Genomic DNA, 228,614 nt, shown 5'->3' with positions numbered 1-228,614 from the left:
CGGACCCGCCACACCGCTCGAAGTGCTGCGTCGCGGTGCGCGTCAGGCCTATCTTGCTGGCTACCACGGGAGGCGAGATGAGCGAAGCGTCCTGGCACGAGGCCCGGTTGATACCGACATCCGGGATCTCGGGCGCGGACGAGCAGGAGCGGCGGGCGACCTCGGCCCTCTTGGCCGTCATGGGCGTCGTGCGCGAGTTCAGCCGCGCGCTCCTGTCGCCGCTGGGCGCACCGGCGGGGACGGTCGAGACCTTCATCGAGGTCCCGTTCGACCTCGGCGACAAGCGCGTCTACCCCGACGGTCTCATCCGCGTGAGCCGGGGGAGCCGGTCCTGGACGGCGCTGGTCGAGGTCAAGACGGGTAAGAACGACCTGGCGACCGAGCAGGTGGAGAACTACCTCGACGTCGCGCGGGAGCGTGGTTTCGACGCACTCGTCACCATCAGCAACGAGATCCCTCCGGTGGCCGGCCAGCACCCGACGAAGGTCGACAAGCGCAAGGTGCGCAAGGTGGCTCTGCACCACTGGTCCTGGACCTACCTGCTCTCGACCGCGGTCATGCAGAAGGAGCACCGCGGTGTCTCCGACCCGGAGCAGGCGTGGATCCTCGGCGAGCTGATCCGCTACCTCGAGCACCCGCGTTCCGGTGCTCTCGAGCTCGACGACACGGGCGCCCAGTGGGTCCCCGTCCGGGAGGCCGTCACCGCCGGGACGCTGCGGGCGTCGGACCGGGCGGCGGTCGAGGTCGCCAGTCGCTTCGATGCGCTGATGCGGTACGCGAGCCTCCGGCTGGGTCGCCAGCTCGGCACCGAGGTGCTCCCGGCCCTGTCCCGCAAGGAGCAGGCCGACCCCGCGGCGCGCGCCCAGGCCCAGCTGAGCGGGCTCGTTGCGGACGGGTTGCTGCGCGGCGGCATACGGATCCCGCACGCGGTCGCGCCGATCCTCGTGGTCGCCGACCTGCGCGCGAGTCGGATCACGGCCAGCATCGACATCGACGCACCGCGCGAGGGACGGGCGACGACGAGGGTCAACTGGCTGGTGCGGCAGCTGCGTGGCGCGCCGGACGCCGTGCGGGTGGAGGCCTTCGTGGCCAACCAGCGTGGCGCCGGGGCCACCGAGCTCCTCGGCAAGGTCCGCGAGGACCCGAGCCGGCTCATCCTCGACCCCAAGAAGGACCTGCGCTCGTTCCAGGTGGCCTTGTCCGCGCCGATGGGCAGCAAGCGCGGGCGCGGGCGCGGCGGGTTCATCGACTCGGTCCTGGACCTGGTCGACGCCTTCTACGGCGACGTGGTCCAGCACCTCAAGGCGTGGTCGGCGGCACCGCCGCGGATGCGTGACCCCGTCCAGGTGGTGGAGGTGCCGCCGTCCCTCGTGTCGACGTCGCACTCGTCCCAGGACGGCCCCGAGGACCCGGGCGCGCCGACTCAGCCCTGAGCCGCCTCAGCTGTCGCTGGAGCGCTGCCACAGGTTGATGCCGGAGTCGACGGCGTCGGACTCGATGGCGCTGAGCTCGTCGTCGGAGAGCTCGAGGTGGTCGAGCGCCGCGAGGTTGTCGTCCAGCTGCTGGACGCTCGAGGCGCCGATGAGCACCGAGGTGACCCGTTGGTCGCGCAGCACCCAGCTCAGCGCGAGCTGGGCCAGCGACTGGCCACGGCCGCGGGCGATCTCGTTCAAGCGGCGCACGTGGGCGAGCGCCTCGTCGGTGAGCAGGTCGGGGTCCAGCGACTTGCCCTGGGCGGCGCGCGAGTCCTCGGGGATGCCGTCGAGGTAGCGGTCGGTGAGCATGCCCTGGGCCAGCGGCGAGAACGCGATGCAGCCGACGCCCTCCTCCTCGAGCACGTCGAGCAGGGACGGCGAACCGTCCTCGACCCACCGGTTCAGCATCGAGTACGACGGCTGGTGGATCAGCAGCGGGACGCCCATCTCGCGCAGCAGGCCGGCGGCCTCGCGGGTCCGCTCGGCGGAGTACGACGAGATCCCGGCGTACGTCGCGCGCCCGGACTGCACGGCGGTGGCCAGCGCACCCATGGTCTCCTCGAGCGGCGTCTCGGGGTCGAAGCGGTGGCTGTAGAAGATGTCGACGTGGTCCAGCCCCATCCGGGCCAGCGACTGGTCGAGCGAGGCGAGGAGGTACTTGCGCGACCCCCACTCGCCGTACGGCCCCGGCCACATGTCGTAGCCGGCCTTGGTGGAGATGACCAGCTCGTCGCGGTAGGGCCGGAAGTCCTGGGCGAAGATCGTCTCGAAGTTCTGCTCCGCCGAGCCGTACGGCGGCCCGTAGTTGTTGGCCAGATCGAAGTGCGTCACGCCCCGGTCGAAGGCCCGGCGCAGGATCGCGCGTTGGGTCTCCAGCGGCTTGTCGTCGCCGAAGTTGTGCCAAAGCCCCAGCGAGACGAGGGGCAGCTTGAGCCCGGACCGGCCGCAGCGGCGGTAGTCGTGGGCCTCGTAGCGGTCGTCGGCGGCGCGGTACGGCGGGGGAGTCATGGCCCCAGCCTCTCCTACCCGCCGCTCACTCGCCCACGTGCCCGTCGAGCAGCTCGCGGACCACGTCGAGGTGACCCACGTGGCGGGCGTACTCCTGGACCAGGTGGAGCAGGACCCGCTCCAACGTGGCCGGCGGCGCGCCCTCCCAGCGTTCGCTCGGGGCGCCCACCGCGTCGAGCGCGTGCGCTCGCACCACCCGCTCGCTGACCACCGCCTGCGCGGCCAGCGCGCCGGTGAGGTCGCCGAGCGACAGCGAGGCCGGCACGTGCCAGCGGTCGTCGACGGTGTCGCCCCACGGCTCGGGCACCTCGTCGCCCGAGAACCCCCAGACCAGCCAGCGCCGCTCCACGTGGGTCAGGTGGTGCAGCAGCTCCAGCGGCGTCCACCCCGAGGGCAGCAACGAGCGGCGCAGGTCCGCCTCGGGCAGCCCGTCGAGCTTGTCCAGCAGCGCCGAGCGGAAGTAGGCCAGGTAGCCGAGCAGCACCTCGCGCCGGTCGCCCTGCGGCGTCGTGGGCGACGGGAAGGGGAGTGCGGCCATCAGTTCAGCGGCGCGGCCAGGATGCCGGCCAGCTTCTCGTGGCTGATCCGGTCGCCCTCGACCTCGAGCGCGTCGGCCGGCCCGCGCTTCCACAGCCACAGGTCGAGGTCCGCGGCGGTCCCGCTCACCGTGGCCGACGGCTCCGGGCCCGTGTCGACCAGGCCGAGGTCGTCCTCGTCGTACGTCGTCCCGCTGTCCGGGTCGGTGCCGGTGAAGCGCCGGAAGGCCACCAGCAGCTCGCGCCCGGTGTCGGTCGTGCGCACCGCGACGGTCTCGCCGGTCGGCGTGGCCGTGCCCCACGGCGGCACGCCCCCGAACATCACGCCGATCACCTCGGCCACGCCGTCCTCGGCCAGCGCCGGGTCCAGCGGCGAGAGCGCGAGGCCGGCCGCCTGCTCGGCGTCCACGCGGTGGATGAGCGCCTCGTGGGCCTGGCGGCGGTAGGTCGTGCCGACCCGGTGGTCGCCGGACCAGTGCCAGGCCTCCTCCTCGGGGTCGGCCGCGGCGAGCGCCTCGACCAGCCCGGCCGACTCCTCGTCGAAGTGCGCCAGCAGCTCGGCGTACGACGCCGGCCGCTCGCCGGAGCCCTCGCTCACGATCCGCTCGTCGTCGGGTCCGGCGGGCCGGTGCTGGACCACGCCGGCCCAGAACCGCTGCACCCCGATCAGGTGCCACAGCAGGTCGGCGGCGTCCCACTCCGGGCAGCCGGGCACCCGGGCGGACGGGTCGCAGTCGGCGAGCACCGCGCGGAAGCGCGCGGACTCGCGGCGGATGGCGTCGAGGAAGTCGGGGTACTCCACGACCAGCAACCTAGGGCGGTCCGCCGACACCGGCACCCGATTAGCATGCATATGCACAGATGTGTATGGTCATGCAGGTGACGACCAGAGTGGCGGTGGCCGGCGCCAGCGGGTACGCCGGCGGCGAGCTGCTGCGCCTGCTCCTCCAGCACCCCGACGTCGAGATCGGCGCCCTCACCGCCGGCAGCAACGCCGGCGAGCGCCTGGGCGGGCTCCAGCCCCACCTGACGCCGCTGGCCGACCGGGTCCTCGAGGAGACCAGCGCGACGACGCTGCAGGGTCACGACGTCGTCTTCCTCGCCCTCCCGCACGGTCAGTCGGGCCCGATCGCCGCCGAGCTCGGCGAGGACGTCCTGGTCGTCGACTGCGGTGCCGACTACCGCCTGCAGGACGCGGGGGAGTGGGAGCGGTTCTACGGCGGCACCCACGCCGGCACCTGGCCCTACGGCCTGCCCGAGCTCCCCGGCCAGCGCGAGCTGCTGCGCGGGACCCGGCGGGTCGCGGTCCCCGGCTGCTACCCCACCATCGCCACGCTCAGCCTGGCCCCGGCGGTCCAGCAGGGCCTGGTCGAGAGCGACGTGGTGGTCGTCGCCGCGTCCGGCACCAGCGGCGCCGGCAAGGCCGCGAAGGCGCACCTGCTCGGCAGCGAGACCATGGGCAACGTCAGCGCGTACGGCGTCGGGGGAGTCCACCGGCACACCCCGGAGATCACCCAGAACCTCAGCGCGCTCACCGACGAGCCGGTCACCGTGAGCTTCACCCCGCTCCTGGTCCCGATGCCCCGCGGCATCCTGGCCACCTGCAGCGCCAGGGTCCGCGACGGCGTCACGACCGACGACGCGCGCGCGGCGTACGAGAAGGCCTGCGCCGACGAGCCGTTCCTCCACCTGCTCCCCGAGGGCCAGTGGCCGCAGACCAAGTCCGTGCTCGGCAGCAACGCGGTGCACCTGCAGGTCACTGTCGACGAGACCGCGGGGAGGCTGGTGGCCGTCGGCGTCGTCGACAACCTGGCCAAGGGCACCGCCGGTGCGGCCGTGCAGTGCATGAACCTCGCCCTCGGCCTCGACGAGACCACCGGCCTGTCCGCCGTGGGGCTGGCGCCGTGAGCATCGAGAAGTACCCCGAGACCCTGGCCGTCGTCCGCCTCGGACCGGGCGCCGAGGTGCCGGGCTGGGCCGAGTCCAGCAGCGTCTTCGCGATCCTGGCCACCGCGACCGAGACCACCCTGGTCTGCGCGGCCCGCAGCGTGCCCACCAAGAGCCGCCACGAGCGGCCGTTCACCGCCTACCGCGTCGAGCGCGGCACGCCGGTGCCCGAGGGCGCGCGGGTGCTGTCGGCCTTCGACCGCGACTGGGTCCTGGTGCCGGGAGCCGACGTCGAGCGGGCCGAGGAGGAGTGGCGACGATCCGGGCAGAGCGTCGAGCCCGCCGTCCCCACCACCCCAGGAGAGAAGCAGAAGTGAGCGTCACGCAGCCCCAGGGCTTCCGCGCCGCCGGCGTCAGCGCCGGACTCAAGAGCAGCGGCGGCAAGGACGTCGCCCTCGTCGTCAACGACGGGCCGACCCACGACTCCGCCACCGTCTTCACCGCCAACCGCTGCAAGGCCAACCCCGTGCTGTGGAGCCAGGAGGTCGTCAAGGACGGCACCGTCCGCGCGGTCGTGCTCAACTCCGGTGGCGCCAACTGCTACACCGGCCCCGAGGGGTTCCAGACCACGCACGCCGTGGCCGAGCAGGTCGCCGGCCACCTCGGCATCGGCGCGATCGACGTCGTCGTGTGCTCCACCGGGCTCATCGGCCTGGCCAACGACCGCAGCGACCTGCTGGCGGGTGTCGACGCGGCGTACGCCGAGCTCAGTGCGGACGGCGGGACGAGCGCGGCCGAGGCCATCATGACCACCGACTCGGTCAGCAAGCAGGCCGTCGTCGAGGGCGCCGGCTGGTCCATCGGCGGCATGGCCAAGGGCGCGGGCATGCTCGCCCCGCAGCTGGCCACCATGCTCGTGGTCATCACCACCGACGCGGTCGTCGCGGCCGGCGAGCTGGACCAGGCGCTGCGGGCCGCGACCCGGGTCTCCTTCGACCGGCTCGACTCCGACGGCTGCATGTCCACCAACGACACCGTCACGGTGATGGCCAGCGGCGCCAGCGGCATCACCCCGTCGCTGCCGGACTTCACCGAGGCGCTCACCCAGCTGTGCGCCGACCTGGCCATGCAGCTGCTGCGCGACGCCGAGGGCGCCGACCACGAGATCACCATCACCACGCTCAACGCCGCGTCGGAGGACGAGGCGGTCGAGGTCGGCCGCAGCGTGGCGCGCAGCAACCTGTTCAAGGCCGCGGTGTTCGGCCAGGACCCCAACTGGGGTCGCGTCCTGGCCTCCATCGGCACGACGAGCGCGCAGTTCGACCCGGCCGACCTCGACGTGGCGATGAACGGCGTGTGGGTCTGCAAGGGCAGCGAGCCGCACGCCGACCGCTCCGAGGTCGACCTGTCCGGCCGCGAGCTGAGCGTGACCATCGACCTCAAGGCCGGCACCGAGCGGGCCACGGTGTGGACCAACGACCTCACCCACGCCTACGTCCACGAGAACAGCGCGTACAGCTCATGACCAGCCAGCAGCAGGTGAAGGCCGCCGTCCTGGCCGCGGCGCTGCCGTGGCTCAAGGCCTACAACGGCAAGGTCGTCGTCATCAAGTACGGCGGCAACGCGATGACCGACGACACCCTCAAGAAGGCCTTCGCCGAGGACATCGCGTTCCTGCGGCTGGCCGGCTTCAAGCCCGTCGTGGTGCACGGCGGCGGCCCGCAGATCTCCACGATGCTCGACCGGCTCGGCATCGAGTCGGAGTTCCGCGGCGGGCTGCGCGTCACCACGCCCGAGGCCATGGACGTCGTCCGGATGGTGCTCGTCGGCCAGGTCCAGCGCGAGCTGGTCGGGCTCATCAACGAGCACGGCCCGCTGGCCGTCGGCCTGTCGGGGGAGGACGCCGGGCTGTTCACGGCCAAGCAGACCAACACCGTGGTCGACGGCGAGGAGGTCGACCTCGGGCTGGTGGGCGAGGTGGTCGACGTCCGCCCCGAGGCCGTGCTCGACATCATCGAGGCCGGCCGGATCCCGGTCGTCTCCAGCGTCGCCCCGGACCTCGGCGGCACCGTGCACAACGTCAACGCCGACTCCGCGGCGGCCGCGCTGGCCGTGGCGCTGGAGGCCGAGAAGCTGCTCGTGCTCACCGACGTCGAGGGCCTGTTCCTGGACTGGCCGCACTCGCAGGACGTGATCGGCGAGATCAGCCCGGAGTCGTTGGCCGAGATCCTGCCCACGCTGTCCAGCGGCATGATCCCCAAGATGAAGGCCTGCATGGACGCCGTCGCCTCCGGCGTCGCGCGGGCCACGGTGGTCGACGGCCGCGAGCCGCACGCCGTGCTCCTCGAGCTGTTCACCCAGGAGGGCGTCGGCACCCAGGTCCTGCCCGACGTCGAGACCAAGACCCGGAAGGCGAGGGACGCGGCCCGGTGAGCACCCACACCGAGCGCTACCAGGCCGCGCTCATGAACACCTTCGGCCCGCCCAAGCTGACCCTGGTCAGGGGCGAGGGCGCGCACGTCTGGGACGCCGACGGCCGGGAGTACGTCGACCTGCTCGGCGGCATCGCGGTCAACGCCCTGGGCCACGGCCACCCGGCGCTGGTCGCGGCGGTGACCGAGCAGCTGCAGACCCTCGGCCACATCTCGAACTTCTTCGCCAGCGAGCCCCAGCTGGCCCTGGCCGAGCGGTTGCTCGAGCTCCTCGACGCCGGCCCCGGCAAGGTCTTCTTCACCAACTCCGGTGCCGAGGCCAACGAGGCGGCGTTCAAGCTCAGCCGCCGCACCGGCCGCACCCACGTGGTCGCGGCCCAGGAGGGGTTCCACGGCCGCACGATGGGCGCGCTGGCCCTGACCTCCAAGGCGGCGTACCGCGAGCCGTTCGAGCCGCTGCCGGGCGAGGTGACCTTCGTGCCGTTCGGTGACGAGGCGGCGCTCGCCGCGGCCGTCACCGACCAGACCGCGGCCATCCTGCTCGAGCCGCTCCAGGGCGAGGCCGGGGTGAACGTCGCGCCCGAGGGCTACCTGGCCGCCGCCCGGCGGGTCGCCGACGAGCACGGCGCGCTGCTCTGGCTCGACGAGATCCAGAGCGGCATGGGCCGCACCGGCCGCTGGTTCGCGCACGTGGGCGTCCGCCCCGACGTGGTCACCGTGGCCAAGGGCCTCGGTGGCGGCTTCCCGATCGGCGCCTGCGTCGGCCTCGGCGCGGCCGCGGACCTGCTGCAGCCCGGCAACCACGGCACGACCTTCGGCGGCAACCCGGTCGCCTGTGCCGCCGCGCTCGCCGTCATCGACACCATCGAGCGCGAGGGGCTGCTGGAGCACGTCACCGTCCTGGGCCAGAAGGTCCGCGACGGCCTGGCCGCCGACCCGCGCGTGACCGAGGTCCGTGGCGAGGGGCTCCTGATCGGCCTCACGCTGAGCGAGCCGCGCAGCGCCGAGGTCTTCGCCGCCGCCCTCGCGGCCGGCTTCATCGTCAACAACCCGACCCCCGACCGGGTCCGCCTGGCCCCGCCGCTCGTCCTCACCGAGGCCGACGCCGCGGCGTTCCTGCAGGCGTGGCCCCAGATCCTGGACGAGGCGCTGGCATGACGTCGACCCACATCAGGCACTTCCTGGCCGACGACGACCTGACCCCGGCCGAGCAGGCCGAGGTCCTGGACCTGGCCGCCAAGCTCAAGGCCTCGCCGTACGACGCGCGCCCCTACGAGGGCCCGCGGTCGGTGGCGATGATCTTCGACAAGCCCACGCTGCGCACGCAGGTCTCCTTCGGCGCCGGCATCGCCGAGCTCGGCGGCAACCCGATGCTGGTCGAGGGCAAGCTGGCCGGCATCGGCATCCGCGAGTCCGTCGAGGACGTCGCCCGCGTGCTCGGCCGCCAGGTCGCCACCATCGTGTGGCGCACCTTCGCCCAGAGCGACCTCGAGACCATGGCGCAGTACGCCGGCGTGCCGGTGGTCAACGCGCTCACCGACGAGTTCCACCCCTGCCAGCTCATCGCGGACCTGCTCACCGTGCGCGAGCACAAGGGCGACCTGGCCGGCCTGACCGTCACCTTCGTCGGCGACGCGGCCAACAACATGGGCAACTCCTGGCTGCTGGCGGGCGTGACCGCGGGCATGCACGTGCGGGTGGCCGGCCCGCTCGGCTACTGGCCCAGCGAGGAGATGTTCGCCCGGGCCAACGCCATCGGCGAGCAGACCGGCGGCTCGGCCACCGGCTTCTCCGACCCGGGCCCGGCGGTCCAGGGCGCCGACGTGGTCGTCACCGACACCTGGGTCAGCATGGGCAAGGAGGCCGAGGAGGCCGCCCGGGCCACCATCTTCGCGCCGTACTCCCTGACCAGCGAGCTGCTGGCCCAGGCCAAGAGCGACGCGATCGTGCTGCACTGCCTGCCGGCGTACCGCGGCAAGGAGATCGCCGAGGAGGTCCTCGAGGGCCCGCAGAGCGTGGTCTGGGACGAGGCCGAGAACCGCCGCCACGCCCAGAAGGCCGTGCTCGCGTTCCTCATGGAGCAGGTGGACACCGCGTGACCGAGACCCTCCGCCCCGGCACCAAGAGCTCGCGCCACCAGCAGATCGTCGACCTGGTCACCCACCACGAGGTCCGCTCCCAGCCCGAGCTGGCCACGATGCTGGCCGAGCAGGGCGTGCACGTCACCCAGGCCACGCTCTCGCGCGACCTGGTCGAGCTCGACGCGGTCAAGATCCGCGCGGCCTCCGGCGCCCTGGTGTACGCCGTCCCGGCCGAGGGCGGCGACCGACGACCCGCGGCGCCGGGGGAGACCGCGGCCGGACAGGCCCGCCTCACCAAGCTGCTCGGCGAGCTGCTGGTGAGCGCCGAGGCCAGCGCCAACCTGGTCGTCCTGCGCACCCCTCCCGGCGCCGCCCAGTACCTCGCCTCGGGGTTCGACAAGGCCGAGCTGCACGAGATCCTCGGCACCATCGCCGGCGACGACACCGTGCTGGTCATCGGCCGCGACCCCAGCGGCGGCGACGAGCTCGCCCGCCGCCTCCTCGAGCTCGCCCGAACGACGAACGGACACCACTCATGAGCAAGGTCCTCACCACGCTGCCCAAGGGCGAGCGCGTCGGCATCGCCTTCTCCGGCGGCCTCGACACCTCCGTCGCCGTAGCCTGGATGCGCGACAAGGGCGCCATCCCCTGCACCTACACCGCCGACATCGGCCAGTACGACGAGCCCGACATCGAGGGCGTCCCCGCCCGCGCCCTGGAGTACGGCGCCGAGCTGGCCCGCCACGTCGACTGCAAGGGCCCGCTCGTCGAGGAGGGGCTGGCCGCGCTCGCGTGCGGCGCCTTCCACGTGCGCTCCGGCGGCCGCGCGTACTTCAACACCACGCCGCTCGGCCGGGCCGTGACCGGCACCATGCTCGTGCGCGCCATGCACGAGGACGGCGTCGACATCTGGGGCGACGGCTCGACGTTCAAGGGCAACGACATCGAGCGCTTCTACCGCTACGGGCTGCTGGCCAACCCCGAGCTGCGCATCTACAAGCCCTGGCTGGACGCCGACTTCGTGCACGAGCTCGGCGGGCGCGCCGAGATGAGCCAGTGGCTGACCGAGCACGACCTGCCCTACCGCGACGCCAAGGAGAAGGCGTACTCCACCGACGCCAACATCTGGGGCGCCACCCACGAGGCCAAGACGCTGGAGCACCTCGACGTCTCGCTGGAGACCGTGGAGCCGATCATGGGCGTCCGGTTCTGGGACCCGGCGCTCGACATCGCGACCGAGGACGTCACCATCGGCTTCGCCCAGGGCCGGCCGGTCTCGGTCAACGGCACGACGTACGCCGACCCGGTGGCGCTGGTCCAGGAGGCCAACGCCATCGGCGGGCGGCACGGGCTCGGCATGTCGGACCAGATCGAGAACCGCATCATCGAGGCCAAGTCCCGCGGCATCTACGAGGCGCCGGGCATGGCCCTGCTCTGGATCGCCTACGAGCGGCTGCTCAACGCGATCCACAACGAGGACACCATCGCCAGCTACCACGCCGAGGGCCGCCGGCTCGGCCGGCTGCTCTACGAGGGCCGTTGGCTCGACCCGCAGGCGCTCATGCTGCGCGAGTCCCTGCAGCGCTGGGTGGCCTCGGTCGTCACCGGCGAGGTGACGGTCCGGCTGCGCCGCGGCGAGGACTACACCGTGCTCGACACCCGCGGCCCCAACTTCTCCTACCACCCCGAGAAGCTCTCCATGGAGCGCACCGAGAACGCCGCCTTCGGCCCCACCGACCGCATCGGCCAGCTCACCATGCGCAACCTCGACATCGCCGACTCGCGCGCCATGCTCGAGCTGTACGCCGCCCAGCCGCTCGACCAGGGCCAGGTCCTGGTCGAGCACGGCGTCCTGCTGGGCGAGCTGCCCGCCGGCGGCGCGGACCGGATCACAGCCAACCCGGCGGCCGAGGGCGTCGAGGACGACGCCCTCGACGCCGCGGCCATGGAGGCCGGCACCGACTGATGGCCACCGACCGCGTGACGGCCCGGGTCCTCCCGGTCAGCCCCGACGGCCGCGTCCTGCTGCTCCAGGACCGGGACCCGGCCGTGCCCGAAGTCCTGCGGTGGGGGACCGTCGGCGGTGGCGTCGACCCGGGCGAGAGCCTGCTCGAGGCGGCCGTGCGCGAGCTGTTCGAGGAGACCGGGGTCGTCGCCGCGCCCGACCAGCTCGTCGGCCCGGTCCACCAGGACAGCCGGGCCTTCTCCTGCGACGGCGTGGACCACTCGGGCCACTCGACGTTCTTCGCCGTCGTCGCGGCGCGGTGGTGGGCGCCCGACGAGCTCGCGGAGGCGGGCGGGATGATCGCTGCGGACCTGCCCGACGTGGTGCGGGCCGGGATCGCCGCCGTCGGAGGAGGGACACCGTGAGCACCAACCAGGGCAAGCTCTGGGGCGGCCGGTTCGCCTCCGGGCCCTCGCCCGAGCTCGAGGCGCTCTCCCGCTCCACGCACTTCGACTGGCGGCTGACGCGCTACGACCTGGCCGGCTCCCACGCCCACGCCCGGGCCCTGGGCGCCGCGGGGCTCCTGACGAGCGATGACGAGGCCGCACTGCACGCGGGCCTCGATGCCCTGGCCCGGCGCCACGAGGCCGGCGAGCTGCACCCGGACCCGAGCGACGAGGACGTCCACGGCGCGCTGGAGCGGCTGCTGCTCGAGGAGGTGGGTCCCGAGCTCGGCGGCCGGCTGCGGGCCGGCCGGTCGCGCAACGACCAGATCGCGACCCTGCTGCGCAGCTACCTGCTCGACCACTCGCTGGTCCTCTCGCGGCTGCTCCTGGACCTGGTCACCGCCCTCGCCGAGCAGGCCCGGGCGCACCTGGGCGCGGTGATGCCCGGTCGCACCCACCTCCAGCACGCCCAGCCCGTGCTGCTGAGCCACCACCTGCTGGCCCACGCCTGGCCGCTGCTGCGCGACGTGGACCGGCTGGCCGACTGGCGGCGCCGGACCGCCGCCGAGGCGCCGTACGGCGGGGGAGCGCTGGCGGGCAACAGCCTGGGCCTCGACGCCGACCTCGTGGCCCGCGAGCTCGGGTTCGCGCACGGCCCGACCAACTCCATCGACGCCACGTCCTCGCGCGACAGCGCCGCGGAGTTCGCCTACGTCTGCGCCCAGGCCGGGGTCGACCTCAGCCGCCTGGCCGAGGACGTCATCCTCTGGTCCACGCACGAGTTCGGCTTCGTCCGCCTGCACGACTCGTGGTCGACGGGGTCGAGCATCATGCCGCAGAAGAAGAACCCCGACATCGCCGAGCTGGCCCGCGGCAAGGCCGGCCGGGTGGTGGGCAACCTCACAGGGCTGCTCACCACGCTCAAGGCGCTGCCCCTGGCCTACAACCGCGACCTCCAGGAGGACAAGGAGCCGGTGTTCGACTCCGTGGACACCCTCGAGGTGCTCCTGCCGGCGGTGACCGGGCTCGTCGCGACCCTGGAGTTCGACACCGCGCGGATGGCCGCGCTGGCCCCGCAGGGCTTCTCGCTGGCCACCGACGTCGCGGAGTGGCTGGTGCGCGAGGGCACGCCGTTCCGGGTCGCCCACGAGCTCGCCGGCGCGTGCGTACGCCGCTGCGAGGAGCTCGGCTGCGGGCTCGACGAGCTCACCGACGAGCAGCTCGCGGAGATCTCGCCGGCCCTGACGCCACGAGTGCGCGAGGTCCTCACCGTGGAGGGCTCGGTCGCCTCCCGCGACGGTCGCGGCGGCACCGCACCGGTCCGCGTCGCCGAGCAGCTCGAGGAATTGAGCGTGGCCGTCGAGCGGGCGCGTGCCGGGCTCTGACCTCCGAGCGCTGCTCGCCGGGCCCGTCCTGGAGGTGGCGCCCCGGCTCCTGGGCGCGACCCTGAGCCACCGGTCCGCGGAGGGGACCGTGGCCCTGCGGCTCACCGAGGTCGAGGCCTACGCCGGCGCCGACGACGCGGGCTCGCACGCCTACCGCGGACCCACCCCGCGCACCGCGGTGATGTTCGGGCCACCCGGGTTCCTCTACTGCTACTTCACCTACGGCATGCACGTCTGCGCCAACGTCGTCACCGGCCCCGAGGGCGCCGCCAGCGCCGTGCTGCTGCGTGCGGGGGAGGTGGTCGAGGGCCTCGAGCTCGCGCGCGCCCGCCGGCCCGGCCTTACCGACCGCGACCTGGCCCGGGGCCCGGCCCGACTGTGCAGGGCCCTCGGGATCGCCCTGACCGACAACGGCGCGGACCTGGTCCACGGCCCGATCACCCTCGAGCCCGGTCCGCCGCCGCCCGAGGTCAGCACCGGACCGCGGGTGGGGCTGCGCGGAGCGGCCGAGAACCCCTGGCGGTTCTGGCTCCCGGGTGAACCCACGGTGTCCTCCTACCGACCGGCCGCACCGCTGCGCCGTCGCCGACAGGCGCTCTGACCTGCGGTTTTGCGCGAAAGGGCACCCCGATTTGTGCGTCGCCCAGGCGTCGTCTAATGTTTCATCTCGCCGCAGGGATGCGGCGGAAGACCTCGGAGGCCAAGGGCCTCGAAAGCGGGGCTCCGCCACGTCCGCGGCCGGGTCCACCAGGGCCGAAGCAGCGATGACAGCGGCACGGAGCCGCCGAGTTGACTCGGACCAGCCGGACCGGTAAGTTTTACCAGGTTGCCCCGGGCCCGACCGAAAGGTCGGAGATGGTGCGCGTCTGATCTTTGAGAACTCAACAGTGTGTCATAGTCGACGAATTAGTTTGTAATGCCCTGTCGGCTGACGACTTCGGTCATCGGCCACAGATTTCTTTGGTAGGACAATGATTCTGACAATAGTCAGAGTTTGATCCCTGCTAGGCATCTCTTTTTCCTCGGCACTCGCAGCTCGCTGCGGAGGTCGAGGGCGTAGTTTTCTACGGAGAGTTTGATCCTGGCTCAGGACGAACGCTGGCGGCGTGCTTAACACATGCAAGTCGAGCGGTAAGGCTCCTTCGGGAGTACACGAGCGGCGAACGGGTGAGTAACACGTGAGTAATCTGCCCTTCACTTCGGGATAACCGCCGGAAACGGTGGCTAATACCGGATACGACACAGTCCCGCATGGGATCTGAGTGGAAAGTTTTCTCGGTGAAGGATGTGCTCGCGGCCTATCAGCTTGTTGGTGAGGTAACGGCTCACCAAGGCTTCGACGGGTAGCCGGCCTGAGAGGGTGACCGGCCACACTGGGACTGAGACACGGCCCAGACTCCTACGGGAGGCAGCAGTGGGGAATATTGGACAATGGGCGAAAGCCTGATCCAGCAACGCCGCGTGAGGGATGACGGCCTTCGGGTTGTAAACCTCTTTCAGTACCGACGAAGCGCCAACAACGGTGGTGACGGTAGGTACAGAAGAAGGACCGGCCAACTACGTGCCAGCAGCCGCGGTAATACGTAGGGTCCGAGCGTTGTCCGGAATTATTGGGCGTAAAGGGCTCGTAGGCGGTCTGTTGCGTCGGGAGTGAAAAACTTACAGCTTAACTGTGAGCGTGCTTCCGATACGGGCAGACTTGAGGCATTCAGGGGAGAACGGAATTCCTGGTGTAGCGGTGAAATGCGCAGATATCAGGAGGAACACCGGTGGCGAAGGCGGTTCTCTGGGAATGTCCTGACGCTGAGGAGCGAAAGTGTGGGGAGCGAACAGGATTAGATACCCTGGTAGTCCACACCGTAAACGTTGGGCGCTAGGTGTGGGGTCCATTCCACGGATTCCGTGCCGCAGCTAACGCATTAAGCGCCCCGCCTGGGGAGTACGGCCGCAAGGCTAAAACTCAAAGGAATTGACGGGGGCCCGCACAAGCGGCGGAGCATGCGGATTAATTCGATGCAACGCGAAGAACCTTACCTGGGTTTGACATATGCCGGAAAGCTCTAGAGATAGAGCCCCTTTTGTCGGTATACAGGTGGTGCATGGCTGTCGTCAGCTCGTGTCGTGAGATGTTGGGTTAAGTCCCGCAACGAGCGCAACCCTCGTCCTATGTTGCCAGCGGGTAATGCCGGGGACTCATAGGAGACTGCCGGGGTCAACTCGGAGGAAGGTGGGGATGACGTCAAGTCATCATGCCCCTTATGTCCAGGGCTTCACGCATGCTACAATGGCCGGTACAAAGGGCTGCGATACCGCAAGGTGGAGCGAATCCCAAAAAGCCGGTCTCAGTTCGGATTGGGGTCTGCAACTCGACCCCATGAAGTCGGAGTCGCTAGTAATCGCAGATCAGCAACGCTGCGGTGAATACGTTCCCGGGCCTTGTACACACCGCCCGTCACGTCACGAAAGTCGGCAACACCCGAAGCCGGTGGCCCAACCCTTGTGGAGGGAGCCGTCGAAGGTGGGGCTGGCGATTGGGACGAAGTCGTAACAAGGTAGCCGTACCGGAAGGTGCGGCTGGATCACCTCCTTTCTAAGGAGTACGCGGCCATGAATGCTTCCGACACTCAGTCGGAGCTGATGGTGCTGCTCACTAGTGGAATCGTCGATGAATGACCTCGAGCATCGCGCTCGTGTCCTCAGTACTGCCGGCTTGCCGGCGTGGAACCTGGAACCGAGTGCGGTGAGCGTGGTCCTGGCACACTGTTGGGCTCCGAGAGATCAGGCAACTGACTCTGGCGCCCCTGGCAGGTTCCCGACGCGGATGCGTCGGGCGATCACCAGGCGGACACGGACATTGAATCCTTCATAGTGGACGCGAGCATCTTCGCGACGTCTCCTCACCATGAGACGTCGCGTTTTCGGTCGCTCTCATACAACTCTTCTGCGGGCTTCGCTGGCCGGCGGTGGGGGAGAGTGACCGGTCTTTGTAGCAGCAAGTTTTGAACGAGTGTTCGCAACCTCGACGCAGACGTTGTCTTCGTTGAGTGTTTGTGGGCGACAAGCTACGAAGGGCACATGGTGGATGCCTTGGCATCGAGAGCCGAAGAAGGACGTAGGAGCCTGCGATAAGCCCTGGGGAGTTGGCAACCGAGCTGTGATCCGGGGATTTCCGAATGGGGAAACCCAGCTGGAGTCATGTCCAGTTACCCACGCCTGAATATATAGGGCGTGCGGAGGGAACGTGGGGAAGTGAAACATCTCAGTACCCACAGGAAGAGAAAACAAAAGTGATTCCGAGAGTAGTGGCGAGCGAAATCGGAAGAGGCCAAACCGTATCTGTGTGATAGCCGGCAGGCGTTGCAGGTACGGGGTTGTGGGACCTTTCAGGTCGATCTGCCGGTCGACCACGAAGTCAAAAAATCTGTGCGAAGTTGAATCCGGTTGGAAAGCCGCGCCATAGAGGGTGATAGCCCCGTAAGCGTAACCACAGATCTTCGGAGAGGTATCCCAAGTAACACGGCACCCCTGAAATGCCGTGTGAATCTGGCGGGACCACCCGTTAAGCCTAAATACTCCTCGATGACCGATAGCGGACAAGTACCGTGAGGGAAAGGTGAAAAGTACCCCTGGCGGGGAGTGAAATAGTACCTGAAACCGTGTGCCTACAATCCGTTGGAGCCTTCACTTGTGGGGGTGACAGCGTGCCTTTTGAAGAATGAGCCTGCGAGTTTGCGTTGTGTTGCGAGGTTAACCCGTGTGGGGAAGCCGTAGCGAAAGCGAGTCCGAACAGGGCGCCGTAGTAGCACGATCAAGACCCGAAGCGAAGTGATCTATCCATGGGCAGGTTGAAGCGCGGGTAAGACCGCGTGGAGGACCGAACCCACTTAGGTTGAAAACTGAGGGGATGACCTGTGGATAGGGGTGAAAGGCCAATCAAACTTCGTGATAGCTGGTTCTCCCCGAAATGCATTTAGGTGCAGCGTTGCGTGTTTCTTGCCGGAGGTAGAGCACTGGATAGCCGATGGGCCCGACCAGGTTACTGACGTTAGCCAAACTCCGAATGCCGGTAAGTGAGAGCGCAGCAGTGAGACTGCGGGGGATAAGCTCCGTAGTCGAAAGGGAAACAGCCCAGACCATCAGCTAAGGCCCCTAAGCGGTGACTAAGTGGAAAAGGATGTGGAGTTGCAGTGACAACCAGGAGGTTGGCTTGGAAGCAGCCACCCTTGAAAGAGTGCGTAATAGCTCACTGGTCAAGTGATTCCGCGCCGACAATGTAGCGGGGCTCAAGTCATCCGCCGAAGCTATGGCATTCAGATAAGACAAGCCTTCGTGGTTCAGTTGTCTGGATGGGTAGGGGAGCGTCGTGTCGCGAGTGAAGCCTCGGAGTGATCCAGGGGTGGACGCGACACGAGTGAGAATGCAGGCATGAGTAGCGAATGAGGAGTGAGAAACTCCTCCGCCGAATGATCAAGGGTTCCAGGGTCAAGCTAATCTGCCCTGGGTAAGTCGGGACCTAAGGCGAGGCCGACAGGCGTAGTCGATGGACAACGGGTTGATATTCCCGTACCGGCAAAACAGCGCCCATGACGAACCTGGTGATGCTAACTGCCCGAATTCAGCACTACCGAACCCTTCGGGGGGAGGAGAGCTGAGCTAGCGCAGGACCCGAACCAGTAGTAGTCAAGCGATGGGGTGACGCAGGAAGGTAGCCCAACCGTGGCGATGGTTGTCCACGGGCAAGAGTGTAGGGAGTGACCTAGGCAAATCCGGGTCGCATGATCCTGAGACTTGACGCGGAGTCCGCATGGACGAAGTGGGTGATCCTATGCTGTCGAGAAAAACCTCTAGCGAGCTGTGCGCCGCCCGTACCCCAAACCGACTCAGGTGATCAGGTAGAGAATACCAAGGCGATCGAGTGAACCATGGTTAAGGAACTCGGCAAAATGCCCCCGTAACTTCGGGAGAAGGGGGGCCGGATCCGTCAATGCCCTAGCGGCAGGCAGCGGTGATGGCCGCAGAGACCAGGCCCAAGCGACTGTTTACTAAAACACAGGTCCGTGCGAAGTTGTAAGACGATGTATACGGACTGACTCCTGCCCGGTGCTGGAAGGTTAAGGGGACGGGTTAGCTTCACGGCGAAGCCCAGAACTTAAGCCCCAGTAAACGGCGGTGGTAACTATAACCATCCTAAGGTAGCGAAATTCCTTGTCGGGTAAGTTCCGACCTGCACGAATGGAGTAACGACTTGGGCGCTGTCTCAACCGTGGACTCGGCGAAATTGCACTACGAGTAAAGATGCTCGTTACGCGCGGCAGGACGGAAAGACCCCGGGACCTTTACTATAGTTTGGTATTGGTGTTTGGTTCGGCTTGTGTAGGATAGGTGGGAGACTGTGAAGCACGGACGCCAGTTCGTGTGGAGTCAACGTTGAAATACCACTCTGGTCGTACTAGATGTCTAACCTAGGTCCGTAATCCGGATCAGGGACAGTGCCTGATGGGTAGTTTAACTGGGGCGGTTGCCTCCTAAAATGTAACGGAGGCGCTCAAAGGTTCCCTCAGCCTGGTTGGCAATCAGGTGGCGAGTGTAAGTGCACAAGGGAGCTTGACTGTGAGACAGACATGTCGAGCAGGGACGAAAGTCGGAACTAGTGATCTGGCCACGGCATGTGGAAGCGTGGTCACTCAACGGATAAAAGGTACCCCGGGGATAACAGGCTGATCTTCCCCAAGAGTCCATATCGACGGGATGGTTTGGCACCTCGATGTCGGCTCGTCGCATCCTGGGGCTGGAGTAGGTCCCAAGGGTTGGGCTGTTCGCCCATTAAAGCGGCACGCGAGCTGGGTTTAGAACGTCGTGAGACAGTTCGGTCCCTATCCGCCGCGCGCGCAGGAAACTTGAGAAAGGCTGTCCCTAGTACGAGAGGACCGGGATGGACGAACCTCTGGTGTGCCAGTTGTTCTGCCAAGAGCACGGCTGGTTGGCTACGTTCGGAAGTGATAACCGCTGAATGCATCTAAGCGGGAAGCACGTTTCAAGATGAGGTTTCCCACTACGTAAGTAGGTAAGGTCCCCAGCAGAACACTGGGTTGATAGGCCGGAGGTGTACAGCAGCAATGCCCAGCCGACCGGTACTAATAGACCGAGGGCTTGTCCCACAAACACTCAACCAAGACAACGGTTGACCTGCTGCTAGCAATTGACTGCTCGCGTCCACGAAGGATTCAGTGAAAACTGAACACACTGTAGCTTCGGCTGCTCCCGCGCTCGTGCGCGGTGGAGCGGTCGGCCAGAGTTACGGCGGCCTTAGCGAGGGGGAAATACCCGGTCCCATCCCGAACCCGGAAGTCAAGCCCCTCAGCGCCGATGGTACTGCAACCGAGAGGTTGTGGGAGAGTAGGACGTCGCCGGACATTCATTCAGAAAGGGCCACCCGCCTTGCGGGTGGCCCTTTCTGCATTTCGTGCTGCGCCGCTGTCGTCGATCCTTCGGCCGCCGGCTCGTCCTGCACGTCTCCACAGGGCGCTTCGCACCTCGGTTCTGCACAGGTGCCCTGCGACCCCGTCCCGCCTGTCGGCACGAGTCAGCAGGGTGGGTCGCGAGGAGGTGGTGTCAGATGACAGCACAGAAGGTGGAGAGATCCGAGGTGGCCGCCGACAAGGGAGCGGCCGTCAACGAGGTGCGACTGGTCGGCGTGCTGGGCAGGGAGCCGGCGACTCGTGAGCTGCCCAGTGGCGATCGGCTGATGACGGTGCAGGTCAACGTCCAGCGACCTCCGCTGCCGGCCGGCCAGGAGCAGCCCAAGCAGCGGGTCGACCCGATCGACTGCGCGGTGTGGACCGCCCGGCTGCAGAGGTCGGTCGAGAAGTGGCACGAGGGCGACCTGGTGGAGGTGAGCGGCGCGGTCCGTCGGCGCTTCTTCCAGGCCGGCGGCACGCTGGCGTCGAGGGTGGAGGTCGAGGTGGACAGGGTCCGGCTCATCCGTCGCGCAAGGAGCGGATGAGCACCCCCACGCTGGGCTTCGGCTGGAAGGAGGTCGCCTTCTCGGGTAGGAGCCGGTCATCGGCGGCGATCTGGTGCACCAGGTCCACGTCGGGGGCGGGCATCAGCACCGCGATGCTGTCCCGGCGGAGCCGGTCGAGGGTGGTCTCGACCGAGTGGTGGTACTCGATGCGCTGGGGGCCGCGCGGCAGGGCGGGGACCAGGTCCTCGTGCAGCTGCTCCACCGCGGCGCGCTCCTCGGGCAGGTGCAGCTTGAGCACGGCCCAGCGCCTGCCGTCGGTGGCGGCCAGGGTCGTGGGTCCGAGCGCGTGGACGGCCGCGGTGCGGTCCACGACGTCGAAGCCGGCGCCCACGACCTCGGCCGCGGCGGCGAGGTCGTCGAGTCCGACGCCGGTGAGCACCCGGTGGATCGGCCCGAGGAAGAGAGGGGTGTCCTCCTGGTCCACGAGCATGGCCAGGCCGCGGTCGTTCGCGCCGCCGGGGTGGCGCCGCTGCATGCGCAAGTAGGCCGCGTAGCGGTGGTGGCCGTCGGCGATGAGCGCCTGGGAGGTCGCGAGGCCGTCGTCCAGGGTGGCCAGCAGGTCGGGGTCGCGGATGGCCCAGACCCGGTGCCGCTGCTCGTTGCGGTCGACGAAGTCGTCCTCCGGCTCGGTGGCCAGCACCTGGTGCACCACCGCCCGCACACTGGCGGGGGCGCGGTGCACGAGGAGGATCGGCGCCGGGTTGAGGGCCAGCTCGGTCATCCGGTCCGCGAGCTCGTCGGCCTGCACGGGGTGGATGCCCTCGTGCGGCAGGACGGCGCGGTCCTCGGGTCCGGAGGCGCGGTGGGAGATGTCCAAGGCGCCGACCAGGCCCCGGACGGTGAGGCCGGCGGCGGTGTACTCGTGGAGGTAGACCGCGGGCTCGCCGTCGTGGCGCAGCTGTCCGCGTTCCTGCCACTGCGCGAGCCGACCGGGGACGGCCCGGTACGGTCGGGCGAAGAGGCGTCCGGACGCCGGGTCGCCCACGCGGCGCGGGGTCAGCCGGAGGCCGCGGAAGGGCGCGAGACGCAGTGGCCGGCCGACGTACGGCGGGATGACCACGGCGCCGGTGTCCATCGACAAATCCTACTGAGGACCGCGCGAGGAGGACGGGCTTTGGCGCTGGGGAGCTCGCAGGGGCCACTGACCGACGGCTACGACCTGGCCATGCTGGACCTGGACGGCGTGGTCTACGTCGGCCAGGACGCCGTGCCGGGCGCGCCGGAGCACCTCGAGGCGGCGCGGGGCGCGGGGATGCGGATCGCGTTCATCACCAACAACGCCTCGCGGCCGCCGGAGGCGGTCGCCGAGCACCTGCGCGACCTGGGGGTGACGGCGGACGCGGACGACGTGGTGACCTCGGCCCAGGCGGCGGCGCGGGTGCTGCTCGACCGGCTGGGCGAGGGTGCGTCGGTGGCGGTGCTCGGGGCCGGTGGGCTGACCGAGGCGGTGACCGCGGCCGGGCTGCGGCCGGTGGGGGTGCGGGACGAGGCCGGGGCGGTGGTGACCGGGTACGGCCCGGACGTGCCGTGGCGCGACATCATGCGCGCGGCGGTGCGGATCCGCGACGGGCTGTGGTGGGTGGCCAGCAACACCGACATGACCATCCCCACCCCCTTCGGGTTGGCGCCCGGGCACGGGGTGCAGGTGGAGCTGCTGCGCCGGTTCGCCGGGGTCGACCCGGTGGTCGCGGGCAAGCCCGCGCGGCCGCTGCTGGACGAGACCGTGCGCCGCTGCGGCGGGGAGCGGCCCCTCATGGTGGGCGACCGGCTCGACACCGACATCGCGGGTGCCCGCGCCGCGAGCCTGGACTCACTGCTGGTGCTCACCGGGGTGACCGGCCTGCCCGAGCTGGTGGCGGCGCGGGCGGAGGAGCGACCGACGTACGTCGCCGCCGACCTGGGCGGGCTGACGAGCGCGCACGCGGCGCCCGAGACGAAGGACGGCGAGGTGGGCCTGGGCGGCTGGACGGCCCGGGTCGCCGACGGCGCGCTGGCGGTGGCCGGGGACGGCGGCGCCGACGACTGGTGGCGGGTCGTGGCCGAGGCGGCGTGGGCCCACCTCGACGAGACCGGCGAGCCCGTCCGGACCGAGGGGCTGACCCCGCCGGAGTAGCGTGCCGCCCATGACCGAGCAGCCGCAGCACGAGCCGGACGTGGTCGAGGGCGGACTCGAGGACCAGACCCTGGACCAGCCCGAGGACGGGTTCGACGGCGAGATCGACGGCGAGATCGACGGCGAGATCGACGGCCAGATCGACGGCCAGATCGACGGCCAGATCGACGGCCAGATCGACGGCCAGATCGACGGCCAGATCGACGGCCAGATCGACGGCCAGATCGACGGCCAGATCGACGGCCAGATCGACGGCCAGATCGACGGCCAGGTCGACGGCCAGGTCGACGGCCAGGTCGACGGCCAGGTCGACGGCCAGGTCGACGGCCAGGTCGACGGCCAGGTCGACGGCCAGGTCGACGGCCAGGTCGACGGCCAGGTCGACGGCCAGGTCGACGGCCAGGTCGACGGCCAGGTCGACGGCCAGGTCGACGGCCAGGTCGACGGTCAGGACGACGGTCAGGACGACGGCGAGCCGCTGGAGCCCGTGACCGGCGAGCCCGGCTGGGCCGACGCGGAGCCCGAGCCGGCGGACCTCGGCGAGCCGGGTGAGCCGACCGAGCGCGTGCGCACGGGTGTGGACCGGGTCGACGAGGTGCTCCGGGCGGTCGAGGAGCTCGACGAGCGACCGCTGGAGGAGCACGTGGGCGTGTTCGAGAGCGCCCAGGTGCAGCTGCGCCAGGCGCTGGACGACTCCGGTGACGACCACACCGGACCCGCCTGAGAAGGGGCCCGGGAGTGCCACCGAGGCGGCTCCGGCTGGATGCGGAGCTGGTCCGGCGCGGGCTGGCGCGCTCGCGCGAGCACGCGGCCGAGCTGGTCGCGGCGGGTCGGGTCGGCGTGTCGGGGGCGACGGCGGGCAAGCCGGCCACCCAGGTGACCACGGACGTGGCCATCGTGGTGGTCGAGGACCCGGATCGGCCGGACTACGTGTCGCGCGGCGGGCACAAGCTGGCCGGGGCGCTGGCGGTCTTCGAGCCGCTGGGTCTGCTGGTCGAGGGCCGGCGCTGCCTGGACGCGGGGGCGTCGACGGGCGGGTTCACCGACGTGCTGCTGCGGGCGGGGGCGCGGGAGGTGGTGGCGGTCGACGTGGGGTACGGGCAGCTGGCCTGGTCGCTGCGTTCGGACGAGCGGGTGCGGGTGCACGACCGGACCAACATCCGCGAGATCACCCCCGAGCTGGTGGGCGGGCCGGTGGACCTGGTGGTGGGGGACCTGTCCTTCATCTCGCTGGCCCTGGTGCTGGCGCCGCTCGTCGGGGTGACCCGGGAGGACGGCGACCTGGCGCTCATGGTCAAGCCGCAGTTCGAGGTGGGCAAGGACCGGGTCGGCAAGGGTGGGGTGGTCCGCGACCCGGCGCTGCGGGCCGAGGCGGTGGCGGCGGTGGCCGCACGGGCCGCGGAGCTCGGGTGGGGCGCGCGGGCGGTGGCCCGCAGCCCGCTGCCGGGGCCGTCGGGGAACGTCGAGTTCTTCCTGTGGCTGCGGCGGGGGCCGGCCGAGCTGGACGAGGCGGACATCCACAGCGCCGTGCGAGGCTGACCGGTCGCAGGGGGTGCCGTCTGAGAGGCTGGACGCGTGACCACGACGGACGCCGCTGACCACGCCGGCGACGACGCAGCCGCCGCCCCGGACGGGGCGCAGCCGCGGCGCGTCCTGATCCTGTCGCACACCGGTCGCGAAGCCGCGCGCGACGTCTCGACGCGGCTGTGCAAAGCGCTCACCGAGCACGGGATCGTGGTCCGGCTGCTCGCCGAGGAGGCCGCGGACCTGGGGATCGGGCCGTCGTCGTACTCCCTCATCGAGCTGCGCGACGACGACACCGAGCTGGCCTGTGACTGCGAGCTGGCCGTGGTGGTCGGCGGGGACGGGTCGATCCTGCGCGCCGCGGAGGTGACGTGGGGGACCGGGACGCCGGTGCTGGGGGTCAACCTGGGCCACGTCGGGTTCCTGGCCGAGGCCGAGGTGGACGACGTCGAGAACGTCATCGACGCGATCGTCGAGCGGCGGTGGGCGCCGGAGGACCGGCTGGCGCTCGACGTGCGGGCGTTCCGGGACGGCGAGCTGATCCGGCACACCTTCGCGCTCAACGAGGCGTCGGTGGAGAAGGCCTCGCGCGAGCGGATGATCGAGGTCGTCGTCGAGGTCGACAACCGGCCGCTGTCGCGGTGGGGCTGCGATGGGGTGGTGCTGTCCACGCCGACGGGGTCGACCGCCTACAACTTCAGTGCGGGCGGGCCGATCGTCTGGCCGCGGGTCGAGGCGCTGCTGGTGGTGCCGCTGAGCGCGCACGCGCTCTTCGCGCGGCCGCTGGTGGTGGCGCCGGACTCGGTGCTGGCCGTCGAGGTCATGTCGCGCACCGATGGGGTCGGCGTGCTGTGGTGCGACGGCCGGCGCACGGTGGACCTGCCGCCGGGGGCGCGCATCGAGGTGCGGCGGGCCGAGCAGCCGGTGCGCCTGGCCCGGCTCCACGACTCGCCGTTCACCGACCGGCTGGTGGCCAAGTTCGACCTGCCGGTCGAAGGGTGGCGTGGCTCGGCCGAGCGCCGCCGCCGGGCCGAGGACCGCGCCGACCGGGCCGAGGACCGGGGCGATCGGGCTGAGGAGCGGCTCGACCGGGTCGAGCACCGGGCCGAGCACCGGGCCGAGCACCGGGCCGCGGACGGGGAGGACTGAGACGTGCTCGAGGAGATCCGGATCGGCCAGCTGGGCGTCATCGACTCCTCGCGGCTCGAGCTCGGGCCGGGGCTGACGGTGATCACCGGCGAGACCGGCGCCGGCAAGACGATGGTGGTGACCGCGCTCGGGCTGCTGCTGGGCGGGCGGGCCGACAGCGGGATGGTCCGCACCGGCGCGGCGCACGCGCGGGTCGAGGGCGTGGTGGACGCGAGCGGGTTGGCCGGGTTCGCGAGCGCGGTGGACGAGGCGGGCGGCGAGGTCGAGGACGGCCACGTGGTGCTGGCCCGCAACGTGGCCAGCGAGGGCCGGTCCCGGGCCTGGGTCGGCGGCGCGTCGGTGCCGGTGTCCCGGCTGGCCGAGGTGGCCGAGCCGCTGGTGGCGGTGCACGGGCAGTCCGACCAGCACCGGCTCCTGCGGCACCGGGCGCAGCGGGAGGCGCTGGACCGGTTCGGGGGCGAGCCGGTGCTGGCGCTGGTCTCGGCGTACGCCGCCCTGCACGCCCGGCTCGAGGCCACCGAGCGCGAGCTCGACGAGGTCGTGGCCAGCGCGCGGGAGCGGGCCCGGGAGGCGGACCTGCTGCGGTTCGGGCTGGGCGAGATCGAGGCGGTCGACCCCAAGCCGGGCGAGGACGCGCAGCTGGCGGCGGACGAGGCGCGGCTGGGCTACGCCGAGGAGCTGCGCACCGCGGCCGAGGGCGCCCGCGAGGCGCTGTCGAGCGAGAGCGGCGACCCGGACGCGCTGGCGGCGGCGTCGGCGGCGCGGACCCTGCTCGAGAGCGTGCGCGCGCACGACGCCGACGCGGGGGCGCTGGCGGACCGGCTGGCCGAGATCACCTACCTGCTCAGCGACCTGGCCGCGGACGTGGCGTCCTACGCCGCGGGCGTGGACGCCGACCCGGCGCGACTGGCCGCCACCTCCGAGCGGCGGGCGGCGCTGACCGCGCTGACCCGCAAGTACGGCGAGACCGCCGAGGACGTCCTGGCCTGGGCCGAGACGTCGGCGGCCCGGCTGCTGGACCTCGACGGCACCGACGAGCGGATCGAGACCCTGCGCGAGCAGCAGCGCTCACTGCGCGCCGAGCTGGGCGAGGTCGCCCTCAGCCTGTCCGCGGCGCGGTCCGAGGCGGCGACGCGGCTCGCCACCGAGGTCACCGCCGAGCTGAGCCTCCTGGCCATGCCGCACGCCCGCCTCGAGGTCACCGTGAGCCAGCACGAGGTCGACGCGCCGGCCGGCGAGCCGTCGGGGAGCCCGCTCGAGGTGGGCCGGCGCTGGCTGCGGCACAACGCGAGCGGCGTGGACGAGGTCGAGCTGCTGCTGGCCGCCAACACCGGCTCCGAGCCGCGGCCGCTGCACAAGGGCGCGTCCGGCGGTGAGCTGTCGCGGGTGATGCTGGCCCTCGAGGTGGCGCTGGCCGGGACCAGCCCGGTGCCGACGTTCGTCTTCGACGAGGTCGACGCCGGCGTGGGCGGCAGCGCCGCGGTCGAGATCGGCCGGCGCCTGGCCCAGCTGGCCCGCACCGCCCAGGTGCTGGTGGTGACGCACCTGCCCCAGGTCGCGGCGTACGCCGATCGCCACGTCCTGGTCGAGAAGGCCAGCGACGGCTCGGTCACCAGCTCCGGGCTGACCGTGCTGGACGAGGCGGCCCGCGAGCGGGAGCTGTCGCGCATGCTGGCGGGGCTGGCCGAGTCCGACACGGCGCTGGCCCACGCCCGCGAGCTGCTCGAGGTGGCCGCGCCCGCCCGGGCCCTGGCCTGACGGCCCGGGAGCGGGGCGGCCTGACACACTGACCTCCATGGACCGGGGGGTCGGCTGCTGCGGGGTGCGTCACACGAGACGTCACCCGCCCGCGGTCGTTGTCTCCTCGTGAAGGCCAACGCGCGCAGGACCACGCTGACCGCGTCCGGCGGCACCGGCCCCGGCGGTGTGCTGGGCACCGCCCGCGTCGGGGTGGACCCCGCGAGCCTGCTGCCCTCCCTCCAGCCGGGAGACGTCGCCGTCCTCGACCACGCCGACCTGGACCGGCAGACCGCGACCGCGCTGGTGGACGCCGGTGTCGTGGCCGTGGTCAACGCCCAGCGGATGGGGTCGGGCCGCTACGCCAGCCTGGGCCCGGAGGTGCTGGCCGAGGCCGCGCTCCCGGTGGTCGACCAGATCGGCGCCGAGGGGCTGAGCAACATCCTCGACGCCCAGCAGGTCCGCGTGCACCAAGGCGTGGTGTACGCCGTCCGGCCCGACGGCGGCGTCGACGAGCTGGCCGTCGGCCGCGACGTCGACCTGGACCTCGTGCACCGGGACACCGAGCGGGCCCAGTCGGCGGCGCGCGGGCCGGTGGACCTGCTGGCCCCGGACCCGGGCGAGGCGCTCGAGCAGGAGTGGCGGCTGCTGCTCCAGGGCCAGGGCCTGCCGCACGTGCGCACCGCGCTCCGGGACCGGCCCGTGGTGGTCGTGGCCCGCGCCGACCACGCCGACCTCCAGGCCGTCGCGTCCTTCGTGCGCGAGCAGGCGCCGGTGGTCGTCGCCGTGGGCCGCGCCGCCGACGACCTGATCGGGCTCACCTGGGCGCCGGACATCGTGCTGGTCACGGCGGGCGACCCGGACACGGTGCCCTCCGGCGACGCGCTGCGGGTGGCGACCGACGTGGTCCTGATGACGCCACCGGGCTCGGGGCTGGACGAGCAGGCCACGATCGAGACGGTGGCCACCAACGCCCCGCTGCTGGTGGACTCCACGGCCAGCGCCGAGGACGTCGCCCTGCTGCTGGCCGAGCACCACGGTGCCTCGGTCGTGGTCGGGGTGGGCCTGCACGCGCGGCTCGAGGACTACCTCGACCGGCCCGGCGAGGCGCCGACCAGCGGCTTCGTGACCCGGCTCAAGCTGGGGGAGCGGCTGGTCACGCCGACGGCCGTCCGGGCGCTGTACTCCGGCCGGCCCGGCTCGGGCCAGCTCGCCTTCGTCGTCGTCGCTGGGCTGCTCGCGCTGCTCGCGGCCATCGCGGTGACCCCGGTCGGCCGCGACTGGGTCCAGAGCGTCGTCGACCAACTCCAGGGGCTCACATGATCACGCTGCGCCAGCACGTCGCCTCCCTCGTCGCGGTCTTCTTGGCCCTCGCCGTGGGCATCGTCCTCGGCGGCGGGCCGCTGGCCGGTGACGACGACGACACGGACAGCGCCCGCGGGAGCGCCGCCGCCAGCGGCGCTGACCGGCCGGAGTCGAGCGCGGCCGACACGACGTACGCCGAGGCGTTCGCCGCCGCCGGGGCCGCTCGGCTCTACGCCAACGGCCTGGACACCCACGCCACCGCGATCCTGGCGCTGCCGGGCGCCGACGACAGCCAGGTCGAGGCGCTCAACGCCCAGGTCCTGGCCGCGGGCGGGTCGGTCACCGGCACCTACACGGTGAGCGACACCCTGCTCGACCCCGAGCAGCGCGACGACGTCGAGGACACCACCAGCCAGCTGGCCACCAGCCTGGGCGACCCGCGCGTGCCGACCGACACCTGGGGCTACGACACCGTCGGGACGCTGCTGGCCCTGGCCATGTCCACGACCCAGCCGTCCTCGGTGCGCGCCGACCTCGCGGCCGTCACCGTCCGCACCGCGCTGGCCGACGCCGGGCTGCTCCAGTCACCGACCGACGTGCGCAACGCCCCGCTGGTGCTCGTCGTGCTGCCCCCGGGCCAGGACGACGGCGGTGCGAGCCTGGCCGCACGCACCGTGCTGGCCGGCGTGGTCAACGGCGTCGGCGCCCAGAGCGCGGGCGTCGTGGTGGTCGGCGACACCGACTCCGCCGACGACGGCGAGCTCGCCGCGCTGCGCGAGTCCGACCTCGGCGAGCGGATCTCGACCGTGGACGGGACGGACACGGCCCTGGGTCAGGTGACCGCCGTGCTGGCCCTGATCGCGGTGATCAACGGCACGAGCGGCGCGTTCGGTGCGTCGGGTGCGGATGGTGCCGTGCCCTTGGCATAGCATGGAGGTCCATGAGGTCCTCCGTGACAAAGCACGTGTTCGTCACCGGAGGCGTCGCCTCCTCGCTCGGCAAGGGGCTCACCGCTTCGAGCCTCGGTCGGCTGCTGCGCTCGCGCGGTCTGCACGTGACGATGCAGAAGCTCGACCCCTACCTCAACGTCGACCCGGGCACGATGAACCCGTTCCAGCACGGCGAGGTCTTCGTGACCAACGACGGCGCGGAGACCGACCTCGACATCGGCCACTACGAACGGTTCCTGGACACCGACCTCGGCCAGATCGCCAACGTGACGACCGGCCAGGTCTACTCCGAGGTGATCGCCAAGGAGCGGCGCGGGGACTACCTCGGCGACACGGTCCAGGTGATCCCGCACATCACCAACGAGATCAAGGAGCGGATCCTCGCCATGGGCGGGTCCGGCGCCGACGGTGAGCACGTCGACGTGGTGATCACCGAGATCGGCGGCACGGTCGGCGACATCGAGTCGCTGCCCTTCCTCGAGGCGGCCCGGCAGGTGCGCCACGACATCGGGCGCGACAACTGCTTCTTCCTGCACATCTCGCTGGTCCCCTACATCGGCCCGTCGGGTGAGCTGAAGACCAAGCCGACCCAGCACTCGGTGGCCGCGCTGCGCCAGGTCGGCATCCAGCCCGACGCCGTGGTCTGCCGCGCCGACCGCGAGCTGCCGGACTCGATCAAGAAGAAGATCTCGCTCATGTGCGACGTGGACCAGGAGGCCGTGGTCACGGCCCCGGACGCGCCGTCGATCTACGACATCCCCAAGGTGCTGCACCGCCAGGGCCTGGACGCCTACGTCGTGCGCCGGCTCGACCTGCCCTTCCGCGACGTGGACTGGACGGTCTGGGACGACCTGCTGCGCCGGGTGCACCACCCGTCCGAGGAGGTCACCGTGGCGCTCGTCGGCAAGTACGTCGACCTGCACGACGCCTACCTCTCGGTGGCCGAGGCCCTCAAGGCGGGCGGCTTCGCGCACGAGGCCGAGGTCAAGATCCGCTGGATCCCCTCCGACGAGTGCCAGACCCCGTCCGGCGCGGCCCGCCACCTGTCCGACGTGGACGCGGTCTGCGTCCCGGGCGGCTTCGGCGTCCGCGGTCTCGAGGGCAAGATCGGCGCGCTGACCTTCGCCCGCACCCACGGCATCCCGACCCTGGGTCTGTGCCTGGGGCTGCAGTGCATGGTCATCGAGTACGCCCGCAACGTGGCCGGGCTGGAGAAGGCCGACTCCACCGAGTTCGACCCCGAGAGCCCGGAGCCGGTCATCGCCACGATGGAGGAGCAGCTCGCCTACGTCGAGGGCGCCGGCGACCTTGGCGGGACCATGCGGCTCGGGCTCTACCCGGCGCTGCTCAAACCGGGCTCGATCGCGCGCGAGGTGTACGCCGCCGAGCTCATCGACGAGCGGCACCGGCACCGCTACGAGGTCAACAACGCCTACCGCGACACCCTCGAGGAGGCCGGCCTGGTCTTCTCCGGCACCTCGCCGGACAACAACCTGGTCGAGTTCGTCGAGCTGGCCCGCGACGAGCACCCCTACTACATCGCGACCCAGGCCCACCCCGAGCTGCGCTCGCGCCCGACCCGGCCGCACCCGCTGTTCAAGGGGCTGGTCGGGGCCGCCATCGCGCGCCAGCGCGAGCTGCGCTTCCCGATCGACGAGACCGGGCTGCGCCGGGAGCCGGCCACCGTCGAGTGACGGCCGGCGTCCCGACCCGGGGCCCGGTCAGGAGCGCGCGCCGAGCACCCGGGTGAGCGTGTCGACGGTGGCCACCAGCGAGGTCCGGACCACCGGTGTCAGCTCCTCGGACCGGGTCAGCTCCTCGGCCCGGGCCAGCCACTCCTCGTCGCAGGTGCGCGGGCGCATGATGCGCACCTGGCTCAGCACCGACAGCAGGCCGCCGGACAGGTCGGTCAGCTCGTCGAGGTAGCGGTGGGCCCACGGCAGCAGCAGCTCGTGCTGCGCCGGTCGCCAGAACGCGCGGGCGAAGCCGATCTGCGGCAGCCCGGCCGGTACGGCGCGCTCGCGCCACACCCGCTCCCACGCCTCGGCCTTGGCCTCCTCGGTCGGTCGCGCTGCCTCGACGCCCCAGGCCCGGACCTGCGCGTCCGGGTCGGGGTCGCGCTCGAGCAGGTCGGCGACCGCCGCGGCGTCGTAGCGACCCAGGGACGCGCGCCGGACCTGGACCCGCCAGGCCAGGTCGTGGTCGTCGGCCGCCGCGGCGTCGAGCAGCTCGAAGTGCTCCGCGGACGACGCCGCCGCGGCCAGGGTCTGCAGCGCCGCGGTGCGGTGGTCGGGCTCCTGGGCTCGGGCCGCGGCCACGTCGGCGAGCCGCGCCAGCCGGCGGGGGACCAGCACGGCCGGGCTCCACTGCTCGGCCGCGTCGAGGGCCAGCTCGAAGAACGGCTGCACGACGCCCGGGCTCGGCTCGGTCGCCAGCACCGCGAGCACGCAGTCCAGGAAGTCGCCGGTGGACAGCTCACCGCGATAGAGCAGGTCCCACGCGGTGCACACCGCGAGCGCGCGGTCGACCGGATCGGGCAGGGACGCGGCGGTGGAGAGCAGCACCTCCAGCGAGCGCTCGTCGGTGCGCACCGAGGCGAAGGTCAGGTCGCCGTCGTTGACCAGGTGCAGGTCGGCGACCGGCAGGTCGAGCCGGGTGGTCGTCCCGCTCGTCTCCACGTCGGTGAGCGCCACCTGGCGCAGCCCGTCGTCGGTGCGTTCGTAGGACCCGATGCGCAGCGCGTGCGGACGCGGCTCACCGCCGTCCGGGCTGGAGGCCAGCAGCGTGCCGCCGATCAGGCTGAGGGTGTCGGTGCCCGCCTGGTCCAGCCACGCCGTCGTCCAGCCGGTCAGGTCGCGACCGCTCGCCGCGCCGACCGCACCCATCAGGTCGTCCAGCGTGGCGTTGGCCCACGCGTGGTCGGCGAAGTAGTGCCGCAGCGCCTCGACGAACGTCTCCTCGCCCACCAGGGCCATCAGCTGGCGCAGCACCGCCTGGCCCTTGTAGTAGGTGATGGCGTCGAAGCTGGCGAAGGCGTGGGACTCGTCGCTGACCTGGCCGCGGATCGGGTGCGTGGCGGGACCGGCGTCGAGCTGGTAGGCCGGCAGCTCCTCCTGGGCCAGGAAGGCCGCCCACGCGTCGGTGAACTCGGTGGCCCCGACCGAGGCCCACGCGGAGGCGAAGGACGCGAAGGCCTCGTTGAGCCAGACGTCGTCCCACCAGCGCATGGTGACCAGGTCGCCGAACCACTGGTGGGCCATCTCGTGCAGGATCAGCAGCGCCCGCCACGCGCGCTCGGCGTACGTCGGAGGAGAGCGGTAGAGCTCGCTGTCGCTGCACGTCACGCAGCCCCAGTTCTCCATCGCACCGCCGAAGTCGGGGACGAAGACGTGGTCGTAGCGCCGCTGCGGGAACGGCCGGGCGAACTGCTCACCGAAGAAGGCCAGCCCCTGCGCGGTGATGCGGAAGATCTCCTCGGCGTCGCGCTCGAGGTAGGTCCGCAGGGACTGGCGGCAGTAGAGGCCGAGGTCGTGGTCCCCGTGCTCCTCGCGCTGCTCGTGGAACGGGCCGGCGTTGACCACCACGACGTACGTCGAGAGCCGCGGCGTGTCCTCGAAGTTCCACAGCCGCCCGCCGTCCTCGCGGTCGAGCACGACGTCGGGCGAGGTGTTGCTGAGCACGGTCCACGCCGACGGGGCGCTGACCTGGAAGCCGTGCACGGCCTTGAGGTCGGGCTGGTCGAAGCAGGCCCACGCCCGGCGGGCGCCGTCGGGCTCGAAGGAGCTCCACACGTAGACCAGGCCGTCCTGCGGGTCGACGCTGCGCAGGATCGCGTTGCCCGAGCCGGTGTCGGCCTGGACCGAGTCGACGACCAGGACGTTGTCCGCGGCCAGGTCGGGCAGCGGCAGCCGACCGCGCCCGTGGGTGGAGAGGTCCAGTTCGACGTCGTTGAGCCGGGCCGCGGTCACCTCGCCGACGACGTCGACGAAGCTCGAGGCGCCCGGCGTGCGGCAGGTGAAGGTGATGGTCGAGGACGCCTGCCACCGCTCGCCCTCGAGCAGGTCGCGCAGGTCCACGCGCACGTCGTACCGCTCCACCTCGAGCAGCGCCGCCCGCTCCCGCGCCTCCTGCTCGGTCAGGCTGGCCGGCTCGCCGCTGTCGGCAGGGTCGCTCATGAGCCGAACGGTAGCCTCCACCGGGTGCCCAGCCAGGTAGCCGACGTCCCCGAGGAGTGGCCGGTCGAGGGGACCGAGGACCTCTACCGGAGCCGGATCCCGTTCGCTCTGCGCGCCGACACCGTGCGCCGCCCGGGCGCGGACGACGAGGACCCGTTCACCCGCGTGGTGCTGGAGCACCCGGGCGCCGTGGTGATCCTGGCCGTCGACGACGAGGAGCGGGTGCTCTGCCTTCGCCAGTACCGCCACCCCGTCGGGCGCCGGATGCTGGAGCTGCCAGCCGGCCTGCTCGACCAGGAGGGCGAGGACCCCCGTGCGGCCGCCGTGCGCGAGCTGCGGGAGGAGGCCGGGCTGGAGGCGACCGACTGGACCCCGCTGACCTCGGTCTACAGCTCGCCCGGCATCAGCAGCGAGCTCATCCACCACTTCGTCGCCCGTGGTCTGAGCGACGTGGGCCGCGGCGACTTCGAGCCCGCCCACGAGGAGGCGGACATGCAGACCCTCTGGGTGCCGTTCGCCGACCTCGAGGCCGCCTGCCTGGACGGCTCGGTGCAGGACGCGCCGGTGCTCATCGCCGTGCTGACCGCGCGTCGCCGAGGGCTAGTGTCGGCTCCGTGAAGGTCGGAGTGCCGAAGGAAGTCAAGAACCACGAGTACCGCGTGGCGATCACGCCGATCGGGGTGCACGAGCTGGTGGCCCACGGCCACGAGGTCGTCGTCCAGAAGGACGCCGGCGTCGGCTCGCAGATCACCGACGAGGAGTACGTCGCCGCGGGCGCGCGGATCGTGGACACGGCCGAGGAGGCGTGGGGCACCGACGGTGGGGTGGACCTGGTGCTGAAGGTCAAGGAGCCGGTCGCGGAGGAGTACGACCGGATGCGGGAGGGGCTGACGCTGTTCACCTACCTGCACCTGGCCGCGGACAAGCCGCTGACCGAGGAGCTGCTGGCGCGCAAGGTCACCGCGATCGCCTACGAGACCGTCCAGCTGCCCTCCGGTGGGCTGCCCCTGCTCTACCCGATGTCCGAGGTCGCCGGCTGCCTGGCGCCCCAGGTGGGCGCCTACAGCCTGATGAAGGCCCAGGGCGGCCGCGGCGTCCTGATGGGCGGTGTCGGTGGGGTCGCCAACGCGAAGGTCGTCATCATCGGCGCCGGGGTGAGCGGTCAGAACGCCGCGAACATCGCGTTGGGGATGGGCGCGGACGTGACGCTGCTGGACACCGATCTGGACAAGCTGCGGATGTCGTTCTGGCGCTACGACAACCGGGTCCACGGCCTGGCCAGCTCGAAGCTCGCGCTGGAGCAGCAGGTGCTCGAGGCGGACCTGGTGATCGGGGCCGTGCTGATCCCCGGAGCGGCGGCGCCGAAGCTGGTGTCGAACGAGCTGGTCTCGCGGATGAAGCCGGGCTCGGTGCTGGTGGACATCGCGATCGACCAGGGCGGCTGCTTCGAGGACTCCCACGCGACCACGCACGCGGACCCGACCTACGAGGTCCACGGCTCGACGTTCTACTGCGTGGCGAACATGCCCGGCGCGGTGCCGAACACCTCGACGTACGCGTTGACCAACGCGACGCTGCCCTACGCGGTCGCGCTGGCCAACCGGGGGTGGACCGAGGCGTGCCGGTCGGACCGTTCCCTGGCCCTCGGGCTCAACACCCACGCCGGGCAGCTGACCAACAAGCCCGTCGGCGAGGCCGTCGGCATCGACGCCGTGGACCCGGACGAGGTGCTGGCGTAGGCGTGGTCGAGCGCGCGGTCCGGACCTACCTCGACCACCTGGCGGTCGAGCGGGGCCTGGCCGCGAACACGCTGACGTCGTACCGCCGGGACCTGCGGCGCTACCTGGAGCACCTGGACAAGGCCGGCGTCGACAGCCTGGACCAGGTGAGCGAGGCGACGGTGACGGGCTTCCTGGTCGCGCTGCGCGAGGGCGACGCCGACCACCCGCCGCTGAGCTCGACGTCCGCGGCCCGCACGGTGGTCGCGGTGCGCGGCTTCCACAAGTTCGCGCTGGCCGACGGGCTGGCCCAGGCCGACCCGGCCAGCGCGGTCAAGCCGCCCACGCCGGCCAAGCGGCTGCCCAAGGCGCTGCCGCTGGCCGACGTCGAGGCGATCCTCGAGGCGGCCGGCGCGCCGGGCACCACCCTGGCGCTGCGCGACCGGGCCCTGCTCGAGGTGCTCTACGGCACCGGCGCGCGGATCTCCGAGGCCGTCGGCCTGGACGTCGACGACCTCGACCCGGTCGACCACACCGTGCTGCTGCGGGGCAAGGGCGGCAAGGAGCGGATCGTGCCGGTCGGCTCGTTCGCGCTCGAGGCGGTCGACGCCTACCGGGTGCGCGGCCGGCCCGAGCTGGTCGCGACGGGGAAGGGCACACCCGCCCTGTTCCTCAACGCCCGCGGCGGTCGGCTCTCGCGCCAGTCGGCCTGGGCGGTGCTGGTCAAGGCGGCCGAGCGTGCCGGGGTGACCCGCGACGTCTCGCCGCACACCCTGCGCCACTCCTTCGCCACCCACCTGCTCGACGGCGGCGCCGACGTCCGCGTGGTCCAGGAGCTCCTGGGCCACGCCTCGGTCACGACCACCCAGGTCTACACCCTGGTCACCGTGGACAGCCTCCGCGAGGTCTTCGCCAGCGCTCACCCCCGGGCTCGGGAGTGACGCCCCGGCTCGACGTGCGCACCGGCGCGTCCGAGGACGACGTGTACGCCGCGGTCGTGGACTGGGCCGCCGCGCAGGGTCTCGAGCTCTACCCGCACCAGGACGAGGCCGTCCTGGAGCTGCTGGCCGGCTCGAACGTCGTGCTGGCCACGCCGACCGGCTCTGGCAAGTCACTGGTCGCGGTGGCCGCCCACGCCGCGGCCCTGGCCCGCGACCAGGTCACCTACTACACCGCGCCGATCAAGGCGCTGGTCAGCGAGAAGTTCTTCGACCTCTGCGCGGTCTTCGGCACCGACGACGTCGGGATGCTGACCGGCGACGCCTCGGTCAACGCCGACGCCCCGGTCATCTGCTGCACCGCGGAGATCCTGGCCAACATCGCGCTGCGCGAGGGCTCGGCCGCCGACGTCGGCCTGGTGGTGATGGACGAATTCCACTACTACGCCGAGCCCGACCGCGGCTGGGCCTGGCAGGTGCCGCTGCTGGAGCTCACCCGGGCGCAGTTCCTGCTCATGTCGGCCACGCTGGGCGACACCAGCGAGGTCGAGGCCGACCTCACCCGGCGCACCGGCCGGGACACGGCGTCGGTCAAGGACGCCGAGCGGCCGGTGCCGCTGACCTTCACCTGGGCGCTGACGCCGCTGCCGGACACGCTGGAGGAGCTGGTCTCCACCCACCAGGCGCCGGCGTACGTCGTGCACTTCACCCAGAAGGACGCCGTCGAGCACGCCACGTCGCTGCTCACCGCGCCGTACCTGCCGAAGCCGGGGCCGGAGCTGGCCGAGCGGCTGGCCGGGGTGCGGTTCGCGGCCGGCTTCGGCAAGACGCTGAGCAAGCTGCTCAAGAAGGGCATCGGGGTCCACCACGCCGGGATGCTGCCGCGCTACCGGCGGCTGGTGGAGCAGCTGGCCCAGGCCGGGCTGCTCACCGTCATCTGCGGCACCGACACCCTCGGCGTCGGCATCAACGTGCCCATCCGGACCGTGCTGTTCACCGGGCTGGCCAAGTACGACGGGCGCCGGCAGCGCATCCTGCGCACCCGGGAGTTCCTGCAGATCGCCGGACGCGCGGGCCGGGCCGGCTACGACACCGCGGGCTACGTCGTGGTCCAGGCCCCCGAGCACGTCATCGAGAACGAGAAGGCGAAGGCGAAGTCCGAGGCCAAGAACGCGGACAACCCGAAGAAGAAGTCCAAGCCCCACCTCCGCAAGCCGCCCGACGGCACGGTGGTGTGGACCGAGCAGACCTTCGACAAGCTGGTGGCCGGCGAGCCCGAGCCGCTGGTCTCCCGCATGCGCGTGGACGACTCGATGCTGGTCAACGTGCTCTCCCGCGAGGAGGACGCGTTCCCCGTCATGCGCCGGCTCCTCACCGACAACCACTCCGGCCGGCGCGAGCAGCTGCGGCTGGCCCGCCGCGCCCTGCGACTGGCCCGGTCGCTGGCCCGCTCCGGGATCCTGACCCGGCTGGACGAGCCGGACGGGTTCGGCCGGCGCTACGTCCTCACCGTGGACCTGCCCGAGGACTTCGCGCTCAACCAGGAGCTGGCCCACTTCGCGCTGGCCGCCCTCGACGTGCTGGACCCGGAGGCCGCGACGTACCCCATGGACGTCGTCTCGGTCGTCGAGGCCGTCCTCGAGCCGCCGCGGCAGGTGCTGTGGGCGCAGCAGCACGAGGCGCGCGGCGAGGCGGTCGCGGCCATGAAGGCCGACGGCATCGAGTACGACGAGCGGATGGTGCTGCTCGAGGAGGTCACCTGGCCGCGGCCGCTGGCCGAGCTGCTGGAGGCGACGTTCGAGGTCTACCGCGAGACCCACCCGTGGCTGGACCCCGAGGCGCTGGACCCCAAGGCCGTGGTCCGCGAGATGTGGGAGCAGGGGATGGGGTTCACCGACCTCGTCGGGCGCTACCAGCTGGCCCGCTCGGAGGGGCTGGTGCTGCGCTACCTCACCGACGCCTACCGCACCCTGCGCCAGACCGTGCCCGAGCGGCACCGGACCCCGGAGGTCGAGGAGCTGCTGGAGTGGCTGCGCGAGACCATCCGACAGACCGACTCCTCGCTGCTCGACGAGTGGGAGGCGCTGTCGGACCCCGACCACGTCCGCCCGGACGTCGCCGGCCACGCGCCACCGCCCCCGCCCCGACCGCTGTCGGCTCAGGAGCGGCCGTTCCGGGTCATGGTCCGCAACGCGCTGTGGCGCCGGGTCGAGCTGGCCGCGCGCGACGACGTCGACGCCCTGGCCGCGCTGGAGACCGCGACGGCCGAGCTGGCCGACCCGCCGCTCGAGGTGGTGATGACGCGGGCCGACTGGGACGACGCGCTCGCGGCGTACTGGGAGGACCACGACGAGATCCGACTGGACGCCGACGCCCGCGGTCCGGCCCTGCTCGCGGTGGAGAGGACCGGTCGCGCCTGGAGCGCGCGGCAGACCCTGCACGACCCGGCGGGCGACCACGACTGGGTCCTCGAGGCGCAGGTGCACCTCGACGCCTCGGACGCCGTGGGTGAGGCGGTCGTGCTGGCCACCGCGCTGCGGCGGCTGGACGGCTAGCGCGGCCGGTTGACCCGGACCACGTTGTTGGCGCCGCTCACGCTGACCTTGGTCTTCCCCTGGCGGACCGTCGCCCGGTTGTTCGCGCCCCTGATGACCAGCCGCTCGAGCTTGTCGTAGCGCAGGGTGTTGTTGGCGCCCTTGATCGTGGCCGCACCGCCTCGGGGCGCGCGGACGGTGTTGTTGGCCTCGCGCACGGTCACGACGTCCAGGCTCCCGGCGGAGACCACGGTGACGTTGGCGCCGGTGATCTCCACCCGGCTCGCGCCGGGCAACGTCACGTCGACGTTGCTGGCGCTGATGCGCACCGTGCTGCACGCGCCGGTGAGCACGTAGCTCTCGGTGCTGGAGGTGATCGCCACCGGCCCGCCGGCGCAGTCGAGGGTGACCTCGGCGTGCGCAGGGGAGGCGGAGCCGATCGCGAGGGCGGAGACGGCCAGCGCGAGCGCGCCGGCCACGGACGGGACCCGAGACGTCATGCCGGCCATCATGCCGGGAGCCTAGAGTCAGCCGGGTGAGCGACGTCGAGGTGACTAACAACCAGGCCGAGCAGCGCTACGAGGCGCGCATCGACGGCGAGCTGGCCGGGGCGGCGTACTACGACGCCGCCGACGACCTCATCGTCTTCACCCACACCGAGGTGGACGAGGCCTTCGAGGGCCACGGCGTCGGGTCGGCGCTGGCCCGCGGCGCCCTCGACGACGTGCGCGCCGACGGCCGCCGCCGGGTGGTGGCGCGGTGCCCGTTCATCAAGGGCTGGATCGAGCGCCACGAGGACTACCAGGACCTGCTCGACTGAGCCCCAAGCGGGCCCGGGAGGGACCGCGCCCTCTCCACAGATTGCTGCACAGGCGGGGACGCGGTTGTGCACCGCGAGCGTACGGAACCCCCCACTCCTCCACAGATTCCGGCGCGGCCTGGGGATGGCGCCTGGTCGGGTTGTGGCCGCCGGGAAACCGCGCCTAGAGTCCCGGGCGCGTCGGCCACATGTCGCCGTGTCGACAAATTAGGTTCGCTGCGACAGCAGGCCGACAGTGGAGGAGAAACGGGATGACTCAGGGCGCAGGGTTCGACCCAGGACCCAGCGGAGGGTACGGCCACGGAGCAGCCGCTCCGGAGGTCCCGCCGCGCTTCGTCCCCCCGGTCCCGCCCCCGTCGGCCCCCGCCCCCGAGCCTGGACCGAGCGACGCGATGCCTTCCCCCACCCCTGAGCCGATCACCGAGCCCCTGCCCTTCACGCCGCGGGCCCCGGAGCCGGTGGCGAGCGCCGACGAGAAGGTCGCGCTCGGCCCCACCGGCCGGCCGATGCCGGTCATCCCCGAGCCCGGGCCGGTGGCCACGCACGGCCGCGCCCGCGTGGTCTCGATGTGCAACCAGAAGGGCGGCGTCGGCAAGACCACGACGACGATCAACCTGGGCGCGGCGCTGGCCGAGTTCGGCCGCAAGGTCCTCCTGGTCGACTTCGACCCGCAGGGCTCGCTCTCGGTCGGGCTGGGGCTCAACCCGCACGAGATGGACCTCACGATCTACAACCTGCTGATGCAGAAGGACGTGACGCTCGACGAGGTCGTGGTCCCGACCGGGGTGCCCGGGATGGACCTGCTGCCCTCCAACATCGACCTGTCGGCCGCCGAGGTGCAGCTGGTCCACGAGGTCGGCCGCGAGCAGACCCTCATGCGCGTCCTGGCGCCGGCGCTCTCGGAGTACGACGTCGTCCTCATCGACTGCCAGCCCTCGCTCGGCCTGCTCACGGTCAACGCGCTGACGGCGTCGCAGGGCGTCATCGTGCCGCTGGAGTGCGAGTACTTCGCGCTGCGCGGCGTGGCGCTGCTCAAGAACACCATCGACAAGGTCCGCGAGCGGCTCAACCCCGTGCTGCAGATCGACGGCGTGCTCGGCACCATGTTCGACGGTCGGACCCTGCACAGCCGCGAGGTCATGGAGCGGCTGGTCGAGGCGTGGGGCGACACCGTCTTCCACACCGTGATCCGCCGGACCGTGAAGTTCTCCGACTCCACCGTGGCCGGCGAGCCGATCACCAGCTACGCGAGTGCCTCGGCCGGGGCCGAGGCCTACCGCCAGCTCGCCAAGGAGGTGCTCAGCCGGTGGCCCGACGAGTGAGCGTGCCGTCGTCGGACGAGCTGTTCCGGCCGACGAGCGACGGTGCGCCTGCCGACCCGGGGAAGGTCGGCAAGCGCCCCGTCCACGCCGTACCGGACGAGCCCGAGGTGCCGCGCAAGCCCAGCGGCCGGGTCAAGCACGACGAGAAGGTGACGGTCTACCTCACCGCCGCCGAGCTGCTCGAGCTCGAGCACGCCCGGCTCTCGCTGCGCGCCGCCCACGGCCTCGCCGTCGACCGCGGCCGCGTGGTCCGCGAGGCCCTGCACCTGGTGCTCGCCGACCTGGAGCAGAACGGCGAGGACAGCGCGCTCGTGCGCCGCCTCCACGAGGGATGACCGTCATCGACGAGCCCGTCGAGGTCGCCGAGGCGGCCGAGGCCGGCGGCTTCGAGCTGCACCTCGACAACTTCGAGGGCCCCTTCGACCTGCTGCTCAGCCTGATCTCCAAGCACAAGCTGGACATCACCGAGGTGGCGCTGTCGCAGGTCACCGACGAGTTCATCGCCCACGTCAAGGCCGGCGGCGCCGAGTGGGACCTCGAGCAGACCTCGTCGTTCCTGCTGGTCGCGGCCACCCTGCTGGACCTCAAGGCGGCGCGCCTGCTGCCCCAGGGCGACGTGGAGGACGAGGAGGACCTCGCGCTCCTCGAGGCGCGCGACCTGCTCTTCGCGCGGCTGCTGCAGTACCGCGCGTTCAAGGGCATCGCCTCCGTGCTCGAGGGGCGGCTGGCCGGGGAGTCCCGGCGCCACCCGCGGGCGGTCGGCCTGGAGGAGCGGTTCGCCACCCTGCTGCCCGAGGTGCTCATCGGCATCGGGCTCGACCAGTTCGCGGCCCTCGCGGCCAAGGCCCTCGAGCCCAAGGTCGCGCCCGAGGTCACCCTCGCCCACATCCACGCCGCCCGGGTCTCGGTGCGCGAGCAGGCCGCGATCGTGGTCGAGCGGCTCCGGCGGGCCGGGGCGATGACCTTCCGCGCGCTGTGCGGCGACTCCCCGGACACCCTCACCACGGTGGCGCGGTTCCTGTCGCTGCTCGAGCTGTTCCGCGAGGGCGCGGTCGGCTTCGACCAGGTCACCCCGCTCGGCGAGCTCACCGTGCGCTGGACCGGCGACGACGACGTCGACGCCGAGGACCTCGTCACCGACGAGTTCGACGGTGCCCCCGAGCCGACCCCCGAGCCCGCCGCTCCCACCACCGACGCCGCGGAGGCAGAATGACCACCGTGACCGAGAGCCCGACGAGCCCCGCAGGCTCCGAGCAGGACGCCCTGGTCGGCGTACCGCTCGCGCCGCTGCGGCCCTCGCTCGAGGCGGTCCTCATGGTCGCCGACCAGCCGCTGGACGCCGTGGCCCTGGCCACCGCGGTCGGCTACCCGGTCGAGGAGGTCGTGGCCGAGCTCCAGCTCCTGGCCGAGGAGTACGCCGAGCAGGGCCGCGGCTTCGAGCTGCGCAACGTGGCCGGCGGGTGGCGCTACTACACCCGCGAGGAGTACGCCGGCGTCGTGGAGTCCTTCGTCCTCGAGGGCCAGCAGGCGCGGCTGACCCAGGCGGCGCTGGAGACCCTGGCCGTGGTGGCCTACAAGCAGCCGGTCTCGCGGGCCCGCGTCTCGGCCATCCGCGGGGTCAACGTGGACGGGGTGATGCGCACCCTGCTGGCCCGCGGCCTCGTGGAGGAGGCGGGTCAGGACGAGATGACCGGCGCCCACCTCTACCGGACCACCGGCTACTTCCTGGAGCGGATCGGGGTCGAGTCCATCGACGAGCTGCCCGAGCTCGCGCCGTACCTCCCGGACCTCGCCGACATGGAGGACGAGCTGGAGGCCGTGGCCGCCCAGGGCTCGCCCGAGCCCACGCCCGAGCCCACGCCCGAGCCCACGCCCGAGCCCACGCCCGAGCACCCCGACACCCCTCACGAGGGGCCGAGCACGGAACCCGATGGCGGAACCGAGCCCACCTGAGGCCGGCCCGGACGGCACGGGAGACCACGAGGTCCGCCTCCAGAAGCTGCTCGCGCAGTCCGGCGTCGCGTCCCGGCGCCGCTGCGAGGAGCTGATGCTGGACGGCAAGGTCACCGTCGACGGCGAGGTGGTGACCCGGCTCGGCACCAAGGTCGACCCGCGCACCGCGCTGATCCGCGTCGAGGGCCGGCGGCTGCCGCCGGTCTCTCCGAACGTCTACCTCGCCCTCAACAAGCCCCGCGGCGTGGTCTCCACGATGTCGGACCCGCAGGGCCGGCGCACCCTGAGCGACCTGGTCGCCGAGCGCCCCGAGCGGCTCTTCCACGTCGGCCGGCTCGACACCGACACCTCCGGGCTCCTCGTCCTCACCAACGACGGCGACTTCGCCCAGCGGCTGGCCCACCCGTCGTACGAGGTGGACAAGACCTACGTCGCCGAGGTCCGCGGTGACGTGGCCAAGGCGACGCTCGCCCAGCTGCGCGAGGGCGTCACGCTCGAGGACGGGCCGGTCACGGTGTCCGCGGTGCGGATCGTGCAGCGCGGCTCCGGCAAGACCATCGTCGAGCTGGTCATCCACGAGGGGCGCAACCGGATCGTGCGCCGGCTGCTCGACCACGTCGGCCACCCGGTCACCCAGCTCACCCGGACCCGGATCGGGCCGGTCGCGCTGGGCCAGCTCAAGGCGGGGGAGCTGCGCGAGCTCACCAACGACGAGCTCGGCGAGCTGCTGGACACCACGCAGCTGTGAGCGTCCTCGCACCGTACGTCACCTCGCTGCAGGCCTACGACGTGCCGGCCGGCGCGCCCGCCGTGCACCGCGGGCTGCCCGACACCAGCCTCACGCTCGTGCTGGGTCTCGGCCGCCCGGTCGACGTCGGCTGGGCCGACGGCACCGGCCGCGCCGCGCGGTGGTCCACGGTGAGCGGCCTGCACGCCGGCCCGGCCGCGATCCACCAGGACGGGCCGCAGCGCGGGGTCTCGGTCGGGCTCACGCCCGCGGGGGCGCGAGCGCTGCTCGGCGTACCGGCTGCGGCCCTCGCCGGTGAGCTGCTCGAGCTGGCCGACGTGGCACCCGACCTTGCCGACCTGCCCGAGCGGGTCCAGGGCGGCTCGCCCGTGGCCGTGGTCGTGCAGGCGCTGAGCGCCGCGCTGGCCCGCCGCGGGGCCGTGGGACCGCGCGCCGAGGTGGGCCGCGCCCTGGCCCGGCTGGCCCGGGGTGGGCGTGTCGAGGAGGCGGCCGCCGAGGTCGGCCTGAGCCGGCGCCGGCTCGGCACGCTGGTGCGCGACGAGACCGGCCTGACGCCCAAGGCCTACCAGCGGGTGGCGCGCTTCTCGGCCAGCCGGGTGCTGCTGGGCCGGCGGTCGCTGGCGGAGGTGGCCGCGACCTGCGGGTACGCCGACCAGGGCCACCTGGCCCGCGAGTGGTCCGCGCTGGCCGGGTGCCCGCCCAGCACATGGCTGCGCGAAGAGTTCCCGTTCCTGCAAGACCTCGGCGGTCCGGGCGACCCAGACTGAGCGGGTGACCGCAGCAGACACCCGGCTCTGGCCCGCCCTGACCTTCCGCGACGCCGACCGCATGATCGGCTGGCTCTCGGCCGTCGGCTTCGCCGAGCACGCGACGTACCGCTCCGAGACCGACCCCGGCGTCGTCGAGCACGCCGAGTGGCTCTGGCCGCCCGGGGGTGGGGTGATGTTCGGGAGCCGGCGCGACGCCGGTGCGCTGGACAACGTCGGCGGCAGCGCCGTGTACCTGGTCACCGACGACGTCGAGGGGGTCTTCACGCGGGCTGTCGAGGCGGGGGCCACCGTCGAGCGCGAGCCGGCCGAGCAGCCCTACGGTGGGCGCGGCGCGTCGGTCCGCGATCCAGAGGGCAACCACTGGTCCTTCGGGGGCTACCAGCCGCAGTAGCCTTGCCCGCTGTGGCGGTGAGGGCGGTGCGAGGCGCGACCCAGCTGGACGCGGACGACCGCGACCACATGCTGGAGCGGGTCGCGGAGATGGTGCTGGACGCGATGGAGGCCAACGGGCTGGACGTCGACGACTTCATCTCGGTGATCTTCACCGCCACCTCCGACCTGGTCTCGGAGTTCCCGGCGTACGCCGCCCGCCAGCTCGGGTTCGGCGAGGTGCCGCTGCTGTGCGCGCGCGAGCTGGAGATCGACCGGTCCATGCCGCGGGTGGTCCGGATGATGGCGCACGTCGAGACCGACCTGCCGCGTGCCGACATCACGCACGTCTACCTGCACGGCGCCGCGGCGCTGCGCAGCGACCTCTCCCGGGTGCGGACGAGCCCCGATGAGTGAGCTCACCGGGCCGGTCGAGGTCGTCGGCGCGGGGCTGGTGGGCACCTCGATCGCGCTGGCCCTGACCCGCGCCGGGATCGAGGTGCTGCTCTCCGACCGCTCCGACGACCACCTGCGCACGGCCAGCGGGCTGGGCGCGGGACGCCCGGTCGCGGCGGGGGACCGGCCTCAGCTGGTCGTCGTCGCGGTGCCGCCCGACGCCCTCGGGGCGGTCATCCGCGACGCCCTGGAGCGCACCGACGCGGTCGTCACCGACGTGGGCAGCGTGAAGTCACGGCCCCTGGCCGCGGTGGCGGAGCTGCCCGGCGTCGAGCGGTACGTCGGCAGCCACCCGATGGCCGGCAGCGAGCGCTCCGGTCCGCTCGCGGCCAGCGCCGCGCTCTTCGACGGCCGGCCGTGGGCGATCACCCCGCACGGGTCCTCCGACCCGGACGCCGTGGCGCTCGTCGAGGAGCTGGCCACCCGGTGCGGCGCGACCCCCGTGCGGCTCAGCCCTGCCGACCACGACCGCGCGGTGGCGCACACCTCGCACGTGCCGCACCTGCTGGCGTCGCTGGCGGCCGGACAGCTCCTCGGGGCCCCGCGCGACCACCTCGACCTGAGCGGTCAGGGCGTGCGTGACGTGACCCGGGTGGCCGCCGGCGACCCGGGGCTCTACGGCCAGATCGTGTCGTCGAACGCCGAGCAGGTGCTGACCCTGCTCATCGACGTGCGCGAGCGGCTCGACGGCGTCATCGTGGCCCTGGACCGCGGTGACCGGGACCGCCTGGACGAGGTGCTGCGCGACGGCGTGGCCGGGACCCGGGCCATCCCGGGCAAGCACGGCGGGCCGGCCCGACCGTCGACGTCGGTCTGGGTCTCGGTGCCCGACCACCCCGGGGAGCTGGCGCGGCTGTTCGCCGACGCCGGCGCGAGCGGCGTCAACATCGAGGACGTCCACATCGACCACGACCCGGGCCGGGAGACCGGCCTGGTCGAGCTGGTCGTGGAGGCCGACCGGGCCGAGCACCTGCTCACGTCTCTGGAATCCAGGAGCTGGGTGACCCACCGGTAGGGTGGTCGGTCGTGAGCAGTGGCGCCCCTGGCATCGTCGTGGCGCTCGACGGCACCTCCGGATCGGGCAAGTCGAGCACGTCGCGCGGTGTCGCCGAGCGGCTGGGGCTGCGCTACCTCGACACCGGCGCGATGTACCGCGCGGTCACGTGCTGGATGCTGCGCCACGGGGTGGACGTCCACGACGCGGCCGCGGTGGCCGCCCGCGCCGACGAGCCGCGCCTGGAGTCCGGGCTCGACCCGAGCGCGCCGACCATCACCGTCGACGGCCAGGACGTCGCCGTGGCCATCCGCCAGGCCGACGTGAACGCCGCGGTCTCGCCGGTGAGCGCCGTGCCCGAGGTGCGGGCCCGGCTGGTCGCCCTGCAGCGCGCCCTCATCGACGAGGCGCTGGCCGACGGCTCGGGCATCGTCGTCGAGGGTCGTGACATCGGCTCGGTGGTCTGGCCCGACGCCCAGGTCAAGGTCTACCTCTCCGCCGACGCCTCGGCCCGCGCCTCGCGGCGCGCCGCGGAGGAGGGCGGCTCCGACGTGGCCGCGACCGAGCAGTCGCTGCTGGCCCGCGACCAGATCGACTCCGGCCGCGCCGTCGCCCCGCTCGTGATGGCCGACGGCGCGGTGCACGTCGACACCACGGCGTACACCCTCGACGAGGTGATCGCGCAGGTGGTCGACCTGGTGGCGGTGGTCGGGAGCCAGGCGTGAGGCGCGGCCACGACCTGCCGCCGAGCGCGCGGCTGCACCCGGCCCGCTACCTGCTGCACCCGCTGCGGCCGCTGGCCCGCACGGTCATCCGGCGGCGGGTCAAGGTGCGCATCGTCGACGGCCACAAGCTGCCCCGCAAGGGCGGCGTGATCATCGCCTGCAACCACGTCGGGGTGGCCGACGGGCCGCTGCTCGCGATCTTCGCGCCGCGGCCGGTGCACGCGCTGACCAAGGAGGAGATGTTCAAGGGGTTCATGAACCGCTTCCTCCTCAGCTCCGGCCAGATCCCCCTGGACCGGTTCCACCCCGACCCGCTCGCGGTGAAGCGGTGCCTGAGGGTGCTGCGCAGCGGCGGCGTGATCGGGATCTTCCCCGAGGGCGCGCGGGGGGGCGGGGGAGTTCGAGCGCTTCCACACCGGCGCGGCGTACCTCGCGATGGTGACGGGCGCGCCCATCGTCCCCGTCGTGCAGTTCGGCACCCGGGAGCCCGGGGCCGGGCAGAGCTCGCTGCCCGCGCGGGGGACCACCGTGGACATGGTGTTCGGCGACCCGATCACCCTCGCGCGGGTGCCGTGGCCGCGGCGCAAGCGTGACGTCGCCGCCCGCTCCGTCGAGCTGCGCCACCAGCTGCTGCGCAACCTCGAGCACGCCAAGGCCATCACCCGCCGCGAGCTGCCGGGACCACTCCCGGCCCGCGACGCCGACCCCGACCCGGCGACGGGCGTGACCGATGCGGAGGCGTCGTGACATCTGCTGAGACCGAAGAGCCCACCGGACCCGTCCCGGTCCTCGCCGTCGTCGGCCGGCCCAACGTCGGCAAGTCGACGCTGGTGAACCGGATGATCGGGCGCCGCGAGGCCGTGGTCGAGGACGTGCCCGGCGTGACCCGCGACCGGGTGTCGTACGACGCCACCTGGTCCGGGCGCGCGTTCACCGTCGTCGACACCGGCGGCTGGGACCCCGACGCCCGCGGCCTGGCCGCCTCGATCGCCGCCCAGGCCGAGATGGCGGTGTCGCTGGCCGACGCCGTGCTGTTCGTGGTCGACGCCACCGTCGGCATCACCGACGACGACGAGGCCGTCGTGCGGATCCTGCGCAAGAGCGGCAAGCCGGTCGTGCTGGCGGCCAACAAGGTCGACGACCAGCGCACCGAGGCCGAGGCCTACGGGCTGTGGAACCTCGGCCTCGGCGAGCCCTTCCCGGTCTCGGCGCTGCACGGGCGAGGCTCCGGCGACCTGCTCGACGCCATCCTGGCCGCCCTCCCGGAGCCGCCGCCCGAGCGCATCGGCGAGCAGCTCGGCGGGCCGCGCCGCATCGCCATCGTCGGCAAGCCGAACGTCGGCAAGTCCTCGCTGCTCAACCGGCTCGCCGGCGAGGAGCGCGTCGTCGTGGACAACGTGGCTGGCACCACCGTCGACCCCGTCGACGAGCTGGTCGAGCTGGGCGGCCGGGTGTGGCGCTTCATCGACACCGCCGGCATCCGCAAGCGGGTCAAGGAGGCCTCGGGGCACGAGTACTACGCCTCGCTGCGCACCACCACCGCCATCGACCGCGCCGAGGTCGCCGTCCTCGTCCTCGACGGCTCGCAGGCGATCTCCGAGCAGGACCAGCGCATCATCCAGACCGTCCGCGAGGCAGGTCGTGCCCTGGTCATCGCCTTCAACAAGTGGGACCTGGTCGACGAGGAGCGCCGCTACTACCTCGACCGCGAGATCGAGCGCGAGCTCGTGCAGGTCCAGTGGGCGCCCCGCATCAACATCACCGCCCGCACCGGCTGGCACGTCGACCGCCTGGTCCCCGCCCTGGACCGCGCCCTCGAGGGGTGGGAGACCCGCGTCGGCACCGGCGCCCTCAACGGCTTCCTCGGCCGGCTCGTCGCCGAGCACCCGCACCCCGTGCGCGGCGGCAAGCAGCCCCGCATCATGTTCGGCACCCAGGCCTCGACCGCGCCCCCGACGTTCGTGCTCTTCACCAGCGGCAAGCTCGAGGCGTCGTACGAGCGGTTCATCGAGCGGCGCCTGCGCGAGGAGTTCGGCTTCGTCGGCACGCCCATCGTGCTGCAGCAGCGGGTCCGCGAGAAGCGCAAGCGCTGAGGCTCAGCGCTCCGGCTCGACCTCGCGGCGCCCCCGGCCGCGCGCACCTCGTCGGCGTGCGTGGCTCGGGCACGCCGGGTTGGGGCAGGTCATCACGGCCGGCTTGCGGGTGCCGCAGAGGGGGCACGGCACCTTCACCGCGGCCCGGTAACCGCCGGGGCCCCCACGCTCACCATCCCGGCGGGTGACGCCGCGACCTCGCCCTCCGAGGCCAGGCCGTGGCGCATCGTCCACAGCACGGCCTGCGACCGGGAGTGCACGCCGATCTTGCGGTAGGCCGTGCGGACGTAGGTCTTGACGGTGTTGACGCTCACGAACATCCGGTCCGCGACCTCCTGGTTGCTCAGGCCGCCTCCCACCAGGACGAGCACGGTGCGCTCCCGCGACGAGAGGCCACAGTCGTCGTGGGCCGCGGTGCCCTCCGTCACGGCCAGCCGCAGGGTCCGCAGGAGCGTCTCGGGGTCCACGTCCTCACAGACCACGTGCCGCACGCCGAGCGCCCGGGCGCCGTCCTCGAGGTCGGGGCGACCGGCGCGGACCAGTCCGACCACCGCGGCCGTCCCGGTGAGGCGCCCGAGGTCGCGCCGGCTGTCGTGCGCGGCCCGCCCCGCCAGGTCGTAGAGGACGACCTCCGCCTCGCCGGTGTCGACCACCGTGGCGTGCCCGGTGCCGGCGCGGAGCATGGTGGTCAGCCCGGCCCGCACCAGCGCGTAGTCGCTCAGCACCGCCACGCGGACGGGCTCGTCAGGGGGCACCACGCGCACTCCTCTCCGCGGCCGCCAGGTGGACCAGGTGCACCTGGTGGACCGCCGGGCCTGCGTCTGGGTCGCCGGCCCGGCGGCCTCGGGGGTACCTGTCACGGCCCGGTCCTCGCGTTACACCGGCCGCGGCCCTTGACGTGCCTACTTGTGTTTTGCAAGTGTGCGGGCCATGAGCCTGTTCATCACCTGCCCGGTCCACGACGTCGAGCGCGCGACGGCCTTCTACACCGCCCTCGGCTGGACCCTCAACCCGGAGATGTCGGACCACAACGTCTCGTGCTTCTCCATCGCGGCCGAGCAGTACGTCATGCTCGGCAGTCGCGAGATGTACGCCGGCGTCGGTGGCACGGAGGACCTGGTCGGCGGCCCGGGCACCCCCTCGAAGGTCACCGTGTCCTTCGACCTCGACAGCCGCGAGGCGGTGGACGAGCTGGTGGCCCGCGCGGCGGCGGCCGGTGGCCGGGTCGGGGACACCGACGACTACCCGTTCATGTACCAGCGGCAGTTCGACGACCTCGACGGCTACCACTACTCGCCGTTCTGGATGAAGCCGGACGCCGATCCGACCGCGTGAGCGACCTGGCCGCGGCCCTCGACGTCGTGGGGGCGCGCTGGGCCCTCCTCGTCGTGGAGCAGCTGCTCGACGGCCCGCAGCGCTACGGCGACCTGCACCGCACCCTCGGGGTCCCGACGAACATGCTCGCCACCCGCCTGCGCGAGCTCGAGGCCGCCGGCGTCCTCACCCGACTGCCCCTGCGGCACAACACGCGCGCCTACGCCCTCACCGACCGCGGGCTCGCCCTGCGGGAGGCGATCACTGCGCTGGGTCGCTGGGGCGCCGAGGGACCTGGGGGCCGTTCGGCGCACGCCTGACGGGTCCCGGGCTAGGGGAGGTCGATCCCGGCGACCAGGTCGGCGGCCAGGTCGCGGATCTTGCGGTTCGTCGCCTGGGACAGCTGGTTGAGGTGGGCGAACGCCGCGTCCTGCGACAGGGAGCGCCGCTCCATCAAGATGCCGAGCGCGATCCCGATGGTGGTGCGCGAGGCCAGCGCGGCGCGGAGCTGCTCGGTGTCTGCCGGTGCCGTCGAGTCTGTCACGCGTGGACCTTCCGCCGCCCCGGTGGTTTACGGCGTAAGCCTATCCTGGTGGTGGAAAACGGCGTCTCTCGTGACGCGGAGGGACCACGCAGGTCTCGAGGGCGGGGAAGCGGACACTGGGGAACGACGACCGAGGAGCGGGGGAGTGCTGTGGTGGACGAAGCGGTGGACGCGGACGCCGAGGTGGTCGCCGGGCGCGAGCCTCCGTCCGCGCGGCAGCCGTTGAGCCGCGACCGGATCGTGGCGGCGGCCCTGGACTTCATCGACAGCCAGGGGCTGGCCGGGCTGACCATGCGCAGGCTGGGTCAGGCGCTGGGCGTCGAGGCGATGTCGCTGTACCGCTACGTGCCCGGGCGAGAGGACCTCCTGGACGCTGTCGTGGAGGCGATCATCGCCGACATGCAGTCCGACGAGGACGTGCTGCGCACCCCCGACCACGGGTGGCAGGACTTCCTCCAGCGGCTGGCGCACGGGGTGCGCCGCGTCGCGCTGGCGCACCCGGCGGCGTTCCCCCTGGTCGCCTCGCGACCGGTCGAGGCGCCGTGGCTGCGACCGCCGCTGCGGAGCCTGGAGTGGGTCGAGGCCTTCCTCGCGGGTCTGCACGACGAGGGCTTCGACGACGCGAGCGCGGTGGGTGCCTACCGGGCCTTCACCAGCTTCCTGCTCGGACACCTGCTGCTGGAGGTCTCGGCCCTGGGTGCCGACGTCGGGCCCCTGGACGTGCTCGAGGAGGACGCGGAGCCCGAGCGGGACGACCTGACCGAGTATCCGCTCGTGGTGCGGCTCCGAGCCGCCCTGTCGGAGGACCACTCGGCGGTGGAGTTCGAGGAGGCGCTGGAGGAGCTGCTCGGCCGCATCGCCTCGATGAGGTCTGCCAAGACTCCCTGAGCGCCTGGTGGGTACCTGCTCCTCGGACCCACCACCCCCTGACCCCGGTGGTCCCCGTACCTGCACGTCCGTCCGGCCCGAGGGAGATGCGTGGAGCGCTCGACCAGTGGTGCCTGGGCGGACGGCGCGGCGCTGATGGACCGGTGCGCGGCCCGGGACGTCCGGGCGCTGGGCGAGCTCTACGACCGCACCAGCGCACCGGTCTACCGGCTGTGTCTCTGCGTGGTGGGCACGGGCGCCCTGGCCGAGGAGGCCACGACCGAGACCTACCGCACCGCGTGGCGCGAGGCGGGATCCTTCGTGAGCCAGAGGCTCAGCCTGGACGCGTGGCTGCTGACCATCGCCCGGCGCGCCGCCCTCGCCGTCGCAGCCACGGAGGGTGGCTCGGCGTGAGCGGCGGCCGGGCGGCGCCGAGCCTCAGCGGGTGCCGGCGGTGGCCTCGCCGGCCATCTCGCGGGTCCGGGCCCGGCCAGTCTCCAGGTCCTGCGACGCCTGCTCCTTCGCGTCCTGGCTCTTGGTGTAGGCGTCCTCGAGCAGGCGACGGGCGACGTCGCGGCCACCGAGGCCGAAGGCGAGGGCGAGGCCGAGGGCGAGCGCACCCATGGTGGCGGCGAACGCGATGGTGACGATCGACTCCGCGATGCGCAGCTGGTCGAGGATCATGAAGAGGGCGATGACCATGACCAGCGCCGGCACCACGGTGGCGACGACCTTGCCGGTCGGGGTGTCGCCCATGACCTTGGCGACCGCGGCCGCGATCGCGGCGGCCACCAGTCCGGCGAGCACGAAGATCACGATGGCCACGATCACGTTGGGCAGGTAGGCCAGCACCTGGTTCATGAACGTCGTGACGGCCGGGATCTTGAGGGCGCCGATCGCGCTGGTCAGGAAGAACACGAAGACGAGCCAGAACACGACTCGGGAGATGCCGTTGGTCGGGCTGGCGCCGGGCACCATCCGCTCGACGTAGGTGTGCGCGTCGGACTCGTGCAGGTGCTCGTCCAGGCCGAAGCCGTCCAGCGCCTTGCGGACGACCGCGGCCACGAGCTTGGCCACGATGAAGCCGATGGCCAGCAGCACCAGGCAGCCGAGGAGGTTGGGGAGGAATCCGAACAGGCCGTCGAGGGCGGTCTGGAGGCTCTGCTTGATCTTCACGGGGCTCGTTTCTGCGTCGCGGCGACGGCGTGGTGCCGAGGCCAGAGGACCGCAGGTAACCGCCACCGACGGCAGCAAACTTACAACGTAAACTCTCGGTCCTCGCCACCAGGGAGACGTTCGTCCCGCTCGGCGCCGCGGTGGTCGACGGCGAGGACCTCGTCATCCCGTTCACCGAGGAGAAGGTGATGGGCGCGGCGCCCCCTCGACCGAGCTCGACGGGGACCACCTCGACGAGTCCGGCGAGCGAGAGCTGTTCGAGTACTACGGCCTCGGCGAGTCGTACTCGGCCCAGTGCGCCGACACGGCGGTGGACGCCAGCGCGGACTTCTCCGACGGCCACGACACCTCCGGCCCCACCACCGACGAGGCGATGACCCGCTCCGAGGAGCAGCTGCGGGTCGGCACCACCTCGCAGGAGTCCGGCCGGGCCCGGCTGCGGAAGTACGTCACCACCGAGATGGAGACGCGGACCGTTCCGGTCCGCAAGGAGCGTGCGGTCCTGGAGACCGAGCCCATCAACGACGAGGACGTCGACCAGGCGCACGGCGGTCCGGCCATCTCCGAGGAGGAGCACGAGGTCGTGCTCCACGAGGAGGTGCCGGTCGTGGAGAAGAGCGTCCAGGCCGTCGAGCGCGTCAGGCTCGGTACCGAGACGGTCACCGAGGACGAGACCCTCTCGGAGGAGGTGCGCACCGAGCACATCGAGGCCGAGGGCGACGTCGACGGCACCCGCCGCTGACGGTCCCTGACCGTGCCTGACCGCGCCGGTGCCCTCGCTCCACGTGAGGGCGCCGGCCGCTCGACCGGACGCCGGGTGACCGAGCAGCTCCCGTCGAGCCGCGACCAGATCCTGGAGCTCGACCACCGCTCCACGCTCCGAGGAGACCTCATCGGCGAGCTCGTCATCGCGAACCACTGAGCTGCCGTCGTCCGAGAGCCTCGGGGTCGTCGCCGGCGCGCCGGAGCCGCAGCCCGAGCCAGAGGTAGGACAGGCTCCAGACGGTCAGGGCGGCGATGCCCCAGCCGTCGCTGGCCAGGAGGCGCACCGGTACGGCGAGGAGCAGCAGCGCGCCGTTGAGCAGGAGCGGCGCCGCGAGCGCCGAACCCGTGGCCCGCAGGAGCAGGCCGGCGCCGAGGGTGCCGACGAGGACCAGGACCGAAGCCACCGCGTAGCAGGTGTCGAGAGCGGTGAGGACGCCGGCGTCCAGGTCGGTGCGGGCCTCGAGGCCGGACCAGATCTCGCAGCCCACCAGCCCGGCGGTGCCGAGGGCGGCGACCGCGGCGGGCCGTGCGACCGCGCCGACGCGCCGGCGCACCTCGACGTACCCGAGGAGGACCAGCAGGTGGCTGAGCGCGAGTCCCAGCGAGAGCAGGAGGAACGCCACCGACGGCATGGGGTAGGCCCAGGTGCCGTCGCCGGCGTCGGTGGTGAGGCTGCCGAGGGAGGCTCCGAGCAGGAGCGGCAGCACCGCACCCGTGGTCACCGACGTCGCTGTGCGCACCTGAGGATCCCCCTGTCCGGCCGGTCCGGTCCGTGTCGGACGGGACGCTAGCCGCGTCCGCGGAGGCGGGCCGTTCCGTTTCCCGAGGGGCAACGGGACGACGGGTTCACGGGGCGAGTGCCGCGCGGGTGATGGACTCGGAGAAGTCGGTCATCAGCTCGACGGCCGTGAGCAGCTCGGGCCGGGCGTCGTCGCTTCGCCGGTGGGCGTGGTACCACGTCGGGGGTACGCCGCGCAGCCCGATCCGGCGCAGCTCGGCAGGCAGGTTGGCGGTCAGGGCCAGCGGGACGACGGTGACCTCGCGGCCCTGGAGCACGCGCTGGGCCACGTGCGCGGTGCTGGTCGCCTCGATCGGGACGAGCACCGCTTCGTCGAGCGGGCGGACGTCGGCCAGCACGAACGGGTGCATGTACTCCTCCGGCAGGTCCCGGCCGTAGATCATCGGGAGCCGGGCGAACTCGCCCACCTCGACCGACCCGGCGTAGGCCAGCGGATGGGACGAGCCGACGAGGCCGACGCGGTGGATCTGCGAGAGGCGGGTGGCGAGGACGTCGGGCTCCGGCGACCCCCGAACGTCAGGACGACGTCCACGTCGCCGGAGAGGAGGTCCGGAGTCAGCCGCGGGAACGGCGTGGGCACCGGCTCCACCGCCACCCCCGGATGGGCGTGGCGCAGGGCGAGCTCCAAGGTGGCCAGGGCGGCGGGGAGCAGCGGCGCGACGACGCCGACACCGGCCGGGACGCCCAGCCGCAGGGTCGTCGTGCTGGCCCCGGCCGCCGCGAGCCGTGCCGTCTGGGCGGTCCGCGGGAGCTCGGGCGCCACCTCCACGAACCGGCGGCCCGCCGCGGTGAGCCCGCCGTACCCACCGGAGTCCCGCTCCACCAGGGGTACGCCGAGAGCCGCCTCAAGCCGCTGGATCCGCTTGGTCAGGGCCGAGACCGTGACGCCCAGGCCGGCCGCCGCCCGCCCGAAGTGCCGCTGCTGGCTGAGGACGACGAAGCTCTGCACGGCCGTGAGGTCGAGATCGGCCAGGTGGTGGTCCTGCACGCCACCAGTCTCGCGTCCGGACCGCCCCGGTGTCGCGGCCCGCCCGCCGTGCGTCAGCGGCCGGCGTCAGCGGCCGCGCCGCTCACCGCCCCAGGACCTGGGCGGCGGTCGCGCGACCGGAGCGCACGGCTCCCTCCATGTAGCCGTTCCACTCGATCGCGTACTCGGCGCCGGCCCAGTGGATGCGGCCGACCGGCTCGCGCAGGACCGAGCCGTAGCTCGTCCACACGCCGGGCGCGAAGTGCGCGCCGTAGCAGCCGCGGGTGAACTCCTCGGCGCTCCAGTCCTTCTCGACGTACGCCGCCGGCTCGCCCGCCGCGGCGCCGAAGTAGCGCACGAAGCAGTCCAGGACCTGCCGGCGGCGCTGGTCGTCGGGGAGACGCTGCCACCGGCGGGCCTCCCCTCCCTCGACGAAGCCCATCAGGACGCCGACCTCGGCGCCGGGGGGCGAGACGTCGAAGGTCACCTTGACCGGTCCGGTGTCGGAGATCGCCTGCCCGTTCCAGCCGGCGTCGCGCCAGAACGGCGTCGTGAAGGCGGCGAAGCACTTGATGACGGTGCCTGCGGGCACCCGTTGGGTCAGCTGGTCGCGCCAGGCGGGGAGGATGGGCTGGTAGTCGATGCGGCCGGCCAGGGTCGGGGGTACCGCGACCACGACGTGCCCGGCCGAGAGCTCCTGCCCGTCCCTCGTCGTCACGGTGACGCCGGAGTCGTCCTGGGTGATGCGGACGACGGGGGAGCCCAGGCGGACGTCGAGGGTCTCGGCCAGGCGCTTGGAGACCAGCACCGACCCGCCGACGACCCGGTCCTTCTGGGCCCCCTTGTCGGTCGAGACCAGGGTCTCCAGGTCGCCGTTGCTGACGGTGTAGAAGAGCGTGTGCAGCAGCGACATGTCCGAGCCGTCGGCGGAGTACAGCGCCTCGGCCTGGGTGCGGAAGTAGCTGCGGCCGGTGGGCGTCCGCAGGTTGCGGCGCACCCACGACTCGTAGGTCATCCCGTCCAGGTGCTCGGCGCGCGGGTGGGCCCAGGGCCTGGCCGGGTCGACGGTCTTGGCCAGCCTCTCGTAGCGCGCGAGACCCTGCGCGAGGTCGAGCAGGGCGATCGGGTTCAGCTTCGGCGTCGCGCCCTTGTGGCTCGCCAGCGCCGACTGCTTCCCCCCAGGTCCACGAGGATCGAGCCGGCGTCGTTCCACGTCGGGAACGTGGCCAGCCCGAGCTCCTCGGTGAGGGCATACATCTCGTCGTGGCCCTCCCCGATCCAGGTCCCGCCGAGCTCGACGGGTGCGCCGTGCAGCTCCCCGCCCTGGGTGCGCCCGCCGACCCGGTCGCGGGCCTCGACGACGACGACGCTCCGGCCCGCTGCGACCAGGCTGCGTGCGGCGCTCAGGCCGGCCAGACCGGCTCCGACCACGAGGACGTCTGCGGTGGTCATGGCTGCTCCTGCGTCGGGGTCTGGGAGGGGGCGGGTCCGAAGAGGGCCTCCGGGTCGTGCACAGCCTGGCCGCCCACCAGGGTCGCCCGCACCCCGATGTCCGCGATGGCCGTCGTGGCCACGGCCGTCGGGTCCGCGTCGAGCACGACGAGGTCGGCGAGCCGGCGCGACGCGAGGGTGCCGACCTCGTGCTCGACGCCGGCGGCGTACGCCGCGTCGCGGGTCCAGCAGCGCAGCGCGGTCAGGACGTCGAGTCGCTCCTCCGCGCCGTACGTCGACGCGGAGGCGGTCCGGCGCTCGAGCATCGCCTGCACGCCGAGCAGGGGGGCTCCCGGGGCGACCGGGCGGTCGGAGCTCCCGGCCACGACGACGCCGGCGTCGATGAGGCTGGCGGCACGGATCGACCAGTCGACGCGCTCGGCTCCGAAGTGCTCGGCGAGCGCGTCGCCGAACTCGCCGATGAAGACCGGCTGGATCGCCACCACGACGCCGAGGCGGCGCAGCCGCGGGACCTGGTCGGGCCGGATCAGCCCGCCGTGCTCGACACGGTGCCGGCGCCGGCGCACCTCCTCGGTCGGACCGGCGGCCTCGAGGGCGTCGAGGAGGACGTCGACGGCGCGGTCGCCCATGGCGTGCGCCGCGACCTGCCAGCCCGAGCGGTGCGCCTCGACGACGTGCCGGTGGAGCCGGACCGGGTCGTCGACGAGCTCGGAGTCGTCGTCGCCGGTCGCGGCGTGCCCCGCCGTACCGGCGCCGTCCAACCACACCTTCATCGCCGAGACCCGCACCCGGTCGTCACCCATCCCGGTGTGCAGGCCGAGGTCGAGCCCGAAGCGGCCCGGGTCGTCGGGGTGGTGCGGCAGGTCGTGGAACAGCTCGTTGTACACCATCAGGTGCGCCCGGGTGCGGGCCTGACCGGAGCGTGCGGCCGCCTGCCACGCCGCGATCTCGAGCGGGCTGTGGTCGACGCCGGGACAACCGATGCCGGCCTCGGTGATGCTGGTCGTCCCCTCGGTGACGTACTGCGCGGTGGCGACGTCGATGGCCGCGACCATCTGGGCCACCGACCCGGGACCGACGACCTCCTTCACCAGCTCCATCGCCGCCTCCTCCAGGAGGCCGGTCGGCGCGCCGGCGTCGTCGCGGTGCACGTAGCCGACGGCGCCCGCGGGCAGGGGGTCGGGCAGGAGCCGCAGCACGGCCGAGGACACCGCGCACATGTGACCGGAGCGGTGGGTCAGCCACACCGGGCGACCACCGCCCGCCCGGTCCAGCTCAGCGCAGGTCGGGTGCCTCCCCGGCGCCGAGCGGTCCAGGTAGCCCACACCGATCACCCAGGCTCCGTCGGACAGGCCCTCGGCGTGCCGCGCGACCCGCTCCAGGATCTCGGCGGTGGAGCCCGCGTCGCTCAGCTCGAGCTGCGTCGCCGCCACGCCGTACGACGTGGTGTGGACGTGGGCGTCGTGGAAGCCCGGCAGCACCGTGGCGCCGGTCAGGTCGACCGTCCGGGCCGCCTCGAGCCCGGCGACCTGCTCGTCGAGGCCGACCACCCGGCCGTGCCAGACGCCCAGGGTCCGGGCGCGCGGACGCGAGGGGTCCATCGTGTAGACGTCCGCTCCGCGCAGGAGCAGGTCGAGCTCGAAGCTCACCGGCGCACCCCCAGCTCGGTCTGGGTCACCTTGCGCAGCCCCCTCGGGCTGTCCGGGTCCAGCCCGAGGCGACGGGCGAGCCCCTCGACGACGAGCTGACCGGCGACCACCAGACCGATCGGCGCAAGGACCTCCGGGAGGTCCGGGCCGGCGACGGCGACGTCGGCGCGGCCGGCGAGGGCCGCGTCGCCGCCGATCGCCACGACCGCTGCGCCGCGCGCCTGCAGGTCCGGCACCAGGCGCGTGAGTCCGTCGAGGACCGGCCCGTCCCGGGGAGCGACCACCACCGCGGTGGTCTGGTCGTCGACGACCGCGATGGGGCCGTGGCGCAGGTCGGCGTACGACAGCCCCGGGACCACCCGCAGGCACGTCTCCTCCAGCTTGAGGGCGAGCTCGGCCGCGACCGCGTGGCCGAGCCCGCGACCCGTGACGATCGTGCGAGGACGGGCGAGCAGCCCCTCGATCGCCGCGTCGACGCCTGTGCGGTGCTCGAGCAGGTCGGAGACGGCACCGGGGACCTGTTCGAGCCCGGCCAGGGGCGCGCCCGCCAGGGCACCGGCCAGCACCGCCATGGCGGCGAGCTGGGTGGTGAAGGTCTTGGTGGCCGGCACCGCGTGCTCCGGTCCCGCCTCGGTGACCAGCACCAGGTCGGCGTGGCGCGCCAGGCTGCTGTCGCCGACGTTCGTCACCGCCACCGTGGCGGCGCCGCAGCCTCGCGCCCACGTCAGGGTCTCGACCAGCTCGGCGGTCTCGCCCGACTGCGAGAGGACGACCACCAGGGCGTGCTCGAGCCGCACCGGGCTCCGGTAGGCCGTGGCCACGCTCGGCGCCACGAGGGCCGCCGCCCGGCCGGCCACCACCTCGGTCAGGTAGCGGCCGTACGTCGCGGCGTTGTCCGAGGAGCCGCGGGCGGCGAAGAGGACCTGCGGCCTCCCGGTGCCGAGTCGGGCGAGGTCGTCTCCGAGAGGCTCCAGCCGGCGCAGGGTGCGCCGGAGCGCTTCGGGCTGCTCCAGGATCTCGGCGAGCATCACGGTGCTCACGGTGCTCACGTCGCGCCGGCCTCGTGCAGGACGCCGCCGACCATCGTCCACAGCAGCCGGTGGTCGGCGTCGAAGGCAGCGAGGTCGGCGTCGCGGCCGACGGAGATCGCGCCACGCTCGGCCGACAGGCCGAGCAGCCGCGCGGGCACGTCGGTGGCCGAGCGGACGGCCTGCGTCCACGGCAGGTCCGCCCACCGGGCCAGGTTCGCCACCGCACGGTCGAGCGTCAGGGTGCTGCCCGCGAGGGTGCCGTCGGCCAGCCGCACCTCGTCGCCCGCGACCGTCACGTGCTGCTCCTCGAGCTCGTACTCGCCGTCCGGCAGGCCGGTCGCGGAGATCGAGTCACTGATGAGCACGAGGTTCTCCACCCCCTTCGCCCGCGCCGCGAGGGCGACGGCGAGCGGGTGCACGTGCACGCCGTCGGCGATGACCTCGCACACCAGCCGCGGGTCCGCGAGCGCGGCGCCCACCACCCCCGGCTCCCGGTGGTGGAACGAGACCATGCCGTTGAAGAGGTGGCTGACGCTGCGGAAGCCGGTGCCGACGGCCCGGTCCATCTCGGCGGCGGTGGCCACGGTGTGGCCGATCGAGCAGACCACGCCGTGCCGCAGGGCGAGGGCGACGACGTCGTCGGCGCCGTCGAGCTCGGGGGCCAGGGTGATCAGCCGCAGGTGTCCGCCGGCTGCCTCGAGCACCTCGGTGAGGAACCCGGCGTCGGCCGGCACCGCGGACTCCGGCAGGAACGCCCCGAGGGCGTCCGGGCTGATGAACGGACCCTCCAGGTGCACGCCGAGGCAGCGCGCCCCCCGCGCCGGCGGGCCGGCGAGGTGGGCGCGCACGGCCGCGAGACCGGCGAGGATGTGCTCCCGGCTGCCCCCGATCGTGGCGAGGAAGCCGGTGACGCCGTGGGCGGCGTAGAACGACGCGAGCCGGTCGAGGTCGGCGTCCGCGCCGTCGATCACCTGCACCCCGGCGCCACCGTGCGTGTGGACGTCGATCAGCCCCGGGACCACGGTCGCCGCGGAGGCGTCGAGCACGCCCTCGGTGCGCGGGGGGGTCCACCGAGGCGATCCGGCCGTCGGCGATGCGCAACGTGACGGGGCCGGTGAGGGCGCCGTCGACGAGGGCCTGCCCCGCCAGCACCGCGAGGTCAGTCACGTCGGTCCGCAGCGGTGCTGACGAACGCCTGCGTGGCCACCGAGGCGTACGCCGCGCACGCGACCTCGACCGCGCGCAGGCCGTCCTCGCCGGTGGCACACGGGTCGAGGACCCGGCCCTGGCCGATGGAGCTCAGGAACGCCTCGACCATGGCCTGGTCGATGTCGGGCTCGAACGGCGCGAGCGCGTGGGTGCGTCCGCGGTCGGTCCCGGACACCTGGAGCGCCTCGCGCCCGGTGGTGATGGTGAGCGAGCCGTCCGTGCCGAGCACGCGCAGCTGGAAGTCGTAGTCCCACACGTTCGTCGGCGTCACCGACCAGCTGGGGTCGACGCTCGCCGGCACGTCGTCCTCGAACAGGACGGACACCAGGGCGCTGTCCTCGACCTCGAGGTCGGTGAACAGCGTGGCGGTCTCGGCCAGCACGTCCCGGGGCTCGAGCCCCGACACGAACCGCATGGCGTCGACGACGTGCACCGAGTGGTCGATGAGCGCTCCTCCGCCCGCAGCGACGGGGTCGGTGATCCAGGAGGGGTAGCGCGGTGGCAGCGGCGGCCGGCCGCGGTTGCTCCCCACCATGCCGCGCAGCCGTCCGAGCTCCCCGCGCGCCACCAGCGCGCGGGCCTCGAGCAGGGCCGGGTAGAACCTCGACACGAACGCCGTGTGCAGCTGGACCCCGTGCTCGCGGCAGGCGTCCACCGCGGCCTCGGCGTCGGCCACCGTGGTCGCCAGGGGCTTCTCGCTCAGCACGTGCACGCCCCGTCGGGCGGCCAGCTCGACGAGCTCCCGGTGCCGGTCGGTCGCGCTGCAGACGACGGCGGCCGCGGGGTGGGTCCGGTCGAGCAGCGCGTCGGCGTCCGCCTCGAACGCCACCCCGAGCTCCTCGGCCAGCGCGCCACCCAGCTCCGGGTCGCGGTCGTGCACGCCGACCAGCCGCCCGTCGCGGCTCCGGCCGAGGGCGGCGGCGTAGGACCGCGCGTGGGGTCCGTGCTCGACCCCGAGCAGCACCACGTCGATCATGCGGTCTCCTCGCTCCGGTCGGACAGGTGGACGACGCGGCGGGTCCGCAGCGACTCGACCGCGGCCAGGGCGACCTCGAGGGCGAGCCGCCCGTCCTCCGCCTGGACCGGACTCGGACCGCCGTCCTCGACGGCGTCGAGGAAGGCGGCGACCTCGGCGACGAACCCGCGGTTCCCCAGCTGGCTGATCGTGCGGGGCGCGGCGCCCGCGAGCTTGACGCTGCCGACCGCCGTGCTGTCGTAGTCCCAGGTGATGCGCCCGTCGCTGCCCGTCAGCTCGGTCGTCAGCTCCAGCCCGTGCCCCGCCGGGTGCGCCCAGCTCGTCTCGACCACCGCCAGGGCCCCCGTGTCGTAGCGCACCGTCGCGACGGCGTAGTCGACGACACCGTCCGCGCCGGCGGACCCCACCGCGTGGACCCTGACCGGTCGGGCCCCACTGACCCAGGTCAGGTAGTCGAAGGAGTGGATCGCGAGGTCCACCAGCGGCCCCCCGGACCGGTCGGGGTCGCGCAGCCAGTCGTCCTCGCTCCACGTCGGGCGCTCGCCCACCAGGGACTGCGCCATCATGCGGACCTCGCCGATCCGACCGTCCCGGACGGCGTCGTACGCCGCGCGGTGGTCGGGCTCGAAGCGCGAGACGTGGCCGATCATCAGCAACCCGGGACCCGTCCGGCCCGCGGCCACGATGCGGTCGGCGTCGGCCAGCGTGCGCGCGACGGGCTTCTCGCAGAGCACGTGCTTGCCGGCCCCGAGCGCGGCGACCACCAGGTCCGCGTGGGTGGGGGAGGGAGTGCAGACGCTGATGACCTCGACGTCGGAGGCGAGGAGCTCGTCCAGGCTCCCCAGCACCTGCGCGCCGGAGGTCCGCGCCAGCGCGTCCGCCTTCTCCGCCACCGGCTCGACGACGTAGGCGAGGTGCGCGCGGCGGTCGGCGGCGTACGCGCGGGCGTGGGAGTGCGCGATGTAGCCCGCCCCGACGAGCCCGACCTCCAGCACGTCGCTCACCACCGGCTGGCCCGACGGTCGTCGCGGAGCAGCCGGGAGCGGTGTGCCGCACCGAGCACGCCGGACTCGGCTCCGAGCGCGGCCGGGACCACCCGCACCGAGTTGGCCACGTCGGCCAACCGCTCGTCCATCACCGCCTGCAGACGGTCCAGGAGCAGCGGGCCGACCTCGGAGACGCCGCCGCCGACCATGAGCAGGTGCAGGTCCAGCACCGTGAGGTAGTCGGCCAGGACCCGGCCCAGGTGCCCGGCGGCGTCCTGGATCGCGCGGGTGGCTCGCTCGTCGCCGGCCGCGGCGGCGGCCGCGACCGCCTCCACGCCACCGGTCGTGATGCCGGCCGCCCGGGCGATGGCCGGCCCGGACGCCACGGTCTCGAGGCACCCCCGGCGACCGCAGTTGCAGAGCTCCCCGTCCGGAACCGCCGGCACGTGGCCGATCTCACCGGCCAGTCCGCTCACGCCGCCGTGGACCTGCCAGTCGAACACGAAGGACATCGAGACCCCCGTGCCGAGGTTGAGGTAGGCCACGTCGGCCTGACCGATGCCGGCCCCGGCCATCAGCTCGCCGAAGGCGGCGGCCTTGACGTCGTGGATCACCGTCGTCGGGTGCCCCACCGCGCTCTGCACCTCCGACACGACCTCGCAGTCGACCATGCTGAGGACGGGGGAGTCGCGGACCAGCCCGCGCACCGAGTCGATGGTGCCCGGCATGCCGATCACGAGCGGTCCCACGGCCAGGCCGCCGGACCGGGCCACCCCGAGGAGCTCGGAGGCCACCTCGACGCAGGCCGCGACGACAGCCGCCCCGCCCTCGGGCGGTGTGGGCATCCGCTTCCTGGCCACCACCGACCCCGACGCGTCGATCACCACACCGGCGATCTTCGAACCGCCCACGTCGATGCCGATGCCTCCGGAGCGCACTCCAGCCTCCGACATGCCCACCTCCTCGTCCCTCTGTCGTGCTGGCACCGCCAGGCTCCGCTGCCGCTGCGTCCTCACTTCATGCCTGTCGTGGCCAGGCCCTCGATGAACCGCTTCTGCATGAACAGGAAGGCGATCAGCAGCGGCAGGACGGTCATCGTGGCCGCCGCCATCTGCAGGTCGGTGCGGTTGAGGAAGCGGCCGGCGAACTGGGCCAGGCCCAGCGGCAGGGTGTACATGTCGGGCGAGGAGGCCACCAGGAGCGGCCACAGGAACGACTCCCAGCTCATCACCAGCGTGAAGATGGTGAGGGCCGAGAGCGCCGGCTTCGCCAGCGGCAGCACGATCTGCACGAAGATCCGGAGCTCACCGGCTCCGTCGACCCGGGCGCTCTCGATCAGCTCGTTGGGGATCGACAGCATGTACTGCCGCATCAAGAAGATGCCGAAGGCGTCGACCAGGGTGGGCAGCACCATCCCGGCGTAGGTGTTCAGCAGGTGCAGGTCGCTGGCCAGGACGTACAGCGGGATCACCCGCACCTGGAACGGGATCATCAGGGTCGCGAGCACCACGATGAACAGGACGTCGCGGCCGGGGAAGGTGAACTTGGCGAAGGCGTAACCCGCCATCGAGCTGGTCACCAGCACGCTCACCACGCTGATGGCCGCGATGACCACACTGTTGACGAAGTAGCGGACGAAGTCCGCGGTCTCGAAGACCCCTCGGTAGTTGTCCAGGTTGACGTGGTCGGGCAGGAACGTGGGCGGGAAGGTGAGGATCTCGGGCAGCGTCTTGAACGACGCCAGCACCATCCAGATGAGCGGGGTCAGCATGACCACCGCGCCCATGAGGAGCAGCAGGTACTTGGTGACGTCGAGCGTCCGGGTCGCGGCCCTCATCAGTACTCGAACTTCCGCTGGATGATCCGGAACTGCACGAGCGTGACGACCATGATCATCACGAAGAGCAGGAACGCCGCGGCCGAGCCGTAGCCCATCTCCAGCGGCCGGAACGTCTGCTCCACCACGTAGATGACCACCGAGCGGGTGCTGCTAAGCGGCCCGCCGGGCAGCTGCTGGGCCGAACCCGTCATCACGTAGGTCTGGGTGAACAGCTGCAGCCCGTTGATGACGCCGATGACCGCGGCCAGCACGATGCTCGGGTTCAGCAGCGGGAAGGTGACGTGCCAGAAGCGGCGCCACGCACTGGCGCCGTCGATGCGGGCCGCGTCCACGACCTCCTTGGGGATCGCCTGCAGTCCGGCCAGGAAGATCACCATGTAGAAGCCCAGGTCACGCCAGATCGTCATCAGCGCGATGCCCTGCAGGGCCCAGTCGGGCGAGGCGAGCCACCCCGGACCGCTGATGCCCACCCAGCCGAGCGCGGTGTTGACCAGGCCGAACGACGGTTCGAGCAGCGCCCGCCACACGTACCCGACCGCCACCAGGGAGGTGACCACCGGGACGAAGTAGACGGTGCGGAACAGGCCGCGGAACCGCAACCTCGCGTCGTTCAGCAGCACCGCGGCGAACAGCGCGAGCAGCAGCGTCGGCAGCACGCTGAGCAGCGTGAAGTACAAGGTGACCTGCACCGACTTGTGGAAGTCGCCGTCGTCGAGGAGCAGCCGGCGGTAGTTGTCCAGCCCGACGAAGGTCTTCGGCGCACCGAGCGGCCACTTGTAGAGGCTGTACTGCAGGGCCCGGGCCATCGGGTAGAAGACGGTGAGCCCGAAGAGGACGAGGGCAGGGCTCAGGAAGACGAGTGCCCAGCGCGTCTGTTGACGGCGCAGCGCCCCGCTCGACCCGGGCCCCCGCCCTCGTCGCAGGACCTGAGAGGTCACTCGAGCAGGCCCTTGCTGCGGTACAGGTCCCGCTCCGCGTCGGCGCCCTGCTCGACGGCGGTCGCGACGTCGGTGCCGTTGAGCACGATCTCGTCCCAGATCTTCTGCTGCACGGCGTACGCGTCGTCCCACCCGTTCGAGTCGTACGGCTCCGCCTCGGCCAGCGCGGCGAAGCCGGCGGCGACGTTCGGGTCGTCCTGGAGCGACTCGTCGGTCAGCAGCGCGGTGCGCGACGGCAGCTCGCCACCGCCCTCGATCCACTTCCGCTGGGCGTCCTCGGAGGTGAGGTAGGCGACCCACTTCCAGGCGGCGTCCTTGTCGTCGCAGTCCGCCGAGACCGCGTAGGACCACGACGTGCTGGCCACCGGCGCCGCGGCGTCGTCGGTCACGGGCGGGGCGGGGTGCACGCTGAAATGCACGTCCGGGGCGGTGAGCTTGTAGACGCCGTCGAAGGTGAACTCCTTGAACGTCATCCCCGCCTTCCCGAGCCCGAACTTGCTCTGCTCGGCGAGGAACTCCGGGTCGTCCACGTGGTCCTCGGTGATCAGGCTGGTGATCCGCTCCCAGGCCTGCTGGCCGGGCTCGGAGTCGTACTGCACGTCGCCGGTCTGGTCGTTGACCAGGCCGTCGGGGTAGGCCAGGGTCGGCGCGGCGTAGAACAGCTGGTACGGCGACGCCGAGAGGTCCATCCCGGCCTGGGTCATCTTGTCGCCAGAGGTCTTGGTCAGCTTCTTGGCCGCCTCGACCAGGTCGTCCCAGGTGGCGAAGTCCTGGGTCGGGTCGAGCCCGGCCTCCTTGAACAGGTCGTCGTTGTAGAACAGCATCATCGTCTGCACGTCGGTGGGCAGCGCGTAGTACTGACCCTCGATCTTGAGCAGTCGGATCGAGGCCGGCGTGAACGCCGACTCGATGTCCGCGGCGGACATGATGGAGTCCGGCACAGGGGCCAGCTCACCGCGCCCGTAGAACTCCTGCAGGATGTTCGCGGGCAGCTGGAAGACGCACGGGCCGTTGCCGGCCTCGAGAGCGGCGCCCAGCTTCTGGAAGTAGGACTCGTAGGGGATCGACTGGAAGTCGATGTTCGCGTCGTCGTAGCTGTCGACGAACCCCTCGACGAGCTTGGCGCGCGCGTCGCTCTGGTGCTGCCAGTGGCTGATGGTGACCTTGCCGTCACCGCCTCCGCCGCCACCGCCGCTCTTCTGCTCGGTGGCGCTCTCCCCGGAGCACGCCACCGCGGTGAGACAGAGGACGAGGCTCCCGAGCAGTGCTGCTGACCTGACGGTGTTCCGGCGCATCGGACCCTCCCGGGTGACCTGATTGGTGTCTGTCACACAGACAACGTGTCTGTCTGACAGACGATGTTCACCGAAAGGTAGGGAGCCGGCCGCGACCTGTCAAGGGTGGGTCCGGCCGCCCACGGCCTTGCTGATCGAGGCCGCCGAGGCCACCAGGGCGGGCAGGAACTCCTCCACCCGCTCCCGGGTGAGCCTGCTGGCCGGGCCGGCGACGGTCAGCGCGGCCAGCACGTGGTCGTCCGGTCCGTGCACCGGGACCGAGGCGCTCGACAGGTCGGGGTCGAGGTCCTGGACGGAGACGGCGACTCCCGTCGCCAGGATGGTGGCGACGCGCTGCGTCAGCCCGGACCGGGAGTCCTGCTGCTCGAGGTAGCGGTCCCGCAGCGTCGTGCCGGCGTGGGCGAGCAGCACCAGCCCCGTCGCGGACTCGTGCAGGGGCAGTCGCCGGCCCGGCGCCTCGACCATGCGGATCGAGCGCCGGCTCTCGGCCTTCTCGACGTAGATCACCGAGCCCTGGTCGAGCACCCCCAGCAGCACGGTCTCGCCGGTGCTCTCGGCGAGGTCCTCCACGACCGGCCGCGCGACGTCGGTGAGGTCGGAGCGCGAGCGGGCCCGCTCGCCGAGCTCGAAGAGGCCCCAGCCGAGCTCGTAGCGGCCCTGGTCGTCGCGGCGCACCAGGCCGCGCAGCTCGTAGGTCGCGAGGACGTTGTACGCCGCCGTGCGCGAGAAGTCGGTCTGCTCGACGATCTCGCCGAGCGTGAGCGGTCGCTCGCTGCGGGCCAGGGCGGTGAGGACGTCGAGGGCGCGGAGGAGGGACTTCACCGGCCGCAGCCGACGGCCGTCGTCGCTCACGACCACGTCGTCCTCGGACTCGCCCACGGGCCCTCGCTCCTTCTCACCCGCCCTCGCCGGGTGTGAGAGGTGATGATGCCCCGCCGAGCACGATCCTGGAAGCACCAGGTGTCCGGGCTCGCGTGTCACGCGCCGGCCGCTGTCGCGACCGGCCCGGTCACAGCTCGTCGCTGACGGCCTCGCCCTGGACGTCTCCGTGGGTCGTCGTCGCGTCCGACAGCCCCTGGAGCGACCTCTCGATCGCTTCGCGCATCGGTGTGAAGTGGTGGTCGGGGACCAGCTGCTGGGCCGAGTCCTGGGTCACGACGAGATCGTGCGACAGGCTCTCGACCAGCGCGTTGACCGTGGGGCGGGGCATGCCGGCGACCAGGGCCACGATCTCGCTCACCACGCGCTCGGGCACCCACGGCACGACGAACTGCGGGCGGTGCAGGCCGGCGACGTCGGCGAAGAGCCTGAGCAGCTCGCGGTAGCTGAGGACCTCGTCCCCCGCCAGGTCGAAGTGCTGGTTGCGCGGTGTACCCCTGAGCGCCGCCGCGATGACCGCGGTGACGTCCTCGACCGCCACCGGCTGCAGGTCTCGCCGCATCCAGGACGGGATCGGGACGATCGGCACGCGCTCGCTCATGCGCCGCATCAGCTCGAAGGAGGTGGAGCCGGCGCCGATGACCATCGCCGCTCGGAGCACCGTGGCTGGGGTCGGCCCCTCGAGGAACACCTGCTCGACCTGCAGGCGCGAGGCGAGGTGGTCCGAGAGGTCGCCCGGCGGCTCGGGCGGGATGAGGCCGGACAGGTAGACGATCCGCTGGACCCCCGCGGCGGCGCAGGCGGTGGACACGTCCTGAGCGGCCTTCCGGTCCCGCTCCACGAAGTCCTCGCCGTCCATGGAGTGGATGAGGTAGACCACCGCGTCGACGTCGCGGACGGCCCGGGCGATGGACTGCTCGTCGCCCACGTCGAGCTCGACCTTGTCGACGTCCGCGGCCCAGGCGAACTCGCCCAGTCGCTCGACGCTCCGGCCACCGGCACTCACCTCGTGACCGTCCGCCAGCAGCTCCGGGATCAGCCTGGATCCGATGTAGCCGGTCGCCCCGGTCACGAGTGTGCGCACGGCTCGGCCGGTCACCGCTCCCGAGCGTGATCAATCCCGGACCGGCGGTGATCTTGACGACACGTCGCGCGCCCGACCTCGCTGCTCCAGCGCGGAGCAGGTGCGCCGATGGGGGTGCCGCAGTCCCCGGAGGCGGCAGCCTGGACCATCTCGACGCGGCCGGTCGACCAGTCGCTGGTGGAGATCGCGCCCGCGAGGCTGCCCGCAGCCGTGCCCAGCGCGGCCACGCGCGAGCCGACGATCGCCTGCCTCTCGACCACCGAGACCGTGACGGTGGGTCCGACCGCCCCAGGATGGCCCCTGCGAGCGAGTTCGCGCGTCAGCATGCCCGTCGACGGGGTCAAGGGGTCTCCGCGGCGGAGAGAACTGCAGAACTGGTCCGACGCCTCGTCCTCAACCCGTCAACGGCATGGTCAAGCGGAGTCCCATCTGCGGCATGGTCGGGCTCCGCCCCGACAGCGGCATGGTCTGGCGGAGCCGACAGCGGCATGGTCGGGGCTCGCCCGCACGGCGGCTCTTCGGATGGTCAGTCGAGGGTGACCGCCGAGGCTACGTCGACTTCTTCAGGCCGAACCCCGCTGACAGCCACGACGCGCCAGGACGAGTCGACGAATCGAACAAGTGGGAATCCGACGACAGTGGCCAGCCTCCTGGCCCCGTCTTTCAGGGGGACCGACAGGTGCGCACCCACAGCGAAGCTGTCTTCCTCGATCGGTACACCGATGAGCCAGGTCGCCTCCGGCTCACCGTCGAGCGATCCCTGGGAATCCCGCAGGGAGAGCGCGAATGAGGGCATGGACAGATGCTGCCACTCACACACCTGAGCGCACGCTCATCGGCACGATCGTGCGGGTCCGAACGGCCGAGCGCCGGCCAGCGGTCTGTCCGAACGTGTTGAGGGTCGCGAAGGCGACGAGCAGGCCGAGCGGGAACAGCCCGCAGTAGGAGCTACCGGCACCAAGGGCGGCCATCATCCGGCCCCGCGGCATGACGAGCGCCATACCCGACGTGTGAGCAGCGGGCACTGCGCAGACAGCGAGCACCTGAACACCGAACAACCGTCCTCGACCACCATGTCGACCACGGGTGCCGGCTTGCCCCTCGCGAGCCGGTCCACGCGGCGCACCTGTCCCGTCTCTCAGGGGCCGGACACCTGGTGGTCCTCTCCTCTGCGGCGGTGCACGTCGCGGACCAGGACGGCGACCGCGTCGGCGCCCTGAGACGCGGCGCCGTTGACCTCCAACGCCAGGGCGGAGACCCTGTGATTGGTGTGGGAGGACCAGCGGACGAGCACCTGGAACGCCGTCTCGGCGTCGACCCCGAAATGGCGCATCAGCACGCCCTTGGCCTGGTCGATGACGGCGCGGCCGGTGAGGGCACTCTTGAGATGACGGATCTCGTTCTCGAGTTCATCGACGCTGGCACGAGTGGGCGCAGCGGACGGTCCCGACCGGTTGAAGCGTGTGGACATCGCGCGGGCCCCTAGTCGTCGCTGATGGAGGCGACGTCGGGGTCTGGGACGTCCTGAGCACTCGCAGAGTACACGCGGACACACGCGAGGTCGCGGCTGTGCCGATCGTGCGGCGCCGTCCGTCGGACCTCAGATCAGCGCGAAGTTTCATGGTCGAGGGCGCGGCCGGCACCGCTCGGGCCGCCGGTTGAGCGCGCGGCTCGCCGACGGAGCAAACCTCCGTCGGCGGATGAGCCGTCAGCTCGATCCCTGCGATGTACTCGTCGTGGGAGGGAGCTGCCCAGTCCCGCAGGTAGAGGATCGGCCGGTCCCGCTCCGGCACGCGCGGCCCGCCGCAACCCGGCTGGCGCCTCGCTGCAGCTCGCCGAGCAGCTCTCCGTGTCCGTGAGCGATCTCGCTGCGCTGGTCTGTGCTGCAGAGCCCCGACAGGCGGTGAGCAGCCAGGCGAGGCGGCTCACGAGCGTCACCGAGCCAGGCCTCGAGGCGCGCCTCGTGTCGCCGGGCGCATCATGATCATCGGCGGACGTCAGCGTCGTCGTCGACCGGTCGACATCCGTGCCTAGGCCACTCACGTCATGGTTCCCCGCGTACCAGCGAACAGGTCGTGCCTGGAGTGCCAAGCAGTTCACGGTTCATCCGAGGTGTGGCCGTGCCTCCCGGTCCGGGTTGCCGAGGCCTACGTGGAGGTGCCTGAGCCGACAGCGGCGTGGTCGGGCAGAGCCCAGTCGGCGGCATGGTCGGATGGCGGGCCGAGCGGGCCGAGCGGGCCGAGCGGGCAGTCACAGACATTCTGAGGCTGGCTGACTGATGGCCTCCGACAACATCTCCGGGGCAACACGTCCCTTGACGTACGCTGGGGCGCGGTCAGAGCGCGGCCTGTGAGACTCCCGTGTCCGAAGGCGGTTCCTGAGTGTGGCTGAGTTCCCTGTGCGCGTCGCCGTCGTCAGTCGCAGCCACGTGGTGCGAGCGGGCTTGGTGAGCCTCATCGCGCAGCTTCAGGCGCGCGCGGTGGTGACCGAGGCGGTGTCCCTGGACGGGTTCCTGGCCGACTACGACGTCGCCATCTACGACCTCGAGCCGGCCGATCACGACTTGGCCTCGCGGCGCGACGTGCGCGGCATGGTGGCCGGCCACACGCAGGTGGTGGGCCTGGTGTACGACGAGGCGCGGCACGGGGGCGAACTGTCGATCGGAGAGGCGACGATCCCGCTCATCAGTCTGGCCGTGACCCCGGCGCAGCTGCTGGCGCTGCTCGCCGCGGTGATGGCGAGGGGGCGGCACGCCGACCGGCGCAACCGGCGGTTGCCGGGTGAGCTCACCGAGCGGGAGTTCCGGGTGCTGGAGCTGATCGGCGCCGGGCTCACGAACGAGGCGATCGCCAAGGAGCTCTACCTCAGCGTCAACACCGTGAAGACCTACGTGCGCACGGCCTACCGCAAGCTCGACGTGCCCGACCGCGCCCAGGCGATGCTCTGGGCGCTCGAGCACGGGCTTGCAGGAGGCCCCGAGCGCAGTTGAAACGGGGTGGCGGCGACATGACCTGTGGCGCCGGTCATGCCGCGCCTCATCCCCTGGGATGAAAGTTCAACTTCTTCTTGGTTTCGTCCTGCACGCCCTGCACAGTCGAGGTACACGCAAGACGAGCGTGTCTTCATGCATGACGAGCGCGGCCGACCGGGGGGTCAGTCGCCCATCTCCCACGCACCATCTGGTCGCGTGCTCTCCGTGGTGTCACGGAGCGGGGGCGTTCTCCAACGGGGGGGAATGACGCTCTGGGCTGCGCTTCCCCCTTGCTGGAGCACAGATGACCCTTGCCCGCCGCCCTGCGGACCCCTTGATCACGATCGTGGTACCGGCTCGCAACGAGGCCCGCAACCTCGAGCTGGTCCTGCCGACCCTGCCCGAGGTGCACGAGGTCATCGTCGTGGACGGGCACTCCCACGACGACACCGAGGACGTCGTACGACGCGTGTTGCCGTCGGCCCGCTTCGTCCAGCAGACCCGCAAGGGCAAGGGCAACGCCCTGGCCTGTGGGTTCGAGGCCGCCACCGGCGACATCATCGTGATGTTCGACGCTGACGGTTCGGCCGACCCGGCCGAGATCTCTGCGTTCGTCTCCACGCTGGTCGCAGGAGCCGACTTCGCGAAGGGCAGCCGGGTCCTCGGCGACGGCGGCAGCGAGGACATCACCCGCCTCCGGGACTTCGGGAACCGCGCGCTGACCGCCGTGACCAACGTGCTGTTCCGCACCCAGTACACCGATCTCTGCTACGGCTACAACGCCTTCTGGCGCGACGTCCTCCCGGCGCTGGCGGTGCCGGCCGCCGACGCGCACGGACCGCGCTGGGGTGATGGCTTCGAGATCGAGACGTTGATCAACATCAGGATCGCCACGGCCAACCTGCAGATCCACGAGGTCGCCAGCGTCGAGCTGGCCCGCATCCACGGCGAGAGCAACCTCAACACGTTCAGGGACGGGACACGTGTGCTGCGGACCATCCTCAGCGAGCGGGTGAGCGGCCCGGCGACGGCGTTCGCGGCACCGGCGGCCGGCACCATCCGGCACACCGACGACGCGAAGCGCCTGCACCTCGAGGCGCACGGCGCAGCCAGCTCGCGCACGCTCGCGCCGATCCCAGCGGCGGACGCAGCGCCCCGCGCCCTCGTGGTCGGCCCGGGGTGGCGGTTCACCTCCGGCATCAGCTACTACACCTGCGCGCTGACCAACGCGCTGGCTGGTTCCCTGCCGACCGACGCCCTGTTGATGCGACAGCTGATCCCCACCAGCCTCTACCCGGGCAAGAACCGGGTGGGCCGGAAGGTGAACGCAGTCGAGTACGCCGAGGACGTCAACGTCTACGACGGCGTCGACTGGTATTGGGGCTCCTCGATGGCCGGCGGTACCCGCTTCCTCGAGGAGCACAAGCCGCGGGTCGTGGTCCTGCAGTGGTGGACCGGTGCGGTGCTGCACAGCTACCTCCGCCTGGCGCGACAGGCCAAGCGCCAGGGTGCCAAGGTCGTCATGGAGTGGCACGAGGTCCAGGACACCGGCGAAGCCCGCATCCCTGGCGTGAGGCGCTACGTCCAGAAGCTGATGCAGCGCTTGCTGAGCCGGGTCGATGCGCACGTCGTGCACTCGCACTACGACTTGGACCTGCTCACCGAGGTCTACGGCATCACGGCGTCCGGCGCGCCGGTCACCGTCATCCCGCACGGTCCTTACGAGCACGTCCGCGGCGACGCCCAGGACCTGCAGGAGCCGAGCGAGAAGGTCGGCACTGGCAGCGACCCGTACAACCTGCTGTTCTTCGGCGTCATCCGTCCGTACAAGGGGCTCGAGGATCTCGTCGAGGCGTTTGGCACCCTTCCGCGCGAGACCCGGGACGGGCTGCACCTGACCATCGTGGGGGAGACGTGGGAGGGCTGGGACGAGCCGCTGTCGGCGGTCGCCACCAGCCCGGCTCGCGACCAGATCACCGTGGTCAACCGCTACGTCACCGACGCGGAGGCGCAGCAGCACTTCGCGCAGGCTGACGCGGTCGTGTTGCCCTACCGGCGTTCCTCGTCGTCCGGCCCGCTGCACATGGCGATGAGTGCCGGGCTCCCCGTCGTCGTGTCGTCGGTGGGTGGGTTGGTGGAGGCTGCCGCCGGCTACGAGGGCGTGCGCTTCGTGCCGGTGGCCGACGTCCCGGCCCTCGCGGAGGCGATCGCGCTCCTGCCTTCCCAGGGCGCGCGGCGCTTCCGCGACGTCCGCAGCTGGAAAGACACCGTCTCTTCCTACCGCACGGTCTTCGACCAGCTCGGCATCGATCTCGACGTCCACGTCGATGCCGCCGCCACGCTGTCGACCGACGACTCGCTGAGCGCCGTCTCGTGAGCGCCCTGCGTCGAGTCGTCGTCTCGCTCCTCGTGCCGATCGCGCTCCTGGCCTCGGCTCCGGGCACGGCCCGGGCCGAGGAGATCACTACTGCCGTCCCGCCGGGCCAGTCGTGGGTCCGGGTCGGCCACTTCGTCCCTGGCATGGGCGCGACCAGCATCGAGTTCCAGTCTCTCGACGACGCCGGTGCGGCACCCGTGACGCTCGCCGCCGACGCGACGTACGGCGACGTCTCGGCCTACGAGAAGCTCACTCCTGGCCGCTACACCGCCACGGTCTACGACTCCGGTGCGGCGGAGGGCTCGGCTCCGCTGCTGTCGCGGTCGCTCGACGTCGCGGCCAACGACGCCCGGACCGTCGCCGTGGTCGGCGCCGCTGCGGCGCCGCGCCTGGTCGTGCTGACCGACGACCTCACGCCCCCGCAGTCGGGCACTGCGCGGATCCGGTTGCTCTCGGCGGCCTCTGCGGCTGACGCCGTGACGGTCACGGCCGTCGGTGGGCCCACGATCGCCGAGGACGCCGTGCTGGGCCAGGCGACCGGCTACGCCACGGTGCCGGCCGGCTCGTGGACCCTGCAGCTGAAGGCAGCCACCGCCGAGGCGCGGCAGCAGAACGTGCCTGTGGTGAGCGGCAGCATCTACACCGTCGTCGTGCTCGACGCCGGCGACGAGAAGGTCCGGCTCGACCTCGTGACCGACGCGGCGGGGGCGGTCGTGGCTCCCGTGGGCGGCGCCAAGACCGGCCTCGGCGGCACCGCGTCAGCCGTCGCGACCACGGCCACCCCGTCGCCGCTGCTGTGGGTCACGGTCGTCGCGCTCATCCTGGGCGTTGCGCTGTTCGGCCTCTGGGGGCGGCTGCGTCGCCAGCGGCGCTCCACGTGGAACCGGTAGCCGTGGCGCTGTCCTGGGCCATTCTCGCCGTGCGACGAGCACCCATCGCGGCGCTCGTCCTGCTGGCGACCGCTGCGTGTACGTCGTCCCGTGCATCGCCCGCGCCGCGAGCCGTGGAGTCCGAGCCCACCGCGAGTGCCGCTGTCTCAGGTGCGGCTCCGCCGGTGCGCGGCCCGGCCGGCGCAGCGGTGTCGTCGACCCCGAAGGGCGAGCGGCCCGCCCGCATCCGGATCCCGGCCATCGGCGTCGACGCCTCGATGACCGAGCTGTCCATCGCCAGCGGCGGCGCGATCGAGGTGCCGGGCGACCCCGACCAGGCTGGGTGGCTGGACACCACGCCGACACCCGGTGCGCAGGGCCCGTCGGTCGTGGCCGGCCACGTCGACTCCACGTCCGGTCCCGCGGTCTTCGCCCTGCTCGGCAGCCTGAGCGAGGGGGACGAGGTCCTGATCACCCGCCGCGACGGGACGACGGTCCGCTTCGCCGTAGACGGCGTCCGCACCTATCCCCAGGACCAGTTCCCGACCGAGCAGGTCTACGGCCCCGTGCCGGGTCCAGTGCTCCGGCTCATCACCTGCGGTGGTGCCTATGAGCGCGCCCACGGCGGTTACCAGTCCAACGTCGTGGTGTACGCGTCGTGACCAGGCCCCGCACGCCTCGGGTCCTGCTCGCCGATCGCGGGGATCCGCTGGTGCACGCCTTTTCGGCCGCCATGCGCGAGCGCTTCGACGTCGTCGGCCGCCTCGACACCGAGCTGTCGGCCGCTGAGAGGCTCCAGGTCGCGGCCGCCACGTACCGCCCCTCGCGAGCTCGCTGGACCGAGCGCTTCTACAAGAGCAACCGTGGAGTCGAGCTCCGCAGCCGCCACGCACGGGCCGGCCTCGCGACCGCCGACGCCGCCGACGTGGTCTTCCAGACCCATGCGCTGTTCGAGACCTCCGACGCCCGCACCGTGATGTACGTCGACTGCACGCACCAGCAGTCCATGGCGCAGTGGCCGGCCTGGAACCCGCTGCGCGGCCGGTCCCTGGAGCGCTGGCTGGCCCGCGAGCGCCGGCAGTACCACGCCGCCGCCCACCTCTTCGCCTTCTGCACCGAGACCGCGACCTCGCTCGCCACGGACTACGGCGTGCCTGCCGACCGGATCACCGTGGTCGGCGCCGGCCTCAACTTCGAGACCCTCCCCGAGCCGGACACCGACCGCGACGGCCGTGGCGACACAGCGCCGACCGTGCTCTTCGTCGGCAACGACTTCAAGCGCAAGGGCGGCCCCCAGCTGCTCGCCGCCTTCGCCGACGTACGACACCGCATCCCGACCGCCCGGCTGTGGGTCGTGGGCACGCCGCACCGGCTGCCGGCCGAGCCCGGAGTCACGCAGCTGGGCCGGATCGGGAGCCGTGAGGAGCTGTCCCGGCTCTACGCGCGGGCGGACGTGTTCTGCCTCCCGTCGCTCTTCGACCCCTTCCCCGGGGCGCTCCTCGAGGCGATGGCCTCGGGACTCCCGTCCGTGGTCACCGCGACCTGCGGCGTGCCGGAGATGGTCGTCGAGGGGACCACCGCCACCACCGTCGGCCGCGGGGACACCATGATCTCCGAGCTGACCGGCGCCCTCGTGCGGCTGCTGCTGGACGCGGACGAACGGTCCCGGATGGGCGCCGCCGCTCGGCGCCGCGTGGAGGAGCGGTTCCTCTGGTCCCACGTCGTCGACCGGATGGCTCCTGCCATCGAGCGGCTCGCCGCCCCGGTCGCGACGCAGGTGTCGCGATGACGGACACGCTCGCCCCCCGCGTCGGGGCACCACCTGAGCCCTCAGGCCTGCGCAAGGTCGCGGCGATCAGCGCGTCCCTCGTGGGCACCTATGCAGTCACCAGCGTCCTCGGGATGCTCTTCTGGCTGCTCGCGGCCCGGCAGTTCCCGATCGGTGCCGTGGGGGTCGCGGGCGCAGCGGTGGCCACGATGATGCTGCTCGCGGTGCTCGGGACCCTCGGTCTGGGCACCCTGCTGATCGCGCGGCTGCCGCAGACGGAGCGGGGCCACCGGCGCGCGTTCGTCCGCACCGCGCTCGCCGTCGCCGGCGTCGGTGGTGCCGCGCTGGGTGCGGTCGTCCCACTGGTCGCCATCGAGGTCTTCGGGGTCTCCCAGCTGCGTGCTGTCGCCGGCACCCCCGGCACCATGACGCTCTTCGCTGTCGGAACCGGCCTGATGGCCGTCTCCATGGTCGTCGACCAGGCGGTGCTCGTGATCGGCAACGGCAACCTCCAGCTCGAGCGCAACACTGCCGCCAGCGTCGTCAAGCTGATCGCGCTGCTCGGGCTGGTCGCCCTCGGCGAGTCCGGTGGCATGGCCATCTTCCTGGCCTGGACCATCGGAACCGGAGTGACCCTGCCGCTCGTCGCGTGGCGGACCAGGAACGGCCTGGAGCACGACACCAGCGACAAGCTCGTCGACCTGTCCATGGTCCGAGGGCTCGGGGGCCAGGCGCTGTCGCACCACTCGCTGAACATCGCGCTGCAGGTCCCGCTGCAGCTGTTCCCCCTGGTGGTCCTGATCGGGGTCTCCGCCGCGAGCAACGGCGTCTTCTCGACTGCCCTCCAGGTCACCGGGGCCATCTTCGCGTTGCCGTACGCGATCTCGATCGCGCTCTTCGCCTCGGCCCGCGGAAGTGAGCGGAACACCGTCGACCGGATGCGGCTCACGCTCCCGCTCAGCCTCGGCATCAGCGCGCTCGCCAACATCGTGCTCTTCCCCCTCGCGGGGTTCGTGCTGCTGCTCTTCGGTGCCCAGTACTCCGACCAAGGGGCCGAGGTGCTCCGGCTGCTCGCCCTGGCCGGCCTGCCGATCGTGGTCAAGGACCACTACGTCGCGTTGCGGCGGGTCCAGGGCCGGACCACCCAGGCCACGTTCGTGCTGCTCGCGCTGGCCGCCTTCGAGCTGCTCGCGGCCGGCGTGGGCGTGGTGACCAACGGCCTGGTCGGCATGTGCCTGTGGTGGCTGTGCGCGCTCGTGCTGGAAGCAGTGGTGCTGGCCTGGCCGCTGGGCCACGCGTTGCGCTCGCCCAGCACCACGACGGCGGAGCTGCCGGCCACGGCGGTCGCGCCCGCGGTGACGACGTCGCACCACGCGCCGACCGTGCCCCAGCCCGCCAGCGCGGTCCGCGAGCGGCGCCGACGGGCCGTGGCTCGCGTCGGCGCCGGTCCGTTGATCCTGGTCATGACCGCGGGGCTGCTGCTCATCAGCCGGGCCGTCATCTCGGCGCGCGACTCCGGGAGCGGCGCCGCGGGCTCGGCCCAGGCGCTCTACGTCGCCGGCCTCGCCCTCATCTTCGTACCGGCGGCGGTGGGGATCCTGCTCCCGCGGGTGACCGACGCGAGCCGCGCCGTGCTGGCGGTGGCCCTCATGGTGCTGCTGCAGCTGACCCGGCTGGTCGTGCAGCCGACGCGCTTCCTGCAGCACGACGAGCTCGTCCACCTCACCGGCCTGCGCACGATCGAGCAGACCGGACGGCTCTTCGGCGAGAACCCGCTGCTGCCCGTGACCTCGTACTACCCGGGCATCCAGGTGGCCGCCGACGCGGTGCACGACGTGACAGGCCTCGACGACCGCAGCAGCGTCGTCGTGGTCCTCGTGGCGGCCCGGGTCGTCCTGGCCCTCGCGGTGATGCTGTTGGTCGCGTGGGTGACGAGCTCGTCGCGCATCGGTGCCGTCGCCGTCGTCGTCTACGCCTGCAACCCGCAGATGCTGGTCTTCAACGCCAGCTTCAGCTACCAGACGCTGGCGCTCCCGCTGGCGATCTTCGCGGTCTACCTGGTGCTCAGCCGTCGTCGCGGCAGCTGGCTGGCCCTGGCGCCGGCGATCTTGGCCACCTTGGCGGTCGTCGCCACCCACCACCTGACCCAGGTGCTCCTCCTCGCCGGCCTGGGTGCGTGGGCAGTGCTCGAGGTCGTGCTGCACCGTCGTCGGGCGCGCGGCGCCTGGGCTCCGCTCATCGTCCTGGGCGCCGGCCTGATGGGACTGGGCGTGACGCTGCTCAACCCTGGCAACCCGCTGCTCGGCTACCTCGGCGAGATCGCGGAGAGCTCGATCGCCGCCGGCGAGCAGCTCGTCGGCGGCGGTGGCTCCCGCAAGCTGTTCCAGAACTCCGCCGGCGTCCAGTCGCCGCCGTGGGAGCGGTACGCCATCGTCGCGTCACTCGGGATCACGTCGGTCGTGCTGCTGGTGTCGCTCTGGAGCGCCTGGACCCACCTCCGGGCCCGCCGTGCGATCGTCGTACTCCTGCTCCTCGTCGCCACCCTCTTCCCGATCATCCCGCTCGGCCACCTGACGTCCGCGACCGCGGAGGTGGGGGACCGGTCGGCCGGCTTCGTGTACGTCGGCGTCGCGTTCGTCGTGGCCTGGTGGCTGTGGCGAAGGCCGTTGACCACCTTGCGATCGGTGCTGGTCGCGGCCTTGGCGTCGGTGGTGTTCATCGGCGGCGTCGTGCTCGGCGCGGGCAGCATCAGCAACCAGCTCCCCGGCCCCTACCGCGTCTCTGACGACGCCCGCAGCGTGGACGCCGACAGCCTCGCGGCCACCGCGTGGATGGCGGCCAACCTGCCGGCGGACAGCGTCGTGTACGGCGACCGCGTCGGCGGCCTGCTCGCCGGCGCCTACGGCGACCAGTTCTCGATCACCCATGCCGCGACGAGGGTGGACGCCTCGCGGCTGCTGCTGGACCCGGCTTTCACCGACGACGACCTCGCACTGATCCGGCAGGCCCACATCCGCTACCTGATCGCGGACCGCCGCGACGCCAACGGCTTGCCCAACCAGGGCGTCTACATCGAGTCCGGCGAGTTCGGCGAGGACGGTCGGACCACGCCGGTGCCGCTCGCGGCGCTGCGCAAGTTCTCGTCCGTGCCCGGGGTGGACGTCCTCTACGACAACGGCTCGATCGTCATCTACGACCTGGAGGCCCTCGATGCGGACTGACCTCGTCTGGCGCGCGAGCGTGCCGGTCGCGGCCGTCGTGGCCGAGATCGCCCGCGCTCCCCGACCGCTGACCGGTGCCCTGGTGGTCGTCGGCCTCGGGCTCGCCGCCGAGCGGCTGGCCGAGCGCCGCGGTACCGCCACCACCGACCGGGTGCTGGTCGGGCTGGGCGGGACGCTGGTCACGCTCGTCCTGACCGGAGTCGTGCTCGACGTCACCGGTGTCGGGCTGCGCCCGGCCTCGTGGACCGTCGCGCTGGCCCTGCTGGCGCTGGCCGGTCTCGGCCTGGCCGCTCGACTCAACCGGCGTGGGGACGCGCAACCGACGCGCGAGGTCCGGACCGGGCTGCACCTGCTCCCGTGGGTGGCCGCGAGCATCGGCGTCACGGTGCTGGCCGTCCACCTGTCCGCGACGTCGCTGTCCGCGGCCGATGCGCAGCCGCTGCAGCTGTCCCTCGGCAAGGTCTCCGCGAGCGCGGCCCAGGTCGTGGTCAGCTCCAGTGACGCGGTCGGCCCGCTCGAGCTGCGCACGACCTCTGAGGGCTCCGAGGTGAGCTACCCGCTCCTCGACGTGCCGGAGGACGGCTCACGCACGGTGACGGTCCCGATGCCGCGCTCCGGCCGGGTCGTCATCACCCTCGGCTACCCCGACCAGACCGAACCGCTCCGCACCCTCGTCCTGGACAGGTGACCCAGTGCTCGTTCCCACACCCTCACGCCCGCACGTCCTCATGGTCGTCCAACGGTTCTTCCCTGAGATGGGCGGCATCGAGACCCACGTCGCCGAGGTCGCGCGGCGCCTGGTCGAGCGCGGCGAGTTCGACGTCACCGTCCTGGCCACCGACCGCAGCGGTCGGCTGCCCCGCGACGAGGTGCGCGACGGCGTGCGTGTGCTGCGTCGCCGGTCGTGGCCCGCCGAGAAGGACTTCTACTTCGCTCCGGGCGTCGGCAGGGTGGTCGCCCGCGGCCCCTGGGACCTGGTCCACGTGCAGGGCGTCCACACCCTCGTCCCACCGCTGGCGATGGCCGCCGCGCGAGCGGCGCGCACGCCGTACGTGCTGACCTTCCACAGCGGTGGGCACTCCTCGGAGGCGCGGCGCAACGTCCGCAGCACGCAGTGGAGGGTCCTGGCACCTCTGCTGCGCCGGGCCGACCACCTCATCGCGGTGAGCCGCTTCGAGCGCGCCCACTTCTCGGCCGCGACCGGGATCGACCAGTCCCACTTCACCGTGGTGCCGAACGGCGGCGCGCTGCCGCCGGTGCCGCAGGACGTCGTACGCCGACCTGGCCGTCTCGTGTCGAGCGGTCGCCTCGAGCGTTACAAGGGCCACCACCGAGCCATCGAGGCGCTGCCTCTGATCCGGCAGCGCGTGCCCGGCGCGGACCTGGTGATCCTGGGCAGCGGTGGCTACGAGGAGCAGCTGCGCTCCCTGGCCGACCGGATGGGCGTCGGCCACGCGGTCGAGATCCGCAGCCTCCCGCCGACCGACCGCAGCGCCATGGCGCGCGAGCTCGGCAGGGCCAGCGTGATGGCCGCGCTGTCGACGTACGAGGCGCACCCGGTCGGCATCATGGAGGCGCTCACCCTGGGTCTGCCCGTCGTCGGGTTCGACGTCGCCGGCACCGGCGACCTCGTCGCCGACGGGCTCGTGACCGGGATCCCCGAGGACGCCCCCAACGTCGTCGTGGCCGACGTCCTCAGCGCGGCGCTGGAGGACGCGGACCGCGGCCTCGAGCCGCGGCAGCCGCAGGCTCTCGAGCTCCCGACGTGGGAGACCACGACCGACGGCGTGGCCGAGGTGTACCGCCGCGTGCTCGCGCAGCGGGGTCGACCATGAGTCTCACCGAGCACGCCCGCCACCCGTCGCGTCCGGCCGCGGCCGGGTCCCGGCTCGACGTCGTCCACGTGATCGCGACCCTCACGCCCGGGGGAGCGGAGCGGCAGCTGGAGATGCTCACCGCCCGCAGCCGGCACCGCACGCGGGTGATCGTGCTGTACGAGTCGGGTGGCATCGCGGAGAGCATGCGCGCCGCCGGCGAGCCGGTCGAGGAGCTGCAGTCGTCGGGGTGGCGCAAGGCCCTGCTCCCGTTGACGCTGGCCCGGCGGCTGCGTCGGCTGCGCCCGGACGTCGTGCACGTCCACCTGCTCTCCGCCCAGGTCATGGCCCTCCCGGCGGCGCGGCTGGCCCGTGTCCCGGTGGTCGTGTCCACCGAGCACTCGCTCATGGAGGACACCCTGGAGGGGCGGCCGCACACCTGGTGGCTGCGCCTGCTCTACCAGGTCCTCGAACGGCTGACGACGCACACCGTCGCGGTCTCGGCCGTCACTGCGCACCACCTCCGCCAGTGGGGCGTGCACCTCGACCGCATCTCCGTGGTCGACCTCGGCATCGACTTCGAGGCGGTGGCCTACGACGCGGTGGGCCGCCAGCGGGTGCGTCGAGAGCTGGCGATCGGCCCCGACACCCTGGTGGTGGGCGCCGTGGGTCGGCTCGAGGGCCAGAAGCGCATCGACATCGCTCTGCGTGCCTGCGCCCCGCTGCTCCGCGACGGGGCCGTCCTCGTCGTCGCCGGCGCTGGTCCGCTCCTGGCCGAGCTGCGATCCCTCGCGGGTGAGCTCGGCGTCGCGGACCAGGTGCACTGGCTCGGCTCCCGGCCCCGGATGGGCGAGGTCTACGGCGCCATGGACGTGCTGCTGAGCGCCTCGGCCGACGAGTCGTTCGGCATGGCCGTCGTGGAGGCGGTCGGCAGCGGCCTGCCCGTGGTGCACGCCGCCTGCCCGGCTCTCGAGGAGCTGCCCGAGCTGCCGCAGGTGAGCCACGTGCGCCCATCGGGCGACGCGACGGTCGACGCCGAGCGCCTCGGCGACGCACTGGCGGCGTCCTCGGCTGCGTTCGGACAGCGCCGGTGGCCCGCGCCCGCCGTACTGCTCGAGGCCTACGGTGCACAGGCCGCGGCGGACCGGGTCGACGCGGTCTACGACCGCCTACCCGCGCGGCACCGTGGCTGAGACCGGGCGAGCGCGGCTGGTCCTCGTCGGCGCCGCAGTGGTCGCGGTGGTCGGGGCCGGCCTCGTCGCGTGGTCAGCCACCGCCGAGTCATCGGCCGACGAGTACGTGACCCGCTCGGGCACCTCGTTGCGCGTGGGCGACGACGCGTTCCGCTTCGTCGGCTTCAACCTCTACGACGCCGCGGCGTCGGACTCCTACTCGTGCTCCCCGGCGACCCGCCTCGACGACGACGGGCTGGACGAGGCGATGGACACCGTCCGCGACGCCGGCGGCACGGTGGTGCGGTTCTGGGCCTACCAGACCTACACCGACGGGGGCCTCGACTTCTCCGGGACCGACCGGGTCATCGCCGCGGCCCGGTCGCACGGCCTGCGGGTCTTGCCCGTCCTCGAGGACGGGCCGGGCGACTGCTCGACCGGGAAGAGCGGCGAGCCGCTGTCCAGCGTCAACGACGGCACCTGGTACGTCGACGGCTACCGCGAGCCGTTGGGCAGCGCCGCGGTCTCCTACCGGGAGTACGTCGCCACCATCGCCCGCCACTACCGCGACGAGCCCGCCATCGTGGCGTGGTCGCTGGTCAACGAGGCCGAGACCGCGATGCGCGACGCGGGCGGCGCCAGCGTCCTGGTCGACTTCGCTCGCGACGTCTCCGCCGTCGTGCACCGCGTGGACCCCCACCACCTGGTCACCCTCGGCACCCAGGCCAACGGCGCCCCGGGAGCGAGCGGGTCCGACTTCCGCGAGGTCTACGCCCTGCCCGGCCTGGACCTCACCGAGGTGCACGACTGGGGCGACCACGGGTCGGACGAGGAGGCGATGCCGGGCGCGACCCGCGACGGTGCGCTTCCGAACCCAGCCGAGTGCCAGGCGACCGACGCGAGCATCGCCTGCTCCTTCGCGCTGGCGCGCAGCCTCGGCAAGCCGATCGTGGTCGGCGAGGCCGGGATCGCCGCCGAGGACGACAGCGAGCGAGCCACCCGCGCCACCCTGTTCGAGGCCAAGGTCGACGCCGCCTTCGAGGCGGGCGCCGCGGGCTACCTGGTGTGGCAGCTCAACACGGCCAACACCGACGGCTACGGCGTGCTCGTGGCCGGTGACGACCCGCTCCTCCGGGTGCTCCGAACTGCCGCCGAGGAGTGGGCTTCCGGCTCCTGATCCGTCCTCGGAAACGGCGCGACCACACCCCGACGGGGGTGGTGACCCGGGTGAGGGTCTAGACCACGGCCCGGACGGTCGGGTCGAGTCCCGGCGAACCGAGTACACCGGTCGCGGCCGCGTGTTCTGGTCGAACGCGTGCCCGACCTCCCCGTCGCCCCGACCCCCCGACCAGCCGTCGCGCTCAGTCGCCGGGGCCTCGCGCTGGGCAGCGGTCTCGCCGTGGCCGGTCTCGCCGCCCCTGCCGGCGCCGCTGGTCGCAGGCACCAGGGCAGCCGCTGGGCGCCGCACACACCGTCTCGGGGGGTGCGGCACCCGGCCCGCTCGCCGCGGCTGACCGTGACCTCCTCCGGCAGGGTCCAGCGCCACGGGTCCGACTTCCGAGTCGGTGGCGCGAACGCGTTCCAGCTGATCACCAACGACTACCCGAGCCCTCGACTGATGGCGCCCGAGGAGATCGACGCGCTCCTCGCCCGGTGCCAGGCGCTCGACGTCGGGGTGCTGCGTGCCCACACCTTGGCCGCTTCGGTGGGCAGCCCACACACCCTGGTCACGGGCGTCTCCGGGACCGGTCCCCACCCCACGATCGGCTACGACCCAGAAGTGTGGGCGACCATCGACTACGCCGTGACCCAGGCGGGCAAGCTCGGGATCTACCTCGTCGCGCCCTTCGTCGACGAGCTCGGCTACTACCACGGGGGCAAGCGCCACTGGGTGAACTTCCGCCGGCCCGGCTCGGTCTCGATGGACAGCAACGTCAAGGCCGCGAACTCCCCGACCCAGCGCGCCGCCGAGAACGCCTTCTACCAGGACCAGCAGATCGTCTGGGACTTCGAGCAGTTCATCCGGGACTGGCTCAACCACGTGAACAGCCGCACCGGGATCGCGTTCAAGGACGACCCCACCCTCTCGGTCGTGCAGGTCGGGAACGAGCTCTGGACGGCCGCCCAGGACGCGCGCGGTTGGGTGGCCGACAAGGCCGCGGTCATCAAGAGCGTCGCGCCGGACACCCTGGTCATGGACTCCGGCGCCGACGGCCTCCAGGTGGAGGACATGGCCTGGGCCTCGCCCCACGTCGACATCCTGGAGACCCACGTCTACTCCAGCTTCGGCGCCGGCGACGTGCGCCGGATGGCCGACTTCGCCAAGACCCACGGCAAGGCGTTCGCCGTGGGGGAGTACGCCTGGTCCACGGCCGGCGCGCCCGACGTCGAGGCGGCCGTCCGGAGGTCGCGCAACGTCTTCACCTCGGCCCTGTGGTCGCTGCAGAACGACGCCGACCTGCACAACCAGGGCGCGCCGTACGGTTCGGACGACGTGGCCTTCTACGTGCCCGGCAAGGACGACGTACAGCGCGCCGCGGTCGCGCGCGTGACCCGGCACCACCGCAAGCTGGCCCGCGGTGCATGAGCCGACCACGACTCGGACGTAGGGTGGAGCCACCTGCCCACCGATCCCCGGTGACGAGACGAGTGATGGTGCCCGACCGCCCACGGCCTGAGGAGCGTGCTCCGCAGCGCGTCCAGCGCCGTCGGCGCCGCGGCTGGCGGATGCCCAGCGGTGCCGTCTACGTCGGTCGTCCGACGGTCTGGGGGAACCCGTTCGCCGTCAGCCGGAGCAGCGACTTCCACGGACTGCCCGGCTCGTGGTTCGTGCGTCGTCCCGACGGCACGACCGCACACCCGGACGAGGACACGCAGGCCTCGGCCCGCAAGAAGGCGGTCGAGCTCTACGCCCGGCAGGTGCTGGAGCAGCAGGGCGGGGCGCCGAGCCTCGAGGCGATCCGCACCGAACTGGCCGGACACGACCTGGTGTGCTGGTGCCCGACCGACCAGTCGTGCCACGCCGACTTCCTGCTCGCCGCGGCCAACACCGCACCGGCCGGCACTCAGCCGGCCAGGACCGGGTCCACCCGGCCGTAGTCGTCCTCGAGCCGGACGATGTCGTCCTCGCCGGTGTACGACCCGCTCTGCACCTCGACCAGCACGAGCGGGGCCGTGCCCACGTTGGTGATCCGGTGCGCCTCGCCGACCGCGACGTCGATGCTCTGGCCCGCCTCCAACACCACGACCTCGTCGCTGATCACGCACGTCGCCGTACCGGACACCACGAACCAGTGCTCGGCCCGGAACTGGTGGGTCTGGTAGCTCAACCGCCGGTCCGGATCGACCTGGATCCGCTTGACCTTGTAGCCGTCGCCCTCGTCAAGGACGTGCCACGACCCCCACGGCCGGTCTCCCGACTGCGGCGCTGCCGGGCGCTCCTGCTCATCCCTACCTGTCACTGCGTACTCCCCGTGTCGTGTGAGCACACAGGTAACCGGTGGAGACCCCGGCTGAGCCACCCTGGAGGATGAAAAGCGAGCCCCGCACTGTGATGTCCACGCAACGGGTTACCGGACGGGACGTTCCCGACGGGGACCGGAACGTCTGGAGCACCATGGGCACGCGCCTTCGCGGCGACTCCGCACCACCCAGCAAGTGGCGCGCCCTGAAGGTGGTGGCGGCAGCGGCTTTCGCCGCGGCCACGCTGGCGCCGTCGTTGCTCGGCCTCACCACGGAGGCGGCGCCGGGGCCCGAGGCCGCCTTCGCCCAGGACGCCACAGCCGCCGCTCCAGACGGGTTCGTCGCCCGGTCCGGCGCGAGCCTGACCCTCGACGGGGCGCCGTTCCGATTCGTCGGCTTCAACCTGTACGACGCCGCAGCGTCCGACCTGTACTCCTGCGCGCCGGCCCAGCGGCTCGACGACGCGCAGCTGGCCGCGGCGATGCTGCAGGTCCGGGCCGCCGGCGGCACCGTGGTGCGGTTCTGGGCCTTCCAGTCCTACACGCGCGCCGGCACCGACTACTCCGGGGTCGACCGCGTCATCTCAGCCGCCCGGGAGCAGGGCCTCAAGGTGCTGCCGGTCCTCGAGAACCAGTGGGGCAACTGCTCCCGGCCCGGGACCGCGCCGCTGTCCGCAGTCCAGGGCGGCACGTGGTTCAGCGACGGCTACCGATCACCGCTCGCACCCGAGAGATTGTCGTTCCGGGAGTACGCGAGCCGGATCACCGCGCACTACCGCGACGAGCCAGTCGTCTTCGCCTGGTCACTCATGAACGAGGCCGAGACACACCAGCTCGACCCCGCCGGCCGCAGCGTGCTGGTCAACTTCGCCAGCGACATGGCGAGCGTCGTCCACGCGGCGGACCCGCACCACCTCCTCACCCTCGGCACCCAGTCCAACGGGGCTCCGGGCGCGAGCGGGGCCGACTTCAGCGCCGTCTACGGCGTCCCCGGCCTCGACCTCGCCGAGGTGCACGACTGGGCCAACCGCGGCTCGGACAGCGCGGCCATGCCTGGTGCGCCCTCCCCGGGCCAGCTGCCGTCGCCGGCGTCCTGCCAGGCGACCGCCGCGCCCCTCGCGTGCTCCTTCGCGCTCGTCAAGCAGCTCGGCAAGCCGATCATCGTGGCGGAGGCCGGCATCGCGGCGTACGACGGTCCGGGTCGCGCCCTGCGCGCCCGCCAGCTCGGCGCGAAGGTGGACGCGGCGTTCGAGGCCGGCGCCTCCGGCTACCTGGTCTGGCAGCTCAACCGGGCGAACACAGACGGCTACGCGGTGCTCCTCGGCGCCCACGACCCGCTCAGCAGGGTGCTCCGTGCCGCCGCGCTCCGCTGGGCGTCATCGGTGTGAGCGAGCCGTGCAACACCCACGCGACGTGGTGAGGCGTTGGCGCTCACCTGGAGCAGCGTGGACCTCCCGAGCCGCGTTCTCTGTGTGAACGGAACCCTGGTGCGGCTGGCTGGCGTGCTCAGATCCAGCCGCCGCAGTCGCGCCGTTCGCGACGTCACGTGCCGCTCTCGGACGCGGCGGTACGGGTGCTCGAGGAGGTGCAGGTTCGGACCGCGGCCGAGCAAGAGGTCGCCGGCGGGTCGTGGCTCGACACGGGGTTCGTGTTCACCACTGAGTCGGGCGAGCCCAGCGACCCCCGGAACGCGCTGCGCCCTCTCAAGGCGGCCGCCAAGGCGCCGGATCGGGCGGGCCGGGGCCAGGCGAGATCGGCCTGCACACGTTGTGCCACTCGGCGGCCACCGCGACGCTCGCCAACGGGGTGGGTCCGACGACGTGAAGGACGGCACGACTGCTCCGCCCGCCGCGGACTCCACAGCCGGAGCGTGGGGCGCGCCGGATCCCAGGGAGTCGGCTGGGACCGCCTCGGATGCTCTGCCTGGCGAAGACAAGCCTCCCGTCACCGGGGCAGGACGGCGCCGCCAAACCCCGGCACCCGTGGACACGCAGGAGGTCTCAGCGGTGCCTCAGGACGACGGCGTCGACACCTCGGGCGAGTCCGTACAGGTGGTCGTCATGGACGCTCTCAGACGGCGTCTGATCACATCTGACAGATCCGAGATGGGCCCGATGAACACCAGATGGAGACCAAGGCTCGGATTTTGATCGCATGAGGGGCGGTCTCCAGAGGACAACACCCGCCGTGCCTACGAAGAACTCGGTCGGGCTGACAGGATTTGAACCTGCGACCCCTTGACCCCCAGTCAAGTGCGCTACCAAACTGCGCCACAGCCCGATGGCCGCCGCGTGGACGACCGACGAGCAGGCTACCGGACCGGGGTGGCCGGTCCCGCATCGAGGTCGTCGATCAGCGGACCTGGGCGGAGTCCGGGCTCACCTGGAGCGGGGCGGTGTCGACGGCGACGAAGGCCGAGGCGGGGATGGTCTTGAGGTCCTCGACGAGGCGGTCGGGCCAGTGGGGGTCCTGCTCGCCCTGGAAGTACCACGCGGAGCCGTTGTCGGCGAGCACGAGCCCGTAGGTCTTCATGGCCGCCACGACGTGCTGGGCGTACGGCGAGAGGCCGGTGGCGTCGTACGACGCGGCGAGGCGGAAGCGGGCGCCCATGGGCGGGTAGTCCGGGTCGTCGGTGGAGCCGGCGTCGTGGCGGGCGGGCCAGAGGTGGGCGCGGGCGGTCTCGGGGACGGTGAAGCGGAGGGCGTGGTCGATGCGGTCCTTCTTGACCTCGTTCCAGCGCAGCAGGCCGGGCAGGATCGGCAGGCCGGCGGCGTCGGCGGAGGTCCAGCCGTCCGGGCGCAGGTGGTTCCGGCGCAGGCTCCAGACCGCGCCGGAGCCGGCGTGCCAGCGACCGCCGGACCGCTGGGCGGCGTAGAGCTCGTAGAGGCGGCAGCGGTCCCGGTCGACGACGACCGCGTGGCGGTCGCCGTCGGAGCCGGCGCCGCCCTCGATGCGGGTGTCGCGGCCGAGCGGGTAGCGGACCCGGTCGCTCTCGGAGGCGTAGTCGAAGCCGACGCGGACCTTCGGGTGCCTGGGGCCCACCACGGTGACGGGGATGCCGTAGTCGGGTCCGTCGCCGTACGACGGCCCGAAGTCCGGGTGCAGGGCGACGTCGGTCGACATGTGGGAGAGCCAGGCCGCCGAGCGCGGGTGCACGGGCAGGTGGGAGACGTCGGCGTGCCACCAGTTGTCGGCCGGGAAGACCGCGCAGCGGGTGCCGGCCACCGGCCTGGCCGGGTCCGGCGCGGGCCGGGCCTGCGCGCTCCCGGGGAGCGCCAGCGCCGCGGCCAGCGCGACGCCGCCGAGCCCGGCCCAGCGCCTCACGGGTGGGTGTAGGGGACGACCTCGTTCCCCTCGTAGCACTGGTCGATGCCGAGCTCGGCCGGGATGTCGAACCGCTCGAGTCGCGAGCAGTCCACGACCTCCTGGGTGCCGATGACCTGCTTCCAGGCGCCCTTGCGGATCGCCCAGATCGCGATGTAGCCGCCACCGGAGTTCGGGCAGCTCTTCAGCGGCTTGCTGAACACGTCGCCGAGCGCGAAGCCGTCGGTGCGCAGCGTGTCCACGGTGATCCGCGGCGAGGTCCGGCACGCCGGGAGGCCACCCAGCTCCTGCTTCCAGGTGCGGGTGAGCTCGCTCCGGACGAACCTGCGGAACGACGCCGGCGCCTTGGGCACGTCCTCGGAGGTGAAGGGCAGCACCGCCCTGCCGTCCTTGCGGTCGAAGTCGAGCAGCGTGCCGTCGCGGTGGTGCTCGGGTGCGGGCGCCGCCGACGAGGTGGCCAGCCGGGCGCCCGTCAGCACGAGCACCAGCGCGACGAGCAGCAGCACGGGGACGGTGACACGAGGGGAAGTGCTCACGCGCACGACCCTAACGGGAAGCAGCGCCCGGCTCGCCCTGACGCGGCCGGGTCGAGCGGCGGTGTCGCTCCCGGAGCAGGAGGGCGGCGCCGGCGAGGAGGAGACCGGCGGCCACCGGCGCGAGGAACCACGAGGGGCCGCCGGTGTCGGGCAGGGCGCTCGCACCGCCGTCCTGGTCGCCGGTGTTCCCGGTCCCGCCGGGGCCCCCCGAGCCTGGCGTCCCCGTCCCGGAGGGCTGGGGATGGGGTGTCCTGGTGGTCGGCGCCGCGGTCGGGGAGGCGCTCGGCGAGGCGGACGTCGTGGCGCTCGGCGTGGCGCTGGGCGAGGCGGGGGCAGCCAGGACGAAGTCGAGTCCGCCCCTGACCTCGCCCGCCGCGGTGATGGTGGTGGTGAGCACACCGGCGCCGGCCACGGTGGAGCCGGCGGGCGGGGTGACGGTGACGGTGTAGGCACCCGGGGCGAGGCCGTCGGCGAGGTACCCGCCGCCCGCGTCGGTCGTGAGGGACTGGGGCCCACCCGGGCCGTCGACGACCACGCTCACCCCACCGACGGGTCCGCCGGCGTCCGTGACCGTGCCGGTCACGGTCCCGGGCCTGGTCAGGGCGAAGTCCTGTTGGGTGACGTCGACGGCCCCGACCGGCGTGGTGCGGGTCGTGGCGCCGCCGTAGCCGGGCGGTGCGGTGATGGTGAGGGTCACGGTGCCGGGCGGCACGTGGGGGAAGGAGTAGGTCCCGTCACCGGCGGTGACGGTGGTGAGGCTCGGACCGCCGCCGGCCGGGGTCAGGGTGACGGTGATGCCGCCGAGGCCGTCGCCGCCCCCGGTCACCTGGCCGGAGACCGACGGCAGCGACTGCAGGACGAAGTCCCGGTCGACGAGCGGGACGCTGGCGACGGTGAGCCCGGTGATCGTGGTGCCGCCCGGTCCGGCGGCGTACCCCGGTGGGACCGTGACGGCCACGCTGTAGCCGGCTCCCATGGCGTTGTCGTCGAAGAGGTAGGTGCCGTCCGGCCCCGTGGTCTGGGTGACGGTGCCCCCACCGGGCCGGGTGAGCGTGACGGTCACGCCGGGGACGGGGTGGCCGCCGGTGTCGGTGACGGTGCCGCTGATGGGCTGCGGGATGACCTGGCGCACCTCGAAGTCACCGCGCGAGGCGGGGGAGCCGTCGCTGCCGCGGTTGTCGAGGGGGGCCGCCGAGGGGCCCACCACCGCGCAGGAGGCCGGGGCGGTGAGCCGGACCGTGTAGCCAGCCTGGGTGGCCCACTCCCCGAAGGAGTAGGCGCCGGTCGCGTCGGGGCTGGTCGTGGCCAACGTCTCGCCCCAGGGCGAGACCAGGGTGAGGACCAGGCTCTGCACGGGGCAGGCGCCGACCGTCGAGACGTCGTCGACCGTGCCGCCCAGCGGTCGGGCGCGGCTGACGAACCAGGTCTGGTAGACCGGGAAGCCGGCGCGTTGGGTGAAGACGAAGGTGAGCGCGCTGAGGCGGACGTCGGGCTCGAACCAGCCGCTCGCGCCGTCGGTGTCGGTCCGGGTCGGGTTGCCGACCAGGGTCGAGGACGCGGCGTCCCACGTGGGCTGGTCGGCGCCGCCGGCGTAGTTGAAGGGCCCCCGGAACCAGCTGTCGACCTCGGCAGCGGAGACGCGGGCCCCGGTCGCGTCGACGGCCCGGACCTCCACCTGGTCGGCGTCGACGTCGCCCAGGACGAAGGCCCAGCCGGTGTCCGGCGTCGGGTGGTCGAAGGTGTAGGTCGTGGTGGACGGCGACGTGGGCCGGTCGGCCAGGGGCCGCAGGTTGAGGTACGGCGAGTTGCGGCTCGTGCCGTACGTGGCTCCCGGAGGCGTCCCTGGTCCGAGGAACGTGCTGGCGCCCGAGACCAGCTGGGCACCGGCCCGCGAGTCGCTGGCCACGGAGGCACCGGGGAAGCCGGGCGAGGCCTGCTGCATGCGCAGCGCGTAGTCGTTCGCCGTGCCCGTGATCGGGGTCCACGTGGCCCAGAGGTTGCTCAAGGCCTGCGCGGGAAGCGCGGGAGGCAGGGCGAGCAGTGCGGTGGTCAGCGCGGCCAGTGCGGTCGCGCCGAGGAGGTGCCGGAGCCGAGTCATCAGGGACGTCCTTCGCCCGGATGGGGGAGGCCCGGGCGGTGGTCAGCCTAAGACCCCCGTTCGCCCGGCGCCACCGGTCAGGACGGGCGGGGTCCGTCGGACACCAGGTGGGCGAACGCGACCAGCCGCTCGTCGCTGTGGAACAGGTCCGCGCACGTGACGAGGGTCAGCAGTCGCGGGGCGCTCGCCGGGTCGGGTCCGCCGTCGGGGTTGCGGGGCGCGGCGTCGAGCACCCACGAGGCGCCGGCGTCCACCTCGAGCCCGTCGCCCGGGGTGTCCAGCTCGTAGACGAGTCGACGGTCGTGGGTGTCGACCACCACCGTGTCCCCGGGCTCGAGGGACGGCATGTCGCGCAGGGGCTCACCGTGGGTGACCCGGTGCCCGGCCAGCACGGCGTTGCCCTCCTCGCCGGGTGGCGCGGTCCCCGGGACGTGGCCGAACCCGGTGGCCAGCACGTCCTCGCTGTCGCCCTCCAGCAGCGGCACGGCGTACGACGGCCCGAACGCCGGGATGCGGACGATCGCCGTGACCTCGCCGGCCCCGACCCGGGCCGTCGCCCGCCCGTCGGCCCAGCCGTCCTCGAGCTGTCGGGTGGCCTCGGCCTGGTGGCGCTGGGCCACCCAGGTCGTGCCCCAGTACTCCCAGGCCACGAAAGCGCCGAGCGCGAGTCCCGCCAGCACCAGGAGCACGCCGACGAGCCGCGGCACGACCCGCCGCGGACCGGTGGTCCTCGCACTGCGTCCGATGGTGAGCCTCACGTCGTCGGGACGAGCCATCATCCCACTCCTTCCGCACCCTCGGGCCTGGGACGGTCGGTCGTCGTGCGGCAGTCGCGGGTACCGCGGGGAGGCGCCCGTCGCACCGACGCGCGGGCGCACGGACGGGGGAGACGTGAGCGACCACTACGACGTCGTGGTGCTGGGAGCCGGATCCGGCAACATGGTCATCGACGAGCGGTTCGCCACCCAGCGGGTGGCCATCGTGGAGTCGGGGGACTTCGGGGGCACCTGCCTCAACCGGGGCTGCATCCCGTCCAAGATGCTCGTGCACACCGCCGACCTGGTGCGAGCCGCGCAGCGCGGGCCGGCCCTCGGGGCCCGGACCAGCGCGGCCGGCGTGGACTGGCCGGCGGTCCGGGACCGGGTGCTGGCGCGGATCGGGTCCGAGCGCGACGAGGGCGAGCAGGGCCGCGACGAGGACGAGTACGTCGACCGGATCCGCGGGATCGCCCGGTTCGTGGGCGAGCGGCGCCTGGTGGTGACCGGCGCCGACGGTGAGCGGGAGATCAGCGCGGACCAGGTCGTGGTCGCGACGGGGAGCCGCCCGCAGCTGCCGCCGGTCGAGGGCCTCGAGCAGAGCCCGCACCACACCAGCGACACGGTGATGCACCTGGCGGCCCTGCCGCGGCGGATGGCGATCCTCGGCGGTGGCTACGTCGGGTGCGAGTTCGCGCACGTCTTCTCGGCGTTCGGGGTCGAGGTCACCCAGATCGAGTCCGGCCCGCGGCTGCTCAACGGCCAGGACGAGGAGCTGGCCGAGCGGTTCACGACCGCGGCGGGCGAGCAGTGGACGGTGCGGCTCGGCGTCGAGGCCGAGCGGGTCGTCACCGAGGCGGGCGGGGTCCGCATGGAGCTGTCCGACGGCAGCGCGGTGGAGACCGACCTGATCCTGGTCGCCACCGGGCGGGTGCCCAACGGCGACCTCCTCGACCTGGAGCGCGCCGGGATCGAGGTCGACGACGACGGGCTCGTCGTGGTGGACGCCGAGCAGCGCACGACGGCGGCGGGGGTCTGGGCCCTGGGCGACGTCTGCCAGGGCGCGCCGCTCAAGCACGTGGCCAACCACGAGGCGCGGGTGGTGCAGCACAACCTGCTGCACCCCGAGGGCCTGCGGCGCAGCGACCACCGCACGATCCCGAACGCCGTCTTCAGCCACCCGCCCCTGGCCGCGGTCGGCCTGACCGAGGAGCAGGCGCGGGAGGAGGGCGTGGAGGTCGCGGTCGGGCGCGCGGAGTACGCCGGCACGGCGTACGGCTGGGCCCTCCAGGCCGGCCCGGACGACCAGGGCCCCGATGCGGGCGGACTGGTCAAGGTGATCGCGGACCGCGCCACCGGACGGCTGGTCGGAGCGCACCTCCTCGGCGTCCAGGCGTCGACGCTCGTGCAGCCGCTCATCCAGGCCGTCGCCGCCGGCACCCCGGCGCGTGAGGTGGCCCGGGGCCAGTACTGGATCCACCCGGCCCTCACCGAGGTCGTCGAGGGCGCCCTGAACGACCTGGTCGACCGGCTCGACGAGGACTAGCGGGACCGGGAGGGCCGGCGAACGCCGGCCCCGGAGCGACCCCCATCGCTCCAGCCCCCCGAGAAGCCTGTGACGGGGCCGGCGTCGACGCGCCGGCAGGCGGCGCGTCCTGAGGGAGGTTCCCGACCGGCGCGGCGCGCACACGCCTGAGAGCCCTCCTCAACCCGGCCCCGCCGGGCCGGTGTCAGGAGGAGGCGTGCGTGTCCGACTCCGTGACCGGGTCCGAGGCGTCGGCCCGGGCCGCGTCGTCCTGGCCGCCGGGGCCGCCCAGGTCGGCGTCGACGCGGACCAGCTCCTCGATCTGCTTGCCGCAGTCGGCGTCGACGTGCTTCCAGTAGTCGAAGGCCCGCTCCAGCACGTCGCCGTGCACCCCGCCGAGCAGGTGGCCCGCGACGGTCTGCACGAACGCCGCGCGCTGGTCGTCGTCCCAGACCTCACGGACCAGCGCGCCGGCCTGGCTGAAGTCGTCGTCGTCCGGACGCAGCGTGTAGGCCTGGCGCACCATCGCGCCGTCGGCCTCCCACGACTCCTCGGCCTCGCCGACCTGGTCGGCGTACCCGCGACCGGCGCTGTTGGGCGCGTAGACCGGGTCGTCGCCGCGGTGCTCGTAGGTCATCGGCCCGTCCTGGGTGTAGGTGTTGACCTCCACGTGCGGACGGTTGACCGGGAGCTGCAGGTAGTTGGGACCGATGCGGTGCCGGTGGGTGTCGGCGTAGGCGAAGGCCCGGCCGAGCAGCATCTTGTCGGGGCTGAACCCGATGCCCGGGACCAGGGCGGAGGGCTCGAACGCCGCCTGCTCGATCTGGGCGAAGAAGTTCTCGGGGTTGCGGTCCAGCGTCATCGTCCCGACCGGGACCAGCGGGTAGTCGGCGTGCGGCCAGACCTTGGTGAGGTCGAAGGGGTTGAGGCGGTAGGTCTTCGCGTCGTCGTACGGCATCAGCTGGACCGACAGCGTCCACGACGGGAAGTTCCCCTCCTCGATCGCCTGGTGGAGGTCTCGGCGGTGGAAGTCGGCGTCCTTGCCCGCGATCTGGGTGGCGTCGTCGTCGGTGAGGCTCTCCACGCCCTGGTCGCTGTGGAAGTGGTACTTCACCCAGTGCTTCTCGCCGGCGGCGTTGATCCACAGGTAGGTGTGGGAGCCGTAGCCGTTCATGGTGCGGTAGGACCGCGGGATGCCGCGGTCGCCCATGAGGTAGGTGACCTGGTGGGCCGACTCCGGGTTGAGGGTCCAGAAGTCCCACTGCATGTGGTTGTCGCGCAGCCCCGAGCCGCCGCGGCGCTTCTGCGAGCGGATGAAGTGGGGGAACTTCATGGTGTCGCGGATGAAGAAGACCGGGGTGTTGTTGCCGACGAGGTCGTAGTTGCCCTCGGAGGTGTAGAACTTCAGCGCGAAGCCGCGCGGGTCGCGCCAGGTGTCGGGCGAGCCCTGCTCGCCGGCCACGGTGGAGAAGCGGGCCAGCATCTCGGTGGTCACGCCGGGCTGGAACAGCGCGGCCTTGGTGTATGCCGACACGTCGTGCGTGGTCTCGAAGCGGCCGAACGCGCCGCTGCCCTTGGCGTGCACGTTGCGCTCCGGGACCCGCTCGCGGTTGAAGTGGGCCATCTGGTTCAGGAAGTGCACGTCGTGCAGCAGGATCGGGCCGTCCGCGCCGATGGTCAGGCTGTTGCGGTCGCTCGGGGCGGGGGCACCGGTGTCGGTGGTCGAGCCGAGGCGGGCCTCGGCCGAGGGGGCGGTGGCGACGGACTCGCCGTCGGCGGCTTCGGGGAGCGTGTCGGACATGGGCGTCCGGTACCCCCCGTCCGTTGGGGTGAACCGCGCGGGGTACCGGGCAGCCGAGACTTCTCGGGGCTCCGCGTGCACCGCGCACGCTCGACCTCCACGACGACAGGTGTGCTGTGCCCTCGGTGCTGACGGACGGCCCGGCCTCCGGGCGGACCGAGGAGTGGGTGCGCCACGCGCGGGAGCTCCGCGAGGCGCCGGTCGAGCGGGTGCTGGCGTGGGTCGGCGCGGCGGGCGCGGACGTGCCGGTGCCGGGCGCGGGGGAGACGCTCGCGCGCGGCGACCTGCTCGCGGGCGTCGCGGCCGAGAGCCTGACGGTCGCGCGGATCGCCGAGCCCCACCTCGACGCGCTGGCGATCCTGGCCGAGGCGGGCCAGACGCCGCCGGCCGGCGCGACGTGGGGCGTGTGGGCGGCGGAGGGGCCGGGGGACCGGCTCGAGGCGGCGGGCGCCCGTGCGGGCGGCGGCTGGACGCTGACGGGACGCAAGCCGTGGTGCTCCCTGGCGGGGTCGGTCAGCCACGCGCTGGTCACCGCCTGGGTCGGCCCGGCCGAGCGGCGGCTGTTCCGCGTCGAGCTGGCCGCGCCGGATGTCCACGTCGAGGAGCCGGCCTGGGTCCCCACGGGGCTGCGCCGGGTCGTGACCACCGCGGTGCGCTTCGACCACGCGCGCGCCGTACCGGTGGGGGCCGAGGGGTGGTACCTCCAGCGGCCAGGGTTCTGGTGGGGCGGGACCGGGGTCGCGGCGATCTGGTACGGCGGGGCGGTCGGCCTGGCGCGGACGCTGGAGCGGCGCACGCGCGAGCGGGACCCGGACCAGATCGGGCTGCTGCACGTCGGCGAGGTGGACGCCGCCCTGCACGTCGCGCGGACCGTTCTCCTCGAGGCCGCCCGCGCGATCGACGCCGGCGCGGCCACCGGGCGGGGCGGCGCGCTGCTGGCGGCGCGGGTCCGGCACGTGGTGGCAGGGGTCGCCGAGGACGTCCTGGAGCGCGTCGGGCACGCGCTGGGGCCGGGTCCGCTCAGCGCCGACGCCGACCACGCGGCGCGGGTGGCCGACCTCGGCCTCTACGTCCGCCAGCACCACGCCGAGCGCGACGCCGCCGCCCTGGGCCGCCTCGTCCTGGAGGGCGACGTCGCGTGGTGAGCTTCACGCACGACGGACCGGGCACCGCGGCGTCGACCTGGGCCGCGCGCCTGGACGCGGCGACGCTGCCGGCGCTCGATCTCGGGGACGTCGACCGGGTGGTGGTCGTGGCCGCCCACCCCGACGACGAGTCGCTCGGCGCCGGCGGGCTGCTGGCCCGGGCGAGCGCGCGCGGGCTCGAGAGCGTCGTGGTCGTGGCCACCGACGGGGAGGCGAGCCACCCGGACTCGACCACCCACACCGCGAGCAGGCTGGCCGAGCTCCGCCGCGCGGAGGTCGAGAGGGCGCTCGCGCGCCTCCACGCCGGTGCGCGCCTCGTGGCGCTCGCGCTCCCGGACGGGCGGCTGGCCGACCACCAGAGCGCCCTCACGACCACCCTGGTCGAGCTGATCGGCGACGGCCGGCGCAGCCTGGTCGTCGCGCCGTGGCGGCGCGACGGGCACCCCGACCACGAGGCCGCCGGCCGGGCCGCGGCCGCCGCGGCGGTGCGGACGGCGGCGCGGCTGTGGGAGTACCCCGTCTGGTGGTGGCACTGGGCCACGCCGGAGGACGCGCCGTGGTCCGACCTGGCCGTGCTGGCCCTGGACGCGGCCGAGGTGGCGGCCAAGGCGGCGGCCGGCGACGCGCACGCCAGCCAGGTGCACCCGCTGTCGGACCGACCGGGCGACGAGGTGCTGCTGAGCGCGGAGTTCCGGGCGCACTTCGAGGGCGACCGGGAGCTCTTCGTCCTGCAGCCGGCCGAGGACAGCGCCCTCGACGACCTGCACGCCGAGGCCGACGATCCGTGGGGGGTCGACGTGGACTTCTACGAGGAGCGCAAGCGTGGCCTGCTGCTGGCGGCCCTGCCCCGCGAGCGGTTCCGCCACGGGCTGGAGGTGGGCTCCTCGACCGGTGCGCTGGCCGCGGACCTGGCCGCCCGCTGCGACGCCCTGCTCGTGGTCGACGCCTCGGCCCACGCGGTGGCGGCGGCGCAGCGCCGGTGCGCCGGCCTGCCCGGCGTACGCGTGGAGCAGCGGCGGGTGCCGGCCGCGTGGCCGCAGGCGCCGGCCGGCGGGTTCGACCTGGTCGTGCTCTCGGAGGTCGGCTACTTCCTCAGCCCGCGCGACCTCGACGAGCTGCTGGCCCGCATCGGGGAGTCCCTCGCCGAGGACGGCGTCCTCGTGCTCTGCGACTGGCAGCACGAGGTCCAGGGCTGGCCGCTGGACGGGGTCGCCGTGCACCGGGTCGTCCGGGCGGCCGGGATCCGGCCCGTCGTGGCGACGTACGCCGACCGCGACGTCGAGCTGCTCGTCCTGGCGCACCCCGAGGTGCTCCCGGAGCCCCAGGCCGACGACGGGTCCCACGATGGGTGACGCGCCGATCGCGGCCGTGCTGGTCGTCGTGCCCGCCCGGGACGAGGAGGCGCTGCTCCCCGGCTGCCTCGCCGCGCTGAGCGCTGCGCTCGAGCACCTGCACGGCGTGCGCGACGTCGCGGCGGAGCTCGTCGTCGTGGCCGACCGCTGCGCCGACCGCACGGCCGCCCTGGCCGTCGACGCCGGGGCCTGGGTGGTCGCCGCGGACGAGGGCTGCGTCGGCGCGGCCCGCCGACGCGGGGTGGAGGCCGGCCTGAGCCGCCTGCCGCGCGTCGCCGCGGACCGGGTCTGGGTGGCCAGCACGGACGCGGACACCCGCGTGCCGCCGCGGTGGCTCACCCACCAGCTCGCCCTGGCCGACGACGGCGTCGATCTGGTCCTCGGTCGCGCCGTGCCCGACCCCGACGAGATCGACGCCGCCACCGGGGCGCGCTGGCACCAGCGCCACCGGACCCCCGCCGAGCTCCCGGTCCACGGCGCCAACCTCGGCGTGCGCCTCGACGCCTACCGTGCCGCGGGCGGCTGGCCCCGGCTGCCCGAGCACGAGGACCGCCAGCTCGTCGACGTGCTCCTCGGCCTGGGCACGCCGTACGCCCCCGGGCTGGACGTCGTCACCTCGGCGCGCCTGGCCGGCCGGTCGCCGGGTGGGTACGCCGGCTACCTGCGCGACCTGGTGACCGAGCTCGACGGCACGACCGACGTGGTGGGGTGAGCGCGGCGGACACCGGTGCCGAGCCCCTCGCGGTCGCGCTGTGGGAGCAGGCCCGCGACCACGAGCAGGCCGTCCGCCGGGTCCCGGACGACGACGTGGCGCGCGACGTGCGGGCCCGGGTCCGCGCTCTGGCCGCGGGGTCCGGCGTCCGGATCCGCACCGCGCGGATCGACGACACCGTGGTCGTGGTGCGCCTCGATGCCGCGGTCTGGGACGACGACACCGCCACCATGCGCCGCAAGCTCGGACTCCCCGCGGACGGGGCGGCGCCCGACCTAGGGTGAGCGGCGTGGGGCGCGCAGGATCGGCGGGGTCGGACGAGCGGTGCGTCGTCGGGGTCGACCTCGGGACGCTGTCCGGTCGGGTCGTGGTGGTCCGGGTCGCGGACGGCGCGGTGCTGGGCTCGGCGGTGCACGAGTACGCGCACGGGGTGGTCGAGGGCGAGTGGCGGGGCCGGCGGCTGGCTCCGGGGTGGGCGCTGCAGGTGCCGGAGGACTACCTGGAGGTGCTGCGGACGGCGGTGCCGGCGGCCCTGCGGGTCGCCGGGGTGCGGCCCGAGGCGGTGGTCGGGATCGGGTGCGACGCGACGTCGTGCACGGTGCTGCCGACCGACGCGACGGGCACCCCGCTGTGCGCGCTGCCGGAGTACGCCGACCGGCCGCACGCCTACGCGAAGCTGTGGAAGCACCACGCCGCGCAGGGCCGGGCGGACCGGATCACCGCGCTCGCCGAGGCGCGCGGCGAGACCTGGCTGGCGGCGTACGGCGGGCGGATCTCGGCCGAGGGCCAGTACGCCAAGGCGCTGGAGCTCTTCGAGGAGGACCGGCCGCTCTACGACACGATGAGGCACTGGGTCGAGGTGTCGGACTGGGTGGTGTGGCAGCTGGGTGGGGCCTACGTGCGCAACGCGTCGGCGGCCGGCTACAAGGGCATCGGGCCGGAGGGGGTCTCGCCGTCGGCTGAGTTCCTCGAGGCGCTGGCGCCGGGCTTCGCGTCCTTCGTGCCCGACAAGCTGGCCCACCCCGTCGCCCAGCTGGGGACGCGCGCCGGTCGGCTCACCGCCCAGGCGGCGGCCTGGACCGGGCTGCCCGAGGGCATCGCGGTGGCGACGGGCAACGTGGACGCGCACGTCACGGCGGCGGGCGTCGGGGCGGTCGAGCCGGGTCGGCTGGCGCTCATCACCGGCACGTCGACCTGCCACATCACCAGCGCCGACGTGCGGCGCGAGATCCCCGGCGTCTGCGGGGTGGTCGAGGGCGGCGTGGTCGCGGGGCGCTTCGGCTACGAGGCCGGTCAGAGCGGGTCGGGCGACATCCTGGCCTGGTTCGCCCGGACCGGGGTGCCCGCGGCGTACGTCGAGGCGGCCGCGGCGGCGGGGGAGTCGGTGCACGAGCACCTGACGCGGCTGGCCGGCGGGCTCGAGGTGGGGGCGACGGGCCTGGTCGCGCTGGACTGGCACAGCGGCAACCGCTCGGTGCTGATGGACCACGAGCTGAGCGGCCTGGTGGTGGGCCTGACCCTGGCCACCCGGCCCGAGGAGGTCTACCGGGCGCTGCTCGAGGCGACGGCGTTCGGCACCCGTGTGGTGGTGGAGGCGCTGGAGGGCGGCGGCGTCCCGGTGCGCGAGGTGTTCGTGGCCGGCGGGCTGACCGGCAACCCGCTGCTCCTGCAGATCCTGGCCGACGTGCTGCGCCGGCCGCTGTCGGTGGTGCGGGTGGAGCACGCCGGCGCGCTCGGCTCGGCCGTCCACGCCGCGGTCGCGGCCGGCGCCTACGCCGACGTGCCGACCGCGGCGCGGTCGATGGCCGCGGACCGGGTCGACGTCCTCGTGCCGGACGAAGCACGGGCGCAGGCGTACGACGCGCTGTTCGCGGTGTACACCGAGCTCTACGACGGCTTCGGCCGCGAGAGCGACGTGATGCGCCGGCTCGCGGCCGTGCGGCGTGCGGCCCTCAGGAGCCCGACACCCGGATGACGGTCTTGTCCCCGGTGCGGCCGACGGCGTGGGCGAAGGCGTCGGCGGAGCGCTCGAGGGGGAAGTGGTCGCTGACCAGGGCGTCGAGGTCGACGCCCGTCGTGGCCAGCTCCACGGCCCTCGGGTAGGTCTCGTGCATGCGCCGGACCATCGCGAAGGTGAGGCCCTTGCGGCGGGCGGCGGCGGCCGGGAACGCCGAGGTCGGCCCGGACGGGATCCCGCCGAGGGCGATCCGGGCGCCGAGACCGGCGCCGGCCACGGCGGTGGCGATGCCCTCGTCGGAGCCGGCCATCTCGACCACCACGTCGGCGCCGCGCCCACCGGTGATGCTCATCAGCTCCTCGACGGCGCCCTCCGGCGCCCAGGCCGCGTCGGCCCCGAAGGCCAGCGCGGTGGCGCGCCGGTGGCCGAGCGGCTCGGACACGAACACCCGGGCCGCGCCGGCCCGCCGCGCGACCGCGCCGACCAGGACTCCGATCGGGCCGGCGCCGACCACGAGGACGTCGTGGCCGGAGCGGACGTGGGCGTGCCTGACGGCGTGGATCGCGACGCCCAGCGGCTCGAGGAGCGCGCCGGCGTCGTCGCTGAGGTCGTCGGGGAGCGGGACGAGCAGGTGGTCGGGCCAGAGCAGCCGCTCCTGGAGCCCGCCGTCCAGGCTCTGGTGCCCGGCGAACAGGATGTTCGGGCACAGGTTGCCGTGCCCGGCGCGGCACTGCTCGCACGCGCCGCACGGGATGGCCGGGTCGACCGCGACCCGCCGGCCGACGTGCGGCCCGTCGAGGGCGACGCCGGCGAACTCGTGGCCCGGCATGACCGGGTCCTCGATCGAGACCTCGCCGGTCCCGCCGTCGGCGTACCAGTGCAGGTCGGAGCCGCAGATCCCCACCGAGGTGACCGCCACCGTCGACCAGCCATCCGGCGGCTCACCCGGTGCCGGCGCGTCCTCGATGCGCAGGTCGCGGACGGCGTGCAGCCGGGCGACGCGCTGGCTCAGGTCGACCACGTGTACGCCTCGGGCGCCGGTCCGCCCGGCCCGGGGAACAGCTCGTCGAGGCGCTGGAGGGTCTTGTCCTCCAGGCTCAGCTCGAGCGCCGGGTAGGAGGACGTGAGCTGCTCGAGGGTGCGGGGGCCGAGCACCGGGGCGGTCACCGCCGGCTGGTGCAGCAGCCACGCGAGGGCCAGCACCGTCGGCGTCGTGTCGAGCTCGGCGGCCAAGGCCTCGTAGTCCTGGAGCCGGGTCAGGTTGTCCTGGATGCGCGCGGTGCGCGCGTCGTGCTCGAGCAGCGTGGAGGAGTCGCCGCGGCGGCCCTCGCCGGCCTTGGCCGCCGCACCGGCCAGCAGCCCGCCGGCCAGCGGGCTCCAGGGCAGCAGCCCGATGCCGTAGTGCTGCGCGGCCGGGAGCACCTCGAGCTCGACGGTGCGCTCGAGCAGGTTGTAGAGCGACTGCTCGGAGGCGAGCCCGAGGAAGTGGCGCGCCCGCGCGCTCTCCTGCGCGGCGGCGAGGTGCCAGCCCGCGAAGTTGCTGCTCCCGACGTACAGCACCTTGCCGTCGCGGACCAGCCGCTCACACGCCTCCCAGATCTCGTCCCACGGCGCGGTGCGGTCGACGTGGTGGAACTGGAACAGGTCGATGTGGTCGGTCTGCATGCGGCGCAGGCTGTCCTCGGCCGCCTTGCGCAGGTGCTTGGCGGACAGCCCACCGCTGTTGGGCCACGAGCCGGTCGGGTTGTAGGCCTTGGTGGCCACCACCACCCGGTCCCGGCGGTCGGGGTCCTGCGCGAGCCAGCGCCCGAGGATCCGCTCGGACTCGCCGCCGGCGTAGATGTCGGCGGTGTCGAAGAAGTTCACCCCGTGCTCGAGCGCGTCGTCCAGGATCTCGACGCTCGCGGCCTCGTCGGTCTGCCAGCCGAAGTTCATGGTGCCGACGGCGAACCGGCTGACCGTGAGGCCGGTCCGGCCGAGGTGGGTGTACTCCACGGTGTCTCCAGGTGCGTCGGTACGACGGGGCGCGTCCCTGGATCCTCGCCCACCGCGTCGAGCGCGGCAAATCGTTTGGCATCACCCCGGTCGGTGCGCCACTCGCTGTCCTCGCACCCGGATGCGCCGGGGCTGCTCGGCGCGAGTGTGCCGGCGGCGGTCGAGGTCGTCGGACCGGCTCGAGCGGACCGACGCGCCATGTCGTGGCGACCGGATCGCGTCGAGCGAGGCGCCACCGCCACCCGCGGTCTGCTGAGGGACACGTCCGTGCACTCGGCGGCGGAGCGCGACCCGGAGCACGGCTGGGCGCTGGTGGTCCGGCCCTGCTGGTCGGGGCGGCCTCCGCCGACGTCCGCTGGGAGGACTCGCAGGTGGCGTGCGACCTCGAGCACGCCGGGCCGCTCATGGACGTCGTTCTAGGGTGACCGCCGTGACGAGGACCGCGGACGTCGTGGTGGTCGGGGCCGGCGTGATCGGGGCGGCGATCTCGCTGGAGCTGGCGCGGGCCGGGCGTGAGGTCGTGGTCGTCGACAAGGCCGGTGGGGTGGGGCACGGGTCGACGAGCGCGTCGAGCGCGATCGTGCGGTTCCACTACTCGACGCGCACGGCGGTGGCGCTGGCGTGGGAGGCGCGGCAGGTGTGGGCCGACTGGGCGGCGCACCTGGGGCGGGACGACGCCGAGGGGCTGGCGCGGTTCGTGCGGACGGGGATGCTGGTCCTGGAGGCGGAGCCGGGGGAGTCGGCGGCGATCACGGGGGACTTCGACGCGGTGGGCGTGCCGTGGGAGCGGTGGACGCCCGCGCAGGTCGGGGCCCGGCGCCTCGACGCCGGCGCGTTCGGGCCGCCGGCGCCGGTGGACAGTGAGGCGTTCTTCGCCGACGCGCACGGTGAGCTGGGCGGGACGTGGACGCCGGACGCGGGGTACGTCGACGACGCGGCGCTCGCCGCGCACGACCTGGCCGAGGCGGCGCGCGCCCGGGGGGCGACGTACCTCCTGCGGCACGAGGTCAGCGCCGTCGAGGAGGGCGGGAGCCGGCGGTGGTGGGTGGTGGCCCAGGGGCAGGCGATCGAGGCCGACGTGGTCATCAACGCGGCCGGCCCGTGGTCGAGCGCGGTCAACGCGCTGGCCGGGGTGGGCGCGGAGTTCACGGTCACCTCGCGGCCGCTGCGCCAGGAGGTGCACTGGCTGCCGACCGCAGAGGGACTCCCGTTGGCGCTGGCCGACCCCGACCTCGGCACCTACCTGCGCCCGGCCGCGGGCGGGCTGCTGGTCGGGGGGATGGAGCCGGAGTGCGATCCGCTGGAGTGGTTGGCCGACCCCGACGAGGCGGACCCGCGGGTGAGCGCGGCGACCTACGAGGCGCAGAGCCTGCGCGCGGCCCGGCGGATCCCGGGGCTCAGCGTGCCAGGGCGGCCGAGCGGCGTGGTCGGGGTGTACGACGCGGCGAGCGACTGGACGCCGGTCTACGACCGCACCGGCCGGCCGGGCTTCTACGTGGCCATGGGCACGAGCGGCAACCAGTTCAAGAACGCCCCGGTCGTCGGCCAGCTGGTGGCCGCGCTCGTGGAGGCGGTCGAGGCCGGCCACGACCACGACCGCGACCCGCTGGTGTGGACGGCGCCGCGGACCGGTCAGCCGATCGAGCTGGCGACGTACTCCCGGCTGCGCACGGTCGACCCGGACGCGCCGACCAGCGTCATGGGGTGAGCAGGTAGCGGTCGAACCACGCGACCATCCGCGCGCACTGGTCGGCCAGCGCCGGCAGCGCCTGCACGCCGTGGCCCTCCTCGGGGTAGATCGCGAGCGCCGAGTCCACGCCCTGCTCGACCAGCGCGTGGTGGAACTGCTCGGCCTGGCTGGCCGGGGTGGCCAGGTCGCGGGCGCCGGCGGTGAGCAGCGTCGGCGTGCGGCAGCGGGCGTGGTGGGTGAGCGGGTTGCGGGTCTGGTACTGCGAGTCCGGGTCGAAGGGCTCGCCGTCGAGGAAGATCGCGTCGAACTCCGCGATGTTGCTGGTCAGGTGTTGCGAGCGCCAGTCCGTCACCGGTGAGCGGGCCACCGACGCCCGGAACACGTCGGTCAGGCACGGCACCCACGCGGCCATGAACCCGCCGTAGCTCTGCCCGGTGATGGCCAGCCGGTCGGGGTCCGCCACGCCGTCGGCGACCAGCCGCTCGACGCCGGTCAGCACGTCGTCCACGTCGAGCCCGCCCATGTCGTGGCGCACCGCCTCGGCGTACGCCGCGCCGCGGCCGGCGCTGCCGCGCGGGTTGGGCCGGAACACGGCGTAGCCGCGAGCGACGAGCAGCGAGGTGTGCGCGTCCCGGCCGATCCAGCCGTCCTGGTAGGCGCCGACCGGGCCGCCGTGCACGTGCAGCACGAGCGGGTGCGGGCCGTCGGCGTCCGGCACCGTGACCAGGCCCTCGACCTCGAGCCCGTCACGGGAGGTCCAGCGCAACTCGGTGGTGCGACCGGTGGTGGCCACGACGTGCGCGGTGCCCGGGCCGGCGGTGTCCAGCAGCACCTCCGGGCCCGAGGCGCCCAGCCGGACGAGCCGGGGCGGCACGTCGCTGCGCTCGAGGGCCAGCACCGGCCGGCCCTCGTGGTCGAGGCCACCCAGGTCGGGCTGGTAGAGCCCGGTCGTCTCCCGTCCGCACCACAGCTCGGAGGCCGCGCCGGTCTCGACGTCGACGGTCCCGACGACGGTGTCCAGGCGGCGGTGGCCGATGAACAGGATGCGGGCCTCGTCGAGCCAGCGCTGGTCGGTCACGTGCACGTCGAGGGTGTCGACCGCGACGCCGTCCGAGCCCGGACGGCCGACCACGAGCTCCCCCGCGAGCAGGTCGCGGTCGCTGGCGAAGCCGCTCAGCACCGACCACGCGCGCCCGGACGGCGAGGTGTGCGGGTGGGCCAGCTGGTCCGGGCCGCGGTGCAGCTCGGCGACCTCGCCGTCGCGGGAGACGGTGACCAGCCGGGCGGTGTACCAGGCGCCCTCGCCCGCGCCCTCGGTCACCAGCGCGACCAGGCCGTCGTCGTACCAGTCGGCCTCCCAGACGTTGAGGTCGCTCAGCGTGGTGGTGGCGCCGGACGCGACGTCCCACACCACGAGCTGGCGGCGACCGCCGGTGAACGGCAGCACCGCGGGCTGCCAGGACTCGGTGCGCGCGTCGCCCACCGAGCCCGAGCCCCAGGTGTCGGAGACCTCCGCGCCCGGCTGGGCCACCACGAGGGCCAGGGACGCGCCGTCCGGCGAGAAGCGCGCGGCCTCGACCGTCCCGTCGAGCCCGGCGGCCCGGGCCACCTCCCCGGCGTCGGGGTCGACGACGACCGCGGTGGCCGGCTCGTCGCCGTACGCCGCCACCACGCAGAGCCGGGTGCCGTCCGGGGACCACACCGGCCAGCTCGACGAGGCGGCGTCGGGCAGCAGGGGGCGTGGCGGTGCGCCGTCGGCGACGAGCGCGACCTGGCGCCGCACGTCCTCGTCGGCGCAGGACCGCAGCCCCAGGGTGCAGGCGACGACGTCCCGGGCGGGGTGCGGGGCGACCTGCGAGACGTCGGCCAGCCCGCCGGGGCCGGTCTCCCGGCTCCGACGCTGGTGCGCGGCCACCCAGGCCAGCGTCTCCGCGGGCGGGTCGGCCAGGCCGGTGGGGGTCATGCGGGTCTCCTTGCGTCCGGGGCGAGGTGTGACCCAGGATGCCGCTTGCAAATCGATTTCGCACCACCGCCCGCCCAGCCCGCGTCCGAGGAGGACCATGGACACCACCCGCACCCGTCAGGCCCTGATCGTCCGGGGCGGCTGGGAGGGCCACAGCCCGGTCGAGGCCACCGACCGGTTCATCCCGTTCCTCGAGGAGCAGGGGTTCCAGGTCGAGGTGCACGACGACCCCGAGGTCTACGCCGACGCCGACAAGCTGAGCGCCACGGACCTGGTCGTGCAGTGCTTCACCCAGGGCGAGGCCAGCGACGCGGCGGTCCTGGGTCTGTCCGCGGCGGTGGCCAACGGCACCGGACTGGCCGGCTGGCACGGCGGGGTCTGCGACTCCTTCCGCGGCTCCCCGGACTACCTGCACCTGACCGGCGGCCAGTGGGCCGCGCACCCCGGCGGCTTCGTGGAGTACGACGTGCAGGTGCTCCCGGAGCAGGCCGACCACGAGCTCGTGGCCGGGCTGAACCCGACCTGGTCGCTCAACACCGAGCAGTACTGGGTGCTCACCGACGAGCTCAACGAGGTGCTGGCCACCACGACCTTCGAGCCCGCCGAGGGCACGCCCTGGCACGAGAGCGTCACCTGCCCGGCCGTGTGGACGCGGCGCTGGGGCCAGGGCCGGGTCTTCGTCTCGACCCTCGGCCACAAGCTCGAGGACCTCGACCACCCCGACGTGCGCACGCTCACCGAGCGCGGGCTGCTGTGGGCCAGCCGCTGACCGAGGCGACGGCCGGGCCCACGAGGATCGTCCTCGACACCGACCTGGCCATGGGGGCGCCGGGCTCGGACATCGACGACGGCTTCGCCCTCGCCCTCGCGCTGGCCGACCCGGACCTGCGGGTCGAGGTGGTCACCACCGTCGGCGGCAACAGTGACGTGCAGACCTCGACCCGGCTCACCCACGCGCTGCTCGAGGTGCTCGGGCGCACCGACGTACCCGTCGTCCAGGGCCTCCCGGCCGACGACGACGCCGCGCACGAGATCGTGCGCCGGGTCCTGGCCGAGCCGGGCGAGCTCACGCTCGTCACCATCGGGCCGCTCAGCAACATCGCGCGGGCCCTCGAGCTCGAGCCGCGGGTGGCCACCGCGGTGCGCGAGGTCGTGGTGATGGGCGGGGTCTACCTCGAGCAGACCAACGTGGCGGCGATGCCGGGGGAGTACAACTTCTGGTGTGACCCCGAGGCCGCGCAGGCGGTGCTGCAGAGCGGCCTGCCGCTGCGGCTGGTCGGGCTCGACGTGACCCGCCGGGTCCGGCTGACCCGGGCGGACGCCGAGCGGATGGCCGACAGCGGCGCCTTCGGCCGGCTCGCCGCCGAGCACACGCTCGGTTGGATCGCCTTCCAGGAGCGGGTGAAGCCGCACGAGGAGATCGAGCAGGGCAGCTGCGCGCTGCACGACCCGCTCGCCGTCGCGGTGGTGACCCGCCCCGAGCTGTGCACCTGGCGCGCGGCGCACGTGGACGTGGAGACCGAGGGCCGCTTCACCCGCGGCGTGGCGGTGGCCGACCTGCTCATGTGGCAGGACCCGCCCGCACCGAACTGCCGGATCGCCACCGAGGTCGACGCGGAGACGTTCCAGCAGCTGTTCGTGGAGAGGCTGGCCGGGCTCCCGTGAGCAGGCAGGTCGACGTGGTCGTCGTCGGCTCGGTCAACCGCGACTACGTGTGCCGGGTCGACACCCTGCCCGCGCCCGGCGAGACCGTGCTCGGCGGCGAGGCCAGCGTCGGCTCGGGCGGCAAGGGCGGCAACCAGGCGGTGGCGGCCAGCCTGCTCGGCGCGCGGACCGCGATCGTGGCCCGGGTCGGTCGCGACGACGACGGCCGGGCGCTGGCCAAGGACCTGGCCGAGGCGTGGGTGGACACCACCGAGCTGGTGGCCACCAGCACCCGCACCGGCATGGCCTTCGTCCTGCTCGACGCGGCCGGCGAGAACGCCATCGTGGTGGCGCCGGGCGCCAACGAGCGCCTCGAGCCGGCCACGACCTCCCGGGCGGTGCGCGAGCTCCTGGCCCCGACCGGTGTCGTCGTCACCCAGGCCGAGATCCCCCAGGACGCGCTCGAGGCGGCCGTCCGGGCCGCGGGGGAGGCCGGCACGCGCGCGGTGGTCAACCTCGCGCCGTACCGGCCGCTGCCCGAGGACGTGCTCGCCCTCTGCGACCCGCTCGTGGTCAACGAGACCGAGGCCGGGCAGCTGCTCGGGCGCGAGGTGCGCGGCGTCGTCGACGCCCGCGCCGCGGTCACCGAGCTCGCCGGTCGCTGCCGCTCGGCGGTGGTCACCGTCGGCGCCGACGGCGCGGTGCTCGGCAGCGGCGGCGACGGCGGCAGCGTGGAGCACGTGCCCGCCGAGGCCACCGAGGTGGTCGACACCACCGGCGCCGGCGACGCGTTCACCGGCGCGCTGGCCGCCGCCCTCAGCGCCGGCACCGACCTCGTGGAGGCGGTGCGGATCGGCGTGCGCGCGGGGACGTACGCCGTCGCCCGGCCCGGCGCCCAGGCGTCGTTCGCCCGGGCCGCCCAGCTCGGGGTCCAGCCGCTGCACCACCGCGACTGAGTGTGGTTGACCCCACACTCCGCCAGACCGTACGGTGCGCTGGCAAACCGATTTGCACGACGAGGAGGCCCGATGGGCGTGACCAGCACCGGCGACGACGCCCGGCCCCTCGGCGTGGCCATGATCGGCTACGCGTTCATGGGTGCCGCCCACTCCCAGGCCTGGCGCAACGCCCACCGGTTCTTCGACCTCCCGCTGCGCCCGGCGATGAACGTCGTGTGCGGCCGCGCCGAGTCGGCCACCCGGGACGCGGCCGAGAAGCTCGGCTGGGCCGGGTGGACCACGGACTGGCGCGACGTGCTCGAGCGCGACGACGTCCAGGTCGTCGACATCTGCACGCCCGGGGACTCCCACGCCGAGATCGCCGTCGCCGCCCTCGAGGCCGGCAAGCACGTGCTCTGCGAGAAGCCGCTGGCCAACACCGTGGCCGAGGCCGAGCAGATGACCCAGGTCGCCGAGGAGGCCGAGGGCCGCGGCGTGCTGTCGATGGTCGGCTTCAACTACCGGCGCACCCCCGCCCTGGCCTACGCCCGGCAGCTCGTCGAGCGGGGCGTCGTCGGCGAGCTGCGCCACGTCCGCGCGCAGTACCTCCAGGACTGGATCGTGGACCCGGAGTTCCCGCTGGTCTGGCGGCTGCAGAAGGACAAGGCCGGCTCCGGCGCGCTCGGCGACATCGGCGCCCACATCGTCGACCTGTCGCAGTTCCTCACCGGCCAGCGTCTCACCGAGGTGGCCGGGCACCTGACCCGCTTCGTCGAGCGCCGCCCGCTGCCCGAGGCGGCCTCCGGGCTGAGCGCGAGCGGCGGGACCGAGCTGGGCGAGGTGAGCGTCGACGACGCCGCGGTGTTCTCCGGTCGCACCGACGGCGGCGCGCTGGCGACGTACGAGGCCACCCGCTTCGCCACGGGACGCAAGAACGCCATGCGCATCGAGCTCAACGGCTCGGCCGGCAGCATCGCCTTCGACTTCGAGGCGATGAACGAGCTCCACGTGCACGACGCCACCGCCCCGGCCGCCGACGCCGGCTTCCGCCGGATCCTGGTCACCGAGGCCGAGCACCCGTACGCCGCCGCGTGGTGGCCACCGGGTCACGGGCTCGGCTACGAGCACACCTTCGTCCACGAGATCGCCGACTTCGTCCGCGACGTCGCGGCCGGCACGGCGCCCACCCCGTCGTTCGCCGACGGCCTGCAGGTCCAGCGCGTCCTGGACGCCGTCGAGCGCTCCTCGGACGCCGGCGCCGCGTGGACCAAGGTCTGAACAGCCACCCCTGCACCCGCACACCCCCGGAGAGGTCGTACCTGAGTTGAGCAAGCTGCGCGTCGGCGTCATCGGCCTGGGCGAGGTCGCCCAGGTCATCCACCTGCCGATCATCGAGTCGCTGCCGGACCGCTTCGAGCTGGCCGCGGTCTGCGACATCTCGCCCGGCGTCCTCAAGCGGATCGGCGAGCGCTACCGCGTGGACCGGCAGTACCTCGACGCCGGCGAGATGATCGCCGACGGCGGGCTGGACTGCGTGTTCGTCCTCAACAGCGACGAGTACCACGCCGAGTGCACCATCACCGCGCTCGACCACGGCCTCGACGTGCTGGTCGAGAAGCCGATGTGCCTCAGCCCGCGTGAGGCGCAGGAGATCATCGCCGCCCGCGACCGCTCCGGGAAGACCGTGATGGTGGCCTACATGCGCCGCTTCGCCCCGGCGTTCACCGAGGCCGTCGAGAGGCTGCCCGAGCTCGGCGAGGTGCGCTACGTCCGCGTCCACGACGTGATCGGCGAGAACCGGCTGATCGTCGACCAGACGTCGTACGTCGACCGCCCCGACGACATCCCCCAGGAGGCCGTCGACGAGAAGTGGGCGCGCCGCTCGGCGCTGGTCGAGGAGGCCCTCGGCGACGTGCCGCAGGAGCTGGAGTGGACCTACGGCCTGCTCTGCGGCCTGGGCAGCCACGACCTGTCGGCCATGCGCGAGCTGCTCGGCTCCCCCAAGGCGGTGTCGGCGGCCAAGATGTGGCGCAGCGGCGGGTACGTCGTCGCACTGCTCGACTACGGCGACTTCGTGGTCACCTACGAGACCGGCGTCGACGACCAATTGCGCTACGACACCTACATCGAGGTCTACGGCGCGCGCGGGACCATGAAGGTGCAGTACGACACGCCGTACGTCCGGCACTTCCCGACCACGCTGCAGCTCGAGCTGACCGACGGCGACAGCTACACGCGCTCGGTTCGCCGCCCGCACCTCAAGGACCCCTACACCTACGAGATCGAGTACTTCCACGACGTGGTCACCCAGGGCGGCACGCCCAAGACGACGCCCGAGGACTACGTCGCCGACATGGAGCTGTTCGTCGAGATCATCCGGGCCATCGAGCGGTCCTCCTGAGCACCACCCGAAGATGAGTCGAACGCCGCCGTGCAGAGGCAGCGCGGGGGAGCCGCACCCGTCCGTAGCGTCGGGGCCACCACCTCAGATCCGCTGAGACCACCGAGAGGCGAGCACCGTGCTGACCGAGCAAGACGTCGAGTCGTTCCGCACCCAGGGCTACCTGCTGCCCGGGCGCCAGCTGTTCTCGGAGGACAAGCTGGCCCGGCTGGAGCAGATCTTCAACGAGCACCTGTCCGACAAGGGCGACAAGCTGTCCGACGAGCTGGACACGCCGCACTACCGCGACGCGCGACTGCTGGACTTCCTGCTCTCCGACGAGGTCCTCGACACCGTCGAGCCGCTGGTCGGGCCGGACATCGCGCTGTGGTCGAGCCACTTCATCTCCAAGGACCCGTTCACCGGCCGGGCCACGCCGTGGCACGAGGACAGCGCGTTCTGGGAGGGCCGGTTCGACAGCTACGACCACATCGTGACCATCTGGCTGGCCCTGGAGGAGGGCTCGTTCCGCGAGAACGGCTGCATGCGCGTCATCCCGGGCTCGCACCTGGGCGGCGGCTTCTCGGAAGGCTACGAGCCGGCCGACATCACCACCCAGACCTTCCACGCCGAGCTCGGCGGGGTCGACGAGGACCAGGCGGTCTACTTCGAGCTGAAGCGGGGTGAGTTCTCGATGCACGACGGCCGGATCGTGCACGGGGCCCGGGCCAACACCAGCCCGACCCGGCGCACCGGCTACACGATGCGCTACTTCCCCTCGTCGGTGAAGATGCAGGACGTGCCGCAGAACGAGGGTTGGAAGATCTGGCTGGCCCGGGGCGAGGACCTGGCCGGCAACGACTACGCCAACGTCCCGGCCCCGGCGTGAGGCTGGGGCTGCTCACCGCTTGCCTGCCCGGCGAGTCCCTCGACGACATCGCCGGGTGGGCGAGCGGGCACGGGTACGACGCGCTGGAGGTCGCGGCGTGGCCGGACCGCCCCGGTCGTGACTGGGAGGCCAGCCACCTCGACGTCGAACACTTCGACCACGCCGAGGCCGCACGGGTCCGGGCCCTCTTCGACGGCCTGGGGCTCGGGCTGTCGGCCATCGCCTACTACGAGAACAACCTGCACCAGGACCCCGCGGTCCGCGAGGCCACCCACGACCACCTGCGCCGGTGCATCGACGCCGCCGCCCTGCTCGGCGTCGGCCTGGTCGGCACCTTCGTCGGCCGCGACGTCTCGCTCACCGTGGCCGAGAACATGCGGCTGGCCGAGAAGGTGCTGCCGCCGCTGGTGTCGTACGCCGCCGAGCGCGGCGTGCGCCTGGTCATCGAGAACTGCCCGATGGAGGGCTGGCACCCCGACGGCTACCCGGCCAACCTGGCCTACTCCCCGGAGCTGTGGGGCTGGCTGGCCGACCTCGGGCTGTGGCTCAACTACGACCCCTCGCACCTGGTGTGGCAGGGCATCGACCCGGTCGCCGCCCTGGACGACCACGTGGACCGGGTGCTGCACGTGCAGGCCAAGGACGTCGAGCTCGACCCGTGGGCCCGCAACCGCTACGGCGTGTTCGGCCGGGTCATCGACAAGCAGGAGTGGGTCTCCGGCTGGTGGCGCTACCGCATCCCCGGCCTCGGCGAGGTCGACTGGCGCCGCGTGGTCGACACCCTCCACCAGGCCGGGTACGACGGCGTGGTGTCGGTCGAGCACGAGGACCCCGTGTGGAGCGGCTCGCTCGAGCGGGTCCAGCAGGGGCTCACCATCGCCCAGCGCACCCTGTCGCCGTACGTCCAGATCTGACCCTTCCTCCTCCTGCGAAAGGCCACCCATGCACCGCGGTGTCTACTTCGACGCCTGGTTCCCGCGCCAGCACTGCTACCACCCGAGCCTGCCGCCGCGGCGGCTGCGGATGGTCGACGACCTCGTCGACTTCCGCGCCACCGTCCTGGTCTGGGCGTCGATGGGCGGCGGCTCGCTGGCCCTGCCCTACCTCGAGCAGGAGGCCTTCGGGCCGGTCGACGCGCGCTCGCGCTTCTACGGCTTCGTCAACGACAGCGAGTTCATCGCCGCCTGCCACGAGCAGGGGATCAAGGTGCTCGGCATCGTGTTCGAGGCGCAGGGCTGGGAGTTCCCCGTCGAGCTGAGCAAGGACGAGGACGAGGTGCTCGCGCTCAACGAGCTGCGCGGCGTCGGCAAGCGGGACTGGATGGGGCTGCGCGAGTTCAGCTCCAACCGCTACCCGAAGCTGTGGAAGCCGGTCGAGCACTACTTCCCCGACGGTCTGGTCAACAGCCTCGGCGAGCCGGTCACCGACCTCATCGAGGAGTGCGTGGTCCGCGACATCCACCAGCAGCCGTGCCACGCGCACTGGGTGGAGTGCCCCGACCGCGAGCACCAGTGCTACTACATGGACCGCAACAACCCGGTCTGGCGCGAGTACCTCCAGGCGGTCATCCGCATCCAGATCGACGCCGGCGTCGACGGCATCCAGCTCGACGAGGCCGAGCTCCCGATGGGGGCGTTCCAGTACGGCGCGTGCTTCTGCAAGGACTGCCTGGCCGGCTTCCGCGCGTACCTCTCCGGGCTGCCCGCGCTCCCGTCCGCGCTGGAGGGTGTGGACCTGGCGACGTTCCACTACGGCGAGTGGCTGCTCGAGCGCGGCTACGACTTCAAGGAGGGCCGCGAGACCACGCCGCTGTTCGGCGACTACTACGCCTTCCAGTGCCGGGCCATCACGACCTACTTCGGCGAGCTCGCGGCGTACGCGCGGGAGTACGCCCGCTCGGTCGGCCGCGAGATCATCGTGTCCGGCAACTTCTTCAACCTCGAGCCGATGTACCTCGCGCTGGCCGAGGACGTCGACCTGGTCATCACCGAGATGCGCAACACGACCTACCGCCAGCCCGAGTGGTACCGCTACGTCGCGGCCTTCGCCGGCGACAAGGACGTGGTCGTCGTCGAGAACCCCTACGGCGGCGTGGTGCCCGAGCTGATCGAGCTGCTGGGCCAGGGGCGGGGCTACGACCTGTTCCGGCTCTCGCTGTTCGAGGCCGCCGCCATGGGCGCGAACATGTCGGTGCCCTACGGCTCGTGGATGGGCAGCGTCATCGAAGACTCCTTCTACGCCCCGCACGGGCTGGCCACCGGGATCCAGGCCTTCCTGGCCGACCACGAGGCGCTCTTCGCCCGGCGCACGGCCAACGAGGTGGCCGTGGTCTTCGGCGTGGAGACCACCCGTGAGCTCATCGGCAAGGCCGACGCCAGCGACAACACCACCAACGCTCGCGACGAGTCCGTGGTCGTGCCCTACCGCGTGGTCACCTCGACCCTCGCCGGTGCGACCGTGCCGTTCGACGTGGTCATCTGGGCCGACGGCGTCACCGCGCCCGACCGGGCCAGCGCCGCCGAGCTGGCGCGCTACGCCACGGTGGTGCTGCCCGACGTCTACACGCTCACCCCCGCCCAGCGGCTCGCCGTGGAGGAGTACGTCGCCGGTGGCGGCACCGTCGTCGTCACCGACCGGGCCGCACCCGACCTGCCCGCGGGCGTCCGCACCGCCGCCCACGACTCCCTGGCCGAGCTGCTGCCGCACGGACCGCAGGTGACGTCCTCGGTCCCGGCCGCGGCCAACCTGCAGCAGCTGGCCGACGGCGCGGTCGCGCTGCACCTGGTCAACTACGACTACGACCGCGCGGCCGACGCCGTGCGCCCCGTGCCCGACGTACCGCTCACCGTGCGGCTGCCCAAGGACGCCCAGCACGCCACGCTGGTCACCACCGACGGCGCCCGGGCCCCACTCGAGCTGGACGCCGAGGACGGACTGCACCGGGTGACCCTGCCCGAGCTGGGGCTGTACTCGATCGTGGTCCTCCACGACGGGGACCTGCCGTGAAGGTCGCGGTCCTCCGCGGACCGCAGCGCTTCGAGGTCGTCGACGCACCCGTGCCCGACCTGCGACCGGACGAGGTGCTCGTCCGGGTGGCCGCCTCCGGCGTCTGCGCCTCCGAGCTCGAGCCCTGGCTGGACGGCCCCGGCGACGGCGAGGAGCGCCACCTCGGCCACGAGGTCAGCGGGGTGGTCGAGGAGGTCGGCGTCGAGGTCGAGGACCTCGTCGTCGGCGACCGCGTCGGCGTCTGGGTCACCGAGCGCGGCTTCGCCGAGCACGTCGCCGTCCGCGCGGCGTACTGCTTCCGCGCCGGCGACGGCCCCCTCGACCTCGCCCTGGCCGAGCCCATCGCCTGCGCCGTCAACGCCGTCGAGCTCGCCGACCCCCGCCTCGGCGACGATGTCGTGGTCATCGGCGCCGGCTTCATGGGGAACCTGGTCCAGGCCCTCGTCGCCCTCCGCGGCCCCCGGTCGCTGACGGTGGCCGACGCCCGGCCGGACGCCCTGGAGCGCGCCGACGCCCTCGGCGCCACCCGCACCGTCGACGTCACCCGCGACGACCTCCCCGCCGTCGTCCGCGAGGTCACCGACGGTCGCGGCGCCGACGTCACCTTCGAGTGCACCGGCACCGAGCGCGCCCTGGTCACCTGCGGCGACACCACGCGGATGAGCGGCAAGATCGCGATCGTCGGCTTCCACCAGGGCGACGGGCGGACCATCCCGCTCGGCTACTGGAACTGGATGGCGTTCAGCATCCTCAACGGCCACTTCCGCGACGTCGCCACCATCATGCGCGGCATGGATGTCGGCATGCGGCTGCACTCGACCGGCCGGCTGCCCATGGAGCGGCTCGTGACGCACCGGTTCGCGCTGTCCGACATCAACGAGGCGTTCGCGACGTTGCGGGACAAGCCGGAAGGGTTCGCCAAGGCGGTCATCGTCTTCTGAGGTTGTGGTCTGGGTGCTGCGTCTCGTGGTGCGGGCTCTCGGGCCCGTCCGCCTGTGGACTGACCCGGCCTCCGCCGGATCCGGTGTTCACCGTCGAAGGCAACCGACGCCGTGTTGCACGCGGCTGCTTCCAGCCCTCTTGCGTTGGGTGTGCGTGCCCCACGCCGCGGATTCAGCCTTCGACGGCGAACCCCGGCCCGGCGATGGCCGGGTCAGCCCACAGGCGGCCTGGTCTGGCGGCGGCACCGTCTCGTCTCCGTCTTCACGGGTGGGTGGGGGTGTGGTGCGGGTTGCCGCGGCCGGCGCCGCCGAGAACTTGTAACGCGCAGTTATCGGATCTTCCGACCCGTTGCAACGGGTCGACAGTTCCCGTAACTGAGCGTTACAAGTGCGTGGAGGCGGACCGCAGCGTGGCCGCCGAAGGCGGCCGCGCTTGTGTGGGGCGGGGCGCAGCCTCGCCCTCAGCGCGCCCTCACCAGCCAGACCGGGTCCCGCTGTCAAGGACGGACCTCTCGCCAAAGGCCGCCGTTCGCCACGAAGTGGCGCGTAGCGTCCTTGACAGCGGGAGTCGGGGTGGTGAGCGCGCGGCCGCTACGCAATTGATCACGTCGAGGAGGAGAGGCCGCATCGGCACAGCGGAAACCCAGTGGCCAGCACGGACGACCCGAGCACCTGGCGACAGCCGGTCGAGTGGGTGGGCGGCATGGGTGGGCCGGCGTTCCGGGCGGCCGCCAACGTGCCGGTGCTGACCGAGGCGTTCGACCAGCTGGTCGGGGCCGGTCGGTGGGTGCCGCGCGAGGCGTTGGGGTCGTTCCCGATCCGGTTCCCGCACTCCGTCGAGCCGGACGACGCGGGCTGGCACGTCGAGGGCAGCTACGCCAGCGAGCACGGGCCGGGGTGGTGGACCAACGTGTTCTCGCGTGAGCGGCTGCTGCTCGTGCTGTTCCTGTTCAGCGACGTCGCGGCCGAGGACGCACCGACGCGCATCCGCGTCGGGTCCCACGTCGACGTGCCTGCGGTCCTCGCGCCGTACGGCGAGCGCGGGGCGCCGCCGCACGAGCTCGGGCCACTCGTGGACCGGGCCAGTGCGGACCGGCCGGTGGTGCTGGCGACCGGCCGGCTCGGGGACGTGTTCGTGTGCCACCCGTTCCTGGTGCACGCGGCGCAGCCGCACCACGGGAGGCGGCCGCGGCTGCTGGGTCAGCCGGGACTGGCGCCGGTGGTGCCGGTGCGGCTGGACCGGGCCGAGGAGGAGTCCTCGGTCCTCGAGACCACGATCCGCGACGCCCTGGCCGGCTGACGGGCCGGAGCGGTCAGGCGGTGCCGCGCTCGACGAGCGCGCACGGCAGCACGACCGTGCGCCCGGGGCCCGTGTAGCGGTGGGCGAGCCGGCTCATGAGCAGGTCGCCGGCGGTGCTGCCGGCCTCGTAGGCCGGGTTGCGGACGGTGGTCAGCGTGGGCGTGACGATGGTGGCGGCGTCGACGTCGTCGAAGCCGACGATGGCCAGGTCACCGGGGACGTCGAGGCCGCGCTCGTGGGCGACGTCCATGGCGCCGATGGCCATCAGGTCGTTGGCGCAGAAGACGGCGTCCGGCGGGTGGGGGAGCGCCATGAGGCCCTGCATCGCGGCGTACCCGCCGCGGCGGGTCCAGTCGCCGCGGACCATGAGCTCGGCCGGGACCTTGCGCTTGGCGGCGACCATGGCGGCGCGGAAGCCGGCCGTGCGGGGGCCGCCGTAGCGCGGGGGCCCCTGGATCATGGCGATGCGCTGGTAGCCGCGGTCGGCCAGGAAGGCGCCGGCCTCGCGGGAGCCGGTCTCGTCGTCGGGGACGACGGCGTCGCACAGGGGGTGGTCGAGCTGCTCGCCGATGCAGATGATCGGGGTGGTGTGGTCGGCGGGGGAGAAGGTGACCTGCGAGGCGGTCTCCCCGGAGGCGAAGACGATGCCGTCGACGCCGCGGTCCATGACGTCCTGGAAGAACTTGGCCTCGCGCTCGTGGATGCCGTCGGTGTTGCACACGAAGGTGCCGTAGCCGGCGCCGTCCACGGCGTCGGCCAGGCCGCGGGTCAGCACGGCGTAGAACGGGTTGGTGAGGTCGGGGACCATCACCGCGACCATGTGCGAACGCCGGGTGCGCAGGTTGCGGGCCACCGCGTTGGGCCGGTAGCCGAGCTCGCGGATCGCGTCCATCACCGTGTCGCGGGTGGTGGCGCCGACCACGCGCTTGCCGGACAGCACGTGCGAGACGGTGGTGGGGCTGACCCCGGCGTGCAGGGCCACCTCGGCGATCGTGACCCGCCCGGGCGGCGCCGGCGCGCGGGTCGACTCGCGCGTCGACTCGCGCGTCGACTCCCGGGCTGGCATGGCGGTACGGTACTGCACGCAAAACGATTTGACCCTGCAGGAGCGTCGTGACCGACCTGGTGGAGCGCTACAGCGTGGAGTCGCTGCTGCTCCCGGACGCCGGCGCGCGCGTGATGCAGCCGGTGCTGCGCAAGGTCGACGTGCACTGGCACGACTACTACGAGCTGAGCCTGGTCCTCGACGGCGAGGCCGACCACGTGGTCAACGGCCGCACGCACCGGCTGCGGCCGGGCAGCGCCTTCCTGCTGTCGCCGGCCGACTTCCACGCGATCGACCCCGGCTCCGGCACGCTGCGCTGCTTCAACACCGTCATCGACCCCGGCCTGGTCGAGCGCCAGCTCGACGCGCTCGGCCCGGTCGCGGGCGACGCCTTCCCGTGGCTGACCGACGACTTCGCCGACGCCGAGACCGACCTGCGGCGCCTGCAGCGTGAGTTCGAGGAGCCGCGGCTCGGCTCGCGCGGCGTCACGGCGGGACTGGTCGCCCTCCTCGTGGTCGAGCTGGCCCGGCGCAGCGGCGTGGCCGAGCCGCCGCGCGACCGTCCGCGCGGCGACGACGACCTGCGCGCCGCGGTGCTGTACGTCGACCGCCACTTCCGCGAGCAGCTCACCCTGGCCGAGGCGGCGGCCCAGGCACACCTGTCGCCCAACTGGTTCAGCGAGCGGTTCCGGGCGCACACGGGCTCGTCGTTCCAGAGCTACCTGCAGGAGCGCCGGCTGCGCTTCGCCCGCTCGCTGCTGGCCTCGACGTCGCTCACCGTGACCGAGGTCTGCCACGCGGCCGGGTTCGGCGACCTCTCGCACTTCGGCCGCGCGTACCGGCGCCGCTACGGCACCGCGCCGTCGGCCCGGGTGCCGGCCCCGGGTGCCGGCCCGGGGCGCGCCGCAGGTCGGGCCTGACGCCCCGGGCGCCTCCGATCACGATTTGTGACGACGCTCACGGTTGGTCATTGACAACGGGTGGCGGTCCAGCCGATGCTCTCCGCGAGGACGCCAAACGATTTGCACGATCGTGCGCGATGGCCCTCGAACCGGTGCCGATCCCGACCGAGAGCAGGGTGTTGATGAAGGTCAAGAAGTCCTGGAAGGTCCCGACGGTCGTCGTCCTGGCCTTCGCCACGTCCATGAGCCTCGCCGCGTGCGGTGGCGACGACGGCGACAGCGACAGCAAGCCGAAGGCCGACGTCGGCAAGGGCGAGGGACCGGTCCAGGACCCCACCTCTCCGACGACGGTCACGTTCTTCTCCTGGGTCGGCAACGAGCCGCAGATGAAGAAGTTCGCCGACGAGTTCCACTCCCAGCACCCGAACATCACCATCAAGTTCGAGAACGCCCCGGCCGAGAAGGCCGGCGAGGTGCTGACCACCCGCATCGCGGGCAACAACGCGCCCGACGTGGCCTACGTCAACGCCAGCGACACCGCCGACTACGCCGCCCGCGGCGCGCTGGTCGACCTCGACAACTACATGAGCCGCAGCGACGTGGTGAAGCCCGACGACTACGTCGACGGCTTCAAGACCTTCGTCAGCTACGACGACAAGATGTGGGGCCTGCCGTTCGACGGCGAGACCACCGGCCTGTTCTACCGCCTCGACCGCTTCGCCGAGGCCGGCATCACCGAGCCGCCGAAGACCTGGGACGAGTTCCAGGAGGACGCCGAGAAGCTCACCGACACCGACAACGGCAAGTACGGCTACGAGATGTTCGCCTCGGAGTCGGCGTACTACTTCTACCCCTGGCTCTACCAGGCCGGCGGCGACGTGCTCTCCGAGGACGGCACCGACATCGCCTTCGACAGCGACGAGGGCAAGGAGGCGGCCGACTTCTACGTGAACCTGGCCAAGTACTCCCCGCCGGACTACCTCAACTCGAACAGCTACGACGGCCGCACGGCCTTCGCCCAGGGCGACGTGGCGATGTACATGGCCGGCGCCTGGTTCGCCGGGACCATGGACGACGAGTTCCCCGACATCAAGGGCAAGTGGGCCGCGGCCCCGCTGCCCGACGGCGCCGCGGGCTGCAAGACCACCATCGCCGGCGACGCGCTGGTGATGTTCAACCAGAGCAAGGTCTCCGACGCCGCGTGGCTCTGGATGGAGTTCCTCTCCCAGCCCGAGAACCTCGCCGACTGGACCTACAAGACCGAGGGCACACTGCTGCCGCCCACCAAGACGCTGCTGGAGAGCCCGGACCTCGAGGCGGCCAAGCCGGTGCTCAAGCCGTTCGCGGACCTGATGGACTGCGGCGTGGCCAGCTCGGTGAGCAACCCGAAGTACCCCCGCATCGAGACCATCCTGAACGACGAGCTGGGCAAGGCCATCTACGGCGACCAGACCGCCGAGGAGGCGCTGGACAACACCGCCCAGCAGGGGCGCGCCATCCTGGCTCGCTGACCGACCGACACACACCCGCCGCCGCCCAGGCCCCGTGCCCGGGCGGCGGCCGGAGCGAAGGGGAGAAGGCATTGGCGACGGCGCAAGCCCAGGCCAGGGACTCCAGGTGGGCGCGCGCCCGGGCGCAGCGCCGCATCCAGTCGGAGGTCCCGCACGACAACCGGCCCGGCCTGGGGGGTCGACTCTGGCGGGAGCGCTCGGCGTACCTGTTCATCCTCCCGGGTGTGCTGGTCTTCTCCGTCTTCACGCTGGTCGCGGTGATCTTCGCGATCTACCTGACCTTCCACCGGTGGAGCATCATCGAGCCGGAGAAGCCGTTCGTCGGGCTCGACAACTACCGCGACATGGTCGGCGACGAGCGGTTCCGCGAGTCGGTGCTGAACACGGCCTACTTCAGCGGTGTCTCGGTGCCGGCCTCGATGGCCATCGGGCTGGTCCTCGCGCTGCTGCTCAACCTGCCGTTCCGCATGCGGGCGGTCTTCCGCACCGCGTTCTACCTGCCGGTGGTCACGCCGTTCGTGGTCTCGGCCATCCTCTGGAAGTGGCTCTACAACGGTGACTACGGGCTCTTCAACTACTACCTGACCAAGGGCCACATCATCGACCAGCCACTGCTGTGGCTCTCGGACAAGAACCTCGCCATGCCGGCGGTCATCTTGATGTCGGTGTGGAGCGGTGTGGGCTTCTCGATGGTGGTCTACCTCGCCGGGCTCCAGGCCATCCCGCAGGACCTCTACGAGTCCGCGCGCATGGACGGCGCCGGGCCGCTGCGGCGGCTGTGGCACATCACGATCCCGATGCTGCGCCCGACCACGGTGTTCCTGCTGGTGCTCGGCATCATCAGCTCGCTGCAGGTCTTCACCCAGATCTTCGTGATGACCAACGGCGGGCCGGTCAACAAGACGACCACGATGGTCTACTACATGTACCTCTGGGCCTTCAAGTACTACGACATGGGCTACGCCAGCACCCTGGCCTTCGCGCTCTTCGTGATCCTGCTCTTCTTCACCGCGTTCCAGCTGCGCCTGGCCCGACGGGCGGACCTGTCGTGAGCGGCGTCGTCGACGAGACCCCCGGGGTCCCCGCGGTCGCGGTCGTCCCGCGGCCGGCCAAGAAGCCCCGCGAGGGCAACAACCAGTTCTCGCTGCGCCAGAAGCTGTTGACCTACCTCGTCCTGGCCCCGATGGCCATCCTGTTCCTCGCACCGTTCGCGTGGCTGGTGAGCGCGGCGTTCCAGCCCATGGGGGAGATCTTCTCCTCGACCCCGCACTGGATCCCCGAGCACCCGACGCTGGCCGGCTTCAAGGGGTTCCTCAACGTCGGCACCCTGACCAAGGCCCAGCAGGGCCAGGGTCACGGCGACTGGCGGTGGTTCGTGAACAGCGCGTTCGTGGCCATCTCGATCACCGTGCTGCAGACCTTCTTCAACGCCCTGTGCGCCTACACCTTCGCCAAGCGCAACTTCCCGGGCCGCAACGTCATCTTCGTGGCCTTCCTCGGCACGATGATGGTGCCCGGCCAGGTCACGCTGATCCCGAACTACCTGATCATCCAGCACATCCCGTTCTTCGGCGGCAACGACTGGCTGGGCAACGGCGGCCACGGCTGGCTGGACTCCTACTTCGGGCTGATCATGCCCGGCGTGGTCTCGGCCTTCGGCATCTTCCTGCTGCGCCAGTACATGATGTCGATCCCCGACCAGCTGCTCGAGGCCGCGCGCATCGACGGTGCCAGCGAGTTCCGGATCTTCTGGAGCGTGGTGCTCCCGCTGTGCGTGCCGGCACTGGCGGCCAACGCGATCTTCACCTTCCAGGGCGCCTGGGAGGACTTCTTCTGGCCGCTCATCATCATGTCGAGTCCGGAGAAGATCACCGCACCGGTCGGCTTGGCCCTGTTCGTGGTGCAGAACCGCACGTCCTGGACCCTGCTGTTCGCCGGCTCGGTCATCGCCACCTTGCCGATGATCATCGTGTTCATCATCTTCCAGCGGCAGTTCGTGCAGGGCATCGCGGTGACCGGGGTCAAGGGGTGAGCGCGGGGTGAGCGAGGGGTGAGCGCGGCCCGCGAGACGCTGGGTCGGCTGCTCGCGGACGGCCACGGGGTGCTGCGCTGCGACCCGGCCTGGGTGGCGCGCGACTTCCTGCCGCCCGGTCGCCGGCTCGGCCTGCCCGAGGACGCCTACGACGTGGGGGAGCGCGGCGCGATCTGCGAGCGCTGGCTGGCCTCCACGACCCGGGCCGACAACCGGGTCGGGCCCGAGGACGAGGGGCTCAGCCACGTGGTCGGCGAGAGCGGCGAGCGGCTGCTGCTGCGCGACGCGGTGGCGGCCGACCCGGAGGCCGTCCTCGGCGCGGAGTACGCCGCCGGCCACCCGGCCGGGTTGGGCCGGCTGGCCAAGATCTTCGACTACGGCCACCGGCTGCCCTACCACATCCACCCGCCGGCGGAGTACGCCGCGCTCGTGGGCTGCCGGCCCAAGGACGAGTCCTACCACTTCCTGCCCGGGGTCGAGCTCGGCGCGCACCCGGAGACGTTCTTCGGCGTGCACCCGTGGGTCGCCGAGCAGCAGGCGCACGAGGTGCTGCTGCCCTACCTGGTCGACTGGGACAGCGACCTCATCCTGCGCCACGCCCGCGCCGAGCTGCAGGTCGTGGGCGAGGGGTTCCACGTGCCGTCCGGGGTGCTGCACGCGCCCGGCACCGCATTGACCCTGGAGCTGCAGGAGGACTCCGACGTGCTGGCCATGTTCCAGGCCCTCAACGCCGGCCGGATCATCTCCAAGGACCTGCTGTTCAAGGACGTGCGCCCCGAGGACCGCGCGGCCGAGGGCGAGCGCTTCCCGCTGCGCTTCGTGGACTGGGAGACCAACGGCGACCCGTGGTTCTACGAGCACCGCCACCTCGCCCCGCGCGCGGTGAGCGGCAGCTCCGGCGACGGCGAGGAGAGCTGGGTCTTCTACAACACCGACAAGTACGCCGGGAAGCGGCTGGTCCTGCCCCCTGGAGGCACGCACCGGCTGCGCGAGCCCGGCGTCTACAGCGTCTTCGTGTGGACCGGCTCGGGGACCTGGGCGGGCACGGAGGTCACCGGCGGCGAGCCGGGTCGCGACGAGCTCGTCGTCACCCACGACGCCGCCGTGGCCGAGCACGAGGTGCGCAGCACCGGCGCCGAGGAGCTCGTGGCGTTCCTGTTCTTCGGCCCCGACCTGCACCCCGACGTCCCCCTCATCGAGCGCCGGTGAGCCCCGAGCTGACCGTCGGCCTCCTCGGGGCCGGCATGATCGCCGGCGTCCACGCACACGCCTACCGCGACGCGCCCGGGGTCCGGCTGGTCGCGGTGGCCGACCCGGTGCCGGGCAAGGCGGAGCGGCTGGCCGGCGAGCACGGCGCGCAGGCGGTGGCCACGCTCGAGGAGCTGCTCGCGCTCGGCGTCGACGTGGTCGACGTCTGCACGCCGCCGACCTCGCACGCCGACGCCACCGTCGCCGCGCTCGAGGCCGGCCGGCACGTGCTGTGCGAGAAGCCGGTCACCCGGACCCTGGCCGAGGCACGGCGGGTGCTCGCGGCCGCGGAGGCCGCGCCCGGGCTGCTGTCGATCGGCCAGGTGGCCCGCTACGCGCCCGACCACCGCGCGGCCCGCGACCTGGTCGAGGCCGGCGAGATCGGCACGCTGCGGATGCTCACGCACTCCACCACCACGGCCCTGCCGGGCTGGAGCGAGGCGGGCTGGCTGGCCGACCCGGCCACCTCAGGCGGCCCGCTGCTCGACCAGGGCGTGCACAGCTTCGACTACGCCGGGTGGGTCATCGGCAGCCCGGCCGTGCGGGTGCACTGCATGGCCGCCGACAGCGCCGCCGGCCCGTCGACGTACGCCGTGGCGACGGTGCGCTACGAGAACGGCGCGATCGCGCACGTCGAGTGCAGCTGGGCGCACCCGGCCTCGCGGGGCTTCAGGCTGTCCGCGGAGCTGGTGGGCACGCACGGCCGGCTGGCCTGGGACGCCGACCAGCTCATGAGCGGGGTCCTGCACCGGGCGGACGGCGCCAGCGAGTGGTGGGACGCGCTCGGCGACCGGGAGTTCACCCGCGAGCTGGGCGACTTCTTCGCGGCCTGCCGCGCCGGCGGGCCGCCGCCGGTCCCCGCCGCCGAGGCCACCGAGTCCCTGCGCGTCGCCCTCGGCGCCCTCGAGTCCGCCCGCACCGGCCGGACCGTCGACCTCACGACCTGGGAGCAGCCGTGACCACCAGGATCGGCATCCTCGGCGTCGCGCACACCGGCCACGCGTGGGCCTACACCCGCGGCCTGACCTCCCTGCCGGACGTGGACCTCGTCGGCGTCCACGACGCCGACCCGGAGCACGCACGCTGGATCCGGCAGGACTTCGGCGTGCCGTTCCTCGAGGACCCGGAGGCGCTCCTGGCCCGGGCCGACGCCGTGCTGGTGTGCAGCGCGAACGCCGACCACCGCGGCCACGTCGAGCTGGCCGCCGCGCACGGACGGTCGGTGCTCTGCGAGAAGCCGCTCGCCACCACCCTCGAGGACGCCGAGGCCATGGTCGAGGCGTGCGCGCGGGCCGGCGTGCAGCTGCACACCGCCTTCCCGTCGCGCTTCGTGCCGGTGGTGGCGCGCGCCCGGGAGGCCGTCCGCTCCGGGCGGCTCGGCGACCTCGTCGGCGTGGTCGGTGGCAACCGGGGCCGCCCGCCGCTGCCCCCGTCGTACCCACCGTGGATCACCGACCCCGTCGCCGCCGGCGGCGGCGCGCTCATCGACCACTCGGTCCACGTCACCGACGCGATCCGGCACGTCACCGGGCTCGAGGTCGCCGAGGTCTCCGCCGAGGCCGGCGAGCTGCTCTGGGGGGCCGGCGTCGACGACGTCGCCGTGGTCTCGCTGCGCTTCACGGGCGGTGCGGTCGGCTCGGTCGACCCGAGCTGGTCGGTGCCCGCGGACCACCCGTGGGACTACGACTTCTACCTGCGCCTGGTCGGCACCGAGGGCTCGCTCGACGTGACCGACACCGCCGAGTCGCTGCGCCTGGTCAGCACGCACGAGGGCGGTCCGCGCGGACTGCGGCAGGCGTCGTTCGCCGAGGACGCCGACCTGGCCATGCTGACGGCCTTCGTGACCTCGGTGCGGCTCGGCGAGCTCCAGGAGCCGTGCGCCAGCGGTGCGGACGGGCTGCGTGCCCTCGAGGTGGCCCTGGCGGGATACCGGTCAGCGGAGCGCGGCGAGGTCGTCGCCCTCCGCTGACCGGCCCCCCGGTCGGGTGGGGGCCCGGTGGTCCGGGGAGGTCAGCGCGCGAGCGGCCAGAGCTGCGGGCGCACCGGCGCGCCCGCGAAGGCCTGGCTGATCGCGTCGAAGGCCCGCTTGGGCCGCAGCTTCTGGTCGAACGCCAACGGGCGGCGGTGCGCGCCGTCCTCGCGCGGCTGGTCCTCGTCGAGCCAGGTGTAGCGGTCGGTGAGCCCGAAGGCGTTGACCACCTTGACGGCCGGCTCGTCGAGCACGACGTCGAGGTAGCGGCGGTAGACGTCGGCCACCCCGCGGTCGCGGATCTTGATGTTCTTGGGCAGCCCGTCGTCGAGCACGTCGAGCTCGGTGATGAGGATCTGCAGGCCGCGGTCGGCCAGCTCCTTCAGGAAGGCGCGGTAGCCCTTGGGGTGGAAGCGCTGCGCGAAGCGGTCGGCCAGCAGGTGGCCCTGGATGCCGGCGGCCTGCACGGAGACGCCGTCGGCCAGCAGCTTGTCGATGGCCTTGAGGAACGCCTTGCGCCGGGGCTCGGGCTTGTCGCCGTACTGGTTGACGGTCTCGAAGCCGAACTCGTTGATGACCCGCAGCGCGCCCGGGTCGCCGGCCTCGGCGAGGTGGAAGCACTCCGCGACGTACCCGCGGCCGATGGTGTCGTACCACGGCACGTTGGTGCGGAAGCCGAACCGGTCGGCGTCGTTGGGGTCGGTCACCTCGTTGGCCACGACCCACGCCTCGAGCCGGCCCTGGTAGTGCGCGACCTCCTCGGTGACCACGCCGTAGAGCAGCTTCTCGGCCTGCTTGCGGTTCAGCCCCCACAGGTCGTCGTCGCTCCACCCGTCGCCGAAGCCCTCGTCCCAGACCAGGAAGGCGCCGATCTTGAGCTGCTTGTTCGCGTCGGCGAGCGCGAAGATCTCATCGCCCGTCTTGAAGTCGAGCTTCGACCTCGGCGTCGGCTTGAGCTGGTACCAGAGCAGGTCGTCCTCGGGCCACAGCAGCGCGGCCTCCCGGGCGTGCACCGCCTGGTAGTCGTCGTCGAGCTGCCAGGTGGCGATGGAGGAGCCGAACACGATGCCCTTGGCCGCGGCCTGCTGCCACAGGGGCGTGGTGTCGCGCTCGTGGTGCGGTCCGCGCCGCTGCCTCGGGGCCGAGCCGCGGACCGCGGCCTCGGCGGTGCCGGACAGTGCGGCGGTGAGGCCGGCGGTGAGGCCGGCGGCGGTGGCGCCGGCCAGGAAGCTGCGGCGGGCGAGCGGGGCGGAGGTCATGGCGGCTCCAGCGGGGTCGGACGTGGCGGTTGACGAGGGTGTGACCGCGGTCACGCAAATCGATTCACACCGTAAGCGGCCGGAACGGCCGTGACAACCCTCGATCCGCGGATCTGGGCTCAGACGACGCCCTTGGTCAGCAGGAAGCAGCCGTAGGGCCGGTCCTCGGTCGTGGCCACGGTGAGGTACGCCGCGCGGGCGCGCTCGTAGAAGGCGAAGCGCGCCACGCCCGCCGACGGGACGGGCCGGCCCTCGGCGGCGTCCACCTCGGCCTGCAGATCGGCGTGCACCGGCAGCACGGTGTCCTCGTCGCCGACCGCGCCCATCCGCAGCACGGCGGGCTCCTCGAAGGTGTCGACCGGGAAGAGCGTCAGCACGGCCCGGGCCGCGGTCGCGACGTCCACCCCGGGCAGGACCACCAGCCGCTGCGCGGTGGAGGCGGCCGGGAAGTTGCGGTCGACCAGCGCCAGCGCGTCGCCGTGGCCCATGGCCGCCAGGTGGCCGAGCAGCTCCGCGCTCAGCAGCGGGTCGATCGCCTTGAGCACCGCGCGCCTCCTAGGCGTGCAGCACGACGTCGCCGTCGCGCGTGGAGACCTCGAAGGTGCGCAGCCCGTAGCGCCGGGGCTCGAGCAGCGAGCGCCCGGTCTCCAGGTCGAACTCCCAGCCGTGCCAGGGACAGCGCAGCACCCGGTCGTCGCGGCCGTAGACCAGCTCGTGCGGCGCGGCCGCGACGAAGGTGCCGCTGAGGGACCCGGTGCACATCGAGGCGCCCATGTGCGGGCAGCGGTCGCTGACGGCGTAGAAGTCCTCGCCGACGCTGATCACCCCCACCGGCCGACCACCCACGTCGACGATCCGGCAGCCCTCGGCGCGGACCTCCTCGACCGTCCCCACCCGTACGTCCACGTGCCCTCCAGTCACTCCTGCGCCCGACCTCCGCCTGACCCCTGTCGGGATGCCAAACGATTTGCTAGGAATGACCCTGGCGGCTCCGAGGCCGTCTCGCAACCACCCGCGCGCAGGAGTGCTGGCATGACCGAACTCGCGGACCGGCCCGCCGAGGCCGCCGCCGTCCCCACCCGTTACCGGCTCGTCGACTGCGACGTGCACCCGATCATGAAGGGCGGGCTGGCCGAGCTCCGCCCGTACCTCTCCCGGGCCGAGCAGCGCCGGCTCGGCCTCGACGAGCGGCGCAACCTGACCACCACCGGTCACCGCGAGGCGGTGTCGATCCCGCGCAACACCGTCTACGTCAACCAGGCCGGGGTGCTGCGCGACGACGCCCGGGCCGAGGACGGCTCGGCGCCCGGCGCGGACCCGGCACACACCGCCCGGCAGCTGCTGGACGGCAACGGCATCGACCGCGCGGTGCTCATCGGCGGCGAGGTGCTGGGGCTGGGCGCCATGCCCGACCCGGACGCCGCCGCGATCATCGCCGCGGCGTACAACCAGTGGCTGGCCGACACCTGGCTCTCCGCCGACGAGCGCTACCGCGGCACGCTGGTCGTCGGGGCCCAGGACCCGCAGCAGGCGGCCGCGGAGATCCGGCGGCGTGCCGGCGCCGACGAGCGCTTCGTGGCGGTGCTGCTGCCGCTGACCGACCGGCTGCTCGGCGAGCGGCACCACTACCCGATCTTCGAGGCCGCGGCCGAGCTCGGGCTCCCGATCACGCTGCACCCCAACTCCGGCGAGGGCATCTTCCGGACCTCGCCGTCGATGGCCGCCGGCACCCCGACGTACTACGTGGAGTGGCACACCGGGCTGAGCCAGGTCTTCCAGGCCACGCTCATCAGCCTGGTCTGCCAGGGCGTCTTCGAGCGGTTCCCCGGGCTCAAGGTCGTGCTCACCGAGGGCGGTCTCGGCTGGATCCCCGACGTGCTCTGGCGCCTGGACAAGAACGTCAAGGGCCTGCGGGACGAGGTGCCGTGGATCCGGCGGCTGCCCAGCGAGTACGTCTTCGACCACGTCCGCTTCACGACCCAGCCGCTGCCCGAGCCCAAGCGCCGCAGCCACCTGCACGTGCTGTGCGAGATCGCCCAGGCCGAGCGCACGCTGATGTTCAGCTCGGACTACCCGCACTGGGACTTCGACGACCCCCGCCACGCCCTGACCCAGCTGCCGGCCGAGATCCGGTCGCGGGTGCAGTCGGAGAACGCGGTGGAGACCTACGGCGACCGTCTCTGAGCCGCCCGCCCCGGACGGCCCCCAGTAGCGTCGTGCCGCCCGCGCACCGCGGGGCGCCGACCGGAGAGGGGCACCATGGCCACCACGACGAGGGAGCGCCGGTGAGCGTCCTCGCGACCGCGCTCGTGCCGCTGGCCGAGAGCGAGTCGTACACCGACCTGTTGCGCAGCGGACCGCACTGGCTCTTCGAGCTGACCCTCGAGGCGGTGACCACGCCGCTGGCCTTCGCCATCGGGTGGGTCTGGCAGAAGGGGATCCTGCGGCACGTCCACGAGGACCTGCACGCGGTGAGTCGTGACCGGGTCGCGGCGCCGCCGGCGCCGCCGGCGCCGCCGGCGGCGCCGGCGGGCCGGTCCCGGCCGCACGGTCGGGGTGGACCGTCACCCGACGACGCCGGCTACTCGGTCTCGGTCACCCGGGTCACCTACGCGCGCTGCCCGCGCGCCGCGGCCCGGACCCCGGTGCGGGGCGGGCCGCCGGCCCGTGGTCGCCGGGTCTAGCGTGCAGGACGTGACCAGCACGCGCACCCAGGTGGCGGTCGTCGGTGGGGGACCGGCCGGGCTGGTCGTCTCGCACCTGCTGCACACGGCGGGGATCGAGTCGGTGGTCCTCGACACCCGCGACGTCGAGGAGATCGCCACGACGCACCGGGCGGGGATCCTCGAGCAGGACAGCGTGCGGCTGCTGACCGAGACCGGGGTGTACGCCGCGGGCGCGGAGCGGGTGCTCACCGACGGCGACCGGCACGAGGGCGTGTTCCTGCGCTTCGGCGGGGAGAGCCACCGGGTGGACTTCGAGGCGCTGGTCGGGGCGTCGGTGTGGCTCTACCCGCAGACCGAGGTGTTCGTCGACCTGCACGCCGCGCGGACCCGCGACGGCGGGGACCTGCGCTACGGCGTCAGCGACACGGCCGTGCACGACCTGGGCGGCCGCCGCCCGCGGGTGACCTACCGCGACACCGGTGGCGCGGAGCACGAGGTGGTGGCCGACCTGGTGGTGGGCGCGGACGGCTCGCGCAGTGCGAGCCGGGACCTGGTGGCCGCGCCGGAGCGGTGGTCGCGGACCTACCCCTTCGCGTGGTTCGGGATCCTCTGCGAGGCGCCGAAGAGCGCCCCGGAACTGGTCTACACCCGCTCCGAGCGCGGCTTCGCGCTCATCAGCCAGCGCACCGAGTCGGTGCAGCGGATGTACTTCCAGTGCGACCCGGACGAGGATCCCGATGCGTGGTCCGACGACCGGATCTGGAGCGAGCTGCAGGCGCGGGTGGCCGGGTCCGACGGGTTCGCGCTGCAGGAGGGACCGGTCCTCGAGCGGACGGTGCTGCCGTTCCGCAGCTTCGTGCAGGCGCCGATGCGCTCGGGGCCGCTGCTGCTGGCCGGCGACGCCGCGCACACCGTCCCGCCGACCGGCGCCAAGGGGCTCAACCTGGCCCTGGCCGACGCCCGCCTGCTCGCCGAGCACGTCGAGCTGGCGCTGACCAAGGGCGACCTCGACGTCCTCGACGGCTACACCGCTCGTGCGCTGGAGCGGGTCTGGAGGGTGCAGCACTTCTCCTACTGGATGACCGCGATGCTGCACCTCGGCGCCGACAGCACCGACTTCGACGAGCGTCGCCAGCGGGCCGAGCTGGCCGGCCTCGTCTCCTCCGAGGCCGGGTCGACGTACCTGGCCGAGGCCTACACGGGGTGGCCCACGCGATGACCGGACCGACCGAGCTGACCCAGGACGACGTCACCGCCGAGATCGCCGAGATCGCGGCGGGCCGCACCGGGAGCGAGACGCAGCCGCGGCTGGACTACCCGCCATACCGCTCCTCGCTGCTGCGCCACCCGACCAAGGCGCCGGTGCAGGTCGACCCGGAGGGGTTGGAGCTGTGGGCGCCGGTGTTCGGCGAGCGCGGGCTCGACCCGAGCGAGGCCGACCTGACCGTGCAGCACGACGGGGAGGCGGTGGGGGAGCGGATGGTGGTGACCGGGCGGGTGCTGGACGGCGACGGCCGGCCGGTGCGCGAGCAGCTGGTCGAGGTGTGGCAGGCGAACGCCGCGGGGCGCTACCGGCACGAGCGCGACCAACACCCGGCGCCGCTGGACCCGCACTTCACAGGGGCCGGCCGGTGCCTGACCGACGCGGACGGCACCTACCGGTTCACCACGATCAAGCCGGGGCCCTACCCGTGGCGCAACCACCGCAACGCCTGGCGCCCGGCGCACATCCACTTCTCGCTGTTCGGCACGGAGTTCACCCAGCGGATGGTGACCCAGATGTACTTCCCGGGCGACCCGTTGTTCCCGCTCGACCCGATCTACCAGTCCGTGGTCGACCCGGCCGCGCAGGCGCGGCTGGTGGCCACCTATGACCACGACGTGACCGAGCCGGAGTGGTGCACCGGCTACCGCTGGGACATCGTGCTCACCGGTCCGCACGCCACGCTGATGGAGGCCTCCGATGAGTGAGCTGCACCCGACCGCGGGGCAGACGGTCGGCCCCTTCTTCGGCTTCGCGCTGCCGTACGACGGCGCGGCGGACCTGGTGCCCGCCGGCAGCCCCGGCGCGCGGCGGCTGAGCGGGGTGGTGCGCGACGGCGCGGGCGACCCGGTGCCGGACGCGCTGCTCGAGCTCACGGTGACCGCGGTCGGTGGTGAGCGGCTCTGGGGACGGGCGGCCACCGACGCCGAGGGGCGCTACGCGTTCACGGTGCCGGAGCCGGACGGCGCGTTCCTGGGACTGACCGTGTTCGCGCGGGGGCTGCTCAACCGGCTGTTCACCCGGGTCTACCTACCCGGTGCCGGCGACGCGTTCCTGGCGGGCCTGGCCGAGGACCGGCGTCCCACGCTGGTGGCGCGGGCCGTCGAGGAGGGGTACGCCTTCGACGTGCACCTGCAGGGCGACGACGAGACGGTGTTCCTGACCTATCCCCGGCACCTGCGGTGAGCGAGCTGTTCTGGCCGGGCGCGCACCGGGCCGGCGCCCTGTTCTCCGAGCGGGCCTTCCTGGAGGCCATGGTCGCCGTCGAGTCCGCCTGGATCGACGCAGAGCTGACCGTCCCCGAGGGCGCCCTGGACGTGGAGTCCGGCGGCAACCCGGTCATCGCGCTCGTCGAGGCCCTGCGCACGCAGCACCCCGGCGTGCACGAGGGGCTGACCAGCCAGGACGTGCTCGACACCGCGCTGGTGCTGCTGCTGCGCGAGGCGGTGGCCGCCGTACGACGAGACCTCGGGCGCGCGGTCGAGGCGGTGGACCGGCTGGGCGCCGAGCACGGCCGGGTGGAGGTGCAGGGCCGCACGCTGACCCAGCCGGCCCTGCCGATCACGCTCGGCGACCGGCTGCGCGGCTGGCGCGCCGGGCTGGGCGAGGCCGATGCAGACCTCGGGGCGCTGACCTACCCGGTGCAGGTCGGGGGGCCGGTCGGCACGACGAGCGAGGGCCGGGCCCGGCTGGCCGAGCGGCTCGGCCTGGCCGACGTGCCGTCCTGGCACACCCAGCGCCGGGCCGTCACCCGAGCCGGGGACGCGCTGGTCGCGGCCACCGACGCCTGCGGCCACGTGGCCCGCGACGTGCTGGCCGGGTCGCGCGACGGCACCCTGAGCGAGGCCTCGCCCGGCGGGTCGTCGTCGATGCCGCACAAGCAGAACCCGGTGCTCTCGGTCCTCGTGCGCCGCGCGGCCCTGACCACCCCTCAGCTCGGCGCGACGCTGCACCTGGCGGCCGCCGACCAGCTCGAGGAGCGCGCCGACGGCGCCTGGCACGCCGAGTGGGACACCCTGCGGCTGCTCGCGCGGCGCACCGCCGTCGCGGTGAGCCAGACCGCCGACCTCCTGACCGGACTGCGAGTGCACCCGTGACCACCCTCGTCCTCGGCCCCTCGCTGGGCACCACCCCCGCCACCTGCTGGGGCCCGACCGCGGAGCTGCTCCACGAGGACGTCGACGTGGTGGCCTGGGAGCTGCCGACCGGCCCGGATCCGGTGACGGTCGAGGACCTCGCCACCCGGCTGTTGGAGCGGGTGGACGGCCCGTTCCTCTACGCCGGCGACTCGGTCGGCGGTCAGGTCGGGCTGCAGCTGTGCCTGGACGCGCCCGACCGGGTGCTCGGCGCGGTGCTGTGCTGCACCGCCGCGCGCATCGGCACCGAGGAGAGCTGGGCCGAGCGGATCGCCCAGGTCCGCGTGTCCGGCACCGCCTCGCTGGTGACCGCCACCGCCGCGCGCTGGTTCGGCCCCGGCTTCCTCGAGCGCGAGCCCGAGCGCGCGTCGGCGCTGCTGCACACGCTGCGCGAGAGCGACGACGAGGGCTACGTCGCGGTCTGCGGCGCGCTCGCGGCGTACGACGTCCGCGAGCGGCTGGGGGAGATCGCCGTCCCGGTCGTCGCCGTGGCCGGCGAGCACGACCCGACGTGCCCGCCCGAGGCGGTGCGCGCGATCGCCGACGGCGTCCAGCGCGGCCGCCTCGTGGTCCTCGACGGCGTCGGCCACCAGGCGCCGGCCGAGGCACCCGAGGCCGTGGCCGCCCTCATCCGCGAGCTCGCCCAGGAGGTAGGAGCATGACCCGCTACGACGACGGCATGGAGGTGCGCCGCGAGGTCCTCGGCGCGGAGCACGTGGACCGCGCCACCGAGGGCGCCACGGACCTCACGCGGGAGTTCCAGGAGCTCATCACCGAGTACGCCTGGGGCTCGGTGTGGACCCGCCCCGGCCTGGACCGCCGCAGCCGCTCGCTCATCACGCTCACCGCGCTCGTCGCCCGCGGGCACCACGAGGAGCTGGCCATGCACCTGCGCGCGGCGCTGCGCAACGGCCTCACCATGGACGAGATCAAGGAGACCCTGCTGCAGACCGCGATCTACTGCGGGGTCCCCGACGCCAACACCGCCTTCCGCATCGCCCAGCGGGTGTTCGAGGACGAGTGAGGCTCAGGCCGCTCCGCCGCTGAGGGAGGCGTCCTTGCGGTCCAGCAGCGTCTGCACCACGTGCGGTGGTGCGGTGTGCGGCGAGCCCGCGGCGTACGGCGGCTCGGGGGCGTACTCGATGGACAGCTGTCGCAGCTGTGCGGCGTCCGGGCCGGCGATCTGCTCGGTCAGGCGCAGGGCCAGGTCGATGCCGGCCGAGACGCCGGCGCCGGTGACGTACTTCCCGTCGACGACCACGCGCTCGTCGCTGTGAGTGGCGCCGTAGCGGGCCAGCTGGTCGGCGGCCAGCCAGTGGGTCGTGGCCCGGCGGCCCTCCAGCAACCCGGCGGCGGCCAGGATGAGCGAGCCGGTGCACACCGACGTCATCCAGGTGGCGCTGCGGTCGGCGGCGCGCAGCCAGGCGTGCAGCGGCCCGTCGTCCATCTGGTCGGCCTGACCGGGACCGCCCGGCACCAGGACGAGGTCCGGGGCGGGCACCTCGTCCAGCGGGAGCGAGTCCGCGAGAGCCAGCTGCGGCGCCTCGCTGGTGACCGGGCCGCCGTGCTCGGAGACGAGCAGCGTGGTCACGCCGGGGACGAACGTGAGCACCTCGAACGGGCCCACGAGGTCCAGGGCGGTGAAGCCGGGGTACAGGACGAATGCCGCGCGCACGGACGCCACCCTAGGTCCCGGCGCGGAGAGGGGTTCGCCTCCCGGGGTGAGGCATGATGTCCAGGATTCAGGGGCGAAACTTGGACACGATGACCAAGGCTCGGGAGGTGGTGGGTGGTGTCGCGTGAGCGTCTGGACGTCGTGGCGGTCCCTGCCGGCCATCCGTACGTCGAGCACCTGCTCCCGGCGGGCGGCGGGCCGGCCGGCTTCGCGTTCCGGCCCGATCCGGACCCCGACGACCCCTCGCGCCCGGCGACCGGCCGCTGGTGGCCGCCGGTGGCGCTCGGTCCCGCCTGGCTGGCCGCGCAGGACTGCGACGTGCTGCACGTGCACTTCGGCTTCGACGCGACGCCCGCGGACCAGCTCGCCGAGCTGCTGGACGTCGCGGAGGACCGCGGGATCGGCGTGGTCGTCACCGTCCACGACCTGCACAGCCCGCACCAGGAGGACCCGCGCGAGCACCTGGCCAAGCTGGACGTGCTCGTCCCGCACGCCGACGCGGTGCTGACCCTGACGGCCGGGGCCGCGGCGCGCATCGCCGCCCGCTGGGGCCGGGTCGCGCAGGTCGTCGCGCACCCGCACCTGGTGGACCTCGACGCGATGACCCGCCTGCGCGCCGCGCGTCGGGAGCGGGTGCCGACGACCGTCGGCGTCGAGATCAAGGCGCTGCGCACCAACACCGACCCCGACCTGCTCCCTCGGCTGGAGACCGCGTGCGGGGAGCTGGGGCTGGGGCTGCGCGTCGGCGTCCACCGCGAGCTGGCCCAGCGCAGCGACGAGCGGTCCCGGGCGACGACCCGGTGGCTCGTGGCGGCGACCCGCCGCGGGGTCGACGTGCAGTGGCACGACCGCTTCCCCGACGACGAGCTCTGGCGCTGGCTGGCCGACCTGGACGTGGCCGTGCTGCCGTACCGCTTCGGCACCCACTCGGGCTGGCTCGAGGCCTGCCACGACGTGGGCACGCCGGTGGTCGCGCCCGCGGTCGGCTGCTACGGCGACCAGGGTGCGGCGGCCCTGTTCGCGCTCGACGACACCGGCTCGCTGACCGACGCGCTGCGCCGCGCGGTCGGGCGCGCCGGGCCCGCCGGGCTCGCCGGGCTCGACGCACCGGCTCGGCGGCGCCAGCGCGAGCGGCTGGCCGCCGAGCACGACCGCACCTACCGCACGGTGGCCGCGGCCGCCCGGGCGCAGGCCGAGCGACGGCAGCGCTCGGCGTGAGCGGCCCGGCCGCGCCGGCGCTCGACCCCCTGCGCCGCGTCCACTACGCGCACTTCTACGGCGAGCCCGACAGGTCCGACCGGCCCGGACCGGCGCCCGACGGCTCGGTGGTCGTGGTGGGCAACTGCCAGGCCGAGTCGCTGCGCCTGCTGCTCGACCCGCACGGCCGGCGCAGCGTGCGGATCCCCCCTGTCTTCGAGCTCGAGCCGGACGACGTCGGGCGCCTGCACGCGCTGCTCGCCCGCGCCACCACGCTGGTGGTGCAGCCCATCCACGCCGGCTACCGCGGGATGGCCCTGGGCACCGACCAGCTCGCCGCGCACCTGCCCGCCGGCGGCCGGACCGTCGTCGTGCCGTCGGTCCGGCACAACGCGCTGCACCCGGCGCACGTCGTCCAGCACCCGCCGCCGGGCACCGACCCGCTGCCGGTCGTGCCGTACCACGACCTGCGCGTCGTGCACGCCGCCCTGCACGGCGGCGACCCGGTGCGGCCGGTGCGCGAGGACGGGGTGCGGGAGGTGGCCGCGGCGTCGCTGGCCGAGCTGGTCCGGCGCGAGGCGGGGACGACCGTGGCGGTCTCGGACGTGCTGCGCGACCCCCACCCCGACCAGATGCGCACCGTGAACCACCCCGGCAACCCGGTCCTCCTGGCCCTGGCCGGTCGCGCCGCGGCGGCCGCGGGCCTGCCCGCGCCGGTCGACCCAGGCCGCCCGCTGCTGGCCTCGGTGCGCGCTCCGGTCGAGGCGGCGGTCGCCGCCACGTGGGGGTTCGCGCGCGCTCCGGAGCACGACCACTGGTGGCTCGACGGGGTGCCGGTCGTCGCGGCCGAGGTGACGGAGGCCCACCTGGAGTGGTATGCCGCGCACCCGGCTGAGACCCGCGCCGTCTGGGCCCGCCACGAGCGCCAGGCCGGCCGGCTGGGGCTCGCCCGATGACCCCCGCGCCGCCGGTCCACCTGGTCGCGCCCGGCAGCGACCGGCACGGCGTGACCCTGCTGACCCGCCAGCTCGCCGGTCAGCTGGGCGCCCGGGTGGTCGAGGACGTCGCGGCCGCCGGCGCGGCCCCCCGCGGTGCACGTCCACCTGACCGACCGGCTCTTCGGCGAGACCCCCGAGGCCGCGGCGCGGGTCGTCGCCGCGCTGGTCGAGCGGACCGCCGTGACCGTCACGCTGCACGACGTTCCGCAGCCCGGTGAGGGGCCCGCCTTCGCGGCCCGGCGTGCGGGCTACGCCGCGGTGCTGGCGACCGGGGTGCGGTGGGTGGTCAGCTCGCAGAGCGAGCGGGCCGGCGTCGAGCGGTGGTGCGAGCCCGTCCGGCCCGGCCAGATCGTGCCGCTGCCGATCGTGCCGGTGCCCCGGCCCCTCGGCGCCGACGGCTCGGCGCCCGCCACCGCGAGGTCGGTGGGGCTGTTCGGCTGGGTCTACCCCGGCAAGGGGCACGAGCTGGCCCTGCGCGCGGCCGCCCGGGTCGATTCGTCGCGCGAGGAGCGGCCGGGCGTGGTGGCCATCGGCGCGCTGCCCGAGCACCACCGGGCCTACGGCGACCGGCTGGCCCGGCTCGCGGACAAGCTGGGGGTCGACTTCACGCTCACCGGGTGGGTCGACGATGCCGACCTGGCCGCTTGGCTGGCCGCGATCGGCGTACCGCTGGCCGGGCACGTCAACGTCTCCGCCTCGGGGTCGATCAACACGTGGCTGTCGGCCGGCCGCCGGCCGCTGGTGCGTCAGAGCCCGTACACCCGCGAGATGGCGCGGCTGCGGCCCGGGACGCTCGAGCTCTACCCGCGCGGCGTGGCGCCGGCGGTCCTGGGCGAGCGCTTCGCGGCCCGGTTGGCCGACCCCGCGACCGGGCACCTGGCCGCCGTGAGCCTGCGCCCCTCGCTGGCCGACGTCGCGGAGCTGTACGCGCGGTGGTGGCGCGCCGCGTGACCGGTCCGTGCGCCGTCTGCCTGGACCACGACCCGCCGCCCCCGGTGGCGCCCCACGTCACCGTCGCCGTCCTGCACTACGAGCAGCACGCCGACCTGGCCCGGACGCTGCGCTGCCTGCGCCGCCAGAGCCTGGCGCCGGTCCAGGTCATCGTGAGCGACGACGGGTCCGCGGTCGCCCCCCGGGTCCCGGACGACGTGCTGCTCCTGCGCCAGCCCGACCGGGGCTTCCGCGCGGCCCTGGCCCGCAACCGCGCGCTGGCCGCGGCCACCGGTGACGTGGTCGCCTTCCTCGACGCCGACACCTCGCCCGAGCCCGGCTACCTCGCCGCCCTGGCCGACGCGGTGCGCCGCGAGCCGGACGCGCTGGCCGTCGGCCGGCGCCGCTACACGACGTTCCCCGACGACGCTCCCGACGACCCCCTCGCCGGCGCCGTGGAGCGCAGCCTCGACGAGCCGGCCTGGCTCGCCGACGGCTGGGCCGCCATCCAGGAGCCCGGCGCGGGTGACGACGGCTCCTTCCGCTTCGTCATCGCCGCGACCCTCGCCGGCTCGACCGCCTGGCTGCGCCGGGTGGGCGGCTTCGACGAGACCTTCTCGGCGTACGGCGGGGAGGACTGGGACCTGGCCCACCGCTGGTGGCTCCTCGGCGGCGGACTGCGCCACGTCGCCGACGCCGTCGCCTGGCACCACGGCCCGCACGCCGGCGAGGAGCCGCGCACCTGGGACGACCGCCTGGAGGCGACCGACCGCGCCCTCGGCGAGACCCTCGGCATCGCCGCCCGCATCCACGCCGCACCCGCCGCCTTCCGCGGCCTGCGCGGCGCCCGCACCGCGCCGCCGCGGGTCGTGCTCACCCACGACGATGCCCTCTCGGACCGCGAGCTGGTCGTCACCGTCGACGCGGCCCTGGCCGGCCTCCCGCTGCTCGGGGTGCTCACCGACCGCCGGGTGCTGCTCGACCTCGGCGACCCGCGCGTCCGCACCGATCCGGCCCTGCTGACCTCGGCCGCGGTCCAGGTCCACGCCCACCGCGGGACCATGGGCGAGGCATGGCCGGCCCTGCTCGACGGCACCGTCCGCAGCGGCGCCGACACGCTCCGGTGGCTCGACGCCGACGGCCAGTCCCTCGTCAGCACCTCGGACCTGCGCCGCGTGCGCCGCTCCCACCTCGGCCTCCGCACCGCCGTCGAGGCGACCTCCCCGCTGCCGCCGGGGCTGGGCGCGGTCGGCGAGGCGTCGCTGGCGGCCTGGCTCGGCGGCTGGGCGCGCTAGCCCGAGCGCAGCACCCGGGCCAGGCTGGCCCGCCGCAGCCGCCGGTGCAGGCGCAGCGCGAGCACGAGAGGGACGAGCAGCACGGCGCCGGCGGCCAGCCACGTCCACACCGGTACGACGAGCGCGGGCGGGCGGTCCTGGCCGGTGACGGCGGCGAGGTCGAGCGAGCCCGTGTTGGCCCACAGGGTGAGGACGCCGACCGCGGTCCCGGTGAGCACGGCCGCGAGGACCGGGACCAGGAGCTCGCCGGCCAGGACGGCGCGCAGGCCGCGGTCGGGCAGGCCAAGGGCGCGCAGCCGGCCGAGGGAGACGTCGCGGGCGGGAGCGCCGACGGCGGTGCCGAGCACGACGCCCAGGGCGGCGAGGAGCAGCAGGAGCGCCGAGGCCACCACGGCGAGGTCGACCAGGGCCTCGCGCAGGGGGTCGTCGCGGAGCCCGGCGAGCACCTCGTCGTAGGTCAGGAGGGTGACCGAGGGGTCCTGGTCGGCGTACGCGCGGAGGGCGTCGGACGCGCCGGGACCGACGGCCCAGACCGTGTCGGGGAGGCTCTCGGCCCCCGCGGCGGCGAAGGCCGTGGCGTCGACGAGGACGACGGGGTCGGTGCCGCCCTCGACGAGCGGGGCCGCGCCGACCACGTCGAGGGCGACGTCGAGGTCCTCGCCCCACCGGACGCGCAGCCCGTCGGCCAGACCGGGCGGGCCGCCGGAGAGCAGGGCGGGGACGGGGGCGTCCGGGTCGGCGGGCGACTCGAGCCGGCCGAGCTGGGGCGCGTCGGGCAGGTCGCTGCGGGCCAGCAGGTCGCGGTAGGCGCCCGCGTCGACCACGACCAGGCGCACCGTGGCGCCGGTCGACGCGGCCGAGGCGAGGGTGCGGTCGGCGACGCGCCCGGCCACGCCGGCGCGTACGCCGGGCGCGCGGCCCAGGTCGGCCGCGGTGCCGTCGACATCGGGGCCGGGCGCGGTCTTGAGGCGGGCGTCGCCGCCGACGGTGAGCAGGGCGCCGGCCTCCTGGCCGCGCTGCTGGGTGGCGGCCAGGCCCGAGCCGAGCACCAGCTGGGACACCGCCACGACCAGCACGGCCAGCGGCAGCGCGCGCAGCCCGCCCGCGGCCACCCGGGCGGCCACGAAGAAGGAGAGCCGGCCGCGTGAGCGTCGTACCCCTCGCATGGCCAGCCGGCTCAGCCCGGGCAGCAGCCGCAGCAGCGCGACGGCGCCCACCACCGCCCACCACGTCGGCGCGCTCGACGGCGTGAGGTCGCCCTCGGGGGAGCCGCGCTGCCGCAGCGCGACGGAGGCCAGCACCGCGACGGCCAGGACCGCGAGCTCGAGCAGCGCCCGGCCGCTGCGCCGCCGCCCGTCGGCCACCCGGCGCGCCGCCCGGTTGGCCGGCACCCGGCGCGCGGAGGTCGCGCGCGCGGCCTCGACCGCGCCGGCCACCGGCGCGGCCAGGGCCACCACGACGACCACGGGCGGCAGCCACCGCCAGCCGACGTCGCCGAGCAGGGCCAGGGTCAGCGCGGTGCCGGCGAGCGCGCCGGCCGCAGCGACCAGCACGGACTCGACCCCGAGCTCCGCGGCGAGCCCGGGCAGCGCCGCGCCGCGCTCCCGGGCCAGGACGAGCGGACCGGCCCGGCGCCGCCCGAGCAGCAGCGCGACGAGCGCGAGGGTCAGCCCGGCGCTGGCCACCAGGCCGACCAGGAGCAGCTGCGCCTGGCCGCGGGCGTCCGCGACGTCCTGCTCGGCGTCGGCGAGCAGCCGGTCGAGCACGCTGTCCCACTCCACCTCCGCCCCGGCCACGGCCTTGAGAGAGACCACCTCGCGCCGCAGCTCTGGCGCGCCGCGCCAGCCGAGACGCTCCGGGTCGGGGAGGAACGTCGTGCGCTGGGTCAGCTCGTCGGCCGGTACGGCGATGCGCAGGTCCGGCAGCGCGGCGGCGGTGACCAGGGCACCCGCGGAGGTGCGCTCGACGCCGTCGGCGATCGCGACCGCGGGGGAGAGCAGCTCGCGGGCGACGTCCCATGCGGGGTCGCCCGGGTCGTCGGGGGAGTAGATGCCGCTGATGCGCACGGCGACGTCCTGGCCGTACTCGTCCTCGAGGGTGAGGGTCGCTCCCGGCAGCAGGTCGAGCAGGAGCGCTGCCCGCTCGGACAGGCCCACCTCGACCGGCCACGGCGGGTCGTCGTCGTCCAGGACCACGTCCGCCCGGCCGGCCCCGACGCTCGCCCCCGGCGCGCGGCCGGCCACCCAGGTCACCGCCGGCGGGGCGGTCGGGCTCTGGGCGTAGACCAGCCGCAGCGACCGGCTCGCCCCCGGCCCGGAGACGCGCAGCGCGGGGGAGGAGAGGGAGGCGACGCTCGGGCGCAGGACCGCCCGGAGCCGGTCCGGCAGCCCGGACCGGGCGTCCTCGACGGCGCGCCCGAACCGCTCGACCGCGTCGGGGTCGCGCCGCCGGTCGCCCCGGAACTGGGCGGGCGGGACCGTGGCGACGACCGCGGCGCCGGCGCCGGCGTCGCCCACCGCGTCCGACACCGCCTCGTCGGCGGTGCGCACGGTCAGCGGCCACACCGCGGTGAGCAGCGCGGAGACCACGGCGACCACCCCGGCGGTGAGCACCAGCAGCCCGCGGTCGGTCCGCAGGCGGGCACGCACCGTCGGCCCGTGTACGGTCGGGAGGCGCAGGCGCATCACGCGTCCCCCGTCCGCAGCCCGGCGTGGTCCGAGGCGCGCACCTGGCGACGGGCGACCAGCCATGAGACCAGCGCCGCGCCGGCCAGTGCGCCGCCCAGGACGAGGCTGGCCACGCCCCACGGCCAGTCCGCCACCGCGCTCGGCACGGGTGCCGAGCCGAGGTCGGAGCGGACCAGCAGGGGTCCCAGGACGAGGGCGCTCCCCGCACCGACGAGCAGCCCGAGCAGGACCAGCGGCCCCAGGAAGGCCGCGTGCTCGACCAGGGTCACGCGCAGGGCCTCGGGCCGGCGCAGACCGAGGGCCCGCAGCCGGGTCAGCTCGCCCGCCCGGCGCCGCTGGTCGGCCCCGGTGGCCAGCGCGACCCCTGCGAGGAGCAGCACGACCGAGGCCGCCACGAGCGTGGCCAGCACCGTCGGCACGAGCACCTCGAACGGGCCGCGCAGCAGGTCGTCGGTCACCGCCCGCCGGCTGGTGACCTCGCCGAGCCCCAGCGCCTCCAGCGCGCGCTCGGTCCCCGCGCCCGGCTCGCCGACCCACCACCCGTCCACGACGGGCTCCAGGTGGCCCCCGGCGATGAGGGTGCGCGAGACGGCGTCGGCGTCGGCCAGCACCGCCGGCCGCCCGGGCGCGGACGGCACCTGCGGCACCACGGCGACGACCTCGAGCGGCAGGTCGACGTCGACGAGGGTGCCGACCAGGGTGTCGCCGGTCCCCGCGTCGACCGCATCGGCCAGGTCATGCGACAGCGCGACGGGCACGGCGTCCGGCGCGGCGTACGCCGTGAGCACCAGGTCCCCGCCGCCGTCGGACAGCCGGGCGCTCTCCACGGTGCCGGCCGCGACCAGCCGCGCGCCGTCCGCGGCCGGCTCGACGCCGACGGTGACGTCGCGGACCGGGTCGCGGGGCTGCGCCGGCGCCTGCCAGGCCCCGGTCGCCTCGGCGCCGGGGAGCGCGACCCCGACCTCGACCGCGGCCGCGGCGAGCTCGTCCGCGCGCCGGGCCCGGGGGGCGTCGAAGTGCAGCCCCAGCGCGACCAGGCGCACGCCGGCGCCCGGCGGCTCGGACCAGGTCACGGGGTGCGCCCCGCCGTCGAGGGGGAGCGGCGCGGAGGTGAGCGTGGGGCGCAGACCGCCCGCCCCGCTGACCACGGCGGTGACGGTGGCGGTGACCGGCAGCGCGCTGTCGACCCGGCCCTGGAGGCTGACGCCGTCGGCCAGGACGACCCCGGCCGGCGCGGGCCCCGGGTCCAGCCGCGCCCCGACGCCCGCCCAGCTGCCGTCCTCGATCCGGCCCCGCAGCAGGTCCCCGGCCGCCCGGCTGTCCACGGCGACGAGAGTGGGTGGGCCGTCCGCGGTGCCGACGTACTGCCCGACGGCGACCGCTCGGTCCACCGCCCCCGACAGCGTCGCCCGACCGACCGCGTCCGCGACAGCCCGGGCCTGGTCGCCGCTCGGCACGGTCGGTACGTCGAGGCGCAGGTCGGTGCCCACCCGCAGGTCGGCCTGGTCGGCCTGCGACCGGGACCAGGTCTCCCCGGCACCGAGCCCGAAGGTCGCGGCCGCGACCGAGGCCGCCACGAGCACGAGCGCGGTGCCCGGGTGCGGTCGTCGCGCCGCCTGCTGCACCGACAGCGGCAGCAGCAGCGACACCGACCGCAGCAGGCGCCGGGCCACCGCACGCAGCAGCGCCGGCACCACCCGGACGACGAGCAGCACCGCCGCCGCCACGCACACCACGGGCGCCAGCACCAGGGTGAGGTCCCCGCGCGCCGCGCTCGTGGTGGGCTGCTGCCGCAGCTGCCACCACCCGACCGCGACCGCGAGTGCCGCGACGACCGGAAGTGCGACGTCCACCCCGGCGCGGGTCCGCGCCCACCGCCCCCGGGTGGCCGCCGCCGTGGTCCCCCCGTCCAGGGCGGTCAGCACCAGCGCCGGCGTGGGCAGCAGCGCGCAGCCCAGCACCGTCGTCACCAGCGACCTGGTCAGCAGCGGCCCCTCGGCCAGACCCGCGGCGGCCGGCCCGCCGGTCCGGACGAGCGCGGCGTGGAGCAGCGCGGCGCTCGGCAGCGCCAGTGCCGCGGCGAGGAGGGCGAGCAGCAGCGCCTCCAGGGCCGCCGCCCCGAGCTGCTGGCGGCGACTGGCGCCCAGCGCGACCAGCAGCACGCGCTCCTCGTCGCGCACCACCGCCACGAGGCGACCGGCCAGCAGCAGGGCGGCCAGGGACAGAGCGGCGCCGAGCAGGACCGCGACGAGCACCGTCGAGCGCCCCGCGGCCCGCTGGGCCTCGACGCGCTCGAGCGTCGCCGGCAGCCGCGAGGTGAGCCGGGCGATCTGCACCCGGTCGGCCAGGTCGGCCGCCAGCCGGTCCCCGGCCCCGTCGTACGCCGCGACCGCCGCGCGGACCGACGCCCGGTCCAGCCGAGCCGGGTCGGGCTGGGCCGTCACCCGCAGCCGCGCGACCGGCGAGCCGCTGTCCAGGAAGGCGGCGTCGTCGACCACGAACGGCCCGTACACCGGACCCTCGTCGTCCTCGCCCGCCGCGGCCCCGGCACCGGTGAGCGGGTCGCTCTCCCAGCCCACGGCCGAGCGCGGGCGGAAGGTGCCGACGACCACGACCGTGATCGGCTCGTACGCACCGCCCAGCCCGCTCCCGCCCGCCAGCCGCACCTGCGAGCCGACGACCAGACCGAGCCGGCGCGCGGCGGCCTCCGGGACCGTCGTCTCGGTGACCGCGACCCCGGGGTCGGGCCACCGCCCGGTCACCAGCCGCGACCGCGGCGCGATCCCGTCCCCGGCGGCGAGGTAGCCCTCGGCAGCCCCCGGGAGCCCGCGCATGGTCGAGGTCTCGACCACGGTGACGTCCGGGTCCAACCGGCCGAGCACCTCGCGCAGCTGGTCCGCGGCGGTGGCGCGGACCTCCTCGAGCTCGTCCCCGCGCAGGGTGACCAGGAAGGCGTCGACGGCCAGGTGCTGGGCCGGGCTGGGCCGCAGCTCCCGGGCGAAGGCGCGGTCCTGGGTCGGTCCGAGGAGCAGGGCGCACACGCCGAGCAGGGTCGCGGCCACCGCGACCAGGGCGACCACGCTGGCCACCAGGCGGCTCTGCCCCCGCGCGCGCCGCAGGACCAGGGTCAGCACGGCGAGGTCGGTGCCGTCACCGCGGGCGCTCCCACCAGCGCGTCTCCCTGCTCCCGCGCACGCCGCGCACGCGTCTGCGGACCCTACCGCGGCGCCCGTGCCGCACCCCCGTGCGCTGTGCACCTGGTCACAACACGCCGGAACGGGAACAACCGAGGCACGGTTGCGGCTGTCAACCGTCGTGGCGGGGAGCGTGCGGCGAGCGGACTACCGGGTGACGTTCGTGGTCCTGTGCCTCGGAGTGGCGTCGTTCTCGCTGCTGCAGTCCATGGTCACGCCGGTGCTGCCGACCGTCGAGGCCGCGCTGCACACCGACCAGGCCACGGTGACGTGGGTGCTGACGGCCTACCTGCTCTCCGCGTCGGTCTTCACCCCGATCATCGGCCGGGTCGGCGACAAGGTCGGCAAGGAGCGGATGCTGGTCGTGGCGCTCGGCGCCCTCGCGGCCGGGTCGCTGCTGGCCGCCGTGGCGTCCTCCATCGGCGTGCTCATCGCGGCCCGTGCGATCCAGGGCATCGGTGGCGGCGTGCTGCCGCTGACCTTCGGGATCATCCGCGACGAGTTCCCGCGCGAGAAGGTCTCCGGCGCGGTGGGTGCGTCCTCGGCGCTGCTCGCGGTGGGCGGCGGGTTCGGGCTGGTGCTGGCCGGGCCGATCGTCGACGCGCTCAGCTACCACTGGCTGTTCTGGCTGCCGATGTTGATGACGCTCACCGCCGCCGTCCTGGCCTTCTTCTTCGTCCCCGAGTCGCCCGAGCGCGCGCCCGGCCGGATCAACGTGGGCACGGCGCTGCTGCTGTCGGCGTGGCTGATCACGCTGTTGCTGGGCGTCAGCCAGGGCGAGCAGTGGGGCTGGACCTCGGCCCGGGTGCTCGGCCTGTTCGCGGCCACCGCGGTCCTGCTGCCGGTGTGGATCTGGGCCGAGGCCCGCAGCGACAGCCCGCTCGTGGACATGCAGATGATGCGCATCCCCACGGTGTGGACGGTCAACCTGGTCGCGCTGCTCTTCGGCGTCGGGATGTACGCCGTGTTCGCGTTCACCCCGCAGTTCCTGCAGACCCCCGACGACGTGACCGGCTACGGCTTCGGGGCGTCGGTGACCGAGTCCGGGCTGCTGCTCCTGCCGCAGAGCCTGGCCACCTTCCTGGCCGGCCTGTCCGCCGGCGCGCTGACCCGCCGCTTCGGCGGCAAGGCGCTGCTCGTCACCGGCGCGGTCCTGACCGCGCTGCCCACGCTCGGCTTCGTGCTCTGGCACGACTCGTTGGGGGTGGTGGTCGCCGAGCTGACCCTGCTCGGGCTCGGCTTCGGCCTGGCCTTCGCCGCGCTGTCCAGCCTGGTCGTCGACGCCGTGCCGCAGTCCCAGACCGGCGTGGCCAGCGGCATGAACGCCAACATCCGCACCGTCGGCGGCGCGCTCGGCAGCGCCGTCGTGGCCAGCGTCATCACCTCCGACCTGCGACCGGACGGCTTCCCCGCCGAGGCGGGCTACACGCACGGCTTCGCGCTGCTCGTGGTCACCTCCACCCTCGCCGCCATCGTGGCCGCGCTCGTGCCGGTCGTGCGCGCCCGGACCCACGTGGTCCGCGGTCCGCAGGCGACGTACGAGCGCGAGGCCGCGCTCGACGGCGCCTGACCCGATCGGTCGCGCCGCCCCGCGGCCACTGACAGGACGCGCACGGTCCCGCACCCTGACCGGCTGACCATGCTGAGGGCGGGAGCAGGCGGCGCGGCCGGGATGGTGCTGGTGCTCACGGGCTGGGGGATGAGCGCCCCGCCCGCGGCGTCACGTCGGTCCGGATCGTGGCCACCGGGGCGACCGGGGGAACGGGAGCCGCCCCCGGCACCAGGGCTCGCCCGGCCGGTGGCCCCGGGGCGGTCGCCGCGGCGACGGTCCCGGGTCCAGCCCGGCCGGGCGCTCTGCGCGGAGGTGGGCACCGACGGCAAGCCCGGCGCCCCCGGCGCCGCCGGGGCCGCCGGGGCCGCCGGGGCCGCCGGGGCCAGTGGCTTCAGCGGCGGCAGCAGCCTGAGTTCCGGCTGCCTCGCCGCGGGGGCGGTGGCGGCGCGTCCGACGTCCGCCTCGTCCCGAGGTCGAAGGTGCCGGCTCCTCCTGCCGCAACAGGAGTGGCGCCGGCGGCGCCGCCTGCCTGGACGGCATCGGCAACGCCCAGAACGGCGGGGCTGCGGACAGCACCGGATCCACGCCCAACGGTGGTCAGGGTGGGACGACCACGGCCGGCGGACAGCGCGGGCCGGATAGCGGCAGCGGCAGCTCCGGTGGCACCGACGGTCAGCTCGGCGTCGGCGGCACCGGCTCGGGCAACCTCTCCACCGGCGACACCGGGGGTGGTGGCCGCGGTGGCCACTTCGGCGGTGGCGGGGGTGGCGGCTCGAGTGTGGTCGGCGGGGGCGGCGGGTCGAGCGGGTTCGCCACCGCGGCTCGCGACACCTCCATCACCAGCGCGGCGCCCGGCGTGCCCGCCTTGGTGACCAGCACCTACACCGTGCCGAATCCCGACACGGCCATCGACCGGCCCCCGAGAAGCCGAGGACGGCCGGCAAGAAGGCCAGGGCGACAAGCACCGCTTCTCCGTGCGGGCCGTGCTGGCCGGGACGCCGGACCCGACACCCGCCACGGTCGTGGTCAAGGTGCGGCCGGCCCGCAAGCGCTGAGCGCGCTGGCTCAGCCGGTCTCGCACGGCGTCCCGCGCGGCACGGAGTACGGCGCGCCGATGCGGTAGGTGCCGGCCGTCGAGGCGTGCAGCACGACCCAGGAGGCGGCGCGGTCGTCGTCGGGCCGGTGCTGGGCCAGGCAGGTGCCGCCCAGGTCGTCCTCGGGCACCCGGTCGCCGTCGTCGTCGACGATGCTGAGCCAGGGGGACCAGGCGATCCGGAGCACCGCGGTGCCGGGCGCGTCGACCCGCACGGTGAGCCGGTCGTCGTCCCAGGCCACCAGGGCGGCGGCGCCGCGCACGAGCGGTGCGGGGTCGGCCACCTGGTAGAGCGTCCACGTTGCGTCCGACCACACCTCGGTGAGGAACGGCAGCCCGGCGCGGACCAGCCGGCCCTCGTCGAGCGCGGCGTAGTCCAGGGTCGAGGCCGGCAGGACGACGAAGCGGACCGCCCAGCGGTGCAGCCAGTGCTCGTACTGCTCGGCGCTCAACGGCACGTCGTCGCGGTAGAACAGCGCGTTGCGGGCCACGTCGGCCTGCCGGTTCCAGCCGCGGGCCAGGTTGACGTGGGGTGCCAGCGCGCTGGCCTCGCGGTGGCTGCGGCTCGGCACGACCTCGACGCGGCCGAGCTCGGCGCCGCGCTGGTCGAGCTCGTCGACGAGAGCACCGACGTCGGTGTCGAGGGTCGCGGCGGAGGAGGAGCCGGCCACGTCCTGGGCCACGATGACCACCGGGTAGACCAGCGCGGTCACCAGGGCCACGGCCAGGGACGAGCGCGCGGCACGGCGACCGAGCCGGCGGCCGACGGCGGAGGTCCACCACGCGCCACGCGTGGCGGCCAGCAGCGCGACCCCGGCGAAGAGCAGCGCCAGCCGGGTGATGTTGGTGCCGATCGGCGTCGGGACCAGCCAGACCGCGAGCACGGCGGCGCCGTACACGGCGCTCGACATCCGGGCCAGCCGCCACGAGCGCGGCAGCACGAACCAGCAGGCCACGGCCAGCACGAACGGCACCAGCGCCGTGTGCCCCGGGAACGGCTGGACGCCGAAGAAGGGGAACAGCGCGGAGGTGGCCACGACCACCACGACCGGCACCACGCCGAGGGCGAGCGAGGCCGCTCGCCGGTGCGCGAACCACAGCGCGGCCGCCACCAGCCCGAGGAAGAGACCGGCCACCGGGCTCGCCGCGGTGGCCAGCCCGGCCAGCGTCGCGGCCGCCGCACCGCGCGTCCACCGCACGGTCGGCGTCGTCCAGCCCGGGCCACGGGGCCAGGCGAAGACCACGGCCAGCGCTCCGAGTCCCAGCACCAGCCCGAGGCCGAACGTCGCCCGCCCGGACAGCGCGTTGCCGGTCACGGCCAGCGCGGCGTACAGCCCGGTCCAGCGGACCTCGCCCGCGCCGCGGAAGCGCGTCAGCAGCAGCGCGACCAGCCCGGCCGAGACCGTGCCGGCCACGACCATCGTGGTGCGGACGCCGAGCGCGCCCATGACGTACGGCGAGAGCAGGCTGTACGACGCGGGGTGCATCCCGCCGTACCACGCGAAGTCGTAGGCGCTGGTCGGGTGCGCGAGCGCGAAGCCGGTCCACGCGTCCTGCGCGGCCAGGTCGCCGCCGGTGCCGGCGACCAGGGCCAGCCAGGCCAGGTGCAGCACGAGCGCGAGACCGCTGGCCTCGAGGACCACGGCGAGGGTGCGCGGCGGCGCGGCGGCGGCGCGCACGTCGCCGTCGACCCCGAGCCCTGCACTCGCCATGGCCCCTCCGTGGGACTCGCCTGCAGTCGAGTATCCGGCAGGCGTCGGGTGGGCCACGCAGGGCCACCCGGACGGGCCCCGGCGACTCACCCCTAGGGGCTATTGGATCAAGACCGGTCTCACCCGAAGGTGTCCCTACGCTCGCTGCTCATCGGGGGGTGCGGTGGCGAGCTGCGGGAGCCCCGCCGGCACGCGTTGCGGTCGTGCCGGTGGGCTCCCGGTCCGGGGCGGGGGCGCCGCGAGGCTCACTCGAAGTGCACGGCTCCGCAGTCGACGCACTCGAAGGTGCGCACGGCGTGGCCGTCCTCGAAGTCCTCCAGCCGCAGCTCCCACCGGTGCTCGAGCTCGGTGCTGACCAAGGTGCTCATCGCGCGCTCCGGGGGTGGGTCGGGGAGTGGACCGGGGGACCGGTGCCCGGCCCCGTGTCTGCCCATGTCCACCAGCGGGGCGGATCTTTCGCGCCGCCGCCGACGAGTAGCGTCCGCGCACATGGACGACTACCGGGACCACGACGCGGTCGGGCTGGCCGAGCTGGTCCGCGACGGGCAGGTGACGCCGGCCGAGCTGCTCGACGCGGCACGGGCACGGGCGCGCGAGGTCAACGGCCGGATCAACGCGATCGTGGTCGAGGTCGACCCGCCCGCCCCGGCGGGCGGGGGCGACGGGCCCTTCGCGGGCGTGCCCTTCCTGCTCAAGGACCTCGGGCAGGACCTCGCGGGCTACCCGACCAGCGGCGGGTCGCGCGCCCTGGCCACCACGCCGGTGACCGAGAACGCCACCGTGGTCGACCGCTGGCTCGCGGCCGGGCTGGTCGTCTTCGGCAAGACCAACACCCCGGAGTTCGGCGCCAAGGGCATCACCGAGCCGCACCTGTTCGGTCCGGCCCGCAACCCGTGGGACACCGACCACACACCCGGGGGCTCCTCGGGCGGCTCGGCCGCGGCGGTCGCGGCCGGCATCGTGCCGTGCGCGGCGGCCAGCGACGGCGGCGGCTCGATCCGGATCCCCGCGTCGGCCTGCGGGCTGTTCGGGCTCAAGCCCTCGCGCGGCCTGGTCCCGTCGGGCCCGGTCGCCGGCGAGGCCATCGGGGGTACGGCGACCCACGGCGTCGTGTCCCGCTCGGTGCGCGACACCGCGGCCATGCTCGACGTGCTGGTCGGCCCGTCACCGGAGTCGCCCTACCTCGCGGCGCCCCCGCTCTCGCCGTACGCCGGCGAGGTGGGCCAGGACCCGGGCCCCCTGCGCATCGGCGTGTGGACCGGCAGCTCGATCAACCCCGACCCGCACCCGGAGGCGCTGGCCGCGGCCCGCGAGAGCGCCGCGCTGCTGACGTCGCTGGGCCACGAGGTCGAGGAGCTCGACGCGGCGCCGTTCGACGACGCGGCGCTGGCCCGGGACTTCCTGACCTCGTGGTTCGTCTACGTGGCGCACGCCGTCGCGGAGGCCAAGGCCTTCGGCGGGGCGGGGGACGGCGGCTTCGAGCCCGACACCCTGGTCATGGCCGCCCTGGGCCGGGCCACCAGCCCCGTGGACTTCGTCCGGGCGGTCGAGAGCCGGCAGCTCGCCGTACGCCGGATGGCGGCCTTCCACCAGCGCTACGACCTGCTGCTCACGCCGTCGACCGCGACCCCGCCGCCGCGCGTCGGGGCGCTCGACCTGCCGCCCGCCCTGCAGCGGGCGCAGCGCGGGCTGATCAAGGCGCGCGGCGCCGGGCTGCTGCGGTTCACGCCGGTCGTCGACCAGCTGATCAGCGAGAACCTCGGCTGGGTGCCCTACACCCAGCTGGCCAACCTCACCGGCCTGCCCGCGATGAGCGTGCCGCTGCACTGGACGCCCCAGGGACTGCCCATCGGCACGCAGCTGGTCGGTCGGCTCGGCGCCGAGGCCGTCCTGCTCCGGCTGGCGGCGCAGCTCGAGCAGGCCCAGCCGTGGTGGGACCGGCGCCCGGCGCTGTGACGGGGGTGGGGCTCAGCCGGCGGTGGCCGGCTCCGACCCGGGGTCGCCGGGGTCGCCGGGGTCGCCGGGGTCGCCGCCCTCGCGGCGCAGCGCCTCGAGGGAGTCGCGGACGGTGAGGACCTGGTCGAGGCCGCTGATCCGGAACAGCTTGCGCAGGTGCGCGCTGTCGGTGACCACGGCCAGGGCGACGTCGCGCTCGACCAGCGCGCGGTGCAGCAGGACCAGCGAGCGGATGCCGGCGGAGTCGAGCAGGTGCAGCGCGCCCATGTCCAGGACCAGGCGCACCGGCTGACGGTCGGTCCGGGCCAGCGCCTGCTCGCCGAACCAGCGGCTGGTGTGCTGGTCGAGGTGCCCGGCCAGGTGGACGACCTCCTCGTGCTCCTCGCTGGAGGTGTTGAGCACCAGCGTGCTGAGGTGCGCCGTGAAGGTCCCGAGCTCCTGCATGGACAGGAGTGTCTCAGCCCGGCGCCCTCCGCGCCATCGGACCGCCGCGGGGTCGCTCCACCTCCGTGGGCGGCGGCTGCTTGGATTGCGGGGTGGCCGACCTCCCGCAGAACTCGACCGGTGCGCTCGGTGACTACGTGGGCATCCGGCTCGACGAGGTCTCCGGTGACCGGGTGACCGCGACCTGGGAGGCGGGCGAGCACCTGCACCAGCCGTTCGGCATCGTCAACGGCGGCGCGCACTGCACCGTCGTGGAGACCCTGGCCTCGATCGCCGGGGCCACCTGGCTGGGCGAGCGCGGCACGGTCGTCGGGGTCAACAACAGCACCGACTTCTACCGCGGCGTCTCCACCGGCACCCTGTCCTCGGCCGCCACTCCGGTCCACCGCGGCCGCAGCCAGCAGGTCTGGGTGGTCGAGACCTACGACGCCGACGGTCGGCTCGTGGCGCGCGGCCAGGTGCGCCTGCAGAACCTCGACCCGCGCTGAGCCCGGCCTGACGCCGGCGCTCAGACCGGATCGGCGAACGGGGCCAGCGGGCGCACGTCGCCGCCCTGGCTGACCCAGCCGAGACCCGGCTCGAGCCGGCGCACCACGCGTGCGGGGTTGCCGGCCACCACCGCGTGGTCGGGCACGGTGCCCCGGACCACCGCGCCCGCGGCGACCACGACGTTGCGGCCGATCCGCGCGCCGGGCAGCACGACCGCCCCGTGCCCGAGCCAGGTGCCCGCCCCCACGACCACCGGCTCGTGGCGGCCGAACTGGCGACCGATCGGCGTGTCCGGGTCCTGGTAGCCGTGGCTCGCGTCGGTGATGAACACGCCCTGGCCCGCGTAGACGTGCGCGCCGAGCTCGATGCGCTCGTGGGCGGTGATGGTCGTCCCCGCGCCGAGCACGCAGCCGTCGCCGAGCACCAGCGCCCGGTCGCCGAGCCGGTGGTCACCCTCGCCGTACCCCGCGGCGAGCGTGGCCTGGCGCCCGACCAGCACGTCGCGGCCCAGGTGCACCGCGTGCACGTTGAGCAGCGTGGCGGGCGGGAAGCCGATGCAGCTGCCCGGCCCGAAGGACCCGAAGCGGTCGGCCAGCGGGCTGCCCGGGACCACCTCGCCGGCGCGTTCGGCGAACCGCCACGCGGCGTGCACAGCCCGCTGCGCGAGGCGACGGGGGAGGGACACGCGGCGAGAGTAGCGACCGGGGGACGGACCCTGCGGTGCCGGTGCACGACACTTTAGGTAAGGTGAGCCTAACCTCACCTGGAAGGCCTCCCATGTCGTCTCGCCGCCGTCTCGCCTCGGCCCTGCTCCTGCTGACCGGAGCCGCGCTCGTGGCCGGCTGCGGCCAGGACGCGCCCGACCGCCCGTCCACCCCGGAGCGGGGGGCGGCCGCCGAGGGGGACGCCTTCCCGGTGACCCTGCAGCACGAGTACGGAGAGACCACGGTGCCGGAGCAGCCGCAGCGCGTGGTGACCGTCGGCGTCACCGAGCAGGACGTCGTGCTGCAGCTCGGTGTGGTCCCGGTGGCCGTCACCGAGTGGTACGGCGACCAGCCGTCGGCCACCTGGCCGTGGGCGCACGACCTGCTCGACGGCGCCGAGCCCGAGGTGCTGCGCACCGACGACGGCTTCGAGCTCGAGAAGATCGCGGCCCTGGCTCCCGACCTCATCATCGGCACCAACGCGGGCCTGAGCCGCCAGGAGTACGAGCTGATGGCCCAGATCGCGCCCACCGTGCCGAGCGTGCCTCCGGGGACCGGCGTGACGCCGTTCTTCTCGTCGTGGCGCGAGCAGACCGTCCAGATCGCCAGGGCTCTCGGTCGCGAGGACGACGGGCGCCGGATCGTCGCCGACCTCGAGGCGCGCTACGCCGAGGTCGCGGCCGCCCACCCGGAGTGGGCCGGGCGGACCGCGACCTTCGCCCAGGGCGGGCCCTACGACGGGCTGCTCTACGTCTACCCGCCGGGCTTGTCCACCGACTTCCTCACCGACCTGGGCTTCACCATCACCACCGGCTTCGAGTCGTTCGTGCCGCAGGTCGGCGCGCAGGCCGAGATCTCGGCCGAGAACGTCTCGCTCATCGACGCCGACGTCGTCGTCTTCGCCACCGAGAGCGCCGAGCAGTTCGAGCAGCTCCAGGGCTTCGGGACCCTCGGCACCCTCGACGCCGTCACCGGGGGCCGGTCGGTCTACACCGACGAGGTCCTGGCCGGCGCCCTCTACTTCGACACCCCGCTGGCCCACGCCTACGTCCTGGACCACCTGGTCCCGGCCCTCGAGCTCGCCGCGGCGGGCCGGGCGCCCCGCGAGTACCCCGCCTGATCCCTGCACCACCCAACCGAGGAGAACGATGACCGCACGACCCAGCCGCCGCCGCTTCCTGGCGGGCCTCTCCGTCCTGGCCCTCGCACCGGCCCTGGCCGCCTGTGGCGACGACACCGACAGCAGCCCCGCGGGGGGCAGTGGCGCGGCGCCCGAGGCCGAGCCGAGCGAGTCCGGGGCCTTCCCGGTGACCATCGCCCACAAGTACGGCGAGACGACGCTCGAGCAGGCGCCGAAGCGGGTGGTCTGCGTCGGGCTGACCGAGCAGGACGCGCTGCTGGCCCTGGGGGTCGTGCCGGTCGCGGTGACCAAGTGGTTCGGGGACGCGCCGGGCTACATCTTCCCGTGGGCCCAGGACCTGCTCGGCGACGCCGAGCTGCCCGAGGTGCTCGAGGACACCAACGGCGTGCAGGTGGAGAAGATCGCCGCGCTCCAGCCCGACCTCATCATCGGCCAGTACGCCGGGCTCAAGGAGAAGGACTACCAGCTGCTGTCCCAGATCGCGCCGACCGTGGCGCAGTCGGGGGACTACGCCGACTACGGCGCGCCGTGGGACGAGATGGCGCTGACCATCGGCCGAGCCGTGGGCCAGCCGGACAAGATGCAGGCCCTGGTCGACGACGTCAAGCAGCAGGTGGCCGACGCGGCCGCCGCGCACCCGGAGTTCCAGGGCCAGTCCGCGCTCGTCGTCACGCCGTACGAGGGCCTGTTCGTCTACGGTCCGGAGGACTCGCGCTCGCGGATGCTGGTCGACCTGGGCTTCGCCTTCCCCAGCGAGGTCTTCGGCGGGGACCAGGAGGAGTTCGGCACGTCGCTGAGCGCCGAGCGGACCTCCGACCTCGACCGGGTCGGGGTGACGGTCTGGCTGGACCTGGAGAGCGACCCGTCGGTCAAGAAGGTCTACGACGAGACCGGTTCGGCGGCCGAGGGCCGCTTCTTCGACATCAGCGAGGACGACGGCGCCTACTACGTGGCGCACAGCTTCGTGACGCCGCTGAGCATCCCCTACGTGCTGGAGCGCTACGTGCCCCAGCTGGCCGCCGCGGTGGACGGCGACCCGGCCACCGTGCCGCCGGAGGCCGCGGCCTGAACCGCGGCCGCCGCTGAGCGGGCGTGTTGCCCGTCGCCCTCAGGCGACGGGCAACGCGCCGGCCACGGGGACCACGACGGGCAGCCCGGTGCGCGGGTCCTCCAGGACGTCGGCCACCAGCCCGAACACCTCGTGCAGGCAGTCGGCGGTGAAGACCTCCCGCGGGCTGCCCTGGGTGACCACCACCCCGTCCTTCATCACCACGACCAGGTCCGAGCAGCGGGCGGCCAGGTTGAGGTCGTGCAGCACCATCGCGACCGTGCGCCCGCGCTCGCGGTTGAGCCGGGTGACCAGGTCCAGGACCTCGACCTGGTGGGCGAGGTCGAGGTAGGTCGTCGGCTCGTCCAGCAGCACCAGCTCGGTGTCCTGGGCCAGCGTCATCGCCACCCACGCCCGCTGGCGCTGGCCGCCGGAGAGCTGGTCGATGGGCCGGTCGCGCAGCTCCCAGGTGTCGGTCATCCGCAGCGCCTGCTCCACGACGTCCTCGTCGGCCGACGACCACTGCTGGAACCAGCGCTGGTGCGGGTGCCGGCCCCGGCTCACCAGGTCGCGCACCAGCAGCCCGTCGGGCGCGACGGGGCTCTGGGGGAGCAGGGCCAGCCGCTGCGAGACCTCGCGGGTGGGCACGTCGTCGATCGACGCGCCGTCGAGTCGGACCCGCCCGCTGGTCGGCTTGAGCAGCCGGGCCAGGGTCCGCAGCAGCGTGGACTTCCCGCAGCCGTTGGGGCCGACGATCGTCGTCACCTGGCCGTCCGGGATGTCCAGGGTCAGCTCGCGCACGACGGGCGCGCCGCCGTACCCGACGGTGACGAGCTCGGCTCCGAGTCGCGTGATGCTCATGCGGTTCTCCTCCGGTTGGCACGGACCAGCAGGTAGATGAGGTACGGCGCGCCGAGGGCGGCCGTGACGATCCCGGCGGGCAGCGCGAACGGCAGCAGCGCGCGGGTGACCAGGTCGGCGCCGACGACGAGCACGGCGCCGCAGACCATCGAGGCCAGCAGCGGCGGCCGGGCGCCACCGGCGAGGCGCAGCGCGACCTGGGGCACGACCAGCGCCACGAACTCCAGCGGCCCCACGGCGGAGACCGCGACCGCGGTGAGGCCGACCGCGGCGACGAGCACGCCGAGCTGGGTCAGCTGGAGCCGGACGCCGAGGCCGCGGGCGGCGTCGTCGCCGAGCAGCATCGCGTTGAGCGCGCGGACCAGCAGCAGGGCCACCGGGAACAGCACCGCGAGGGTCAGCAGCACCGGCCGGCCGTGCTCCCAGCCGCGGCCGGTGAGCGACCCGCTCAGCCAGACCTGGGCGCTCGCGGCGTCCTGGATGCGGGCGTTGACGAGCAGGTACGACGTGGCCGCGACCAGCGCCGCGCCGAGGCCGATGCCGACCAGGACCAGCCGCTGCAGGTCCAGGCCGCGACGCCAGGACAGCGCGTAGAGCAGCAGCGCCGTGATCATCGCGCCGGCGAACGCCGCGAGGGGGAGTCCGACCTCCTGGAGCCGGCCGCTGACCAGCGCGCCGCCGTACCCGCTGCCACCGGCGACCACGATGACCAGCACCGCGCCGAACGCGGCGCCGTCGGTGACGCCGAGGATGTCGGGGCTGGCCAGCGGGTTGCGGGCCACGGTCTGGGTGAGCGCGCCGGCCAGCCCGAGCGCCGCACCGACGGCCACCGCGACGGTGGTCTGGGGCAGGCGCAGCTCCATGACCACGAACCGCTGACCCGCCTCGCCGCCGCCCAGGAGGACGTCGACGACGTCGCGCACCGGCAGCGGGAAGTCGCCGACCGACATGTCGACCGCGACGAGGACGAACAGCACCGCGAGCCCCACGAGTGAGACCAGGCCGGCGCGGAGCGGGACCAGCCACGACAGCGGGCCCAGGCGCAGGGGAGTGGCGGAGAGGCTGGCCATCAGAGCCGCACCATCCGGGTGCGGCGCACGAGCAGCACGAAGGCGGGGCCGCCGACCAGGGCCATGACGATGCCGACCTGCAGCTCGGCCGGGGGCACCACGAGGCGCCCGATGATGTCGGTCCCGACCACCAGCAGGGCGCCCAGCAGGCCGGCGTACGGCACGACCCAGCGGTAGTCCACGCCGCCGAGGCGCCGCGCCACGTGCGGGACGACCAGGCCCACGAAGCCGATCGGCCCGCAGGCCGCCGTCGCCGCGCCGGTCAGGAGCATCACCGCGGTCACGCCGAGCGCCTTCTGGCGCCATGGGGTCAGCCCGAGCGAGGCGGCCACGTCGTCGCCGAGCTGGAGCAGGTTGAGACCCGGGGTGCTGAGGGCGGCCAGGAGCAGCCCGGCCAGCAGGAAGGGCAGCACCTGCCAGAACACGCTGAGCGGGCGGCCGGCCGTGGACCCGACCACCCAGAAGCGGTAGGCGTCGAGGGTCTGGGCGTCGCGCACGACCAGCGCCTGGGTGACGGCCATCAGCAGCGCGCTCACCGCCGCACCGGCCAGCACGAGCGAGACCGGGTCCGGCCCGCGCCTGGTCGTGCCGATGGCGAAGACCGCCACCGCCGCCACGCCCGCACCGAGGAGCGCGAACCACGCGTAGCCCGCCAGGTCCTCGACGTGCAGTGCGTAGATCGCCACGACCACCGCGCACGCCGCGCCGGCCTCGACGCCGAGCAGGCCGGGGTCGGCAAGCGGGTTGCGGGTGTGGCCCTGCATGAGCGCGCCGGCCACGCCCAGCGCGATGCCGACGGCGATGCCCAGCACCGTGCGGGGCAGGCGCAGCGCGTGCACGATGGTCGCCGCCTCCGAGCCGTCGTCGTGGAACAGCACGTCGAGGACCCGCTGCGGCGCGATGGTCCGGCTGCCCAGGGCCAGGCTCAGCACGGCCATCACCGCGACCGCCACCACCAGCAGGCCCAGCCCACGAACCGAGCCGCGGCGGCCGCGCTCGGCGATCGTCGTCGGGCCCGCCTCCGCCGGCGCCGTCCGGGTGCTCATGGAAAGTTAGGCTAACCTAACTGGATGTGAGTGGAACAACCTGGCTGACCGTGACCTCCACCGACGAGGTCACCCCCACCCTGCGCCGCGTGTGGTTCCGCAGCGACGACCTCTCGGCGTTCGCCGACAGCGAGTGGACCGACCGCTACGTCAAGCTGCAGCTCCCCGGCGCCGTGCGCACCTACACCGCCCTCTTCCCCGATGTCGACGCCGGCACCCTGGCCATCGACTTCGTGGTGCACGGCGACAGCGGCGTGGCCGGCCCGTGGGCCAAGGCCGCCCGGCCCGGGAACCGCCTCGAGGTCCGCGGCCCCGGCGGCGCCTATCGCCCCGATCCCACCGCCGACTGGCACCTGCTGGCCGGCGACGAGTCCGCCGTACCGGCCATCACCGCGGCGCTGCACGCCCTGCCCGCCGACGCCGTGGCCCGCGTCGTCGTCCTCGTCGAGGGTCCCGGCCACGAGCCCGCCCTCCCGCTGCCCGCCCGCGGCGAGCTGACCGTCCTGCACCGCTCCGCCCTGGCCCCCGGCGAGGGCCTCACCACCGCCGTCCGCGCGCTGACCTGGCTGCCCGGCCGCGTCCACGCCTTCGTGCACGGCGAGGCCGCCGAGGTCATGCACGGCGTGCGCACCCACCTCTTCACCGACCGCGGCCTGGACCGCGACCAGGTCTCGATCTCCGGCTACTGGCGCGAGGGCCGCACCGAGGAGGGCTTCCGCCAGTGGAAGCAGGACCTCCGCGCCGCCGAGGAGGCCACCGCCGCGTCCTGAGGACGCGGCCCTGACGACGGCAGTGTCCCCGCGCCGGTCCACGCCGCGCGGGTGCTTCGGCGGTTGATCGCCGCGCGGGCGGTGCGGCCCCGCGCCAGGTGGGGGTCGCGGCGCCGCGCCGTGCCCGGGACCGTCCGCAGGAGCGCGCCGAGCACACGCGAGCGGAGCGAGCGCCGTGCGGATTGTGGTGTGATGCCTGCGCACCACCCACCTCGTCACAGCAGCACACTCGGAAGAAGGCACGCATGCGTTCACCACGTCGCGCGCTCGTCGCGCTGGCCGTCCCCGTGGCGGCACTGTCGGTCGGGCTGAGCATCGGGCTCGCGCCCGGTGCGGTCTCCAGCACGCCGGCCACCAAGGCCGGCACGACCGGCGCCGCCGCCTACAAGAAGGCGACCCACAGCAAGAAGAAGGACTACGTCCGGCTCGACCTGCTCGCGCTCAACGACTTCCACGGCAACCTGGAGGTCCCGACCGGCAACAACGGCAACATCCCCGGGATCACCGGGGTCAAGGGCACGCCGGCCGGCGGCGCGGCGCAGCTCGCGAGCCTGCTCAACTCCGAGCGGAAGAAGTCGCGGGCCAACGGCGCGAGCACGCTGACGGTCGCCGCGGGTGACCTCATCGGTGCGAGCCCGCTGCTGTCGGCGGCGTTCCACGACGAGCCGACCATCAAGGCCATGAACCTGATGCGCCTCGACGCCTCGGCCGTGGGCAACCACGAGTTCGACGAGGGCGTCGACGAGCTGCTGCGCATGCAGAAGGGCGGCTGCCTGCCCGACGGCGCGGGCGCCAACGGCCAGGACTCCTGCCCGGGCGGGCAGGACTTCAAGGGCGCGGACTTCAAGTACCTCGGCGCCAACGTGTTCTGGAAGAACCCGGCCGGGCACTCGCGCCCGACGCCGTTCAAGCCGTACACGATCAAGAAGGTCCAGGGCCAGAAGGTCGGCTTCATCGGCATGACCCTCGAGGGCACGCCGTCGATCGTCTCGGCCGCGGGCATCGCCAACGTCGACTTCAAGGACGAGGTCGAGACCGCCAACGCGCTGGTGCCGCAGCTGAAGAAGAAGGGCGTGAAGTCCATCGTCGTGCTGCTGCACGAGGGCGTCACCCCGACCGACACCACGTCGTACAACAGCTGCACCGGCGTCACGGGCCCGGCCCTGACCATCGCGCAGAACCTGTCGCCGAAGATCGACGCGGTCGTGAGCGGCCACACCCACCAGCCCTACAACTGCGTGGTCAAGGACCCGGCCGGCAAGCCGCGGCTGCTGACCAGCGCGTCGTCGTTCGGCCGGATGGTGACCAAGCTCCACTTCCTCATCGACCCCAAGACGCACGACATCGTCCGGCCCGCGGCGTACGCGGAGAACATCATCAACGCCAACTCCGAGGGCCAGCCGCAGAACAAGAAGGTGCTCAGCCTCATCGACACCTTCAAGACGCTGGTCCAGCCGATCGCCAACAAGGTCATCGGCCACATCGGTACGGCGGACGTGTGCACGGGCGGCGTCCAGTGCGTCTCGCGCACCCAGACCGCGGACGGCTTCGACTCCACGCTCGGCAACCTGATCGCCGACTCCCAGCGGGTCGACCCCACGGTCGTCTCCGGGGGCAAGGTGCCGGTGGTCGCGTTCATGAACCCGGGCGGCATCCGGGCCGACCTGCTCGAGAACCCCGCGGGTGACGTGACCTACGGGGCGGCGTTCACGGTCCAGCCGTTCAACAACTTCGTGGTCTCCATGGACCTGACCGGCGCGCAGATCCGCTCGGTGCTGAACGAGCAGTGGAGCGGGGCCAACAAGCCCAGCTCCAGCGGCATCTCCGCGGGCAGCAACAAGATCCTGCAGGTCTCCGGGCTGAAGTACACCTTCGACACCTCCGAGGCCAACGCCGGCTCGACCAACGGCCTCGTCGGCCCGGTCATGATCGACGACGACGGGAACGCCGCCACGCCGATGGTGCCGCTCAGCGACACCACGACCTACCGGGTCGCGGCGAACAACTTCCTCTCCGACGGCGGGGACAACTTCCCGACCTTCAAGGCGGGGACGAACAAGCTGATCGGCGGGCTCGACATCGACTCGCTCGTGAAGTACCTCGCGCTGGCGGGCAACGACCCGTACAACGTGACGGCGACCGACCGGATCAGCCTCCAGCCCTGAGCGGGCCGGCAGAGCAACGGCACGACCAGCACCACCAGCACCACCAGCACGACCAGCACGACCAGCACGACCACAACTGAACACCGACGGGGACGGCCGGGCGACCGGTCGTCCCCGTCGTCTTCTCGAGACTCCTCACCCGTACGGGCGACCAGCCCCTAGGGTGGGGACGCCCCAGAGGGTCCCGACGGACCCCCACCCTCACCCTCGAAGGCCCAGCACCCGATGACCGTGCCCCCCCCTCGCGCCCGCGCCCCGCCGCGCGGACGCCACCCTGCTCGCCAAGCCCGACCGCCACCTGGTCACCCGCTTCTCCTACGGCGTGACGCCGCGGCTCGCCCGCGACGTGCGCCGGGCCGGGGGAGGGCAGGCCTGGTTCGAGCGGCAGCTCCAGCCCCAGCGGATCAAGGACGGCCCCGCCGACCGGACCGCGCACTGGTGGCCCAGCCTGCACCGGTCGCCCGCCGAGCTCTGGCAGCGCCAGACCTCGGGCGTGGAGGGTGGCTACGAGGTGATGGACGACTACGCCCGCTGGGTGCTGGTGCGCCGCATCCTGGCCAAGCGCCAGCTCCTCGAGGTGATGACGGAGTTCTTCGAGAACCACCTGCACGTCGCGGCGGTCGGCGACCCGCAGTTCGTGCACCGCGTCGACTACGGCAACACCATCCGCAAGCACGCGCTCGGCCGCTTCGACCAGCTGCTGCTCAAGACCACGACGCACCCGGCGATGCTCATCTACCTCGACGCCGCGGAGTCGACCAAGGAGCACCCCAACGAGAACCTCGGGCGCGAGCTGCTCGAGCTCCACACCCTGGGCGCCGGGAACTACGACGAGAAGGACGTGCGCGACTCCGCGCGCATCCTCACCGGCTACTCCGTGGACTACTGGGAGAGCTGGCGCCCGGTCTACAACCACGACGACCACTACCGCGGCAAGGTCCGCGTCCGCGGCTTCGTGGACAAGAACGGCAAGGCCAACGGCAAGGGCACGACGGCGGCGTACCTGCGCTACCTGGCCCGGCACAAGGACACCGCCCAGCACCTGGCCTACAAGCTGTGCGTGAAGTTCATCCACGACGACCCGCCCAAGGCGCTGGTGCGGCACCTGGCCCAGGTCTACCTGCAGAACGACACCGCGATCGTGCCGGTGCTGCGCGAGCTGGTCGCGTCGGCGTCCTTCAAGCACGCCTACGCCGCCAAGGTCCGCGACCCGGGCGAGGACGTGGTGGCCACCTACCGCGCGCTCGGTGTCCGGCTCAAGAAGCCCGGCCCGGACGGCGAGGTCGACGGCTCCGCCCTCCAGGCACTGGTCTGGCAGGCCGACTCGGTCGGCATCGCGCCGTTCGCCTGGGGCCAGCCCAACGGCCAGCCCATCGACAACGAGTCCTGGTCCTCGCCCGCACGGCTGTTGGCCTCGATGCGCTTCCACCAGGGTGTGGCCGGCGGCTGGGCCGACGACGCCACCGGCTACCGCCAGCCCGAGCAGTGGCTGCCCGGGCGGCACCCGCGCTTCGACGAGGTGGTCGACCACCTCGCCCAGCAGCTGCTGCACCAGCAGGCGTCCAAGCGGCTGCTCAAGGCTTGCTCGGTGGCCTGCGACGTCAAGCCGTACGAGGCCATCGACAAGGACCACCCCCTCGTCGAGTGGGGCTTCCCCCGCCTGCTGAGCACCATCCTCGACTCTCCCGACCACCTGAGCCGGTGACCGCGATGACCACGAACACGACCACCAGCGGCTTCTGCTGCGACGAGTACGCCGCGATGCACCGCGCCGCCCACGGACCGGCGTCGGTCTCGCGCCGCGGCCTGCTGGGCGGGGCCCTGGCCCTGGCCGGCACCACGACCGTCCTCGGCTCCTCGGTGGTGACCGCCTCGCCGGCGCGCGCCGAGAGCGCGTCGTCGGTGCTGGTGGTGGTCTCGCTGCGCGGGGCCGCCGACGGCCTCTCGCTCGTCGTCCCGCACGGCGACCCGGCGTACGCCGCGGCCCGGCCCACCATCGCGATCCCGCGCGAGTCGCTGCTCGTGCCCGACGGCTTCTTCGGCCTGCACCCGGCCATGGACGACCTGCTCCCGCTCTGGAACGAGGGCAAGGTCGCCGCGGTCCACGCGACCGGGCTGCCGGTGGCCAACCGCTCCCACTTCGCCGCGATGGAGGAGATGGAGGACGCCGACCCCGGCTCGAGCGCCCGGGTGGGCTGGCTCAACCGCCTGGTGGGCGGCACGCCCGGCGGCTCGCCGCTGCAGGGGTTCAGCGTCGGCAGCACCATCCCCACCTCGCTGGTCGGGCCGACCTCGGCGATGTCGGCCGGCAGCGTGGGCGACGTCCAGCTGCCCGGCGACGACTCCGAGGGCCGGCGCCGCGCCTCGCTCGGGATCCTGTGGAACCGCGAGCGCTCCACGCTCGGCAAGAGCATGCGCACGACGTTCGACGCCATCAGCGCGTTCGGGCCGGCCAAGTCCGCCGAGGACCACCGCTCCACCTACCCCGGCACCGGCCTGGGCCGCTCGCTGTCCACCGCCGCCCAGATCATCCGGGGCGACGTGGGCGTCGAGGTGATCACCGTCGACCAGGGCGACTGGGACATGCACACCGACATGGGCACGGTCGGCGGCGGCTGGATGCGCAACAACGCCGGCGACCTCGCGTCCTCGATGGCCGCGTTCTTCGCCGACCTCGGCACCCAGCGCGACAAGGTCACGCTGGTCACGCTGAGCGAGTTCGGCCGGCGCGTGGCCGAGAACGACTCCGGCGGCACCGACCACGGCTACGGCAACGTGATGTTCGTGGCCGGCGCCGGCGTCCGCCCCGGCTACCACGCCCGCTGGCCCGGGCTGGCCACCGGCTACGAGGCCGACCTCACCGTCACCACCGACTACCGCCAGGTCCTGGCCGACGTCGTGTCGCGCCGCTTCGGGGCCTCGGTCGCGTCGGTGTTCCCGGGGCTGAAGTACCAGTCCACGGGGGTCATGGCCTGACGCCGCGCGCACGGTCCGCGGCGGTCCGTGCGTTTCGTCAGGGGTGCCCAGCGGGTAGACCGACCACCATGGGGGTCGTGCCTGAGCTCGACGACGCCTCCTGGGGGGCCGAGGACGTGGTCGCGGACTTCGCGACCGACGGCTTCACCGACCCCGGTGAGCGCGCCGCGCTGACATCACTGCGTGCGTGGGTCGTGGACCGCGACGTGCTGGACATCGGGGTCGGCGGCGGCCGCACCACCGGGATGCTCCTGCCGCACGTGCGCTCCTACGTCGGGGTGGACATCGCCGAGGAGATGCTGGCCCTGGCCCGCGAGCGGTTCCCGGAGGCCGACCTGCGCGAAGGCGACGCGGCCGTCCTGGCGGGCGTGGCCGAGAGGGGCCACGACCTGGTCATGTTCAGCTACAACGGCCTGGACTCCCTCGACCACGCGGGACGGGGCCGGGCGCTGGCGGCGATGGCGCGCGCGGTGCGCCCCGACGGCCGGGTGCTGTTCTCCAGCCTCAACCTCGACGGTGTCAGCCACGACGAGCACCCGCTGCGCGTCGCGGGCGGCCCCGCCAGCCCGCGGTTCCGTTTCCACTACGGCCAGTACCTCCGCCACCCGTCCTCCCTGCTCCGCTCGGTGCGCAACTACCGGGCCACCCGCCGCGAGGCCGTCGACGGTCCCGGTTGGGACATGCGCCCGCTGCGGGCCCACGAGTTCCGCTTCGTGGTGCACTTCGCCACGGTCGAGGAGACCCTCGCCGAGGCGCGCGCCGCCGGGCTCGAGGTGCTGGCGGCGTACGCCGACGACGGGCAGGCCCTCGACCTGGACGTCGCCCACACCGACGCCGACTACGTGCACTACGTGTGCCGTCGCCGCGTGCCCTGACGCCGATCACCCGGGACGTGCGGCGGGTACGACGGGTCGGGGCGCCGCGCCGACCGGCGGCGGTCGTTGACACCACCCGGACCCGTGGCCACCATGAACCGTCCCCGACCACCTGGAGTGTCGTGCCGAGCATCCGCACCGCGGTCGTCGCGGCGATCGTGGCCGTCCTCGGCCTGGGCCTGCTGTCCGGGTGCGGCGACGACGAGGGCAGCGCGCAGGGCACCGGCGACTACTGCGCCGACCTCGACGCCGTCCAGAAGGACCTCAGCTCGGCCTCGGGCGGCGAGCTCGGCGACCTCGAGGGCATCCTGGGCAAGCTCGAGACGCTCAAGGACGAGGCGCCCCAGGCGATCGCCGACGACTGGGACACCCTCTACACGGCGTACGAGACGATCGTGAAGACCTACCGCGACGCCGGCTTCAGCGCCGACGACATGGCCGCGGTGCAGAACGGTCAGGTCCCCGACGGCGTCGACCAGCAGGCCCTGCTCGCGGTCTCCTCGAAGATCGCCGAGATCGGCAAGGACCCCGCGCTCCAGTCCGCGGTGAGCGACATCCAGAAGCACGCGAAGGACGAGTGCGGCCTCACCCTGCAGTAGACGCGGCCCCCTGGGCCCACTGGGCGCAGCGCGCCCGGTCCGGGCGGCGCAGGCGCGCCGCGCCTTCCGCATCGGCCCCCGCCGCCAGCGCGTCGTGCAGCCGGGCGCGGAGCTCCTCCAGCCGGTCCTGCTCCGCGAGGCTCGGGGCGACCCAGGGCGCGCCGGCCGCATCGAGGGCGAACTCCACCCCGAGCAGCGCGACGTCGTGGCGACCGCGGTCCTCGACGTCGCGGCATCGCTCGGTCCACCAGGCCCACCCCGGCTCCCGGCCGAGCTTGTGCCGGGCCATCCGGTGCAGGTCGACCGAGGCCTGCGGATCGGCGGTGCGCACGGCCTCGAGGAGCAGGTGGTGCAGCACGCGGCGGTCGAGCGCGAACGGCGGCACGCGGCTCCTGAAGACGGGCACGGCGACCTCCCCGGGTCGGCTCGACGCAGTTGTCCAGACCACCCTGCATCAGGGGGCGTGGACAGCGCCATGACCCGGTCGGGCCAGCCCGGGCCGCCGCGGGCCGTGCGGCGACCCCTCCGGGTCGACCCGGACGGACCAGCCCGGACCGGTGGCGGTCGCCTCGTGACAGACTTCTGCGCACCGTGACGACCTCCCTGCTGCTGCTCCTGCTCGCGCTCGTGCTGGTCGCGGCGTGCGGGGTCTTCGTCGCCGCGGAGTTCTCCTTCGTCACCGTGGACCGCGCGCAGGTCGACCACGACGCGAACGCCGGCGACAGCGGGGCACAGGGGCTGCAGCGGGCGCTGCGGTCCCTCTCCACCCAGCTCTCGGGCGCCCAGGTCGGCATCACCGTCACCAACCTGGCCATCGGCTACCTGGCCGAGCCGTCGGTCTCGGACCTCATCGACGGCCCGCTCGGCCGCCTCGGGGTCCCGGACGGCGCGGTCACGCCGATCGCCGCGGCCGTGGGCCTGGTCTTCGGCACCGTCGTCACGATGATCTTCGGCGAGCTCGTGCCCAAGAACCTCGCGCTGGCCAAGCCGATGGTCACCGCCAAGGCCACCCAGCGCTTCCAGCGCGGCTTCACCACCGTCGTCCGCGGCCCGATCAAGGTGCTCAACGGCTCGGCCAACGCGGTCGTCCGTCGCCTGGGCATCGAGCCCCAGGAGGAGCTCCGCTCGGCCCGGAGCTCCACCGAGCTGGCCTCGCTGATCGCGCGCTCGGCCTCGGTCGGCACCCTCGACGCCGACACCGCGGAGCTCATGGAGCGGTCGGTGGAGTTCGGCTCGCGGACCGCCGGCGAGATCATGACGCCGCGGGTGCGCACCGTCTCGCTCGAGGAGGGCGACCGGGCCCTGCAGGTCATCGAGCTGGCCCGGCGCACCGGCCACTCCCGCTTCCCGGTCCTGGACGACGAGGACATGGTCGTCGGCACCGTGCACGTCAAGAACGCCGTCGCGCTCCCGGTCCACGAGCGCCCGACCACCCGGGTCAAGCACCTGATGGTCCGTCCGATCGTGGTCCCGGACTCCCTGCGCCTCGACCCGCTGCTCAAGCTGCTGCGCGGCGAGGGGTTCCAGCTGGCCGTGGTCCTCGACGAGTACGGCGGCCACGCGGGCATCGTGACCCTCGAGGACGTCATCGAGGAGATCGTCGGCGACATCGCCGACGAGCACGACCGGCTCGGCGACCAGGCCCAGCGCCGCCGCGACGGCTCGTGGCTCATCTCCGGCCTGCTGCGCCCCGACGAGGTCGAGGACCTCACCGGCGTCGCCCTGCCCGAGAGCGAGGACTACGACACCGTCGCCGGCCTGGTGCTCCAGGTGCTCGGGCGGGTGCCGGTCAGCGGCGACATGGCCGAGGTGCCGGTGCCGGAGGTCGACCCCGACGACGACGAGCCGCGGCAGCGGCTGGCCACGCTCACCGTCGAGCACATGGACGGGCTGCGCGTGGACCGGCTCACGCTGCGGCTCATCGAGCCGGACGACGACGCGGGCACCGACGCGGGCACCGGCCGGGGCACCGATGTGGACCGGGGCACCGGCGCGGACCGGCCCGCCGGGACGGGGGAGCGGTCATGAGCGGCGGGACCGCCCTGGTCGTCGCAGTGGTGCTGCTGCTCGGCAACGCGTTCTTCGTCGGCGCCGAGTTCGCGCTGGTCTCCGCGCGGCGCACGCAGATCGAGCCGATGGCCGAGTCCGGCTCGCGGATGGCCCGGACCACGCTGCGCGCCATGGAGAACATGTCGCTGGTCATCGGCGTCAACCAGCTCGGCATCACGGTCTGCTCCCTGGTCCTCGGCGCCGTCGGCGAGCCGGCCGTGGCCCACCTCATCGAACCGGTCTTCGAGGCGGTGCACGTCCCGCACGGTCTGCTGCACCCGGTCTCGTTCGCGGTCGCACTGGCCGTGGTCGTCTTCCTCCACGTGGTGCTCGGCGAGATGATCCCCAAGAACATCGCCCTCGCCGGGCCCGACCGCGCCGCCCTGGTCCTCGGCCCCCTGATCTGGGGCTTCGTCACCGTCCTGCGCCCGGTCATCGTCGTCATCAACGCCATGGCCTCGGCCATCCTCAAGCTGCTCGGCGTGAAGCTCATGGACGAGGTGTCGTCCTCCTACACCCGCGAGGAGGTGGCCGCCCTCGTCGAGGAGTCGCGCGGTGAGGGGCTGATCGAGGCAGAGGAGTACGACCGGCTGGCCGGTGCCCTCGGCTTCACCGAGAAGCCGGTCACCTGCGTGCTGATGGCGCCAGACACCCTCACCACCGTGCGCCGCGGCTCCACCGCCGCCGACGTCGAGGCGCTGTGCGCGGCCACCGGCTACAGCCGCTTCCCGGTCGAGGGCGAGGACGGCGAGCTGCTCGGCTACCTGCACATCAAGGACGTCCTGGAGACCGACGAGGCCCGCCGGGAGCGGGTGGTCGAGGACAAGTGGACCCGGCCCTTCGCCACCGTCGGCGCCGACGAGCTCCTGCACGACGCCCTCGAGACGCTCCAGCGCCGCGGCGCCCACATGGCCCGCGTGGTGGACCGCAGCGGCACGACCCTCGGTCTGGCCACGCTCGAGGACGTGATCGAGGAGCTGGTGGGCGAGATCCGCGACGCCGCCCACCAGGACGACGCGCCGCACGGGGACGACACCGCGCACGACGACGCGGACGCCGCGCGGGAGCCGGTCGCCGTCGACGGCGACGCCCCCGCGGAGCACTAAGGTGTCCCCGAGCCCGGAGCCCTCCGGGCAGACGGCGAGCGAAGAGCAGGCAGACGTGGGGACCGACGCAGCACGCGACACCCGCGTGTTCACGATCCCGAACCTGCTGAGCGCGGCCCGGCTGGCCGGCGTACCGCTCTTCCTCTGGCTGGTCCTCGGGCCCGAGGCCGACGGCTGGGCGCTGGTGGTGCTCATGGTCTCCGGCGTCACCGACTACGCCGACGGCTGGCTGGCCCGCAAGCTCGACCAGCAGACCGTGGTCGGCCAGATCCTCGACCCCGTCGCGGACCGGCTCTACATCCTGGCCGTGGTCCTCGGCCTGGCGCTGCGCGAGGTGATCCCGTGGTGGCTGGCGATCTCGCTGCCGCTGCGCGACCTGCTCATGTGGGGGCTGGTGCCGTTCCTGCGCACCCGCGGCTACAGCGCGCTGCCGGTGCACTTCCTGGGCAAGGCCGCGACCTTCAACCTGCTCTACGCCTTCCCGCTGCTGCTGCTCGGCGACGGCGAGGGCGTGGTGAGCCGGCTGGCCGAGGTCTTCGGCTGGGCCTTCGCGTTCTGGGGCGTGGGGCTCTACTGGTGGGCCGGCATCCTCTACGCCTACCAGGTCTACAAGCTGCTCCGCGACACCGAGCCGCGCGGGGCGCCGGCCCGGGACGGCTGAGATGAGCACCCGCACCCAGGGCACCCGCGAGAGCGACCAGCTGCTGCCGGACCGGGTGACCATGCCGCTGCTCGCACTGGTCACCCGCGAGGCCGTGGACCAGGACTACGTCGCCGCGGCCCAGCGCCGGGCCGCCGGCCCGGCCGGTCCCCAGCCGCGCAGCCGGCTGCTGGGCGCCGCCGCGGTCACCGCGGTCTTCGGGCTGCTCGTCGCGCTGGCCGCCGTGCGCACCGCGGAGAACGCCGACGTCGACGAGGCCAGTCGCGCCGCGCTGGTCGACCGCATCGACCAGCGCAAGGCCGACGTGCGTGACGCCCGCGAGCGGGTGCAGGGCCTGGAGGACGACGTGGACGCCCTGGCCGCCCGCGACGCGGCGCTGCGCCGCGACCTGGCGGCGGCCACCCAGGAGCTGGGCCGGCTCCAGGTCACCACCGGCTTCGTCGACGTCCGCGGGCCGGGTCTGCGCGTCACCGTCACCGACAACCCCGACGGCAGCGCCGACGGCCGGGTCCGGGCCACCGACCTGCGCCGCCTGGTCAACGGGCTGTGGTCGGCCGGCGCCGAGGCGGTCGCGGTCAACGGCCGGCGGCTCACCGGGCTCACCGCCATCAGCCAGCAGGGGATCGCCATCACCGTCAACCGCGGCCCCCTCACCCCGCCGTACGTCGTGTCGGCCATCGGGCGCTCCGGGCTGGGCGCCCGGCTCCAGGCCACCGGGACCGGCCAGCAGTTCGACCAGCTCGCCCAGCAGTTCGGCTTCACCGTCGCGCGCGACGACGAGGCCGAGCTCGAGCTGCCGTCCGCGCCGGACAGCTTCCTGCGGCTGCGCTTCGCCGAGCAGCCCGACCAGAGCCCCAACGTCCAGGAGGACCTGCCGTGATCGCCGCCCTGGGTCTGCTCGTCGGGATCGTGCTCGGCCTCGTGCTGCGTCCGGAGGTCCCGGTCGCGCTCGACCCCTACCTGCCCATCGCCGTGGTCGCCGCGCTCGACGCGACGTTCGGCGGCCTGCGGGCCTACCTGGACGGGATCTTCGACGACAAGGTGTTCGTCATCTCGTTCGTGAGCAACGTGGTCATCGCCTCCGGCATCGTCTTCCTCGGCGACAAGCTGGGCGTCGGCGGCCAGCTCTCCACCGGCGTCATCGTCGTGCTCGGCATCCGGATCTTCTCCAACGTGGCCGCGATCCGGCGGCACCTGTTCCATGCCTGACCGCACGCCCGACCTCGGGTCCGACCGCGCACCGGAGGAGCGGTCCTGGCCGGAGGTCGACCGGCGCCAGGACGGCCGCAGCCGCCTGTGGCACGCCCTGACCAAGCCCTCGCGCGGCCAGGTGGTGGTCGGGGTGCTGCTCGCCCTGGTCGGGTTCGCGGCCGTGACCCAGGTGCGCACCAACACCGTGGACAGCACCTACGCCGGGCTGCGCGAGCAGGACCTCATCGACATCCTCAACGACCTGGCCGGCACCACCCAGCGCACCGAGTCGGAGATCCAGCGGCTCGAGGAGCGTCGCGACGACCTCCAGTCCGACACCAGTGCCCGTCAGGCCGCGCTCGACGAGGCCCGCCAGCGGACCCAGGTGCTGAGCGTGCTGGCCGGCACCGTGCCGGTCAGCGGCTCGGGCATCACCATCCGCATCGAGGAGGGGGAGGACGGCGAGCCGGTCCAGGTCGGGCCGTTCATCGACATGGTCCAGGCCCTGCGCACCGCGGGCGCGGAGGCCCTGCAGGTCAACGGCAAGGTGCGCGTGGTCGCGCAGACCGCCTTCGAGCAGGACAGCCGCGGACTCACCGTGGACGGCACGCCGCTCTCCCCGCCGTACACCGTCGACGTCATCGGTCCGCCCACCGCCCTCATCTCGGCGCTGCGCTTCCCCGACGGGCCGCAGGACCAGTTCGAGGACGACGGCGCCGAGCTGAGCTTCGACGAGGTCACCACGGTGGAGGTCGACACCACCACCGACCCGGCCGACGCTGACGTGGCGCAGCCCCAGCAGTAACGTTCTCCGGCGTACGCCCCCGCACTCGAGGAGACCTGTGTACCCCGACGACCTGACCTACACCACCGAGCACGAGTGGCTGCGCCGGCCGGGCGAGCACGACGGGTCGGTCCGCGTGGGCATCACCCAGTACGCCCAGGACCAGCTCGGTGACATCGTCTACGTATCACTGCCCGAGCTCGGCGCTCAGGTCGAGGCCGGCAGCACCTGCGGGGAGCTGGAGTCGACCAAGTCGGTCAGCGACGTCTACGCCCCGGTCTCCGGCGAGGTCGTGGCCCGCAACGAGGCGCTCGACGCGACCCCCGAGCTGGTCAACAACGACCCCTACGGCGGCGGCTGGCTGTTCGAGATCGTGCCCAGCGACCAGAGCCAGTTCGAGGGGCTGCTCGACGCCGCGTCGTACGAGGCCTCGCTCGGCTGAGACTGCGGCCGTTTCCCCCTTGATCGGGGCGGGACGGCTGATAGGTTCGCTGCCACCGGGGACCTCACCCTCCACCTGAGGGTCAGCGGCCCCACCGACCCCACAGCAGCACGGAGGGAGCGCGCGGTGCCGTTCTGCACCCACTGCGGGCACGAGAACCCGGACGACGCGCGGTTCTGCTCGCAGTGCGGGACCCGGCTGCTGGCCAGCACCACCGTGGGCGGCGACGACGCCCCCACGACGACCAACCCGGTGGTCCCGGGCGAGCCGGTGGGGGAGTCGACCGCGACCATCCAGCTCGGCGGCTCCGGCGACCCGTCCAAGACCGAGACCGGCGACCGGGCGCTCAACCCCGTCGACGCCGCGGCCGTGGACGCGCTGCCCTCGGGCCACGCCCTGCTGGTGGTGCAGAAGGGTCCCGGCTCGGGCTCGCGCTTCCTGCTCGACGAGGACGTCGTGCGCGCCGGGCGCCACCCGGACAGCCTGATCTTCCTCGACGACGTCACGGTCTCGCGCCAGCACGCCGAGTTCCACCGCAGCGGCCAGACCTTCACCGTGACCGACGTCGGCTCGCTCAACGGCACCTACGTCAACCGCGACCGGATCGACACCGTGCAGCTGACCGACGGCGACGAGGTCCAGATCGGCAAGTACCGCCTCGTGTTCTTCTCCGGCCACGAAGGCCACTGAGCCCGGCATGGTCCCCGAGTCCACCGGGTCCATGGGCTCGCCCCACCGCTCAGCCGCTGCTCCCTCCGCGGACGCCGGTGACGGCGCGCGGAGGAACATCGGCGAGGTCCTCGAGCTGCTGCGCGCGGACTTCCCGTCGATCTCGATCCCCAAGATCCGGTTCCTGGAGGAGAAGGGGATCGTCACACCCGAGCGCACGCCGTCGGGCTACCGCAAGTTCTCCAGCGCCGACGTCGAGCGGCTGCGCTACGCCCTGCTGCTCCAGCGCGACCACCACCAGCCGCTGGCCCGGATCGTGGAGATCCTCGACGCCATCGACCGCGGGCTGCAGCCGCCGCCGCTGGTGGACCTGACACCCACCGTCCCCGAGGTCGCGCTGTCCGCCGACGGCCTGCCCTCGCCCGAGTCGTTCCGCCGCTCGGACGACGTACGCCTGTCGCGGCGCGAGCTGCTCAAGATCGCCGAGATCCCCGAGTCACTGCTCGACGAGCTGGAGCAGTACGCCCTGGTCGCGCCGCGCCGGGGGACCGGGCACTACGACTCCGACGCGCTGGTCATCTGCACCACCGCGCGCGAGCTGGCCGACTTCGGCCTCGAGCCCCGGCACCTGCGCGCCTTCAAGACCGCCGCCGACCGCGAGGTGGGCCTCGTCGAGCAGGTGCTCGCGCCGACCCGGCGCGCCTCCGACCCGGCCGCCTCGGCGCGCCGCGAGGACACCGTCTCGCAGTTCGCCGCGCTCGCCGTGCGCATGCACGCGACGCTCGTCAAGACCGGGCTGCGCCGGCTCTGACGCGCCCGGGGACCCACCCCTCGGGACGGGCTGCGCCTTGGACGCGCCGGAGTAGGGTGGCGGTGTGCTCGAAGTCGACGTCATGGGCGTCCGGGTGGAGATGCCCTCCAACCAGCCGATCGTGCTGCTGCGCGAGACGACCGGCGAGCGCTACCTGCCGATCTGGATCGGCGCGGTCGAGGCGACCGCGATCGCCTTCGCCCAGCAGGGGGTCGTGCCACCGCGCCCGCTGACCCACGACCTGCTCAAGGACGTGCTCGACGCCACCGGCAACTCCCTCGACGAGGTCCGCATCACCGAGGTCAAGGACGGCGTCTTCTTCGCGACCCTGGTCTTCGGCTCCGGCGCCGAGGTCTCGGCCCGCCCCTCGGACTCCATCGCCCTCGCCCTGCGCACCGGCACCCGCATCGTCTGCGCCGAGGAGGTCCTCGACGAGGCCGGCCTGGCGGTGCCGGTCGAGCAGGAGGACGAGGTCGAGAAGTTCCGCGAGTTCCTCGACCAGGTGACCCCCGAGGACTTCGAGTCCAGGTAGTCGGCGGCGCTGTGGCACGGGGGTGCCTCCGGCACCGCCTCACGGCGGCGCCTCCGGCACCGCGTGCTCGGCGCGCCGAGCCCTGCCACCGGGTTCGACCCCTGGGTTCAAGTCTCAGGCTCTGCTTGAGGGTGAGACACGCGGGGCGTCGGTCGTGGACAGTGCCGGGTGGCCGCCGTACCTTGAACTGTCCTCGTTGTAGTTCCACGGCTGTGAGCCGGGCGGGCTACCCTCGAGACACCGGACCCCTGAGGAGACGCGCGTGAACGAGCAGGACGAGAACGCCGAGCTGCGCGACAGCGTCGACGCCGAGCTGGCCGCGGAGGCCGCCGAGGAGCAGGGGCTGCTCTTCACCGACGACGTCTCGCCGCTGCCGAGCGACCTCGGCTACCGCGGTCCGACCGCGTGCAACGCCGCCGGCATCACCTACCGCCAGCTCGACTACTGGGCCCGCACCGGCCTGGTCGAGCCCACCGTCCGCGGCGCGTCCGGCTCCGGCAGCCAGCGGCTCTACTCCTTCCGCGACATCCTCATCCTCAAGGTCATAAAGCGCCTGCTCGACGCCGGCATCTCGCTGCAGCAGATCCGCACCGCCGTGCAGCACCTGCGTGAGCGCGGCACCGACGACCTGACCCGCGTGACGCTCATGTCCGACGGCGCGTCGGTCTACGAGTGCACCAGCAACGACGAGGTCATCGACCTGCTCCAGGGCGGCCAGGGCGTCTTCGGCATCGCCATCGGCGGGGTCTGGCGCGAGATCGAGGGCACCCTCGCCGAGCTGCCCAGCGAGCGCACCGCCGCCGAGGAGGCCGCGCCCGTGCCCGGTGACGAGCTCGCCGCCCGCCGGGCCGCGCGCACGGCCGGATAGTCCCAGCACAGACTCCGGTGGAGGCCCGTCGCACCGCGGCGGGCCTTCGTCGTTCGCAGGGCTCGCTGGGTACCATGACGGTGCTGACCATCCCGCACGGGAGAGTCTCCGGGACCTGAGCTGGTGAGGCCCGGAGCGCCGAAGGGGCAACTCCTCCCCGGAACCTCTCAGGCGCCAAGGACCGTGGGGGACAGGCAACTCTGGAGCCGCAGTGCTGCGGTGACTGAGGGGGAGCGCCCAGACCACCCGTGCTGAGGAGCCACCCCGTGTCAGACCACCCCTCGCTCACCGAGCTCGAGTCCGCCCTCCCGTTCGCCGACCGGCACATCGGGCTGCGGCCCGAGGACGTCGAGCGGATGCTGGCCACGCTCGGCTACGACTCCCTCGAGGCGCTCATGGCGGCGGCGGTGCCGGGCGGCATCCGCACGTCGGCCGAGCTGGACCTCCCGGTGGCGGCCAGCGAGGACGCGGTGGCCCGCGAGCTGCGGGCGCTGGCCGCGCTCAACCACCCGGCCGAGGCGATGATCGGGCTGGGCTACCACGGCACGACCACGCCGCCGGTGATCCGGCGCAACGTGCTCGAGGACCCGAGCTGGTACACGGCCTACACGCCCTACCAGCCCGAGATCTCCCAGGGCCGGCTCGAGGCCCTCATCAACTTCCAGACCGTGATCGGCGACCTCACCGGGCTGCCGACGGCCAACGCCAGCCTGCTCGACGAGGGCACGGCGGTGGCCGAGGCCATGACGCTCGTACGGCGCGCGAGCCGCAAGGCCACCGGCGCCTTCGTGGTCGACTCCGACGCGCTGCCGCAGACCATCGAGGTCGTGCGCACCCGCGCGGAGGCCATGGGCATCGAGGTCGTGGTGGCCGACCTGGCCGAGGGCGTGCCGGACGGCGACCTGTGCGGGGTGCTGCTGCAGTACCCCGGCGCCTCGGGCCGGGTCCTCGACCCGCGCGAGCTGGCCGAGGACGTCTCGGCGCGCGGCGGCAAGCTGGTCGTGGCCGCGGACCTGCTGGCCCTGACCCTGCTGGAGTCGCCGGGCGAGCTCGGCGCGGACGTGGTGGTGGGCTCCAGCCAGCGCTTCGGCGTCCCGCTGTTCTACGGCGGCCCGCACGCCGGCTTCATGGCCGTCGCGGCCGGCCTCGAGCGGCACCTGCCGGGCCGGCTGGTCGGCGTCAGCGTCGACGCGCAGGGCCGCCCGGCGTACCGCCTGGCCCTGCAGACCCGCGAGCAGCACATCCGCCGCGACAAGGCGACCTCCAACATCTGCACCGCCCAGGTCCTGCTGGCCGTGGTGGCCAGCATGTACGCCGTGTACCACGGCCCGGAGGGGCTGCGGACGATCGCGCGACGCACCCACCGCTGCGCGGCCGTGCTGGCCGGCGCGCTGCGCGAGGCGGGCATCCCCCTGGCGCACGAGAAGTTCTTCGACACCGTCGTGGCCGAGGTCCCGGGCCGGGCGGCCGAGGTCGTGGCCCGGGCCCGCGAGGCCGGGCTGCACCTGCGCCTCGTGGACGCCGACCACGTCGGCGTCTCCACCAGCGAGCGGACCACGCTCGCGACGGTCGGCACCGTGCTCCGGGCGTTCGGCGTCGCGGCCGACGACCTCGAGGGCGTCGACACCCGCACCGAGGACGCGCTGCCGGTCGAGCTGGTCCGCCGCACGCCGTTCCTCACCCACGAGGTCTTCAACAGCCACCGCTCCGAGACCCAGATGCTGCGCTACCTGCGCCGGCTGAGCGCGCGCGACTACGCGCTCGACCGGGGCATGATCCCGCTCGGCTCGTGCACGATGAAGCTCAACGCGACCACCGAGATGGAGCCGGTCAGCCTCCCGGGCTTCGCCGACCTGCACCCGTTCGCGCCGGCCGAGGACGCCGAGGGCTACCACCGGCTCGTCGGCCAGCTCGAGGGCTGGCTGGCCGAGGTCACCGGCTACGACCGGGTCTCCATCCAGCCGAACGCCGGCTCGCAGGGCGAGCTCGCCGGCCTGCTGGCCATCCGGGGCTACCACCGCGCCAACGGCGACACCGCCCGCGACGTCTGCCTCATACCGTCCAGCGCCCACGGCACCAACGCCGCCTCCGCGGTGATGGCCGGCATGCGCGTGGTCGTCGTCAAGGCGGGCGAGGACGGCGGCGTCGACCTCGACGACCTGCGCGCGCAGTGCGAGAAGCACGCCGACAGCCTGGCCGCGATCATGGTCACCTACCCCTCGACCCACGGCGCCTACGAGGAGTCCATCACCGAGCTGTGCCGGATCGTGCACGAGCACGGGGGCCAGGTGTACGTCGACGGCGCGAACCTCAACGCGCTGCTCGGCTTCGCCAAGCCGGGCGAGTTCGGCGGCGACGTGTCGCACCTGAACCTGCACAAGACCTTCTGCATCCCGCACGGCGGCGGCGGCCCCGGCGTCGGCCCGGTCGCGGTGCGCACCCACCTGGCGCCGTACCTCCCCAGCCACGGCATGCACCCCGACGCCGACAAGCGCGAGGGCATCGGCCCGATCAGCGCCGCGCCGTACGGCTCGGCGGGGATCCTGCCGATCTCGTGGGCCTACGTCCGGCTCATGGGCGGGGCGGGCCTGACCCGGGCGACGGCGTCCGCGGTGCTGAGCGCCAACTACGTCGCGCAGCGGCTCGACGAGCACTTCCCGGTGCTCTACCGCGGCCACGGCGGGCTCGTGGCCCACGAGTGCATCCTCGACGTCCGCGGGCTGACCAAGGACACCGGTGTCACGGTCGACGACGTGGCCAAGCGGCTCATCGACTACGGCTTCCACGCCCCGACCATGTCCTTCCCGGTCGCCGGCACCCTCATGGTGGAGCCGACCGAGTCGGAGGACCTGGGCGAGATCGACCGGTTCTGCGACGCGATGATCGCGATCAAGGCCGAGATCGACCGGGTCGCCGCGGGCGAGTGGAGCGCCGAGGACTCCCCGCTCCGGGGCGCCCCGCACACCAGCCGTGCGCTCGCGGGGGAGTGGGACCGCGCCTACTCCCGCGACCTCGCGGTCTTCCCGACCGGCATCGATCCCGACAAGTACTGGCCGCCGGTCGGCCGGATCGACCAGGCCTACGGCGACCGCAACCTGGTGTGCGCGTGCCCGCCGCTGGAGGCCTTCGCGGACTAGGACGCCTCAGCCGGCGGTGCGCCAAGCCCGGGCCAGCCGGTCCGAGAGGGGCACGCCGGCCGCGGGTCGCGCCTGCGCGCGCAACCGGATGCCCTTGACCGTGCCGGTCCCGCAGAACACGGTGCCCTTGCGGTTGTAGGCGGTCCAGTCGATGCTGGTCCGCTCGACCGGGAGGGTGACCGTGGCGCCGGGGTTGATCAGCGCCTTGGCGTCGGGGGCGGCCTCGTCGAAGGAGCCGTAGAGGAAGCGGATCTTGAAGTCGAAGGGGTTCTTGACCTTGATCTGGCCGCGACCGTCGGGCCGCACCTTGATCTTCGGCAGCCGCTCCACGGTGAGGCTGATGGTGCCGGGCACCAGCGTCTGGAAGTCGCAGGTGTAGTAGGTGAAGGTGTAGACGCCCGGCGAGGTGCTCGGCCGCACGGAGATGTCGACCTCGTCGCCGAAGGAGCCGACGTCGATGCCGCGGTAGTGCTCGGTCCCGAGGCGGCAGACGGTCAGCAGCTCGTTGTCGGGGTCGTGGTCGTTCTGGACCGGGAGCACCGCGACGACGTTGCCCTGGTAGACGGCCGCCGCATCGGGCGCGGTCACGGGCGGTCCGGCGGCGCCGGCGGGCGGCGCCACGAGCAGCCCGGCCACCAGGCCCAGCCCGCCGAGGGCGATCGAGGCGAGCGTGCGCAGCGCGCGTCGGGTCGTCATGCGCCGGACCCTACGGGGTCAAGGCCGCCCCGTCACGGATGCGCGGCCGGGGTGGGTACAGGGCGCCCGTGACCCGCACCCAGCTCGAGGTCGAGCGCGTCTTCAGCCCCGGCCCGGACGTCCCCGTGCCCGACCTGACCCGGGCGGGGCCGGTCGTCGGCGTGGACCCGGTGGGCGAGGTGGAGCTGGACGCGACGTACCACGACACACCCGGGCTGACCCTGATCCGGGCCGGCGTCACGCTGCGCCGGCGCGAGGGCGGTCCCGACGAGGGCTGGCACCTCAAGCTCCCGGTCGGCGCACCGGACGCCCGCCGCGAGCTGCACGTCCCGCTGCGCGAGGCGCCCGACCCGGTCCCCGACGAGCTGCTCGACCTGGTCGACGGCTGGACCCGGGGGATCGCGGTGGCACCGGTCGCCCGCATCCGGACGCACCGGACGACCTACCACCTGGTGGGCCCGGAGGGCGAGGTCCTGGCCGAGCTGGCCGACGACCGGGTCACCGGCCGGGCCGCGCAGCTGGACGCCCAGGACGTCACCTGGCGCGAGTGGGAGGTCGAGCTCGTCGACGGCGACCGCGAGCTGCTCGACGTGGTCGAGGCCGTCCTGGCCGCGCACGACGTGCACCGAAGCGCGGTGACCCGCAAGGTCGCGGTGGTCCTCGGGCTGCCGACCGGCGCGCACGACGTGGCCCCGGCGCTGACCCGGAAGGGGCCGGCCCGCCTGCTGCTCCGGCACTGGCTCGAGACCCAGGTCCACGAGATCGCCCGGCTGGACCCGGTCGTGCGCCGCGGCGGGGCCGGCGGGGTGCACGGCGTGCGCAAGGCGTGCCGGCGGCTGCGGGCCGCGCTGGCGACGTACCGCGCGCTGGCGGACCGGGAGCGCACCGAGCCGGTGCGCGAGGAGCTGCGCTGGCTGGCCCGCTCGCTCGGCCAGCTCCGAGACGACGAGGTCGTGCGCGACCGGATCGCGCGGCAGCTGGCGCGGGAGGAGCTGTTCGGGGAGCCGGCGCTCCGCCTGCTCGAGGAGTACGCCGCGGGCCGGGCCGCGGAGGGCCGGGTCGACGTGGCCGAGGTGCTGACGTCGACGCGCTACCACGCGCTGCGCACCGCGCTCGACGACCTGGTCGCTCGGCCGCCGTGGACGGGCGCCGCCGACGGCCGGGCCCGGGACGTGCTGCCGGCGCGGCTGGCCCGGGAGTGGCGCCGGACGCGGCGCCGGCGGCGCGACGGTGCCGACGTGCACGAGGTCCGGCGCGCGGTGAAGCGCCTGCGCTACGCCCTCGAGCTGGTCGAGCCGGCCTGGGACGACCGGGCCCGGCAGCCGCGGCGGGCCGCCCGCGGCGTCACCCGGGTCCTCGGCGACCACCAGGACAGCGTGGTGGCCCGCCAGTGGCTGCACGCGTTGGCCGCCGAGGCGGCGCGGACCGGTGTGCCGTCGTTCGCGCTGGGTCGTCAGCACGCCCTGGAGGAGCAGCGCGAGCGGGAGGCGCTCGCCGAGGCCGGTGCGGCCTGGGCCGTCCTGGCGAGGGCGGTCAGTCGGTGGGCGCGATGAGCTTGGGTCGGCGCCAGCGCCCGGCCAGGCCGGCGCCGATGAGGAGGCCGGCGGTGACCGGGTAGACCGCGAACGCGACGTAGGCCAGCCCGAACGTCGTGTGCTCCCACAGCTCGGGCACGTCGTCGAGGCGCGAGACGTAGGAGCTCCAGTCCAGGAACACCCACGCGGCCGGCGCGGCGCCCAGGACCAGGCCGGCCAGCAGCGGGCCGAGACCGGAGATCCGAGCGGCCAGGGCCGCGACGAGCACGCAGGCGGCGGCCGCACCGAGCGCGATCATCGTCGCGTCGGCGAGCCGGGTGCCGTCGAGCCCGTTCGTGGAGGCCGCGGTGTTGGCGCGGTAGAAGCCGTAGTCGAGCGCGCCGTACGCGCCGATCGTGGCCAGGAAGGACAGCACGACGCTGCCCAGGTGGCGGTTGGCGCCCAGGCCGCGCCCGCGGCGCACGGGCTCGGTCTCGACCACCCGGGTCGGCTCGGTGCGCGGCTCGTCGAGCGGGTGCACCCGCTCCGGCTCGGGCCCGTCGACGGGCTGCTGCTGCACGGGCTCGGTCACCGGGTCGGTCCCGTGGTCCATGGTTGCGCTCATACCACGAACGTACGGCGCGCGACAGGTCCAGCGCAGACGCCGCGCCGGTGGGTCCGGGGTCAGTTCGCGGGCGACACGCTGGACATGTTGAAGTCCGGCACGCGCAGCGCGGGCGTCGCCGTGCGCGAGAAGTAGTCGTCGCCCCACTCGCGGCTGAAGCTCGGCACCGTGGCCGAGGCGTGGCTGAAGCGGCGGAGCAGGTCGACGGGACTCTCGTTCCAGCGGAAGTTGTTGACCGCGCCGGTGATCTCCCCGCCCTCGACCAGGTAGACGCCGTCGCGGGTCAGCCCGGTCAGCAGCAGGGTCTGGGGGTCGACGGTGCGGATGTACCACAGGCAGGTCAGCAGCAGCCCGCGCTCGGTGCCCGCGACCAGGTCCTCGACCGAGCCGGCGCCGCCGTCGACCTCGAGGACCAGGTTGTCCACGCTCGGCGTGACGGGCTGGCCGGTGAGCGCGGCGGTGTGCCGGCTCTGGCGCAGCGCGGCCAGCTCGCCGCCGCGGATCCACTCGACCGGTCCGAGCTCGAGGCCGTTGTCGAAGACCGAGCTGTCCTGCGACGAGGCGGCGACGACCTCGAAGGGCGCGCACTCCAGGCCGGGGTAGGCCGGATCCGAGCGCAGCGTGACCTCGGGGCGGGCGATGCTCTCGCCGATCCGGGTCCCGGTCGGGCGCCGGGAGTAGACCGACTGGCCGTCCCAGGCGTCGCGGGCGCCGGCCTCCCAGTAGGCGTAGATGGCCAGGTCGGCCACCGCCGTCGGCGGCAGGATGGTGTCGTAGCGCCCGGCGTCGAGGTCGACCCGGCGCTGGCCCCACGCCAGCCGCTGGGCCAGCTCGGCCTCGAAGGCCAGCGGGTCGACGTCGCTGAAGTCGCGGGTCGCAGTCCCGACCCAGGCGCTGGTGCGGAGGTCGGCGGTCTTGCCCGTGCACGCGAAGTGGCCGGTCGGCTGGACGTGGCGCAGCCGCAGCCCCGTGGTCGAGCCGAGGTAGGTCGTGGTGACGCGGTGGTCGACGAAGCCGTAGAGCACCCGGCCGCCGTCGCCGGCGCGCCCGAAGGCCTCCCCGAGCGCGGGCGCGACCCGGTCGTAGACCCCGATGCCGGTCTCGGCGGGGGCGTCGGACCAGTCCGGTGAGGTGCGGTCGCGCACCAGCGGGTTCGCGTCGTCGGCCGGGCTCGCGGCCCGGGCGGCGGCGTCGGCGGCCCGGACCAGCGCGTCGACGTCGGCCTGGGTGGTCGCGCTGCCGCTGACCGAGCCGGTGCAGACGCCGCCGGCCTGCTCGACGTACGACACCACGCTGACGTGCACGCCGTGCATGACGCCGTTGGTGGTGAGCGTGTTGTTGGCCCAGCGCAGGTTGGCGCTGGTGCTGTCGCGCACGACGACCACGCAGTCGTCGCCCATCGACGCGGCCAGCGCGTGCTCGACCAGCGACTGCGGGTCCACGCCGTGCCCGGTGCTCGCGCTCATCGGCCGGACTCCTGGGTGGTGTTGAGGATGCGGATGTCGCGGAACAGCGACGTGGGACAGCCGTGACTGACCGGCGCGACCTGGCCGGGCTGGGCCTTGCCGCAGTTGGACGCCCCGCCGAGCTCCCAGGTCTGCGGGCCGCCGACGGCCTCCATCGCGCCCCAGAAGTCGGTGGTCGTGGCCTGGTAGGCCGCGTCGCGGACCTGGCCGACCAGCTCGCCGTTGCGGATCCGGTAGAAGCGCTGGCCGGTGAACTGGAAGTTGAACCGCTGCATGTCGATCGACCACGACTTGTCGCCGAGGATGAACAGCCCGTGCTCGACGCGTGAGATGAGCTCCTCGGTGCTCGGGCCGTCCGGCGCCGGCTGCAGGGAGACGTTGGCCATCCGCTGGATGGGGATGTGGCCGGGGGAGTCGGCGTACGCGCAGCCGTTGGAGCGGCCACCGTTGAGCTCGGGCTTGAGGTGGCCCATCGGCCGGTCGAGCTGGTAGCCGACCAGGACCCCGTCCTTGACGATGTCCCAGGACTGGGTCTGCACGCCCTCGTCGTCGTAGCCGATCGTGGCCAGGCCGTGCTCGACGGTGCGGTCGCCGGTCACGTTCATGACGCCGGAGCCGTACTGCAGCGTGCCGAGCTGGTCGTAGGTCGCGAACGACGTGCCCGCGTAGTTGGCCTCGTAGCCCAGCGCCCGGTCCAGCTCGGTGGCGTGGCCGATCGACTCGTGGATGGTCAGCCACAGGTTGGAGGGGTGGATGACCAGGTCGTAGCGGCCCGGCTCGACGCTGGGCGCCTTGAGCTTCTCGGCCAGCAGCTCGGGGATCTCCTCGAGCTCGGCGTCCCAGTCGTGGAGGCTCTGCTGGGTGAGGTACTCCCACCCGCGGCCCACCGGGTAGTTGAGCGTCCGCATGGAGTCGAAGGTGTCGGCGCCCGCGCCGTAGGCCTCGACCTCCGGATCGACGCGCACACGCTGCTGGGTGGTGACGGTGCCGGCGGAGTCGGCGTAGTACTTGGTCTCCAGCACCTGCCCGACGCTGGCCGTGGCGTGGTCGACCGCCGCGCCCCGGCGCAGCCGCTCGGTCCAGTCGACCAGCAGCGCGGCCTTGTCGGCCACGCTCACGGCGAACGGGTCGACGTCGTAGGACGAGACCCAGGTGACGTCGGCGTACACCGGCTCCGGGGCGATCTCCACCGGTGTGGCGGTCATCTCGGCGGCGACCTCGGCCACCGCCACCGCGCTCTCCGCCACCCGCCGGGCCTCGTCGGTGGTCAGCACGACACCGCTGGCGAAGCCCCATGCGCCGCGGTGGATCACGCGGACCGCGAAGCCGACGTCGTCGGCGTCCATCGCGGTCTGCAGCACCGCGTCGCGCACGACGAGCCGCTGGTGCTTGATCCGCTCGAAGCGGAAGTCGGCGTGGCTGACGCCCAGCTCCTGGGCTCGGCCCAGGGCGGCCGCGCCGAGCTCGCGGTAGGGCAGGGCGGTGAAGCTCGGATCGATCTCCGGCACGTGTCGAACCTAACCCGGGGCGCTCCCTACGGCGCGCCCGGCTCGGGGGAGTCCCCGATCGGGTGGGCGTCCAGGAACTGCTGGAGGGCGCCGCCGGAGGGCGCGGTGCAGTACTCGAACACGCCCTGCTGCTCCGCCGACCAGTGCGTGAGGGCGACGTGGGTGCCGGCCGGGAAGGTCCCGCTCTCGGCCTCGTCCGCGCTCGTCCACGGAGCGACGATCACCTCGTCCGCGGGCTCGAAGGCCTCGGCGATCTGCCGAGCGGCGCGCTGGTCGGTGGTGTCGTCGTACCAGAGCAGCGTGTAGCCGTGCTCCAGGTCGTGCACCAGCGCCTCGAGCTCGGGGCGGTCGGCGGCGGTGCAGAACGTGCGGCCGAGCGGGCGCGGTGCCGGGCTCGCTCCAGTGCGGGCCGTACGCCGGCGGCGCGGTCGGGTAGGTGAGCTGGGTGCTGCGCGGGACGTGGACGGCGTTGCCCTCGGCCGGGCGGGTCTCCTCGGGTCGGCAGGCCGATGCCGGGGCGCCGAGGCCGGCGAGGTCGGGGTCGGGCGCGAGCGCCTCGCGGACCGGGCCGTAGGCGGCGAGGCCGACGAGGAGGAGCGCGACGAGCGCGCAGGCGGTGACGAGCTTGGACATGGCAGGACTCCCTGGGACGGGCGGGTGGACGCGGGTCGCGCGCACCGGCCCCTCCGGCGCTGTGGCTGGGAGGCCTCGGGTCTCAGGGGGTGCGCGCGGCTCCGCCCGGCGGTCCGCGCGGCGGGGTGGGAGCGGCGACGACGAGCGAGGCGCGCAGCGGCACCGGGGGCAGGGCCGGACGTCCGGACCGGACGGGACCGGTCGCAGGGGAGACGGGGACGGCGACGCGGAGCCAGGCGAGCAGCTGGCGGCCGAGGTCGACCAGCGCGCGGTCGAGCCCGAGCGCGAGCGCGAGCGAGGCGGCCGCCACGGCGAGGCCGCCGGCGAGCTCGACGGCCCGGGCGCCCGGCGTCCGGCAGTCGGCCAGGCTGTCGGCGCAGCCCGTGGTGGTGACGAGCAGCGCGTGCCAGCCGACCTGGGCCGCGACGCGCAACCGCAACCGTTACCGCTGCGAGGCGGGGTGGTCGAGGTGTCGCGGCGGGTCACGGCCACCCCGAGGCCGGCCGAGACGGCCAGCGCGAGCAGCACGAGGAGCACGAGGAGCACGAGGAGCACGTACAGAACCGGGTAGATCTAGGGTGGCGGCCATGTCTGCACCCTCGTGGCTCGGCATCGGCGCCCAGCGCAGCGGGACCACGTGGTTCACCGACCTGCTGACCCAGCACCCGCAGGTGGGGCTGGGCACCAACGGCAAGAAGGAGCAGCACCTGCTGCACAAGGTGGCCGACGGGGTGCTGCCGGCGTCGGACTACCTCGACCTGTTCCCGGCGGACGGCGTGCGGCGAGGGGAGTGGACACCGCAGTACCTCCGCCACGCCTCGGTGCCGGCCGCGGCGGCCCGGCTGGTGCCCGAGGCGCCGGCGCTGGTGCTGCTGCGGGACCCGGTGGAGCGGTTCCGCTCGGCCATGCGGCTCGCGGCCACGCGTGCGGCGGCCGGCAAGCCGTCGCCGTGGCCCTACCCGGTGCCGATCACCATGCAGACCTTCACCGGCTTCTACGCCGACCAGCTGGCCGCGTGGTCGTCCGCGGTGGGCCGGGACCGGCTGGTGGTGATGGTCTACGAGCAGGTGCGGCGGGCGCCGGCGTCGTACGTCGAGGACGTGTGGCGCCGCCTCGGGCTGGAGCCGGTGGCGCTGGCCGGGGTGCACGAGGCGTCGGGGTCGAGCAGCCGGGCGGACTGGGACTGGCCCGAGGGGCTGCGGGAGTCGCTGCGGGTGATGTACGCCCCGCAGCTGGCCCGGCTGGAGTCGGAGTGGGGCCTCGACCTCAGCGACTGGTCGAGCGCCCGGTAGCCGTCCAGACCCACACGGTCAGGTCGAACGGCTCGTCGGGGAAGCGCGTGCGCAGCAGGTCGCGCAGCTCGGCCCGCTGCTGCGGCGTGCGGGTGGCGAGGTAGTCGCCCGCCGAGCCGGCCGGCTCCTCGAACGGCGCCCACCACTCGTCGAAGGACGCCATGGGCACGGTCACCGCCAGCTGGCCGTGCTCGACGTCGACCAGGCCGGCGTCGCCGAACAGCCGCGGCAGGTCGCCCTCGCGCGAGCCCATGGAGAGCCGGTCGCCGTCGCGGGCGCCGAGGTCAAGCTCGTCGACCGCGCTCCAGAACGCGCTGAGCGGGCCGCGGCCGCCGCCGTGGTCCCACACGCAGGCGGCCACCGGACCGCCGGGCCGGGTGACCCGGGCCATCTCGGCGATCCCGCGGCGCGGGTCGGACATGAAGTGCACGACGAGCTGGGCGTAGGACGCAGCGACCGTGTCGGTCTCCCACGGCAGCTCCTCCGCGATGCCCTGGCGCACGTCGGCCTCGGGCAGGCGCCGGCGCGCGGCGGCTACGAAGTCGGGCGTCGGGTCGACGGCCGCGACCCGGTCCGCGCCGTAGCGCTGGACCAGGACGTCGGTCAGCACGCCCGGCCCGCAGCCGACGTCGAGCAGGAGCCCGTCGGCCGGGGTGCGGACCGTGTCGAGGAACGCCGGCGCGAGCGGCTCGGAGAAGCGGCCCATGAAGCGGGCGTAGGAGTCGGCGTTCCCGAAGGCCATGCTCCCGAATCTAGCCCCGACTAGCTGCGGATCGTGACGGTGGAGCCGGTGCGCGCCTTGGCGACGACCAGCTGGGTGGGGATCCGGTCGCGCATCTCCGCCACGTGGCTGACCACGCCGACCACGCGGCCGCCGTCGCGCAGCTCGTCGAGGGTGTCGAGGACGTCGTCGAGGGTGTCGGCGTCCAGCGAGCCGAAGCCCTCGTCGACGAAGAGCGTGTCCAGCTCGGCGCCGCCGGCCTCCTGGGTGATGACGTCGGCCAGGCCGAGCGCGAGCGCGAGGGAGACCACGAAGGTCTCGCCGCCCGACAGCGTGGCCGGGTCGCGGGTCTCCCCGGACCAGTCGTCGCGGACCAGCAGGCTCAGGCCGCCGCGGGTCTCACCGGCCCCCGCTCGGCCGGTGTGCTCGAGGGAGTAGCGGTGGTCGCTCATCCGGGCCAGCCGCTCGTTGGCCGCAGCCACGACCTGGGAGAGTCGGAAGGCCAGGACGTAGGCCGACAGCCGCATCTGCAGCCGGTTGTCGGTCGAGCGGCCCTCGCAGAACGTCGAGAGCTCGTGGGTGAGCCGCCAGTCGTCGTACGTCGGGCGCCAGCGCTCCAGCGCGGTCGTCAGGTGAGCGGTGAGGTCGGCCAGCCGGCGCGAGCGGGTGGACCAGCGCTCGGCGGCCGCGCGGGCGGCGGTGAGGGCGTCGAGCGCGCGGGCGTGGTCGGCGGCCAGCGTGACGAGGTCGGGTGCGTCGGACGTCCTGACCTCGGCCACGTCGGGGGCGTCGAGGACGGCGGCGACCGCGGCGAGGCGGCGCTCGTGGTCGCGGATCCGCGCGGTCGCTCGACCGACGGCCTCGTCGCTCAGGGCGGCCGCCCGGGCCTGGTCGGCGTCGTCGAACCCGGCGTCGGCGAGGGCCTCGGCCAGTGCCTCCGCAGCCTCGGCGTGCGCCTCGGTGGCCGCGGTCAGGGCGTCGAGCGCGCGCCCGGCCTCCTGGGCCCGGCGCTCGGTCTGCTGCAGCTGGTGGACCAGGGTGGCCAGGTCGGGCGCGTCGTGACCGGCCAGCGCGGCCGCCACCTCGGCCGCGGCCTGATCGCGCCGCTCTCGGCGGTGGGCCAGGGCGGTCTCCAGGCGGGCCCGCTCGGTGGCCAGGGCGTCCTCGTCGAGCTCGGCCCCGCTCGCGTCGAGCGCCTCCAGGGCGCGCCTCAACTCGGTCAGCGGGCGGCCGTCGAGGCGCTCGGCCACGGCGGCCTCGCGGGTGCGGAGGTCGCGCAGCTCCTCGGCGCGGAGGTACTCCTCGGCCTTGGCCTCGTCGACGGCCCGGGCGGCGGACCGCTCCGCGGAGGCATCGGGCGCGTCGGGGTGCGGGACGGCCGGGTGCGGGTGGTCGGCCGAGCCGCAGACCGGGCAGCTCGCGCCGACGGCGAGCGCGCCGGCCAGCTCGGCGGCCATGCCCTCGATGCGGGCCTGGCGCAGGTCGAGCAGCGCCTGGCCCAGGTCGAGCGCGGTGGCCTGGGCGCTCAGGTGCGCCTCGCGGGCGCCGGCGATGGCCACGACCAGATCGGCGTGCTGCTCGGCGGTGGCCACGGCTCGCATCAGCGCGCAGGCCTCCAGCAGGGCCGGCAGCCGGGCCAGCCGCTGCTCGTCGACCTCGATGCTGGCGGTGAGGCCGACGACCTCGGCCTCACGGCGCACGACCGCCGCCGCGGCCGCGGCAGCCTGGGCCGCGGTCCGCTCCAGGTCGCGCAGGTGCTCCCGGTCGGCCTCGGGGTCCTGGACCCGCGTGCGGGCGGCGGTTGCGGCCCGCTCGGCCCGGTCGGCCAGCCGGGCCGCGGGGCGCACGGTGGCCGCGCGGGCGGCGACCTCGAGCGCCTCACGCAGGACGTCGACCTCGACGGCCTCGCGGTCGAGCTCGGCCGCACGCCGCCGGGCCTCGGCCACGGCCTGCTGCCGGGCGGCGAGCTGGCGGCCCGCGTCGAGGCCGGTGCGGGCGGCCTCCTCGGTCTGCGCCGCGGACGTGACCTCGGCGGCGGTCTGCTCGGCCCGGCGGGCGGCCTCGTCCTCGAGGGCGGCGGCCCAGGCGGCGACCTCGCCGTCCAGCGCGGGGGTGGTGAGGTCGTGCGGGTCCCAGCCGTCGGGCAGCGGGGCGGCCACCGCCTCGCTGGTCCGGCTGACCAGGTCGGCCAGCGTGCGGTGGGCGGACTCCAGGTCGCGCTTGAGGGCGACCCGACGCTCGCGCAGCCACCGCTCGACCTGCTCGAACCGACCGGTGCGGAACAGCTGGTGCAGCAGCTTGTGCCGCTCCTCCGAGCGCGCGCGCAGGAAGGCCTGGAACCGGCCCTGCGGCAGCATCGCCACCTGGGTGAACTGGCTCTGGGTCATGCCCACCAGCTCGCCGATGAGGTGACCGGCCTCGTCCAGGCGCGTGGCCCGCGGCACCCAGGCGCCGTCGACCCGCTCGGTGACCGTGACCGAGGCCTGCTCGGTGGTGGTGCCGGTGCCGCGCTTCTTGCGGCGCTGCCAGGACGGCGAGCGCACGATGCGGAACCGGCGCCCGGACAGCGTGGCCTCGAGCTGCACCCGCGTCGGCACGTCCGGCTCGGCCAGGTCGGCCCGCAGCCGCTTGGCGCTGGCCCGGTCGCCGGGCACGTCGCCGTACAGCGCGAAGCAGACCGCGTCGAGCACGCTGGTCTTGCCCGCACCGGTCGCGCCGGAGAGCAGGAACAGCCCGGCGTCGCTGAGTCGGTCGAAGTCGACGGTGACGGTGCCGGTGAACGGGCCGAACGCCGTCGCCTCGAGCTGGTGCAGCCTCATCCGCGGCCCACCAGGACGTCGGCCTCGGGGTCCTCGCGGCAGGCGTCGCAGGCGCTCTGGAGCAGCGCGCTCTCGGCCTCGTCGGCCGGGACGCCGCGCAGGTCGGCCACGAAGTCCAGCGCGATCTCGTGGTCGCTGCGCCCACGGGTGCGGGCCAGTGGCACCGCGGCGTCGGCGTCGCGGCCCGGGGCGAAGGTCAGCACCAGCGCGTGCGGGAAGCGCCGCCGCAGCCGCTCCATGGCCTGGCCCGGGCGCCGCTGGTCGGTCAGCGTGGCCTCGACCCACGCGTCCTCGTGCTCGGCGAGCAGCGGGTCGGTGAGCAGCTCGTCGAGCGTGCCGCGCAGGCGGGCGACCGGGCGTGGGACGGGCGCCTCGACGTGCTCGGCCCGCACCGTGGCGTCGGCGGCCAGGTCGACCAGCCACGAGCCCTTGCGCTGGCCGGCCTCGGAGAAGGAGTAGGCCAGCGGTGAGCCGCTGTAGCGGATCCGGTCGGTCAGCGTGTGCGGTCCGTGCAGGTGGCCGAGCGCGACGTAGTCCACGCCGTCGAAGACGCTCGTCGGCACCCGCGACACCCCGCCCACGCTGATGTCGCGCTCGGAGTCGCTCGGCTGGGCGCCGGCCACGAAGGCGTGGGCCAGGACCACGCTGCGCGCGCCGCCCCTCGTCAGCAGGTCGTGCCGCACGCGCCGCATGGCCTCGGCCAGCGCCGCCTCGTGCGACCGCGCGCCCAGCCCCCACGGCTCACGCACCGCGTCGGGGTCGAGGTAGGGCAGCCCGTAGACCGCCACCGGTCCGTGCGCGTCGTCCATCAGAACGGGTCGGCCCACCCCCGCCGCGTCGGTGCGGATGAACACCCCCGCCGCGTCGATCAGCCGCGCGCTGAAGCCCAGCCGCTGCGCCGAGTCGTGGTTGCCGCTGGTCAGCACCACCCGCGCCCGCGAGTGCGCCAGCCGCGCCAGCGCCTCGTCGGCCAGCGCCACCGCGTCCACCTGCGGCAGCGCGCGGTCGTAGACGTCCCCGCTCACCACCACGAGGTCCACCGCCTCGGCCTCGACGACCTCCAGCACGTGGTCGACGTACGCCGCCTGGTGCGTCAGCATCCCCTCACGGTGGAACGACCGGCCCAGGTGCCAGTCGCTGGTGTGGAGGATGCGCATGGCAGGACCGTAGGTCGGACCGCCGACAGCCTGGTGGCTCCCACGCCGGGACCGGCCACTCGGCCGCCTGGGCGACACTGGTCACGTGGACGATGATGCGGACGGCACCCACCGGCTGGTCCCCATGGTCCTGCCGGTCGGCCTGATGGTGACGCTCGGCGCGGCCTGCCTCCTGGTCGCCCTCGGTGTCCGAGGGAACCTGCTCTGGGTGGCGGCCTTCGTCGTGCTCGTCGGCGGCGGGCTCGCGGCGATGGTGCTCCTGGCCCGACCGGTGGCACCCGAGCCGGAGCCCGACGAGGCACGCGAGCCGCACCAGCGGGGCTGAGGTCGCGTGCGTCTGTTCCTCTCGTCCGAGCGCCTCGGCTCCGCGCCGGAGGAGTACGTCGCGCTGTTCGGCCCCGGCCGCCGGGTGGGCCTCGTCGCGGCCGGCGCCTACCTCGACGACCCAGAGCGGCGCCGGGCGCGGATCGACGACGAGCTCGCGGAGCTGGGCTCGCTCGGTCTGGACCCGGTGGAGGTCGACCTGGCCGACCCGGGTGCGCTCGAGGTGCTCGGGGCGTGCGACGGCGTGTGGGTGATGGGCGGCGACGCGGAGGCCCTGCGGGAGGCCCTGGACCGGAGTGGGGCGAGTGACCTGATCCGGGAGCGGCTGACCGCGGACACGCTGGTCTACGGCGGCTACAGCGCGGGCGCGTGCGTCCTCGGGCCCACCTTCCCGGGCCGCGAGCTGCGGCCGGTCGACGGGCTGGGGCTCGTGGCCTTCACGGTGGCGCCCCACACCCGGCCGGACTCCACCGGGTGGGTCGAGTGGTGCACCGCGCACGGCGTGCCGCACCTCGCCCTGGCCGACGGTCAGGCGGTCGTGGTGGACGGCGACACGCAGCGGGGGGTCGGGCCGGACGAGGGCGCGGTGTGGACGGTCGCGGGGGAGCGGTTCCGGGTGCGGCGGGCGCCGGACGGTCAGGTCCACTGCGACTGGCTGAGCGGGCCGGACCCGGGCTACGGCTTCACCATCGGTGCGCCGAGCACGTCGCTGCGCTTCCACCCGGCCTCGGAGCCGGCGCCGCCGGCGCCCACCGAGACGCCGGACTGGGTGGTCGAGCGGCACATCGAGGGCTTCCTCGAGGGCATCGACCCGCAGAACGGCCATCTGGCCGACTGAGCGAGGCAACCGATCCAGGGGACGGCGCATCTTGGTGGACATGGCCCGATCGCCCTCGGACGAGGACTTCACGCAGTTCGTGCACGCGGCGTGGCCGGGGCTCTACCGCACGGCGTACCTCCTCGTCGGTGACGCCGCGCTGGCCGAGGACCTCGTGCAGACCGCACTGGCCAAGACGTACGCCGCGTGGTCGAGCGTGCGCGACGTGCAGGCCGCCCCGGGGTTCGCCCGCACGACCATGGTGAACACCGCGGCGTCCTGGTTCCGGCGGCGGTCGTGGCGCAACGAGCTGCCGACGTCCGTGCTGCCCGAGGGCCGGGTGGAGTCCGACCACGCCCTGCGCCCGACGGTGCTCGACGCCCTGGCCCAGCTCCCGCCGCGGCAACGGGCCGTGGTGGTGCTGCGCTACTACGACGACCACTCCGTGGCCGAGACCGCCCGGGCGCTGTCGGTCACCGAGGGCACGGTCAAGAGCCAGACCGCCAAGGCCCTCGACACCCTGCGCCGCCTGCTCGGCGACGCGATCGTCCCGATGACCTCAGGAGTTGCTGGTGACTGAACGACTCGCGGCCCTGCTCCACGCCGAGGCCGACCACGTGCCCGTGCCGCCCCCGCCCGCGTCCGACGTCCTGGTCGCCGGTCGCGCGGCCCGCCGCCGGCGCACGACGGGCCGGCTCGCGGCCGGCGGCGCGGTGCTGGCCGTCGCCGCGATCGGCGTGGGGGCGGCCACCCTCGGCGGCGACCCGGCGCAGCGACCGGGCCCGCCCGTGGCGTCCGCGCCGCCGGACGACGACGTGGGCGCGGCCTTCGCGCTGGGCGACACCGTGTGGCTGCGGGGCGGGGCGGTCTCGGCCCGGCTGCCGGAGACGGTCCAGGCGCTGTACCCCACCTCGGCCGGCCTCCTGGTCCGCACCAACCGCAACGGCGACTCCGACGGCGGCGCCCCGTTCCACTTCAGCCTCGTGACCGAGGACGGCACGGTGCGCGACCTCGGGCTCACGCTCGGCGAGGTCGTGCCCTCGACCGACCCGGCCGAGCCCTACCTGGCCTTCGCCGACGTGGAGCAGGGCCAGATCGAGGCGGTCGTCGTCGACGTGCGCTCCGGCGAGGAGGCCGCGCGCGTCGACGTGCCCGGCGACTTCACCTGGGGCGGCTGGGAGGCGCCGCCCGTCGCGCTCTCGGGCGACGACGTGTACGTCGGCACCGACGGCCCGACGCAGATCGTCGACTGGCGCACCGGCACCACGACCACCAGCACCGTGCTCACCGAGTCCGGCGCGCCCGCCGTCACCGGCGGCCGCGTGGTCGGTGCCCAGGGCCGGACGCACACCGTGCGCGACGCGCAGACCGGCGAGGTGCTGCTGTCGGTCCAGGGACCGCGGTTCGCGTACCTGACGCTGTCGCCCGACGGCCGCTGGGCCAAGGTGGTCGACCAGGACGCGCCGTCCGGGTTCGACGTCTACTCCGTGGCCGACGGCACGCACGTGTCCTTCCCGGGCCAGGCGTGGGACTCCGGCTGGACGACGGACGGCACGCTCTTCAGCATCACCAAGGGCGGCCTCGAGACCTGCGAGGCCGCGACGGCGCAGTGCACGACGACGCCGCTGCCGGACGGCTTCGCGCCCGGGAAGAACGACCTGGTCCGGGTGCTCGGCGCGACGTACGAGAGCTGACCCGCCTCAGGCGTAGCGGACCGTGCGCCGCGGCGAGGTGAAGCCGTACAGCGCGAGCCCGGCCTCCTCGGCCAGCGACACCGCGAGGCTGGTGGGCGCCCCGACGGAGACGAGTGCCCCCGAGCCGGCGGCCACCGCCTTCTGGACGAGCTCGAAGCCGGCCCGGCCGCTGACCACGAGCGCGGCACCGGCGGGCGAGGCGCCGGCGACCACCCGGGCGCCGGTGACCTTGTCGACGGCGTTGTGGCGGCCGACGTCCTCGCGGACGACGAGGAGCTCGCCGTCGGCGGTGGCCAGACCGGCGGCGTGGACGCCGCCGGTGAGGTCGAAGACCTTCTGGGAGGCGCGCAGCGCGTCCGGCAGGCCGCGGACGACGTCGGCCGACGGCAAGCCGCCGGTCCAGCGAGCCGCAGACGGCGCGGCCAGCGCCTCCGAGATGGTGTCCTTGCCGCACACCCCGCAGGCCGACGACCCCGAGCCGGCGTGGCGGTGGCCGGGGTCGCGGGTGGGCGGCCGGTCGAGGGTCACGGTGACGACGTTGAACTCCTGCTCCGGGGCGAGGTCGACGTCGGTGCAGTAGGCGATGGTGTGCGGGGGTGCGGCGAGCAGCCCCTCGTGCAGCAGCCAGCCGGCGGCCAGCTCGAAGTCGTGGCCGGGGGTCCGCATGGTCACCCACACCCGGCGTGCGTGGGCGCCGGGCCAGGCCAACCGGATCTCCAGCGGCTCCTCGGTCGCCAGCCGGTCCTCGTGGCGGCGCTCGCCCTCGGCGCCGAGCTCGTGGACCCGGGCCCGGACGGTCGGACCGGGGCGACGCGCCTTCACGAGCGGGGGTACGCCGCGAGGACGGCCAGCTTGCGGGCCAGCACGTCGGCCTGGTCGGCCAGCCGCCGGCGCAGCGAGAGGTCGAGGTCGGGATCGGCGGCCAGCGCCTCGGCACGCGCGAGCACGTCGGGGCTGAGCGCGGTCCGCGGGAAGAAGTGCTCGGCGGCGTCGGCCAGGACCCAGCCGCTGCGGACCTCGACGGTGCCGGGGAGCTCGGCGAAGTACCGCTCGACGTACGGCCCGGTGAGCTCCTCCTGCCCGCCGCGCCAGAAGCCGAGGCCGACGGCCTCGAGCTCGTAGTTGGGCAGCTTGAGCTCGCCGCTGAACGCCGTCCACGCCCACGCCTTGGCCTCCGCGCTGGGCAGCGAGGCGTGCGCCCGCGCGTGCTCGACCCGGGCGGCCGCGGTCGGCTCGGCGGCGAGCTGCTCGTCCAGGCCGGCCAGGGTGACCGCACCGAGCGTGGCCAGCCGGACCAGGACCCGCCAGCGCACGTCCACGTCGAGGCCTACGCCGTCGGGCAGGTCGCGACCGGACAGCCAGGTCTCGAGCGCCGTGGGGGAGGAGGCGGTGGCGATGGCTGCACGGAAGGCGGCCAGCTGCTCCTCCGACTCCGGCGCGGAGGAGGCGAGGCGCGACAGCGCCGCCTCGTGCAGGCGTGCGGTGGCGGCCGCGGGGTCGGCCTGCAGCGGCAGCACCCAGCCGTAGACCCAGGCCATGGTCCGCCGCCGGGTGTCCTCGGTGTCCTCCACCGGCAGGCTGGCCGCGACCAGGTCGAGGACCACGGCGGGGTCGGCGGAGGCGGTGTGCAGCGCACTGCGGACCCCGCTCCACACCCCGGCCCGCAGCTGCGGGTCGGTCACCCCGGGCAGCAGCGACGGCAGCGCCGAGAGGGTCTCGGCGTCCGGCAGCGTGAGCGCCCACGTCTCGAGGTACGGGTCCAGCAGCACGGGCCCGTCGACGTCGAGCGGGGTCGACGGTGCGTCCACCGAGAGGTCGACGTCGCGCCACGAGCCGTCGGCCGAGGCGACCGCGGCCCGGAACCGGTGCGGCCGGTCGGCCGGGTGCTCGGCCGGCGGCGTGCGGCGCACGACCCCGGCGGCGCGGTCGAGCTCGATCCGGTCGGGTCCGGCGGTGCGCAGCCAGTTGTCGGTGAACGCCGTCAGGTCACCGGCCCCGGCGCGCTCCCAGCTGGCGATCAGGTCGTGCATGGTGGCGTTGCCGAAGCGGTGCCGCTCGAAGTGGTCGACCACCCCGCGGAAGAAGACGTCGTCGCCGAGGGTCGCGTTGACTTGGCGCAGGATGGCCGAGCCCTTGGCGTAGGAGATGCCGTCGAAGTCCTGCAGCGCCGCGCTCGCGTCCACGGCGCCGTTCCCGGCGACCGGGTGCGTCGAGGGACCCTGGTCGGCCACCAGCCCCCACTGCCGCCGCGCGTAGGAGCTGTCCACCCACGCGTCGGCGTACTGCGTGACGTCGGCGGTGACCCGGTTGCCCATGTACTCCGCGAACGACTCGTTGAGCCACAGGTCGTCCCACCACGCGGGGGTGACCAGGTTGCCGAACCACTGGTGCGCCATCTCGTGCGCCACCGTCGTCGCGCGGTTGATCCGGGCGCTTCGGGTGACCCGGCTGGTGAACACGAGCGGGTCGCGGAAGGTCACGCAGCCCGGGTTCTCCATGGCGCCGGCGTTGAACTCCGGGACGAAGGCCTGGTGGTACTGGCCGAACGGGTAGCGGATCCCGAACAGCCGGTGCAGCTCGTCGAAGCTCTGCCGGGTCAAGGTGAACAGCTCGTCGGCGTCCTTGTCGAGGTCCGCGGCGATGCTCGCGCGCGCGCTCAGCCCGAGGGGGATGCCGTCGTGCTCGTCGGTGAGCACGTGGTACGGCCCCGCCACCAGGGTGACGAAGTACGTCGACAGCGGCCGGCTCTGCTCCAGCTCCCAGACCCCGGGCTCGGCCTGCTCGCCGGCGGCGTTGCCGATCACCACCCAGTCCTGCGGTGCGCGCACGTGCAGGGTGTACGGCGCCTTGAGGTCGGGCTGGTCGAAGCACGCGAACACCGTGGGCGCGGCGTCCATGAAGCACATGCCGTAGACGTAGTGCCGGTCGTCGGCCGGGTCGACCGCGCGGTGCAGACCCTCGCCGTCGTTGCGGAACGGCATCGTCGCGGTGACGACCAGCTCGTGCTCGCCCGCGTCCAGCGTCAGCGGGAGCCGGCCGCGCTCCAGCCGGTCGACGTCGAGGTCGCGTCCGTCGAGCCGGACCGAGTGCAGCCGCACCGGCTTGACGTCCAGGAACGTCTCGCCCGCACCCGAGGCGAACCGGATCGTGGTCACCGACCCGAACGTCTCCTCGTCCGAGGCGAGGTCCAGCGCCACGTCGTACGAGCGGAGGTCCAGGAGGGCGCGGCGGGCCAGCGCCTCGGTGTGCTGCAGGGACGCGTACGGACTCGGCACCCGGCCAGCCTAGACACCGCTGCGACGGCCGCCGAGGGGTGGCGGAGATCACCGCGACGCGGGTTTGGGAGCGGTCCCGCGCGCCGGGTACCTTGTAAGGGTCGATCGGGCGACACACCACTTACATTCACCACCCGGTCCCCGCGCCGTCTGAAGGGCGCGCAGAAGGAGAGCTCCACCATGTCCGCGCAGCTGTACATCGCCCGTCTCATCGACGAGGGGCGTTCCGACCGGGGTCCGCACGCGGTCTCGTCGCGCCGGACCGGGCTCACCCGACAGGAGCGGCGCCTGCGCCGTGCCCTGGAGGACCGAAAGGCCTGACGGCCTGCCCCCAGCCCCGTCGCGGCCACACCCCCCGAGTGGTCCGGCGGTCGGGTGGACCCCGCTGTCCACCCAGCGACGGACCTCGAGCCTCGGCTCGGGGTCCGTCGTGTCTCCTGCTCTGGCAGGCTGACGCCATGCCAGCCCAGACCGGACCCGAGACCTACCGCAGCGTCGACCTCCACCAGATCGGCGAGCACCGCTGGAAGGCGACCAACCACCGCGGCGGCGGCGTCTCCATCGGGCCGGGAGAGGACCCCGACTTCACCCCGGTCGAGCTGCTGCTGGCCGCGCTGGTCGGCTGCGGCGCCGCCGACCTGGACCACATCGCCGGCAAGCGCGCGCCCTTCGAGACCTTCGCCGCGCGCGCCGAGGGCCACAAGGTCCGCGACGAGGGCGGCAACCACCTGGTCCAGCTCACGGTCACCTTCGACGTGACCTTCCCCGCCGGCGAGGCCGGCGACGCCGCCCGCGAGGTCCTGCCGCGCACGCTGCAGCAGATCCAGGACCGGCTCTGCACGGTCGGGCGCACCGTGACCCTCGGCGACCCGGTGCAGTACGTCGCCGGCCACGTCGAGCCCCGACCCGTCGAGAGCCCGGGCGCCGACCCCGCCGGTGTCGACACCCCACCCTCGGACGGGTAGCCGCCGGTGAGCACCCGGCCCTGGCGCGAGGTGCCGCGCCAGGACGGCCGCCGGTTCGTGGTGACCGGGGCCAGCGGCGGCATCGGGCTCGAGACGGCCAAGGCGCTCGCCGCTCGGGGTGCTCACGTCGTGCTCGCCGTCCGCAGCCTCGAGCGCGGCCGGGCCGCCGCGGCGCGGATGAGCGGCGAGGTGTCGGTCGGGCTGCTGGACGTGGCCGACCTGGCCTCGGTCCGGGCCTTCGCCGAGACCGTCGACGCCGTGGACGTTCTCGTCAACAACGCCGGCGTGCTGGCCCTGCCCTACGGCACGTCGCCCGACGGCGTCGAGCTGCACCTGGCCACCAACCACCTCGGCCACTTCGCGCTCACCAACCTGCTCCTCCCGCGGCTCACCGACCGCGTGGTCGTGGTCGGCTCGCCGTCGCACCGGCACGGCGAGCTCGACGTCGGGGACCTCGGCTGGCGGCGCCGCCGCTACCGCCCCTACGCGGCGTACGCCGACTCCAAGCTGGCCAACCTGCTCTTCCTCGCCGAGCTGCAGCGTCGCCTCACCGCCGCCGGCTCGACGCTGCGCGCCACCGGCGCCCACCCCGGCTCGACCGCCACCGGCATCACCGGCCACACCGGCAACCGGGTCAAGACGGCGGTCGGCTCGTTCGGCCACCGGCTGGTCGGCATGGCGCCGTGGCAGGGCGCGCTGCCGACGCTGTACGCCGCGACCATGGACGTCCCCGGCAACACCTACGTCGGCCCGCACCGGCTGCGCGAGATGACCGGCTGGCCCACCGGCGCCGGCCGCAGCCAACGCGCGCTCGACCCCGAGCTCGGCCGGGCGCTGTGGGCGGAGTCCGAGCGGCTCAGCGGGGTGGCGTTCCCGCTGTAGCGCCCCGGCTCAGCCGAAGCTCACCGCGTTGATGGTGACCTTCTCCGCGGGCGCGGTCATGCCGCCCTCGCCGGGCACCGTGCCCTGGGCGGCCAGGTCCTCGATCGGCTTCAGCGAGGCGGGGTCCACGGTCCCGAAGACCGTGTAGTCCGGCGGCAGCGGCGAGTCGTCGTAGACGATGAAGAACTGCGAGCCGTTGGTGTCCGGGCCGCGGTTGGCCATGGCCAGCACGCCCGGGCCGTACTGCTCGTCGCCCCGGGTCTCGTCGGCGTAGGTGTAGCCCGGCCCGCCCGTCCCGGTGCCCGTCGGGTCGCCGCACTGCAGGACCGCGATCCCGCCCTCGGCCAGCGTGGTGAGCCGGTGGCACGGCGAGTCGTCGAAGTAGCCCTGCTGCGCCAGCGACACGAACGAGTTGACCGTGCACGGCGCGTCGGCCGCGTCCAGGGTGATCTTCAGGTCGCCCAGGGTGGTCTGCAGCGTGGCCGGCACGCTGCCCCCGACGCTCGGCGTGCTCGGCGGCGGGTCGACCTCCTTGGCCACCGGCAGCTGGTCGTCGGTCGGGTACTCGCAGGTGACGTCGGCCGGGGCCGCGTCGCCCTGCGGCGTCCCGCCCCCACCCGAGGCGTCCGCCGACGCGCTGGTCGGGGCGTCGTCGGTCGCCGTGCCCCCGCTGTCGGCGTCGTCGCCGCAGCCCGCGAGGGCCAGGCCGGCGACGAGGGCGAGCACGGCGAGGAGGCGGTGAGACATGCGAGCGATGGTAAAGGGCGCTCTTGCTCCTCGTGCTGCCCCGGTGCGCCGGGCCATCCTGCGCGGAGCGGCTGCTCTCGTCCTCTGCCTGGTCCTGCCCCTCGCTGCGACGTCCCCTGGCAACCGCCAAGTCGTCATCGAGTCTGGGTGGCCGACGGGCAGGACGCCGCCACCTCGTCGATCCGGGCGCTCGCGGCGGGCGCGACCGGCGACGTCGCGCCGCTAGCGACGCGATCCGCTGGGCGAGCTGTCCGTCGCCGACGACGCCGCGCCGCCGGTCGTGCTGGTGTTCGGGGCGGCCACGCCGCCGGGAAACTCCGCGCCGCGGCTCCGGCTGGTCGCGAGAGACCTGTCCTCGCCGAGGGACGTGGCCGTCGACGCGCAGCGCCGGCTCATCCTGGTCGAGAGCAGCACCGTCCTGAGCCGTGCCGTCGCCGGCGCCCCCGCGACGGCCAGGCTCAAGGTCGCGCGCTGGTCAGCTGTTCCGGCCCCGTGCCGCCACCGGCCAGGGCCGCAGCCCGCCGTCCTCGTCGACCCACAGCTGCTCGGCCAGGTTGACCGCGGCGCAGCAGTGGTTGGGGACCACGTCGACCTCGGAGCCGACGGGCGGCAGCGGCGCGCCGGCCAGGTCGACGACCGCGTGGTGCTCGGACAGCAGCACGATGCGGGCGTCGGGGTGGTCGGGCAGGCGCCCGTGGCCGGTGTTGTACGCCGCGCGGTCGGCGGCGAGGGCCTTGCCGCCGGAGTCCAGCACGGCGCGGCCGCCGGCGTGGCTGACGACCGTGGCGCGGCAGGTGAGGGCGACGTCATCGGGGGCGACCGCGCCGAGCTCCCACTGCTGGGCGTCGCCGAAGACGTAGACGCCGGGTCGGGACTCGGTCACCACCGAGGCGTCGGTGGCGGACAGGCTGGGCGTCGAGCCGCCGCTCAGCACGGCGGCGTCCAGTGCCTCGCGGGCGAGGGAGTCCCGCGCGGTGGCCAGCGCGCGGGACTCGTCGGCGGCGGCCGCGGCCCGCCCGTCGGGGGAGTAGGAGTGCCCGGGGAAGGTGAACACCCCGCGCACGATGAGCCCGGACCGCGCTGCGGCGGCCGCCACGGCGCCGGCCTCCTCGGGGCGCACGCCGGTGCGGTGCTGGCCGGAGTCGACCTCGACGACCACCTCCACGCCGTACGGCGCGAGCAGCCGGCCGGCGCGGGCGGCTCCGTCGACGGAGTCCACGCCGATGGCGACCGTGGCCCGCTCGGCCAGGTCGCGGAGCCGGGCCGCACGCTCGTCGTCCAGCCAGAGCGGGTAGGCCACGAACAGGTCGTCGCAGCCGTGCTCGGCGAAGACCTCGGCCTCGCCGACGGTGGCCACGGTGAGCCCGACGGCCCCGGCCTCGAGCTGGAGCCGGGCGACGTCGGGCGACTTGTGCGTCTTGCCGTGCGGCCTCAACGACAGCCCTCGGGACGCGGCCCACTCCTGGGTCCGCGTGACGTTGCGCCGGACCCGCGCCAGGTCCAGGCGGAGGTACGGCGTGCGGGGAGCGCCGCTCACAGCTCCTCGTGCGTCTCGGGGTCGCCGTCGAACCAGCGGCCGTCCGGCCGGGCCAAGCCGCTGATCGCGGTGACCTCGTCGTCGGTGAGCTCGAAGCCCTCGAGGTCGAGGTTCTGCTCCTGGCGCGAGGGCGTGGCCGACTTGGGGATGGGCAGGGTGCCGAGCTGGAGGTGCCAGCGCAGGATGACCTGGCCGGGCGTGACGCCGTGGGCCTCGGCGGCCGCCTGGACGGGCTGCTCGTCGAAGACGGCCTGCTTGCGCGCGAACGGGCTCCACGCCTCGGTCACCACTCCGAGCTCGTCGTGGACGCGGCGCATCTCGTCCTGCGGGAAGTAGGGGTGCAGCTCGATCTGGTTGAGCACCGGCGTCACACCGGTCTCGTCGACGACCCGGCGCAGGTGGGCCTCGGTGAAGTTGGAGACGCCGGGCGAGCGGACCAGCCCCTCGTCGCGCAGCTGGACCAGGGCCCGCCACGTCTGGGCGTACAGGTCGCGGTCGGGGTTGGGCCAGTGGATGAGGTGCACGTCGATCCGGTCCAGGCCCAGCTTGTCCAGCGACACCCGGGTGCTGGCGATCGCGTCGTCGAAGGCGTGCGCGCGGCCCGGGATCTTGCTGGTCACCACGATCTCGTCGCGCGGCACGTCGGAGCGGCGGATGGCCTCGCCGACCTCGGCCTCGTTGCCGTAGTTCACCGCGGTGTCGATGAGCCGGTAGCCCTTCTCCAGGGCGCTCAGCACGCCCTGGACGGCGTCGTCGCCCTTGAGGCCGGAGGTGCCGAAGCCCACCGCGGGGATGGTCGTGCCGTCGTTCAGCTGTCGGGGGGTGCGCGCGAGGCTCATGCCCGGCACGGTAACCATGGAGCGTGAGCACCCTCGCCCCGGACTGCAGCCGCTGCGTCGGCCTGTGCTGCGTGGCGCTGCCGTTCCGCGAGTCGGCCGGGTTCGCGTTCGCCAAGGACGCGGGCGAGCCGTGCCGCCACCTCGGGTCGACCTACGCCTGCCGCATCCACGCCGAGCTGCTCCAGGTCGGGATGAGCGGGTGCACGACCTACGAGTGCTTCGGCGCCGGTCAGCACGTCACCCAGGAGGTGTACGCCGGGGCGTCGTGGCGCGACGACCCCGAGGGTGGCGCCGAGATGTTCGAGGTCTTCGCGGTGGTCCAGCGCCTGCACGAGATGCTCGTGCTGCTCGACCAGGCGGCCGCCCTGGTGCCCTCGCCGGCGCTGGCCGCGCTGCGGGCCGGCGTCGACCGGCAGCGCTCGGGGACGTCGGCGGAGATCCTGGACACCGAGCTCGACCTCCTCCAGGCGCACGTGGGCGCCGCGCTGCGCGAGGTGAGCGCGACGGTGCGCGAGGACGGCCCGTCGTACGCCGGGCAGGACTGGCTCGGGCGCGACCTGCGCGGGACCGACCTGGCCCGGGCCGAGCTGCGCGGTGCCCTGCTGGTCGCTGCCGACCTGCGCGACTGCGTGCTCGACCGCACCGACCTGCTCGGCGCGGACCTGCGCGATGCGGACGTGTCCGGGGCGGACCTGTCGACGACGCTGTTCCTCACCCAGCCGCAGCTCAACGCGGCCCGGGGGAGTGCGACGACGGCGCTGCCGCCGGGGCTGCGCCGGCCCGCGCCCTGGGTCTAGGAGCCCTGCGGCCCGCCCGCGGGCGTGGCCTCGTGGTCGGGGTGGCCGCGGGTGCGCTCGCGCTCCTTGGTCTCGGCCTCGAAGACGTGTCGCCGCCCGCCCACGAGCTCGTCGCGGGCCCGCTGCTCGAGCTCCCTGAACTTCGCGTAGTAGGTCTGGTCGTACTCCTCGACGATCTGGAAGGTCCAGCGGCCCTGCAGCATGTTCTGGCCGAGCAGGTCGGTCTCGAGGGTCTGAGCCAGCTCCTCGTGCCCCGCGCGGCGGAACAGGTCGACGGCCTCGCCGAGCGCGAGGTCGCCGGTGCCGGTGCGCCGGTGGAAGGCGTAGAGCATCCCGCGCGCCTCCTCGATGGCCTCGAAGGCCTCCGAGAGCTTGCCCAGGGCCTCGACCGTCGCGTCGCTCACCCCGTCGGGCCGCTGGTGCTCCTCCAGCTGCTGGCTGTCGTCGGGCTCGCGCGCGTCGTAGTCGTCGGCCATCAGGACAAGACGTCGGCGGCCTGCACGGCGCCGTGCTCGTCCTCGATGGCGTCGGCCAGCTTCTTCTTCTCCTCGTCGCTGACCTCGACCCCGGTCTCGGCGAAGCCCTTGCCGAGCTCCTCGAGGACGGTGCCCTCCGTGGCGCCGTCCTGCCAGGACGTGACGCGGTCCACGACCGCCTGGATGGCCTCGAGCTCCTCGCTGCTGTGTGCGCTCATGTCGGCTTGGTACCCACCGGTCAGGGGCTACGGTCGTGATGTGCACCTCGGCGTCCACTACGCGAACTTCTCCCACCCCGACTGGCAGCACCGGCTCACCGAGCGGCTCACCGAGACCGCCCGCGTCGCCGACCAGGGCGGGGTCGCCCAGCTGACCGTGATGGACCACTGGTTCCAGATGGAGCAGCTCGGCGGCCCGTCCGAGCCGATGCTCGAGGGCTACACCACCCTCGGCTACCTCGCGGCCGTCACCGAGCGGCTGCGGCTCAGCCTGCTGGTCACCGGCGTGACCTACCGCCACCCCGGGCTGCTGGCCAAGACCGTGACCACGCTCGACGTGCTCTCCGGCGGTCGGGCCATGCTCGGCATCGGCGCGGCCTGGTACGACCGTGAGCACCGCGGCCTCGGCGTGCCGTTCCCGCCGCTCAAGGAGCGCTACGAGCGGCTCGAGGAGACCCTCCAGATCACCCGGCAGCTCTTCGACGGCGACCAGACGCCGTACGCCGGGACGCACTACTCGCTCGTGGAGCCCGTCAACGTGCCCCCGCCGGTGCAGCGCAAGGTGCCGATCATGATCGGCGGCAGCGGGGAGAAGAAGACGCTGCGGCTGGTCGCGCAGTACGCCGACGCCTGCAACATCTTCGGCGGGGAGCCCGACGAGGTCCGCCACAAGCTCGACGTGCTGCGCGGGCACTGCGACGACCTCGGCACCGACTACGACGCGATCGAGAAGACCATGATCGCCCAGGCCGACCCGACCCAGGACCCGGACGGCTTCGTGACCTCGATGCGGCCCTTCGCCGAGCTCGGCATCTCGATGATCACCCTCGGCCCGATGGGCGACGACCCCGTCGCCTGGACCACCGAGGTGGCCGAGAAGGTCGTCCCGGGTCTGGCCGAGCTCTAGAGGCTCACCGGGTACGCCGGCCCCAGGTCGGCCGGCTCACGACCGAGGCCGGCCAGCACCGCGGTGCGGTCGTCCAGGCCGGCCGGGAGCGGCGCACCCGCCAGCGCCTCGAGCGTGGCGCGGGTCCAGGGCAGCCCGGGCGGGGTGTCGTCCGGGAGGTCCAGGTCGAGCTGGTGCACGGCCAGCTCGACCACCCAGGTGGCCAGCAGGTCGCCGGTGCTCAGCCGCCCGCCCTGGAAGCCGGCCACGCCCTCCGGCAGCGTGCGCAGCCACGCGGCGACCCCGTCCCGCGCCCGTTCGAGCAGCCGGACCGCGGCGGACGGCCGCTGGTGGGCCGAGGCCACGCGACGCAGCCAGAGCACGTGCGGCACGGGGTCGTCGTCGCGGTCGTCGGGGTGGCCGGACCAGTAGGTCGCGGCGTCGCGGTCCGGCGCCTCGTCGGTCGGGACCGCGCCCAGGACGAGCTCCTCCAGCCCGAGCCGGACGTGGGTCACCACCTCGAGCCGGCTCCAGCCGTGGGCGCGCGAGGCGGCCAGCAGCTCCCAGTCGCCGAGCGCGCCGGCCGCCGCCGTGAAGGCCTCGACCTGGGCGGTCAGCGCGACCGCGGCCTCGTCGTGGGCGAAGGAGAGGGGCACCCGCCCGAACCTAGCCGCCACCGAACGCATCGCCGACCTGCGCGCCGCGGAAGACCCGGTAGTCCCGCCCGCCGGTGAGCGGCACGTCGGCGCCGGCCACCACCAGGACGTTGCCGGAGCGCTTGCCGCGCAGGGTGGCGGTCTCGGCGCCGACGACCGGCACCGGCAGCGCGGTGCGGACCGCCGCCACCGCCCGGCGGGCCTCGGCGAACGGCGCCCGGTCGACCAGGTTGAGCAGGAGCACACCGCCGGGCGCGAGCACCCGGGCGTACTGCGCCACGCACCCGGCCGAGACCAGCTCCGGCGGCACCAGACCGTCCACGAACGCGTCGACGACCACGGCGTCCTGGGTGTGCTCGCGGACCCCGGCCAGGCCGGCGAGGCCGTCCACGGCCCGGACCTTGATGCCGCTCTGGCGGGGCAGCGGCAGCTCGCGGCGGACCAGCTCGGTCAGCTCCGCGTCCGGCTCGAGCACCACCTGCGCCGAGCGCGGGCGCGTGTGCGCGACGTAGCGCGGCAGCGTGAGCCCGGCCCCGCCGACGTGCAGGACGCGGACCGGCTCGCCGGCCGGTCGGAACGCGTCGAGGACGTCGCCGATGCGGCGCACGTAGTCGAACTCCAGCCGGGTGGGGTCGGCCAGGTCGACGTACGACTGCGGCCGGCCGCCCACCTGCACGAGGTAGGCGTCCGGCCGCTCGGTCGGCTCGATGCTGGCGCTCACGCGGCCAGCGTGGCGTACCGGCCCTCGTCGGCGAGCAGCGAGGCGTGCGTGCCCTGCTCCACCACCCGACCGTGGTCGAGGACCACGATCTGGTCGGCGTCGCGGACGGTGGAGAGCCGGTGGGCGATGGTGATCGTCGTGCGGCCCTCGGCCAGCGCGTCGAAGGCCTCCTGGACCGCGCGCTCGGTCTCGGTGTCCAGGGCGCTGGTGGCCTCGTCGAGGACCAGCACCTTCGGGTTGCGCAGCAGGGTGCGGGCGATGGCCAGCCGCTGCTTCTCGCCGCCGGAGAACCGGTGGCCGCGCGAGCCCACGACGGTGTCGTAGCCGTCGGGCAGCGAGGCGATGAGGTCGTGGATCCGCGCGGCGCGGGCCGCCTGCTCGAGCTCGGCGTCGGTGGCGTCGGGCCTGGCGTAGCGCAGGTTCTCGCGCACCGTCGTGTGCAGCAGGTAGGTCTCCTGGCTGACGATGCCGACGACCTCGGCCAGCTCGGCCAGCGGGACGCGGCGCACGTCGACGCCGTCGATGAGCACCCGGCCCTCGGTCGGGTCGTGCAGCCGGGCCACGAGCGAGCCCAGCGTGGTCTTGCCCGAGCCGGTCTCGCCGACCAGGGCCAGCGTGGTGCCGGCCGGTACGTCGAGGCTCACGTCGGCCAGCGCGGGCCGGTCGGCGTCGGGGTAGGAGAAGCCGACGTGCTCGAAGCGCACGTGACCGCGGGGTGCGGTGAGGTGGACCGGGTCGGCGGGCTCGTCGATGTCGACGGGGAGGTCGAGGTACTCGAAGACGCGCTGGAACAGCGCCAGCGAGCTGACCACCTGCACGCCGGTGTTGAGCAGCCCCATGAGCGGGCGGAACAGCTGGCCCTGCAGTGCGGTGAAGGCGATCAGGGTGCCGATGGTCATGGTGCCGCGGGTCATCGGCAGCCCGGCGCTGAGGTAGATGACCGCGGGGATCGCGGCGAAGAGCACGCTCATCGCGGCCATCCGCCAGCGACCGGCCAGCGCCGAGCGCAGCTCGAGGTCGATGAGCCGGGTGGAGGACGCGGTGAACCGCTCCACCAGGGCCGGGCCGGCGCCGAGCGCCTTGGCCAGCTGCACGCCGTTCACCGAGAGGCTCTCCTCGATGGTGACGTTGAGGTCGGCCAGCTCGCGCTGCTGCTCGGTGGTGATCTCGCGGCGCATCCGCGCGACCTTGCGGCTCAGCCAGATGGCGGGCGGGAGGACGACGAGCGAGATGAGGGCCAGGCGCCAGGACAGCGCGACCATGGCCACGGCGGTCGCCACGGTGGTGGTGAGGTTGGAGGCGATGCTGGTCGCGGTCGAGGTGACCACGCTCTGCATGCCGCCGATGTCGTTGGTGATCCGCGACTGCACCTCGCCGGTGCGCGTGCGGGTGAAGAAGGCCAGCGACTGGCGCTGGAGGTGGGCGAAGACGTCGGTGCGCAGCCCGTGCATGACGCGCTGACCGATCTGGGTGCTGATCCAGGTCTGCCAGACCCCGAGCACCGAGGTGACGGCCGCGACCGCGACCATCCCGACGGTGAGCAGGACGAGCAGGCGCACGTCCTGCTGGGGCAGTGCGGTGTCGATGACCGCCCGCAGCAGGAACGGCGAGGCCAGGCCGACGACCGACGCGGCGACGATGATGGCCACCACGCCGGCGACGGACCAGCGGTACGGCGTGAACAGGCGCGCGATGCGGCGCAGCGAGACCTCACGCGCCTGCTGGCGCTCGGCGGCGGTGGGCTTGTCGGGGGTGCGGAAGCGTTCGCCGCCCCCGCGGTTCGGGTTCATGGGAGTGGTCTCCATGGGGACCTCCTCGGGAAGACGTATTGGTGAGGTTACCTCATCATGAGGTTGCAACAGCAAATCTGCTAGGATCATTCCCGTGACCGCGTCCGAGGTGCCGACGGAGCCGGTCGAGGGGCTGGGTGAGGGGCTGGGGGAGGCCCTGGGCGTCGTCGCCCGCCGGCTTCGCAGCGCGGCGATGGCCGCCTTCGCGTCCTACGACGTGACGCCGTCGCAGGTCCGCGCCATCCGGGTGATCACCCAGCACGACGGGGGAGTGCGGGCCTCCGAGCTGGCCCAGCAGCTGCGGATCGCGCCGCGCTCGGCCACCGAGGTCGTGGACGCCCTGGAGGAGAAGGGGCTGGTCGCGCGCGATCCCGACCCGGCCGACCGCCGGGCCACCCTGGTCTCGCTCACCGACCGCGGTCGCGCGCTGTCGGAGGACGTCCGCCGGGCCCGCGGCGTGGAGTCGGAGCGGATGTTCGAGCGGCTGACCCGCACCGAACGCGCCGACCTGGCCCGCATCCTGGCCAAGCTGGCCGAGGACTAGTCCGGGCCCCAGCGCCCGTCCGCCCGGGCCGCCTCGACCTCGGCCAGGCCGGGGGGCCGCATCCGCCCGGTCGCCGTGAGCTCGGCGACCTTGCGCTTGTTGAGCTCCGACCAGTTGCTGCGGGGGCGGCGCGGGACGTAGCGCTGCAGGAAGTGGTCGTCGTCCAGGCCGAGCCGCTGCGCGCTGACCCAGCCCCAGCAGAGACCGACGTCGACGGCCTCGTCGCTGGTCATCGACGCGAGGCCCGAGGCCTTCTTGGCCAGCTTGAGCCACACGCCCGCCGGCTCGGCGTGGTGCTCGGCCAGCCAGGCGTCGAACGCCGCGGCGTCGGAGAAAGGCAGGACCGGCGCGCCGTCCTCACCCGGCTTCCTGGGCACACCCCGACGCTAGCCTGCCCCCGTGGTGGACGACGCGCTCGAGGCGCGGGGCGGGGTCCTGGGCGGCGCCGACGGGGCGAGCGGTCAGGCCGTGGTGGTGCGACTGGCCGGGCCGGTCCTGGAGGTCTTCCACGAGACCGGCTCCGAGCGGTTCCACACCTCGATGGTCACCGAGTTCGGGCTGGTCGAGCACCCCTCACCGGTCGGCACGGCCCTCACCGTGCGGGCCGCGCGCACCGGCCTGGTCGTGCCGGTCCGCTTCGAGGTCGACGAGCGCGCCAAGCTCGAGGTCATCGTGGGGCGGGTGCGCTCGGGCCGCTGAGCGGCGCCGCGAAGGACTCGGGGACCGCACCGTGCGGGCGGCCGAGCTCCACGGCGCGGGCCACCACCTCGGGTGACGCCTTGGCCAGGGTGCCGGCGTCGACGTGGGGCCGGGGGTCGTACTCCACGACCAGCTGGACGGCCTCGGCCGTCGTGCGGTCCGAGAGGTGCTCGGCCAGCAGCAGCGCCATGTCGAGCCCCGACGAGACGCCGGCCGCCGTCATCACGTGGTGCTGCTCGTCGACCACGACACGCTCGGTCGACGCCGCCGCGCCGAGGTGGGGGAGCAGGTCGAGGACGGCGAAGTGCGACGCCGCGGGCGCGCCCTCGAGGAGACCGGCGTGGGCCAGCAGGAGCGAGCCCGAGCAGACCGAGGTCGTCCACGTGGTGCCCGCGTGCACCTGCCGCAGCCACGGCACCAGCGGCGAGCCGAGGGCCTCGGCGGTGCCCGGTCCGCCGGGCACGACGACGACGTCCGGGGCCGGGCACGCGTCGTACGACGTGGTGGCGGTGAGCGTGAGCGGTGAGTCGGTGCGGACCGGCCCCGCGGCCTCGGCGACCAGCTCGATGCGCACCTCGGGCAGGAAGCGCAGCACCTCCAGCGGACCGACCGCGTCCAGGGCGGTCATCCGGTCGTAGAGCACCACCGCGACGAGCACCGTCCCAGCCTGGCAGACCGCACCGGCTGGCCTCCCGTTGCCGTTTCAACTATGGTCGTGGGCGAAAGGGAGTAGTCCCCTCACCGTCGTGTCGACACGCTGGCCCCCGGGCCCGGTGCGACGGGTCGCAGCTCGCTGCGGCGGACGAGACTTTCGACCAGCAGCCCACCCCGCCCCCTAGTGGACCGTGGCGCGCCTGGTCGAAGGGCGCGTCCAGCGTGGCTCCTCGGCCGGTGCGCCGGAGGAGCACCGTGTACGCCTTCCTGCTCAGCACCGCCGTCATCTTCGTCGCCGAGCTCGGCGACAAGAGCCAGCTGATGGCGATGACCTTCGCGACCCGCTACCGCGCTCGCGACGTCCTCATCGGCATCACCGCGGCCACCGCGATTGTGCACCTCGCGTCGGTCGCCATCGGCGCGGCCGTGGGGGAGGGCTTCGCCGACCAGCAGGGGCTGATCTCGGTCATCGCCGGCATCGCCTTCATCGTCTTCGGCCTCTGGACGCTGCGCGGCGACGAGCTGACCGACGACGAGGCCGACAAGGCCCGCCGCAGCACGGGGTGGTCGGTGCTCGCCGTCGGGACGGCGTTCTTCCTGGCCGAGCTGGGGGACAAGACCATGCTGGCCACCATCACCCTGGCCACGCGCGAGGGCTGGTTCGGCACCTGGCTCGGCTCGACGCTCGGCATGGTCGCCGCCGACGCCCTGGCCATCCTGGCCGGCATCGCGCTGGGCCGGCGGCTGCCGGAGCGCTTCATCAAGTACGGCGCCGCGGTGGCGTTCTTCGTATTCGGCGTGGTCCTGGTCCTCGAGGGGTCCGGCGTGCTCTGACGGAACCCGCCGTCGCGGGCCGGCGTCCCAAGGAACTGACCACTTCTCGGGAACAGGAGACGCCCATGCCGTCTGGTGACAGCTACGACTACGACAGCAGCATCCTCGAGGCCTGGCACCCCATGATCCGCGGAGCCGTCGACTCCGATGCGCGGTGCCACGGACTGGCGCCGGTGGAGGCGGGGGAGTTCTGGTACTGGCCCGACCTCAGCTGCTGGATCGACCGCCAGGGCATGGTCACCTCGGTAGCCGGCGGCGAGCCGACCCACGAGGGCTCGCTCAACGGCTTCGACCCCCAGAAGTCCTGGTCGGAGTGGTCGACCAAGATCCCCGCGCTGTGGACGAAGTGGGAGGCGCTGCTCCCGGAGCCGGCCGACTTCGAGTCGCTGCGCGAGGCGATCTACCAGGCGGCGAGCCAGCTCAGCCTGTCGCCGAAGCAGGACGAGTACTCCACCGACGCCTCGCGGCACGCCGCGGAGTTCTCGGGCAACATCCAGGTCCTCACCGGCGAGATCGGCGGCCTCGGCGGCAGCGCGATGATCGCGTTCAACCACGAAATCGCCTCGCGCATCCCGTACACCAGCCAGGCCCAGGGCGCTGCGGCCCTCGTCGCGGCGTACGCCGTGCAGATGGAGCAGCTGGTCTGGCGGGTGGCCCGGACCAACCTGGACCGCACGATCAAGGAGGCGGTGAACGCCTTCCAGGGTGCCTACCCGGGCGGGCACGGCGAGGGGAGCCTGGCGTGGCTCGGCTACCTCTCGGAGGTGGCGGGAGCCCTCGCCCTGGTCCCGAGCCCGGCCTCGGCCGTGCTGGGCACGATCAGCGGCGCGGCCGGCTCGCTGTCGACCTTCGCCGACCACCTCGGCGCCGACACCGACCCGCTGCCGCTCGGCGGCGACTCGCCGCAGGCGGTGTGCGACAACGTGACCAAGGCCCTCGACGACCTCAACGACGTGATCGTCCGGGGCGAGAACGCGGTCGCCGCCGGCTGCCGTGACGCGATGGCCGCCGTCCACGGAGACCCGTACACCTACGCCCTCAGCGACAGTGCACGTCCGGCCATCCTGGACCAGGACGACCCGCGGGCACTGCTGTCGATCGACGTGGAGTACTCCGTGCTCGACGACCTGGCCGACGTCACGCTGCCGGGCATCGCCTCGGGCTTCGACCTCGCCCACCACTTCCTCGACGGCAGCCTCAACCCCGCGCCGTTCGTGCGGACCTCCGGGGTCGGCCAGGACCCGTACGCCGACTTCGCGGCGTACGTCGCCGAGGTGCAGGCCCAGCTCACCTCGACCAGCTGGAAGGTCTCGACCGCGGCCGCGCACCTGCGCGCAGTGGTCAAGGACTTCCGCGCCACCGACGACTGGGTGGCCCAGGCCCACCGCGACCTCGAGCAGCACACGCAGAACGTGGGCCCGGCGCCGCTGCCGTGATCCCGGTCCTCGAGCGTCAGACTGGGGCGGTGTCGTCCGAGGTCGTGAGCGCCAGCCGGATCGTCGCCGCGCCCGCCGACGTGGTCTTCGCCCTCGTCGCCGACCCCGCCCAGCAGCCCGGCTGGGACGGCAACGACAACCTCGGCTCGGCCGAGACCGGGCAGCGGGTCCGTGGCGTCGGCGACGTGTTCACGATGACGCTGCTGCGCGGCGCCGTCCGCGAGAACCACGTCGTCGAGTTCGACGAGGGCCGGCTCATCGCCTGGCGTCCGGCCGAGCCGGGAGCCACCCCTCCGGGGCACCTGTGGCGCTGGGAGCTCGAGCCGCTGACCGACGGTCGGACCCGGGTCACCCACACCTACGACTGGACCGCGCTGGACGACCCGGCGCGCCTGGAGCGGGCCCGCGCGACGACGTCCGCGGCGCTGCAGGCGTCGCTGGACCGGTTGGCCGCGGCCGCCGAGACCCGCGCCGGGCTGCCGGCGCTGTTCGCCGGGCTCTCGGTGCGTGACCTGCCCGCGGCCGTGGCGTGGTACGAGCGGCTCTTCGGCACGCCGCCGTCGATGCTCCCGGACGACGACGAGGCGGTCTGGGAGGTCGCGCCCGGCCGCTCGGTGTACGTCGAGCGCCGGCCCGCGCACGCCGGGCACGGGTTGGTCACACTCTTCGTCGACGACCTGTCCGACCTCGTCGCCGGCGCCTCGTCGCGCGGGCTCGAGCCGGACCTCGACGAGACCTACGACAACGGCGTGCGCAAGGTGACCTACCGCGACCCCGACGGGAACGAGGTCGGGTTCGGCGGGTTCGGCGGCTGAGCCGTCATCGCATCGGCGGTGCGGAACGGGGACGCGGCCAGCCAGACCACGACCACCGCGAAGACGCCGGCGGCGACGGCGAGCGCGCCGCGGTTGCCGATCTGGACGGCGAGCAGGCCGCCCAGGGGAGCGACCACCACGATGACGGCCCGGTTGGCCGCGCGCATGGTGGTGTTGGTCCGGGCCTGGAGCGCGTCGGGCGTCAGCGCCTGGCGGTAGGTCATCTCGTGGGAGTTGCCGAACCCGATCGCGAACCCGTGACAGCCCTGTCCGAGCCCCAGGACCGCCGTGGCGACCCAGCCGCTCGTGCCGACGCCGGCCAGGGCCATCACCACCACGCCCACCGTCGTCGCGGCGTGTGCCGCGATCACCGCGCCGCCCGTCCCGAGCCGGCGACCGCCCGCCGAGCTCGTCGTCGCGCCCACCACGCCGCCCACCCCGGCGACGGCCGTGGCCAGACCGAGCTGCAGGGGAGTCAGGCCCAGGGTGAGCAGGGCGTACGGCGCCAGCACCGCGCCCAGCACGGCGTTGGCCGCGAACCACAGGTGCGTCGCCGCCGCCAGCGTCGCGAGCCCCGACCCGCGGTAGACCCACCGGACCCCGTCGCGCATCTCCTCGCGCAGCCGGGGCCGCCCGGTCCGCTGGGCCGTCGGCTCCTCGACCGCCACCATGCTCATCGCCAGCGCCGAGAACAGGTAGGTCGCCGCGTCCACCAGCACCGCCAGCGGCGCACCGACCACCTTGACGAGCAGCCCCGCCAGCGCCGGTCCGGCCGTCTGTGCCACCGCGTCCGCGCCGTCGATGCGCGCGTGCGCCCGCTGCAGGTGCGCCCGCGGCACCAGCCTCGGGACGATCGACATCGACGCCGCCCCGTTGACGAGCGTCGCCGCGCCGTACACCGCGACGATCCCGCACAGCAGGGGGAGCGACAGCACGTCGAGCGCCCAGGCCACCGGGATGAGGCACAGCAGCGCCGCGCTGGCCAGGTCGGTGCCCACCAGCAGCGGGCGCCGGCGCCGGCGGTCCACCAGTGCGCCGACCACCAGCCCGAGCACCAGGTAGGGCAGCCACCGCGCCGAGTTCAGCCAGCCGACGTCCTGCGCCGTGCCGTCGAGGGTCAGCACGACGACCGTCTGCAGCGCGAGCAGGGTGACGTAGGTGCCGAACGACGAGACCGTCTCGGCCACCCAGAAGCGCGTGAACGCGGCGGTGGGGAAGTCCGCCGTCGGCCCCGAGGTCACGACGCCATTCTCCGCCACCGATGAGTCCGCCGCCCCGCGCCGGTCTGCCCGCCGTGCGCAGACTCGCCTACGCCATGAACGTGAGCCTGGACGGCTACACCGCCGGCCCCGACGACGACCTCAGCTGGGGCACGCCCAGCGACGAGCTGTTCCAGTGGTGGTCGGACCGGGTGGGCGCCACGGAGCTGGCGCTCTACGGACGCAGGGTCTGGGAGGCCATGAGCGCCCACTGGCCCACCGCCGACCAGCAGCCCGGCGTCACCGCGGCCCACGCGGCGTACGCCGAGCGCTGGCGCCGCATGCCCAAGGTCGTCTTCGCCACGACGTCCGTCCCGATCGACGACCACCAGGCCCGGCTGGTCACCGGCGATCCGCTCGAGGAGATCCGGCGGCTCAAGACGGGCGACGGCGGGCCGATGGACGTCGTCGGCGCGACGCTGGCCGGCGCGGCCGTCCGGGCCGGCCTGGTCGACGAGCTCGTCGTCGTCACGCACCCGGCCGTCATCGGCGGCGGCACGCCGTACCTCCCGCCGCTCGAGCGGGAGCTGTCGCTCACGCTGCTGGAGACGAGGACGTTCGCCGAGGGGATCGTGCTGACCCGGTACGACGTCCTGGGCGGGGAGCGCTGAGCCCCGCCTGATCGGGGCTCCGAACCACGTTGTCTGACATAATGTCACTTATCGGCATTGTTCGACGGTGGGCCAGGACCGACAGGAGGAGCACCCGTTCGCGGGATGCCGGTGCGACCTCGACCTGAGAACCATGAACCGGGACACGGCCCACGACGGGCGACCCACGAGATCCAGGAGTCCGACTGATGGTGACCAAAGCGCTGCTCGTCCGTCTCGAGGCGCTGCCGGGCAAGGAAGCCGACCTGGCTGAGTTCCTGACCGAGGCCCGCTCGATCGTGCTCGACGAGCCGGGCACCACGGCCTGGTTCGCCCTGCAGCTCGGCCCCTCGACGTTCGGCGTGTTCGACGTCTTCCCCGACGACGACGCCCGGGACGCGCACCTGGCCGGCGGCGTGGGCCAGGCGCTCGGACCCAACACCGGCGTCCTGTTCTCCGAGCCCCAGGTCGAGAAGATCGACCTCCTCGCCGACAAGCTGCCGGGCTAGCCGAGCTCCAGCCGGCGCTGCACCGCCTCGACCACGTCCTCGGGGCGACGGTTGAACGCGATGGCCGCACCGGGCTGGAGCCGGTGCACCAGGTTGACGACCTCCTCGAACAGCTCGAGCCGGTCCGGGTCGTGGCGGATCCCGCCGCCGACCAGCACGACGTCGTACGCGCCGTCGCCCAGGGCCGCGGCGACGACCTGAGGGACGTCGTCGGAGCCGTCCAGCCCGACCAGGCAGTCGGTGGCCTCGATGCCGGCGGCGGCGAACGCGGCCGAGGCCCGGCGCAGCGCCGACGCGACGGGCTCGGGGTCCCAGGGGCCGGGCACGCGGTACGGGTCCAGGCCGATGACCAGCACGCGGGGCACGGACGCAGGCTACGAGAGATCGCTCAGGTGCAGAGCCCGGCGTTCTCGAGCTCGGGGTCGGGCGACGAGGTCGGGGCCGACGAAGGCTGCGGAGCGGAAGCGGGCGCCACCGACACCGACCCGTCGCGCAGCGAGCCCAACGGCTGGTCGTGGCGGATCCGGTCCCACAGCTGGTCGGCGGCGGGCAGCCAGTCCACGCGGCCCTCCTGGCGGGTGGAGAGCTGGTTGGGCACGGTGAGGAAGCGGACGTGGTCGGGCCCGATGTCCTTGAGCTGCAGGCCGAGCTCGGCGAGCTGCTTGATCGACGGGATGTCGGTGCGCAGCGATCTGGTGGCGGCGTCGAGGAAGCGCAGCAGCCGGTCGGGCCGCGCGAGCGTGCCCTGGGACAGCACCTGGCCGGCCAGCGAGGCCAGGAACGCCTGCTGACGACGGATCCGGCCGAGGTCGGTGCCGTCGCCGACGCCGTAGCGGATCCGGATGTAGTCCAGGGCGTCGTCCCCGTCCAGGGTGCGGGTGCCGGCCGGGATGTCGATGTCGCCCTTGTCGCTGTGCAGCGGCTCGGGCACGCAGACCTCCACACCGCCGACCGCGTCGACCATGTCCTTGAAGCCCGCGAAGTCGACGACCACGTAGCTGTCGACCCGGATGCCGGTGGCGTGCTCCAGCTGCTTCTGGGTGCAGGCGGGCCCGCCGACGGCGAAGGCCACGTTCCACATGGCGTCGCTCTCCCCCGGCACCACGTCGCCGTCGTCGGTCACGCAGTCGGGGCGGTCGACGAGGGAGTCGCGCGGGATCGAGACGGCGTACGCCGTGCGCCGGTCGGCCGCGAGGTGGACCAGCAGCGTGGTGTCCGAGCCGCCGCCGGTCTCGTGGTCGAGGCCGCAGCCGGCGCAGTCGCGGCTGTCGTCGCCCATGACCAGGATGTTCACCGGCTCGTGCGGCCCGTCGACGTCGGGCATCGTCGGCCGTGGCCCGAGCTGCCCGGGCTCCAGCGGCTGGACGTCGAGGTTGCCGTTGAGGTGGCGGTAGAGGAACGTCACGCCGAGCCCGGTCACCAGCACGAGGGCGAGCACGGTCACCGCCAGCACCTTGGCCACGGTGCGGGCCCGTCCGGGTCGGTCTGCGCGCGCGCCACGGGTCACGCGAGTGGGACGCGCCCACCGACGGAGAAGTTGTCAGCCGCCGACGTACGCCGCGAGGTGCCGGCCCGTGAGCGTCGCGTCGCCGGCCGCGACCAGGTCGGCCGGCGTGCCCTCGAAGACCACGGTGCCGCCGTCGTGACCGGCGCCGGGGCCGAGGTCGACGATCCAGTCGGCGTGCGCCATCACGGCCTGGTGGTGCTCGATGACCAGCACCGACCGGCCGCTGTCCACCAGCCGGTCGAGCAGCCCGAGCAGCTGGCCGACGTCGGCCAGGTGCAGCCCGGTGGTGGGCTCGTCCAGGACGTAGACCTCGCCCCTCTCGGCCATCTGCACGGCCAGCTTGAGCCGCTGCCGCTCGCCCCCGGACAGCGTGGTCAGCGGCTGGCCGAGCGTGACGTAGCCGAGCCCGACGTCCACGAGCCGCTCCAGGACCACCACGGCCGGCTTGAGCGACAGCGCGGAGAAGAAGGTGAGCGCCTCGCCGACGGGCAGCTCGAGCACCTCGGCGATGTTCCGGCCGCCGAGGGTGTACTCCAGCACCGAGGCCTGGAACCTCCGTCCCTCGCACTCCTCGCACGTCGACTCCACGCTGGCCATCACGCCGAGCTCGGTCACCACGACGCCCGCGCCGCCGCAGCCCGCGCACGCGCCCTCGGAGTTCGCGCTGAACAGCGCCGGCTTCACGCCGTTCTCCTTGGCGAAGGCCTTGCGGACCGGCTCCAGCAGCCCGGTGTACGTCGCGGGGTTGCTGCGGCGCGAGCCCTTGATCGCGCCCTGGTCCACGACGACCACGCCGTCACGGCCGGCGACCGAGCCGCTGACGAGCGAGCTCTTGCCCGACCCGGCCACGCCGGTGAGCACGCAGAGCACGCCGAGCGGCAGGTTCACGTCGACGCCGCGCAGGTTGTGGGTGGAGGCGCCGCGGACCTCGAGGAACCCCGACGGGGTGCGCACCGAGTCCTTGAGGGCCGCCCGGTCGTCGAGGTGCCGGCCGGTGACGGTGTCGCTGCGCCGCAGCGCGTCGTAGGTGCCCTCGAAGACCACCTCTCCCCCGGCGCTGCCCGCGCCCGGCCCGAGGTCGACGACGTGGTCGGCGATCGCGATGGTCTCGGGCTCGTGCTCCACCACCAGCACCGTGTTGCCCTTGTCGCGCAGCTGCAGGAGCAGCGTGTTCATCCGCTCGACGTCGTGCGGGTGCAGGCCGATCGTGGGCTCGTCGAAGACGTAGGTGACGTCGGTCAGCGACGAGCCCAGGTGGCGGATCATCTTGGTCCGCTGCGCCTCTCCCCCGGACAGCGTGCCGGCCGGGCGGTCCAGCGAGAGGTAGCCCAGCCCGACCTCGGTGAACGAGTCGAGCAGGTGCTGCAGCCCGGCCACGAGCGGCTCGACGCCCGGGGCGGTGACGCCGCGCAGCCACGGCGCCAGGTCGCTGATCTGCAGGGCGCACAGCTCGGCGATGTTCTGGCCGTTGATCCTGGACGAGCGGGCCTCGGCGCTCAGCCGGGTGCCCTCGCAGTCGGGGCAGGTGGTGAAGGTGACCGCCCGCTCCACGAACCTGCGCACGTGGGGCTGCATGGCCTCGACGTCCTTGGCCAGCATGGACTTCGAGATCTTGGTGAGCACCCCCTCGTAGGTGAGGTTGACGCCCTCGACCTTGATCTTCTGCGGCTCCCCGTGCAGCAGCTTCTTCAGCTCGCGCGCGGAGAACTCCCCGACGGGCTTGTCCATCGGGAGGCCGGCACCGGCGAAGATCCGGCCGTACCACCCGTCCATCGAGTAGCCCGGCACCAGCAGCGCGCCCCCGGCCAAGGTCAGGCTCTCGTCGTAGATCGCGCTCAGGTCGAAGTCGTTGAGCGCGCCCAGGCCCTCGCAGCGCGGGCACATGCCGCCCTGGTAGACCTGCTGGCGCACCACCGACGTCCTGCCCGCACCCGCCTTGGTCTCCATGCGCCCGCTGGCCACCCGGGTGGGCACGTTGAACGCGAACGCCGTCGGCGGCCCGACGTACGGCGTCCCGATGCGGCTGAACAGGATCCGCAGCATCGCGTGCGCGTCGGTCGCCGTGCCCACGGTCGAGCGCGGGTTGGCGCCCATCCGCTCCTGGTCGACGATGATCGCGGTGGTCAGCCCCTCGAGCCGGTCCACCTCGGGTCGCGCCAGGGACGGCATGAAGCCCTGCACGAACGCGCTGTAGGTCTCGTTGATCAGCCGCTGCGACTCCGCCGCGATGGTCTCGAAGACCAGTGAGCTCTTGCCGGAGCCGGACACGCCGGTGAACGCCGTCAGCCGCCGCTTGGGCAGCTCGAGGCTGACGTCCTTGAGGTTGTTCTCGCGCGCGCCCACGACGCGGAGCACGTCGTGGTGGTCGGCGTGCTGGGTGGCGGTGGGCTGGGCGCTGGGCTGGTCAGCGTCGGACACGCGGCACCGCCTCCACTCCTCGGCCAGCCGGAACGGAGAGCACAACGTCCGGCCCCTCCCCCGGGTTCCCGGTCAGCCCCGGACCTCGTCGATGCGGATGGTGTTGCCGGACGGGTCGCGGAACGCGCAGTCGCGAGCGCCCCACGGCTGCTGGGTCGGCTCCTGCATGACCTCGACGTCGGCGGCCTGGAGCCGCTCGAAGAGGGCGTCGAGGTCGTCGGTGGCCAGGGTGAGCATGGCGAAGGTGCCCTTGGCCATCATCTCGGTGATGGTGCGCCGCTCGTCGTCGGTGACGCCCGGGTCGGCGCCCGGCGGGAACAGCACGAGGTTGACGTCGGGCTGGTCGGGCGGGCCGACGGTGAGCCAGTGCATCCCGTCGTACCCGACGTCGTTGCGCAGCTCGAAGCCGAGCTTGTCGCACCAGAACTCCACCGCGGCGTCGCGGTCGTCGTGCGGGAGGAAGGCGTTGAGGATCTTGGTGACCATGACCGCCACGCTAGGAGACGGCCGGGGTGGCCGCTTCTCGATTCCTGACCGGTCGTGACACCTGCTTGACGACGCACGACGGCACGCCGGCCAGTGCGCCGGCCTGCTGCTGGCGGTAGACGCTCGGCGAGACCCCGACCAGCTCGGTGAAACGCGTGCTGAACGTCCCGAGCGACTGGCACCCCACCGCGAAGCAGACCTCGGTGACGCTCAGCTCGCCGACCCGCAGCAGCAGCATGGCCCGCTCGATGCGACGGGTCATGAGGTAGGAGTACGGCGACTCGCCGTAGGCCTTCTTGAACTCCCGGCTCAGGTGTCCCGCCGAGACGTGCACGCCGCGGGCCAGCGCCTCGACGTCGAGGGGCTGCGCGTACTCGCGGTCGATGCGGTCCTTGACCGTGCGCAGCGCGCGCAGGTCGCGCAGGCGCTGGTCGTCGTCCGCGCGGCCGGTCACGGCACCGATGCTCCCACGTCGAGCGACGGCGCGTGCGAGGCTTCGGGCCGTGGCGACGACGCGACGGCAGCGGGTGCTGGCGCCGTGGGTGGCGGTGCTTCTCCTCGCCCTCGGGGCCGGCGTCGCGGCCGGCGTCGGCCAGCTGCTCGGGATCAGCACCGAGCCGGCCGCCCAGATGACGCCGCCGGACCCGGTGGTGCCCGAGGTGGGTCCCGTCGCGACCAACCCGCGTCTCGAGGTGACGGCGCCGAACACCGTGCGCTTCGGCGTGGCCCTCGACGAGCTCCGCGCCGCTCAGGGTGCGACCACGCCGAGCGGGACGGCGAGCGTCACCGTCACCGTCGGCGCTGGGGAGGAGTCCGACGACGGCTACCGGCTGGGCGGCACGCCCGACGCGCTGACCGTGGACGCGGCCAGCGAGACCGGTGGGGTCCGTGCCGTCTACGACCTGGCCCAGCAGGTGCGCGCCGGCCGGCCGGTGGCCGAGCACCTCGGCGGGGAGGTGCGCAGCGCGCTGCCGTTCCGGATGGTCGACCTCGGCGCGGTCGGCGTGACCCCGGACCCTGACCAGTGGCGCCCGGGCAATGACTACTCCCACGTCTCCCGCGCGTTCGAGGACGCCTACCTCGAGCACGCGCCGTACGTCGACGCCGACGCCCTCGCCGACGACTACGGCGAGTGGGACGCCTTCCTGCGCCACGTGCTCGCCGACGGTTACGACGCGGTCGCCTGGCCGGGCTTCGTGGAGTACGCCGACCTCCCGGCGGCCAGCGCCGAGGACCGCGAGCGGGCCGCGGCGCTGCGCGCGGCGTTCGAGCCGTTCTGGGACCGCGCGCACGAGCTCGGCATGAAGGTCTTCCTGCGCACCGACATGCTGGCGCTCACCCCCGAGCTGGCCGACGACCTCGAGCAGCGCTTCGGCACCGACACCGAGGACCCGGCGTTGTGGCGGGTCTACACCGACGCCCTGCAGCGGCTATACGACGAGGCGCCGGGGCTGTCCGGCGTGCTCCTGCGCATCGGCGAGGCCGGCTCGATCTACGCCGAACCGGGCTTCGACCAGTACTCGGCGCTCGCCGTGCGCACAGTGCGAGCGGTACGCACGATGCTCACGGCCTTCACCGACCAGGCCGAGGCGTCCGGCCGGGAGGTGGTCTTCCGGACCTGGTCGGTGGGCATCGGCGCGGTCGGCGACATGCACACCGATCCCGCGTCGTACCACCGGGTCCTCGACGGCCTGGACTCCCCCGCGCTCATCGTGTCGACCAAGTACACCGCCGGCGACTTCTACAGCTGGCTGCCGCTGAACACCACGCTCGAGACGGGCGACCAGCGGCGGATCGTGGAGTTCCAGTCGCGGCGGGAGTTCGAGGGGTTCGGCGCGTTCCCGGACGACCTCGGTCCCGAGTTCTCGTGGGCGGTCCAACGACTGGTGGCCGCGAACCCGCACGTCGAGGGCGTCTGGTCGTGGACCCAGGACGGCGGGCCGTGGCGGGCCGGGCCGATGTCGCTCTACCTCACCTCCGGCTTCTGGCCGCTCTACGAGGCCAACACCCTGACGGCCGCGGCCGTCGCCCGGGACCCGGGCGCCGACGTCGGCGGGGTCACCGTGGACTGGGCGCGGCGCTACCTGTCCGACGACCCGGCCACGGTCCGCGCCGTGGCCGAGGCCATGGCGCTCTCGCGCGACGCGATCCACACCGGGCTCTACCTCCGGCCCTTCGCCGAGCAGCGCGTGGTCGCGCTCGGCCTGGAGCCGCCGCCGCAGATGTGGCTGTTCGAGTGGGACGTGCTCACCGGCGACTCCGCCACCCTCGACCTGCTCTACGCCGTGGTGCGCGACCGGCTCGACGAGACCCTGGCCGACGGCGAACGGGCGGTCGCCACCGCGGAGCGGATGCGCGCTCTCGTCGTCGGCACCGACCCGGACAGCTGGCGTCCCGGCACGTACGAGGCGTTCACCGGCGCGCTGGACTACGAGGTGGACACGCTGCGCCTGCTCGCGGCGTACCGCACCATGTTCCTGCGCGCGGCGGCCTGGCACGACACCGGCGAGGGCCACCGGGCGTGGGTCGAGGCGCGCGACGCCTTCGACCGCGCGGCGGCGGCCCACCTCGCGGCGCCCGGCGGCGACGTGCAGCACCCGGCCTGGAACCTCACCGCCGCCCGGCTCGGGGTCGAGCGCGCCGACCGCGACCTGGCCATGGCCTGGACCGCCCGCGTGCTCCTCGTGCTCGCGCTGCTGTGGCTGCTGCTCTCCCGCGCCACCCGCGTGGCGATCACCCGTCCCTGGGCGGCCCGGACGAGCGTGCCGGCCATCGTGGTCGGCGGGCTGCTCTTCCTGGCCACGCGGTGCGTCCAGACGTCGTTCCTGGCGCCGGCGCACCTGCTCGTCACCCTCGGCGCCCTGGCGCTGTCCACCGTCCTGCTCCTGCTGCTCGGTGGCCGGCGGGCGGCCGGGCCGGTGCTCACGGTCGTCTCCAGCGTCTGCGTCGTCCGGGCCGTGGTCACGCTGGCCGCGCTGGCGCCCACCGGCCCGGGCGGCTACTGGTTCGCGTTCTGGACCGAGCCGGCGCGGCGCTCGGTCTACGTCACCGTGGCCGTCGCGCTGTTCCTGTGGCTGTTCGTGGCCGCCGGGTGGGCGCTGGCCGGGGCCCTCGGTGCCCGGCGCGCGGCCGGGGCCGTCCTGGCCGGCGTCGGGCTGGGGCTCGGGGCCGCCGGGTTGTTCGTGGCGGCGTACGGGCTCGAGCGCGGGCTCACGGTGTGGAACGACCAGCTCGGCCTGCTGCCCTGGGGACTGGCCCGGATCCTGGGCCTCACGACCTACCTCGAGATCCCCGCCGACGCGGCGTGGTGGGCCGCGGGCGCGGGCGGCGCCGTGCTCGCGGTCGGGCTCCTGCTCCGTCTCACTCCTCGAAGGCGCCCAGCCACTTCGTGAGGATCCGCTCCAGCGCCTGGCGCTCCATGCGGTTGAGCGGGGCCAGCAGCCGGTGCTCGTTGGCGATGTGGGCGGTGAAGGCGTCGTCGACCACCCGGCGCCCCGCCTCGGTGAGCCCGACGAGCCGGCCCCGGTGGTCGTCGTCGCGGACCCGCCGGCTCACCAGGCCGGCCGCGACCAGCCGGTCGATCCGCTTGGTGGCCGCGCCCGTGGTGACCATGGTGTGCCGCGCCAGCTCCCCCGGGGCCAGCTCGTACGGCGCGCCCGCGCGGCGCAGCGCGGCGAGGACGTCGAACTCCCCCTCCCCCAGCCCGTGCCGTCGGAACTCGACCTCCAGCTCCTCCCGGAGCCGGTCGGCCAACCGGTGCAGCCGCCCGAACACGCCCTGGGGCGAGGTGTCGAGGTCCGGGCGCTCGCGGCGCCACTGCTCCTGGATCCGGCCGACGTGGTCCGGGCCGCGATCGGGGGCGTCACTCACGACTTGGAATATATCTTCCACGGAAGGGATTATTGCTTCCGTGGAAGCGAAGTGGATCGGCATCACCGCCGTGGCCCCGGTGGCCTGGGGCGCGAACTACGTGGTGACCCGGCAGCTGCTGCCGGTCGACGCCCCGCTGTGGGGCTCGGCCCTGCGGGCACTCCCGGCCGGCCTGGTCCTGCTCGCGGTGGCCCGCACCCTGCCCCGCGGTGCCTGGTGGTGGCGCTCGGCGGTCCTCGCCACCCTCAACATCGGCGCGTTCTTCCTGCTGGTCTACGTCGCCGCCCAGCGGCTGCCCTCGAGCGTTGCGGCCTCGGTCATGGCCCTCGCCCCTCTGGCCCTGGCCGGCTTCGCCTGGCTGCTGGTCGGTGAGCGGATGACCCGGCGGCTGGTGGCCGGGTCCGTGGCCGGCATCTGCGGCGTGCTCCTCCTGGTCGGCGGGGCCAGTGGCACCTTGGACCCGCTCGGCCTGGTCGCCTCGACCAGCGCGCTGCTGCTGTCCAGCGCGGGCGCCGTGCTGGCCAAGCGGTGGTCCGACGGCACGCCCCTGGTGGCCATGACCGCGTGGCAGTTGGTGCTCGGCGGCCTGGCCCTGACCCTGGCCGCCAGCCTCCTCGAGGGCGCACCGCCGGCCCTGACCGCCGGCTCCGGGCTCGGCTTCGCCTTCACCAGCCTGGTGGCCACCGCGCTGGCCTACCTCTGCTGGTTCGGCGGCCTGGCCCGCCTGCGCGCCGCCACCGTCGGCGTGGTCGGCCTGCTCAACCCGGTCACCGGCGTCCTGCTCGGCGCGATGGTCGCCGGCGAGTCCCTGACCCTGCTCCAGGCCGGCGGCATCGTCCTCGTCCTCGGCGGCATCCTCACCGCCTCCCGAAGCCGCCGCGCGCCCGTCGTACCCCTGCCCGAGCCGCGCCCCGAGCTCGCCCGCGCCGCGTAGGGTCCGGCGCATGGCGCCGACGACGCTCCCGCTCGAGTGGTACGCCCACCTCGTCAGGCTCCGTGCGCGCCTCGGCGACGACGAGCGCTTGTTCCTGGTCGACACGGGCATCGGCGTGAGCGTGGTGAGCTCGCCCCTCGCCCAGCGGGCCGACGCGGAGCCGCTCGGCACGACCTACGCGGGGCGACGGATGTCGGGTCAGGTCGTCGAGGCGCCGCTGGTCCGCCTGCCACCGCTCTCGGTCGGCGACTACGCGGTCGCCGGCCACGTCGCCGCCGTGGCCGACCTGGGCGACGACTTCGACGGCATCCTCGGACCGGCGTTCTTCGGCGACCGCACGGTGACCACCGACGTCGCGGCCGCGACCTTCACGGTCCACGAGCCCGGGGCGCAGATCGAGGGGATCGTGGTCCCGCTCGAGGTGCACCGCGACGAGCACACGGCCGACCCGTTCGTCGAGCTGGTCCTGCCCAGCGGCCGCACGGTCCTGGTGGAGGTCGACACCGGGTCGGACCGGCTCATCCTGGACTCCCGGTTCCTGACCGAGTGCGGCCTGTCCGCCGACGACGAGCGCGTGAGCAGTCGCGAGGGCGTGGACGAGACCGGTTTCGCCTACGTCCGTCACGACGCGACCCTGCCCGGCTCGGTGCACCTCGCCGCGGCGCCCGAGACCGCGCAGGCCTCGCCACGGGTGATGTTCCAGGACATCGTCCACGACGGGCTGGTCGGCTCGGAGTTCCTCTACCGCTACCGGTTCTCCTTCGACCTGGCCGGCGAGCGGTTGGTGCTCGGCCCGCGCTAGGACACCCGGTCGCTCTTCGCCTGGAGCCGCTCGATGTGCTCGGAGGCCTGGGCCTTGGTCAGGTCGGCGGGGATCTCCTCGCCCGCCTCGCGGGCCAGGGTGTCGAGATAGGAGCGCTGGGCGCCGGTCATCGGCTCATCGCCGGTGACCCACTCCTCGGGGTCCTTCACCGCGCTGTCGCCGCTGGTGCCGCCGAGGGTCTCTGTGGTCGGGTCGTCGGTCGAATGTGTGTTCGAGTCAGCCATGTCCCCACGGTGTCCCCTGGCCGCCGCCTTCAAACCACCGGTGGTGGCCATGGCCCGAACGGGCCATGCGCGCGACGGCCGAGCAGGTCGACTGTGGACGAGGTGAGCGCCGGCGCGGCGGTTCTGCGGCGCTCCGGGGGCCGGCGGTGTCACCGTCGGGAGATCACCACCGGACGCCGGGCCGGGGAGGAGGAGCGATCATGTGGGACACCGTCCAGACCAACGACCAGCACCTGTCGCACGACCTGCCGTGCCAGCGCTGCGGTCACGCCTCCCACACCTTCCTCGGGTGCGGCGACGACTGCGACTGCACGCCGGCCGTGAGGCCGGGCGAGAGCCGGCTGCTCAGCGCCTGACCCGGCTCCGCTCCCCCAGCGGCACGTCGACCGTCGCGACCCGCTCGAGCCGCGCTCGGTCGTAGCGCTCGCCGTCGACGACGCCGCGCGCCCAGGTGAAGTGCAGCTGCTGCTCCTGGAGCTCCAGCACGGCCAGGTTGTTGTCGTACCACGGCCCCTGGGTCACCTCCCACCGCAGCGGCGAGCGGGGCACCCGGCCGGCCAGGAGCCGGCCGGTCGGTCGTGCCCGACCGAGCGCGGCCACCTTGAGGAAGCCCTTCATGAACGCCGGCAGCGGGTTGCGGATCGGCGAGCAGGTCGCCTGCACCACGGCGCTCTCCAGGGTGGCGCCGGTGGCCGGGTCGGCCCAGGCCTCGGCGACGTAGGAGTGGTGGACGTCGCCGGACAGGAACGTGACCGACCGCGGCGTGCGGCCGCGCTGCCCGGAGGCCACCTCGACCGTCATCCGGCCGACGTCGGTGAAGCCCTCCTGGAACGCCGCCCAGTGCTCGAGGTCGGCGGTCGTGCGCACCCACTCGCCGAAGCGGCCGAGCAGCGAGCCGAACCGCTTCTGGGCCAAGGCCTCGCTGAGCGCCTCGGCGTGGTGCAGCGCGGGCGCGAGCAGCACCGGCAGCGAGGTGCCGATGAGCAGGTGGTCGACGTCGCCGCGCAGCCGCTCGTCCAGCCAGGCCACCTCTCCGGGGTCCAGCATCGAGCGGCGGTCCGGCTGGAGCACCCGCGCGGCGCGGGAGTCGACGACGACCAGGCGGGCCTGGGTGTCGAAGTCGCGCGAGAAGCTCCACCGGTAGGTCTCGGGCCGCTGGTCGGCGTCGTCGGCCAGCCGGTCGAGCTCGTCGGTCACGTCGAGCTCGACCGGTCCGTCGTGGGTCGCGATGCGCTGCCACAGCCGGTCCTCGGCGCGGTCCTGCGGGCCGAGGTTGCCCAGGTGCTGGTAGACCCAGTACGACCCGAGACCGGACACGACGCGCTCGTGCCACCAGTCGGTGGCCTCCATCTCCCGGCGCCAGTCGTGGCTGGTGTTCCAGTCGTCGCGGATGTCGTGGTCGTCGAAGATCATCGCGCTGGGCAGCGTGGAGAGCAGCCAGCGGTTGGCCGGGTCGCTCCACGCGAGCCGGTAGAGGTGGGCGTACTCCTGGAAGTCCTTCAGCTCCGTCCACGGCGGCTGCTCGGGGTCGCGCCGGGCCTTGATGAACTCCTTCATCAGCGGGCTGGTGTCGTCGGCGTACACCTGGTCGCCGAGGAAGACGACCAGGTCCGGCCAGTGCCCCGGCTCGCCGGTGAGGCCGGCCATCCGCAGCGCGTAGGCGCGCAGCGCGTCGACACCGAAGGCCTCGGTGCCCTCCCGGTCGTGCGAGACGCTGACGCGGCAGGAGCCGAAGGCCATCCGCAGCGGCTTGCCCGGCCGCAGCGTCGGGATCACCGGCGGCGGGAACTCGGCGAACGCCGGGTCCTGCTCGTCGGGCCAGACCTGGGTGCCGTCGACCAGCACGCGGTACGGCGTGGCCGTGCCCTCCGGCAGCCCGGTCACCTCGACCAGCGCGTAGTGGTGGTCGTGGGCCCGGAAGGTCCGCGCGGCGGCGCTGACGTCACCGGCCTCGACGCGGACCTCGGCGGCCTCGGCCGTCTCGACCCAGATCGTCGCGCTCGTCGCGTCGACGTAGCGCAGCAGCGGGCCCAGTCGCAGCGGCCCCTCCTGCCGGTCGTCCCACCCGCTCATCGTCCCCTCCTCGCGCCCCCGCGCCGCTCCGCAGCATGTCACCGGCCCGGTGCGCGGACACGTGCGGGGTCCTCCCCCGCCCGGTGTGCCATGCTGGACGCACCGGCGCGCCCGAGGTTGCGTTATCTCACATGTGAGTTACCGTGGTGAGCATGACTGAGGGGTACAAAGGCCGGATCGGGAGCATCATCCGCGACGCGCGCAAGCACCGGGGGCTCACCCAGCAGCAGCTGGCCGAGCGGCTCAGCACCAGTCAGAGCGCGATCAACCGGATCGAGAAGGGCCACCAGAACCTCTCGCTCGACATGCTGGCCCGGATCGGCTCCGCGCTGGACTCCGAGATCGTCGCCCTCGGCGCCGGCCCCACCCACCTGCGCGTGACCGGGCCGACCACGCTCTCCGGCGCCATCGACGTCAAGACCTCCAAGAACGCCGGTGTCGCGCTGCTCTGCGCGAGTCTGCTCAACCGCGGCCGCACCACGCTGCGCAAGGTGGCCCGCATCGAGGAGGTCAACCGCCTCCTCGAGGTGCTCAACAGCGTCGGCGTGCAGACCCGCTGGCTCAACGACGACAACGACCTCGAGATCGTCCCGCCGCGCGAGCTGCGCCTGGAGGCCATCGACGAGACCGCTGCCCGGCGTACCCGCTCGATCATCATGTTCCTCGGCCCGCTGCTGCACCGCGAGGACACCTTCGAGCTGCCCTACGCCGGCGGCTGCAACCTCGGCACCCGCACCGTCGAGCCGCACATGTACGCCCTGCGCCCCTTCGGCCTGGAGGTCAAGGCCACCGACGGGCAGTACCACGCCCAGGTCAACCGGGCCATCGAGCCGCAGGCGCCGATCGTGCTCACCGAGCGCGGCGACACCGTCACCGAGAACGCCCTCATGGCCGCCGCCCTCCACCCCGGCACCACCGTGATCCGCAACGCCTCGTCCAACTACATGGTCCAGGACCTCTGCTTCTACCTGCAGAAGCTCGGCGTCAGCGTCGAGGGCGTCGGCACCACCACGCTCACCGTGACCGGCCTGGAGGAGATCGACGTCGACGTCGACTACGCCCCCAGCGAGGACCCCATCGAGGCCATGAGCCTGCTGGCCGCCGCCATCGTGACCCGCTCCTCGATCACCATCCGCCGC

At 73.6% G+C, this 228,614-nt stretch carries 222 protein-coding genes, 1 tRNA gene, 3 rRNA genes and 1 riboswitch (1 of these 227 running past the window's edge); of the genes, 142 read left to right on the top strand and 84 right to left on the bottom strand.

Features of this window, described 5'->3' with window-relative positions; translation table 11 throughout:
* Positions 1-77: 77 nt before the first annotated feature.
* Positions 78-1,433 (top strand): hypothetical protein, encoded by a 1,356-nt coding sequence (locus G5V58_RS12250; RefSeq protein ID WP_165232951.1) that lies wholly within the window; start codon positions 78-80, stop codon positions 1,431-1,433.
* Between the two features lie 6 nt (positions 1,434-1,439).
* Here G5V58_RS12250 and mgrA read toward each other — a convergent pair whose 3' ends face one another.
* Genes mgrA through G5V58_RS12235 form a run of 3 tightly spaced genes read right to left on the bottom strand, consistent with a single transcriptional unit; the run spans position 1,440 to position 3,821 of the window.
* Positions 1,440-2,483: an L-glyceraldehyde 3-phosphate reductase gene (gene mgrA, locus G5V58_RS12245; RefSeq protein WP_165232948.1), complete on the bottom strand. Its 1,044-nt coding sequence runs from the start codon at positions 2,481-2,483 to the stop codon at positions 1,440-1,442.
* 25 nt (positions 2,484-2,508) lie between these two features.
* Positions 2,509-3,021, bottom strand: coding sequence for a DinB family protein (locus G5V58_RS12240; protein WP_165232945.1), 513 nt, complete (start codon positions 3,019-3,021; stop codon positions 2,509-2,511).
* Complete coding sequence (locus G5V58_RS12235; protein WP_230487299.1) at positions 3,021-3,821, bottom strand: maleylpyruvate isomerase family mycothiol-dependent enzyme; 801 nt, start codon at positions 3,819-3,821, stop codon at positions 3,021-3,023. The genes G5V58_RS12240 and G5V58_RS12235 overlap by 1 nt, the downstream gene beginning before the upstream one ends.
* A 71-nt stretch (positions 3,822-3,892) precedes the next feature.
* Between G5V58_RS12235 and argC the strand changes: the two genes are divergently transcribed.
* The 15 genes from argC to G5V58_RS12160 all read left to right on the top strand — a co-directional run bounded on the left by argC (position 3,893) and on the right by G5V58_RS12160 (position 20,198).
* Entirely contained in the window at positions 3,893-4,927 is a 1,035-nt protein-coding gene (gene argC, locus G5V58_RS12230; RefSeq protein WP_230487298.1) for an N-acetyl-gamma-glutamyl-phosphate reductase, read from the top strand.
* On the top strand, positions 4,924-5,283 hold the full coding sequence (locus tag G5V58_RS12225; protein WP_165232939.1) for a hypothetical protein: 360 nt from the start codon (positions 4,924-4,926) through the stop codon (positions 5,281-5,283). The genes argC and G5V58_RS12225 overlap by 4 nt, the downstream gene beginning before the upstream one ends.
* Positions 5,280-6,431 (top strand): bifunctional glutamate N-acetyltransferase/amino-acid acetyltransferase ArgJ, encoded by a 1,152-nt coding sequence (gene argJ, locus G5V58_RS12220; RefSeq protein ID WP_165232936.1) that lies wholly within the window; start codon positions 5,280-5,282, stop codon positions 6,429-6,431. The genes G5V58_RS12225 and argJ overlap by 4 nt, the downstream gene beginning before the upstream one ends.
* Positions 6,428-7,339: an acetylglutamate kinase gene (gene argB / locus G5V58_RS12215; protein WP_165232933.1), complete on the top strand. Its 912-nt coding sequence runs from the start codon at positions 6,428-6,430 to the stop codon at positions 7,337-7,339. The genes argJ and argB overlap by 4 nt, the downstream gene beginning before the upstream one ends.
* The gene (locus G5V58_RS12210) at positions 7,336-8,496 is read left to right on the top strand and encodes an acetylornithine transaminase (RefSeq protein ID WP_165232930.1); all 1,161 of its coding nucleotides are present in this window, start codon (positions 7,336-7,338) and stop codon (positions 8,494-8,496) included. The genes argB and G5V58_RS12210 overlap by 4 nt, the downstream gene beginning before the upstream one ends.
* Complete coding sequence (gene argF, locus G5V58_RS12205; protein WP_165232927.1) at positions 8,493-9,437, top strand: ornithine carbamoyltransferase; 945 nt, start codon at positions 8,493-8,495, stop codon at positions 9,435-9,437. Before G5V58_RS12210 ends, argF begins: the two co-directional genes overlap by 4 nt.
* Positions 9,434-9,958, top strand: coding sequence for an arginine repressor (locus G5V58_RS12200; RefSeq protein ID WP_165232924.1), 525 nt, complete (start codon positions 9,434-9,436; stop codon positions 9,956-9,958). The genes argF and G5V58_RS12200 overlap by 4 nt, the downstream gene beginning before the upstream one ends.
* Positions 9,955-11,385, top strand: coding sequence for an argininosuccinate synthase (gene argG, locus G5V58_RS12195; protein ID WP_165232921.1), 1,431 nt, complete (start codon positions 9,955-9,957; stop codon positions 11,383-11,385). Before G5V58_RS12200 ends, argG begins: the two co-directional genes overlap by 4 nt.
* Positions 11,385-11,789: an NUDIX hydrolase gene (locus G5V58_RS12190; protein WP_165232915.1), complete on the top strand. Its 405-nt coding sequence runs from the start codon at positions 11,385-11,387 to the stop codon at positions 11,787-11,789. Before argG ends, G5V58_RS12190 begins: the two co-directional genes overlap by 1 nt.
* On the top strand, positions 11,786-13,195 hold the full coding sequence (argH, locus tag G5V58_RS12185; RefSeq protein WP_165232913.1) for an argininosuccinate lyase: 1,410 nt from the start codon (positions 11,786-11,788) through the stop codon (positions 13,193-13,195). Before G5V58_RS12190 ends, argH begins: the two co-directional genes overlap by 4 nt.
* Positions 13,182-13,796, top strand: a complete 615-nt coding sequence (locus G5V58_RS12180; RefSeq protein ID WP_165232910.1) for a DNA-3-methyladenine glycosylase — start codon at positions 13,182-13,184, stop codon at positions 13,794-13,796. Before argH ends, G5V58_RS12180 begins: the two co-directional genes overlap by 14 nt.
* Positions 13,797-14,258: 462 nt before the next feature.
* Positions 14,259-15,785 (top strand): 16S ribosomal RNA (locus G5V58_RS12175).
* Positions 15,786-16,250: 465 nt separating this feature from the next.
* Positions 16,251-19,353: ribosomal RNA gene (locus tag G5V58_RS12170) — 23S ribosomal RNA — on the top strand.
* A gap of 138 nt (positions 19,354-19,491) precedes the next feature.
* A 5S ribosomal RNA gene (gene rrf / locus G5V58_RS12165) occupies positions 19,492-19,608 on the top strand.
* The 16S, 23S and 5S rRNA genes sit together here, the layout of an rRNA operon.
* Before the next feature lie 203 nt (positions 19,609-19,811).
* Positions 19,812-20,198 (top strand): single-stranded DNA-binding protein, encoded by a 387-nt coding sequence (locus G5V58_RS12160; protein WP_165232907.1) that lies wholly within the window; start codon positions 19,812-19,814, stop codon positions 20,196-20,198.
* On the opposite strand, the gene G5V58_RS12155 is transcribed toward G5V58_RS12160, so the two are convergent.
* Positions 20,173-21,294, bottom strand: coding sequence for a DUF1015 family protein (locus tag G5V58_RS12155; protein WP_165232904.1), 1,122 nt, complete (start codon positions 21,292-21,294; stop codon positions 20,173-20,175). The genes G5V58_RS12160 and G5V58_RS12155 overlap by 26 nt on opposite strands.
* A 39-nt stretch (positions 21,295-21,333) precedes the next feature.
* Between G5V58_RS12155 and G5V58_RS12150 the strand changes: the two genes are divergently transcribed.
* The 8 genes from G5V58_RS12150 to G5V58_RS12115 all read left to right on the top strand — a co-directional run bounded on the left by G5V58_RS12150 (position 21,334) and on the right by G5V58_RS12115 (position 30,691).
* The gene (locus G5V58_RS12150; protein ID WP_230487297.1) at positions 21,334-22,332 is read left to right on the top strand and encodes an HAD-IIA family hydrolase; all 999 of its coding nucleotides are present in this window, start codon (positions 21,334-21,336) and stop codon (positions 22,330-22,332) included.
* A 10-nt stretch (positions 22,333-22,342) separates the two neighbouring features.
* Positions 22,343-23,056 (top strand): hypothetical protein, encoded by a 714-nt coding sequence (locus G5V58_RS12145; RefSeq protein ID WP_165232901.1) that lies wholly within the window; start codon positions 22,343-22,345, stop codon positions 23,054-23,056.
* A gap of 14 nt (positions 23,057-23,070) precedes the next feature.
* Positions 23,071-23,871, top strand: coding sequence for a TlyA family RNA methyltransferase (locus G5V58_RS12140; protein WP_165232898.1), 801 nt, complete (start codon positions 23,071-23,073; stop codon positions 23,869-23,871).
* 36 nt (positions 23,872-23,907) lie between these two features.
* On the top strand, positions 23,908-25,005 hold the full coding sequence (locus G5V58_RS12135; protein WP_165232895.1) for an NAD kinase: 1,098 nt from the start codon (positions 23,908-23,910) through the stop codon (positions 25,003-25,005).
* A gap of 3 nt (positions 25,006-25,008) precedes the next feature.
* Positions 25,009-26,763, top strand: coding sequence for a DNA repair protein RecN (gene recN, locus G5V58_RS12130; RefSeq protein WP_165232892.1), 1,755 nt, complete (start codon positions 25,009-25,011; stop codon positions 26,761-26,763).
* Between the two features lie 108 nt (positions 26,764-26,871).
* Positions 26,872-28,065 carry a putative cytokinetic ring protein SteA gene (gene steA / locus G5V58_RS12125; RefSeq protein ID WP_165232889.1) on the top strand — a complete coding sequence of 398 codons (1,194 nt, stop codon included), beginning with the start codon at positions 26,872-26,874 and terminating at the stop codon, positions 28,063-28,065.
* Positions 28,062-28,976 (top strand): copper transporter, encoded by a 915-nt coding sequence (locus G5V58_RS12120; protein WP_165232886.1) that lies wholly within the window; start codon positions 28,062-28,064, stop codon positions 28,974-28,976. The genes steA and G5V58_RS12120 overlap by 4 nt, the downstream gene beginning before the upstream one ends.
* 11 nt (positions 28,977-28,987) lie before the next feature.
* Positions 28,988-30,691, top strand: coding sequence for a CTP synthase (locus tag G5V58_RS12115; protein ID WP_329957570.1), 1,704 nt, complete (start codon positions 28,988-28,990; stop codon positions 30,689-30,691).
* Between the two features lie 27 nt (positions 30,692-30,718).
* Here the strand turns inward: G5V58_RS12115 and pepN (G5V58_RS12110) are convergent, their stop codons facing one another.
* Positions 30,719-33,172, bottom strand: coding sequence for an aminopeptidase N (pepN, locus tag G5V58_RS12110; RefSeq protein WP_165232881.1), 2,454 nt, complete (start codon positions 33,170-33,172; stop codon positions 30,719-30,721).
* A gap of 24 nt (positions 33,173-33,196) precedes the next feature.
* On the opposite strand from pepN (G5V58_RS12110), the gene G5V58_RS12105 reads away from it, so the two are divergent.
* The 4 genes from G5V58_RS12105 to G5V58_RS12090 are packed head-to-tail and all read left to right on the top strand — an operon-like array spanning position 33,197 to position 38,383.
* Positions 33,197-33,790 (top strand): NUDIX domain-containing protein, encoded by a 594-nt coding sequence (locus tag G5V58_RS12105; RefSeq protein ID WP_165232878.1) that lies wholly within the window; start codon positions 33,197-33,199, stop codon positions 33,788-33,790.
* Complete coding sequence (ald, locus tag G5V58_RS12100) at positions 33,787-34,911, top strand: alanine dehydrogenase (RefSeq protein WP_165232876.1); 1,125 nt, start codon at positions 33,787-33,789, stop codon at positions 34,909-34,911. Before G5V58_RS12105 ends, ald begins: the two co-directional genes overlap by 4 nt.
* Positions 34,912-34,913: 2 nt before the next feature.
* Positions 34,914-35,831: a site-specific tyrosine recombinase XerD gene (gene xerD / locus G5V58_RS12095; RefSeq protein ID WP_165232873.1), complete on the top strand. Its 918-nt coding sequence runs from the start codon at positions 34,914-34,916 to the stop codon at positions 35,829-35,831.
* Positions 35,828-38,383, top strand: a complete 2,556-nt coding sequence (locus tag G5V58_RS12090) for a DEAD/DEAH box helicase (protein WP_165232870.1) — start codon at positions 35,828-35,830, stop codon at positions 38,381-38,383. Before xerD ends, G5V58_RS12090 begins: the two co-directional genes overlap by 4 nt.
* Here the strand turns inward: G5V58_RS12090 and G5V58_RS12085 are convergent.
* A complete protein-coding gene (locus G5V58_RS12085; RefSeq protein WP_165232867.1) occupies positions 38,380-38,862 on the bottom strand; it encodes a DUF3060 domain-containing protein in 483 nt (160 codons plus the stop codon). The two genes, G5V58_RS12090 and G5V58_RS12085, sit on opposite strands and share 4 nt — an antisense overlap.
* Positions 38,863-38,897: 35 nt before the next feature.
* Between G5V58_RS12085 and G5V58_RS12080 the strand changes: the two genes are divergently transcribed.
* The 14 genes from G5V58_RS12080 to der all read left to right on the top strand — a co-directional run bounded on the left by G5V58_RS12080 (position 38,898) and on the right by der (position 48,612).
* Positions 38,898-39,182, top strand: coding sequence for a GNAT family N-acetyltransferase (locus G5V58_RS12080; RefSeq protein WP_165232864.1), 285 nt, complete (start codon positions 38,898-38,900; stop codon positions 39,180-39,182).
* Between the two features lie 392 nt (positions 39,183-39,574).
* Positions 39,575-40,504 carry a ParA family protein gene (locus G5V58_RS12075; RefSeq protein WP_407939739.1) on the top strand — a complete coding sequence of 310 codons (930 nt, stop codon included), beginning with the start codon at positions 39,575-39,577 and terminating at the stop codon, positions 40,502-40,504.
* Positions 40,505-40,506: 2 nt separating this feature from the next.
* Positions 40,507-40,839 carry a hypothetical protein gene (locus tag G5V58_RS12070; protein WP_230487296.1) on the top strand — a complete coding sequence of 111 codons (333 nt, stop codon included), beginning with the start codon at positions 40,507-40,509 and terminating at the stop codon, positions 40,837-40,839.
* A complete protein-coding gene (locus tag G5V58_RS12065; protein ID WP_165232858.1) occupies positions 40,836-41,717 on the top strand; it encodes a segregation and condensation protein A in 882 nt (293 codons plus the stop codon). Before G5V58_RS12070 ends, G5V58_RS12065 begins: the two co-directional genes overlap by 4 nt.
* The gene (gene scpB, locus G5V58_RS12060) at positions 41,714-42,457 is read left to right on the top strand and encodes an SMC-Scp complex subunit ScpB (protein WP_165232855.1); all 744 of its coding nucleotides are present in this window, start codon (positions 41,714-41,716) and stop codon (positions 42,455-42,457) included. The genes G5V58_RS12065 and scpB overlap by 4 nt, the downstream gene beginning before the upstream one ends.
* Positions 42,435-43,205: a pseudouridine synthase gene (locus tag G5V58_RS12055; RefSeq protein WP_165232852.1), complete on the top strand. Its 771-nt coding sequence runs from the start codon at positions 42,435-42,437 to the stop codon at positions 43,203-43,205. The genes scpB and G5V58_RS12055 overlap by 23 nt, the downstream gene beginning before the upstream one ends.
* Positions 43,202-43,972: a helix-turn-helix domain-containing protein gene (locus tag G5V58_RS12050; protein WP_165232849.1), complete on the top strand. Its 771-nt coding sequence runs from the start codon at positions 43,202-43,204 to the stop codon at positions 43,970-43,972. Before G5V58_RS12055 ends, G5V58_RS12050 begins: the two co-directional genes overlap by 4 nt.
* A gap of 4 nt (positions 43,973-43,976) precedes the next feature.
* Complete coding sequence (locus tag G5V58_RS12045) at positions 43,977-44,366, top strand: VOC family protein (RefSeq protein ID WP_230487295.1); 390 nt, start codon at positions 43,977-43,979, stop codon at positions 44,364-44,366.
* Positions 44,367-44,383: 17 nt separating this feature from the next.
* Entirely contained in the window at positions 44,384-44,761 is a 378-nt protein-coding gene (gene aroH / locus G5V58_RS12040; protein ID WP_230487294.1) for a chorismate mutase, read from the top strand.
* The gene (locus G5V58_RS12035; protein ID WP_165232843.1) at positions 44,754-45,815 is read left to right on the top strand and encodes a prephenate dehydrogenase; all 1,062 of its coding nucleotides are present in this window, start codon (positions 44,754-44,756) and stop codon (positions 45,813-45,815) included. The genes aroH and G5V58_RS12035 overlap by 8 nt, the downstream gene beginning before the upstream one ends.
* Positions 45,816-45,826: 11 nt before the next feature.
* On the top strand, positions 45,827-46,519 hold the full coding sequence (gene cmk / locus G5V58_RS12030; RefSeq protein WP_230487293.1) for a (d)CMP kinase: 693 nt from the start codon (positions 45,827-45,829) through the stop codon (positions 46,517-46,519).
* Positions 46,516-47,112, top strand: coding sequence for a lysophospholipid acyltransferase family protein (locus tag G5V58_RS12025; protein ID WP_230487292.1), 597 nt, complete (start codon positions 46,516-46,518; stop codon positions 47,110-47,112). The genes cmk and G5V58_RS12025 overlap by 4 nt, the downstream gene beginning before the upstream one ends.
* The gene (locus G5V58_RS25970; protein WP_230487291.1) at positions 47,087-47,266 is read left to right on the top strand and encodes a hypothetical protein; all 180 of its coding nucleotides are present in this window, start codon (positions 47,087-47,089) and stop codon (positions 47,264-47,266) included. The genes G5V58_RS12025 and G5V58_RS25970 overlap by 26 nt, the downstream gene beginning before the upstream one ends.
* Entirely contained in the window at positions 47,263-48,612 is a 1,350-nt protein-coding gene (gene der, locus G5V58_RS12020) for a ribosome biogenesis GTPase Der (protein WP_165232840.1), read from the top strand. The genes G5V58_RS25970 and der overlap by 4 nt, the downstream gene beginning before the upstream one ends.
* 134 nt (positions 48,613-48,746) lie before the next feature.
* On the opposite strand, the gene G5V58_RS12015 is transcribed toward der, so the two are convergent.
* A complete protein-coding gene (locus G5V58_RS12015) occupies positions 48,747-49,370 on the bottom strand; it encodes a response regulator transcription factor (RefSeq protein WP_165232837.1) in 624 nt (207 codons plus the stop codon).
* 172 nt (positions 49,371-49,542) lie between these two features.
* On the opposite strand from G5V58_RS12015, the gene G5V58_RS12010 reads away from it, so the two are divergent.
* Both G5V58_RS12010 and G5V58_RS12005 read left to right on the top strand, forming a co-directional pair.
* The gene (locus tag G5V58_RS12010) at positions 49,543-49,947 is read left to right on the top strand and encodes a VOC family protein (RefSeq protein WP_165232834.1); all 405 of its coding nucleotides are present in this window, start codon (positions 49,543-49,545) and stop codon (positions 49,945-49,947) included.
* On the top strand, positions 49,944-50,246 hold the full coding sequence (locus G5V58_RS12005; protein ID WP_165232830.1) for a winged helix-turn-helix transcriptional regulator: 303 nt from the start codon (positions 49,944-49,946) through the stop codon (positions 50,244-50,246). Before G5V58_RS12010 ends, G5V58_RS12005 begins: the two co-directional genes overlap by 4 nt.
* Before the next feature lie 11 nt (positions 50,247-50,257).
* On the opposite strand, the gene G5V58_RS12000 is transcribed toward G5V58_RS12005, so the two are convergent.
* Positions 50,258-50,470 (bottom strand): ANTAR domain-containing protein, encoded by a 213-nt coding sequence (locus G5V58_RS12000; protein WP_165232827.1) that lies wholly within the window; start codon positions 50,468-50,470, stop codon positions 50,258-50,260.
* Positions 50,471-50,623: 153 nt separating this feature from the next.
* On the opposite strand from G5V58_RS12000, the gene G5V58_RS11995 reads away from it, so the two are divergent.
* Positions 50,624-51,358 carry a TetR/AcrR family transcriptional regulator C-terminal domain-containing protein gene (locus tag G5V58_RS11995; RefSeq protein ID WP_230487290.1) on the top strand — a complete coding sequence of 245 codons (735 nt, stop codon included), beginning with the start codon at positions 50,624-50,626 and terminating at the stop codon, positions 51,356-51,358.
* Between the two features lie 90 nt (positions 51,359-51,448).
* Positions 51,449-51,751: a sigma factor gene (locus G5V58_RS11990; RefSeq protein WP_165232824.1), complete on the top strand. Its 303-nt coding sequence runs from the start codon at positions 51,449-51,451 to the stop codon at positions 51,749-51,751.
* A 24-nt stretch (positions 51,752-51,775) separates the two neighbouring features.
* Here G5V58_RS11990 and G5V58_RS11985 read toward each other — a convergent pair whose 3' ends face one another.
* Positions 51,776-52,513 (bottom strand): mechanosensitive ion channel, encoded by a 738-nt coding sequence (locus tag G5V58_RS11985; protein ID WP_165232821.1) that lies wholly within the window; start codon positions 52,511-52,513, stop codon positions 51,776-51,778.
* A gap of 310 nt (positions 52,514-52,823) precedes the next feature.
* Between G5V58_RS11985 and G5V58_RS11980 the strand changes: the two genes are divergently transcribed.
* Together G5V58_RS11980 and G5V58_RS11975 are read left to right on the top strand one after the other, a co-directional pair.
* Positions 52,824-53,255 (top strand): YsnF/AvaK domain-containing protein, encoded by a 432-nt coding sequence (locus G5V58_RS11980; protein WP_230487289.1) that lies wholly within the window; start codon positions 52,824-52,826, stop codon positions 53,253-53,255.
* 12 nt (positions 53,256-53,267) lie between these two features.
* Complete coding sequence (locus G5V58_RS11975) at positions 53,268-53,435, top strand: hypothetical protein (protein ID WP_165232818.1); 168 nt, start codon at positions 53,268-53,270, stop codon at positions 53,433-53,435.
* On the opposite strand, the gene G5V58_RS11970 is transcribed toward G5V58_RS11975, so the two are convergent.
* From G5V58_RS11970 to G5V58_RS11880, 20 genes are all read right to left on the bottom strand, one after another.
* Positions 53,419-54,018: a hypothetical protein gene (locus tag G5V58_RS11970; protein ID WP_165232815.1), complete on the bottom strand. Its 600-nt coding sequence runs from the start codon at positions 54,016-54,018 to the stop codon at positions 53,419-53,421. The two genes, G5V58_RS11975 and G5V58_RS11970, sit on opposite strands and share 17 nt — an antisense overlap.
* 106 nt (positions 54,019-54,124) lie before the next feature.
* Entirely contained in the window at positions 54,125-54,484 is a 360-nt protein-coding gene (locus G5V58_RS11965; RefSeq protein WP_165232812.1) for a hypothetical protein, read from the bottom strand.
* Entirely contained in the window at positions 54,457-55,065 is a 609-nt protein-coding gene (locus G5V58_RS11960) for a LysR family transcriptional regulator (protein ID WP_165232809.1), read from the bottom strand. Before G5V58_RS11960 ends, G5V58_RS11965 begins: the two co-directional genes overlap by 28 nt.
* An 82-nt stretch (positions 55,066-55,147) precedes the next feature.
* Complete coding sequence (locus tag G5V58_RS11955) at positions 55,148-56,257, bottom strand: flavin monoamine oxidase family protein (protein WP_268991274.1); 1,110 nt, start codon at positions 56,255-56,257, stop codon at positions 55,148-55,150.
* The gene (locus tag G5V58_RS26410; RefSeq protein ID WP_268991273.1) at positions 56,173-56,496 is read right to left on the bottom strand and encodes a flavin monoamine oxidase family protein; all 324 of its coding nucleotides are present in this window, start codon (positions 56,494-56,496) and stop codon (positions 56,173-56,175) included. Before G5V58_RS26410 ends, G5V58_RS11955 begins: the two co-directional genes overlap by 85 nt.
* Complete coding sequence (locus G5V58_RS11950) at positions 56,493-58,145, bottom strand: amidohydrolase (RefSeq protein ID WP_165232806.1); 1,653 nt, start codon at positions 58,143-58,145, stop codon at positions 56,493-56,495. The genes G5V58_RS26410 and G5V58_RS11950 overlap by 4 nt, the downstream gene beginning before the upstream one ends.
* On the bottom strand, positions 58,142-59,185 hold the full coding sequence (locus tag G5V58_RS11945) for an SIS domain-containing protein (protein ID WP_230487288.1): 1,044 nt from the start codon (positions 59,183-59,185) through the stop codon (positions 58,142-58,144). The genes G5V58_RS11950 and G5V58_RS11945 overlap by 4 nt, the downstream gene beginning before the upstream one ends.
* A gap of 5 nt (positions 59,186-59,190) precedes the next feature.
* Entirely contained in the window at positions 59,191-60,222 is a 1,032-nt protein-coding gene (gene nagA / locus G5V58_RS11940) for an N-acetylglucosamine-6-phosphate deacetylase (RefSeq protein ID WP_165232804.1), read from the bottom strand.
* Positions 60,223-60,335: 113 nt separating this feature from the next.
* A complete protein-coding gene (locus G5V58_RS11935) occupies positions 60,336-61,361 on the bottom strand; it encodes a Gfo/Idh/MocA family protein (RefSeq protein ID WP_165232801.1) in 1,026 nt (341 codons plus the stop codon).
* Positions 61,358-62,365, bottom strand: coding sequence for a Gfo/Idh/MocA family protein (locus G5V58_RS11930; protein ID WP_165232798.1), 1,008 nt, complete (start codon positions 62,363-62,365; stop codon positions 61,358-61,360). The genes G5V58_RS11935 and G5V58_RS11930 overlap by 4 nt, the downstream gene beginning before the upstream one ends.
* Positions 62,362-63,300 (bottom strand): ROK family protein, encoded by a 939-nt coding sequence (locus G5V58_RS11925; RefSeq protein WP_165232795.1) that lies wholly within the window; start codon positions 63,298-63,300, stop codon positions 62,362-62,364. The genes G5V58_RS11930 and G5V58_RS11925 overlap by 4 nt, the downstream gene beginning before the upstream one ends.
* 59 nt (positions 63,301-63,359) lie before the next feature.
* Positions 63,360-64,184, bottom strand: coding sequence for a carbohydrate ABC transporter permease (locus G5V58_RS11920; RefSeq protein WP_165232792.1), 825 nt, complete (start codon positions 64,182-64,184; stop codon positions 63,360-63,362).
* Positions 64,184-65,125: a carbohydrate ABC transporter permease gene (locus G5V58_RS11915; protein WP_165232789.1), complete on the bottom strand. Its 942-nt coding sequence runs from the start codon at positions 65,123-65,125 to the stop codon at positions 64,184-64,186. The genes G5V58_RS11920 and G5V58_RS11915 overlap by 1 nt, the downstream gene beginning before the upstream one ends.
* Positions 65,122-66,420 (bottom strand): ABC transporter substrate-binding protein, encoded by a 1,299-nt coding sequence (locus G5V58_RS11910; protein WP_165232786.1) that lies wholly within the window; start codon positions 66,418-66,420, stop codon positions 65,122-65,124. The genes G5V58_RS11915 and G5V58_RS11910 overlap by 4 nt, the downstream gene beginning before the upstream one ends.
* 99 nt (positions 66,421-66,519) lie before the next feature.
* Positions 66,520-67,299, bottom strand: coding sequence for an IclR family transcriptional regulator (locus tag G5V58_RS11905; RefSeq protein WP_165232783.1), 780 nt, complete (start codon positions 67,297-67,299; stop codon positions 66,520-66,522).
* Positions 67,300-67,429: 130 nt separating this feature from the next.
* Positions 67,430-68,383: an NAD(P)H-binding protein gene (locus G5V58_RS11900; RefSeq protein ID WP_165232780.1), complete on the bottom strand. Its 954-nt coding sequence runs from the start codon at positions 68,381-68,383 to the stop codon at positions 67,430-67,432.
* A gap of 11 nt (positions 68,384-68,394) precedes the next feature.
* Positions 68,395-68,643, bottom strand: a complete 249-nt coding sequence (locus G5V58_RS11895) for a hypothetical protein (protein WP_165232777.1) — start codon at positions 68,641-68,643, stop codon at positions 68,395-68,397.
* A gap of 266 nt (positions 68,644-68,909) precedes the next feature.
* Positions 68,910-69,179 (bottom strand): hypothetical protein, encoded by a 270-nt coding sequence (locus tag G5V58_RS11890; protein WP_165232774.1) that lies wholly within the window; start codon positions 69,177-69,179, stop codon positions 68,910-68,912.
* A 16-nt stretch (positions 69,180-69,195) separates the two neighbouring features.
* A complete protein-coding gene (locus G5V58_RS11885) occupies positions 69,196-69,384 on the bottom strand; it encodes a hypothetical protein (RefSeq protein ID WP_165232771.1) in 189 nt (62 codons plus the stop codon).
* Between the two features lie 137 nt (positions 69,385-69,521).
* The gene (locus G5V58_RS11880; protein WP_165232767.1) at positions 69,522-69,854 is read right to left on the bottom strand and encodes an ANTAR domain-containing protein; all 333 of its coding nucleotides are present in this window, start codon (positions 69,852-69,854) and stop codon (positions 69,522-69,524) included.
* Positions 69,855-70,781: 927 nt separating this feature from the next.
* On the opposite strand from G5V58_RS11880, the gene G5V58_RS11875 reads away from it, so the two are divergent.
* From G5V58_RS11875 to G5V58_RS11815, 12 genes are all read left to right on the top strand, one after another.
* The gene (locus G5V58_RS11875) at positions 70,782-71,372 is read left to right on the top strand and encodes a helix-turn-helix transcriptional regulator (RefSeq protein WP_165232764.1); all 591 of its coding nucleotides are present in this window, start codon (positions 70,782-70,784) and stop codon (positions 71,370-71,372) included.
* 316 nt (positions 71,373-71,688) lie between these two features.
* Positions 71,689-73,731 carry a glycosyltransferase gene (locus tag G5V58_RS25965; RefSeq protein ID WP_230487287.1) on the top strand — a complete coding sequence of 681 codons (2,043 nt, stop codon included), beginning with the start codon at positions 71,689-71,691 and terminating at the stop codon, positions 73,729-73,731.
* Positions 73,728-74,621 (top strand): DUF4397 domain-containing protein, encoded by an 894-nt coding sequence (locus G5V58_RS11860; protein ID WP_165232761.1) that lies wholly within the window; start codon positions 73,728-73,730, stop codon positions 74,619-74,621. Before G5V58_RS25965 ends, G5V58_RS11860 begins: the two co-directional genes overlap by 4 nt.
* Before the next feature lie 188 nt (positions 74,622-74,809).
* On the top strand, positions 74,810-75,262 hold the full coding sequence (locus G5V58_RS11855; protein ID WP_165232758.1) for a class F sortase: 453 nt from the start codon (positions 74,810-74,812) through the stop codon (positions 75,260-75,262).
* A 50-nt stretch (positions 75,263-75,312) separates the two neighbouring features.
* A complete protein-coding gene (locus G5V58_RS11850; protein ID WP_165232755.1) occupies positions 75,313-76,389 on the top strand; it encodes a glycosyltransferase family 4 protein in 1,077 nt (358 codons plus the stop codon).
* On the top strand, positions 76,386-79,589 hold the full coding sequence (locus G5V58_RS11845; protein WP_165232752.1) for a hypothetical protein: 3,204 nt from the start codon (positions 76,386-76,388) through the stop codon (positions 79,587-79,589). The genes G5V58_RS11850 and G5V58_RS11845 overlap by 4 nt, the downstream gene beginning before the upstream one ends.
* A complete protein-coding gene (locus tag G5V58_RS11840; protein ID WP_165232749.1) occupies positions 79,579-80,277 on the top strand; it encodes a hypothetical protein in 699 nt (232 codons plus the stop codon). The genes G5V58_RS11845 and G5V58_RS11840 overlap by 11 nt, the downstream gene beginning before the upstream one ends.
* A 67-nt stretch (positions 80,278-80,344) precedes the next feature.
* Positions 80,345-81,424 carry a glycosyltransferase family 4 protein gene (locus G5V58_RS11835; protein WP_165232746.1) on the top strand — a complete coding sequence of 360 codons (1,080 nt, stop codon included), beginning with the start codon at positions 80,345-80,347 and terminating at the stop codon, positions 81,422-81,424.
* Positions 81,421-82,596 carry a glycosyltransferase gene (locus G5V58_RS11830; protein WP_165232743.1) on the top strand — a complete coding sequence of 392 codons (1,176 nt, stop codon included), beginning with the start codon at positions 81,421-81,423 and terminating at the stop codon, positions 82,594-82,596. The genes G5V58_RS11835 and G5V58_RS11830 overlap by 4 nt, the downstream gene beginning before the upstream one ends.
* Positions 82,589-83,752, top strand: a complete 1,164-nt coding sequence (locus tag G5V58_RS11825; RefSeq protein WP_165232740.1) for a cellulase family glycosylhydrolase — start codon at positions 82,589-82,591, stop codon at positions 83,750-83,752. Before G5V58_RS11830 ends, G5V58_RS11825 begins: the two co-directional genes overlap by 8 nt.
* Positions 83,753-84,058: 306 nt before the next feature.
* Complete coding sequence (locus tag G5V58_RS11820; RefSeq protein ID WP_165232737.1) at positions 84,059-85,162, top strand: glycoside hydrolase 5 family protein; 1,104 nt, start codon at positions 84,059-84,061, stop codon at positions 85,160-85,162.
* Positions 85,163-85,302: 140 nt separating this feature from the next.
* Positions 85,303-85,674 carry a DUF4326 domain-containing protein gene (locus G5V58_RS11815; protein WP_230487286.1) on the top strand — a complete coding sequence of 124 codons (372 nt, stop codon included), beginning with the start codon at positions 85,303-85,305 and terminating at the stop codon, positions 85,672-85,674.
* Here the strand turns inward: G5V58_RS11815 and G5V58_RS11810 are convergent.
* Entirely contained in the window at positions 85,641-86,036 is a 396-nt protein-coding gene (locus G5V58_RS11810) for a phosphomannose isomerase type II C-terminal cupin domain (protein ID WP_165232731.1), read from the bottom strand. The two genes, G5V58_RS11815 and G5V58_RS11810, sit on opposite strands and share 34 nt — an antisense overlap.
* 155 nt (positions 86,037-86,191) lie before the next feature.
* Between G5V58_RS11810 and G5V58_RS11805 the strand changes: the two genes are divergently transcribed.
* A complete protein-coding gene (locus G5V58_RS11805) occupies positions 86,192-87,424 on the top strand; it encodes a cellulase family glycosylhydrolase (RefSeq protein ID WP_165232712.1) in 1,233 nt (410 codons plus the stop codon).
* Between the two features lie 818 nt (positions 87,425-88,242).
* Here G5V58_RS11805 and G5V58_RS11800 read toward each other — a convergent pair.
* The 5 genes from G5V58_RS11800 to G5V58_RS11780 all read right to left on the bottom strand — a co-directional run bounded on the left by G5V58_RS11800 (position 88,243) and on the right by G5V58_RS11780 (position 92,770).
* Positions 88,243-88,316: transfer RNA gene (locus tag G5V58_RS11800), tRNA-Pro, on the bottom strand.
* Between the two features lie 72 nt (positions 88,317-88,388).
* Positions 88,389-89,360, bottom strand: a complete 972-nt coding sequence (locus G5V58_RS11795; RefSeq protein WP_165232709.1) for a hypothetical protein — start codon at positions 89,358-89,360, stop codon at positions 88,389-88,391.
* Complete coding sequence (locus G5V58_RS11790; protein WP_165232706.1) at positions 89,357-89,896, bottom strand: hypothetical protein; 540 nt, start codon at positions 89,894-89,896, stop codon at positions 89,357-89,359. Before G5V58_RS11790 ends, G5V58_RS11795 begins: the two co-directional genes overlap by 4 nt.
* A gap of 10 nt (positions 89,897-89,906) precedes the next feature.
* Positions 89,907-91,994: a carboxypeptidase regulatory-like domain-containing protein gene (locus G5V58_RS11785; RefSeq protein WP_165232704.1), complete on the bottom strand. Its 2,088-nt coding sequence runs from the start codon at positions 91,992-91,994 to the stop codon at positions 89,907-89,909.
* Positions 91,995-92,071: 77 nt separating this feature from the next.
* A complete protein-coding gene (locus tag G5V58_RS11780) occupies positions 92,072-92,770 on the bottom strand; it encodes a class E sortase (RefSeq protein WP_165232701.1) in 699 nt (232 codons plus the stop codon).
* A 115-nt stretch (positions 92,771-92,885) separates the two neighbouring features.
* On the opposite strand from G5V58_RS11780, the gene G5V58_RS11775 reads away from it, so the two are divergent.
* Positions 92,886-94,295, top strand: coding sequence for a mycothione reductase (locus G5V58_RS11775; RefSeq protein ID WP_230487285.1), 1,410 nt, complete (start codon positions 92,886-92,888; stop codon positions 94,293-94,295).
* A gap of 184 nt (positions 94,296-94,479) precedes the next feature.
* On the opposite strand, the gene G5V58_RS11770 is transcribed toward G5V58_RS11775, so the two are convergent.
* Positions 94,480-96,075, bottom strand: coding sequence for a catalase (locus tag G5V58_RS11770; protein ID WP_165232693.1), 1,596 nt, complete (start codon positions 96,073-96,075; stop codon positions 94,480-94,482).
* A 116-nt stretch (positions 96,076-96,191) separates the two neighbouring features.
* Between G5V58_RS11770 and G5V58_RS11765 the strand changes: the two genes are divergently transcribed.
* Genes G5V58_RS11765 through araB form a run of 5 tightly spaced genes read left to right on the top strand, consistent with a single transcriptional unit; the run spans position 96,192 to position 101,259 of the window.
* Positions 96,192-97,220: an acyl-CoA dehydrogenase family protein gene (locus G5V58_RS11765; protein WP_230487284.1), complete on the top strand. Its 1,029-nt coding sequence runs from the start codon at positions 96,192-96,194 to the stop codon at positions 97,218-97,220.
* Positions 97,214-98,572 (top strand): bifunctional PIG-L family deacetylase/class I SAM-dependent methyltransferase, encoded by a 1,359-nt coding sequence (locus tag G5V58_RS11760; RefSeq protein ID WP_165232690.1) that lies wholly within the window; start codon positions 97,214-97,216, stop codon positions 98,570-98,572. Before G5V58_RS11765 ends, G5V58_RS11760 begins: the two co-directional genes overlap by 7 nt.
* Positions 98,565-99,284 carry a glycosyltransferase gene (locus G5V58_RS11755; protein WP_165232687.1) on the top strand — a complete coding sequence of 240 codons (720 nt, stop codon included), beginning with the start codon at positions 98,565-98,567 and terminating at the stop codon, positions 99,282-99,284. Before G5V58_RS11760 ends, G5V58_RS11755 begins: the two co-directional genes overlap by 8 nt.
* A complete protein-coding gene (locus tag G5V58_RS11750) occupies positions 99,281-99,568 on the top strand; it encodes a hypothetical protein (protein WP_165232684.1) in 288 nt (95 codons plus the stop codon). Before G5V58_RS11755 ends, G5V58_RS11750 begins: the two co-directional genes overlap by 4 nt.
* A 5-nt stretch (positions 99,569-99,573) precedes the next feature.
* Positions 99,574-101,259 (top strand): ribulokinase, encoded by a 1,686-nt coding sequence (gene araB, locus G5V58_RS11745; RefSeq protein WP_196240586.1) that lies wholly within the window; start codon positions 99,574-99,576, stop codon positions 101,257-101,259.
* Here the strand turns inward: araB and G5V58_RS11740 are convergent.
* Together G5V58_RS11740 and G5V58_RS11735 are read right to left on the bottom strand one after the other, a co-directional pair.
* Positions 101,237-102,262 carry a zinc-dependent alcohol dehydrogenase gene (locus tag G5V58_RS11740; protein ID WP_230487283.1) on the bottom strand — a complete coding sequence of 342 codons (1,026 nt, stop codon included), beginning with the start codon at positions 102,260-102,262 and terminating at the stop codon, positions 101,237-101,239. The two genes, araB and G5V58_RS11740, sit on opposite strands and share 23 nt — an antisense overlap.
* Positions 102,250-103,236, bottom strand: a complete 987-nt coding sequence (locus G5V58_RS11735) for an aldo/keto reductase (RefSeq protein ID WP_165232678.1) — start codon at positions 103,234-103,236, stop codon at positions 102,250-102,252. The genes G5V58_RS11740 and G5V58_RS11735 overlap by 13 nt, the downstream gene beginning before the upstream one ends.
* 430 nt (positions 103,237-103,666) lie before the next feature.
* Between G5V58_RS11735 and G5V58_RS11730 the strand changes: the two genes are divergently transcribed.
* The gene (locus G5V58_RS11730; protein WP_165232675.1) at positions 103,667-104,944 is read left to right on the top strand and encodes an NAD(P)/FAD-dependent oxidoreductase; all 1,278 of its coding nucleotides are present in this window, start codon (positions 103,667-103,669) and stop codon (positions 104,942-104,944) included.
* On the opposite strand, the gene G5V58_RS11725 is transcribed toward G5V58_RS11730, so the two are convergent.
* The gene (locus G5V58_RS11725; protein ID WP_165232673.1) at positions 104,934-106,889 is read right to left on the bottom strand and encodes a S9 family peptidase; all 1,956 of its coding nucleotides are present in this window, start codon (positions 106,887-106,889) and stop codon (positions 104,934-104,936) included. The two genes, G5V58_RS11730 and G5V58_RS11725, sit on opposite strands and share 11 nt — an antisense overlap.
* A gap of 97 nt (positions 106,890-106,986) precedes the next feature.
* On the opposite strand from G5V58_RS11725, the gene G5V58_RS11720 reads away from it, so the two are divergent.
* The 10 genes from G5V58_RS11720 to G5V58_RS11675 all read left to right on the top strand — a co-directional run bounded on the left by G5V58_RS11720 (position 106,987) and on the right by G5V58_RS11675 (position 117,987).
* Positions 106,987-107,658 carry a ThuA domain-containing protein gene (locus G5V58_RS11720; RefSeq protein ID WP_165232670.1) on the top strand — a complete coding sequence of 224 codons (672 nt, stop codon included), beginning with the start codon at positions 106,987-106,989 and terminating at the stop codon, positions 107,656-107,658.
* Positions 107,643-108,554, top strand: a complete 912-nt coding sequence (locus G5V58_RS11715) for a nucleoside hydrolase (RefSeq protein ID WP_165232667.1) — start codon at positions 107,643-107,645, stop codon at positions 108,552-108,554. The genes G5V58_RS11720 and G5V58_RS11715 overlap by 16 nt, the downstream gene beginning before the upstream one ends.
* Positions 108,551-109,489, top strand: coding sequence for a ribokinase (locus tag G5V58_RS11710; RefSeq protein WP_165232664.1), 939 nt, complete (start codon positions 108,551-108,553; stop codon positions 109,487-109,489). Before G5V58_RS11715 ends, G5V58_RS11710 begins: the two co-directional genes overlap by 4 nt.
* A 72-nt stretch (positions 109,490-109,561) precedes the next feature.
* Complete coding sequence (locus G5V58_RS11705) at positions 109,562-110,749, top strand: Gfo/Idh/MocA family protein (protein WP_165232661.1); 1,188 nt, start codon at positions 109,562-109,564, stop codon at positions 110,747-110,749.
* 46 nt (positions 110,750-110,795) lie between these two features.
* A complete protein-coding gene (locus G5V58_RS11700; protein ID WP_165232658.1) occupies positions 110,796-111,872 on the top strand; it encodes a Gfo/Idh/MocA family protein in 1,077 nt (358 codons plus the stop codon).
* 118 nt (positions 111,873-111,990) lie between these two features.
* A complete protein-coding gene (locus tag G5V58_RS11695; protein WP_165232655.1) occupies positions 111,991-112,740 on the top strand; it encodes a phytanoyl-CoA dioxygenase family protein in 750 nt (249 codons plus the stop codon).
* The gene (locus G5V58_RS11690; RefSeq protein ID WP_165232652.1) at positions 112,737-113,654 is read left to right on the top strand and encodes a sugar phosphate isomerase/epimerase family protein; all 918 of its coding nucleotides are present in this window, start codon (positions 112,737-112,739) and stop codon (positions 113,652-113,654) included. The genes G5V58_RS11695 and G5V58_RS11690 overlap by 4 nt, the downstream gene beginning before the upstream one ends.
* Before the next feature lie 28 nt (positions 113,655-113,682).
* The gene (locus tag G5V58_RS11685; protein WP_165232649.1) at positions 113,683-115,746 is read left to right on the top strand and encodes a type 1 glutamine amidotransferase family protein; all 2,064 of its coding nucleotides are present in this window, start codon (positions 113,683-113,685) and stop codon (positions 115,744-115,746) included.
* Entirely contained in the window at positions 115,743-116,687 is a 945-nt protein-coding gene (locus G5V58_RS11680) for a zinc-binding dehydrogenase (RefSeq protein ID WP_165232646.1), read from the top strand. Before G5V58_RS11685 ends, G5V58_RS11680 begins: the two co-directional genes overlap by 4 nt.
* Before the next feature lie 646 nt (positions 116,688-117,333).
* Positions 117,334-117,987, top strand: coding sequence for a phytanoyl-CoA dioxygenase family protein (locus G5V58_RS11675; protein ID WP_230487282.1), 654 nt, complete (start codon positions 117,334-117,336; stop codon positions 117,985-117,987).
* A gap of 13 nt (positions 117,988-118,000) precedes the next feature.
* On the opposite strand, the gene G5V58_RS11670 is transcribed toward G5V58_RS11675, so the two are convergent.
* Positions 118,001-119,053, bottom strand: coding sequence for a LacI family DNA-binding transcriptional regulator (locus tag G5V58_RS11670; RefSeq protein WP_165232643.1), 1,053 nt, complete (start codon positions 119,051-119,053; stop codon positions 118,001-118,003).
* Positions 119,054-119,100: 47 nt separating this feature from the next.
* On the opposite strand from G5V58_RS11670, the gene G5V58_RS11665 reads away from it, so the two are divergent.
* From G5V58_RS11665 to G5V58_RS11635, 7 genes are all read left to right on the top strand, one after another.
* Positions 119,101-119,952: an AraC family transcriptional regulator gene (locus tag G5V58_RS11665; protein WP_165232640.1), complete on the top strand. Its 852-nt coding sequence runs from the start codon at positions 119,101-119,103 to the stop codon at positions 119,950-119,952.
* Between the two features lie 119 nt (positions 119,953-120,071).
* Positions 120,072-121,445 (top strand): ABC transporter substrate-binding protein, encoded by a 1,374-nt coding sequence (locus G5V58_RS11660; protein ID WP_165232637.1) that lies wholly within the window; start codon positions 120,072-120,074, stop codon positions 121,443-121,445.
* Positions 121,446-121,669: 224 nt separating this feature from the next.
* Positions 121,670-122,497: a carbohydrate ABC transporter permease gene (locus tag G5V58_RS11655; RefSeq protein WP_165232634.1), complete on the top strand. Its 828-nt coding sequence runs from the start codon at positions 121,670-121,672 to the stop codon at positions 122,495-122,497.
* Positions 122,494-123,477 carry a carbohydrate ABC transporter permease gene (locus tag G5V58_RS11650; protein WP_165232631.1) on the top strand — a complete coding sequence of 328 codons (984 nt, stop codon included), beginning with the start codon at positions 122,494-122,496 and terminating at the stop codon, positions 123,475-123,477. The genes G5V58_RS11655 and G5V58_RS11650 overlap by 4 nt, the downstream gene beginning before the upstream one ends.
* 18 nt (positions 123,478-123,495) lie before the next feature.
* A complete protein-coding gene (locus tag G5V58_RS11645) occupies positions 123,496-124,686 on the top strand; it encodes a cupin domain-containing protein (RefSeq protein ID WP_165232628.1) in 1,191 nt (396 codons plus the stop codon).
* Positions 124,683-125,684, top strand: a complete 1,002-nt coding sequence (locus tag G5V58_RS11640) for a Gfo/Idh/MocA family protein (RefSeq protein ID WP_165232625.1) — start codon at positions 124,683-124,685, stop codon at positions 125,682-125,684. Before G5V58_RS11645 ends, G5V58_RS11640 begins: the two co-directional genes overlap by 4 nt.
* Positions 125,681-126,694: a Gfo/Idh/MocA family protein gene (locus G5V58_RS11635; protein WP_165232622.1), complete on the top strand. Its 1,014-nt coding sequence runs from the start codon at positions 125,681-125,683 to the stop codon at positions 126,692-126,694. The genes G5V58_RS11640 and G5V58_RS11635 overlap by 4 nt, the downstream gene beginning before the upstream one ends.
* Before the next feature lie 41 nt (positions 126,695-126,735).
* Here G5V58_RS11635 and G5V58_RS11630 read toward each other — a convergent pair whose 3' ends face one another.
* The 3 genes from G5V58_RS11630 to G5V58_RS11620 all read right to left on the bottom strand — a co-directional run bounded on the left by G5V58_RS11630 (position 126,736) and on the right by G5V58_RS11620 (position 128,859).
* The gene (locus G5V58_RS11630; RefSeq protein WP_165232619.1) at positions 126,736-127,953 is read right to left on the bottom strand and encodes an endo-1,4-beta-xylanase; all 1,218 of its coding nucleotides are present in this window, start codon (positions 127,951-127,953) and stop codon (positions 126,736-126,738) included.
* Positions 127,954-128,072: 119 nt separating this feature from the next.
* Positions 128,073-128,498: an RbsD/FucU family protein gene (locus tag G5V58_RS11625; protein WP_165232616.1), complete on the bottom strand. Its 426-nt coding sequence runs from the start codon at positions 128,496-128,498 to the stop codon at positions 128,073-128,075.
* A gap of 10 nt (positions 128,499-128,508) precedes the next feature.
* The gene (locus G5V58_RS11620; protein ID WP_165232613.1) at positions 128,509-128,859 is read right to left on the bottom strand and encodes a Rieske (2Fe-2S) protein; all 351 of its coding nucleotides are present in this window, start codon (positions 128,857-128,859) and stop codon (positions 128,509-128,511) included.
* Positions 128,860-128,985: 126 nt separating this feature from the next.
* Here G5V58_RS11620 and G5V58_RS11615 point away from each other — a divergent pair, with 126 nt between their 5' ends.
* The 8 genes from G5V58_RS11615 (at position 128,986) to pcaC (ending at position 135,042) form a co-directional block, all read left to right on the top strand.
* Entirely contained in the window at positions 128,986-130,137 is a 1,152-nt protein-coding gene (locus G5V58_RS11615; protein WP_165232610.1) for an amidohydrolase family protein, read from the top strand.
* A gap of 101 nt (positions 130,138-130,238) precedes the next feature.
* Positions 130,239-130,637 carry a hypothetical protein gene (locus tag G5V58_RS11610; protein ID WP_165232608.1) on the top strand — a complete coding sequence of 133 codons (399 nt, stop codon included), beginning with the start codon at positions 130,239-130,241 and terminating at the stop codon, positions 130,635-130,637.
* Between the two features lie 10 nt (positions 130,638-130,647).
* Positions 130,648-131,838 (top strand): 4-hydroxybenzoate 3-monooxygenase, encoded by a 1,191-nt coding sequence (locus tag G5V58_RS11605; protein ID WP_230487281.1) that lies wholly within the window; start codon positions 130,648-130,650, stop codon positions 131,836-131,838.
* Positions 131,835-132,590: a protocatechuate 3,4-dioxygenase subunit beta gene (gene pcaH, locus G5V58_RS11600; RefSeq protein WP_165232602.1), complete on the top strand. Its 756-nt coding sequence runs from the start codon at positions 131,835-131,837 to the stop codon at positions 132,588-132,590. The genes G5V58_RS11605 and pcaH overlap by 4 nt, the downstream gene beginning before the upstream one ends.
* Positions 132,583-133,068 carry a peptidase associated/transthyretin-like domain-containing protein gene (locus tag G5V58_RS11595; RefSeq protein ID WP_165232599.1) on the top strand — a complete coding sequence of 162 codons (486 nt, stop codon included), beginning with the start codon at positions 132,583-132,585 and terminating at the stop codon, positions 133,066-133,068. Before pcaH ends, G5V58_RS11595 begins: the two co-directional genes overlap by 8 nt.
* Complete coding sequence (locus G5V58_RS11590; RefSeq protein WP_165232596.1) at positions 133,065-133,979, top strand: lyase family protein; 915 nt, start codon at positions 133,065-133,067, stop codon at positions 133,977-133,979. The genes G5V58_RS11595 and G5V58_RS11590 overlap by 4 nt, the downstream gene beginning before the upstream one ends.
* Entirely contained in the window at positions 133,976-134,680 is a 705-nt protein-coding gene (locus tag G5V58_RS11585) for an alpha/beta fold hydrolase (protein ID WP_165232593.1), read from the top strand. Before G5V58_RS11590 ends, G5V58_RS11585 begins: the two co-directional genes overlap by 4 nt.
* Positions 134,677-135,042 carry a 4-carboxymuconolactone decarboxylase gene (pcaC, locus tag G5V58_RS11580; protein ID WP_165232590.1) on the top strand — a complete coding sequence of 122 codons (366 nt, stop codon included), beginning with the start codon at positions 134,677-134,679 and terminating at the stop codon, positions 135,040-135,042. The genes G5V58_RS11585 and pcaC overlap by 4 nt, the downstream gene beginning before the upstream one ends.
* A 3-nt stretch (positions 135,043-135,045) precedes the next feature.
* On the opposite strand, the gene G5V58_RS11575 is transcribed toward pcaC, so the two are convergent.
* Entirely contained in the window at positions 135,046-135,693 is a 648-nt protein-coding gene (locus tag G5V58_RS11575) for a DJ-1/PfpI family protein (RefSeq protein ID WP_165232587.1), read from the bottom strand.
* A gap of 117 nt (positions 135,694-135,810) precedes the next feature.
* Between G5V58_RS11575 and G5V58_RS11570 the strand changes: the two genes are divergently transcribed.
* The 4 genes from G5V58_RS11570 (at position 135,811) to G5V58_RS11555 (ending at position 140,113) form a co-directional block, all read left to right on the top strand.
* On the top strand, positions 135,811-136,911 hold the full coding sequence (locus G5V58_RS11570; RefSeq protein WP_165232584.1) for a glycosyltransferase family protein: 1,101 nt from the start codon (positions 135,811-135,813) through the stop codon (positions 136,909-136,911).
* Positions 136,908-137,846, top strand: a complete 939-nt coding sequence (locus G5V58_RS11565; protein ID WP_165232581.1) for a WcbI family polysaccharide biosynthesis putative acetyltransferase — start codon at positions 136,908-136,910, stop codon at positions 137,844-137,846. Before G5V58_RS11570 ends, G5V58_RS11565 begins: the two co-directional genes overlap by 4 nt.
* Positions 137,847-137,981: 135 nt before the next feature.
* On the top strand, positions 137,982-138,839 hold the full coding sequence (locus G5V58_RS11560; protein ID WP_165232578.1) for a hypothetical protein: 858 nt from the start codon (positions 137,982-137,984) through the stop codon (positions 138,837-138,839).
* Complete coding sequence (locus tag G5V58_RS11555; protein ID WP_165232575.1) at positions 138,836-140,113, top strand: glycosyltransferase family 2 protein; 1,278 nt, start codon at positions 138,836-138,838, stop codon at positions 140,111-140,113. Before G5V58_RS11560 ends, G5V58_RS11555 begins: the two co-directional genes overlap by 4 nt.
* Here G5V58_RS11555 and G5V58_RS11550 read toward each other — a convergent pair.
* Both G5V58_RS11550 and G5V58_RS25960 read right to left on the bottom strand, forming a co-directional pair.
* The gene (locus tag G5V58_RS11550) at positions 140,110-142,761 is read right to left on the bottom strand and encodes an ABC transporter permease (RefSeq protein ID WP_165227612.1); all 2,652 of its coding nucleotides are present in this window, start codon (positions 142,759-142,761) and stop codon (positions 140,110-140,112) included. The two genes, G5V58_RS11555 and G5V58_RS11550, sit on opposite strands and share 4 nt — an antisense overlap.
* Before the next feature lie 35 nt (positions 142,762-142,796).
* Positions 142,797-145,934, bottom strand: coding sequence for an FtsX-like permease family protein (locus G5V58_RS25960; protein ID WP_230487280.1), 3,138 nt, complete (start codon positions 145,932-145,934; stop codon positions 142,797-142,799).
* Between the two features lie 214 nt (positions 145,935-146,148).
* Here G5V58_RS25960 and G5V58_RS11545 point away from each other — a divergent pair, with 214 nt between their 5' ends.
* Positions 146,149-147,564, top strand: coding sequence for an MFS transporter (locus G5V58_RS11545; protein ID WP_230487279.1), 1,416 nt, complete (start codon positions 146,149-146,151; stop codon positions 147,562-147,564).
* A gap of 1,047 nt (positions 147,565-148,611) precedes the next feature.
* Here the strand turns inward: G5V58_RS11545 and G5V58_RS11540 are convergent.
* Together G5V58_RS11540 and G5V58_RS26405 are read right to left on the bottom strand one after the other, a co-directional pair.
* Positions 148,612-150,351 (bottom strand): MFS transporter, encoded by a 1,740-nt coding sequence (locus G5V58_RS11540; protein WP_165232569.1) that lies wholly within the window; start codon positions 150,349-150,351, stop codon positions 148,612-148,614.
* A 245-nt stretch (positions 150,352-150,596) separates the two neighbouring features.
* Complete coding sequence (locus tag G5V58_RS26405) at positions 150,597-150,719, bottom strand: hypothetical protein (protein WP_268991271.1); 123 nt, start codon at positions 150,717-150,719, stop codon at positions 150,597-150,599.
* A 121-nt stretch (positions 150,720-150,840) separates the two neighbouring features.
* Between G5V58_RS26405 and G5V58_RS11535 the strand changes: the two genes are divergently transcribed.
* Positions 150,841-152,307: an amidase gene (locus G5V58_RS11535; protein WP_165232566.1), complete on the top strand. Its 1,467-nt coding sequence runs from the start codon at positions 150,841-150,843 to the stop codon at positions 152,305-152,307.
* Between the two features lie 12 nt (positions 152,308-152,319).
* Here the strand turns inward: G5V58_RS11535 and G5V58_RS11530 are convergent, their stop codons facing one another.
* The gene (locus G5V58_RS11530) at positions 152,320-152,751 is read right to left on the bottom strand and encodes an STAS domain-containing protein (protein WP_165232563.1); all 432 of its coding nucleotides are present in this window, start codon (positions 152,749-152,751) and stop codon (positions 152,320-152,322) included.
* A gap of 92 nt (positions 152,752-152,843) precedes the next feature.
* Between G5V58_RS11530 and G5V58_RS11525 the strand changes: the two genes are divergently transcribed.
* Complete coding sequence (locus tag G5V58_RS11525) at positions 152,844-153,239, top strand: PaaI family thioesterase (RefSeq protein WP_165232560.1); 396 nt, start codon at positions 152,844-152,846, stop codon at positions 153,237-153,239.
* Positions 153,240-153,259: 20 nt separating this feature from the next.
* Here G5V58_RS11525 and G5V58_RS11520 read toward each other — a convergent pair whose 3' ends face one another.
* Positions 153,260-153,925 (bottom strand): acyltransferase, encoded by a 666-nt coding sequence (locus tag G5V58_RS11520; protein WP_230487278.1) that lies wholly within the window; start codon positions 153,923-153,925, stop codon positions 153,260-153,262.
* Positions 153,926-154,017: 92 nt separating this feature from the next.
* Here G5V58_RS11520 and G5V58_RS11515 point away from each other — a divergent pair, with 92 nt between their 5' ends.
* Positions 154,018-155,064 carry an ABC transporter substrate-binding protein gene (locus G5V58_RS11515; RefSeq protein ID WP_165232557.1) on the top strand — a complete coding sequence of 349 codons (1,047 nt, stop codon included), beginning with the start codon at positions 154,018-154,020 and terminating at the stop codon, positions 155,062-155,064.
* 28 nt (positions 155,065-155,092) lie between these two features.
* Positions 155,093-156,154, top strand: coding sequence for an ABC transporter substrate-binding protein (locus G5V58_RS11510; RefSeq protein ID WP_165232554.1), 1,062 nt, complete (start codon positions 155,093-155,095; stop codon positions 156,152-156,154).
* 39 nt (positions 156,155-156,193) lie between these two features.
* On the opposite strand, the gene G5V58_RS11505 is transcribed toward G5V58_RS11510, so the two are convergent.
* From G5V58_RS11505 to G5V58_RS11495, 3 genes are read right to left on the bottom strand one after another with little or no spacing between them, the layout of a single operon-like run.
* Positions 156,194-156,994, bottom strand: a complete 801-nt coding sequence (locus G5V58_RS11505; RefSeq protein ID WP_165232551.1) for an ABC transporter ATP-binding protein — start codon at positions 156,992-156,994, stop codon at positions 156,194-156,196.
* Positions 156,991-158,064: a FecCD family ABC transporter permease gene (locus G5V58_RS11500; RefSeq protein ID WP_165232548.1), complete on the bottom strand. Its 1,074-nt coding sequence runs from the start codon at positions 158,062-158,064 to the stop codon at positions 156,991-156,993. Before G5V58_RS11500 ends, G5V58_RS11505 begins: the two co-directional genes overlap by 4 nt.
* Positions 158,064-159,110 (bottom strand): FecCD family ABC transporter permease, encoded by a 1,047-nt coding sequence (locus tag G5V58_RS11495; RefSeq protein ID WP_165232545.1) that lies wholly within the window; start codon positions 159,108-159,110, stop codon positions 158,064-158,066. Before G5V58_RS11495 ends, G5V58_RS11500 begins: the two co-directional genes overlap by 1 nt.
* Before the next feature lie 50 nt (positions 159,111-159,160).
* Between G5V58_RS11495 and G5V58_RS11490 the strand changes: the two genes are divergently transcribed.
* The 6 genes from G5V58_RS11490 (at position 159,161) to G5V58_RS11465 (ending at position 166,495) form a co-directional block, all read left to right on the top strand.
* Positions 159,161-159,880: a siderophore-interacting protein gene (locus G5V58_RS11490; protein WP_230487277.1), complete on the top strand. Its 720-nt coding sequence runs from the start codon at positions 159,161-159,163 to the stop codon at positions 159,878-159,880.
* A 245-nt stretch (positions 159,881-160,125) separates the two neighbouring features.
* A complete protein-coding gene (locus tag G5V58_RS11485) occupies positions 160,126-162,045 on the top strand; it encodes a bifunctional metallophosphatase/5'-nucleotidase (protein ID WP_165232539.1) in 1,920 nt (639 codons plus the stop codon).
* 322 nt (positions 162,046-162,367) lie between these two features.
* Positions 162,368-163,750, top strand: coding sequence for a DUF1800 domain-containing protein (locus G5V58_RS11480; protein ID WP_165232536.1), 1,383 nt, complete (start codon positions 162,368-162,370; stop codon positions 163,748-163,750).
* 5 nt (positions 163,751-163,755) lie between these two features.
* A complete protein-coding gene (locus tag G5V58_RS11475) occupies positions 163,756-165,021 on the top strand; it encodes a DUF1501 domain-containing protein (RefSeq protein ID WP_165232533.1) in 1,266 nt (421 codons plus the stop codon).
* Between the two features lie 77 nt (positions 165,022-165,098).
* Positions 165,099-165,896: a class I SAM-dependent DNA methyltransferase gene (locus G5V58_RS11470; protein WP_165232530.1), complete on the top strand. Its 798-nt coding sequence runs from the start codon at positions 165,099-165,101 to the stop codon at positions 165,894-165,896.
* Between the two features lie 122 nt (positions 165,897-166,018).
* Positions 166,019-166,495 (top strand): hypothetical protein, encoded by a 477-nt coding sequence (locus tag G5V58_RS11465; RefSeq protein WP_165232527.1) that lies wholly within the window; start codon positions 166,019-166,021, stop codon positions 166,493-166,495.
* Here G5V58_RS11465 and G5V58_RS11460 read toward each other — a convergent pair.
* Complete coding sequence (locus G5V58_RS11460; RefSeq protein WP_165232524.1) at positions 166,482-166,901, bottom strand: hypothetical protein; 420 nt, start codon at positions 166,899-166,901, stop codon at positions 166,482-166,484. The genes G5V58_RS11465 and G5V58_RS11460 overlap by 14 nt on opposite strands.
* A 185-nt stretch (positions 166,902-167,086) precedes the next feature.
* Between G5V58_RS11460 and G5V58_RS11455 the strand changes: the two genes are divergently transcribed.
* The 12 genes from G5V58_RS11455 (at position 167,087) to gcvP (ending at position 178,745) form a co-directional block, all read left to right on the top strand.
* On the top strand, positions 167,087-168,523 hold the full coding sequence (locus G5V58_RS11455; RefSeq protein WP_165232521.1) for a hemolysin family protein: 1,437 nt from the start codon (positions 167,087-167,089) through the stop codon (positions 168,521-168,523).
* Positions 168,520-169,650 (top strand): hemolysin family protein, encoded by a 1,131-nt coding sequence (locus tag G5V58_RS11450; RefSeq protein WP_165232518.1) that lies wholly within the window; start codon positions 168,520-168,522, stop codon positions 169,648-169,650. The genes G5V58_RS11455 and G5V58_RS11450 overlap by 4 nt, the downstream gene beginning before the upstream one ends.
* Before the next feature lie 55 nt (positions 169,651-169,705).
* On the top strand, positions 169,706-170,311 hold the full coding sequence (locus G5V58_RS11445) for a CDP-alcohol phosphatidyltransferase family protein (RefSeq protein WP_165232515.1): 606 nt from the start codon (positions 169,706-169,708) through the stop codon (positions 170,309-170,311).
* Position 170,312: 1 nt separating this feature from the next.
* Positions 170,313-171,191, top strand: coding sequence for a DUF881 domain-containing protein (locus G5V58_RS11440; RefSeq protein WP_165232512.1), 879 nt, complete (start codon positions 170,313-170,315; stop codon positions 171,189-171,191).
* On the top strand, positions 171,188-171,520 hold the full coding sequence (locus G5V58_RS11435) for a small basic family protein (RefSeq protein ID WP_165232509.1): 333 nt from the start codon (positions 171,188-171,190) through the stop codon (positions 171,518-171,520). Before G5V58_RS11440 ends, G5V58_RS11435 begins: the two co-directional genes overlap by 4 nt.
* Entirely contained in the window at positions 171,513-172,307 is a 795-nt protein-coding gene (locus tag G5V58_RS11430; RefSeq protein ID WP_165232506.1) for a DUF881 domain-containing protein, read from the top strand. Before G5V58_RS11435 ends, G5V58_RS11430 begins: the two co-directional genes overlap by 8 nt.
* Positions 172,308-172,344: 37 nt before the next feature.
* On the top strand, positions 172,345-172,728 hold the full coding sequence (gcvH, locus tag G5V58_RS11425) for a glycine cleavage system protein GcvH (protein WP_165232503.1): 384 nt from the start codon (positions 172,345-172,347) through the stop codon (positions 172,726-172,728).
* A gap of 126 nt (positions 172,729-172,854) precedes the next feature.
* Complete coding sequence (locus tag G5V58_RS11420) at positions 172,855-173,418, top strand: FHA domain-containing protein (RefSeq protein ID WP_165232500.1); 564 nt, start codon at positions 172,855-172,857, stop codon at positions 173,416-173,418.
* A 7-nt stretch (positions 173,419-173,425) separates the two neighbouring features.
* Positions 173,426-174,208, top strand: coding sequence for a transcriptional regulator FtsR (gene ftsR / locus G5V58_RS11415; RefSeq protein ID WP_196240584.1), 783 nt, complete (start codon positions 173,426-173,428; stop codon positions 174,206-174,208).
* A gap of 64 nt (positions 174,209-174,272) precedes the next feature.
* Positions 174,273-174,740 carry a bifunctional nuclease family protein gene (locus tag G5V58_RS11410; protein WP_165232497.1) on the top strand — a complete coding sequence of 156 codons (468 nt, stop codon included), beginning with the start codon at positions 174,273-174,275 and terminating at the stop codon, positions 174,738-174,740.
* 262 nt (positions 174,741-175,002) lie between these two features.
* The gene (locus tag G5V58_RS11405) at positions 175,003-175,608 is read left to right on the top strand and encodes a MerR family transcriptional regulator (protein ID WP_165232494.1); all 606 of its coding nucleotides are present in this window, start codon (positions 175,003-175,005) and stop codon (positions 175,606-175,608) included.
* 87 nt (positions 175,609-175,695) lie between these two features.
* Positions 175,696-175,802: riboswitch (glycine riboswitch) on the top strand.
* A 72-nt stretch (positions 175,803-175,874) separates the two neighbouring features.
* On the top strand, positions 175,875-178,745 hold the full coding sequence (gene gcvP, locus G5V58_RS11400) for an aminomethyl-transferring glycine dehydrogenase (protein ID WP_165232491.1): 2,871 nt from the start codon (positions 175,875-175,877) through the stop codon (positions 178,743-178,745).
* Between the two features lie 6 nt (positions 178,746-178,751).
* Here gcvP and G5V58_RS11395 read toward each other — a convergent pair whose 3' ends face one another.
* A complete protein-coding gene (locus G5V58_RS11395) occupies positions 178,752-179,441 on the bottom strand; it encodes a hypothetical protein (protein WP_165232488.1) in 690 nt (229 codons plus the stop codon).
* Positions 179,442-179,509: 68 nt separating this feature from the next.
* Between G5V58_RS11395 and G5V58_RS11390 the strand changes: the two genes are divergently transcribed.
* Entirely contained in the window at positions 179,510-180,994 is a 1,485-nt protein-coding gene (locus G5V58_RS11390; RefSeq protein WP_165232485.1) for a CYTH and CHAD domain-containing protein, read from the top strand.
* Here G5V58_RS11390 and G5V58_RS11385 read toward each other — a convergent pair.
* From G5V58_RS11385 to G5V58_RS11365, 5 genes are all read right to left on the bottom strand, one after another.
* A complete protein-coding gene (locus G5V58_RS11385; protein ID WP_165232482.1) occupies positions 180,975-181,580 on the bottom strand; it encodes a hypothetical protein in 606 nt (201 codons plus the stop codon). The genes G5V58_RS11390 and G5V58_RS11385 overlap by 20 nt on opposite strands.
* A 59-nt stretch (positions 181,581-181,639) precedes the next feature.
* Positions 181,640-183,046 (bottom strand): metallopeptidase TldD-related protein, encoded by a 1,407-nt coding sequence (locus G5V58_RS11380; RefSeq protein ID WP_165232479.1) that lies wholly within the window; start codon positions 183,044-183,046, stop codon positions 181,640-181,642.
* Entirely contained in the window at positions 183,043-184,554 is a 1,512-nt protein-coding gene (locus G5V58_RS11375) for a TldD/PmbA family protein (RefSeq protein WP_165232476.1), read from the bottom strand. Before G5V58_RS11375 ends, G5V58_RS11380 begins: the two co-directional genes overlap by 4 nt.
* A gap of 26 nt (positions 184,555-184,580) precedes the next feature.
* The gene (locus tag G5V58_RS11370; RefSeq protein ID WP_165232473.1) at positions 184,581-184,880 is read right to left on the bottom strand and encodes a DUF3105 domain-containing protein; all 300 of its coding nucleotides are present in this window, start codon (positions 184,878-184,880) and stop codon (positions 184,581-184,583) included.
* A 389-nt stretch (positions 184,881-185,269) separates the two neighbouring features.
* Positions 185,270-185,626, bottom strand: a complete 357-nt coding sequence (locus G5V58_RS11365; RefSeq protein WP_165232470.1) for a hypothetical protein — start codon at positions 185,624-185,626, stop codon at positions 185,270-185,272.
* A gap of 148 nt (positions 185,627-185,774) precedes the next feature.
* On the opposite strand from G5V58_RS11365, the gene G5V58_RS11360 reads away from it, so the two are divergent.
* Positions 185,775-186,479: a sulfotransferase family protein gene (locus G5V58_RS11360; RefSeq protein ID WP_165232467.1), complete on the top strand. Its 705-nt coding sequence runs from the start codon at positions 185,775-185,777 to the stop codon at positions 186,477-186,479.
* Here the strand turns inward: G5V58_RS11360 and G5V58_RS11355 are convergent.
* Genes G5V58_RS11355 through G5V58_RS11345 form a run of 3 tightly spaced genes read right to left on the bottom strand, consistent with a single transcriptional unit; the run spans position 186,454 to position 191,176 of the window.
* Positions 186,454-187,221, bottom strand: a complete 768-nt coding sequence (locus G5V58_RS11355) for a class I SAM-dependent methyltransferase (protein ID WP_165232464.1) — start codon at positions 187,219-187,221, stop codon at positions 186,454-186,456. The genes G5V58_RS11360 and G5V58_RS11355 overlap by 26 nt on opposite strands.
* 20 nt (positions 187,222-187,241) lie before the next feature.
* Positions 187,242-190,019 (bottom strand): AAA family ATPase, encoded by a 2,778-nt coding sequence (locus G5V58_RS11350; protein WP_165232462.1) that lies wholly within the window; start codon positions 190,017-190,019, stop codon positions 187,242-187,244.
* Positions 190,016-191,176: an exonuclease SbcCD subunit D gene (locus tag G5V58_RS11345; RefSeq protein ID WP_165232460.1), complete on the bottom strand. Its 1,161-nt coding sequence runs from the start codon at positions 191,174-191,176 to the stop codon at positions 190,016-190,018. The genes G5V58_RS11350 and G5V58_RS11345 overlap by 4 nt, the downstream gene beginning before the upstream one ends.
* 85 nt (positions 191,177-191,261) lie before the next feature.
* Here G5V58_RS11345 and G5V58_RS11340 point away from each other — a divergent pair, with 85 nt between their 5' ends.
* Genes G5V58_RS11340 through G5V58_RS11325 form a run of 4 tightly spaced genes read left to right on the top strand, consistent with a single transcriptional unit; the run spans position 191,262 to position 194,011 of the window.
* Complete coding sequence (locus tag G5V58_RS11340; protein WP_165232458.1) at positions 191,262-191,501, top strand: hypothetical protein; 240 nt, start codon at positions 191,262-191,264, stop codon at positions 191,499-191,501.
* A gap of 6 nt (positions 191,502-191,507) precedes the next feature.
* The gene (locus G5V58_RS11335; protein WP_165232456.1) at positions 191,508-192,338 is read left to right on the top strand and encodes a Type 1 glutamine amidotransferase-like domain-containing protein; all 831 of its coding nucleotides are present in this window, start codon (positions 191,508-191,510) and stop codon (positions 192,336-192,338) included.
* 40 nt (positions 192,339-192,378) lie between these two features.
* The gene (locus G5V58_RS11330; protein ID WP_165232454.1) at positions 192,379-192,897 is read left to right on the top strand and encodes a SigE family RNA polymerase sigma factor; all 519 of its coding nucleotides are present in this window, start codon (positions 192,379-192,381) and stop codon (positions 192,895-192,897) included.
* Positions 192,890-194,011, top strand: a complete 1,122-nt coding sequence (locus G5V58_RS11325) for a hypothetical protein (RefSeq protein ID WP_165232452.1) — start codon at positions 192,890-192,892, stop codon at positions 194,009-194,011. Before G5V58_RS11330 ends, G5V58_RS11325 begins: the two co-directional genes overlap by 8 nt.
* A 6-nt stretch (positions 194,012-194,017) precedes the next feature.
* On the opposite strand, the gene G5V58_RS11320 is transcribed toward G5V58_RS11325, so the two are convergent.
* Both G5V58_RS11320 and pepN (G5V58_RS11315) read right to left on the bottom strand, forming a co-directional pair.
* Entirely contained in the window at positions 194,018-194,833 is an 816-nt protein-coding gene (locus G5V58_RS11320) for a formate dehydrogenase accessory sulfurtransferase FdhD (RefSeq protein WP_165232450.1), read from the bottom strand.
* Positions 194,830-197,286, bottom strand: a complete 2,457-nt coding sequence (gene pepN, locus G5V58_RS11315; RefSeq protein ID WP_165232447.1) for an aminopeptidase N — start codon at positions 197,284-197,286, stop codon at positions 194,830-194,832. The genes G5V58_RS11320 and pepN (G5V58_RS11315) overlap by 4 nt, the downstream gene beginning before the upstream one ends.
* A 458-nt stretch (positions 197,287-197,744) precedes the next feature.
* On the opposite strand from pepN (G5V58_RS11315), the gene G5V58_RS11310 reads away from it, so the two are divergent.
* Both G5V58_RS11310 and G5V58_RS11305 read left to right on the top strand, forming a co-directional pair.
* Complete coding sequence (locus tag G5V58_RS11310) at positions 197,745-198,251, top strand: OsmC family protein (protein ID WP_165232444.1); 507 nt, start codon at positions 197,745-197,747, stop codon at positions 198,249-198,251.
* A gap of 6 nt (positions 198,252-198,257) precedes the next feature.
* On the top strand, positions 198,258-199,133 hold the full coding sequence (locus G5V58_RS11305) for an oxidoreductase (RefSeq protein WP_165232441.1): 876 nt from the start codon (positions 198,258-198,260) through the stop codon (positions 199,131-199,133).
* A 9-nt stretch (positions 199,134-199,142) separates the two neighbouring features.
* Here G5V58_RS11305 and G5V58_RS11300 read toward each other — a convergent pair whose 3' ends face one another.
* From G5V58_RS11300 to G5V58_RS11290, 3 genes are all read right to left on the bottom strand, one after another.
* Entirely contained in the window at positions 199,143-199,880 is a 738-nt protein-coding gene (locus tag G5V58_RS11300; RefSeq protein WP_165232439.1) for a peptidylprolyl isomerase, read from the bottom strand.
* A 475-nt stretch (positions 199,881-200,355) separates the two neighbouring features.
* The gene (locus G5V58_RS11295; protein WP_165232437.1) at positions 200,356-201,417 is read right to left on the bottom strand and encodes an alanine racemase; all 1,062 of its coding nucleotides are present in this window, start codon (positions 201,415-201,417) and stop codon (positions 200,356-200,358) included.
* Positions 201,414-202,256: an aldo/keto reductase gene (locus G5V58_RS11290; RefSeq protein WP_165232435.1), complete on the bottom strand. Its 843-nt coding sequence runs from the start codon at positions 202,254-202,256 to the stop codon at positions 201,414-201,416. The genes G5V58_RS11295 and G5V58_RS11290 overlap by 4 nt, the downstream gene beginning before the upstream one ends.
* Positions 202,257-202,279: 23 nt before the next feature.
* On the opposite strand from G5V58_RS11290, the gene G5V58_RS11285 reads away from it, so the two are divergent.
* Positions 202,280-203,053, top strand: coding sequence for a pentapeptide repeat-containing protein (locus tag G5V58_RS11285; protein WP_165232433.1), 774 nt, complete (start codon positions 202,280-202,282; stop codon positions 203,051-203,053).
* On the opposite strand, the gene G5V58_RS11280 is transcribed toward G5V58_RS11285, so the two are convergent.
* The gene (locus tag G5V58_RS11280; RefSeq protein WP_165232431.1) at positions 203,050-203,529 is read right to left on the bottom strand and encodes a hypothetical protein; all 480 of its coding nucleotides are present in this window, start codon (positions 203,527-203,529) and stop codon (positions 203,050-203,052) included. The genes G5V58_RS11285 and G5V58_RS11280 overlap by 4 nt on opposite strands.
* Positions 203,529-203,747: a hypothetical protein gene (locus tag G5V58_RS11275; RefSeq protein WP_165232429.1), complete on the bottom strand. Its 219-nt coding sequence runs from the start codon at positions 203,745-203,747 to the stop codon at positions 203,529-203,531. Before G5V58_RS11275 ends, G5V58_RS11280 begins: the two co-directional genes overlap by 1 nt.
* Before the next feature lie 40 nt (positions 203,748-203,787).
* On the opposite strand from G5V58_RS11275, the gene G5V58_RS11270 reads away from it, so the two are divergent.
* Positions 203,788-204,654 carry an LLM class F420-dependent oxidoreductase gene (locus G5V58_RS11270; RefSeq protein WP_196240583.1) on the top strand — a complete coding sequence of 289 codons (867 nt, stop codon included), beginning with the start codon at positions 203,788-203,790 and terminating at the stop codon, positions 204,652-204,654.
* Here the strand turns inward: G5V58_RS11270 and G5V58_RS11265 are convergent.
* The 3 genes from G5V58_RS11265 to G5V58_RS11255 are packed head-to-tail and all read right to left on the bottom strand — an operon-like array spanning position 204,651 to position 207,815.
* Positions 204,651-205,289, bottom strand: a complete 639-nt coding sequence (locus G5V58_RS11265) for a maleylpyruvate isomerase N-terminal domain-containing protein (RefSeq protein WP_165232424.1) — start codon at positions 205,287-205,289, stop codon at positions 204,651-204,653. The genes G5V58_RS11270 and G5V58_RS11265 overlap by 4 nt on opposite strands.
* Before the next feature lie 10 nt (positions 205,290-205,299).
* Positions 205,300-206,010, bottom strand: a complete 711-nt coding sequence (locus tag G5V58_RS11260; protein WP_165232421.1) for a spermidine synthase — start codon at positions 206,008-206,010, stop codon at positions 205,300-205,302.
* A complete protein-coding gene (locus G5V58_RS11255) occupies positions 206,007-207,815 on the bottom strand; it encodes an ABC transporter ATP-binding protein (RefSeq protein ID WP_165232418.1) in 1,809 nt (602 codons plus the stop codon). Before G5V58_RS11255 ends, G5V58_RS11260 begins: the two co-directional genes overlap by 4 nt.
* A 79-nt stretch (positions 207,816-207,894) precedes the next feature.
* Here G5V58_RS11255 and G5V58_RS11250 point away from each other — a divergent pair, with 79 nt between their 5' ends.
* Positions 207,895-208,344 (top strand): MarR family winged helix-turn-helix transcriptional regulator, encoded by a 450-nt coding sequence (locus G5V58_RS11250; protein ID WP_230487276.1) that lies wholly within the window; start codon positions 207,895-207,897, stop codon positions 208,342-208,344.
* On the opposite strand, the gene G5V58_RS11245 is transcribed toward G5V58_RS11250, so the two are convergent.
* A complete protein-coding gene (locus tag G5V58_RS11245) occupies positions 208,341-208,721 on the bottom strand; it encodes a YdeI/OmpD-associated family protein (RefSeq protein WP_196240582.1) in 381 nt (126 codons plus the stop codon). The genes G5V58_RS11250 and G5V58_RS11245 overlap by 4 nt on opposite strands.
* Before the next feature lie 22 nt (positions 208,722-208,743).
* Between G5V58_RS11245 and G5V58_RS11240 the strand changes: the two genes are divergently transcribed.
* Positions 208,744-209,043: a hypothetical protein gene (locus G5V58_RS11240; protein ID WP_165232416.1), complete on the top strand. Its 300-nt coding sequence runs from the start codon at positions 208,744-208,746 to the stop codon at positions 209,041-209,043.
* Here G5V58_RS11240 and G5V58_RS11235 read toward each other — a convergent pair.
* Positions 209,012-209,701: a DJ-1/PfpI family protein gene (locus G5V58_RS11235; RefSeq protein ID WP_165232412.1), complete on the bottom strand. Its 690-nt coding sequence runs from the start codon at positions 209,699-209,701 to the stop codon at positions 209,012-209,014. The genes G5V58_RS11240 and G5V58_RS11235 overlap by 32 nt on opposite strands.
* 251 nt (positions 209,702-209,952) lie before the next feature.
* Between G5V58_RS11235 and G5V58_RS11230 the strand changes: the two genes are divergently transcribed.
* From G5V58_RS11230 to G5V58_RS11220, 3 genes are all read left to right on the top strand, one after another.
* Entirely contained in the window at positions 209,953-210,531 is a 579-nt protein-coding gene (locus G5V58_RS11230; RefSeq protein WP_165232408.1) for a TMEM165/GDT1 family protein, read from the top strand.
* 65 nt (positions 210,532-210,596) lie between these two features.
* Complete coding sequence (locus G5V58_RS11225; protein ID WP_165232405.1) at positions 210,597-211,967, top strand: hypothetical protein; 1,371 nt, start codon at positions 210,597-210,599, stop codon at positions 211,965-211,967.
* Positions 211,968-211,996: 29 nt separating this feature from the next.
* Positions 211,997-212,782 (top strand): SRPBCC family protein, encoded by a 786-nt coding sequence (locus tag G5V58_RS11220; protein ID WP_165232402.1) that lies wholly within the window; start codon positions 211,997-211,999, stop codon positions 212,780-212,782.
* Here the strand turns inward: G5V58_RS11220 and G5V58_RS11215 are convergent.
* Positions 212,731-214,023, bottom strand: coding sequence for an MFS transporter (locus tag G5V58_RS11215; protein WP_165232399.1), 1,293 nt, complete (start codon positions 214,021-214,023; stop codon positions 212,731-212,733). The two genes, G5V58_RS11220 and G5V58_RS11215, sit on opposite strands and share 52 nt — an antisense overlap.
* Before the next feature lie 53 nt (positions 214,024-214,076).
* Here G5V58_RS11215 and G5V58_RS11210 point away from each other — a divergent pair, with 53 nt between their 5' ends.
* Positions 214,077-214,652, top strand: coding sequence for a dihydrofolate reductase family protein (locus tag G5V58_RS11210; RefSeq protein ID WP_165232396.1), 576 nt, complete (start codon positions 214,077-214,079; stop codon positions 214,650-214,652).
* Positions 214,653-214,840: 188 nt separating this feature from the next.
* Positions 214,841-215,140 carry a putative quinol monooxygenase gene (locus tag G5V58_RS11205; RefSeq protein ID WP_196240581.1) on the top strand — a complete coding sequence of 100 codons (300 nt, stop codon included), beginning with the start codon at positions 214,841-214,843 and terminating at the stop codon, positions 215,138-215,140.
* On the opposite strand, the gene G5V58_RS11200 is transcribed toward G5V58_RS11205, so the two are convergent.
* The 5 genes from G5V58_RS11200 to G5V58_RS11180 form a co-directional block, all read right to left on the bottom strand.
* On the bottom strand, positions 215,137-215,505 hold the full coding sequence (locus G5V58_RS11200; RefSeq protein WP_165232393.1) for a hypothetical protein: 369 nt from the start codon (positions 215,503-215,505) through the stop codon (positions 215,137-215,139). The two genes, G5V58_RS11205 and G5V58_RS11200, sit on opposite strands and share 4 nt — an antisense overlap.
* Before the next feature lie 23 nt (positions 215,506-215,528).
* Positions 215,529-216,602, bottom strand: coding sequence for an LCP family protein (locus G5V58_RS11195; protein WP_165232390.1), 1,074 nt, complete (start codon positions 216,600-216,602; stop codon positions 215,529-215,531).
* Between the two features lie 78 nt (positions 216,603-216,680).
* Positions 216,681-219,065, bottom strand: coding sequence for an ATP-binding cassette domain-containing protein (locus G5V58_RS11190; protein WP_165232387.1), 2,385 nt, complete (start codon positions 219,063-219,065; stop codon positions 216,681-216,683).
* A gap of 72 nt (positions 219,066-219,137) precedes the next feature.
* On the bottom strand, positions 219,138-219,551 hold the full coding sequence (locus tag G5V58_RS11185) for a VOC family protein (RefSeq protein WP_165232384.1): 414 nt from the start codon (positions 219,549-219,551) through the stop codon (positions 219,138-219,140).
* Positions 219,552-219,561: 10 nt separating this feature from the next.
* The gene (locus G5V58_RS11180; RefSeq protein WP_165232382.1) at positions 219,562-220,005 is read right to left on the bottom strand and encodes a helix-turn-helix transcriptional regulator; all 444 of its coding nucleotides are present in this window, start codon (positions 220,003-220,005) and stop codon (positions 219,562-219,564) included.
* A 49-nt stretch (positions 220,006-220,054) separates the two neighbouring features.
* Between G5V58_RS11180 and G5V58_RS11175 the strand changes: the two genes are divergently transcribed.
* Positions 220,055-222,943 (top strand): hypothetical protein, encoded by a 2,889-nt coding sequence (locus G5V58_RS11175; RefSeq protein WP_165232379.1) that lies wholly within the window; start codon positions 220,055-220,057, stop codon positions 222,941-222,943.
* Here G5V58_RS11175 and G5V58_RS11170 read toward each other — a convergent pair.
* Positions 222,912-223,421: a MarR family winged helix-turn-helix transcriptional regulator gene (locus tag G5V58_RS11170; RefSeq protein WP_230487275.1), complete on the bottom strand. Its 510-nt coding sequence runs from the start codon at positions 223,419-223,421 to the stop codon at positions 222,912-222,914. The genes G5V58_RS11175 and G5V58_RS11170 overlap by 32 nt on opposite strands.
* Before the next feature lie 40 nt (positions 223,422-223,461).
* Between G5V58_RS11170 and G5V58_RS11165 the strand changes: the two genes are divergently transcribed.
* Complete coding sequence (locus G5V58_RS11165) at positions 223,462-224,355, top strand: DMT family transporter (protein WP_165232373.1); 894 nt, start codon at positions 223,462-223,464, stop codon at positions 224,353-224,355.
* A gap of 10 nt (positions 224,356-224,365) precedes the next feature.
* Positions 224,366-225,157 (top strand): retropepsin-like aspartic protease, encoded by a 792-nt coding sequence (locus G5V58_RS11160; RefSeq protein ID WP_165232370.1) that lies wholly within the window; start codon positions 224,366-224,368, stop codon positions 225,155-225,157.
* Here the strand turns inward: G5V58_RS11160 and G5V58_RS11155 are convergent.
* The gene (locus G5V58_RS11155; protein WP_165232367.1) at positions 225,154-225,402 is read right to left on the bottom strand and encodes a DUF3072 domain-containing protein; all 249 of its coding nucleotides are present in this window, start codon (positions 225,400-225,402) and stop codon (positions 225,154-225,156) included. The genes G5V58_RS11160 and G5V58_RS11155 overlap by 4 nt on opposite strands.
* Positions 225,403-225,602: 200 nt before the next feature.
* Between G5V58_RS11155 and G5V58_RS11150 the strand changes: the two genes are divergently transcribed.
* On the top strand, positions 225,603-225,758 hold the full coding sequence (locus tag G5V58_RS11150) for a hypothetical protein (RefSeq protein ID WP_165232364.1): 156 nt from the start codon (positions 225,603-225,605) through the stop codon (positions 225,756-225,758).
* Here G5V58_RS11150 and G5V58_RS11145 read toward each other — a convergent pair.
* Complete coding sequence (locus G5V58_RS11145; RefSeq protein WP_165232361.1) at positions 225,748-227,475, bottom strand: alkaline phosphatase D family protein; 1,728 nt, start codon at positions 227,473-227,475, stop codon at positions 225,748-225,750. The two genes, G5V58_RS11150 and G5V58_RS11145, sit on opposite strands and share 11 nt — an antisense overlap.
* Positions 227,476-227,627: 152 nt before the next feature.
* Between G5V58_RS11145 and G5V58_RS11140 the strand changes: the two genes are divergently transcribed.
* Positions 227,628-228,614: the 5' portion of a helix-turn-helix domain-containing protein gene (locus G5V58_RS11140; RefSeq protein ID WP_165232358.1), read on the top strand. It continues 540 nt past the right edge of the window; 987 of the gene's 1,527 nt are visible here — the first part of the coding sequence; it begins with the start codon at positions 227,628-227,630; the stop codon falls past the right edge of the window.

The organism is Nocardioides anomalus, assembly GCF_011046535.1.
In the GTDB taxonomy this organism is placed as follows: domain Bacteria; phylum Actinomycetota; class Actinomycetes; order Propionibacteriales; family Nocardioidaceae; genus Nocardioides; species Nocardioides anomalus.
The sequence above is the reverse complement of the archived record's forward strand: the minus strand, read 5'-3'. Positions and strand labels throughout refer to the sequence as shown.

Coding starts and splice junctions, on each gene's coding strand:
- G5V58_RS12155 (WP_165232904.1), bottom strand. CDS start 21,294: ATGGACACCGGCGCCGTGGTCATCCCGCCGTACGTCGGCCGGCCACTG.
- G5V58_RS12055 (WP_165232852.1), top strand. CDS start 42,435: ATGGCGGAACCGAGCCCACCTGAGGCCGGCCCGGACGGCACGGGAGAC.
- G5V58_RS11835 (WP_165232746.1), top strand. CDS start 80,345: ATGGGCGGCATCGAGACCCACGTCGCCGAGGTCGCGCGGCGCCTGGTC.
- G5V58_RS11355 (WP_165232464.1), bottom strand. CDS start 187,221: ATGGCCTTCGGGAACGCCGACTCCTACGCCCGCTTCATGGGCCGCTTC.
- G5V58_RS11910 (WP_165232786.1), bottom strand. CDS start 66,420: ATGCGCCGGAACACCGTCAGGTCAGCAGCACTGCTCGGGAGCCTCGTC.
- G5V58_RS11720 (WP_165232670.1), top strand. CDS start 106,987: ATGGACACCACCCGCACCCGTCAGGCCCTGATCGTCCGGGGCGGCTGG.
- G5V58_RS11150 (WP_165232364.1), top strand. CDS start 225,603: ATGTGGGACACCGTCCAGACCAACGACCAGCACCTGTCGCACGACCTG.
- G5V58_RS11805 (WP_165232712.1), top strand. CDS start 86,192: ATGGGCACGCGCCTTCGCGGCGACTCCGCACCACCCAGCAAGTGGCGC.
- G5V58_RS11660 (WP_165232637.1), top strand. CDS start 120,072: ATGGCCCTCGAACCGGTGCCGATCCCGACCGAGAGCAGGGTGTTGATG.
- argG (WP_165232921.1), top strand. CDS start 9,955: ATGAGCAAGGTCCTCACCACGCTGCCCAAGGGCGAGCGCGTCGGCATC.
- G5V58_RS11515 (WP_165232557.1), top strand. CDS start 154,018: ATGTCGTCTCGCCGCCGTCTCGCCTCGGCCCTGCTCCTGCTGACCGGA.
- G5V58_RS11430 (WP_165232506.1), top strand. CDS start 171,513: ATGCCTGACCGCACGCCCGACCTCGGGTCCGACCGCGCACCGGAGGAG.
- G5V58_RS11450 (WP_165232518.1), top strand. CDS start 168,520: ATGAGCGGCGGGACCGCCCTGGTCGTCGCAGTGGTGCTGCTGCTCGGC.
- G5V58_RS11380 (WP_165232479.1), bottom strand. CDS start 183,046: ATGAGCGCGAGCACCGGGCACGGCGTGGACCCGCAGTCGCTGGTCGAG.
- G5V58_RS11160 (WP_165232370.1), top strand. CDS start 224,366: ATGGCGCCGACGACGCTCCCGCTCGAGTGGTACGCCCACCTCGTCAGG.
- G5V58_RS11255 (WP_165232418.1), bottom strand. CDS start 207,815: ATGGAGACCACTCCCATGAACCCGAACCGCGGGGGCGGCGAACGCTTC.
- G5V58_RS11530 (WP_165232563.1), bottom strand. CDS start 152,751: ATGCAGGAGCTCGGGACCTTCACGGCGCACCTCAGCACGCTGGTGCTC.
- G5V58_RS11505 (WP_165232551.1), bottom strand. CDS start 156,994: ATGAGCATCACGCGACTCGGAGCCGAGCTCGTCACCGTCGGGTACGGC.
- G5V58_RS12065 (WP_165232858.1), top strand. CDS start 40,836: ATGACCGTCATCGACGAGCCCGTCGAGGTCGCCGAGGCGGCCGAGGCC.
- G5V58_RS12035 (WP_165232843.1), top strand. CDS start 44,754: ATGAGTGAGCTCACCGGGCCGGTCGAGGTCGTCGGCGCGGGGCTGGTG.
- G5V58_RS11300 (WP_165232439.1), bottom strand. CDS start 199,880: ATGTCTCACCGCCTCCTCGCCGTGCTCGCCCTCGTCGCCGGCCTGGCC.
- pcaC (WP_165232590.1), top strand. CDS start 134,677: ATGACCCGCTACGACGACGGCATGGAGGTGCGCCGCGAGGTCCTCGGC.
- G5V58_RS12250 (WP_165232951.1), top strand. CDS start 78: ATGAGCGAAGCGTCCTGGCACGAGGCCCGGTTGATACCGACATCCGGG.
- G5V58_RS12115 (WP_329957570.1), top strand. CDS start 28,988: ATGAGGTCCTCCGTGACAAAGCACGTGTTCGTCACCGGAGGCGTCGCC.
- G5V58_RS11275 (WP_165232429.1), bottom strand. CDS start 203,747: ATGAGCGCACACAGCAGCGAGGAGCTCGAGGCCATCCAGGCGGTCGTG.
- G5V58_RS11485 (WP_165232539.1), top strand. CDS start 160,126: ATGCGTTCACCACGTCGCGCGCTCGTCGCGCTGGCCGTCCCCGTGGCG.
- G5V58_RS11935 (WP_165232801.1), bottom strand. CDS start 61,361: ATGATCGACGTGGTGCTGCTCGGGGTCGAGCACGGACCCCACGCGCGG.
- G5V58_RS12145 (WP_165232901.1), top strand. CDS start 22,343: ATGACCGAGCAGCCGCAGCACGAGCCGGACGTGGTCGAGGGCGGACTC.
- G5V58_RS11440 (WP_165232512.1), top strand. CDS start 170,313: ATGAGCACCCGCACCCAGGGCACCCGCGAGAGCGACCAGCTGCTGCCG.
- G5V58_RS11725 (WP_165232673.1), bottom strand. CDS start 106,889: ATGACCCCCACCGGCCTGGCCGACCCGCCCGCGGAGACGCTGGCCTGG.
- G5V58_RS11670 (WP_165232643.1), bottom strand. CDS start 119,053: ATGCCAGCCCGGGAGTCGACGCGCGAGTCGACGCGCGAGTCGACCCGC.
- G5V58_RS12190 (WP_165232915.1), top strand. CDS start 11,385: ATGGCCACCGACCGCGTGACGGCCCGGGTCCTCCCGGTCAGCCCCGAC.
- G5V58_RS11815 (WP_230487286.1), top strand. CDS start 85,303: ATGCCCAGCGGTGCCGTCTACGTCGGTCGTCCGACGGTCTGGGGGAAC.
- G5V58_RS11500 (WP_165232548.1), bottom strand. CDS start 158,064: ATGGCCAGCCTCTCCGCCACTCCCCTGCGCCTGGGCCCGCTGTCGTGG.
- G5V58_RS11785 (WP_165232704.1), bottom strand. CDS start 91,994: ATGACTCGGCTCCGGCACCTCCTCGGCGCGACCGCACTGGCCGCGCTG.
- G5V58_RS11920 (WP_165232792.1), bottom strand. CDS start 64,184: ATGAGGGCCGCGACCCGGACGCTCGACGTCACCAAGTACCTGCTGCTC.
- G5V58_RS11885 (WP_165232771.1), bottom strand. CDS start 69,384: ATGGCGCTCGTCATGCCGCGGGGCCGGATGATGGCCGCCCTTGGTGCC.
- G5V58_RS11310 (WP_165232444.1), top strand. CDS start 197,745: ATGCCAGCCCAGACCGGACCCGAGACCTACCGCAGCGTCGACCTCCAC.
- G5V58_RS11685 (WP_165232649.1), top strand. CDS start 113,683: ATGCACCGCGGTGTCTACTTCGACGCCTGGTTCCCGCGCCAGCACTGC.
- G5V58_RS11780 (WP_165232701.1), bottom strand. CDS start 92,770: ATGGCTCGTCCCGACGACGTGAGGCTCACCATCGGACGCAGTGCGAGG.
- G5V58_RS12120 (WP_165232886.1), top strand. CDS start 28,062: ATGATCACGCTGCGCCAGCACGTCGCCTCCCTCGTCGCGGTCTTCTTG.
- G5V58_RS11475 (WP_165232533.1), top strand. CDS start 163,756: ATGACCACGAACACGACCACCAGCGGCTTCTGCTGCGACGAGTACGCC.
- G5V58_RS11925 (WP_165232795.1), bottom strand. CDS start 63,300: ATGTCGGAGGCTGGAGTGCGCTCCGGAGGCATCGGCATCGACGTGGGC.
- scpB (WP_165232855.1), top strand. CDS start 41,714: ATGACCACCGTGACCGAGAGCCCGACGAGCCCCGCAGGCTCCGAGCAG.
- G5V58_RS11540 (WP_165232569.1), bottom strand. CDS start 150,351: ATGGCGAGTGCAGGGCTCGGGGTCGACGGCGACGTGCGCGCCGCCGCC.
- G5V58_RS11495 (WP_165232545.1), bottom strand. CDS start 159,110: ATGAGCACCCGGACGGCGCCGGCGGAGGCGGGCCCGACGACGATCGCC.
- G5V58_RS11145 (WP_165232361.1), bottom strand. CDS start 227,475: ATGAGCGGGTGGGACGACCGGCAGGAGGGGCCGCTGCGACTGGGCCCG.
- G5V58_RS11360 (WP_165232467.1), top strand. CDS start 185,775: ATGTCTGCACCCTCGTGGCTCGGCATCGGCGCCCAGCGCAGCGGGACC.
- G5V58_RS11845 (WP_165232752.1), top strand. CDS start 76,386: ATGACGGACACGCTCGCCCCCCGCGTCGGGGCACCACCTGAGCCCTCA.
- G5V58_RS11705 (WP_165232661.1), top strand. CDS start 109,562: ATGGGCGTGACCAGCACCGGCGACGACGCCCGGCCCCTCGGCGTGGCC.
- G5V58_RS12240 (WP_165232945.1), bottom strand. CDS start 3,021: ATGGCCGCACTCCCCTTCCCGTCGCCCACGACGCCGCAGGGCGACCGG.
- G5V58_RS11290 (WP_165232435.1), bottom strand. CDS start 202,256: ATGAGCCTCGCGCGCACCCCCCGACAGCTGAACGACGGCACGACCATC.
- G5V58_RS11280 (WP_165232431.1), bottom strand. CDS start 203,529: ATGGCCGACGACTACGACGCGCGCGAGCCCGACGACAGCCAGCAGCTG.
- argF (WP_165232927.1), top strand. CDS start 8,493: ATGACGTCGACCCACATCAGGCACTTCCTGGCCGACGACGACCTGACC.
- G5V58_RS12085 (WP_165232867.1), bottom strand. CDS start 38,862: ATGACGTCTCGGGTCCCGTCCGTGGCCGGCGCGCTCGCGCTGGCCGTC.
- G5V58_RS11345 (WP_165232460.1), bottom strand. CDS start 191,176: ATGCGCATCCTCCACACCAGCGACTGGCACCTGGGCCGGTCGTTCCAC.
- G5V58_RS11840 (WP_165232749.1), top strand. CDS start 79,579: ATGCGGACTGACCTCGTCTGGCGCGCGAGCGTGCCGGTCGCGGCCGTC.
- G5V58_RS11595 (WP_165232599.1), top strand. CDS start 132,583: ATGAGTGAGCTGCACCCGACCGCGGGGCAGACGGTCGGCCCCTTCTTC.
- G5V58_RS26405 (WP_268991271.1), bottom strand. CDS start 150,719: ATGAGCACCTTGGTCAGCACCGAGCTCGAGCACCGGTGGGAGCTGCGG.
- G5V58_RS12160 (WP_165232907.1), top strand. CDS start 19,812: ATGACAGCACAGAAGGTGGAGAGATCCGAGGTGGCCGCCGACAAGGGA.
- G5V58_RS11615 (WP_165232610.1), top strand. CDS start 128,986: ATGACCGAACTCGCGGACCGGCCCGCCGAGGCCGCCGCCGTCCCCACC.
- G5V58_RS11770 (WP_165232693.1), bottom strand. CDS start 96,075: ATGTCCGACACGCTCCCCGAAGCCGCCGACGGCGAGTCCGTCGCCACC.
- G5V58_RS11395 (WP_165232488.1), bottom strand. CDS start 179,441: ATGACGACCCGACGCGCGCTGCGCACGCTCGCCTCGATCGCCCTCGGC.
- G5V58_RS11630 (WP_165232619.1), bottom strand. CDS start 127,953: ATGACCTCCGCCCCGCTCGCCCGCCGCAGCTTCCTGGCCGGCGCCACC.
- G5V58_RS11155 (WP_165232367.1), bottom strand. CDS start 225,402: ATGGCTGACTCGAACACACATTCGACCGACGACCCGACCACAGAGACC.
- G5V58_RS11890 (WP_165232774.1), bottom strand. CDS start 69,179: ATGCCCTCATTCGCGCTCTCCCTGCGGGATTCCCAGGGATCGCTCGAC.
- mgrA (WP_165232948.1), bottom strand. CDS start 2,483: ATGACTCCCCCGCCGTACCGCGCCGCCGACGACCGCTACGAGGCCCAC.
- G5V58_RS11205 (WP_196240581.1), top strand. CDS start 214,841: ATGGTGACCAAAGCGCTGCTCGTCCGTCTCGAGGCGCTGCCGGGCAAG.
- pepN (WP_165232881.1), bottom strand. CDS start 33,172: ATGAGCGACCCTGCCGACAGCGGCGAGCCGGCCAGCCTGACCGAGCAG.
- G5V58_RS11510 (WP_165232554.1), top strand. CDS start 155,093: ATGACCGCACGACCCAGCCGCCGCCGCTTCCTGGCGGGCCTCTCCGTC.
- G5V58_RS11185 (WP_165232384.1), bottom strand. CDS start 219,551: ATGGTCACCAAGATCCTCAACGCCTTCCTCCCGCACGACGACCGCGAC.
- G5V58_RS11350 (WP_165232462.1), bottom strand. CDS start 190,019: ATGAGGCTGCACCAGCTCGAGGCGACGGCGTTCGGCCCGTTCACCGGC.
- G5V58_RS11880 (WP_165232767.1), bottom strand. CDS start 69,854: ATGTCCACACGCTTCAACCGGTCGGGACCGTCCGCTGCGCCCACTCGT.
- G5V58_RS11535 (WP_165232566.1), top strand. CDS start 150,841: ATGGACGACTACCGGGACCACGACGCGGTCGGGCTGGCCGAGCTGGTC.
- argB (WP_165232933.1), top strand. CDS start 6,428: ATGACCAGCCAGCAGCAGGTGAAGGCCGCCGTCCTGGCCGCGGCGCTG.
- G5V58_RS11830 (WP_165232743.1), top strand. CDS start 81,421: ATGAGTCTCACCGAGCACGCCCGCCACCCGTCGCGTCCGGCCGCGGCC.
- G5V58_RS11330 (WP_165232454.1), top strand. CDS start 192,379: ATGGCCCGATCGCCCTCGGACGAGGACTTCACGCAGTTCGTGCACGCG.
- pcaH (WP_165232602.1), top strand. CDS start 131,835: ATGACCGGACCGACCGAGCTGACCCAGGACGACGTCACCGCCGAGATC.
- ftsR (WP_196240584.1), top strand. CDS start 173,426: ATGGTCCCCGAGTCCACCGGGTCCATGGGCTCGCCCCACCGCTCAGCC.
- G5V58_RS12010 (WP_165232834.1), top strand. CDS start 49,543: ATGAGCCTGTTCATCACCTGCCCGGTCCACGACGTCGAGCGCGCGACG.
- G5V58_RS11385 (WP_165232482.1), bottom strand. CDS start 181,580: ATGAGCGCAACCATGGACCACGGGACCGACCCGGTGACCGAGCCCGTG.
- G5V58_RS12075 (WP_407939739.1), top strand. CDS start 39,575: ATGCCTTCCCCCACCCCTGAGCCGATCACCGAGCCCCTGCCCTTCACG.
- G5V58_RS11225 (WP_165232405.1), top strand. CDS start 210,597: ATGCCGTCTGGTGACAGCTACGACTACGACAGCAGCATCCTCGAGGCC.
- G5V58_RS11755 (WP_165232687.1), top strand. CDS start 98,565: ATGGGTGACGCGCCGATCGCGGCCGTGCTGGTCGTCGTGCCCGCCCGG.
- argC (WP_230487298.1), top strand. CDS start 3,893: ATGCAGGTGACGACCAGAGTGGCGGTGGCCGGCGCCAGCGGGTACGCC.
- G5V58_RS26410 (WP_268991273.1), bottom strand. CDS start 56,496: ATGACCACCGCAGACGTCCTCGTGGTCGGAGCCGGTCTGGCCGGCCTG.